This is a genomic window from Bifidobacterium eulemuris (genome assembly GCF_014898155.1).
GTDB classification, from domain to species: domain Bacteria; phylum Actinomycetota; class Actinomycetes; order Actinomycetales; family Bifidobacteriaceae; genus Bifidobacterium; species Bifidobacterium eulemuris.
Genome location: NZ_CP062938.1, coordinates 519,045 through 749,730, shown reverse-complemented (window position 1 = coordinate 749,730; position 230,686 = coordinate 519,045). Strand labels below are relative to the sequence as shown.

General features: G+C 63.0%; 185 protein-coding genes, 3 tRNA genes, 1 pseudogene and 1 riboswitch (2 of these 190 only partly in view). Of the genes and pseudogenes, 123 read left to right on the top strand and 66 right to left on the bottom strand.

Translation table 11 applies throughout. The features are described from left to right. Nucleotides 1-257, top strand: the 3' portion of a protein-coding gene (locus BE0216_RS03290) for an amino acid ABC transporter permease (protein WP_094635981.1). It extends 811 nt beyond the left edge of the window; only the last 257 of its 1,068 coding nucleotides appear in the window; its start codon lies beyond the left edge, outside the window; the stop codon is at nt 255-257. A gap of 205 nt (nt 258-462) precedes the next feature. Continuing rightward, nucleotides 463-2,562 carry a bifunctional metallophosphatase/5'-nucleotidase gene (locus BE0216_RS03285; RefSeq protein ID WP_094635982.1) on the top strand — a complete coding sequence of 700 codons (2,100 nt, stop codon included), beginning with the start codon at nt 463-465 and terminating at the stop codon, nt 2,560-2,562. A 361-nt stretch (nt 2,563-2,923) separates the two neighbouring features. On the opposite strand, the gene BE0216_RS03280 is transcribed toward BE0216_RS03285, so the two are convergent. Further along, nucleotides 2,924-8,998 carry an endo-alpha-N-acetylgalactosaminidase family protein gene (locus BE0216_RS03280; protein ID WP_404801805.1) on the bottom strand — a complete coding sequence of 2,025 codons (6,075 nt, stop codon included), beginning with the start codon at nt 8,996-8,998 and terminating at the stop codon, nt 2,924-2,926. Next, entirely contained in the window at nt 8,973-9,536 is a 564-nt protein-coding gene (locus BE0216_RS12180) for a hypothetical protein (RefSeq protein WP_404801804.1), read from the bottom strand. Before BE0216_RS12180 ends, BE0216_RS03280 begins: the two co-directional genes overlap by 26 nt. Nucleotides 9,537-9,676: 140 nt before the next feature. On the opposite strand from BE0216_RS12180, the gene BE0216_RS03275 reads away from it, so the two are divergent. The 4 genes from BE0216_RS03275 (at nt 9,677) to BE0216_RS03260 (ending at nt 16,490) form a co-directional block, all read left to right on the top strand. After that, nucleotides 9,677-10,666, top strand: a complete 990-nt coding sequence (locus BE0216_RS03275) for a PPK2 family polyphosphate kinase (protein ID WP_226805687.1) — start codon at nt 9,677-9,679, stop codon at nt 10,664-10,666. Nucleotides 10,667-10,720: 54 nt separating this feature from the next. Beyond that, entirely contained in the window at nt 10,721-13,291 is a 2,571-nt protein-coding gene (locus tag BE0216_RS03270) for a DEAD/DEAH box helicase (RefSeq protein ID WP_094635985.1), read from the top strand. A 66-nt stretch (nt 13,292-13,357) separates the two neighbouring features. Continuing rightward, on the top strand, nt 13,358-14,725 hold the full coding sequence (locus tag BE0216_RS03265; protein WP_094635986.1) for a replication-associated recombination protein A: 1,368 nt from the start codon (nt 13,358-13,360) through the stop codon (nt 14,723-14,725). A 274-nt stretch (nt 14,726-14,999) separates the two neighbouring features. After that, a complete protein-coding gene (locus BE0216_RS03260) occupies nt 15,000-16,490 on the top strand; it encodes an MFS transporter (protein ID WP_094636416.1) in 1,491 nt (496 codons plus the stop codon). Nucleotides 16,491-16,530: 40 nt separating this feature from the next. On the opposite strand, the gene BE0216_RS03255 is transcribed toward BE0216_RS03260, so the two are convergent. After that, nucleotides 16,531-17,091, bottom strand: coding sequence for a TM2 domain-containing protein (locus tag BE0216_RS03255; protein WP_094635987.1), 561 nt, complete (start codon nt 17,089-17,091; stop codon nt 16,531-16,533). A gap of 101 nt (nt 17,092-17,192) precedes the next feature. Then, nucleotides 17,193-17,498 (bottom strand): YhbY family RNA-binding protein, encoded by a 306-nt coding sequence (locus BE0216_RS03250; protein ID WP_072723810.1) that lies wholly within the window; start codon nt 17,496-17,498, stop codon nt 17,193-17,195. A 107-nt stretch (nt 17,499-17,605) separates the two neighbouring features. After that, a riboswitch (FMN riboswitch) is annotated at nt 17,606-17,758 on the top strand. A 29-nt stretch (nt 17,759-17,787) separates the two neighbouring features. Between BE0216_RS03250 and BE0216_RS03245 the strand changes: the two genes are divergently transcribed. The 5 genes from BE0216_RS03245 to BE0216_RS03225 all read left to right on the top strand — a co-directional run bounded on the left by BE0216_RS03245 (nt 17,788) and on the right by BE0216_RS03225 (nt 24,372). Beyond that, nucleotides 17,788-18,387, top strand: a complete 600-nt coding sequence (locus BE0216_RS03245) for an ECF transporter S component (protein WP_226805809.1) — start codon at nt 17,788-17,790, stop codon at nt 18,385-18,387. Next, complete coding sequence (locus BE0216_RS03240) at nt 18,384-20,963, top strand: energy-coupling factor transporter ATPase (protein WP_094635988.1); 2,580 nt, start codon at nt 18,384-18,386, stop codon at nt 20,961-20,963. The genes BE0216_RS03245 and BE0216_RS03240 overlap by 4 nt, the downstream gene beginning before the upstream one ends. Nucleotides 20,964-21,026: 63 nt before the next feature. Next, the gene (locus BE0216_RS03235) at nt 21,027-22,043 is read left to right on the top strand and encodes a glycosyltransferase family 2 protein (protein ID WP_404801803.1); all 1,017 of its coding nucleotides are present in this window, start codon (nt 21,027-21,029) and stop codon (nt 22,041-22,043) included. A gap of 221 nt (nt 22,044-22,264) precedes the next feature. Continuing rightward, nucleotides 22,265-23,032 carry a polyphosphate--glucose phosphotransferase gene (gene ppgK / locus BE0216_RS03230; protein WP_094636417.1) on the top strand — a complete coding sequence of 256 codons (768 nt, stop codon included), beginning with the start codon at nt 22,265-22,267 and terminating at the stop codon, nt 23,030-23,032. Between the two features lie 152 nt (nt 23,033-23,184). Beyond that, entirely contained in the window at nt 23,185-24,372 is a 1,188-nt protein-coding gene (locus BE0216_RS03225) for a pyridoxal phosphate-dependent aminotransferase (protein ID WP_169714236.1), read from the top strand. Between the two features lie 144 nt (nt 24,373-24,516). Here BE0216_RS03225 and BE0216_RS03220 read toward each other — a convergent pair whose 3' ends face one another. The 3 genes from BE0216_RS03220 to BE0216_RS03210 all read right to left on the bottom strand — a co-directional run bounded on the left by BE0216_RS03220 (nt 24,517) and on the right by BE0216_RS03210 (nt 29,421). Then, complete coding sequence (locus tag BE0216_RS03220) at nt 24,517-25,326, bottom strand: ATP-binding cassette domain-containing protein (RefSeq protein ID WP_094635990.1); 810 nt, start codon at nt 25,324-25,326, stop codon at nt 24,517-24,519. Between the two features lie 29 nt (nt 25,327-25,355). Beyond that, entirely contained in the window at nt 25,356-27,020 is a 1,665-nt protein-coding gene (locus BE0216_RS03215; RefSeq protein WP_094635991.1) for an aryl-sulfate sulfotransferase, read from the bottom strand. A gap of 133 nt (nt 27,021-27,153) precedes the next feature. Beyond that, nucleotides 27,154-29,421 carry a hypothetical protein gene (locus BE0216_RS03210; RefSeq protein WP_420835648.1) on the bottom strand — a complete coding sequence of 756 codons (2,268 nt, stop codon included), beginning with the start codon at nt 29,419-29,421 and terminating at the stop codon, nt 27,154-27,156. Nucleotides 29,422-29,516: 95 nt separating this feature from the next. Here BE0216_RS03210 and BE0216_RS03205 point away from each other — a divergent pair, with 95 nt between their 5' ends. Next, nucleotides 29,517-32,861, top strand: coding sequence for a tetratricopeptide repeat protein (locus tag BE0216_RS03205; RefSeq protein ID WP_169714237.1), 3,345 nt, complete (start codon nt 29,517-29,519; stop codon nt 32,859-32,861). Between the two features lie 100 nt (nt 32,862-32,961). Beyond that, a complete protein-coding gene (ligA, locus tag BE0216_RS03200) occupies nt 32,962-35,592 on the top strand; it encodes an NAD-dependent DNA ligase LigA (RefSeq protein ID WP_094635992.1) in 2,631 nt (876 codons plus the stop codon). Between the two features lie 176 nt (nt 35,593-35,768). On the opposite strand, the gene BE0216_RS03195 is transcribed toward ligA, so the two are convergent. Together BE0216_RS03195 and BE0216_RS12120 are read right to left on the bottom strand one after the other, a co-directional pair. Continuing rightward, entirely contained in the window at nt 35,769-36,893 is a 1,125-nt protein-coding gene (locus BE0216_RS03195) for an Mrp/NBP35 family ATP-binding protein (protein ID WP_094636421.1), read from the bottom strand. A gap of 66 nt (nt 36,894-36,959) precedes the next feature. Then, nucleotides 36,960-37,082, bottom strand: a pseudogene (locus tag BE0216_RS12120) (iron-sulfur cluster assembly protein); the annotation flags it as partial. Between the two features lie 476 nt (nt 37,083-37,558). Between BE0216_RS12120 and BE0216_RS03185 the strand changes: the two are divergent. Further along, nucleotides 37,559-38,650 carry a glycerol dehydrogenase gene (locus BE0216_RS03185; protein WP_094635993.1) on the top strand — a complete coding sequence of 364 codons (1,092 nt, stop codon included), beginning with the start codon at nt 37,559-37,561 and terminating at the stop codon, nt 38,648-38,650. A 178-nt stretch (nt 38,651-38,828) separates the two neighbouring features. Here the strand turns inward: BE0216_RS03185 and BE0216_RS03180 are convergent, their stop codons facing one another. Further along, nucleotides 38,829-39,566 (bottom strand): hypothetical protein, encoded by a 738-nt coding sequence (locus BE0216_RS03180; RefSeq protein WP_226805685.1) that lies wholly within the window; start codon nt 39,564-39,566, stop codon nt 38,829-38,831. A gap of 679 nt (nt 39,567-40,245) precedes the next feature. Between BE0216_RS03180 and BE0216_RS03175 the strand changes: the two genes are divergently transcribed. After that, nucleotides 40,246-41,997 (top strand): ATP-binding cassette domain-containing protein, encoded by a 1,752-nt coding sequence (locus BE0216_RS03175; RefSeq protein ID WP_094635995.1) that lies wholly within the window; start codon nt 40,246-40,248, stop codon nt 41,995-41,997. Nucleotides 41,998-42,266: 269 nt separating this feature from the next. On the opposite strand, the gene glnA is transcribed toward BE0216_RS03175, so the two are convergent. The 4 genes from glnA to BE0216_RS03155 form a co-directional block, all read right to left on the bottom strand. Beyond that, nucleotides 42,267-43,703, bottom strand: a complete 1,437-nt coding sequence (glnA, locus tag BE0216_RS03170) for a type I glutamate--ammonia ligase (RefSeq protein WP_072723831.1) — start codon at nt 43,701-43,703, stop codon at nt 42,267-42,269. A gap of 455 nt (nt 43,704-44,158) precedes the next feature. Continuing rightward, nucleotides 44,159-44,944 carry a DUF4191 domain-containing protein gene (locus BE0216_RS03165; protein ID WP_094635996.1) on the bottom strand — a complete coding sequence of 262 codons (786 nt, stop codon included), beginning with the start codon at nt 44,942-44,944 and terminating at the stop codon, nt 44,159-44,161. Nucleotides 44,945-45,015: 71 nt separating this feature from the next. Continuing rightward, complete coding sequence (gene lpdA, locus BE0216_RS03160; RefSeq protein ID WP_094635997.1) at nt 45,016-46,458, bottom strand: dihydrolipoyl dehydrogenase; 1,443 nt, start codon at nt 46,456-46,458, stop codon at nt 45,016-45,018. Between the two features lie 108 nt (nt 46,459-46,566). Then, complete coding sequence (locus BE0216_RS03155) at nt 46,567-47,178, bottom strand: DUF3043 domain-containing protein (protein WP_094635998.1); 612 nt, start codon at nt 47,176-47,178, stop codon at nt 46,567-46,569. A 166-nt stretch (nt 47,179-47,344) separates the two neighbouring features. Between BE0216_RS03155 and BE0216_RS03150 the strand changes: the two genes are divergently transcribed. The 3 genes from BE0216_RS03150 to BE0216_RS03140 all read left to right on the top strand — a co-directional run bounded on the left by BE0216_RS03150 (nt 47,345) and on the right by BE0216_RS03140 (nt 52,064). Then, on the top strand, nt 47,345-48,712 hold the full coding sequence (locus BE0216_RS03150; RefSeq protein WP_094635999.1) for a dipeptidase: 1,368 nt from the start codon (nt 47,345-47,347) through the stop codon (nt 48,710-48,712). Nucleotides 48,713-48,886: 174 nt separating this feature from the next. Continuing rightward, nucleotides 48,887-49,501 carry an ECF transporter S component gene (locus tag BE0216_RS03145; RefSeq protein ID WP_094636000.1) on the top strand — a complete coding sequence of 205 codons (615 nt, stop codon included), beginning with the start codon at nt 48,887-48,889 and terminating at the stop codon, nt 49,499-49,501. Between the two features lie 97 nt (nt 49,502-49,598). After that, nucleotides 49,599-52,064 carry an ATP-binding cassette domain-containing protein gene (locus BE0216_RS03140; RefSeq protein ID WP_094636001.1) on the top strand — a complete coding sequence of 822 codons (2,466 nt, stop codon included), beginning with the start codon at nt 49,599-49,601 and terminating at the stop codon, nt 52,062-52,064. 9 nt (nt 52,065-52,073) lie between these two features. Here the strand turns inward: BE0216_RS03140 and BE0216_RS03135 are convergent, their stop codons facing one another. Next, complete coding sequence (locus tag BE0216_RS03135) at nt 52,074-53,213, bottom strand: sensor histidine kinase (RefSeq protein WP_094636002.1); 1,140 nt, start codon at nt 53,211-53,213, stop codon at nt 52,074-52,076. A gap of 6 nt (nt 53,214-53,219) precedes the next feature. Next, nucleotides 53,220-53,957, bottom strand: coding sequence for a response regulator transcription factor (locus tag BE0216_RS03130; protein WP_158217165.1), 738 nt, complete (start codon nt 53,955-53,957; stop codon nt 53,220-53,222). Nucleotides 53,958-54,121: 164 nt separating this feature from the next. On the opposite strand from BE0216_RS03130, the gene BE0216_RS03125 reads away from it, so the two are divergent. From BE0216_RS03125 to argH, 18 genes are all read left to right on the top strand, one after another. Further along, on the top strand, nt 54,122-54,865 hold the full coding sequence (locus tag BE0216_RS03125; RefSeq protein WP_094636004.1) for a hypothetical protein: 744 nt from the start codon (nt 54,122-54,124) through the stop codon (nt 54,863-54,865). Then, nucleotides 54,862-55,896 (top strand): peptidoglycan-binding domain-containing protein, encoded by a 1,035-nt coding sequence (locus tag BE0216_RS03120; RefSeq protein ID WP_226805684.1) that lies wholly within the window; start codon nt 54,862-54,864, stop codon nt 55,894-55,896. Before BE0216_RS03125 ends, BE0216_RS03120 begins: the two co-directional genes overlap by 4 nt. A 3-nt stretch (nt 55,897-55,899) precedes the next feature. Then, entirely contained in the window at nt 55,900-56,607 is a 708-nt protein-coding gene (locus BE0216_RS03115) for an ABC transporter ATP-binding protein (protein ID WP_072723851.1), read from the top strand. Next, nucleotides 56,604-57,683, top strand: a complete 1,080-nt coding sequence (locus BE0216_RS03110) for a hypothetical protein (RefSeq protein WP_094636006.1) — start codon at nt 56,604-56,606, stop codon at nt 57,681-57,683. The genes BE0216_RS03115 and BE0216_RS03110 overlap by 4 nt, the downstream gene beginning before the upstream one ends. 244 nt (nt 57,684-57,927) lie before the next feature. After that, entirely contained in the window at nt 57,928-58,566 is a 639-nt protein-coding gene (locus BE0216_RS03105; protein ID WP_094636007.1) for a response regulator, read from the top strand. 3 nt (nt 58,567-58,569) lie between these two features. Next, entirely contained in the window at nt 58,570-59,844 is a 1,275-nt protein-coding gene (locus tag BE0216_RS03100) for a sensor histidine kinase (RefSeq protein WP_094636008.1), read from the top strand. Between the two features lie 52 nt (nt 59,845-59,896). Further along, nucleotides 59,897-60,769: a TrmH family RNA methyltransferase gene (locus BE0216_RS03095; RefSeq protein ID WP_094636009.1), complete on the top strand. Its 873-nt coding sequence runs from the start codon at nt 59,897-59,899 to the stop codon at nt 60,767-60,769. Nucleotides 60,770-60,910: 141 nt separating this feature from the next. Further along, entirely contained in the window at nt 60,911-61,966 is a 1,056-nt protein-coding gene (gene pheS, locus BE0216_RS03090) for a phenylalanine--tRNA ligase subunit alpha (protein WP_404801821.1), read from the top strand. 7 nt (nt 61,967-61,973) lie between these two features. Next, a complete protein-coding gene (pheT, locus tag BE0216_RS03085; RefSeq protein WP_094636011.1) occupies nt 61,974-64,589 on the top strand; it encodes a phenylalanine--tRNA ligase subunit beta in 2,616 nt (871 codons plus the stop codon). 24 nt (nt 64,590-64,613) lie between these two features. Next, nucleotides 64,614-65,258, top strand: coding sequence for a hypothetical protein (locus BE0216_RS03080; protein WP_094636012.1), 645 nt, complete (start codon nt 64,614-64,616; stop codon nt 65,256-65,258). Nucleotides 65,259-65,350: 92 nt separating this feature from the next. Beyond that, the gene (gene argC / locus BE0216_RS03075) at nt 65,351-66,445 is read left to right on the top strand and encodes an N-acetyl-gamma-glutamyl-phosphate reductase (RefSeq protein ID WP_094636013.1); all 1,095 of its coding nucleotides are present in this window, start codon (nt 65,351-65,353) and stop codon (nt 66,443-66,445) included. Continuing rightward, nucleotides 66,442-67,611: a bifunctional glutamate N-acetyltransferase/amino-acid acetyltransferase ArgJ gene (gene argJ, locus BE0216_RS03070; protein ID WP_094636014.1), complete on the top strand. Its 1,170-nt coding sequence runs from the start codon at nt 66,442-66,444 to the stop codon at nt 67,609-67,611. The genes argC and argJ overlap by 4 nt, the downstream gene beginning before the upstream one ends. A 140-nt stretch (nt 67,612-67,751) precedes the next feature. Further along, complete coding sequence (argB, locus tag BE0216_RS03065; protein ID WP_094636015.1) at nt 67,752-68,705, top strand: acetylglutamate kinase; 954 nt, start codon at nt 67,752-67,754, stop codon at nt 68,703-68,705. Continuing rightward, nucleotides 68,695-69,990 (top strand): acetylornithine transaminase, encoded by a 1,296-nt coding sequence (locus tag BE0216_RS03060; RefSeq protein WP_094636016.1) that lies wholly within the window; start codon nt 68,695-68,697, stop codon nt 69,988-69,990. The genes argB and BE0216_RS03060 overlap by 11 nt, the downstream gene beginning before the upstream one ends. Nucleotides 69,991-70,049: 59 nt before the next feature. Then, a complete protein-coding gene (gene argF / locus BE0216_RS03055; protein ID WP_094636017.1) occupies nt 70,050-71,015 on the top strand; it encodes an ornithine carbamoyltransferase in 966 nt (321 codons plus the stop codon). Nucleotides 71,016-71,062: 47 nt separating this feature from the next. Further along, on the top strand, nt 71,063-71,587 hold the full coding sequence (gene argR / locus BE0216_RS03050) for an arginine repressor (RefSeq protein WP_094636018.1): 525 nt from the start codon (nt 71,063-71,065) through the stop codon (nt 71,585-71,587). A gap of 91 nt (nt 71,588-71,678) precedes the next feature. Further along, nucleotides 71,679-72,917, top strand: a complete 1,239-nt coding sequence (locus tag BE0216_RS03045; protein WP_072723883.1) for an argininosuccinate synthase — start codon at nt 71,679-71,681, stop codon at nt 72,915-72,917. 159 nt (nt 72,918-73,076) lie between these two features. Beyond that, nucleotides 73,077-74,555 carry an argininosuccinate lyase gene (argH, locus tag BE0216_RS03040; protein WP_094636019.1) on the top strand — a complete coding sequence of 493 codons (1,479 nt, stop codon included), beginning with the start codon at nt 73,077-73,079 and terminating at the stop codon, nt 74,553-74,555. An 83-nt stretch (nt 74,556-74,638) separates the two neighbouring features. Here the strand turns inward: argH and BE0216_RS03035 are convergent, their stop codons facing one another. Then, the gene (locus BE0216_RS03035; protein ID WP_226805683.1) at nt 74,639-75,493 is read right to left on the bottom strand and encodes a hypothetical protein; all 855 of its coding nucleotides are present in this window, start codon (nt 75,491-75,493) and stop codon (nt 74,639-74,641) included. 185 nt (nt 75,494-75,678) lie between these two features. Here BE0216_RS03035 and BE0216_RS03030 point away from each other — a divergent pair, with 185 nt between their 5' ends. The 7 genes from BE0216_RS03030 (at nt 75,679) to BE0216_RS03000 (ending at nt 82,532) form a co-directional block, all read left to right on the top strand. Next, nucleotides 75,679-76,188 carry an HD domain-containing protein gene (locus tag BE0216_RS03030; RefSeq protein WP_094636020.1) on the top strand — a complete coding sequence of 170 codons (510 nt, stop codon included), beginning with the start codon at nt 75,679-75,681 and terminating at the stop codon, nt 76,186-76,188. Next, nucleotides 76,185-76,967: a putative ABC transporter permease gene (locus tag BE0216_RS03025; RefSeq protein ID WP_094636021.1), complete on the top strand. Its 783-nt coding sequence runs from the start codon at nt 76,185-76,187 to the stop codon at nt 76,965-76,967. The genes BE0216_RS03030 and BE0216_RS03025 overlap by 4 nt, the downstream gene beginning before the upstream one ends. Nucleotides 76,968-77,052: 85 nt before the next feature. After that, nucleotides 77,053-78,375 (top strand): tyrosine--tRNA ligase, encoded by a 1,323-nt coding sequence (tyrS, locus tag BE0216_RS03020; protein WP_094636022.1) that lies wholly within the window; start codon nt 77,053-77,055, stop codon nt 78,373-78,375. Nucleotides 78,376-78,531: 156 nt separating this feature from the next. Then, nucleotides 78,532-80,481 (top strand): tetratricopeptide repeat protein, encoded by a 1,950-nt coding sequence (locus tag BE0216_RS03015; protein ID WP_094636023.1) that lies wholly within the window; start codon nt 78,532-78,534, stop codon nt 80,479-80,481. Between the two features lie 7 nt (nt 80,482-80,488). Then, complete coding sequence (locus BE0216_RS03010) at nt 80,489-81,523, top strand: HAD-IIA family hydrolase (RefSeq protein WP_094636024.1); 1,035 nt, start codon at nt 80,489-80,491, stop codon at nt 81,521-81,523. Between the two features lie 27 nt (nt 81,524-81,550). After that, nucleotides 81,551-81,706 (top strand): hypothetical protein, encoded by a 156-nt coding sequence (locus BE0216_RS03005; RefSeq protein WP_158217166.1) that lies wholly within the window; start codon nt 81,551-81,553, stop codon nt 81,704-81,706. Continuing rightward, nucleotides 81,690-82,532, top strand: coding sequence for a TlyA family RNA methyltransferase (locus BE0216_RS03000; protein WP_094636025.1), 843 nt, complete (start codon nt 81,690-81,692; stop codon nt 82,530-82,532). Before BE0216_RS03005 ends, BE0216_RS03000 begins: the two co-directional genes overlap by 17 nt. Here BE0216_RS03000 and BE0216_RS02995 read toward each other — a convergent pair. Continuing rightward, the gene (locus BE0216_RS02995; RefSeq protein ID WP_094636026.1) at nt 82,458-83,147 is read right to left on the bottom strand and encodes a hypothetical protein; all 690 of its coding nucleotides are present in this window, start codon (nt 83,145-83,147) and stop codon (nt 82,458-82,460) included. The genes BE0216_RS03000 and BE0216_RS02995 overlap by 75 nt on opposite strands. A gap of 330 nt (nt 83,148-83,477) precedes the next feature. Between BE0216_RS02995 and BE0216_RS02990 the strand changes: the two genes are divergently transcribed. From BE0216_RS02990 to BE0216_RS02950, 9 genes are all read left to right on the top strand, one after another. Further along, the gene (locus BE0216_RS02990; RefSeq protein WP_094636027.1) at nt 83,478-84,470 is read left to right on the top strand and encodes an NAD kinase; all 993 of its coding nucleotides are present in this window, start codon (nt 83,478-83,480) and stop codon (nt 84,468-84,470) included. A gap of 4 nt (nt 84,471-84,474) precedes the next feature. After that, on the top strand, nt 84,475-86,349 hold the full coding sequence (locus tag BE0216_RS02985; RefSeq protein WP_094636028.1) for a DNA repair protein RecN: 1,875 nt from the start codon (nt 84,475-84,477) through the stop codon (nt 86,347-86,349). Between the two features lie 107 nt (nt 86,350-86,456). Beyond that, nucleotides 86,457-87,134: an HAD family hydrolase gene (locus BE0216_RS02980; RefSeq protein WP_094636029.1), complete on the top strand. Its 678-nt coding sequence runs from the start codon at nt 86,457-86,459 to the stop codon at nt 87,132-87,134. A gap of 303 nt (nt 87,135-87,437) precedes the next feature. Beyond that, nucleotides 87,438-87,818, top strand: a complete 381-nt coding sequence (locus tag BE0216_RS02975) for a GntR family transcriptional regulator (protein ID WP_094636030.1) — start codon at nt 87,438-87,440, stop codon at nt 87,816-87,818. 77 nt (nt 87,819-87,895) lie between these two features. Further along, entirely contained in the window at nt 87,896-88,798 is a 903-nt protein-coding gene (locus tag BE0216_RS02970; protein WP_094636031.1) for an ABC transporter ATP-binding protein, read from the top strand. Next, nucleotides 88,798-89,565: an ABC-2 transporter permease gene (locus BE0216_RS02965; protein WP_094636032.1), complete on the top strand. Its 768-nt coding sequence runs from the start codon at nt 88,798-88,800 to the stop codon at nt 89,563-89,565. The genes BE0216_RS02970 and BE0216_RS02965 overlap by 1 nt, the downstream gene beginning before the upstream one ends. A 10-nt stretch (nt 89,566-89,575) precedes the next feature. After that, on the top strand, nt 89,576-90,301 hold the full coding sequence (locus tag BE0216_RS02960) for an ABC-2 transporter permease (protein ID WP_158217167.1): 726 nt from the start codon (nt 89,576-89,578) through the stop codon (nt 90,299-90,301). Nucleotides 90,302-90,632: 331 nt separating this feature from the next. Continuing rightward, on the top strand, nt 90,633-91,196 hold the full coding sequence (gene ahpC / locus BE0216_RS02955; protein ID WP_094636034.1) for an alkyl hydroperoxide reductase subunit C: 564 nt from the start codon (nt 90,633-90,635) through the stop codon (nt 91,194-91,196). Between the two features lie 50 nt (nt 91,197-91,246). After that, nucleotides 91,247-93,016, top strand: a complete 1,770-nt coding sequence (locus BE0216_RS02950) for an FAD-dependent oxidoreductase (RefSeq protein WP_094636035.1) — start codon at nt 91,247-91,249, stop codon at nt 93,014-93,016. A gap of 122 nt (nt 93,017-93,138) precedes the next feature. On the opposite strand, the gene thrC is transcribed toward BE0216_RS02950, so the two are convergent. Further along, entirely contained in the window at nt 93,139-94,629 is a 1,491-nt protein-coding gene (thrC, locus tag BE0216_RS02945) for a threonine synthase (RefSeq protein WP_094636036.1), read from the bottom strand. Between the two features lie 340 nt (nt 94,630-94,969). Between thrC and glyA the strand changes: the two genes are divergently transcribed. The 4 genes from glyA to nadD all read left to right on the top strand — a co-directional run bounded on the left by glyA (nt 94,970) and on the right by nadD (nt 99,170). Then, nucleotides 94,970-96,277 (top strand): serine hydroxymethyltransferase, encoded by a 1,308-nt coding sequence (gene glyA / locus BE0216_RS02940; protein WP_094636037.1) that lies wholly within the window; start codon nt 94,970-94,972, stop codon nt 96,275-96,277. Between the two features lie 357 nt (nt 96,278-96,634). After that, the gene (locus BE0216_RS02935) at nt 96,635-97,921 is read left to right on the top strand and encodes a glutamate-5-semialdehyde dehydrogenase (protein WP_094636038.1); all 1,287 of its coding nucleotides are present in this window, start codon (nt 96,635-96,637) and stop codon (nt 97,919-97,921) included. Nucleotides 97,922-97,929: 8 nt separating this feature from the next. Beyond that, the gene (locus BE0216_RS02930; protein ID WP_404801820.1) at nt 97,930-98,469 is read left to right on the top strand and encodes a phosphoribosylglycinamide synthetase; all 540 of its coding nucleotides are present in this window, start codon (nt 97,930-97,932) and stop codon (nt 98,467-98,469) included. A 26-nt stretch (nt 98,470-98,495) separates the two neighbouring features. Further along, nucleotides 98,496-99,170: a nicotinate-nucleotide adenylyltransferase gene (gene nadD / locus BE0216_RS02925; protein ID WP_094636422.1), complete on the top strand. Its 675-nt coding sequence runs from the start codon at nt 98,496-98,498 to the stop codon at nt 99,168-99,170. 49 nt (nt 99,171-99,219) lie between these two features. On the opposite strand, the gene BE0216_RS02920 is transcribed toward nadD, so the two are convergent. Continuing rightward, nucleotides 99,220-100,491, bottom strand: a complete 1,272-nt coding sequence (locus BE0216_RS02920; protein ID WP_094636039.1) for a glycoside hydrolase family 3 N-terminal domain-containing protein — start codon at nt 100,489-100,491, stop codon at nt 99,220-99,222. A gap of 133 nt (nt 100,492-100,624) precedes the next feature. Between BE0216_RS02920 and BE0216_RS02915 the strand changes: the two genes are divergently transcribed. From BE0216_RS02915 to mfd, 4 genes are all read left to right on the top strand, one after another. Further along, nucleotides 100,625-103,888 carry a UPF0182 family membrane protein gene (locus tag BE0216_RS02915; protein WP_094636040.1) on the top strand — a complete coding sequence of 1,088 codons (3,264 nt, stop codon included), beginning with the start codon at nt 100,625-100,627 and terminating at the stop codon, nt 103,886-103,888. 89 nt (nt 103,889-103,977) lie between these two features. Further along, on the top strand, nt 103,978-104,490 hold the full coding sequence (locus BE0216_RS02910) for a GNAT family N-acetyltransferase (protein WP_094636041.1): 513 nt from the start codon (nt 103,978-103,980) through the stop codon (nt 104,488-104,490). Nucleotides 104,491-104,577: 87 nt separating this feature from the next. Further along, the gene (pth, locus tag BE0216_RS02905) at nt 104,578-105,177 is read left to right on the top strand and encodes an aminoacyl-tRNA hydrolase (RefSeq protein WP_094636042.1); all 600 of its coding nucleotides are present in this window, start codon (nt 104,578-104,580) and stop codon (nt 105,175-105,177) included. Next, nucleotides 105,167-108,703, top strand: coding sequence for a transcription-repair coupling factor (mfd, locus tag BE0216_RS02900; protein WP_094636043.1), 3,537 nt, complete (start codon nt 105,167-105,169; stop codon nt 108,701-108,703). Before pth ends, mfd begins: the two co-directional genes overlap by 11 nt. Here mfd and BE0216_RS02895 read toward each other — a convergent pair. Continuing rightward, entirely contained in the window at nt 108,700-109,497 is a 798-nt protein-coding gene (locus tag BE0216_RS02895) for a hypothetical protein (RefSeq protein ID WP_143249259.1), read from the bottom strand. The genes mfd and BE0216_RS02895 overlap by 4 nt on opposite strands. 455 nt (nt 109,498-109,952) lie before the next feature. Here BE0216_RS02895 and BE0216_RS02890 point away from each other — a divergent pair, with 455 nt between their 5' ends. After that, nucleotides 109,953-110,780 carry a formate/nitrite transporter family protein gene (locus BE0216_RS02890; RefSeq protein ID WP_094636424.1) on the top strand — a complete coding sequence of 276 codons (828 nt, stop codon included), beginning with the start codon at nt 109,953-109,955 and terminating at the stop codon, nt 110,778-110,780. A 12-nt stretch (nt 110,781-110,792) separates the two neighbouring features. Here the strand turns inward: BE0216_RS02890 and BE0216_RS02885 are convergent, their stop codons facing one another. Continuing rightward, the gene (locus BE0216_RS02885; protein ID WP_094636045.1) at nt 110,793-111,221 is read right to left on the bottom strand and encodes a MerR family transcriptional regulator; all 429 of its coding nucleotides are present in this window, start codon (nt 111,219-111,221) and stop codon (nt 110,793-110,795) included. Nucleotides 111,222-111,544: 323 nt separating this feature from the next. Here BE0216_RS02885 and BE0216_RS02880 point away from each other — a divergent pair, with 323 nt between their 5' ends. The 3 genes from BE0216_RS02880 to BE0216_RS02870 all read left to right on the top strand — a co-directional run bounded on the left by BE0216_RS02880 (nt 111,545) and on the right by BE0216_RS02870 (nt 116,068). Beyond that, nucleotides 111,545-112,522 (top strand): aldo/keto reductase family protein, encoded by a 978-nt coding sequence (locus BE0216_RS02880; protein ID WP_094636046.1) that lies wholly within the window; start codon nt 111,545-111,547, stop codon nt 112,520-112,522. A gap of 180 nt (nt 112,523-112,702) precedes the next feature. Further along, complete coding sequence (locus BE0216_RS02875) at nt 112,703-113,305, top strand: GNAT family N-acetyltransferase (RefSeq protein WP_094636047.1); 603 nt, start codon at nt 112,703-112,705, stop codon at nt 113,303-113,305. Between the two features lie 30 nt (nt 113,306-113,335). After that, complete coding sequence (locus BE0216_RS02870) at nt 113,336-116,068, top strand: excinuclease ABC subunit UvrA (RefSeq protein WP_094636048.1); 2,733 nt, start codon at nt 113,336-113,338, stop codon at nt 116,066-116,068. A gap of 41 nt (nt 116,069-116,109) precedes the next feature. On the opposite strand, the gene BE0216_RS02865 is transcribed toward BE0216_RS02870, so the two are convergent. Beyond that, nucleotides 116,110-116,961, bottom strand: a complete 852-nt coding sequence (locus BE0216_RS02865; protein WP_094636049.1) for an arginase family protein — start codon at nt 116,959-116,961, stop codon at nt 116,110-116,112. Between the two features lie 506 nt (nt 116,962-117,467). Here BE0216_RS02865 and BE0216_RS02860 point away from each other — a divergent pair. Then, nucleotides 117,468-117,746 carry a type II toxin-antitoxin system TacA family antitoxin gene (locus tag BE0216_RS02860; RefSeq protein ID WP_094636051.1) on the top strand — a complete coding sequence of 93 codons (279 nt, stop codon included), beginning with the start codon at nt 117,468-117,470 and terminating at the stop codon, nt 117,744-117,746. Next, entirely contained in the window at nt 117,737-118,219 is a 483-nt protein-coding gene (locus BE0216_RS02855; protein WP_094636052.1) for a GNAT family N-acetyltransferase, read from the top strand. Before BE0216_RS02860 ends, BE0216_RS02855 begins: the two co-directional genes overlap by 10 nt. 138 nt (nt 118,220-118,357) lie before the next feature. Here BE0216_RS02855 and BE0216_RS02850 read toward each other — a convergent pair whose 3' ends face one another. Beyond that, nucleotides 118,358-119,026 carry a GyrI-like domain-containing protein gene (locus tag BE0216_RS02850; RefSeq protein WP_094636053.1) on the bottom strand — a complete coding sequence of 223 codons (669 nt, stop codon included), beginning with the start codon at nt 119,024-119,026 and terminating at the stop codon, nt 118,358-118,360. Between the two features lie 193 nt (nt 119,027-119,219). Between BE0216_RS02850 and BE0216_RS02845 the strand changes: the two genes are divergently transcribed. The 3 genes from BE0216_RS02845 to BE0216_RS02835 all read left to right on the top strand — a co-directional run bounded on the left by BE0216_RS02845 (nt 119,220) and on the right by BE0216_RS02835 (nt 122,677). After that, nucleotides 119,220-119,957: a DNA alkylation repair protein gene (locus BE0216_RS02845; RefSeq protein WP_094636054.1), complete on the top strand. Its 738-nt coding sequence runs from the start codon at nt 119,220-119,222 to the stop codon at nt 119,955-119,957. A gap of 92 nt (nt 119,958-120,049) precedes the next feature. Then, the gene (locus BE0216_RS02840; protein ID WP_211279896.1) at nt 120,050-121,543 is read left to right on the top strand and encodes an RNA-binding domain-containing protein; all 1,494 of its coding nucleotides are present in this window, start codon (nt 120,050-120,052) and stop codon (nt 121,541-121,543) included. Between the two features lie 186 nt (nt 121,544-121,729). After that, a complete protein-coding gene (locus tag BE0216_RS02835; protein ID WP_094636055.1) occupies nt 121,730-122,677 on the top strand; it encodes an alpha/beta hydrolase in 948 nt (315 codons plus the stop codon). A 102-nt stretch (nt 122,678-122,779) separates the two neighbouring features. Here BE0216_RS02835 and BE0216_RS02830 read toward each other — a convergent pair whose 3' ends face one another. Both BE0216_RS02830 and BE0216_RS02825 read right to left on the bottom strand, forming a co-directional pair. Continuing rightward, the gene (locus tag BE0216_RS02830; protein WP_094636056.1) at nt 122,780-124,972 is read right to left on the bottom strand and encodes a YhgE/Pip domain-containing protein; all 2,193 of its coding nucleotides are present in this window, start codon (nt 124,970-124,972) and stop codon (nt 122,780-122,782) included. A gap of 1 nt (nt 124,973) precedes the next feature. Further along, nucleotides 124,974-127,499 (bottom strand): YhgE/Pip domain-containing protein, encoded by a 2,526-nt coding sequence (locus BE0216_RS02825; RefSeq protein ID WP_158217168.1) that lies wholly within the window; start codon nt 127,497-127,499, stop codon nt 124,974-124,976. Nucleotides 127,500-127,612: 113 nt separating this feature from the next. Here BE0216_RS02825 and BE0216_RS02820 point away from each other — a divergent pair, with 113 nt between their 5' ends. Continuing rightward, nucleotides 127,613-128,242 carry a TetR/AcrR family transcriptional regulator gene (locus BE0216_RS02820; RefSeq protein WP_094636058.1) on the top strand — a complete coding sequence of 210 codons (630 nt, stop codon included), beginning with the start codon at nt 127,613-127,615 and terminating at the stop codon, nt 128,240-128,242. Nucleotides 128,243-128,301: 59 nt separating this feature from the next. On the opposite strand, the gene BE0216_RS11945 is transcribed toward BE0216_RS02820, so the two are convergent. Both BE0216_RS11945 and BE0216_RS02810 read right to left on the bottom strand, forming a co-directional pair. After that, entirely contained in the window at nt 128,302-128,481 is a 180-nt protein-coding gene (locus BE0216_RS11945) for a helix-turn-helix domain-containing protein (protein ID WP_226805808.1), read from the bottom strand. Between the two features lie 119 nt (nt 128,482-128,600). Next, a complete protein-coding gene (locus BE0216_RS02810) occupies nt 128,601-129,269 on the bottom strand; it encodes a hypothetical protein (RefSeq protein WP_094636060.1) in 669 nt (222 codons plus the stop codon). Nucleotides 129,270-129,632: 363 nt separating this feature from the next. Between BE0216_RS02810 and BE0216_RS02805 the strand changes: the two genes are divergently transcribed. From BE0216_RS02805 to BE0216_RS02750, 12 genes are all read left to right on the top strand, one after another. Beyond that, the gene (locus tag BE0216_RS02805) at nt 129,633-131,102 is read left to right on the top strand and encodes a DHA2 family efflux MFS transporter permease subunit (RefSeq protein WP_094636061.1); all 1,470 of its coding nucleotides are present in this window, start codon (nt 129,633-129,635) and stop codon (nt 131,100-131,102) included. Nucleotides 131,103-131,253: 151 nt separating this feature from the next. Then, nucleotides 131,254-132,840, top strand: a complete 1,587-nt coding sequence (locus BE0216_RS02800) for a S10 family peptidase (protein WP_094636062.1) — start codon at nt 131,254-131,256, stop codon at nt 132,838-132,840. A 138-nt stretch (nt 132,841-132,978) separates the two neighbouring features. Beyond that, nucleotides 132,979-133,344, top strand: coding sequence for a phage holin family protein (locus BE0216_RS02795; RefSeq protein WP_094636063.1), 366 nt, complete (start codon nt 132,979-132,981; stop codon nt 133,342-133,344). Between the two features lie 214 nt (nt 133,345-133,558). After that, nucleotides 133,559-134,857, top strand: a complete 1,299-nt coding sequence (gene eno / locus BE0216_RS02790; RefSeq protein ID WP_072723988.1) for a phosphopyruvate hydratase — start codon at nt 133,559-133,561, stop codon at nt 134,855-134,857. A gap of 174 nt (nt 134,858-135,031) precedes the next feature. Continuing rightward, a complete protein-coding gene (locus BE0216_RS02785; RefSeq protein WP_094636425.1) occupies nt 135,032-135,541 on the top strand; it encodes an FtsB family cell division protein in 510 nt (169 codons plus the stop codon). Nucleotides 135,542-135,569: 28 nt separating this feature from the next. Further along, the gene (locus BE0216_RS02780) at nt 135,570-136,148 is read left to right on the top strand and encodes a DUF501 domain-containing protein (RefSeq protein WP_404801802.1); all 579 of its coding nucleotides are present in this window, start codon (nt 135,570-135,572) and stop codon (nt 136,146-136,148) included. A 127-nt stretch (nt 136,149-136,275) separates the two neighbouring features. After that, on the top strand, nt 136,276-137,274 hold the full coding sequence (locus tag BE0216_RS02775; RefSeq protein ID WP_094636064.1) for a Ppx/GppA phosphatase family protein: 999 nt from the start codon (nt 136,276-136,278) through the stop codon (nt 137,272-137,274). Between the two features lie 32 nt (nt 137,275-137,306). Continuing rightward, a tRNA-Leu gene (locus tag BE0216_RS02770) sits at nt 137,307-137,387 on the top strand. Nucleotides 137,388-137,538: 151 nt separating this feature from the next. Further along, nucleotides 137,539-138,105: a cadmium transporter gene (locus BE0216_RS02765; protein WP_094636065.1), complete on the top strand. Its 567-nt coding sequence runs from the start codon at nt 137,539-137,541 to the stop codon at nt 138,103-138,105. A gap of 35 nt (nt 138,106-138,140) precedes the next feature. Further along, the gene (locus BE0216_RS02760; RefSeq protein ID WP_094636066.1) at nt 138,141-139,598 is read left to right on the top strand and encodes an L-serine ammonia-lyase; all 1,458 of its coding nucleotides are present in this window, start codon (nt 138,141-138,143) and stop codon (nt 139,596-139,598) included. Between the two features lie 157 nt (nt 139,599-139,755). Next, a complete protein-coding gene (locus BE0216_RS02755) occupies nt 139,756-140,166 on the top strand; it encodes an FKBP-type peptidyl-prolyl cis-trans isomerase (RefSeq protein WP_072724002.1) in 411 nt (136 codons plus the stop codon). 30 nt (nt 140,167-140,196) lie between these two features. Next, on the top strand, nt 140,197-140,676 hold the full coding sequence (locus BE0216_RS02750) for a GreA/GreB family elongation factor (RefSeq protein WP_094636067.1): 480 nt from the start codon (nt 140,197-140,199) through the stop codon (nt 140,674-140,676). Nucleotides 140,677-140,921: 245 nt separating this feature from the next. On the opposite strand, the gene trhA is transcribed toward BE0216_RS02750, so the two are convergent. Continuing rightward, nucleotides 140,922-141,809: a PAQR family membrane homeostasis protein TrhA gene (trhA, locus tag BE0216_RS02745; RefSeq protein ID WP_094636068.1), complete on the bottom strand. Its 888-nt coding sequence runs from the start codon at nt 141,807-141,809 to the stop codon at nt 140,922-140,924. A gap of 191 nt (nt 141,810-142,000) precedes the next feature. Here trhA and BE0216_RS02740 point away from each other — a divergent pair, with 191 nt between their 5' ends. Further along, on the top strand, nt 142,001-143,491 hold the full coding sequence (locus tag BE0216_RS02740) for a sensor histidine kinase (RefSeq protein ID WP_094636069.1): 1,491 nt from the start codon (nt 142,001-142,003) through the stop codon (nt 143,489-143,491). 103 nt (nt 143,492-143,594) lie between these two features. Here the strand turns inward: BE0216_RS02740 and BE0216_RS02735 are convergent, their stop codons facing one another. The 4 genes from BE0216_RS02735 to BE0216_RS02720 form a co-directional block, all read right to left on the bottom strand. After that, nucleotides 143,595-143,873: a WhiB family transcriptional regulator gene (locus tag BE0216_RS02735; RefSeq protein WP_003835265.1), complete on the bottom strand. Its 279-nt coding sequence runs from the start codon at nt 143,871-143,873 to the stop codon at nt 143,595-143,597. A gap of 109 nt (nt 143,874-143,982) precedes the next feature. Beyond that, complete coding sequence (locus BE0216_RS02730) at nt 143,983-145,725, bottom strand: FtsK/SpoIIIE domain-containing protein (protein WP_226805807.1); 1,743 nt, start codon at nt 145,723-145,725, stop codon at nt 143,983-143,985. A gap of 233 nt (nt 145,726-145,958) precedes the next feature. Beyond that, the gene (locus BE0216_RS02725) at nt 145,959-147,371 is read right to left on the bottom strand and encodes an LCP family protein (RefSeq protein ID WP_094636071.1); all 1,413 of its coding nucleotides are present in this window, start codon (nt 147,369-147,371) and stop codon (nt 145,959-145,961) included. Nucleotides 147,372-147,440: 69 nt separating this feature from the next. Continuing rightward, on the bottom strand, nt 147,441-148,859 hold the full coding sequence (locus tag BE0216_RS02720) for an LCP family protein (protein ID WP_226805681.1): 1,419 nt from the start codon (nt 148,857-148,859) through the stop codon (nt 147,441-147,443). 256 nt (nt 148,860-149,115) lie between these two features. On the opposite strand from BE0216_RS02720, the gene BE0216_RS02715 reads away from it, so the two are divergent. From BE0216_RS02715 to BE0216_RS02705, 3 genes are read left to right on the top strand one after another with little or no spacing between them, the layout of a single operon-like run. Next, nucleotides 149,116-149,415: a WhiB family transcriptional regulator gene (locus tag BE0216_RS02715; RefSeq protein WP_094636073.1), complete on the top strand. Its 300-nt coding sequence runs from the start codon at nt 149,116-149,118 to the stop codon at nt 149,413-149,415. A 30-nt stretch (nt 149,416-149,445) separates the two neighbouring features. Further along, nucleotides 149,446-152,538: a glycosyltransferase family 2 protein gene (locus BE0216_RS02710; RefSeq protein WP_094636074.1), complete on the top strand. Its 3,093-nt coding sequence runs from the start codon at nt 149,446-149,448 to the stop codon at nt 152,536-152,538. Further along, nucleotides 152,535-154,067 (top strand): DUF5719 family protein, encoded by a 1,533-nt coding sequence (locus tag BE0216_RS02705; RefSeq protein WP_094636075.1) that lies wholly within the window; start codon nt 152,535-152,537, stop codon nt 154,065-154,067. The genes BE0216_RS02710 and BE0216_RS02705 overlap by 4 nt, the downstream gene beginning before the upstream one ends. Before the next feature lie 47 nt (nt 154,068-154,114). Here BE0216_RS02705 and BE0216_RS02700 read toward each other — a convergent pair whose 3' ends face one another. Further along, nucleotides 154,115-154,543, bottom strand: a complete 429-nt coding sequence (locus BE0216_RS02700; RefSeq protein ID WP_169714239.1) for a metallopeptidase family protein — start codon at nt 154,541-154,543, stop codon at nt 154,115-154,117. Between the two features lie 88 nt (nt 154,544-154,631). Between BE0216_RS02700 and BE0216_RS02695 the strand changes: the two genes are divergently transcribed. Continuing rightward, complete coding sequence (locus tag BE0216_RS02695; RefSeq protein ID WP_094636427.1) at nt 154,632-155,429, top strand: HAD-IIB family hydrolase; 798 nt, start codon at nt 154,632-154,634, stop codon at nt 155,427-155,429. Then, nucleotides 155,396-156,145 carry a ComF family protein gene (locus BE0216_RS02690; RefSeq protein ID WP_226805680.1) on the top strand — a complete coding sequence of 250 codons (750 nt, stop codon included), beginning with the start codon at nt 155,396-155,398 and terminating at the stop codon, nt 156,143-156,145. Before BE0216_RS02695 ends, BE0216_RS02690 begins: the two co-directional genes overlap by 34 nt. On the opposite strand, the gene BE0216_RS02685 is transcribed toward BE0216_RS02690, so the two are convergent. The 3 genes from BE0216_RS02685 to glgB are packed head-to-tail and all read right to left on the bottom strand — an operon-like array spanning nt 156,135 to nt 160,210. Then, complete coding sequence (locus BE0216_RS02685) at nt 156,135-157,163, bottom strand: sensor histidine kinase (RefSeq protein ID WP_169714241.1); 1,029 nt, start codon at nt 157,161-157,163, stop codon at nt 156,135-156,137. The two genes, BE0216_RS02690 and BE0216_RS02685, sit on opposite strands and share 11 nt — an antisense overlap. A 51-nt stretch (nt 157,164-157,214) precedes the next feature. Continuing rightward, complete coding sequence (locus tag BE0216_RS02680; RefSeq protein WP_094636429.1) at nt 157,215-157,940, bottom strand: response regulator transcription factor; 726 nt, start codon at nt 157,938-157,940, stop codon at nt 157,215-157,217. A gap of 14 nt (nt 157,941-157,954) precedes the next feature. Continuing rightward, nucleotides 157,955-160,210 carry a 1,4-alpha-glucan branching protein GlgB gene (gene glgB / locus BE0216_RS02675; RefSeq protein WP_094636078.1) on the bottom strand — a complete coding sequence of 752 codons (2,256 nt, stop codon included), beginning with the start codon at nt 160,208-160,210 and terminating at the stop codon, nt 157,955-157,957. Nucleotides 160,211-160,361: 151 nt separating this feature from the next. Between glgB and BE0216_RS02670 the strand changes: the two genes are divergently transcribed. Next, nucleotides 160,362-160,955, top strand: a complete 594-nt coding sequence (locus tag BE0216_RS02670; protein WP_094636430.1) for a CarD family transcriptional regulator — start codon at nt 160,362-160,364, stop codon at nt 160,953-160,955. 186 nt (nt 160,956-161,141) lie between these two features. Beyond that, the gene (gene ispF, locus BE0216_RS02665; protein WP_094636079.1) at nt 161,142-161,633 is read left to right on the top strand and encodes a 2-C-methyl-D-erythritol 2,4-cyclodiphosphate synthase; all 492 of its coding nucleotides are present in this window, start codon (nt 161,142-161,144) and stop codon (nt 161,631-161,633) included. A 179-nt stretch (nt 161,634-161,812) separates the two neighbouring features. Here ispF and BE0216_RS02660 read toward each other — a convergent pair whose 3' ends face one another. The 3 genes from BE0216_RS02660 to BE0216_RS02650 all read right to left on the bottom strand — a co-directional run bounded on the left by BE0216_RS02660 (nt 161,813) and on the right by BE0216_RS02650 (nt 164,869). Then, nucleotides 161,813-162,649 (bottom strand): metal ABC transporter permease, encoded by an 837-nt coding sequence (locus BE0216_RS02660; RefSeq protein WP_094636080.1) that lies wholly within the window; start codon nt 162,647-162,649, stop codon nt 161,813-161,815. Further along, nucleotides 162,646-163,569, bottom strand: coding sequence for an ABC transporter ATP-binding protein (locus BE0216_RS02655; RefSeq protein ID WP_094636081.1), 924 nt, complete (start codon nt 163,567-163,569; stop codon nt 162,646-162,648). The genes BE0216_RS02660 and BE0216_RS02655 overlap by 4 nt, the downstream gene beginning before the upstream one ends. A 133-nt stretch (nt 163,570-163,702) precedes the next feature. Beyond that, complete coding sequence (locus tag BE0216_RS02650) at nt 163,703-164,869, bottom strand: metal ABC transporter solute-binding protein, Zn/Mn family (RefSeq protein ID WP_404801819.1); 1,167 nt, start codon at nt 164,867-164,869, stop codon at nt 163,703-163,705. Nucleotides 164,870-164,962: 93 nt separating this feature from the next. On the opposite strand from BE0216_RS02650, the gene BE0216_RS02645 reads away from it, so the two are divergent. The 3 genes from BE0216_RS02645 (at nt 164,963) to coaE (ending at nt 168,408) form a co-directional block, all read left to right on the top strand. Next, complete coding sequence (locus tag BE0216_RS02645) at nt 164,963-165,835, top strand: bifunctional methylenetetrahydrofolate dehydrogenase/methenyltetrahydrofolate cyclohydrolase (protein ID WP_094636082.1); 873 nt, start codon at nt 164,963-164,965, stop codon at nt 165,833-165,835. Between the two features lie 361 nt (nt 165,836-166,196). Continuing rightward, nucleotides 166,197-167,675, top strand: a complete 1,479-nt coding sequence (gene rpsA / locus BE0216_RS02640; protein ID WP_094636083.1) for a 30S ribosomal protein S1 — start codon at nt 166,197-166,199, stop codon at nt 167,673-167,675. Nucleotides 167,676-167,763: 88 nt separating this feature from the next. After that, entirely contained in the window at nt 167,764-168,408 is a 645-nt protein-coding gene (coaE, locus tag BE0216_RS02635) for a dephospho-CoA kinase (protein WP_094636084.1), read from the top strand. Here coaE and BE0216_RS02630 read toward each other — a convergent pair. After that, nucleotides 168,398-169,081, bottom strand: coding sequence for an ATP-binding cassette domain-containing protein (locus tag BE0216_RS02630; protein WP_094636085.1), 684 nt, complete (start codon nt 169,079-169,081; stop codon nt 168,398-168,400). The genes coaE and BE0216_RS02630 overlap by 11 nt on opposite strands. 45 nt (nt 169,082-169,126) lie before the next feature. Beyond that, nucleotides 169,127-170,686: a hypothetical protein gene (locus BE0216_RS02625; protein WP_226805679.1), complete on the bottom strand. Its 1,560-nt coding sequence runs from the start codon at nt 170,684-170,686 to the stop codon at nt 169,127-169,129. A 556-nt stretch (nt 170,687-171,242) separates the two neighbouring features. Here BE0216_RS02625 and BE0216_RS02620 point away from each other — a divergent pair. From BE0216_RS02620 to BE0216_RS02575, 10 genes are all read left to right on the top strand, one after another. Then, nucleotides 171,243-171,914 (top strand): response regulator transcription factor, encoded by a 672-nt coding sequence (locus BE0216_RS02620; RefSeq protein WP_226805678.1) that lies wholly within the window; start codon nt 171,243-171,245, stop codon nt 171,912-171,914. Nucleotides 171,915-171,943: 29 nt separating this feature from the next. Continuing rightward, entirely contained in the window at nt 171,944-173,128 is a 1,185-nt protein-coding gene (locus BE0216_RS02615) for a sensor histidine kinase (RefSeq protein ID WP_094636087.1), read from the top strand. A 22-nt stretch (nt 173,129-173,150) separates the two neighbouring features. Then, nucleotides 173,151-175,262, top strand: a complete 2,112-nt coding sequence (uvrB, locus tag BE0216_RS02610; RefSeq protein WP_094636088.1) for an excinuclease ABC subunit UvrB — start codon at nt 173,151-173,153, stop codon at nt 175,260-175,262. Between the two features lie 128 nt (nt 175,263-175,390). After that, nucleotides 175,391-176,377 (top strand): TerC family protein, encoded by a 987-nt coding sequence (locus BE0216_RS02605; RefSeq protein WP_094636089.1) that lies wholly within the window; start codon nt 175,391-175,393, stop codon nt 176,375-176,377. Nucleotides 176,378-176,544: 167 nt separating this feature from the next. After that, entirely contained in the window at nt 176,545-177,987 is a 1,443-nt protein-coding gene (gene pyk, locus BE0216_RS02600) for a pyruvate kinase (RefSeq protein ID WP_094636090.1), read from the top strand. Nucleotides 177,988-178,413: 426 nt separating this feature from the next. After that, nucleotides 178,414-179,745, top strand: a complete 1,332-nt coding sequence (locus BE0216_RS02595) for a tyrosine-type recombinase/integrase (protein WP_072724049.1) — start codon at nt 178,414-178,416, stop codon at nt 179,743-179,745. Between the two features lie 88 nt (nt 179,746-179,833). Further along, nucleotides 179,834-180,388, top strand: coding sequence for a type IV toxin-antitoxin system AbiEi family antitoxin domain-containing protein (locus BE0216_RS02590; RefSeq protein ID WP_072724051.1), 555 nt, complete (start codon nt 179,834-179,836; stop codon nt 180,386-180,388). After that, on the top strand, nt 180,385-181,353 hold the full coding sequence (locus BE0216_RS02585) for a nucleotidyl transferase AbiEii/AbiGii toxin family protein (RefSeq protein ID WP_072724053.1): 969 nt from the start codon (nt 180,385-180,387) through the stop codon (nt 181,351-181,353). Before BE0216_RS02590 ends, BE0216_RS02585 begins: the two co-directional genes overlap by 4 nt. A 297-nt stretch (nt 181,354-181,650) precedes the next feature. Next, nucleotides 181,651-182,238 carry a DUF4192 family protein gene (locus BE0216_RS02580; RefSeq protein WP_072724055.1) on the top strand — a complete coding sequence of 196 codons (588 nt, stop codon included), beginning with the start codon at nt 181,651-181,653 and terminating at the stop codon, nt 182,236-182,238. Between the two features lie 57 nt (nt 182,239-182,295). Next, a complete protein-coding gene (locus BE0216_RS02575; RefSeq protein ID WP_072724057.1) occupies nt 182,296-182,718 on the top strand; it encodes a hypothetical protein in 423 nt (140 codons plus the stop codon). A 277-nt stretch (nt 182,719-182,995) separates the two neighbouring features. On the opposite strand, the gene BE0216_RS02570 is transcribed toward BE0216_RS02575, so the two are convergent. After that, entirely contained in the window at nt 182,996-183,361 is a 366-nt protein-coding gene (locus tag BE0216_RS02570; RefSeq protein ID WP_143249262.1) for a hypothetical protein, read from the bottom strand. 46 nt (nt 183,362-183,407) lie between these two features. After that, the gene (locus tag BE0216_RS02565; RefSeq protein ID WP_072724061.1) at nt 183,408-183,794 is read right to left on the bottom strand and encodes a hypothetical protein; all 387 of its coding nucleotides are present in this window, start codon (nt 183,792-183,794) and stop codon (nt 183,408-183,410) included. Between the two features lie 131 nt (nt 183,795-183,925). On the opposite strand from BE0216_RS02565, the gene BE0216_RS02560 reads away from it, so the two are divergent. The 11 genes from BE0216_RS02560 (at nt 183,926) to BE0216_RS02510 (ending at nt 194,754) form a co-directional block, all read left to right on the top strand. Continuing rightward, entirely contained in the window at nt 183,926-185,068 is a 1,143-nt protein-coding gene (locus BE0216_RS02560; RefSeq protein WP_072724063.1) for a hypothetical protein, read from the top strand. A 99-nt stretch (nt 185,069-185,167) separates the two neighbouring features. Beyond that, a complete protein-coding gene (locus BE0216_RS02555) occupies nt 185,168-187,321 on the top strand; it encodes a type IA DNA topoisomerase (protein ID WP_094636092.1) in 2,154 nt (717 codons plus the stop codon). A 357-nt stretch (nt 187,322-187,678) separates the two neighbouring features. Further along, on the top strand, nt 187,679-188,080 hold the full coding sequence (locus tag BE0216_RS02550; protein WP_072724066.1) for a MobC family plasmid mobilization relaxosome protein: 402 nt from the start codon (nt 187,679-187,681) through the stop codon (nt 188,078-188,080). Continuing rightward, entirely contained in the window at nt 188,068-189,504 is a 1,437-nt protein-coding gene (locus BE0216_RS02545; protein WP_072724068.1) for a relaxase/mobilization nuclease domain-containing protein, read from the top strand. Before BE0216_RS02550 ends, BE0216_RS02545 begins: the two co-directional genes overlap by 13 nt. 44 nt (nt 189,505-189,548) lie before the next feature. Next, nucleotides 189,549-190,451, top strand: coding sequence for a PcfB family protein (locus BE0216_RS02540; RefSeq protein ID WP_072724070.1), 903 nt, complete (start codon nt 189,549-189,551; stop codon nt 190,449-190,451). A gap of 12 nt (nt 190,452-190,463) precedes the next feature. Beyond that, the gene (locus tag BE0216_RS02535; protein WP_072724072.1) at nt 190,464-191,621 is read left to right on the top strand and encodes a hypothetical protein; all 1,158 of its coding nucleotides are present in this window, start codon (nt 190,464-190,466) and stop codon (nt 191,619-191,621) included. 12 nt (nt 191,622-191,633) lie between these two features. Beyond that, a complete protein-coding gene (locus BE0216_RS02530) occupies nt 191,634-191,918 on the top strand; it encodes a hypothetical protein (RefSeq protein WP_072724074.1) in 285 nt (94 codons plus the stop codon). 1 nt (nt 191,919) lies between these two features. Beyond that, nucleotides 191,920-192,189 (top strand): hypothetical protein, encoded by a 270-nt coding sequence (locus tag BE0216_RS02525; protein ID WP_072724076.1) that lies wholly within the window; start codon nt 191,920-191,922, stop codon nt 192,187-192,189. After that, the gene (locus BE0216_RS02520) at nt 192,186-192,491 is read left to right on the top strand and encodes a hypothetical protein (protein ID WP_072724078.1); all 306 of its coding nucleotides are present in this window, start codon (nt 192,186-192,188) and stop codon (nt 192,489-192,491) included. Before BE0216_RS02525 ends, BE0216_RS02520 begins: the two co-directional genes overlap by 4 nt. Further along, the gene (locus BE0216_RS02515) at nt 192,491-193,024 is read left to right on the top strand and encodes a hypothetical protein (protein WP_072724080.1); all 534 of its coding nucleotides are present in this window, start codon (nt 192,491-192,493) and stop codon (nt 193,022-193,024) included. Before BE0216_RS02520 ends, BE0216_RS02515 begins: the two co-directional genes overlap by 1 nt. Continuing rightward, complete coding sequence (locus BE0216_RS02510) at nt 193,024-194,754, top strand: VirD4-like conjugal transfer protein, CD1115 family (RefSeq protein ID WP_072724082.1); 1,731 nt, start codon at nt 193,024-193,026, stop codon at nt 194,752-194,754. Before BE0216_RS02515 ends, BE0216_RS02510 begins: the two co-directional genes overlap by 1 nt. A 28-nt stretch (nt 194,755-194,782) precedes the next feature. Here the strand turns inward: BE0216_RS02510 and BE0216_RS02505 are convergent, their stop codons facing one another. From BE0216_RS02505 to BE0216_RS02420, 17 genes are all read right to left on the bottom strand, one after another. Continuing rightward, nucleotides 194,783-196,030, bottom strand: a complete 1,248-nt coding sequence (locus BE0216_RS02505) for a hypothetical protein (RefSeq protein WP_143147946.1) — start codon at nt 196,028-196,030, stop codon at nt 194,783-194,785. Further along, entirely contained in the window at nt 196,027-196,416 is a 390-nt protein-coding gene (locus BE0216_RS02500; protein WP_072724086.1) for a hypothetical protein, read from the bottom strand. Before BE0216_RS02500 ends, BE0216_RS02505 begins: the two co-directional genes overlap by 4 nt. A gap of 17 nt (nt 196,417-196,433) precedes the next feature. After that, nucleotides 196,434-198,062: a CHAP domain-containing protein gene (locus tag BE0216_RS11940; RefSeq protein WP_072724088.1), complete on the bottom strand. Its 1,629-nt coding sequence runs from the start codon at nt 198,060-198,062 to the stop codon at nt 196,434-196,436. Between the two features lie 2 nt (nt 198,063-198,064). Further along, nucleotides 198,065-200,410, bottom strand: a complete 2,346-nt coding sequence (locus tag BE0216_RS02490; protein ID WP_094636093.1) for a VirB4-like conjugal transfer ATPase, CD1110 family — start codon at nt 200,408-200,410, stop codon at nt 198,065-198,067. After that, nucleotides 200,403-200,774 (bottom strand): PrgI family protein, encoded by a 372-nt coding sequence (locus BE0216_RS02485; protein ID WP_072724092.1) that lies wholly within the window; start codon nt 200,772-200,774, stop codon nt 200,403-200,405. Before BE0216_RS02485 ends, BE0216_RS02490 begins: the two co-directional genes overlap by 8 nt. A gap of 9 nt (nt 200,775-200,783) precedes the next feature. After that, nucleotides 200,784-201,602: a VirB6/TrbL-like conjugal transfer protein, CD1112 family gene (locus BE0216_RS02480; RefSeq protein ID WP_072724093.1), complete on the bottom strand. Its 819-nt coding sequence runs from the start codon at nt 201,600-201,602 to the stop codon at nt 200,784-200,786. 36 nt (nt 201,603-201,638) lie between these two features. Further along, on the bottom strand, nt 201,639-201,845 hold the full coding sequence (locus BE0216_RS02475; RefSeq protein WP_072724095.1) for a hypothetical protein: 207 nt from the start codon (nt 201,843-201,845) through the stop codon (nt 201,639-201,641). A gap of 159 nt (nt 201,846-202,004) precedes the next feature. After that, nucleotides 202,005-206,768, bottom strand: coding sequence for an LPXTG cell wall anchor domain-containing protein (locus BE0216_RS02470; protein WP_072724097.1), 4,764 nt, complete (start codon nt 206,766-206,768; stop codon nt 202,005-202,007). A gap of 239 nt (nt 206,769-207,007) precedes the next feature. Further along, nucleotides 207,008-208,057, bottom strand: coding sequence for a hypothetical protein (locus BE0216_RS02465; RefSeq protein WP_072724099.1), 1,050 nt, complete (start codon nt 208,055-208,057; stop codon nt 207,008-207,010). A 121-nt stretch (nt 208,058-208,178) separates the two neighbouring features. Further along, nucleotides 208,179-209,000 carry a DUF2786 domain-containing protein gene (locus BE0216_RS02460; RefSeq protein WP_072724101.1) on the bottom strand — a complete coding sequence of 274 codons (822 nt, stop codon included), beginning with the start codon at nt 208,998-209,000 and terminating at the stop codon, nt 208,179-208,181. Between the two features lie 210 nt (nt 209,001-209,210). Continuing rightward, nucleotides 209,211-209,804, bottom strand: coding sequence for a ParA family protein (locus BE0216_RS02450; protein WP_072724106.1), 594 nt, complete (start codon nt 209,802-209,804; stop codon nt 209,211-209,213). Between the two features lie 60 nt (nt 209,805-209,864). Then, entirely contained in the window at nt 209,865-210,380 is a 516-nt protein-coding gene (locus BE0216_RS02445; RefSeq protein WP_083570119.1) for a WhiB family transcriptional regulator, read from the bottom strand. Further along, nucleotides 210,377-211,750 carry a helix-turn-helix domain-containing protein gene (locus BE0216_RS02440; protein ID WP_072724108.1) on the bottom strand — a complete coding sequence of 458 codons (1,374 nt, stop codon included), beginning with the start codon at nt 211,748-211,750 and terminating at the stop codon, nt 210,377-210,379. Before BE0216_RS02440 ends, BE0216_RS02445 begins: the two co-directional genes overlap by 4 nt. A gap of 169 nt (nt 211,751-211,919) precedes the next feature. Further along, the gene (locus tag BE0216_RS11935) at nt 211,920-212,360 is read right to left on the bottom strand and encodes a hypothetical protein (RefSeq protein ID WP_072724111.1); all 441 of its coding nucleotides are present in this window, start codon (nt 212,358-212,360) and stop codon (nt 211,920-211,922) included. Nucleotides 212,361-212,495: 135 nt separating this feature from the next. Continuing rightward, a complete protein-coding gene (locus BE0216_RS02430) occupies nt 212,496-212,696 on the bottom strand; it encodes a hypothetical protein (protein ID WP_072724113.1) in 201 nt (66 codons plus the stop codon). 325 nt (nt 212,697-213,021) lie between these two features. Further along, nucleotides 213,022-213,309, bottom strand: coding sequence for a hypothetical protein (locus BE0216_RS02425; protein ID WP_072724115.1), 288 nt, complete (start codon nt 213,307-213,309; stop codon nt 213,022-213,024). A gap of 502 nt (nt 213,310-213,811) precedes the next feature. After that, a tRNA-Leu gene (locus tag BE0216_RS02420) sits at nt 213,812-213,888 on the bottom strand. A 155-nt stretch (nt 213,889-214,043) separates the two neighbouring features. On the opposite strand from BE0216_RS02420, the gene BE0216_RS02415 reads away from it, so the two are divergent. From BE0216_RS02415 to glgX, 6 genes are all read left to right on the top strand, one after another. Next, nucleotides 214,044-214,643, top strand: coding sequence for an NUDIX domain-containing protein (locus BE0216_RS02415; RefSeq protein ID WP_094636094.1), 600 nt, complete (start codon nt 214,044-214,046; stop codon nt 214,641-214,643). An 82-nt stretch (nt 214,644-214,725) separates the two neighbouring features. Next, entirely contained in the window at nt 214,726-215,505 is a 780-nt protein-coding gene (locus tag BE0216_RS02410; protein ID WP_094636095.1) for an ANTAR domain-containing response regulator, read from the top strand. Further along, on the top strand, nt 215,495-218,362 hold the full coding sequence (polA, locus tag BE0216_RS02405) for a DNA polymerase I (RefSeq protein WP_094636096.1): 2,868 nt from the start codon (nt 215,495-215,497) through the stop codon (nt 218,360-218,362). The genes BE0216_RS02410 and polA overlap by 11 nt, the downstream gene beginning before the upstream one ends. Before the next feature lie 81 nt (nt 218,363-218,443). Further along, complete coding sequence (locus BE0216_RS02400) at nt 218,444-219,355, top strand: Nif3-like dinuclear metal center hexameric protein (RefSeq protein ID WP_094636097.1); 912 nt, start codon at nt 218,444-218,446, stop codon at nt 219,353-219,355. A 96-nt stretch (nt 219,356-219,451) separates the two neighbouring features. Then, nucleotides 219,452-220,078 (top strand): NUDIX hydrolase, encoded by a 627-nt coding sequence (locus BE0216_RS02395; RefSeq protein WP_226805806.1) that lies wholly within the window; start codon nt 219,452-219,454, stop codon nt 220,076-220,078. Nucleotides 220,079-220,098: 20 nt separating this feature from the next. After that, nucleotides 220,099-222,219, top strand: coding sequence for a glycogen debranching protein GlgX (glgX, locus tag BE0216_RS02390; RefSeq protein WP_169714252.1), 2,121 nt, complete (start codon nt 220,099-220,101; stop codon nt 222,217-222,219). Nucleotides 222,220-222,356: 137 nt separating this feature from the next. Here the strand turns inward: glgX and BE0216_RS02385 are convergent, their stop codons facing one another. Both BE0216_RS02385 and BE0216_RS02380 read right to left on the bottom strand, forming a co-directional pair. After that, nucleotides 222,357-222,596: a hypothetical protein gene (locus tag BE0216_RS02385; RefSeq protein WP_094636100.1), complete on the bottom strand. Its 240-nt coding sequence runs from the start codon at nt 222,594-222,596 to the stop codon at nt 222,357-222,359. A gap of 164 nt (nt 222,597-222,760) precedes the next feature. After that, nucleotides 222,761-222,834: transfer RNA gene (locus BE0216_RS02380), tRNA-Pro, on the bottom strand. 108 nt (nt 222,835-222,942) lie between these two features. On the opposite strand from BE0216_RS02380, the gene BE0216_RS02375 reads away from it, so the two are divergent. The 3 genes from BE0216_RS02375 (at nt 222,943) to aroA (ending at nt 226,589) form a co-directional block, all read left to right on the top strand. After that, nucleotides 222,943-224,115: an ABC transporter permease gene (locus tag BE0216_RS02375; protein WP_094636101.1), complete on the top strand. Its 1,173-nt coding sequence runs from the start codon at nt 222,943-222,945 to the stop codon at nt 224,113-224,115. Nucleotides 224,116-224,246: 131 nt separating this feature from the next. After that, entirely contained in the window at nt 224,247-225,176 is a 930-nt protein-coding gene (locus BE0216_RS02370; RefSeq protein WP_094636102.1) for a hypothetical protein, read from the top strand. 39 nt (nt 225,177-225,215) lie between these two features. Next, nucleotides 225,216-226,589, top strand: a complete 1,374-nt coding sequence (gene aroA / locus BE0216_RS02365) for a 3-phosphoshikimate 1-carboxyvinyltransferase (RefSeq protein ID WP_094636103.1) — start codon at nt 225,216-225,218, stop codon at nt 226,587-226,589. Nucleotides 226,590-226,831: 242 nt separating this feature from the next. Here the strand turns inward: aroA and BE0216_RS02360 are convergent, their stop codons facing one another. The 3 genes from BE0216_RS02360 to BE0216_RS02350 all read right to left on the bottom strand — a co-directional run. Beyond that, the gene (locus tag BE0216_RS02360; RefSeq protein WP_094636104.1) at nt 226,832-228,058 is read right to left on the bottom strand and encodes an acetate/propionate family kinase; all 1,227 of its coding nucleotides are present in this window, start codon (nt 228,056-228,058) and stop codon (nt 226,832-226,834) included. Nucleotides 228,059-228,342: 284 nt separating this feature from the next. Next, nucleotides 228,343-230,010 (bottom strand): phosphate acetyltransferase, encoded by a 1,668-nt coding sequence (gene pta, locus BE0216_RS02355; RefSeq protein ID WP_094636105.1) that lies wholly within the window; start codon nt 230,008-230,010, stop codon nt 228,343-228,345. A 199-nt stretch (nt 230,011-230,209) separates the two neighbouring features. Further along, nucleotides 230,210-230,686: the 3' portion of a phosphoketolase gene (locus BE0216_RS02350; RefSeq protein WP_094636106.1), read on the bottom strand. It continues 2,001 nt past the right edge of the window; only the last 477 of its 2,478 coding nucleotides appear in the window; its start codon lies beyond the right edge, outside the window — the gene reads right to left on this strand; its stop codon occupies nt 230,210-230,212.

The window sequence follows — 230,686 nt, the reverse complement described above, 5'->3', positions numbered from 1 at the left end:
AACGCCGCACGGCCGCGCCGGTGGAGCCGGAGGCGGTGGCTCCCATCGCGATTATGGACCCTTCGAACGTGAATCAGATCGCCGTGGCCAAGGAGGTCAAGGAGCGTCCGCTCGGTGGGGCGCCGCGCCAGTACCATGTGCACCATCGCGGCACCAACGCGTCGATCCACAACTGGCGCCGCACCCGTTACGAGCAGGGGTACGACGAATTCCAGCAAGGGAAAGGCGGCGAGGACGCGGAGCAGGAGAAGCGGTAGCGCCGCGATCCGTTCGCGTCGATAATCTCACACGCATCGCTGGGGCGGTGGAGCGCATGATCGTTCCGCCGCCCCAGCTTGTTATCTGTGGTCGGGGTTCGGGGGTCGCGGGAGATATCAGACGAGTGGTAGATTGCCAAGTGTCTGCCGATTCGTGGATGGGCCTCGGATAACGGCCGGCCATGAGGGAAAGAAGTGTGCGATTATGCGTCTGACCATGTATAGGAAATTCGTCGCGATGGCGACGGCAGCGCTCACCATCGGGGCGATGTCGCTTACCGTCTCCGCGGCGGTGGCCGATGAGGGCGCGAATCCCTCCGTCGCATCCGGCGACACCGCCACCGTCACGATCTTCGGCCTGTCCGACTTCCACGGGCATATCGAAAACGGCGGCTATCTGGCCGCTGCGCTCAAGCAGACCCAAGCCAAGAACCCGAACACCATTTTCGCCGCGGCAGGCGATATGGTCGGCGCCTCCGCCTTCGCCTCGTCCATCGCCAATGACGAACCCGCCATGGAGCAGCTGACGGCGATGAACATGGTCGTCTCCGCCACCGGCAACCACGAATACGACCAGGGCGCGGCCGATCTGGTGGACCGCATCATGCCGGGGATGGGCTCGGCTCAGTACATCGTGGCGAATGTGAGCGGCGGCGCGCTGGAAGGCAAGATCCAGCCGTACACCATCACCGAAAGCGGCGGCAAGAGCATCGCCTTCATCGGCGGTGTGTATGAGACGCTGCTCGACTCGGTTTCGCCGGCGGGTATGGCGGGCGTGACGGTTATCGATCCGGTAGTGGCGATCAACTCCTATGCCGACCAGCTTTCCGACGGTGACGAAAGCAACGGCGAAGCCGACGCGGTGGTGGCGCTGGTGCATGCCGACGCGAACCAGCTCACCGGTCTGAACGAGAATGTGGACGCGGTGGTCGCCGGACACACGCATATGGATCAGGAGACGGAAACCGCGTCCGGCGCGCCGATCAAGCAGACCAAGAACTATGGCGAATCCTACGCCACCATCGATCTGACGATCACCGGCAGCGGCAAGGATGCGCAGGTGATCGCAAGCGGCCAGCTGAACCAGATCTTCGATAAAGACGGCAACGCGCTGTACGAATCCGATCCGGAAGTGAACGCGATCTATGAACGTGCGCAGGCCGCCGCCGACGAGCAGGGCAACACCGTGCTCGGCACCATCGACGCCGACTCCACCTTCAACCGCGGACGCGACGTTCCGGGCAAGCTGGACAGTGAGGAGAACCGCGGCGTCGAATCCACGTTGGGCGTACTCAATGCCGACGCGGCGATGTGGGCGGCCAACGAGCACGGCCAGCAGGCCGATATCGGTGTGATCAACGCGGGCGGACTGCGCGCCGACCTCGACCCGAACGGCGACAAGACCATTACGCTGAAGGAAGCCCACGACGTGCTGCCCTTCGGCAACAGCACGGCGGTGGTCACCCTGACCGGCGCCCAACTCAAGGCGTTGCTCGAACAGCAGTGGCAGCCGGCCGGCGCGTCGCGTCCGGTGCAGTGGCTCGGCCTGTCCAGCAATGTGAGCTACCACTACAACCTGTATACCGAAACCATCAATGGAACCACCTTGCCCCGAGGTGAGGTGTTCGACCTGACCGTGAACGGCGAGGCCGTGCGTGACACGGACACCTTCACCATCGCGGGCAACCCCTTCCTGCTCACCGGCGGCGATAATTTCACCGTGTTCACGCAGGGCACGAACTATGTGGACACCGGCTATATCGATTTCGACGGACTGTCGGACTATCTTGAGGCCCATCCGAACCTGAAAGCCGTGAGCACCCGCGGCAGCACCGGATTCTCGGCGGTCGAGGTCGATGGGAACACCGTGAGCTTCACGGTGAGCGGCCTCGCCTTCACCACCGACGAGCAGCGTCCGAAGGCCATCAAGCTCACCGCCAACGGCGTGGACTTTGGCACGCTGAAGATTTTCGATTTCTCCGGCGAGACGCAGGGGCCGGGCGCGGGTTCGGTGATGGTGACGAAGACGCTGTCCGACGCCGATCTGGCGACCTTCCTCGCCGACGCGGCGGCCGACGCCGCGACGATCCGCACCGCCCAGGTCGACGTGCTGTTCACCGATGCCGAAACCGGGGATGACACCGGCGGCAATACCGGCGATTCGGACGCTCCGGAGACGCAACCCACGTTGCCCGCCACCGGTGCCGGAACCTGCGCCATCGCGGCTGCGGCCATGCTGCTGCTTGCCGGCGGCGTGATGCTCAAGCGCCGCAGCTCCGCCCACTCCTCGGTTGACGCGCAATAGCGTTTCGTCTTCCGCATCTCATCTCGGCGTGGCATGGAATGAATCTGTGCTACGCCGATTTGTTTTATCTCCTGTGAGATGCTTGCGCCTCGCTCAGCATCTTTCACCTGTCATCCTGAGCGGAGCACGAAGTGCGTAGTCGAAGGATCTCCTTGACCTTTGCGGCACTACTGGTCAGGAGATGCTTCGACTCCGTTACACTCCGCTCAGCATGACGATGGGATAATTCGTTTGGGGGAGATACGACGTAGGCCCGTTCCGGATATTTCGGAACGGGCCTACGACTATTTAATTATGGATTGTTGGTTGGGGGAGAGGGGTGGGGTCGGTCGCTGTGCGGTCGACCCCATCAGCCAATCATTCAGCGGTGGCTGCGACGGCGAACCGTCAGCGCCAGTCCGGCCGCGGCCAGAACCATCGCTGCGAGGATGACCGCGAAGACGCTGGCACCCGTGTTCGAGATCGGCTTGTTGGTGGAGGCCGGAGCCTTCTCCAAACCGTCGATCGCGGCTTCGAGGGCCTTGAGCGCGGCATCGACCTGCTCTTGGGTGGCGGTCGCGTTGTCGGCGGTCAGCTTGGCACTGGCCAGAGCCACACGCACGGCCTTGGCGGACGCTTCGGTGTAACCCTTGAGATCAAGGGCTTCGGCCTTGGCGATCGCAGCCTGCAGGGCGGACTTGTTCGCTGCGCTCGGCTGTTCAGGCTGGCCCGGTTCCGTCGTGGCGGGCTTGAGGGCTTGCTTGGCGGCATCGAGCGCGGCCAGTGCCGCGTCCACGTCGGCCTGTGAGGCGTCGGCGTTGGCCAGCACCGTCTGGGCGTCGCCTAGGGCTGCGGCGAACGCGGCCCACGTTTCGGCCGTGTAGTCCGTTTCCTTCAGGTTCGCGGCCGAGTCGACCGTGGCCTGCAGGACGGACTTGTTCACCTGCTCGGGTTCCGTTGTAGCGGGCTTGAGGGCCTGCTTGGCGGCATCGAGCGCGGCCAGGGCTGCGTCCACGTCGGCCTGTGAGGCGTCGGCGTTGGCCAGCACCGTCTGGGCGTCGGCCAGGGCTGCGGCGAACGCGGCCCACGAGTCGGCGGTGAATTCCGCTTCCTTCAGATTCGCGGCCGAGTCGACCGTGGCCTGCAGGACGGACCTGTCCACCGTGCCCGGCTGTTCCGGTTCCGTCGTGGCGGGCTTGAGAGCTTCCACGGCGTTCTGGAGTGCGGCCAGGGCGGCGTTCACTTTGGACTGCTTGGCGTCGGCGTTGTCCAGTACCGTCTGGGCGTCGGCCAGGGCTGCGGCGAACGCGGCCCACGAGTCGGCGGTGAATTCCGCTTCCTTCAGATTCGCGACCTTCTCGACCGCAGACCGCAGAGCGGCCTTGTCGACATCCACCGGCACCAGCGCGTTGATGGCGGCGTCGAGCTCGTTCGTGGCGAGCAGCACGTCGTAGGTGTCGGCGTTCTCGTCGGCGAGCACGGTCTTGGCGGCGGTGAGCTTCTCGCTCATCACCTTCCAGCTGTCCGCGGTGGAGTCGGATTCGTTGAACGCCTCCGCTTGGGAGATGGCGTCTGCGAGATCGGTTTTGTCGACGATTGACACATCGCGTTCCGTGGTCAGACGCAGCTCGGCGGCGGCAGCGAACTTATTTGTAGAATTTCCCGCCGATGTAAGTACGGTGAAGGTCACGGAGACCGCGTTCTCCACAGGCTGGTCGAATTGAGCCAGCTGCCATACCTGATCGGTTAAGAAGGTGCCCTGCTTGACGGTGGTGCTCTCGGAGGCGACACGAGTGTCACCAGCGGCCGTTGTCACTTCGATCTTGTAATCCTTGATCTTGCCGTTGACGTTGGAAGCACCGGAGCGAGGCAGATAACGCAAGCCGGTAATGGTGGTCGGTTTGGTGAGATCGAATCGATACCAAGCATCACCATCTCTGACGGCCCATGCACTGTAGTCGGTGTGCCAGAGAGTATTGGACATACCATCCTGAGCGAGAGCCGCCGGACCTTCGTTCGCGGCGTTTAGCTCCTCGCTGCCGGCTGCGACCGTGTAGGCTTCGGTGTCGACGTCGTACTTGTCGGTATTCGCATTGTCAGGGAGCGGGCCTTGCATGTAGACGTCAAGCGACTCCAGCAATGCGATCGCCGTGGCATAATCCTCCGAGGTCGCCTGGTCGTCGTTAATCAGCAGCTTGGCTTGGGCCAGAGTCTTCTGATAAGTCAACTTCGCCTCGTCACCAATCTGCGACTGCATATCGTCGTACTTCTTGGTGATCTCCTCGAGCTTGGCCTTGGCCTCGGCCTTGGTCTTGCTTTCGGAGTCGACGCGCTCAATCACGAGGTTGTCGAGCACGATGTCCTTGTATCCGCCGAAGTTGGCTTCAGCGTCGTCCTTGTCGAAACCATGCAGTTCAGGTGCTGTGGAGGTGGAGTAGATGCCGAACCAGGAGTCCCCGTTGACGGAACCCGTCAGCTCGAACGTGTACTTGGCGGTGTAGTTCTCGCCGGCTTGCGCATCCATAACCAGGGTCTTCTTCAACGGAACCAGAGTTGTGTTGGCTGAGGAGAACTCCCCGGAGCCAACCGCGACGGCATAGATGTCGTCGGAGCCGACCTGATAGTCGAAGGAGATCTTGTACGTGCGACCCGGCTCGAACTTGATGTTCTGCGGAATCGTTTGGTACACCAGTGTGTTCTTCTGGGTCAGGCCGTTGACCTTCACCGACCAGTCGCCGCCGAGCACGTCATCCATCTTCTTGACGTCCCAGCCAGCTTGCGTGTAAGGCGCGTGCTTCTCGGACAGGTGGATGCGGTTGTCCTGGACGTTTTCGGACCCGGAGACCACGAAGGGCCAGATGCCTTGGGCGTTGTTCTCGAAGTCGTTCGTCAGCTTGGTGACGTTGCCGTTCTTGTCGAACTTCAGACCCTTGTAGCCGTTGATGACCACGCGTACATTGTCGAAGTACACGTCGCCCGCGCCCTGATGGGCCAGGGTCAGCGTGGCTTCGCCGCTCTTGGGCGCGGTGAAGAACACATACATGTTCTGGAAGTAGCTGGAACCATCCACCGTGGCGGAATTCGTGTTGTGCGCATCCGCCTGGATGTAATTCTTCGCAATGCTGCGTGAGGTGGAGTTGGTGGCCAGCGTCTTGCCTTCGCTGGTGACCGTCATCGTGGCGTCGCCGTCGGAACGGTTATCCACACCGACGTACAGCGCGTAGCGCTTGCCGGGTTTCAGGTCGGTCAGCGTCTGGGTGGCCGAGACCTTGCCGGTGAGCTTGAGCATCGGGTTGCTGTACTGGCTCTTCGCGATGGAGGCCTCGCCGGTACCCTTCAGCGTCCAATCCTCCTCGAAGGTCTGCTCTCCGCCGTTGAAGCCGGCGTCGACCAGATGCATGCCCTCGCTCCACGTGACCGAGATCTGCTTGGGAGTGACGTCGCCCTTGTACACGACGTACGGGGTTTCGGCCTCGGCGGTCAGTGTGATCTGGCCGTTGACGACGGGCACGGTCCGCTCTTCGGTTTTACCCAGATCGGTGAGCTTATAGACCTTGACGTTGGCGAGGTTCCGCCACTCGGAGGGAAGCGTCCACGTGGTGGCTTCCGTGCCGGTGGTGTTCCAGTGGTAGAGCTTCTCGTCGTCGGACGAGACGAACTTGCCGGTCTGCGCATCCCACAGCCACGGCAGGAGGTAGGACTCCGTGCCGGTGCCGGTGCCATCGCCCTTGGAGACCGCGCCGGTGGCGACGACCTGACCGTTGAAGGTGATGGTGCGGTTGCGGTAGGCGGTCGAGGACTGGTCGTTCGTCTCGCGGGCGAGGGTCACGACGTTGCCCTTATCGTCCTTGAGTTCGATGAACTCGTTGCCGCCGTTGGTTTCCGGATCGTTCGAGGAGGTGCTGTCGAGCGGGTTGTTGACCCAACGGCTCACCTTGAAGTGCTGGATGAACTTCGTGGACACGTCATGCGTGTACAGGTTGGTGATGTAGGCGTCATAGTCGTTGCGACCCTGCCATCCCTCGAAGTCCTTCATGTTGTAGCCGCCGAGCAGCGGAGCGTTGGCCGCGCCGCTGTACTTCGGAAAGTCACCGACCCAGCTGTCCTTCTGGTGGTTGCGCAGGAAGCGCATCACCTGGGAGTTCTCACCCTTTTTGGCCGCGTCGCCGTAGGTCAGATCGGCCGCCCAGTGCTGGAAGGTCGAATCGTACTCGTTGCCGGAACCCCATTCGGTGGTCATACGCCAGCCGTTGTCGGTGATCATCTTGGACATCTTGCGGGTCTCCCACGAATCCTCCGAGCTGGAGGATGTCAGGTTGCCCCACACATCCAAGTAGATGAAGTCCATGTTGTCGCCGACCTTGTCCTTGAGCTCCTTGAAGCGCTTCTCGCGGGCTCCCGAGGACAGGTCGTAGATGCCGTCGATGCCGATGCCCTGGTCGAGCCAGTTCCAGCCATAGCTCAGGCCACCGCTGGAATTGCGGCGCACGGAGTCGTCGCTGAAGGCCTTGGCCTCCGGATACATTTCAGAGGCGTTGACATGCACGCCGAAGCGGGCGCCGTATTCGGCTCCCTTCTCCATCAGCGTATTCATATCCTCGGCGCCGCCCATGCGCTCGCCGATGTCTCCATAATCCGGGTGCCCGGAGTCATGGCCCTCGTTGCCGTAGCCCTTAAGCAGCACGGACTGGCCGAGACCGTCGGTGTTAAGCGCGACCTTCTTGACGTTGTCAAGCGTGGTCAGGAAGGGATTCTGCGCCTGGGATCCGAAGTTCATGGCGATGCGCCATGCCACCAGCTCGGGTACCTCCTCGGACTTGTACGGGTTGTTCATAATCGAACGGAACGCGATCGCGCCATCCTGCCAGTCGACCGTCTGGTCGTTGTTCTCGTCGCCGGTGATGACGACGGCCATCTTCGGCATCTCGGTCTCATCGACCATGTAGGACTTGCGCTTCGAATCGGTGACGATGCGATGGTAGTACCACGGGGCGCTGGCCAGGCCGAGCGAGTTCGTGCCGCTGACCGTCTGGGTGGTGGCGTAGATGCGCGTGTTCTGGCTGCCGCCATTCACAGGCGCGGCCACGACACGGCCGTCATGTTCGGAGTTGCTCCACATGCCGGCGCTCAGCGAATTGCCGGAGATGAACGCGTACATGTAGTCGCGGTTTGTCAGGCTGGTCGTGTCGGTGATGTCGAAGTGCTCGTCGCCGGTTTTGGTGGTGTTGGACGACATAACTGCGCCGGTGAACTGCGCGCCGTCCTGATCCTCGCGCATCGAGATGAGGCTCTGGTTCGGGAACGATACGGTCTGCACCGGGTGCTCATTGTCATCGAGCTTGTTGTCGATGTCGGTGATGTTCAGACTCAGCGTGTTCGCTTTGACGACGATTTCGGCGGTGATCACCGCGTTGATGTTCTTCTCGGCGTTCTTGACGGTCATCGTGTAGACGGCCGTGGTTTTGTTCTCCTTGACGAACTTGACGTCGGCGTCGGTGAGCTCCACGTTGGTGCCGTTGATCTCCACGGTGCGCACGTCCTTGGGCTGGCCGTACATCACACGGTTGTCAAGCTTGGTCATCGTGTATTGGAGTACGGAGGGGAAATTCTGCTTGACCTGCACGTCCATCTGATCGGTGGAGAGGGTCTCCGTATCGACGGCGGCCGCCTCGTTCAGAGTGATGGCATCCACGGCCAGATCGCCATCGATGATCTCGATGTCCTTGGTGACATCCTCGTAGCCGTACTTGCCAACCGAGAGGGTGTACTTGCCGGCCTTGAGTTCGCCAATGGTGTAGGCGCCGCTGGCGTCGGTAGTGGTGGAGGCGCCGTTGACGCGCACCTTGACACCCTCGATCGGAGCGCCTTCGGCGTCAACCACGGTGCCGCTGACGGCGTACTTGATGATCTCCTTCTCGGCGAAATCCTTGACGGACACGTCGGTGAGCGCGGTGCCGAGGGTGGAAGCCTTCATGGCGATTTTGTCGCTGAGATTCTTCATCGAGCTGTAGTCGACTTCGAGAGCCTGCTTGCCGTTCGCGGTCAGTGTGGCGGTGGAGCCGTCCCATTCGACCGCGATGGGGATTTCGGCGTCGGCGGCGGGCGCCGCGATACGGGTACCTTCATACCAAGCGCCATCGGCGCCGTAGCGCTGCCAGAACCAACCTCCGGCGTCATAGCCGAGGAATAGGCCGTTGTTCGGGTCCTTGTATCCCAGATAGAAACCGAAACGATTCAGGGAGCCGTCTTGCGGCGACTTGATCGTGGCGGTGAATCCGCCATCCGTGCTGAAGTCGTAGCTGCCGTCGTAAATGGCCACCGCTGGGTATGCCGACGGCTTGCTTGGATCGTTGCCGTTCTTGTCGCCGGACTTGAAGTGCACCCAGCCGTCGCTCTCCTCGAGCGTCTCGCCGCCCTTGACTGTGTTCTGGTCAAGCGTCCATCCGCCTGCGGTCACCGACGCATTTGCTGACGGGGGGGGGGGTGACAGTGTCGTTGGATGCGGCGTCGCCGGAGGCGACGTCGTCGGCAACGGTGTTATCCGTGGAGTCGCCGTCCGACGTGGTGTCGTTGATCGGCGTGGGGGTCTGCCCAGAGGACTGATCCAGCATCTGCAAGGCATAATCCTTGGCATCGCTGGTCGAAAGCGGCGCGGCGAACGCCGTGCTGCCTCCTGTCAATGGGACGAGAGCCAGTGCCGCTGCAAGCGCCACTGATATCGCGCGTTTCATGTGCGATGTGTTCCTTTCGCTCTTCTTTGAGACGAAGTCGCCCGGTTGCCACAAGAGGACAAGAATGGGCGAATTCGCAATTGCGTAAGCAACCTTACAATAAATATCAGCCAATGTAAAACCAGCTTTTAGATATTTCGAAGGTGAAGGCAAGAGTGTTGTGATGTTCGGGGGGATGCTGCGATGTGTTGGAATTGCGGTGTTTTTGGCCGTATATAAAGGAATTTTGACATGGCGCATTACGTTGCGGGGGTTGGTATCCATGTCTCGAGAACACCGATTTTCATGGCTTTCTATTCCGTAAATGTTAAATTTATTAACTAAATATAGAAGGGCTCGAAAGGCAGAACAGGCTGGTATATGATGTTTGCCATCCGATGCAATCCGATGCGAGGAGGCGGACCATGGGAGAACGGGCGCGCGGCGGCAAAGGAGGGGCCATCGTCGGCGTGGACAAGGCGTTGACGTTGGCTAAGCGGGGCATCGACGATATTTCGGACGGTGCCACGGTGGCCGAGAGGCTGGCCTTGGCGGCCAAATCCTCCGAACTGCTCAGCTCGGTGTGGTCCCTTCCGCCGGGGCAACTGCTGATGTTCCACCAAGGCACGCGACTTACCGCGGTCGATGCCGACTCAACCCCCGGTTTCGACGGCGACAAGGACGACGCCGAGCGATTCATCGAAATCAGTTCCAGCGAGATCTCCCGCTATCAGCGGCTGCTGTACGCCAACGGCACACGCCGGTCGAACAAGCGCGTGCTGATCGTGCTGCAAGGCATGGATGCCTCAGGCAAGGGCGGCATCGTCAAACACGTGTTCAGGCAAGGCAACCCGATGGGCATCCACTACCACGGCTTCGGCGCGCCGAACGACGAGGAGCTGTCTCACGACTTTCTCTGGCGCGTGGAGCGCGAACTGCCCAAGCCCGGATGGATCGCCGTGTTCGACCGTTCGCATTACGAGGACATCGTGATGCCGCGCGTGTGGGGCACGCTTCCCGAAAAGACCTGGCTTGCGCGCTATGAACAGGTGATTGAGTTCGAACGGGCGCTGGCGGCCGACGGCTGCGCGATCGTGAAGATCTTCCTCACCGTAAGCCGCCAGGAGCAGAAACGGCATTTTCTGGAGCGGCTCGACGATCCGACGAAACATTGGAAATTCGATCCCTCCGACCTTGACTCACGCGAACGCTGGGACGACTATATGGACGCCTGGCAGGAGGTGTTCGAACGCACCAGCACCCCCGAGGCTCCCTGGTATCTGGTGCCGGCCGACAACCGTTGGTATTCGCGCGCCGTGGTCTCGGAGCTGTTGCGCACCACCATCAAAAACATGAACCTCACCTGGCCTCCGCTCGACTGCGACCCGGACGAGATGCGGCGGCGGTTGGCCTAGGTCCAGGCACCGTCAGTCGGCGCGCGATAGAAGGCTGCGGGTAGACTGCGAACCATGACGGACGAACAGGGCGATAAGCGATACGGCTCATTGGGCGCGTTGGCACCGGACTGGTACGACGACGGCGCGCGCAACCTCGCCGCCGACGACATCTACGAGCGTTTCTTCGAATGGGTGGTCGGCACCAAAGGCATCGAACCATGGCCTCATCAGGAGGAAGCGATCATGGATCTGCTCGCCGGCGACCACGTGATCCTCAACACGCCCACCGGCTCGGGCAAATCCCTCGTGGCGCTCGGCATGCATTTCGCCGCCCTGTGCACTGGCCGACGCTCCTACTACACCGCGCCGATCAAGGCGCTGGTGAGCGAGAAGTTCTTCGATCTGGTGGAGGTATTCGGCCGCGATCTGGTCGGCATGATCACCGGCGACACGCATATCAACGCGGACGCGCCGATCATCTGCTGCACCGCCGAGATCCTCGCCAACCAAGCCCTGCGCGAGGGCCGCCGCGCCGACGTGGGCTGCGTGGCCATGGACGAATTCCACTACTATGGTGACCCCGAGCGCGGATGGGCCTGGCAGGTGCCGCTGCTCACCCTGCCGCGCACGCAGTTCCTGCTCATGAGCGCCACGCTCGGCAACGTCGACTCCATCGCCGACAAACTCGAATCCATGACCGACACGGACGTGGACGTGATCGCCGACGCGCCCCGCCCCGTGCCATTGACCTACGAATACACCCTCGATCCGCTGGAACGCACGGTGGAACTCGCCTTCAACGAAGGATCCACCCCGATCTACGTGGTGCATTTCTCGCAGGACGCGGCCCTTGAAACCGCGCAGGCGCTCGCCTCCACCGGCGTGAGCAGCAAGGAGCAGCGCACGGCCATCGCCGAGGCCATCAAAGGCACGAAATTCACCACCGCCTTCGGCAAGATCCTGCAGCGGCTGTTGCGCACCGGCGTGGGCATCCACCATGCCGGCATGCTGCCGCGCTACCGCCGTCTGGTCGAACAGCTCGCCCAACAGGGCCTGCTGCCGGTGATCTGCGGCACCGACACGCTCGGCGTGGGCATCAACGTGCCGATCCATTCCGTGGTGCTGACCGCCCTGACCAAATTCGACGGCTCGAAAATGCGTCGCCTGCGCGCCCGCGAATTCCACCAGATCGCCGGCCGCGCCGGACGCATGGGCTTCGACACCGAAGGACTGGTGATCGCCGAAGCGCCCGAATTCGAGATCGAAAACCAGAAGGCCGTGGCCAAGGCCGGGGGAGACCCGAAGAAGCTCAAGAAGATCAAGCGTAAGAAGGCGCCCGAAGGCTTCGTGACGTGGAATGAGAACACCTTCGACAAACTCATCGACGCGGATCCCGAAACCCTCGTGCCGCATCTGAAGATCACCCACTCCATGGTGCTCAACGAAGTGGCGCAGGGCGGCGACGCGCGCTGGCGCGTGGACCGGCTCATCGACGACTCCGCGCAAAGCCCGGACCAGAAGGAACGGCTGCACCAGCGGGCCGACGAGATCTTCCAAACATTGTTCGACACCGACGTGATCGAAACCGAGGAGCGCGACGACGGCGGCAAAGACTACTTCCTCACCGTCGACGTGCCCGACGACTTCGCGCTCGACCAGCCGTTGAGCCCCTTCCTGCTGGCCGCGCTGGAACTGCTCGACCCGGCGAGCCCCACCTACGCGCTCGACGTGATCTCCATGGTGGAGGCCACCCTCGAAGACCCCAAGCAGGTGCTGCGCGCCCAGGAACGCGCCGCCCGAGACAAGGCCATGGCCGACATGAAGGCCGACGGACTCGACTACGACGAGCGCATGGACCGCCTGCAGGACATCACCTATCCCAAACCCTTGGAGGATATGCTCGACGCGGCCTTCACGCAGTACCGCCGCGACGTGCCCTGGGCCAACGACTACTGGCTCAGCCCCAAATCGGTGATCCGAGACATGGTGGAGACGGCATCCGACTTCACCGGATACATCGGCCGTTACAACATCGCCCGATCCGAAGGCACGCTGCTGCGGTATCTGTCGGACGCCTACCGTTCGCTCGCCCGCACCGTGCCCGTCGACAAGCGCGACGAACAGCTGAGCGACATCATCGCCTGGCTGCGCGTGCTCGTGCGCTCCATCGACTCCAGTCTGGTCGACGAATGGGAGAACGCGGGCTCGGCCGACGCCAGCGAGGCCGCCGCCGCGCTCGCCGCTCCGGGTCGACGCGACGAGGTGGTCGAGGACCGCCGAGGACTCACCGTGCTGGTGCGCAACGCCCTGTTCCGCCGCGTGCAGCTGATGGACCTCGACCGGCCCGAAGAGCTGGGCGCGCTCGACAAGGACTGGGGCTACGGCGTGCACGAATGGGAGGACGCGCTCGACGACTATTACGACGCGCACGAATACGTCGGCGTCGACGCGGCCGCACGCTCCGCCGACCTGTTCGTGCTCGACGATTCGCACGAACGTGACGAGCACACCTGGAAGGTGCGGCAGATCATCGACGACTCCGACGGCGACCATGATTGGGCCATCGTAGGCGTGGTGGATCTCGACGCCACCCAGGAAAGCGGCGAGGTCGTGTTCGTCGACTATTCGGTGGCCGCTGTCTAGCGAAATCCCGCCTCACTACGTCATGTGGTGTCGAACAAGTGTTCGACGTGAGGTACAGTGGTGCGTATGAGTGAGCAGGATTTGTTCGGGGCGACGGACGCTCCCGAGGATATGACGCGGCCGTTGGCGGTGCGCATGCGCCCGACCACTGTGGACGAGGTGATCGGACAGCGCCATGTGCTGGGGGAGGGCTCGCCCCTGCGCCGCCTCGCCAACCCCGCCTCCAAGGGCAGCCTCACCGCGCCGAGTTCGATCATTCTGTTCGGACCTCCCGGCGTGGGCAAAACCACGCTCGCCACCATTGTGGCGCGCCAATCCGGTCGCGTGTTCGAGGAGCTGTCCGCGGTGACCAGCGGCGTGAAGGACGTGCGCGACGTTTTGCAGCGCGCGCACGACCGGCTGGTGTCCAAAGGCGAGGAGACCGTGCTGTTCATCGACGAGGTGCACCGCTTCTCCAAATCGCAGCAGGACGCGCTGCTGCCGGCGGTGGAGAACCGCGACGTGACTTTCATCGGCGCGACCACCGAAAACCCGAGCTTCTCCGTGATCAAACCGCTGCTCAGCCGCTCCGTGGTGGTCAAACTCGAATCGCTCGAACCCGACCAGCTGGCCGAACTCGTGCGGCGCGCCCTGGAATCCGAACGGGGTCTCAAAGGCGAAGTCAAAGCCAGCGACGAGGCCATCGACGAGATTGTGCGCATGGCCGGCGGCGACGCGCGCAAAAGCCTGACCATCCTTGAGGCGGCGGCCGGCGCGGTGACCCATGACGAGGCGCGCAAGAAGGGCGCGCGCCGCCCCATCATCACCCCCGAGATCGTCGGCACCGTGATGGACGCGGCCACCGTGCGCTACGACAAAGACGGCGACGACCATTACGACGTGATCTCCGCGTTCATCAAATCCATGCGCGGCTCCGACCCCGACGCGGCCATCCACTATCTCGCCCGCATGATCCGGGCGGGGGAGGACCCGCGCTTCATCGCCCGACGCATCATGATCGCAGCGGCCGAAGAGGTAGGCATGGCCGCCCCGCAGATCCTGCAGGTCACCGTGGCCGCCGCGCAGGCCGTGGCACTGGTCGGCATGCCCGAGGCACGCATCATCCTCGCCGAGGCGACCATCGCCGTGGCCACAGCACCCAAATCCAACGCCAGCTATATGGCCATCAACGAGGCGCTCGCCGACGTGGACTCCGGACGCATCGGCCAAGTGCCGCTGCACCTGCGCAATGCGCCCACCGCGCTGATGAAGCAGTGGGGCAACCACGAGGGATACCAGTACGCGCACGACGCGCCCGGTGCCGTGGCCCCGCAGCAGTACATGCCCGACGAGTTGCGCGGCCGCGAGTACTACCATCCCAACGATCGCGGCTACGAGCACGAGGTGGGGCCGCGACTGGAGAAGATCCGCGCCATCCTGCGCCAGGCCGGGTGACGGTCTCGCGTGGGGATAGGGCTCTCCCGCTCGCGTTCCGCGGTGTTGTTGAGATGTCCTACCAGCTCGGCTAAAGTCTGTTGAGGTCTTGAGTGGGCACCACGTCCGGCCTCCCGCGATTCTTCCGCGGTCGTATGCGCATGGACGGTGATAACGGCGGCTCGACCGGTTGGCAAACCATATTTCCGTGAGAACACCGTGAACGCCGGATAGGCGCGAGCGGCCGGCCATGCGCGGGATACTCCCCGTGCGATGATGAGGAAGAGAGCGAATGATGTCCAACGGGCCCATCCAAATCACAGATCGAACGAACGGCGCGGTCGCGCCAACCGACGAGCGCATCCCGCTCAAGCTCATCGGCGCGATCGTCGCCGTGGGATCGCTGGCCTTCATCGGCATCCTCACCGAAACGGTGATGACCGTGCTGTTCCCCGAACTCATGCGCGAGTTCGATGTGGACATGGCCACCGTGCAATGGATCACCACCATCTACCTGCTGGCCGTGGCCGCCACGATGCCCGTCTCGTCGTTCCTCAAACGCCGATTCCCGTTGAAGGCCATCTTCCTGGCTGCTCTCGCCCTGGCCATCGTCGGCTCGCTGATCATGATCGTCGCCTCCGCGTTCCCCATGCTCATCGTGGCCCGCGTGATTCAAGGCATCGGTTCGGGCATCGCCACGCCGCTGATGATGAACATCATCCTCGAACAGTCGCCGCGCTCGAAAATCGGCCGATTGATGGGCGTCGGCTCGCTGGTGATCACCGTGGCCCCCGCCATCGGCCCGACCGTGGGCGGCGCGGTGACCAGCGTGCTGCCGTGGCGGGCGATTTTCGTGGCCGCCGTGCCACTGATGCTGATCGCCATGGTCATCGGCCTCAAATGCATCGAACAGAAGTCACCTACCGAAGCCGCCTATCTCGACCCGATCCAGCTGCTGAGCATCGTGCTCGCCCTGTGCGGACTGGTGCTTGCGCTCAACCAGGCCGGCGTGGCCGTGAGCGCCGCCATGGCGGGCACGCCCGCGACGCGCAGCGCCGTCATCGCCGCAGTCAGCCTCATCGTGGGATTGGGTTCGCTCGTGCTGTTCGCGTTCAGCTCGCGCAAAGCGTTCTCACCGCTGCTGCGTTTGGGTATTCTGCGCGACCGTGTTGTGCTGCTGCATCTGGTGGAGTATACGATTCTGCCGATCGTCTCCATCGGCTTCGGCTATGTGATCACCAATGTGGCGCAACTCTCGCTGGGAACCAGCGCCTTCCTCGCCGGCTCGCTGGTGCTGCCCGGCGCGCTGGTCGGCGCGGTCTGCTCGCCGCTCGGCGGATGGCTGTACGACCGCTTCGGCGCGGTGCGGCCGATCCTCATCCCGTTGGGTATCGCCATCCTTGGCCCGGTGCTGCTGCTGGTGTTCTCCATGCGGCTTACCCCGGCGATGCTCGCCGGCTTCTACTTCATCTTCGGATTCTTCTTCGCACTCGGCAACCCCAATGTGATGACCAGCGCGTTGAGCTCCATCCCGCGCCAGTTCGCCCCCGACGGCAATGCGATTTTCAACACCTGCCTGCAGTTCGGCGGCGCGGCCGGCACGGCGCTGTTCTCCACGATTCTGGCCGTGGCCCAAGCCGGGCATGGCGAGGAGGGGAGCGCCGAGTTCATGCACGCCACCGCGGTGGGCGGCATGTGGACCTTCGCGGTGATGGTGGTGATCTGCGTGGTGGGTTGGGCCTGTCTGGCGGCCGCGTTCCGCATCAGGTCGCGTCGCGCGGCGTAAACCCAGCGTCACGTCCGTGCCCGACTCTTTCGCGTCGTTGTCAGTCGGTGAGTTCCCTGCCGCTGGCGTCTTGGTGCCACGGGCTACCGGGCTGGCTGCACAGGATGAGAATCGCTTCGACCAGCGCCCAGATACCCGAGACGAGCGGTCCGACGATGACGATCCAGCCGACCAACGTCAGCAGCAGCTGCGCGACCGCCTTGCCGGTGTTGCCCAGATAGAAGTTGTGCACGCCCAGCGATCCCAAGAAGATGCCGAGTAGACCGGCGGCCAGTTTCGACTTGCCGCCATAGACGGGCATATACGGCTGGCCGTAGGGCTGCCCGTACGGCTGCTGGCCATACGGTTGGCCGGTGTATTGGGTGTACGGCTGCTGGCCGTAGGACTGGCCGGTGTACTGGGTGTAGGACTGCTGTCCGTACGGCTGCTGTTGCTGGGCGTACCCCTGCTGCTGGCCGTAGCCCTGCGGCTGTTCGTACTGCGGCTGGCTGGTGCCGCCCTGCGGTGCGTAGGAGTTCTGCGTCGACGCGTAGGAATCGGCCTGACCATAGCCGGACTGCTCGTTGTCGGGTTGGGGGACCTGCTGTTGGTAGTCGGTCATGGCTCGCTCCTTTACTCGATGATGCCGAGACGCTGTCGTCGGCCGTTATGCCCCATCCTCTCACAAGAAGGAGCTGATGGGCGCGGGGTGTAGCCGTGCGTTTACTCGCGCACCAGGCGGATATGTTCCACATCGTCGCGATGCGAGCGGCGGAAGAGCACGAAACGGTTGCCGATGGTCTGCACGACCTCCGCGCCGAGCCGTTCGGCGAGGTCGGCGGCCGCCTCCTTGGCGGTCAGTTCGGAACCGTTCTGCACGGCGCATTTGATGAGCTCGCGGCGTTCGATCAGATCGTCGGCCTGGTCCACGGCCGCGTCGGTCAGATCGTTCTTGCCCACGTGGAACACGGGATTGAGCTGGTTCGCGAGCGCGCGCAGCTGCTTGGTCTGCTTTTTGGTCAATGCCATATGAATCAAGTCCTGACTTGTGATGTGCGTTGGCTGATGGAATGTCTGGGTCCAGCTTAGCTGCACCCCATCCTCGGGCTTGTCGAGCGCGGGTTTTAGTTTGGAGGGGCAAGTTTCAGGGAAGGTGCGATTCCTTACTGGCGGTGACCCGCGTTCTTCGCTTCCATAATGGCGAACGCGGCAGCCCGCGACCCGCGCAAGCGGCTGATCCGGTGGGATTCCGGAGCCAACGGTTACAGTCCGGATGGAAGAAACGAGGGCTCAGATGAGCGTATCTTCGCATAACCATATGCATGCCACCACCAGCGAATCCAACGCGCACGAGGACGCGCGGCATAACGCGCATTCGACCGGCGTGGCCGATTCGGGGCGCTGGTCCACCAAACGCATCGCCATGTACGCGCTGTTCGTGGCGTTGGCGATGGTGACGAGCTTCATTGAATTTCCTTTGATTCCCGGCGTGCAGTGGCTCAAATACGATCCCAGCGGCATCGTGTGCCTGGTGGCCGGCTTCGCGTTCGGCCCCTCGGCGGCCGCGATCGTCAGCGTGTTGGGCTTTCTGCCGCATGTGTTCACGAATCCGTGGGGCACGCTGATGGCGGTGCTGGTGGCGTTGTGCCTGTCGGTGCCGGCCGCGCTGGTCTACCGCGGCAAGCGCACGCGTTCGCGCGCCCTGGTCGGCATCCTCGTCGGCGCGGTGTGCGCGCTGGCGGCCGCCCTGGTGGGCAATCTGCTGATCACGCCGATCTACGCGCATATGACCATGGCGCAGGTGGCGGCGATGATCGTGCCGATTCTGCTGCCGTTCAACCTTGTCAAATTCGCCATCCATGCCGTCGTGACCTTCCTGGTCTACAAGCCGGTGTCGAATCTGCTGGACCGGGCATGAGCGGTTCCCTTGCCGATGCCATCGCATCCGATGTCGCGCCGGACGCCGCCATCGCGCGTTTGGAGCATGTCCGTTTCAGTTACGATGAGGGCGCGACCTGGGCGTTGGATGACGTGTCGTTGGCCATCGCCCCGGGCGAATACGTGTGCCTGACCGGGGCGAACGGTTCGGGCAAATCCACGCTGGCACGTCTGCTATGCGCGTTGAGCGCGCCCGATGGCGGCGTCGTAACTCTGTTGGGGCGGCGCGTGTTCGATGAGCACGGCGCGCACGCCGACAACTATCGGATGGCGCGGCGTGGCATCGGCGCGGTGTTCCAGAATCCGGAGGACCAGATCGTCACCACCGTCGTCGAGGACGACGTGGCCTTCGGCCCGGAGAATCTTGCCGTGCCGCGAAACGACATCGGCTCCCATATCGCCGACGCGTTACGCGCGGTGGACCTCGCCGACATGCGCGCGGCCGATCCCACGCGCATGAGTGGTGGGCAGCAGCAGCGCGTCGCCATCGCCGGCATGCTCGCCATGCGACCGCGCATGCTCGTGCTCGACGAGCCGACCGCCATGCTCGACCCCGAAGCGCGGGCGGAACTGCTCGCGGTGCTCGACACGTTGCATGCGCGGGGCACGACCATCGTGCATGTCACGCACCACGCCGACGAGACGGCGCGCGCCTCCCGCGTCATCCGTTTGGAGTCCGGCCGCGTCGCCGCCGACGGCCGGGCATGCGCGACGGACGCCGCGCCGACGGCTGACGATTCCTCCACTGGTGTGGCCTGCGATGACTCCACCAGCGTGGCCGGCGATTATGGCGAGGCGGCGGACGGCCGCGCCGAATCCTCAGCGCGTATGGGGACGGATGAATCGGGTCCGGCATGGCGGAATCCGCAGAACGAACCCCATCAGCCACCGTCGGGCGCAGCACGACCGGAGGGCGAGACGCGTCCGGCCTCTGACGTCGAACCGGCCGTCCGAGTGGAACATGTGTCCTTCTCCTTTTCCGGTGCCGCGAATCCGGCGCTTGACGATGTGTCGTTCGAGGTGCGCCGGGGCGAGGTCCTGGCCATCATGGGACGCAACGGTTCCGGTAAATCCACACTGGCCCGTCTGCTGTGCGCGTTGGACGTTCCAAACCGCGGCGATATCACGGTCGGGGGAGTGCGGGTCGCCAAGGGGCGGGCGTCGGGCGCGTCGAAACGCGCGCCGCGCAAGGCCTTGCGCGAACTGCGCCGGCAGGTCGGCTACGTGATGCAGCATCCCGAACGACAGCTGTTCGCCGAAACGGTCGCCGACGACGTGGCCTACGGTCCGCGCAACCAAGGCCTGTCGGAGCGTGAGGTCGCCGAGCGCGTCACGCAGGCCTTGTCGATGCTGGGGGCCGAGTATCTCGCCGACCGCGACCCGTTCAGCCTTTCCGGCGGGCAGCGGCGTCTGGTTGCGATCGCCGGCGTGCTCGCCTGCCGCCCGCGCGTACTGGTGCTCGACGAGCCCACCGCCAGCCTGGACGAACGGGCGAGCGCCGCGATCCGCCGGTTGGTGCGCGAACTGCGCGCCCAGGGTGTGACGGTGCTGATCGTCACCCATAACGCGGATGAGGCGCGCGAACTCGCCGACCGCGTACTGGTTATGCGGCACGGGCGAGTGGCGTCGCTGCTTGCGGTGGATGATGTCTTCACCGACGAAGTCGAACTGAATGACGATGGTGGGCGGACCGATGTCGCAAGTGAATCAGGCGAAACCTCCGCAGACTCCGACCGCGTGGCGAAACGGCCTTCCCACGAGGGGAGTCCGCGTGCGAACCTGTCCCGCGCACCGCTGGCTCAAGTGGACCCGCGTGTGAAGATGGTCGCGTTCCTGGCGATGATGTTCACCGCCTTCGCCATCGCCACACCGGCGCAACTGGCGCTGTGCGCGGCGATGACGGCCGGGCTGATCGCCGCGGCGCGTCTGCATCCGATGCGGCTGCTCGCCTCGGTGCGCGCGTTCCTTGCGCTGTTCGTTGTGATGGGGTTGCTGAACGTGTTCTTCGTGCGCAGCGGCACGCCGATCGCCCAATTCGGGCCGATTACAATCACCGACGAGGGCGTGGGCATCGCCGTGCTGTACGCATGCCGCTTCGCGCTGGTCATCGTCATGGGCGCGATCTTCTTGGAAACCACCACCCCCACGCGGATGACCGACGCGTTCGCGTCGCTGCTGAGCCCATTGCGCCGTCTCGGCGTGCACACGCAGGAGTTGTCGCTGGTGTTGAGTCTTGCCCTGCGGTTCATCCCCACGCTCATGCAGGAGACCATGGCCGTCGTCGACGCGCAGTCGGCGCGCGGCGGCGGTGTCGAAACCGGCACGCCGATGCGGCGGATCAAGGCGTTGTCCGCCATCATCGTGCCGGTGTTCGCCGGGACGCTGCGCCATGCCGGCAACCTTGGGCTCGCCTTGGACGCGCGCTGCTATGAGGAGGGGATCCGCCGCACGCAGTGGCATGCGATGCGTGTCTCTTCGCGCGACATCGTGTTCGCCGCGCTCGCCGTGATCTATATCGCGGCGCTGCTGGCCGTTCCCACGCTCGCCTTGCGGTGACGGGCCCCTGTCTTACGGGCGGCTGTCCCGGCGGGTTGTCGCTCGCCTATGGCGGGTGCAACAATGGAAGGCATGACTCAAGCCAAGAAAACCATCGACAAGCTCGCCCTCATCGTCACCACGTACAAGCGCCAGCAACTGCTCGGCACTCTGTTCGACTCGATTCTGGCGTTGGAGCAGGCGCCGTGGCGCATCGTTATCGTCGACAACGAGCATTCCGATGAGACGGCCGCCATGGTGGCCGGGCTTTCGCAGAAGGTCGCCGCCCAGTGGGGCGCCACCGTGGCCGATCGAAGCGGCAACGAATCCCGTGTGGTGTATGCGCCGCAGAGCGAGAACCTCGGCGGCGCGGGCGGTTTCTCCGCCGGTGTGGGGAAAGCCTACGAGCTGGGTGCCGAATGGTTCTGGGTGATGGACGACGATGTGGCCGTGCTGCCCGATGCCATCGCCAAACTCGCCAAATGGACCGACCGGCATGAGGTGGTTCAGGGATCGCGCTTCGACTACGACGGCGGTCCGTTCTATTGGCAGTACGACTTCATCGTGCCGTTGGGCATCCCCAACCCGATCGCGCCGGCCGCGTTCGGCAACGCGGGATATCGTGTGATGAACACGCTGTGCTTCGAAGGCGGCCTGTTCAGCCGTCGTGTGGTCAAGGAGATCGGCCTGCCCGATCCGCGCTTCTTCATCTATTGGGACGATACGGTCTACGGCTATCGCGCCAGCAAGGTCACCAATCCGATCGTCGTGCCGGACGTGATTCTGCGCCGCACCCGCGAGATCGGCAACTGGGATATCGCCGGCGTGCGCCAGCTCAACTCCACCTCCGACATGAACCGCTATCACATCATGCGCAACCGCGGCTATATGGCCCGCTATTTCATGGTGCACGGCGACTTCCATCCCTTCCTGTTCGGCGTGGGCACGCTTGCCACCGCCGCCAAGGAGCTGATCCGTCTGGTGATGGTGGACCGTGAGCATGTGCGCACCGGCGTGGTGAAAATCGCGCAGGGATGGTGGGATTCGCGCAAGCTGCTGCATGATCCGTCGTGGAAGCCGATGCCCGCGATGAAGGACTGACCGGCTGTCTTCCCGCTTTCGACCCGTGTGTCGGACGCGTGTGATTCGGCTTATGCGTATCGTTGGCTGTGCCGAGCTCCATGTCGACACGGTTTCGGCATGACAGGTTATGCGATCGTTTGCACCGTTTATGCTTCAGCACCCGCGTGTTGGGCATGCGGCGAGTTAGAATTCCCCTTACCGGTTCCGATAACACCCACACCCCTGAAGAGAGGTCAATGATGATTGAAACAGCACAGGCCTTCGGCGTCGATATTGGCGGCTCCGGCATCAAGGCCGCGCCCGTCAACCTGGAGAAGGGCGAATTCGCCGAGCCGCGTCTGAAGATCCTCACCCCTGAGGTCTCCACTCCGCAGGCTGTGGCCGCCATCGTGCGCCAGCAGCTCGAGCATTTCGAGGTGCCCGAGTCCGCGCCCGTCGGCATCGCGTTCCCGGCTCCGATCAAGCCCGGTCAGAAGCTTGATTTCATGGCCAATCTCGATCAGTCCTGGATCGGTGTGGATGTCACTGAGGTCTTCTCCGAGGCGTGCGGACGCCCGGTCGTCGTGGTGAACGACGCCGACGCCGCCGGTTTGGCCGAACAGCAGTTCGGCGCCGCCAAGGGCCAGGATGGCCTGGTCGTGGCCACCACGCTCGGCACCGGCATCGGCACCGCCCTGATCTACAACGGCGTGCTGATCCCCAACAGCGAGCTCGGCCACATCATTCTCGACGAAAAGCATCTGGACGCCGAGAAGTACGCCGCCTCTTCGATTCGCGAGCAGAAGGACCTCGGCTACAAGAAGTGGGCGAAGCGTCTGACCAAGTACTACGGCCTGATGGAAACCTACCTCAACCCCGACCTGTTCGTGGTCGGCGGTGGCGTGAGCCGCATGAGCGAGCGTTTCCTGCCGTACATCGAAATCAAGACCCCGATCGTTCCGGCCAAGCTGCGCAACGAGGCCGGCATCGTGGGCGCCGCCTACTACGCCAGCACCAAGCAGGCCTGACGTCACCATCAGGTGCGACGTACCTGATGACGTAATCCGAAAACGAATGCCACCCAATCCGGGTGGCATTCGTCGTATCCGGCCCGTACTCCACACGTTGACGGTGCCCGGGCAGCAGGGGATTGACGGACATCTTCGCTACAGTGGGGCGCATGACCGTGCGTTTCTCATCCCGCGTGGATATCCGCGAACCCAATCCGATCGCCGTGGCCGAAGCCCACGCCAAAGCCGAGGGCGTGGCACTCGGCCGGCTCAACGACTCCAATCCCACACGCCACGGATTGGCACCGGCTCTGGTTCCGGGTGTCTACACCGCCGACCCGCGCGGCCCACGCAAGGCGCGCGAATCCCTGGCCGCTTTCCTTGCCTCCCGTATGGCGGGATGCCTGGTCGATCCGGACGACCTGTACCTGCTCAGCTCCACCTCGCAGGCCTATTCGTGGCTGTTCAAACTGCTGTGCGATCCGGGGGATGCGGTGCTCGCGCCCAAGCCCGGCTATCCGCTGATCGAATCCATCGCCGCGCTCGAATGCGTGGACACCATCGCCTACCGGTTGCGCTACGACGGATCGTGGTATATCGACACGGGCGAACTCGCCGCGCTGCTCGACTCCGAGGCCGGTGCCCGCGTGCGCGCGCTGGTGCTCATCAACCCCAACAATCCCACTGGATCCTACGTCAAGCCCTCCGAGCGCGAGACGCTGGTCAATTTATGCGCCGCGCATGGTGTGGCCCTGATCGCCGACGAGGTGTTCTACGACTACACGCTCGAACCGTTCGCTGGCAACGCGCGCATGGCGGGGGAGCGTGGCGCGCTCACGTTCGCATTGGATGGATTCTCGAAAATGCTGGCCGCGCCGCATGCCAAGGTCGGTTGGATTCAGGTTTCCGGACCCGACCATGACGTGGCGGAGGCGAAACGGCGTCTGGACGTCATCGCCGACGACTATCTGCCTATGAGCGATCTGATCGCGCAAGCCATCCCCGGCCTGCTGGACGCGGCCGCCGGCCAGACCGCGCGGGTGCGTGAGCGGGTGCGCGGCAATCTCGCGCGTCTGCACGAACTGCTGGACCAGGACGATTACGGCGTGACCAGCGTGCTGCGCGCCGAAGGCGGCTGGAACGTGCTGGTGCGCGTGCCGTCCGTGGTCGACGAGAACGAGCTGGTGCTGCGCCTGATCGAAGAGCGTCGCATCACCGGCCAGCCCGGCTATTTCTTCGATATGGAATCCAACGGTTATCTCGCCGTCTCGCTGCTGCCCGAACCGCAGGAATTCGAGCGGCTGATCCATTCAATGCTCTCGGTTATCGATGTGATGACGCAAGAAATAATGGCCTAACGGAGTTTGGTGTGTCGGGCTTTGAACCGCTGCTCATGTAAAACGATTGATTCTCAAGTTTGGCGTGCGGAATCGACCTTGCTGGGAAAATCCGACACACCAAACTCTTCTTTCCCTGTCGAAGACAGGGAAAGAGTGAGTGTTTTAAGCGCGTAACGCCGCGGCCTTGTCGCGGATGAGCCGCTCGTAGAACTCGACGGCCTGCGCGGGCGCGCCGTCGAACGCGATGGATCCATCGTCAAGCACCAGCGCGCGGTCGATCGCGTATTCGGGACGCGTGATCATCGCCGTGTCATGCGTGGCGAACACCACCTGCTTGTCGTAGCCGAACAGCGCCTCGGCCACATGCCGCGTGCCGATCTCATCCAAGCCCTTGCTCGGCTCATCGGCGACGATGGCGCTCGGATCGAAGCTGAGCGCGGCCGCGATGGCCAGCAGATGCCGCTTTTCGGAATCCAACTCGTCGGCGCGGCGTCGGGACACGTCGGCCAGCGAGAAATGCGCGAACAGGTTGCCGATCCGCGCCTGACGTTCCGAAAGCGGCACCTTATGCTTCTTCAATGCCTCGTCCACGGCGTCGCCGATGGTGGTCGCACGGTAGAAGGCGTTGGGGATCTCCTCGCGGCGCACGCGGCCGATCAGTTGGTCGATGCGTTTCCGGTCTCGTTTGGAGGCGGTGTTCAGTGTCTCCTCGGCCGAATTCCCGCCCGCGTCATGGACTCCTTGGATCGTCACCGTGCCGCGGGTCGCGTCGAGGGATCCGTCCAACAGGCCCAGCAGCGTGGACTTGCCCGAGCCGTTCAATCCGATGACGGCGACGCGACGCTCGGTGATGGCGAGCGACGTGGGTTCGAGTCCCACCTGTCCGTCCTCATAGGTGTGGCCCGCGCCATCGAGTGTGAAACGCAATGAGGCCGGTCGGGGCAGGTCGCGAGTGGTGAAGAACAATCCCATGCCTCCCCATTGTAGGGTGTGCGCGAACCTCAGGCGAAGTAGAAGCCGGAGAAGTCGTAGCTGTACACGCGGTAGATGTATGTGGTGTTCAGCGCCATGCTGTACTGCGCCTTGAGCGTGCCGTCCTCGCCGTAGACGCCGAACAGGCCCTGCATGCCCGAATCGATGAGGATGTCGCCGTCGTCGAGCTCCTGCGCGGAGCTCACATACGCCGAATACGGCACGTCGAAGCTCGACACCTCGGTGTAGGTTCCGGCCGTCTCGTCGACCAGATACCTGCGGTACTGCGAGTACGCGCCCTCGGTGGCCGGACTGTAGGCGGTGTTGATGCCGTCGATCACGGTCCAGTCATAGTCCGGTCGGGTCGCCGCATAGCCGAAGGTGTTGTCGAACATGTACAGGTAGTATTGGCCGTCCTCCAGCGAATCGTCGGCCACATAGGTGATGGAGTGCTGTCCGCCGGTGTCGGGGAAGTCGCCGTCCTTGGTCAGGAATGCCGCCTGGTATTCGGTGCCGTCCCACACGGAATCCTCGCCGATCATATACTCCAGCGTCGGCGTGCCTTCGATGTCGGCGACTTTGATGATCGTGGAGGTCTCGCGCGCCGACAGCAGCGCCGAGCCGTCGGGCAGCAGCTGGATGGTGTTGATGTGGATCCAGTCCCAACGGTTCGTGGCGTCCGGATCGGATTCGTCGGTGCCCGCGTGGTCGGTGGACTCCTTGTAGTCGGGGAACATATCGCCCAGATCGAGCAGCAGGTCCACCTCGCCCGAATCGGTGTCGAGACGCACGATCTGGTCCTGCACGGTGTGGTCCTCGCGCGTCAGATCGGTGGCGAGCAGCACGATGTCGCCGTCGTCGTCCATCGCGTAATCGTGGTGCAGGATGAACTGGTCGCCCAGATTGTAGATCTTCTCGAGTTTGCCGAGATTGTTCATACCGACCATCAGATGCGTGGACGCGGAGAACCACATCAGGCCCTCATCGTCGAACAGAATGCGGTGCGAACGGTAGAAAGGAACGGGCACCTCGCCGCGCAGCACGCCATCGGTGTCGTAGTAGAACATGAAATCCTGCTCGTCGCTGTCATTGCCGAGGATCGCATACAGCCCGTCGCCCAGATCGGTGCCGTCGTCGGCGGTGACGGTCCGCTCGAGCTGGACCTCCTCGTTGCCCAGCAGTTTCGCGCCCGTGCGCGTGACGGTGCTGGTGGTCGTCCCGCCGTCCTCATCGGTGATGGTGAAGACGATGGTGTTCTTCTCTTCGGGAATCAGTCCGATGACGGTGAACTCATGTTCCGTCTGGTATTCCTCGTCCTGCGCGACCGAACGCGTGAAATCCGGATAGCCCTCCACCGAGATCGTGTAGCTGACATTGGACGGCTCGTCGGTGGTGAAATACACGTACAACGACGTGGTGTTCGTGCCGTAGGGATTCTCCTCGATGAGCATGTCGTCGACGGTGTGCCCGCCGTCCGCACGGGCTTCGGCGAGCTTCTCGTCCGCCTTCTGCTGGTAGTCGTCGGTGTAGATTTGCTCCACATAGTCGTTCAGCAGATCCACGCGGCGCTCCTGAAGCGCCTCGGACATGTCGGATTGGGTGAGCATACACATGCCGACGGCGATAAGCGTGGTGACCATGGCGGTGGTCCATGTGAGGACGCGTTTACGACTGATGCCATGCGTGGAACTCATGGGATGATGCGCTTTCTTACCTAATGGTTGCCGGATGGGACGAATCAAAACAACAGTATGGCCGATGCCTTGGGAAAACGCATCCACATGCTCAAAAAACGCTGGGAAAAACGGTGATGCGAACCGTGGGCTTTTAGTCCATAAGCAGAGAGAACCAGGACTGCACCTCGTGGAACAGACCCGCGTTATTGGCGATCAACGCGTCGCTGCGGCCCACCACAAAACAGGAGACCACGGCGACCAACAGCATCCACATCAGCAACAGCATCACCACCACGCGGGCCAGCCAGCGCGCCGGCGTCACCACGCCTGCGGCGGAGGCCTCCACATTGGCCACCCCCAATCCGGTATTCGGCACCACAGCCGGTTCGGTGAGCAGCACGTCGGCGGCGCGCTTTTGGCGGCCGTTGATCGCACGCAATACCACCGGCAGAGCCGCCAGCGCGACCATCCAGGCGAAATCGGCCATATACCGCCATCCCAAACCGGCCACGGCGCTGTCGAACACGGTGAGCGCCGCAGCCAACGCGAGACAGGTGAGCAGGAACGGACGGTATCCGCGCAATTCGAGCCGGCGCATGAACGGCAGCAGCAGCGCGGCGAGCAGCAGCGGGCACAGGCAGAACAATCCGCCCACCATCGGCTCGTAGTAGCTCCATTCGGGCATGGGGGCGGGGGAGACGGCGAGGAAGGGGAAACTCTCGGTGAAACGCAACGGCAGGAACAGGTAATAGCCCACCACCAGCGGCATATCCGCCCATGGGGTGGCGTAGCGCGTCATATCGGCCACCGTGATCTGATAGGCGTTGCCGAAATCAAGCGGGGAACCGAAACGGGCGATATTCCACGCCATCAACGGCGCCAGCACCACGGCGGCGGGAATGATCATCGCCAAAGGCGCGCGCAACGCCGCGCCCACGCTGGTGCGACGGGCGCGCAGGTCGGCGACCATGGCGCGTATCTGCGGCCAGAACAACGGGAACGCGAGCAGCGCGGTCAACGCGAACGTGGGGCGGCATCCGAAATTCGCGGCGATGCACAACGCGCCGGCCGCCAGCCTGGGCAACGACAGCGGTTTGGCGTCGCCCGCCTGCCAGCGGTCGGCGGGACGCAGCGGGCGTTTGGAGGTATCGGCCCCGAGCCAGAACCACAATCCCAAACAGGTGAGGGTCAGCGAGGCGACGAACGGCACCTGGTAGAAATTCGTGCGGAACAGCAGATATCCGGTCTGCGCGCCGATCAGCACCATCGTCACCATCATGGAGGCGGCCGCCAATGACGTATGCGGGGCGATGCGGCGGATCAGCCGGACCACCAGCAGCCTGGCGCATACGATGAACGTGAACGCCAGCAACTGCTCGGCCGCGGCGGTCGGCAGCATACGGCCGGTGAACAGACGGAACGGCACGAACAGCAGCGCGGCGGGCAGCACACCGAAATACGAATACCAATGACCCTCATAGAAGGCGTAATCCCAATAGATCGGACTGACGCCCTGGGCCAACAGCTCCTCGCGCTGCGTGACGTCATACGGGTTGTCCGCCGAAGCGAGCGCGTCCGGCACGTCCAGATCCAGCCAGGTGCGGCCTGCGATCAGGGAATCAGCCACATGCGCGTACTGGTCGAAATCATACGTATAGTTGCCGTCCGTATGGAAGGTCAGCGGCGAGGCGTAGGCGATCTGCGCGGCCACCGAAACGGCGGTGATCGCAGCCGGCACCGCCATCACCGCGATGAAACCCACCCGCTGCGACAGACGCGACGGATCAAGCGGAACACGCCACAGACGCGAGCGCGGCCGCCAGACGGCGACCAGCGCCAACACGGCCAGCATCACCGCCACACGGGCCATATTGAATTCGAACGGCACACGCACATTCGCCCGGGCCGCCTCGAACGCGACCCGCGTGCCCTTCGCCTCCTGGATCCACACGCGCACGTCGCCTGCGCCGACCGCCTTGACGATCAGACTGCGTGGAGCGTCCGACGATACCGACGCCGTGCGCCCCGACTCGCCCGCCACATCGACCCGCACACGCATGCTCGTGCGGGGGACGGCTGCCTCCTCGTCATCGCTTTCCGCCAGACGTTGCAGCGCCTGCTCCAGAACCTCATCCGACACCGGATCGAGGCGCAGATAGTCGGAGGTGCCGTCCGCGGTCAGCCGCAGATACGCCTGCGTGGGATCGGTGACGGTGAGCAGACCGTCCTCGTCGCGCGTGAGGCCCGGTCCCAGCGTGTTGTACGCCGCGTTCGTATCGGTGCTCGCGCCCAGCGAACGCCAGAACGGCAGATTGAACACCGCGCATTCGACCAACAGCACCGCCGCAAGCGCCAGCGCGACGACGGCGATGCGGCGTTTGGCCGCGCGGCCCAGCCTGCGGCGGCGGGACACGCGCACGCGAGGGGCCTCGTCGGCGCGAGGATGACGATTCCATACAGACACCCCATTATTCTAACGGCTTCATGTCGGGGAAACAGGAGAGAATGTGAACCATGCCTCAACGAACACCGAACGCCCAGGAACGGGGGAAGGGCCGCGGCATACGTGACCTGCTGTATTCGGTGGGCGCGCTCGCCGGCTCACTGACAGGCTCGAGCGAGCCTCCTTCGACCAACCCATTCGGCGATGCGCTGCGAGAAGCCAGCGAATCGTCCGACGGGCTCATCGCCCAGCTGACCAAGCGTTCCATCGCGCTCAATCCGATGGTGAAGCGGCGTCTGTTCCCTGAACTGCAGAACGTGCCCGACGGGCTCACCCTCGGTTGGGCGCAGCTGCCGCAGACCAACGGCCGCGGCTTCAGCCTCGGCGTGTTCTCCGACAGGAACCATTTCGCGCAGATCGCGTTCGCCGACCATCGCGGGCGCGTGTTCGCCGGCACCGATCCACAGATGGACACGCAGCCGCTCGAACCGCGGTTCATGTTCGGCAAGGAGCAGGATCCGGTGCTCGCCGACGGCGCGCGTCTGGGCCGCCGGGATCTTGGCGAGCCGATCCGCGTGGTGACCGGCGGGGTGATCGGCCGCGACGATACGGGGCGGATGACCTGGCTGGCCGCGTGGCTGAAGAACGGCAAACGCTATACGTTGGAGCAAAGCCGCGCCGACCTTCCCGCCGCGTTGCGTCAGAATCTCGAATACCGCGACGCCATCGCCATCGCGTTCTTCGCCTGCTATCTGCTGCCGCAGATGAACGGTCTGCTGGTCGGGTTCGGCTCGGGCAACATCTTCCGCCGCCTCAACCGCGAGGCGCCGATCGGAGCGATCCGCCGTTCGGTGCGCGACACGCTCGAGGCGCGCGCCCACGGTCTGCGCGCCTCCGGACTGGAGGACCATTTCGCCGATCTGATGCGCGAGGCAGGCGCGATGGACTCCCTGGACGGACTGGAGGCGGTGCACGGCGCGGAGCCGCTGCATCTGTACACCTCCAGCTATTCGGGAAGCTACTTCTTCGCATGGGACCAATCGCTGCCTTTCGGCTCCGCGTTGAAATCCCTGAAAATCGAAGGCAACCTCAACCGCTTCGCCGCGGTGAGCGCCTGGCTGGAGAACAACGCGGCCCAAGGCCTGAGTCCCACCGAAGACACGGTGACGCGCGCCGAAGCCGCGCAGATCGACATGCGTCTGCTGGAGAACCCCGCCATCATCGCCCTCAAACCCTACGGCGACGGCGACGTGACCCGACTGGTGGGATTGGCGGGACGCACCGCCGAGGAGATGCGTGAAAACCATCCCGATCCCATCGGCGGCGAGCGGCGGACCTCCGAATGGGTGTGCCGCCAGGCGTTGTCGTCCCTGCTGAGGCGGTTGCGTCTGCCGTATCGTTTCGATGTGGAGTTCCGCGCCGACCTCGAGCAGCGCAATGTGGCGATCGGCTTCACCACCGCCGGCACCTCCATGATGCCCGACAGCCGATACGACGACAAACGCCATACGTGGCGCACGTTGAGCGACGCCGACCGCGCCGCGATGAGCGCCGCCTACAATCTGCGCGTCGGCCTGATCATGGCCGCGCTCAGCTTCGGAGTCGACCCGCATGTGGAACGGGTGTCGCTGCATATCGACTCCATCGGTTTGGAGGAGGCCGTCGCCGAACAGGATTCGGCCATCGAACGGCTGATGAGCGAGGCCCTGAGCGCCTTCGAGCATCTACGCAACGGTGATGGAGGACATGCCCGCACCAAAGCCGATCCGAAGGACGGCGACGTGCACGGCGACCCCACGCGTCCCATCACCCACGACGAGCCGCGCCCGGCGATCGCCTCCGCGGATCCGTTGGATATGGTCGCCGAGATGGCGCAGGCCGACGCCTCCGCCGCGGACCTGGACGGGCAGAGCGTGGACTCGCGCTTCGAGGACCTGATGCGGGACATCGACATCGACGACATGACCTTCGCCTCGTCCGACCTCACCGACGACCGCGGCGATTTCGACGACATGGATGACATGGACGATATGGATGCCGTGCCGCAAGGCGGTGCCGGCGGCCTCGACGATCCGATGAGCGTGCTGCGCCGCAATCCCACCGTGCGCAATATGGTGTCCGTGACCTTCACCCGCGCGGAGTTCCTCGCGCGTCTCGCCGAGGACGGGCTGGAACATCCGAACGAGACCTATCGCATATTCGACGCCAATATGGATGTGGACGAGCAGGGGGGACTTCGGCCCGTGAACGCCGGATTCGACCTGCGTGACGCGCGCTTCTCCCCGATGGGATCCCAAGAGGAGCCGGAACTCGTCCAGGAGACGTTCTCTCCGGCCGTGGCGCGCGTGCTCGGCACCGCGGACAGTTCGGGCCTGTCCATCCAACGCGAGGATCTGCTGCAGCGCGCCGTCGTCGACTTTCATGGCATCGCCGCGGACGCGTCGCTGGATGCGGTCTCCAAGGCGCAACAGGCGATGCGGGTGGTCGAAAGGATCTCCGATCCGGAATTGACCGAGCTGGCGCCGCGTGTCACCAGCGCGCTGATCGATGGCAAGGACACCCCCGACATCGAGTTCACGATGGCCGAGGATCTGGACAAGGAGCGCGTGCGCGCACGTGACCTGCTGTTCTCGGGTCAGACCGAACAGGCGGTCGCCATCATCGAGGAGGCGTTGGAGCGGTTCGACGCGATCGTCGACGCCAACCCCGGTGTGCCCCGCTATTTCAACTCCTACGCCGAGCGCGTGGTGTACAACCGTCTGTTCGCCACGTCGGACGAGCATACGGTGCTGATCCCCGACAACCTGTTCTACGCGCATATGGAGTTGGGCGACATCCTCGCCCAACTCAAAGGACCGAAAGCCTCCCTGCCGCATCTCAACCGCATGGTCGCCTACGCGCCCGCGTATCCGCTGACGCATCTGCGCCTGGCCATCCAACTGGCCCGCAGCGAGGACTGGAACTCCGCCCGCGCCGCCTGCCTCAACGCCCTGCGTGTGGCGTTGGACCGTTCCGACGCCGCGTTCGCCTACTATCGCTTCGCCTACTCCGAATGGATGCAGGACCGTTTCGACACCGCGGCGGCCGCCTACATCATGAGCGACCATATCAGTCCCGGCCAGATCGGCGCGTTGGAGACCGAACTGCAGGAGCTGGTGGCGCGCGCCGACTCGCAATGCGTGCGCGTGCCCGAATCCGTGCCCGACGCGGTCGCGCTGCTCGAATCGCGCGATCTGCCCGTCTGGCCGCATACCGAAGTCGCCCCGATCGTGCGTGACGCGGCGCGCGTGTGCGTGGATGAAGGCATGTTCGTGCCCGCCCGTACCTTGTCGGTCGCTGCGGCGCGGATGAACGACGGCGAGGGCGACAACATCGACGTGGTCCAAGCGCAGTTCCTCCGCTCGCTCAGCGCCTGAATCCAGGCATGATTCCGCGCCGCCCACGCGCCATAGGGCGAGTCGGGCGTGCGCGCCAGTCGGTAAAATAGCCGAAAGCGAACGTAAGAAAAGGAGTGTCATGACGGACGAGCAGCTGGCTTGGGATTTCGACGGTATGCGGGATGACGCCCCTGTGACGCCCAGTTCGTCGTCGATCTCCCGTTTCGAGCCGGGGAGCGCGCCCTGGATCGCCGCCCTGCAGTCCGACGATGACGATGCGATGCTCCTCGACCGTTTGGACGTGACATCCATGGACGCCGACGACGCCGCCCGGCTGTGGGCGCGCGTGGCCGCATGGGTGGAATCCGACCAGATCGCCTACTATATCGACGACGCTCCGGTCAGTTCCGACGCCGCCTATGACGCGCGCATGCGCTGCCTGGAACGCTTGGAGGCGTCGTTCCCTGCATTGGACAACCCGCAGTCGCCCACGCACCGCGTCGGCGGCACCTTCTCCAATGATTTCGCGTCGGTGCGACACCCCTCGCGCATGATGAGCCTGGATGACGTGTTCTCCATCGAGGAGCTGCGTGATTGGTACGAATCCGTGCTGCGCGACCTCGATTGGCCCGAAGGCAGGCCGCTGCCGATGAGCTGCGAGGTGAAAATCGACGGCCTGGCCCTGAACCTCGTCTACCGTAACGGCGTGCTCGAGCAGGGACTGACGCGCGGCGACGGCGTCACCGGCGAGGACATCACCCTGAATGTGCGCACCATCGGCACCATTCCGGCGAATCTCGGCGGTCCCGCCGAGGATGTGCCGCAATTCGTGGAGATCCGCGGTGAGGTGTTCATGCGATGGGATGACTTCCGCGCGTTGAACGCCGAACAGGAGGAGGTGGGACGCAACCCCTTCGCCAATCCCCGCAACGCGGCCGCAGGATCCTTGCGCCAGAAGGATCCGCGCATCACCGCCACACGCCGTCTGAGTTTCTACGCGCACGGACTGGGGCGGCTCGACTGGGGTGAGGGACGCCCGGACGATTCGCATGATGCGGTGGCTGACCAGTCGCAGGCCTACGCGCTGTACTCCAAGTGGGGCGTGCCCGTTTCGCCGCACAACCGGTCCGCGGGATCCTTCGACGAGGTGCTGGCGATGATCGACTATTACGGCGAGCATCGCGGCGACATCGAACACGCGCTTGACGGCATCGTCGTCAAAGTGGACGATCTGGCCTTGCAGCGCACGCTGGGCGCGACCTCGCGCGCGCCGCGCTGGGCCGTCGCCTACAAGTATCCGCCCGAAGAGGTGAACACCGAACTGCTCGACATCACCGTGCAGGTCGGGCGCACCGGGCGGGTGACGCCGGTCGCGATCTTGAAGCCCGTGCATGTGGCCGGCTCCACCGTGGCCCGCACCACCCTGCACAATGGCTATGAGGTGGCGCGCAAAGGCGTGCTCATCGGCGACACCGTGGTGGTGCGCAAGGCGGGCGACGTGATCCCCGAACTCGTCGGGCCGGTGTTGGAGCGGCGTAAGGGGCGCGAGGCGTCGTTGCGCGAGTTCGTCATGCCCACGCATTGCCCCTCCTGCGGCACGCTTTTGGCACCGGCCAAGGAGGGCGATAAGGACATCCGATGCCCGAATATGGAAAGCTGCCCCGCGCAGCTGACCGAACGGGTGATTTCGCTGTCGATGCGCAAGGCCTTCGACATCGAGCATCTGGGCGAGCAGAGCGCCATCGCGCTGACCAATCCGGAGGAGAACCGTCCCGAATCGGCCGCCACCTACGCGCCGGACATCACCGAGATTCTGGTCGGGCCGGGCGAGGAGCCGGAGAGCTACGTGCCGCCCGTCGGGTTGGAGCTGCCTGCGCCGCAGACCCCGGTGCTGCGATCGGAGGCGGGATTGTTCTCGCTGGGCGTCGATGATCTGCGCGACGTGCGCGTATGGCGTGAGGCCGCGATCATCGAAGTGCGCGAGACGACGGATGCGAAAGGCAAACGCAAAAAGTTACGCAAACGTCTGGGAGGGTCGGGCCTGTGGCATCAGGTGCCCGCCTTCTGGACTTCGCCGGCGCCGGCGGGCAAGCGCAAGGGGGGCGGTTATGACGTGCCGGCGGACGCGGTGGTGGTGCGTGAGGAGACGAAAACCTCGCGCGACGGCACGGTGACGCGGATTCCGGTGATCGTCAAGCCGATGGAGAACACGCGCAAAATGCTCGACGAGATCGACAAGGCCCGGCATGCCGATCTGTGGCGCGTGCTGGTGGCGCTGTCCATCCGCCGGCTCGGCCCGCCCACGGCCCGCAGCATCGCGTCCGCCTTGGGATCATTGGATGCCATCGCCTCGGCCAGTGTGGAGGAGCTGTCCGCCATCGACGGCATCGGACCGGAGATCGCGCAGTCCGTGGTCGACTGGTTCGCGGCCGCCCGCGAGCCGGGGGATTGGCGTGGCGAGACGTTGCGGGCCTGGCAGGCCGCCGGCGTCGGTCAGGCTGTGGCCGAGACCAGCACGCTGGAACAGACGCTGGCCGGCCTGACCGTGGTGGTGACCGGTTCCTTGGAGGGATTCTCGCGTGATTCCGCCAAAGAGGCGATCATCTCGCGCGGTGGCAAGGCCGCCGGCTCGGTGAGCAAGAAAACCGACTATGTGGTCGTCGGCGAGAACGCGGGGTCCAAGGCCGTCAAAGCCGAGGAGCTCGGTGTTCCGATTCTCGATGAGGACGGGTTTGTGGCGTTGTTGGCGAATGGGCCTGTCGCGCAGTAGCGCAAAGGCCTGGCGCACGGAAGTGGTCGCCCCGCCTGCCCGTGCGACCCTTCTTTACCTCTCAAACGAACATAAGAATGGCGGTTTTCCTTGGAAAATCGCCATTCTTTACAATCGCGAACCTCACAGGAGACGTTCGTTTCATGTAAGGAAAAGTCGCACGCGACGTGCCGTCGTCATGCTTTGTGCGAACCCGCGTCCATCAAACCCAACGCCAACTCCCTAAACGAGCGCGCCAACGGCGTGTCAGCCAGCGAACCATCCTCCGCCAGCACCGCCGGACGTCCATCCTCACCGGTCTCACGCACCTCGGGCAGCAACGGAAGCTGCGCCATCAGCGGCACGTCATATCCCAGCGCCTCGGTCAGCTGGTCGGAGACGCGACGGCCGCCGCCCGCGCCGAAAATCTCCAGACGCTCGCCCTTATGCTCGTAGAAACTCATATTCTCCACCACGCCACGCACGCGCATCGGCACCTGCAAGGCGACCAAGCCGGACCTCACGGCGATGTCGGAGGCGGAGGGCTGCGGCGTGGTGACCACCACCAGCTCCGCGTTCGGCAGCGCCTGCGCCACGGAAATCGCCATATCGCCCGTGCCCGGCGCCAGGTCGAGCAGCAGCACGTCGGGCTCGCCCCACCACACGTCGGACAGGAACTGCTCCAATGAGCGCTGCAGTCGCGGCCCGCGCCACAGAATCGCCCGGTCGGCCCCGGCGAACATGCCGATGGAGATCAGCTTGACCCCCCATGCGGTCACCGGCATCAGCATGCCGTTGAGATTGGTGGGTTGGGTGCGCACGCCGAACAGTCGCGGCAGGGAGAACCCGTAGATATCCGCGTCGATGGCGGCGGTGTCGTAGCCCAACGCGGCGAAGGTGGCGGCCAGATTCGCCGTCACCGAGGACTTGCCCACGCCGCCTTTGCCCGAGGCGATGGCGAAGATGCGGGTTTTGACGCCCGGCTTGGTGAAGGGGTTCTGCTTGCGTTCCGCCTTGAGTCCGGCGACCAGATCGGCGAGTTTGTCGCGGCTCATCGACGAGACTTCGATATGCGGGGTGAGTGCGGCGTGCGGATAGGAGGCGACCGCGCCGTTGATCTGGTTGGTGATGGTTTCGCTGAGGGGGCAGCCCTCGACCGTGAGCTCCACGCGCACCGTCACGTCATATGCCTGGAGTTGGGTGGTTTGGCTGGACTGGTTGGATGTCGCGGACTGGTCGGACTGATCCTGGCCCGTCGGGTTGGATAGGACGGATTCGTCGGCCCGGTCGGGGGTGTCGGTCCGGTCGGGGGTGTCGGACAGATTGGTCCGGTCCTTTTGGTCGGGTTGGTCGGACGGGACGGGCTGATCAGACGGGACGGCCTGATCAGACGGGACGGCCTGAATGGCGGCGATCATACCTAAATCGGTGACGGAACGGCCGAGCTCGGGGTCGATCACCCGGCTGAGGCGTTCGTAGATTTCGGCTTCGATCTGGCGTGCGTCGACCATGTGGCTCCTCCTTTGTACGGACCGCCTACCACCCTAGCGGCAAGCCGCGCGGCTTTCCAGAGTGCGACGCGGGGATTTTGCGAAAGTCGTCGTATCCGGGTTTTCGCGGAGCATGGACGGGCGAATGTTCGGCAGGACGCGGCGGAACCTTCGGGCGGGACGCGGGACGGAATCAACCTGTTTGCGGAAGTCGGGTCGGGGCGGAATCAAGCCGTGGATAGAAGTCGGGCTGGATACGGAGGAGTCGGGTGGAACCGTTGGTCGGGACGCGGGACGGAATCAGCCTGCGGACGGAAATCGGACGGGATGCGGCTGCGGTGTCGGTCGGAATTAAGCCGCGGACGGAACTGTGTCACCGCTTCGCCATAGGCTGGATTCACCGCCGCAATTCCGCGGCGGTCCGACGTCCGGCGTCTCCCGTGTCGAAGACGACACCTGCTGACGCACCGTCGGCACGTCCATGAAGGAAAACCATTATGAGAAAAGTTCTTGCCGCTCCAGGCACCTATATTCAGCACGAAGGCGCGCTGTCCGCGTTGGCGAACGAATGCGAGGGGCTGGGCGCCTCCAAGGCGTATCTGATCGTCGACTCGTTCATCGACGGCGTGTATCGCGACGATATCGTGTCCAGCTTCGAGACTGCGGGTATGCCGTACGTCTACGCGGTGTTCGGCGGGGAATGCTCCGACGAAGAGATCACCAAACATCGCGAGGCCCTCGACGGCTCGGATATCGTGTTCGGCATCGGCGGAGGCAAAAGCATCGATACCGCCAAAGCGGTCGGCTATTACGCCGGCGGGCTCGACGTGGCCATCGTGCCGACCGCCGCGTCATCCGACGCGCCGTGCTCGCGCCTGTCCGTGATCTACACCCCCGACGGACAGTTCGACCATTATCTGCCGCTGGTCAGCAATCCGACCGCGGTGATCATGGACGTCGAACTCATCGCGAAGGCGCCGATCCGCCTGCTGGTGTCGGGTCTGGGCGACGCGTTCGCCACCTATTATGAGGCCGCGGCCTGCGTGAGGTCGAACGCCACGACCATGGTCGGCGGGCATCCGACGCATGCCGCGTTCGCCATGGCCAAACTGTGCCACGAGCTGGTCACCGGCGAGGGGGCGAAGGCCGTCGCCGCCGTCCGCAAGGGCGCGCGCACCCCGGCCGTGGAAAGCGTGATCGAAGCGAACACCCTGCTGAGCGGACTGGGATTCGAAAGCAGCGGACTTGCCGCCGCGCACGCCATCCATAACGGTCTGACCGCGCTGGCCGGCACCCATCAGTATCTGCACGGCGAAAAGGTGGCGTACGGCACGCTCGCCCAACTGGTGCTGGACAATCAGCCACTGGACGTGCTGAAGAAGGAATACCGCTTCTTCCGCACGGTCGGACTGCCGACCACGCTGGAGGGCATCGGCATCGGCGACGCCACCGACGAGGATCTGCTCAAAGTCGGCGAACTGGCCTGCGCTCCGGAAGACACCATGGGCAATATGCCTTTCGAAGTCACCCCGAGTGACGTCGCCGCCGCCCTGCGCGCCGTCGACGAGCTGAACGGCATTATCGACTAAGGGGCGGGTTCGCACGGAGCGGGACCGGGGCTCCGTTCGTGCGACCTTTTCTTACATGAACCGCACATGCCGTGTGAGGGCGTATGAGTAAAGGATGGCGGCTTTCCAAGGAAAGTCGCCATCATCATGTTTGTTTGGGTGTGATTTGAGGGTCGCACGGATGCTATTGAGAATGGTTCTATGCGCTGAACCACGACCATAGGGCACGCTGCCGGGAGACGATGCCCTGGGCCGTTTCAAGGAACTTCCGCCGTGACTCCTCCGTTTCGAGATGGTCGGCCGTCACGTACAGAATCACCCATCCTTTCTGCGTAAGTTGGTTCTGCCGCAGGTAATCCGCCTGCATCTGGTCGGGCTCGGCGTGATGGTACCCCTGGTATTCGAATCCGACTTTGCACTCGGGGTACGCGAGGTCGATCAGACGATATCGGGAGCTTCCGGGGATGTCCACGCGCCAGTTCGCCTGAGGTCTGCCCAGTCCGCCCTTGACCAGCAGCTGGAACAGGTCGGCCTCCTTGGGAGAATCGGTGTTCTCCACAAGCAGTGGGATCGCCTCCAAACAGGTCGCGTGCGAGCGGATCGTCGGATTCGCCTCGATATATCGGGTGATCTCGTCTATGGTGGTGACTTTGTCGCGTTTGTCCCGCCGCAGCAGCGACGCTCCGATGACGGCGAGTTGCGCGGCGGTGCAGAACGGCGCCATCTGCGACCATGCCGCGGGAGGCGCGAACACCCAGAATTGTTCCCAGTTCTCTTTGCGCAATGCGGGCTCTCCCCGAAACACGTGGAATTGCACGCCCTGCACTTTCTTGCGTTGGCTGGCTTTGGGTACGCTGACGTGCACGACGTCGCGACGTATCGTTATCGTCTCCGGCACCGACGCGCCCCAATACCGCAACGCGTTGATGTGACTCACCCACAGTGGCGCTGTGGTCCGCCCGGCGGCCTCATTGCAACGTCGGCGTTCCATCCGTCTCAGTCCGACGGCCTGGTCATGCATAAAACTACTCATGTTCCGACGCTAAAGTGGGTGTGCGTCTGAGCGCAAGCCGAACGCGGTCATGTGGTTCTAGCCTTGGGTACGGTGTGTCCGGTGCGAGGCGGCCGAACCGTCACGCTGTTCGGGCAAAGCGTGCCTACGATTAGCAGGCATATGGCCAATGCCCTTCATGATTTCAGTTGTCGCAAAAGTTGCGACAACTGCTGGACATATCAGGTTGACCGAGGTCGCACGGAGTACGAGGTGGCTGTCTTTCGTGAGACCTTTTGTCACATGAACCGCACACATTGTGTGTGGTCGGTTCGATGTAGATTAGTTGTTTTCAAAGATCCGTCCTGCGGGATGTTCGTTTGAGTCTGATATGAGGGTCACACGGGCTGTTGTTGGCGGTGGTGTTGTGGGATACCCGTCGAAGTGCTACTCTGGGAGCGGCGATGATGAAATCGAGAAAGGGTCCGCGGAACGATGTGGCTGTGACGGTGACGGATTGCGCTGAAGAGGAGCGTGCGCGTTGATGCGCACTGCCGCGCGTCGCCCGCCGCTGCCGTCATAATCGTACAGTCGTCACAGTGCGCCTGGGCATCAAGGAGATGCTATGGCACTTTCGTTATCACATGTCTCTTTTACATATGAAGGCGCTCCCGAACCGTTGTTCGATGACGTCAGCGCGACTTTCCCACGCGGGTGGAGCGCGATATTGGGCGACAACGGCATCGGCAAATCGACTCTGGCGAATATCGCCGTAGGACGATTGACCCCGGACCAAGGCAAGGTCAGCCCGTCGCCGCGCGGATTGGTCGTCGGATATTGCCCGCAGCGCACCGTCGAGACGCCCGAAAGACTGGAGGATTTCGCAGCCGATTGGTCGCCCGAGGCGATGACGGTGCGCGAAACGCTCGGCATCGATGACGAATGGTGTTACCGGTACGACACCCTGTCAGGAGGCGAAGCCAAACGTGTGCAGGTGGCCTGCGCGCTCGCCGCACACCCCGATGTGCTGGTGCTGGACGAACCGACCAACCATGTGGACGGGCCGACCCGGAACTCCATCGCACGCGTCATGCGTACGTTCCGTGGCATCGGCATCGTCATCTCCCACGACGTCGCGCTGATCGACGCGACCTGCGATCGGTGCGTCTGCTTCGAGCGACGGCATATTCGCGGACGCAACGTCACACAGGTCATCATCTACGCCGGAGGATATTCGAGGATGATTCAGGCGCGACGGGAGCGGGAACGGAGCGAGGCGGACGCTCTGTCCGCGGCCCGCCGTGAAACCGCCCGTCTGGTCGATATCCAGACGACGCGTCATACCAAGGTCCAGCAGGTGGAGGCGGCCAAGCGTCAGGGGCGGCGGGTCGATCCCAAAGACCATGACGCGCGCGCCGCCCGCAAACTGGCGCGTTCCACCAGTCTGGACTCCGGCGTGGGGCGCGCCTATTCCCAACTCGATGGGCGCGTCGCCGCGGCCCGCGCTCAAGCGGAGAATCTGACGACCGCGGCGAAACGGTACGACGGAAACATCTGGCTGGATATCGAACCGAGCCACCGCTCCGAACTGGTGCGTCTGGAATCCGGGGTGATCCGTTACGGCGGTGAGCCAGATGATGCCGTGCGGAATGTGGGACCGTCTTGCGGTGGAGTTGGCCAGCCTGTGATTGCGAACGCGAGGTTGCTTGTCGATCCAGATGGCGTTTGGCGGGTTGCGGCGATGGATGCGTCTCAGATGACGATGGCGGGTCCCCAGCAACTGGCCTCAGTTGAATCGCATGAACCAGACCCGAAAGACTTTTGCGGAACCGGTGAACTCCCAGTCGGGCGCGTCGCCCCGGCGGAGCAACCGCAAGACTCCCACGGAACCGGTGAGCCAGTCGGCGGCGTGGCGATTCCGACGTTGAGTGTGGGCCCGCGCGATCATATCGTCATCATCGGTCCCAACGGATTGGGCAAGTCGACGCTGATGCGCGCGTTGGTGCGGGCCGTGCCCGATGACGTGCCGTGCCTTTATATCGCGCAGAAGGTGACGCAAGCCGAGTGCGACGCGGCGGTGGCGGAGTTGGCGCGGCTGACCGCAGCGGATAGGACGCGTGTGCTTGCCGCCTTCGCGCAACTCAACGCCGACCCCGACGTGCTGGTTTCGGGACGGCCCCTGTCGCCGGGGGAGTCGCGCAAACTGCTGTTGTGTCTCGGTTTGGTCCGCGACCCGCAGCTGATCATCATGGATGAGCCGACCAATCATTTGGATTTGGGATCAAAAGAGGCGCTTGGCCGGGTGCTGAGTGGTTTTCGGGGCGCGGTGATTGTGGTGAGCCATGAGGCGGGTTCGCACGGAGTGTGGGGTGGGTGAGTGCCGTGCGACTTTTCGTCACATGAACCGCACGTGCCGTGTGCGGTCGCGTCGGTGGGAAACGTTGGTATTCCAAGGAACGTCACGTTGGGATGTTCGTTTGGGTGTGATTTGAGGGTCGCACGGGCGTGGGTGAGGATGACATCCGTGCGACCAGACAAAGAAAAACCCCGACCGAAGCCGGGGTTGTTCTTTGCCATCAATGGCTGCCTTTTGGCTACCCTCGAGATTAAGCAATGGCTTAATCCCAAGGAAAACAGCCCTTCAGCCTAGATGTGGAAGTACAGCTCGTACTCCAGCGGGGTGGGCGACAGGCGGGACTGGTCGATCTCATCGCGCTTGAGGCCGATCCAGGTCTCGATCAGGTCGTCGGTGAAGACGTCGCCCGCGGTGAGGAAGTCGTGGTCCTCCTCCAGCGCGTCCATGGCCTCGGCCAGGGAGCTCGGCACCTGCTTGATGCCCGCGTGCTCTTCCGGCGGCAGCTCGTAGAGGTCCTTGTCGACCGGCTCCGGCGGCTCGATGTGGTTGAGGATGCCGTCGAGACCGGCCATGAGCTGGGCGGAGAAGGCCAGGAACGGGTTGCAGGAGGGATCCGGCGCGCGGAACTCGATGCGCTTGGCGGCGGGGGAGGTGCCGGCCAGCGGGATACGGATGGCGGCGGAACGGTTGCGGGCCGAGTACACCAGGTTGACGGGCGCTTCGAAGCCCGGCACCAGACGGTGGTAGGAGTTCAGCGACGGGTTGGTGAAGGCCAGCACCGAGGAGGAGTGCTTGATCAGACCGCCGATGTACCAGCGGGCCAGATCGGACAGGCCTGCGTAGCCCTTCTCATCGTAGAACAGCGGCTTGCCGTCCTTCCACAGGGACTGGTGGCAGTGCATGCCGGTGCCGTTGTCGCCGGCCATGGGCTTGGGCATGAAGGTGGCGGCCTTGCCAGCCAGAGCGGCGGTCTCGTGGATGACGTACTTGTACTTCATCAGGTCGTCGCCCGCGTGCTGCAGGGAGTTGAAGCGGTAGTTGATCTCCTGCTGGCCGGCGCCGGCGACCTCGTGGTGGGCGCGCTCCAGAGTCAGACCGACCTTCTGCAGGTTGGCGACCATATCGTCGCGCAGATCCTGGTTGTGGTCGATCGGCGGGACGGGGAAGTAGCCGCGCTTGACGCGGTTCTTGAAGCCGATGTTCGGGGTGCCGTCCTCTTCGGTGTCCACACCGGAGTTCCACGGGGCCTCGATGGAATCGACCTCATAGAAGGAGCGGTTCATGTCGTTGGAGAAACGCACCTTGTCGAAGATGAAGAACTCGGCCTCGGGGGCGAAGGAGGCGGTGTCGGCGATGCCGGTGGACTTCAGGTAGGCCTCGGCCTTGCCGGCGACCTGACGCGGATCGCGGGAGTAAGGCTCGTCGGTCAGCGGATCCACGATGGAGAAGGAGACGTTCAGCGTCTTATGCTTGCGGAACGGGTCGATGAAGGCGGTCGCGATATCCGGGATAAGCTTCATGTCGGACTCGTTGATGGCCTGGAAGCCCTGCACGGAGGAGCCATCGAACGGCATGCCCTCGTCGAAGGCGTCCTTGAGGAATTCGCTGGCCGGCACGTTGAAGTGCTGCTGGACACCGATGAGGTCGGTGAAGCGGATGGAGACGTACTCCACGCCTTCCTGGTTGATCAGGGCCTCGGCGTCGGCCTTGGTTTTGAGTTCGGTCACGGGACCGCTCCTTTCATGAGAAACGTTACGAGTGTTAAGCATAGGAATATGCGTTTCGCTCACTCGCGAGTTGGGTTACGAAAGTGTTACGTCGGGATGCTGGATTGCATGGAACCCACGGAATCATGCGGTTTTGCGGTGATTGAGCCGCTGGTTTGCGTTTTTCAGGTTATGGACAAGACCCGGTGCGGTGCGTGCGCCGTCCGTGTCGAAGGACGTGGACGATATGGTCGGGGCCATGCGATGAAGCCGTGTGGGTGGATGCGGGACGAGGAACGTGGGTAGGGAGCGGAAAGACACAAAGAAGAGAGGGGAGAAGTGGAGAAGGAGGATGACAGAAAGACGCGAACGAGAAACGGAAAGGAAAGACGGAAAGATTGTTGTCGGAATATGACGGGGCCCCACGGCGTGCATGGCGTCGTGGGGCCCCGCGAAGAGATTCCGATTCGTGCCGATCAGCGGCCGCGCATGGCGCGACGGCTCACACGCTGCGGATGCGTGGGATCGATGCCCTTGGGAATGCCGTATCCGCCCTTGGTCTGCAGGGTGCGCAGACGGTCGTTAAGCGTGTCGAGCTCGGTTTTCGTCAGCAGGAAACGGCGGCGCGGGTGGATTTTGGCCAGTACGGGATTCTTATGGTTGGTCGGCTCGTAGGCCTTCTTCTTGGTGACGGCCTTGCGCACGTCCTTCAGCGCCACCTGATGCTCGCCGGTGCCCACCGCGATGCGGTACACGGGAATGGATGAGCCGGCGGTCACGCCCTTGATGTTGTGCTCCTGGCGGTCCATCGCTTTGGAGACGCGGCCGTAGTCGCCCTCACCGATCAGATAGATGCCGTTGATGGAGGTGCCGCGCCAGATCGCGTCCTTGGTTTTGGCATCGATCCACACCGGCTGCTCAGGGAAGGTGAAGCCGGCCTTCTTCATATTGCTCAGCACGCTGACGGCCGCGCCCGGACGCCCCTCCAGCTGACGGTATCCGACGCGGTCGGCGCGGCGGGTGAGCATCATGGTGGCGAACAGCAGGCCCAGCATGATCGCGGTGATCATCAGGAAGATCCAGCTCATCACCGACCAGTGGAAGACGATGCCCGCGATCACCATCACGACGATGGGGGCGACGAACACGCCCGCCAGCAGCCAAGGCAACTGCTTATCCTGCGCGTAGGTGTATTTGAAAATCTGGATGATCTGCTTGATCGTGCCGGGCTTCTTCTCGGCCTTAGCGTCGTTCTGAGCCATCTCTTTCCTTCACTGCGATACGGATGATGAACACACTGGGCATCAAGTCTAGCAGTATCACTGCCCTCCCGTCAGCGCGTGTGCAAGGGACGCCCGTCGGCCTTGAGCAGGGCCTCGCCGAGCGTCTCGCTGAATGTGGGGTGGGGGTGGATAAGCCGCGCGGCCTCGGCCAGAGGCGTGCGTGCGCCGACCAGCTGTTGCGCTTCGGCGATCAGGTCGGACGCGCCGGGGGCGACGATATGCACGCCGAGCACCACGGGCACGCCCGGACGGTCCGCCCTCTCGCCGCTGACCACGGCCATCGAGCCGCCGGTTCCGCTCATCATCATGCGCGCGTTGCCCAGCATGGGATATGCGGTCTGCTTCACATTGAGCAGATCGTCTCGCTCTTTGGCCTGCTCTTCGGTCAGTCCGACCGTGGCCGCTTCCGGCGAGGAGAATACGATGCCGGGCACGGTCGCCTCGTCCACGGGGCGGGGCTCAAGTCCGGCGATGGCCTCGGCCACCGTGATGCCCTGCGCGAAGGCGCGGTGGGCGAGGGCATGCCCGGGGGTGATGTCTCCCACCGCCCACACTCCCGGAACCGAGGTACGACCCAGCTCGTCGACCGCCAGCAGGCCGTGCGTGTCGCGGGCGATGCCCAGCGCGTCGAACCATGGCGCGTCGGTGTTCGGGTCGCGGCCAATGGCGGCCAGCACCACGTCGGCCTCCACGTCGGTTTCTTCGCCGCCGGCCTGCGTATAACGCACGGTCGCGCCGGTTTTGATGCCGGTGTCGACGCCGGTGACGGAGGCGTTGGCGATGACGGTGACGCCCCGGCGTTTGAGTTCGCGGGTGAGGGTCATGCCGGTGCGTTTGTCCCAGCCGGACAGCACGCGGCCTTTGCGGATGATCAGCGTGACCTCGCATCCCGCTGCGTTCCACAGGGAGGCGAATTCGACGGCGATGGCGCCCGCGCCGACGATCACCGCGCGTGAGGGAAACTCGTCCAGCTCCAGCGCCCGCGTGGAATCGATCAGCGCGTCTCGGAACGGCTCTCCCGGTAAAGTTCGGGGTCTGCCGCCGGTGGCGAGCACGATATGCTCGGCGGTGACGGTCGTGACGTGCTGGGTCCCGTCGTCGGCGGGATCGGTTATGAGAATGCGGATGGTGTGCGTGTCCGCGAGTTCCGCCTCGCCGTACAGCACGTCGATTTTGCGTTGTGCGAGCAGTTCGGACAGGCCTTTGGTCATGGTGGCGACGGCGCCGAGGCGATACTCCCGCAGACGGTTGTAGTCGATGCCGGACACGCTCGCCCGCACGCCGAACACGTCGGCATGACGCGCGGCGTCCATGGCGTGCATGGCGGTGATCAACGCCTTCGAGGGGATGCACCCGCGGTTCAGACAGGTGCCGCCCACGGTGCCCTCACGCTCGATCAGGGCGACGGACATCCCCAATTCGGCCGCGCGCAAAGCGGTCGAGTAGCCTCCCGGTCCCGCGCCTACAATCGCCACGTCATACTGCTGGGTCATTTTGTCTCCTTGGGATCGGATGCGGGTCGCACCCCGCGTCTGACGTCCATCGTAAAGCAAAAAAGCCGCCCAGGTCGGGCGGCTCTCCTTATGGAATAACGCGGGGAATCAGTCCTCGGGGTATTCGCCACGCTTGTTGCGCGCCTTGGGAAGACGCCAGCGGCGCATCTGGATGGCGCGGCTCCACGCGTAGGTGCCGGAGCGCGATCCCTTGGCCACGGAGGCCTCGCCGAACTTGGCGATCAGCTTCTTCTTAAGCTTGCGCCACATCAGCCAGGTGTCGATGATCACGGCGAACAGGTACCCGTACATAAGAATCATCATGGCCATGGAGATGGCGACGTTCTGCACGAATACGGACAGAATCATGGACAGGATCAGAATGCCGAAGGCGACCGGGATGAAGAACTCGCCGATATTCCAGCGGGCGTCCACATAGTCGCGGATGTAGATGCGCCACGGCAGACGCTCGGCTCGGGGCATGCGGCTCAGATCGCCCTTCTGCATCGCCTCGTATTCGGCGTTCTCCTTTTCGCGCATGCGGGCCTTGGCGGCTTTCGCGCTGGCCTTGCGGTCCACCGGCACCAGCGGGCGCAGGTTGGCCGCCTGCGCCTCCTTGCGCTTGGGGGTGGCGTGTCCTTTGCCTTTGGAGGAATCGGATTTGGCGGACTCTTCGACAGGCTGCTGGGCCTGCTCCTTCTTGAACGGGTTCCATGTCATGATTGCAGGTTACGGTGACGTATAGACGCATGAATACCAGGTGTCAGGCGTTGCAATCCCATCGATATGGGCCGATATGGGCATATCGAAAACGTCCGTCGCGGCCGGGATGCGGCCCGCGTCTGATTCGCGCGACCCTGGGAACACGAGGAAAGGACCGTCATCCATGTCAGATCTCACCGCTCAGGACATCCGCTCGCGGGTGGAATCCGATTGGGAACGCATCGTCGGCGTGCTGCGCGACAAAATCGCGCTCCAGTCGATTTCCGCTCATGGCATCACCGGCGAGCATATGAGGCGATCGGCCGAGTTCGTGGCCGAGCTGATGCGCGAGGTGGGGGTGGACGCGAAAGTCGCCCAGGCCCATAATCCCGACGGCACTCCCGGCGCATGGGAGGTGATCGGCGCGAGGATCGTCGATCCGGACGCGCCCACCGTGCTGCTGTACGCGCATCATGACGTGCAGCCGGTGCCCGACCCGGCCGAATGGGACACCGACCCGTTCGTGGCCACCGAAATCGACACGCGCCTGTACGGCCGCGGCGCGGCCGACGACGGCGGCGGCATCGCCATCCACTCCGGCGCGCTCAAGGCGCTCGGCGACAATCTCAAGGTGAATATCAAGGTGTTCATCGAAGGCGAGGAGGAGATGGGTTCGCCGAGCTTCATCCCCTTCATCGAGGAGCATCGCGACGAATTCGAGTCCGATGTGATCATCGTGGCCGACTCGGGCAACTGGTCCGCCGAAATCCCCAGCCTGACCACTTCGCTGCGCGGCAACACCTGCGTGGACGTGACCGTCAGGGCGTTGGAGCATCCCGTGCATTCCGGCCAGTTCGGCGGTCCCATTCTCGACGCGAACACGCTGGCTGCCATGCTCATCGCCTCCATGTACGACGCGAACGGCGACCTGGCGGTGCCGGGCGTGGCCGCGGAGGAGCCGATCGGCGGTTTGCAGCGCGACCTCGACGAGGCGAGCGTGCGCGCCGACGCGGGCGTCGTCGACGGCTACCGTATGGCCGGCACCGGTTCGCTCGCCGCGCGTATGTGGACCAAGCCGAGCGTGACCGTGATCGGTTTCGACGCGCATCCGGTCGAAGGATCGTTCAATGTGATCGCCCCCGAAACCACCTTCCGCCTCTCCCTGCGCACCGCGCCGAACCAGCGCCCTGAAGAGGCGCAGGACGCGCTGGCCGCGTTCCTCGTCTCGAACGCCCCCTTCGGCGCGCAGGTGAGTGTGGACAAGCTGGAGAACGGCATGGGCTGGGCCATGGATCCGAACGCCGAGGCCACCAAGGACGCGATGGAGGCGATGGAGGAGGCCTTCGGCGTGGCGCCGGTGAACAAGGGCGAAGGCGGTTCGATTCCGTTCATCCCCGAATTGCAGCGCATCTTCCCTGACGCCCAGGTGCTCGTCACCGGGCCGGAGGATCCGAAGGCCAACGCGCACAGTCCCAATGAGTCCATCTCTTTGCCGGGCCTGAAGAGCAACGTGGTCACCGAAGCGCTGCTGCTTGACAAATTGGCCAGGTGATGTTTTACACTGTGTGAGTTGACACGGGGGCTGCTGTCCAAAAGCGGCTGAGATGAGGGTTTCCTCGACCGAATGAACGTGAGTCCAGACAATGCTGGTGCACGGACGTCGCTCTTTTCCCGTGCCTGAGAACGCACGCCGAACGTCGGCGTGTGACGAGAGAAAGGCACATCAATGTCTCAAACCATCGCCAAAGCCAACTACAAGTGGCGTGTCGTCGATATCGCCGTCGCGTCCGTGATCGGCGTCGCCTCGGCCCTGATCTACTGGGGCGTGGCCACCGCGACCTATGCGCCCTGGGAGGCCATGGACGTGCTGGTTCCCGGACTGCCCGGCCTGTTCAACGGCCTGTGGCTGTTCGCCGGACCGCTGGCCGCCGTGGTCGTGCGCAAGCCCGGCGCGGCCGTCTACGCCGAGGTCGTGGCCGGCGTGCTCGAGGCGCTGATGGGCAATCTGTGGGGCGGGGTCGAAACCTTCCTGATCGCCCTGCTGCAGGGTCTGTTCGCCGAAGTCGCCTTCCTGATCTTCGCCTATAAGAAGTGGAACCTTTCGGTGATGGTGTTGTCCGGCGCGCTCTCCGGCCTCGCCTGCTGGGGCTACACCTTCTTCACCCACCTGCAGGGCATGAGCGTCACCGGCTCCTATGGCCTGCTCTACCTGGTCACCACCGTCATCTCCGGCCTCGTGTTCGCCGGCGTGTGCATGTGGTACCTGTACCTCGCCATCGCGAAAACCGGCGCGCTCGACAAGTTCTCCTCGGGCCGCGAGGTGCGCGGGGTCACCGCCTGACGCCAACGAGACCTCCCATGCGCTTGGCCTGCCGCGATGGCGGACGGCCAAGCGCGTGGGAGGATAACGTTCTCCTTCAAGACTCTGGAGCGGCATTATGATCGACAACGCGATCCTGCGGTTCGACAATTGGGGCTACCGTCATGCGTCCCGCGCGTCCTTCGCCGTGCGCGGATTGAACCTCACCATCGAGGCCGGGCAGCGTGTGCTGTTGTTGGGGGCGTCCGGCATCGGCAAATCCACCATCCTTGAAGGTGCGGCCGGTCTGCTCGGAGGCGGCGATGAGGATGGTTCCGCCGGCGATGGCGGCGCAACCGCCGTCACCGATGCGGAAGGGGGCACGAGCGAAGGCCGCGTGCTCGTCGACGACGTGCCCGTGCATCAGGCGCGCGGCCGTGTGGGACTGGTATTGCAGGATCCGGACGCGCAGGCCGTGTTCCAACGCTTGGGAGACAATGTGGCGTTCGGTCCGGAGAATATGGACGTTCCGCGCGAGAAGATCTGGCCCCGCGTGGATGATTGTCTTGCCGCCGTAGGACTTGCGGGCGTGCAATTGCACCGTTCCGTGCTCCATCTGAGCGGCGGGCAGATGCAACGCCTCTCTCTGGCCGGCGCGCTCGCGATGCGCCCCGGCGTGCTGTTGCTCGACGAGCCCACCGCCAACCTCGATCCCGACGGCGTCGAACAGATCGTCGACGCGGTGCGCATGGTGCTGGCCGAACAACACTCCACCATGGTGCTGGTCGAGCATCGCGCCGGCCCTTGGATCGACCTCATCGACCGCGTGGTCGTGCTCGGCCTGGCCGATGGCGACGCGGCCGGCGCGCGCGTCACCCAGAACGGCGAGGATGAGGAGATCGACCATGCCGTCTCGAGCCGCACGGTCGTCGTGGCCGACGGCACGCCCGACGAGGTGTTTCGCAACCCCGATCTGGACTTCGCCGCACTCGGCATATGGCTGCCGGAACGCTACCGCCGTCCGAGCGACGAGATCCGCCGCATCCACACCGCTGACGAGCCCGAATACCCGGCCCGCACCGGCAACGGCGAGACATTGCTTTCGGCCCGTGATCTGGCGATCGGCCGCAACGGCGAAGCCATCGCCGAACATATCGACCTGGACTTCAACGCGGGGCAGATCACCGCGCTGGTCGGCGCGAACGGTGCCGGCAAATCCACTCTGTCGCTGACGCTCGCCGGTCTGCTCGAACCCGTCGCGGGACGGGTCGAAGCCGCGCCCGCGCTGGCGGAGGGCGCGCGCGGCGACGCGCCCATCGCATGGCGATCCACCGAACTGGCTTCACGCATCTCCTACGTCTTCCAGAACCCCGAACATCAGTTCGCCTGCGGCAGCGTGCTCGACGAGGTGATGCTGGGGCCGCTGCGCGCCGGCGTGCCGGCCGCCGAGGCCGAGAAGCGCGCCCGCGAGCTGCTCGAACGCTTCAACCTCATCCGCTACGAGCGGGCGAATCCGTACACGCTTTCCGGCGGCGAAAAGCGCCGCCTCACCGTGGCTTCGAGCCTGGCCGCGGCACCCCGCGTGCTCATCCTCGACGAGCCGACCTTCGGCCAGGATCGCCGCACCTGGATGCAGATCGTGCGGCTGATCCACTCGCTGCGCGGCGACGGCGTGAGCATCATCGTCGTCACCCACGACCGCGAGCTCGTCACCGCATTGGGCGCGCGTCTGGTCGAACTCGTGCCGGACGGCGCCGCAGGGGAGTGGCGCGGCGATCGGACGGAAGGCGAACGCATCGCGGTCTCCGCGGTCAACCAACGCGAAGAGCCGCCCAAAGCCTCCAGCCGTTCGCCCTTCCTTGCCTCGCTCAACCCCGCCTACCGTCTGATCGGCGCGTTTCTGGTCTCTTTGCCGCTGCTGTTCAGCCTCGACTGGGTGTCCGCGGGCGTGGCTCTGGCGTTGGAGGCTATCGTGCTGATGGCCATCGGATTCACCCCATGGCGCATCGTGCGGTCCACATGGCCTGTTTTCATCGGCGCGCCCGGCTCGGCGCTCGCCGTCTGGCTGTACGGCAAGCAGGGCGGCGACACCTGGTTCCAATGGGGCATGATCCATGTCACCGACCGTTCCAGCGAACTCGCCATCGCCACCGGCCTGCGTATCCTCGCCATCGGCATTCCCGCCATCATCACGATTCTGGGAGTGGACGCGACCGACCTGGCCGACGCGTTCAGCCAGATTTTGCGTCTGCCCGACCGCTTCGTCTACGGCGGACTGGCGGGCATGCGTCTGTTCTCCGTATTGCAGGACGATTGGGCGGCGCTCACCGCCTCGCGTCGCTCGCGCGGACTCGGCGACGACAGCAAGGCCAAGGCCTTCTTCCCGCAGGCTTTCGCGCTGCTGGTGCTCTCGATCAGACGCTCCACCACGCTCGCCACCGCCATGGAAGCGCGCGGATTCGGCGGCGACGGTCCGCGCAGCCACGCGCGCGTGAGCGAAGTGCACACACGCGACCGCATGTTCCTCGTCGGATGTCTCGCATTGCCGATCGTGGCGCTGGCCGCAGCGGTGCTGACCGGCAGCTTCTCCTTCTTCGGCAACTGACGAGACTGGCTAAGCGTTCTCGTCATCGGCGGGCAGGAATGCGAAGACGACCCACATGTCGCCTTCGCATTCGGCGCTCAGTGTGCCGCCGTATGCAGAGAAGTCCTGCTGTAGCCCGTGCAAGCCGTATCGTCCGACGGGAAGATCCGTAGCGGATTCGTGTGCGGCGAGAGGATTGATTTGGGTGACCTCCACGCCTTGTCGGGTGAGAAGTACGGAAAGCTCGTAATGGCAGCCATGAGGCGCATGCCGGACGATATTGGTGTGGATCTCATGCAGCAGCGTGAGAATAAGGTGTTGTTTGTCGGCGCTGAGTTTTACGGGTGTGTCCGTCTGAGTGGTGACGCTGCCGGAAAAACCGAGGGCGCGAAGATTCCCGCCGTCCTCTTCCAACATGCGTGTGATGCCCTTCACAAGATCCTCATAGGAAGGATCCTTTTCGGATGTTGCGTCGCCATCGACCTGCCGGAGGTATTCGATGGCTCGGTGGGTGTTCGACAAGGCTTCCGTCGCCGCGTCATTGATCATTGCCCAAGGTTGTTGATCGCCGTCCAATCCAAGCCGTATCTGTCGTTGGGCGATCCGCGCGATTGACGACATCTGGTTGGTGACGGCGCTATGGATTTCGTTGGCCGCCCGAATGGCTTTCTCGCTGTCCCGCAGCCGTATGCTCGCCATCTGTGCCGCATGCTGGTTTGCCACGAACTGCTCACGCCACCGCAATGCGCTGCCCAGTAGGGCGGCGAACACGAAAGTCACCAGGAAGGCGACCAACGCGCGGCCTCCTGATGCGCCGCCGGCGGCCGTCTCCAGAAGTTGGGCGATGGATGCCGCGCATAGCGCCGCGAATGTGGTCGCATTGTTCGTCTGATAGGCGAGGAATCCGATCACGGTGACCAGCGCGTATATGGGAGTTGCCGCGGTATCTGTATACAGCATCGTCATGCTGGCGTCGCAGACGAGAGCGATCACAAACACCACACGGGGACGAATCGGCGCAAGCGCGATCAGCACGCATTGCGCGGCGGATAGCACTATGGCCGGCCATTGCGCCGATGGACGTGCGCACCATTCGGCGATGCATACGAGCTCGACTCCCAGAACGATCGCCCACTGAACGGGATGATGAATGCGTTTCACGATATTCATGGGAGCCTATCTGTTGTTGAGCCATATGGCTACTGCTTGGCGGGAGGTTCGGGCGCCGAGCTTCTTCATGATGTTGTGCATATGCCTGCGGACGGTCGCCTCGGCTATGCCGAGACGGTCGGCGATTTGTCGGTCGACAAGTCCGCATGTCGCCACAAGATCGAGAATCTCTTCCTCCCGTATGCTCAAAATCGCCGGTGCGGGCTCATGCTTCAGTCGTATCTGAGCCATCACAGGGGACTCGAATCCCTCCATAACCTCTCCGCATTGCATCAGATGGATGCCTCGGACGATCTCATCCTCGTCGTTTTTGCTTATCAGTCCCTGCACTCCGGCATGAACGGCCTTGTCATGATACATGGTTGTGGAAAAACTGGTGATCGCAAGCAAACGGGTTTTAGTGTTTCCCAATCGTATATGACGGCATAATGATGGGCCTTGAATGCCTTCGAGCGACATGTCCACCAGTAGCACGTCGGGGATGTCTCGAGGTGCTGAGCAATGTTCCAACGCCTGTCGCGCGGTGGCGGCGGTCCAGATCGGCGATGCGAATCGAATCCGTTCATGGATGATCCGGATGAGCGAGCGTAATGCCATTTCGTCGTTATCGACTATGGCGATACGACAGAACGTCATGCCCGCCGAGCGCGTGTGCGCAGTCGACGTTCGATCTTCCATCCCCATATTCAACTTCAACCCATTCCCGTCTTCCTCAACGAATTCAACCGCCATACTATCGAACATGGTCGCATCGTGAAACCCTCGCCGAAGAGCGTATGCACAAATGTTGTAGTGGAGGGAAGCACATGGGTATACACAAAACAACCATGCGATTGTTGCCCGACAGACCACAGACCACATACCCTGAACCAGGAAGACTCCATCGGAGCTGATGAGAAGGGGCGATTATGAAGGGAATGATTCGGTTTGGCGCGGCCGCCGTCGCCGTTATGACGCTGGCGGGCATGTCCGGTTGTTCGCAAGCGGCGGACGGCGGCCAGACAACGGCGGATGATGTGGCAGGGGAGTCCCGCGGCAAGACCTCTGGCGGAGGAGCGTCGCAGAACAGCGGCCGGGACATCGGTTCGGGTGCGACGGGTGAGAAATTGGCGAACTCGCTGGACGAATACATCGATATGTTCATCTCGAACCAATTCGAGCCCGCGTCCGATTATGAGAAAACCGTGATGGAGCGTGCCAAGGCTGATGGCGGCGTGACGGCGGCCGACTACGAGGACGCGTGGTCGACTTATAAGTCGTGCATGCTCGACAAGGGATATAAGGAGATCGTTCTGATCAAATATCCCAACGGCATCTACGAGGAGGCGGTGCATTATTCGGGCACCGACTCCCAAGAGGAGAAATATGATGCCGATCAGGCGTCATGCTTCGGCAACGTGAACATCGTGGCGGAGATCTACGCCGTGCAGCAGGGCAACGGTTCGTTGCTATCCAACCGGGACGAGGCGATCGTGGACTGCCTGCGCCGTAACGATCTGGTGCCGAAGGACTACACCGCGGAACAGTACGCGCGTGAGCGCGCGGATGGCGAACTCAGCTACGATGCGCAGGATATGGGTGTGCGGGGTTGCCAGGCCGCCAACAATTCGTTTGTGGGGTTCGCCGATGATCCCGTGGAGAAACTGTGGTGAGACGCAAGGTATCGATTGTATGGCTGCCATTGTCGGTGATGACGGCGATGGCGCTTACGGCGGGAGCCTGCGCGCTTTGGCTGCCCGACCGCGCGCCTGCGTTGCTCGATAGCGCGAAGGAGATCACCAGCGTCCCCGTGAACACGCAGCAGTACTCCGGTCAACAACAGGTGACGGTGGTACCGACCATGTCCGCGTCATACGGACTTATCGGCAACGCGTCCGGAACGGTGACCGCCAACTGGTCGGGGGCGGGACTGAATTCCGGCGCGGCGGCATACAAGGTCAACGACCGTGTGATCATCGCCCTGAACACGGCCAGTCCGCTCTACCGGGATCTGACGGTGGGAGATCAAGGCGACGACGTTCGCGCGCTGAACGACGAGCTGGGACGGTTAGGATACGCTTCCGCTTCGGGAACCGACCTGTACGATTGGCGCACCCGAGCGGGATGGCAGCAGCTGATGTCTGACTCGGGCAATACCAGCGACGGCTCTCTTCATCTGTCTGATGTCCTATGGATTCCGCAATCCAGTGTGCGAACCGAGTCATGGAGCGCGGGAGTCGGTGTCGTCGTCAATGCGTCAGATATCGTGGGTGAGGTGCCCGGCGGCATCACGTCGTTGACGATCAAGAACGGGCAGGCCCTGGACAGATCCCGCGTGCTCACCGTGTTCGACCAGACGACCGTGTTGCCCGCTGGCGAGACCACGGTCAGTGACGCGGCGTTCTGCCAGCAGGTCGCCCTTACCGAAGGGTTTCGTACGATGACGGCGGACATGCTGTCCGCGGGATTCGACGCCACGTTGGCATTCGAGGAACCGGTGACCGTGCTGCGGGTTCCAGCCGGTGCGGTATATGGCATCACCGGTTCCACTGGCTGTGTCGTGGCGGATGGCGAGGAAACGCCGGTGCTCATCGTCGGGGCCGAACTCGGCGTCAGTCTGGTGCGGCCTTCGGACGACACCGACACGTCAGCGATCAGTGAGGTCGCTTTGGGATCCCGGTTGTCGCAGCTGACATGTGGGTGAGCGATGCATATCGCCACACATGATCTCGCGCATCGCTTCGCTGACACCGATATACTGTTCGAGCACTTGAATATCGTCGTGCACCCTGGGCAGACCGTGGCGGTGTGCGGTCCAAGCGGATGCGGCAAATCCACGCTACTGTCCATACTTGCGGGATGGGAGCAACCATACGCCGGCACTGTGGAGCGCGATGGCGTCGAGCGAATTGGCTGGGTGTTCCAGAATCCGTATGGCGTAGCCGAACGCTCAGCGCTGGACCATGTCGTGTTTCCATTGCTTACCAAGGGAATGTCCCGGCGCGATGCCGAAGGACAGGCCTTGGACATGATGGAGGTGTTCGATCTTCGCTACGCTGCCGACCGTCGCTTTTCCGAATTATCCGGTGGTGAGGCACAACGTCTGATGCTGGCGCGCGCCGTATGTTCCAAGCCTGATGTGTTGCTCGTGGACGAGCCGACCGCGCAATTGGACACGCGCACCGCTCGTTCGGTCAGTCATGTGCTCGGGAGACTTGCCGGACAGGGGATGATGGTGATGATTGCCACGCATGATCCCGACACGCGCGACGCATGTCAACGTGTGGTCGATTTGTCTGAGTATGCGCCGTTGGCGACGGGATCAGATCGAGACGACGCCGAACGCCCTCACGATGAGATGTCAAGACCTGACGGCGGGGCGGCTGGCACGGCGGAAGTGGGAGCGGCGCGATGAGGTTGGAATCCATCCTCTCCGAGGCGATGCGCAATGTGTCATGCGGTACGGCTCGCGCCGTTTCGATGGCTTTGGCGGTACTGCTAGTCGGAGGATTGTTCGGCGGATACGAGGCGATGTCGGTCATTGCATTGCAGGACGACGCAGCCGCTCGAATTCGAGCCAACGCTGATGTGGCCACGCTGGTCGGGGCGAAGGTCGATGGTGTGACATGCGACCGTCTGTCTTCGGTTCCGGATGGTCCATCGGTGTCCGGCGCGATGCGAAGCGGTCCGCAGATCGTCTTCGCTGCCACACCCGGCAGAGACGTGGCATCCTATGAGGTGACACCGGGACTGTTGCATCTGCTGGTCGCAGATGGCATGTCGTCGGCCGATGCCGGCGGCGTGTGGATATCCCGCGATATGGCAGGGGATTTTGGATTGTCCGTCGGAAGTGTGGTGCAGACCGATCAAGGGACAATTCGTGTGGGAGGCGTGTACGACTGGGACAATGACGGGCGGGATACCCGATTCGCCTACGCGCTTGTGGTGCCCGTCTCCTCGTGGGATGGCACATTTGAGGAATGCTGGGCCAAGCAATGGCCGACGTCCGACGATCTTGACGCGCTGCTGTATTCCACGGCCGTCGTCTCCGGCGGCGAAAGCGCCAAAGGCGGCGTCACCCGGCTGAACAAAGGGTTCGACTCCCACTACGATGCCAGTGATTCGTATCGCTCGCGCATGACCAGATGGATGCCGTTCGTGGCGGGAGCGGTGGGACTGCTGATCGGATGGATGACGGTGCGTCGGCGACGGCTCGAATACGCGGGGGCGTTGCACTCCGGGCAGTCCAAGGAGGCCCTTGTACTTACCATTGCGGTGGAAACGAGTGTTTGGGCGGGGCTTGGCACGCTCGCCTCGACATCGTTGCTGACCGCCTTATGCGCGAGACTCGCCTCCGACGACTTCGCTCGGATCGCCGCCATCGCCGTCCGGACCCCGATCGCTCTGTGCGCGGCGGTGATCGTCTCGGCAGTGGCGTCCGGCGCTTGGGTGCGGGAATCGCAGCTGTTCCGTTTTTTCAAGCGGCGATGAGCCGTAATGATGTCGACGGTGAGGCGAGTCTTCCCTATGCTCAGCCTGCTTGTTTCGCTCCGCCGAATAATGCTTGCGTCCGATTCATGCGCTGTGCGGCTCGTGGCTCGTATATGCGAAATCTTCCCCTTTCGGGGAATACCGGAAAAGGGATATCGGAAGGGGGAATCCAGCTTTTTGTTAGGATTGCTTTCAGAAAACCCCCAGAAGGGGACTGTCCTCACTGAAGTGCAACGGAGGCAATATGGACCACGAAGTGACCATCGGCATAGTGGACAACGACCGGTTCGTACTGCCTAGCCTGAAGACCAGCATCACCGAGCTGCTGCCCGACGCGAAGGTCGTCTGGACCACGGCGGACGGCGGCGAAGCCGTGCAGTATTGCCTGCGTCCCACCACCCGACCCAAGGTGCTGCTGGTCGACATGAGCATGGAAGGGGTGTCCGGCATCTCCGTATGCCGCCGCATCCGCGCACGCATCAGCAAGGTGGGCATTCTGGCGATGACCGCCTACTCATTGGACAAATACGCGGAGAAGGCCTCGCTGGCCGGCGCGCAGGGCATCGTGGGCAAATCCGACGAGCAGCGGATCGTCACCGCGCTGCGCACCGTCGCCTCGGGTGGCACGTGGGGGGATGGATTCGAATCTCCCCTGACCGCGCATGTGCGTCTGAAGAACCAGTCGGGCATGAGCGCGGTGCTCACCGACCGCGAATTCGAGATCATGGATTCCTTCGCCGCGGGCATGTCGATCAAGGCGATCTCCGAAACGTTGAACATCACTCCGGAGACGGTGAAGAAGCATGGCCAGCGCGCGATGCACAAGCTGGGCGCGACCTCGCGTTGGCAGGCCGTGGCGATGTGGCTGAACGCCGAGGCGTGAGCCATGGAGAGGGAACGTTTCACACGCGGAGGGGACGGTCATCTCGCCGGGTCGGTGCCGCTGGCGCTCAGCCCCGTGAAACATCCGATCCGAATCGGGCAGACCTTCGTTCTGCTGATCTGCGGATTCTGGGAGTGGTACTTCACGCCGCCGCAGACCTTGTCCGGATTGGTCACCGCCACGGTGTTCATGATATTGCTGCCGCTCGCGGGCGTGTTCCCCGTGCCGGCCAATCTGGCGCTGCTGCTCAACTTCTGCGTGACCTGTCTGTTCTTCCATGTCGAAGGGCCGTCCCAACTGCTGGGAGTCGCCTACTCCCTGGGCACCCTCACCTATGACATCAGCACGAAGGCGGGTGTGGTGCTGGCCATACCCGTGGTGTGCTCGTTGGCGATCCAGAGTTCCAGATACCCCGATTTCCGCTGGTTCTCCGGCTACGCGCAGGTGCCGATCCTGATTCTGCTGATAACGCTGCTGCTGTTCTTCAGCCACACCAGCCGCCGCCATTCGCTGCTGTACGAGGCGCAACGCAAGATCGAGGAGGCGGACGCGCTCAAACGCCGTGTCACCGTGGCCCGCATCGTGCACGATTCGGTGACCGGCGACCTGTCGAATATCGCACGCATCGCCCAGCAGCGGATCCGCCGCGTCGAATCCGAGGAGGACCGCGAGGCCTGGCGGCAGATCAACGACCGCTCCCTGCGCGTGCTCGACAGCGTGTACGCGGTGATCCGCCAGTTGAGCGACGAGGATGAGACGGAACTGAGCAGCGAACGCGGGCGCGCCGACGGCCGCCGGTTCGTGGACGTGCTGCGCGAGAGGACGGAGGAATGGACCGCTGTGCTCGCGCAATCCGGATTCATCGGCGTCTCGCGCGTCATCGACCATGTGCATGGTCCCCAATTCGACAATCCAAGCGATATCCGCGAGCGCAAGGCCTGCGTGCTCGACATGCTCGACGAGGCGTACGCGAACATCGTCCGCCATGGGACGCCGGGCCAGGATGCCTTCACCGTGGTGGTCACCGTGGATAAGAACCAGATCGAGATCGTCGCCACGAATCCGCTGACCGACGACGAGCGGCTTGACGAGGTCGGCGATTCCGCGGATTCGCCTCCGCTGACGGGCGGGCACGGGTTGAAGATGCACCGCGCCGAGGTGGAGCGGCTCGGCGGTGTGCTGTCCGCCGACGCCGAGGACGAGCATTGGATTCTGTATGTGCGTGTCCCCCGTGTGGTCGGCGCGCGTCCGGTGACTCAGATTCGGCGATCGCGTTGATGCGCGTGTTCCTCGATTGGTCGGTGTGCGGTAGTGCGGTAGTGTGGAGGGCATGCCCATCAACGCACAGCTTGTCGATAACCCCAAATCCGAACGGGTGCGGCATCTCGCCGACCTGACGAACCGCAAAACCCGCTACCGAGCCGGCCGATTCCTGATCGAAGGACCGCAGTCGGTGCGCGAGGCCGTCGTCTGGCGTCCGGACGTGGTGCGCGACCTGTACGTCGAGGTCGCGGCCGAGGGCGGTGAGCGCCGCGCCGCGACGGATACCTTGCAGCGCATCGTGGATCAGGCGCTGGAATCCGACGTCTACGTGCATTGGGCCAGCGGCGAGGTGATCCGTCGGATCAGCGCCGACGCCCAGGGAATCCTCGCCGTGGGTGATATCGATGTCATACGCTCTACGGCGACGGTGCCGCCTGCCGTAGAGACCGGGACGCCTGGCACGCGGCTGGCCGCGTTCTGGCAGGTGCGCGACCCCGGTAACGCCGGTACGGTGATCCGCGCCGCCGACGCCGCCGGTTGCGACGCGGTGGTGTTCGTGGACGACTGCGTGGATGTATTCAATCCCAAAGTGGTGCGTTCCACCGCCGGATCCCTGTTCCACGTGCCGGTGGTGGTTATGAGGACCGACGAATTCCTCGCTTGGGCGGGCGGACACGGCATCAAGGTCATCGCCGCGGACGTGTACGGCACCGAGGAGCGTAAGTCTCGCCCGCTGCCCGACGTGCTGGCGGAACGCTCCTCGACTTCGGGCGCTTCGGCGGTGCTGTTCGGCAATGAGGCCCGTGGATTGCCCCCCGACGTGCTGGAGCGTGCGGACGATATCGTGTCGATTCCGCTGTATGGCAAGGCCGAATCGCTCAACCTCGCCACCAGCGCCGCCGTCATGCTGATGAGTCTGGCGATGGCCTCCCACGCCTAGTCGGACTTTCGGTCCGGGACCGGCGGACCGCGGGCGTTGTCGAGTCATATTGAAAGAATGTGAAGTCGGTAAAACGCTGGAAAACATAAGGTTTATAGGTTTTTTACAACATACTCGGAAAGGGTTCTCGTGTCGCAGAACATGGTGTTCGACGCCCAGGCGGTGACCGCAGCGGTCGCCGAAGGCATCGAGAAGATCCAACAGGCCTCCACGCTGGAGGAATTGAAGACCATCAGAACGCAGTATTCCGGAGCCGACTCCGTGATGACCCAAGCCAGCAAGGCCATCGGCTCGCTGCCCGCCGACCAGAAAAAGGACGCGGGCAAGCTGCTGGGCAAGCTGCGCGCCGACTTCGGACGCGCCTTTGGACCCAAGGAGGCCGAGCTCAAGGCGCGGGCCGAGGCCGAGGCGTTGGCCGCCGAGACGGTGGACATGACCCTGCCGGTCAGGCGCAAGCCGTTGGGCGCCCGTCATCCGCTGCCCAAGCTGATGGAGGACGTCGAGGACTTCTTCGTCTCCATGGGCTGGCAGATCTCCACCGGCCCCGAGGTGGAAACCGAATGGTACGACTTCGACGCGCTGAACTTCGGCCCAGACCATCCCGCCCGCCAGATGCAGGACACCTTCTACGTCAAGGGCAACCAGGCCAAGGACGCGGCCGGCTTCGTCGGATCGAACATGGTGCTGCGCACGCAGACCTCGTCCGACCAGGTGCGCGCGCTGCTCACCCGCGGCGTGCCGCTGTACATCGCCTGCCCGGGCCGCGTGTTCCGCACCGACGAGCTCGACGCCACCCACACTCCGGTGTTCCACCAGTGCGAGGCGCTCGCCGTCGACAAGAACCTGACCATGGCGGATTTGAAGGGCGTGCTCGACAAGCTCGCGGTCGCCATGTTCGGCCCCGAAGCCAAGACGCGTCTGCGCCCCAGCTACTTCCCGTTCACCGAGCCGAGCGCCGAACTCGACCTGTGGTTCCCCGACAAGAAGGGCGGGGCGGGCTGGCTTGAATGGGGCGGCTGCGGCATGGTGAACCCGAACGTGCTCAAGTCCGCCGGACTCGACCCGAACGTGTACACCGGCTTCGCCTTCGGCGTCGGTATGGAGCGCACGCTGCTGCTGCGCCACGACATCAACGACATGCACGACCTCGTCGAGGGCGACGTGCGATTCAGCGAACAGTTTGTGATGGGGGAGTGATTGACCCATGCCTATGATCGATATCGATTGGCTTAACGACCATGTCGAGACGCCCGAGGGACTGACCTACGAGCAGCTCGCCCAGGATCTGGTGCAGGTCGGTCTGGAGGAGGAGGAGATCCACTCCTCGCAGCTCACCGGCCCGATCGTCGTCGGCTACGTGGTGGACGCCACCCCGGAGCCGCAGAAGAACGGCAAAACCATCAACTGGTGCCATGTGGACGTCGGCGACGAATACAACGACGTCGACGAGAACGGCAACAAGGTGCCGCGCGGCATCGTGTGCGGCGCGCCGAACATGGCCGCCGGCGAGAAGGTCGTCGTGACCCTGCCCGGCGCCGTGCTGCCCGGCGATTTCAAAATCGAACCGCGCAAGACCTACGGCCACATCTCCGACGGCATGTGCGCCTCCGAGCGCGAGCTGGGGCTGGGCAACGACCACAACGGCATCATCCTGCTGCGCGACTACGGCTTCACCGAAGAGGAATACGAGGCCCTGAAGCCCGGCGATGACGCGATGGGTCTGCTGCATCTCGACCAGCCGGTGCTGGAGATCAACATCACCCCGGACCGCGGCTACGCATTCTCCTACCGCGGCGTGGCCCGCGAATACCACCACTCCACCGGCGCGACGTATGTCGATCCGGCCGTGGAACTGGGGGAGAGGGCGCCGGAGCCGGCCGATTACGCGCCCGGCACCGTCACCGACATCGACATCATCATCGACGACGACAATCCGATCCATGGCGTGCCCGGCTGCGACCGCTACTACGCGCGCGCCGTGCGCGGCTTCGACCCGTCGTCGCGCACGCCCAACTGGATGCGCCGCCGCCTCACCCGCGCCGGACAGCGTTCGATCTCGCTGGCGGTGGACGTGACCAACTATGTGATGATGGATCTGGGCCAGCCGATGCACGCTTACGATCTCGACAAAATCGAAGGTCCGATCGTGGTGCGTCGCGCGAAGGAGGGCGAGAAGCTCACCACGCTCGACGGCAAGGAGCACGAGCTGAGCGTCGAGGATCTGCTCATCACCGATTCGCCGGACGGCAAGCGAGGATCACGCATTCTGGGCCTGGCCGGCGTGATGGGCGGCCTGTACGGCGAGGTGACCGCCGAAACCAAGAACATCCTGCTGGAGGCCGCGCATTTCGATCAGGTGACCATCGCCCGTTCCGCGCGCCGTCACAAGATCCCCTCCGAGGCGTCGCGCCGCTTCGAACGCGGCGTGGACACCGCGCTGCAGCCGGCCGCCACGCAGATGGCCGCCGATCTGCTCACCAAATACGGTTCCGGCGAGGCCAGCGACCATCCGAACGATGTGAACACCATCGCGCATCGCAAGGCGATCGCCTTCAAAGCCAGCGAAGTGGCCCGTGTGGCCGGTCTGGACGTGGACCTCAACCGCATCAGCGACATCCTCACCGATATCGGCTGTGTGGTGGCCGGTGGCGGCAACGGTGAATTCTCTGTCACCGCGCCGACCTGGCGTCCCGACCTGAACGAGCCGTGCGATCTGGTCGAGGAGGTGGCCCGTCTGGTCGGCTACGACCAGATTCCGGTCACCGTGCCGCCCGCGCCGACCGAAGGCATGGTGGGGCTGACCGCCGACCAGCGCCGTCGCCGTGAGGTGGCGCAGGAGCTCGCCGAATACGGCATGGTGGAGACGCTGAGCTACCCGTTCGTTGGAGACGAGGATTTCAAGGCCTTCGGCCATGGCGATGATATGGACGCCGTCAAGCGTGTCAGCGTCGAAATCGCCAACCCGCTGTACGGCGACCGGCCTTATCTTCGTCGCGGCATCCTGCCGACGCTCGCCACCACCGTGCAGCGCAATCTGCGCCGCGGCATCGAGAATGTGGCCCTGTACGAGCTGGGACACGTGTATCTGTGGGATCCCGAAGCCCCCGCCATCCCGGCGCTGCCCGGCGGCGTGAAGCCGACCGACGAGCAGCTCGCCGCGCTCGACGCCGGTCTGCCGGCGCAGCCCGACCATGTGGCCGGCATCCTTACCGGTCTGGCCGAGGACACCGGTTGGATGGGCGGCAAGCGCGCCGTCGACTGGTCCGACGCCGTGGAGGCTGTGCGCCGCATCGCCGACCGTATCGGCGCGGACATCACGCTGGACCAGCCGGCCGCCGAGGAGATGCCCGACCAGTGGCATCCGGGCCGCGCGGCCCGCGTGCTCGTGGGTGAGGAGCTCGTCGGTTTCGTGGGCGAGCTGCATCCGCGGGTCAACGAGGCGCTGGACTTCCCCGCGCATTCCGCTGCCTTCGAGCTGAACCTCACCGCCCTGTTCGCCACGCTGGACGGCAAGCCGGTGCAGGCCAAGCCGATCTCCACCTTCCCGCCGGTCAAGCAGGATCTCGCCTTCACCGTGGCCGACACGGTGACCGCGGCCCAGCTGGAGCGGGCGATTCGCGAGGCGGCGGGCGCCGACCTCGAGTCCGTCGAGCTGTTCGACGTGTTCACCGGCGACCAGCTGGGCGAGGGAATGAAATCCCTGGCCTTCGCGGTCACCTTCCGTTCGCAGGACAAGACGTTGGCCGCCGAGGACAGCGAGGCGATCCGCGAGGCGATCGTCGCCAAAGCCGGTGAGCTGGGCGCCCAGCTGCGCGCCTGACCCAACCCCGATCAAAGGAATTCGATGAGCGATACGGGCAAGCCGGAGTACGGCGAGTACCATGAGCCGGAATACGGCGCGAACGCGAGCCAGTACGGGGCGGATTACAATCCGTACCTCTACGGCGCGCCCGATCCCGAACCCGCAGCGGATTCGACCACGTCGGCGCCGCCATACGGACAGCAGTATGGCGCGCCGTCGATGGGAGGCCAGTCCACGCCCGGCCGGCAGGACCAGCCCGCGCAGTATGGCGGGCAGAACGGCTCCTACACCGGCGGCCAGCAATGGCAGCAGCCGAACGCGCCCTCGCATACGCCCCACTACCTCAACGGCATCGATCTGAACGATCCCGCCCAGAATCCGATGTACGGCCATTGGGACGCCTATGCGGTGATCTCTCTGGTGCTGGCGCTGTTCTTCCCCGTGCCCGTACTATCCGCGTTGATGGGCGGGTTGGCGATGTGGCGGTGCCGCACCTTCCATATGAAGGGATTCTGGCTGGGACTGGCCGCTGTGGTGATCAACGCGCTCTACACCATCGCCGTGGTGTGGATGATGGCGAACGGCATCGACGCCATGAGCCTCTACCAGCAGATGCTCAACCAGTTGCAGGGTGGCGGTTCTTCCGGCGGCGGCTCTTCCAGTACGGACGTGACCATCACCGCCTGATATGCCCGCCACACGCAGGACTGCATAATTATGCATAAGTCTGCATAGAAGTGTATACTGACTTCAGTTTTCGTCGTCGCGAAGGACTGATTATGGCGAAGTATACGGTTGCCGTGGCCGGTGCCACGGGATATGCGGGTGGCGAGGCGCTGCGCATTCTCGCCGCGCACCCCGATTTCGAAGTGGCATGCGTGGCCGGGCACTCCTCGGTGGGCGAATCCATGGCCAAACACATGCCGCATATTCCTCAGCTGGCTGATCTGGTGGTGGAGGACACCACCGCCGAAACGCTGAACGGCTATGACGCGGTCATCCTCGCGCTGCCGCATGGCGCTTCCGGTGCATTGGCCGCACGGCTCGACGAGAACGCCGTGGTGGTGGACTTGGGCGCCGACCACCGTCTCGAGGAGCGCGCCGCATGGGACGCGTTCTACGGCGGCGACTTCTACGAGCATTGGACCTACGGCATGCCCGAACTCATCACCGGCAAAGCCTCCGACGGTTCATACGCGCGCCAGCGAGCGGCATTGCCCGGTGCCAAGCGCATCGCGGGGCCTGGCTGCAACGTGACCGCCACCACGCTGGCCATTCAGCCCGGCGTCGCCGAAGGTCTGGTCGAGTCGAAAAGCCTTGTTGCCGATCTGGTGGTCGGTTACTCCGGCGCGGGCAAGGCCCTGAAGCGCACCAACCTGCTGGCGTCCGAGGCCTTGGGCTCCGCGGTGCCGTACGGCGTGGGAGGCACGCACCGCCACATCCCCGAGATCCTGCAGAACCTCGCCCACGCCGCAGGACTGGCCGCGGCCGAAGCGGACCGGTTCACGCTTGGATTCACGCCGATTCTCGCCCCCATGTCGCGAGGCATCCTCGCCTGCGTGAGCGCGGCGATGACCGACAAGGCGCGTGACTTAAGCGATGACGAGATCCGCGCCGTCTGGATGAACGCGTATGCGGATGAGGGCTTCATGGTGATGCTGCCCGAAGGCATGCTTCCCGCCACCGGCAATATCGTCGGCTCGAACGCCGCGCATCTGCAGGTCGTCACCGACCGCAACGCCGGGCGCGTCATCGCCTTCGCCGCCATCGACAACCTCAACCGCGGCACCGCCGGACAGGCGGTGCAGTCCCTCAACATCGCACTTGGCCTGCCCGAGGACGCAGGCTTGACCAAGATAGGAGTCGCACCATGAGCGTGACATTCGCACAAGGATTCTCCGCCGCCGGTGTCGAGGCGGGTATCTCCGCCGTCGCAGGGAAAAAGGATCTGGCGCTGGTCGTCAACAACGGTCCTCTGGACGCGGCCGCAGGCGTGTTCACTTCGAACCGCTTCTGCGCGGCCCCCGTGCAGTGGACGCGTTCGATCATCGCCGACGGTCACGTCAAAGCCGTGATCCTCAACTCCGGCGGAGCGAACGCCTGCACCGGACAGGCCGGATACGAGCAATCGCAGGCCACCGCGCGACGCGTGGCCGAACTGTTGGGCGCCTCGCCCGAGGACATCGCCGTATGTTCCACCGGTCTGATCGGCGAGCTGCTGCCGCTCGATAACGTGCTGGCCGGTGCCGATGCCGCGTTCGACGCGTTGGCCGATACCGCCGAAGCCGGCGCGGACGCCTCGCATGCGATCATGACCACCGACACCAAGCCCAAAACCGTCGAACTCGAAGGCGACGGTTACCGTATCGGCGGCATGGTCAAAGGCTCGGGCATGATCGCCCCGCAACTGGCCACGATGCTCTCCGTCATCACCACCGACGCGGTCGTCACCGCCGGTCAGGCGCAGGCCGCGCTGCTCGCCGCCGTGGATACCTCCTTCAACCGCATCGACGTGGACGGCTGCCAGTCGACCAACGACACCGTGCTGTTGCTCGCCTCGGGCGCCTCCGGAGTGGAACCCGACCCGGACGAGTTCAACGCGATGGTCGCCCGGGCCTGCGCTTCGCTCGCCCGCCAGATCATCGGCGACGGCGAGGGCGCCAGCCACGACATCCGCATCAGCGTCACCGGAGCGACCAGCGTGGACGCCGCCCTGGCCTGCGGCCGCGCGGTCGCCGCGTCGAACCTGCTCAAATGCGCCATCTCCGGCAACGATCCGAACTGGGGCCGCATCGTCAGCTCCATCGGCACCGTGCCCGCCAGCGTGGCCCCCTATGACGCCGACAAGGTGACCGTCGACGTCAACGGCGTGCGCATCTGCGAGAACGGAGGCGCGGGCCGCGACCGCTCCGAGGTCGACATGACCCCGCGCGAGGTGCATATCGACATCGACCTGAACGCCGGCGACGCCGAAGCCACGGTGTGGACCGACGACCTGACCCACGAATACGTCCACATCAACGCCGACTACGAAAGCTGAGTAAACCGGGTGTCCGGGGCTGCCGGCCTATATTCATCGTCCGACACGCTCCGGGCCGCTCAGGCCAAGTCTTTACGGTCTGACAATGAATATAGGCCGACAGCCCCTCGTAGCGTCGGTTCGTAGAGTAAAGGGGAAAAATGGCAGAGTTAAAAGGGCCGGGATTCCATTTCGACGTGCATACCGACCTGCGCGCCGACCAGAAGGCGGAGGTGCTGATTGAGGCGCTTCCGTGGCTGGAGGAGTTCGCCGGACAGCGCATCGTCGTCAAATACGGCGGCAACGCGATGGTCGACGAGCATTTGAAGCAGTGCTTCGCCGAGGATATGGTGTTCCTGCGCCAGGTGGGACTGCACCCGATCGTCGTGCACGGCGGCGGTCCGCAGATCTCCCATATGCTCAGGGCCCTGAACATCGAATCCGAATTCAAGGGCGGTCTGCGCGTCACCACGCCCGAGGCGATGGACGTGGTGCGCATGGTGCTCACCGGCAAGGTGTCGCGCGAGCTCGTCGGCCTGATCAACTCGCACGGACCGCTGGCCGTGGGCCTGTCGGGCGAGGACGGAGGCCTGTTCTCCGCCATGCAGCGACGCCCGGTTATCGACGGCAAACCCACCGACATCGGCCTGGTGGGCGATGTGGTGAGCGTGGACGCCTCGGCCGTCGAGGATCTGGTCGCGGCCGGACGCATCCCCGTGGTCTCCTCCGTGGCACCGAACGAGGAGGACGCCACCGAGGTGCTGAACGTCAACGCGGATTCGGCCGCCGCCGCGCTGGCCGCCGCCGTGGGGGCGCACAAGCTCATCATCCTCACCGACGTCGACGGCCTGTACGCCGACTGGCCCGACCGCAACTCGCTGATCGGGCGCATCGGTGTGGAGAACCTGCGCGATATGTTGCCCGACCTCGAATCGGGTATGCGCCCGAAGATGGAGGCGTGCGTGCGAGCCCTGGACGGCGGCGTCATGCAGTCGCATATCATCGACGGCCGCAAGCCGCATTCCATCCTGAACGAGATTTTCACCACCGCCGGTATCGGCACCATGGTCGTGCCGGAGGGTGGCGTCGAGATGAGGAGCTCATATGGCTACTGAGATCAAAGAAACGCTGGGAGCCGAAGGAACACGGTGGCTGGGGGAGTACTCCCAGGTGCATATGAACGTGTTCGGCACGCCGTTGCGCGTGATGGACCACGGCGAAGGCTCGCATGTGTGGGACGTCGACGGCAACGAATACCTCGACTTCCTGGCCGGCATCGCCGTCAACTCGCTCGGCTACGCGCATCCCGCATGGGTGAAGGCGGTCGCCGAGCAGGCCGCCAAAGTGGCGCATGTGAGCAACTATTTCGCCACCAGGCCGCAGATCGAGCTGGCCGCCAAACTCGTGGAGCTGGCCGGCGCGCCCGAAGGCTCGCATGTGTATTTCGGCAATTCCGGCGCCGAGGCCAATGAGGCGGCGTTGAAGCTCGCCAAACTCTACGGCCGCACGCTGCCGGGCGCCACTCCCGCGATGGGAGGCAAACCCGCCCGCATCATCGCGTTGACCAACAGCTTCCACGGCCGTACGATGGGCGCGCTTTCCGCCACGTGGAAGCCCGCCATCCGCAAGCCTTTCGACCCACTGGTGCCGAATATCGAATTCGTGCGCGCCGGGGATCCGCTCGCCTTGTACGAGGCCTTCGCCGCGACCGGACTCGGCCATTACGGCAAGGGGCCGGTGGCCGCGGTGATGATCGAGCTCATCCAGGGCGAGGCCGGCGTCAAGCCCCTGTCCGTGGATTACGTCAAAAAGGTGCGTCAGATGTGCGACATCAACCACGCGCTGCTCATCATCGACGAGGTGCAGACCGGCATCGGGCGCACCGGCGAATGGTTCGCCTTCCAACGCGAGGATCTGGCCGGCGGTGTGAGGCCGGATATGGTCACCTTCGCCAAGGGCGTGGCCAGCGGCTTCCCGATGGGCGGCATGATCGCCTTCGGTAGGAAGCTCTCCGCCCTGTTCACCCCCGGATCGCACGGTTCGACCTTCGCGGGCAACCCGTTGGGCGCGGCCGCCGCCCTCGCCACGCTGAACGTGATCGAGGACGAGGGACTGGTCGCCAACGCCGAGGCGCGCGGCAAGCAGCTGCGCGACGGGCTGATGTCCTGCGGCAATCCGCTGTACGTCTCCGTGCGCGGACGCGGCCTGCTCGACGCCGTCGAACTCGCCCATCCCTGCGCGCATGCGGCGATGAACTGGGCGCTCGAACACGGCCTTATCGTCAACGCCGTGCGTCCCGACGCGCTGCGGTTCGCGCCGCCGCTGAACGTCACCGAACAGGATGTCGACCAAGCGATCGCCATCCTCGCCCAGATTCCCGCCGACCTGCAGGACGACTGATCTCCAGGCCGCGCGGACCATACGACAACCGAACGCTTTTCCAAGACAAGGAGCCGACAATGACCGGACAACTGCGCCATATGCTGCGCGACGACGACGTAAGCCATGAGGAACAGAAGCAGATTCTCGAACTCGGCATGAAATTCCGCGAGAACCGCTTCTACAAGCAGCCGTTCGCCGGCCCTCAGGGTGTCGCCGTGCTGTTCGACAAGCCCAGCACCCGCACCCGCACCAGCTTCTCCATCGGAGTCGCTGAACTCGGCGGCTATCCGCTGGTCATCGACAAGTCCGGCTCCCAATTGGGCCGCGGCGAGCCGGTGGCCGACACCTCCCGCGTGCTCTCCGGCATGGCCTACGGCATCGTCTGGCGCACCTTCGGCCAGGAGCGGGTCGAGGAGATGGCCAAGTACGCCACCTGTCCGGTGGTCAACGCGCTCACCGACCAGTTCCATCCCTGCCAGATCCTCGCCGACTTCCTCACCATCGCCCAGTTCCGCGGAGGCGTGGACGCGCTGGCCGGCAAAACCATCGCCTATCTGGGCGACGCAGCCAACAATATGGCCAACTCGTATCTGCTCGGCGGCGCGGTCGCAGGCATGCACGTGCGCGTGGCCGGACCGTACGGCTATCTGCCGGATAAGGCGATTGTGGCCGACGCCGAGCGCATCGCCGCTGACAATGGCGGTTCGATCCTCGTCACCACCGATCCGAAAGAGGCCGTGGCCGACGCCGACTGCGTGTTCACCGACACTTGGGTGTCGATGGGCGAGGAGGCGGAGTACGCGATTCGCTCCAAGCCGTTCTGGCCGTATCAGGTCAACGACGAGTTGATGGCGCTCGCCAAGCCGGACGCGCTGTTCCAGCACTGCCTGCCCGCCTACCGCGGCAAGGAGGTCACTCCTTCGGTGATCGACGGACCGCAGTCCGTGGTGTGGGACGAGGCGGAGAACCGTCTGCACGCGCAGAAGGCGCTGCTCACCTGGCTGGTCGGCAAACAGCGCGGCGACGACGCGCTGCTCGCCTGACGCGGACCGCGCCTATGACGACGAGTCATACGAGAAAGACGCGAACGATGAGCGAATCCGGTCCATCCCTGCAGCGACCCGCGACGCGGGCCGCGCGGCTAAGCGCCATCGAACAGGCGCTGCTGCGTCATGTCATCACCTCGCAGTCGCAGCTATCGCAGATTCTGCTCGACGAGGGCTTCGACGTGACGCAGGCGACGCTGAGCCGCGACCTCGACGAGGTGAACGCGGTGAAAACCCGGCTCAAAGACGGTACGGTGGCCTATGCGATCGCGGATTCGCCGTCGGGATCGACGGTGGAATCCGCATCGTCGGGCCGCATCGAGCAGCAGATGGCACGTGTGCTCTCCGGCCTGGTCACCTCCGTGGCGGCCGCGCGCAATCTCGTCGTGGTGCACACACCCTCCGGTGCCGCGCAGTATGTGGCCAGCGTCATCGACAAGCAGTCGCTTGACGACGTGCTGGGCACCATCGCGGGCGACGACACCGTGATGATGATCTGCTCGGATGACGAGCCGGCGAAGCGGCGCGCACGGTGGCTGCTGGATATCGTGTCGAAAACCCAGCAATAGAGGGGCTTGGCCGGTGCGACGCACCGAGATGAATATTTATACATACCTTTGCATATACTTGTGCATAACAATGCGATAAGAAAGGCAAACCATGGCAGATAACAATCGTCTTGTGCTGGCGTATTCCGGCGGTCTTGACACCTCCGTCGCCATCTCGTACCTCAAGGAGCGCACCGGCAAGGACGTCGTCGCCGTCTCCCTCGACGTCGGCCAGGGCGGCGAGAGCCTGGAAACCATCCGCGAGCGCGCGCTGGCCTGCGGCGCCATCGAATCCTATGTGGTCGACGCCCGCGACGAGTTCGCCAACGAGTACTGCATGCAGGCCCTCAAGGCCAACGCCATGTACGAGGGTGTGTACCCGCTGGTCTCCGCCATCTCCCGTCCGCTGATCTCCAAGCATCTGGTGCGCGCCGCCCACCAGTTCGGGGCCGACACCATCTCCCACGGCTGCACCGGCAAGGGCAACGACCAGGTGCGTTTCGAGGTGTCCATCGCCTCCATCGACCCGACTCTGAAGGCCATCAGCCCGATCCGTGATCTTTCCCTAACCCGCGATGTGGAGATCGCGTTCGCCAAGGAGCACAAGCTGCCGATCGTGCAGACCGAGAAAAGCCCGTACTCCATCGACCAGAACGTGTGGGGCCGCGCCATCGAAACCGGCTTCCTCGAGGATCCGTGGAACGGTCCGACCAAGGACTGCTACTCCTACACCGACGATCCCGCGTTCCCGCCCGTCGAGGACGAGGTCGTCATCGAATTCAAGCAGGGCATTCCGGTCAAAATCGACGGCCGCGACGTCACCCCGCTGCAGGCCATCGAGGAGATGAACCGCCGCGCCGGCGCGCAGGGCATCGGCCGCATCGACCTGATCGAGGACCGTCTGGTGGGCATCAAGTCCCGCGAGCTGTACGAGTGCCCGGGCGCCGTGGCGCTGATCACCGCCCACCAGGAACTGGAGAACTGCTGCCTGGAGCGCGAACAGCACCGCATCAAGCGCGACATCGACAAGCGTTGGGGCGAGCTGGTCTACGACGCGCAGTGGTTCAGCCCGGCCGTCAAGTCGCTCAACGCCTTCATCGAGGACACCCAGCAGTACGTCTCCGGCGAGATCCGCATGATCCTGCACGGCGGCCGCGCCGTCGTGACCGGCCGTCGCTCCGACACCTCGCTGTACGACTACAACCTGGCCACCTACGATTCCGGCGACAGCTTCGACCAGAAGTCCTCCAACGGCTTCATCGACATCTACGGACTGCCGTCCCGCGTGGCCGCCGCCCGCGACGTCAAGTTCGGCAACGGCATCGAAGTGCCGAGCAACACCGTCGAATAAGCGCCGCTCCCGACGGAGCCCAGCCCCTTCCCTCGTCATTTCGAGCGAAGCGCAGCGGAGTCGAGAAATCCCGATACCCTGAAGGGGAGGATTTCCCGGCTCCGTTTTTCAATCCGACGCCGAACCGACATCATCGTCAGCCCCAACATAAGGACAACCATGACCGAAACCAATAGCAACGAACATCTCGCACTGTGGGGCGGACGCTTCTCGTCCGGCCCTTCGCCCGAACTCGCCCGCCTGTCCAAGTCCACCCAGTTCGACTGGCGTCTAGCCGACGACGATATCGCCGGCTCGCGCGCCCACGCACGCGCGCTCGGCCGTGCCGGACTGCTCAGCGACGACGAGCTCGAGCGCATGGAGTCCGCGCTCGACGAACTGCAGCGCCAAGTCGATTCGGGCGCCTTCGCGCCGGTCGAGGACGACGAGGACGAGGCCACCGCGCTCGAACGCGGACTGCTGGCCATCGCCGGCGACGAACTCGGCGGCAAACTGCGCGCCGGACGCTCCCGCAACGACCAGATCGCCTGTCTGATCCGCATGTGGCTGCGCCGCCACGCCCGGGTTATCGCCGGCGAACTGCTTGCGCTCGTCAACGCGCTGATCGAGCAGTCCGTCGCGGCCGGCCGCACCGTGATGCCGGGCCGCACCCACATGCAGCACGCGCAACCCGTGCTGCTCGCCCACCAGCTGATGGCCCACGCCTGGCCGCTGCTGCGCGATGTGCAGCGTCTGATCGACTGGGATGCGCGCATCGACGCCTCGCCGTACGGTTCCGGTGCGCTCGCCGGCAACACGCTCGGCCTCGACCCCGAAGCCGTGGCCCGCGAGCTCGGCTTCTCTCGCGTGACCGACAACTCCATCGACGGCACCGCCTCGCGCGATCTGGTCGCCGAATTCGCCTTCATCGCCGCCATGGCCGGCGTCGACATCTCACGCCTGAGCGAGGAGATCATCATCTGGAACACGCAGGAGTTCGCGTTCGTGCGTCTCGATGACGCCTACTCCACCGGCTCGTCGATTATGCCGCAGAAGAAGAATCCGGATATCGCCGAACTGGCCCGAGGCAAGTCCGGCCGTCTGATCGGCGACCTGACCGGCCTGCTGGCCACGCTCAAGGGCCTGCCGACCGCCTACGCCCGCGATCTGCAGGAAGACAAGGAGGCCGTGTTCGACCAGGTCGACACACTTGAGGTGCTGCTGCCCGCCTTCACCGGCATGGTGCGCACCATGGCCTTCGACGCCGAGCGTCTTGAGGCCGAGGCCCCCACCGGTTTCGCGCTTGCCACCGACATCGCCGAATGGCTGGTCAAGAACGGCGTGCCCTTCCGCCACGCGCATGAGCTTTCCGGCGCGTGCGTGAAAATCGCCGAAGGCCGCGGCCAGGAGTTGTGGGATCTGACCGACGCGGACTTCGTCGCCACCTTCGACGGCTTCCTGCCGGCCGAATCGGCACCGCAGGTGCGCGAGGTGCTCTCCAGCCACGGCTCCGTCGACTCGCGCGACGGCAAGGGCGGCACCGCCTACGACCGCGTGCTCGAACAGCTTGAGGATGCCAAGCGGGCCGTCGCCGAACTGGCGGCCTTCGCCGAATCCACGTCGGACGGCTCCGCCTACAAGGCTCCCGGAACTTTCTGATCCGTGTTTTCCCGACGCGAACGCCCCGCCGTCCTTGGTTTGGACGACGGGGCGTTCGCATTGCTTTCCTGGAAAGAGACGCGTCAGTCCTGATCAGGAGACGAAGCGTCGTCGGGGTGCCGTTTGCGGCTGGGGACGAAACCGCGGATCCAATGGTTCTTGCCGCGGCTTTTCACATAGATGAAGCCGAATACGGAGAAGACGGCGGCACCGATGAAATTCACGATGAGGTCGTTCATCGTGTCGCGCAGACCGATGTCGAGATATCCGTTGATGCCCAGATCCTGCCCGTTGACCATGGTGGAGGTGATGTCGTCGATGGTGACGGTGGCGGAGGTGTGGTTCGGGTTGAGCAGCACGGAGTGGATCGAAGTGACCACGGTGTCCTTCTGCATATCCCAGCCGAACAGGTTGTCCATCGTGTATTCGAAGAACTCCCACAGCACGCCGATGGTCATCGAGAAGCAGAACGCCACCAGCGACAGGTACAGCGGGGAGAGATTGAATTTCGCGGTTTCGCGCCGGTTGAGCAGATCCACCAGCGAGAAGCCGATCGCGGCGGCGAGGAAGCCGTTGATCGTGTGCAGCACCGTGTCCCAGAAGGGGAAAAGCTCGTAGAACGAGCTGATCTCGCCCAAAATCTCCGCCGCGAAGATGAACACGAGAATGATGACCTCCAATGTGGAGGGAAGCTCGATTTTGAACGTCACCTGCACGAAACTGGGCACGATGAGCAGAAACAGCGTGAGCACGCACAGGAACACGTTCTCGTAGTTGCCGTTGAGGAACTGCAGCACCATGGTCGCCAACACCAGCGTGCGCAGCACCATGTAGACCACGAACGAGCTTCTGTGCTCGCGGATCTCCACGCCCATCGCCTTGCCGGTGGCCCTCATCCGCGCGCGCAGACCTGAGCGCTTCGTGCCGTTATCTCCCATGCTGGTTCCTTTCTCCGCTCTGACAGTCTACCGGTGACACCGACCGTGCGGATCGGCGGCATCCACCGCGGGCTGTGCGAACATCATTCGGCCGGATGAGGGCGCACGACCGGACGGGTGCGTACAATCGAAGGCTGGAAGATACGGGACCACCGCCCGAAGCAAGCCATACAAGGGGAAACGACGTGCTGAGCAGACACCAGATCCGCACACTGGTACACCATCATGGACATGACATCCTCGCGCACGAGCGCATGCAGATCCAACGCGACTGCTACCAGCACGGCATCGTCACCACATACGCGCACTCCATCCGCGTGGCCTGCCTGGCCGTGTATTTCGCCGACCGGCTGCGCCTGTGGCACAGGGTCGATCTGCGCTCGCTGATCCGCGCCGCCCTGCTGCACGACTACTTCCTCTACGACTGGCACCGTTGGGACAACGGCGAACACCGCCTGCACGGCTTCACCCACGGCGGCAGGGCGCTCGCCAACGCCATGGAGGATTTCGAACTCAACCATATCGAGTGCGACAGCATCGCCAACCACATGTTCCCCCTGACGCCGCGTCCGCCGCGCTACATCGAGGGCTATCTGGTCACCATGGCCGACAAGATCAGCGCCACACATGAGACGGTCAGCCTCGAACGCTTCCGCAAAGCCGAATTGACCGCGACCCGCAAGGACGTACGATGATTTTCACCGCGCTATCGCACCTGTTTCTCTGGTTTTTGTTCTACAGTTTCATCGGCTGGGTGTATGAGACGATCCTCGTCTCCAGCCGGGAGCGCCGCTTCGTGAACCGCGGCTTCCTCAACGGCCCGCTCTGCCCGATCTACGGGACCGGCGCGGTGATGGCCGTCGTGCTGCTACGCCATATCGACAACGCGGCGGTGCTGTTCCTGGTCTCCGCGCTCGGCGCGAGCGTGCTGGAATACGTCACCTCGTGGGGGATGGAGAAGCTGTTCCACGCCCGCTGGTGGGATTACTCCCGTATGCGATTCAACATCAACGGCCGCGTGTGCCTGCTGGGTGCCGTGGTCTTCGGATTGGCGGGCGTGCTGATCGTCAAGCTCGTGCATCCCTGGGTGGCCTCCGTCACCGCCATGCTGCCGCTGCCGGTCGTGCATTGGGTGACGTTCGTCTGCTTCGTGCTGGTGGTCGTCGACTGCACGGTCACCGTGGCCGGCGTGATGGATCTCGAACGCCAGCTTGCCCTGGTCGCCGAATTCGTACAGACCCGCGCCGAGAAGGCCGGGGACTCCTGGGAGTGGGGCAAGGATGCGTTCGGCGACAAGCTGCGCGACTGGTCGACCTCCTCGCAGGAGAAGCTGGTCCGTCTGCGGGGCACCGTCACGTCGGTGCTGGGCCGCCAGCAGCAGCGTATGATCCGCTCGTTCCCGCATTTCAAGTCCGTCAACTACGGGCAGGTGGTCGACACCATCCGTGAGATCATGCGTCGCGGCGAGCGCTGACGCACTGTCGGCATGTTCTGCGAAACTGTAGGGTGCTGAAAAGCGGCAGAATATCCAACAATTCGATAGGGAGAAGCGACCAGCTATGGCTCACGTCACCAACTTCAAGGAAGCCGGGTTCGACACCTTGCTCGATGAACTGGAATGGCGCGGGTTGGTTTCCCAGTCCACGGACAGGGAACGACTCGCCCAAGCGTTGAACGGTGAGCCGATCACCTATTATTGCGGATTCGACCCCACCGCCGCCTCCCTGCATATCGGCAATCTCGTGCAGCTGATCAACATGCGCCACCTGCAGCTTGCCGGCCACCATCCGATCGCCCTGGTGGGCGGCGCGACCGGTCTGATCGGCGATCCCCGCCAGTCGGGCGAGCGCACGCTCAACCCGAAGGATGTGGTGGCCCAGTGGGCCGAACGCCTCAAGCGGCAGATCGGTGGCATTCTCGACACCGACGGCGACAATCCGGTGCGCTTCGTGAGCAACTACGACTGGACCGCCTCGATGAGCGTCATCGACTTCCTGCGCGATGTGGGCAAGAACTTCCGTTTGGGCACCATGCTCGCCAAGGACACGGTGGCCCGCCGCCTCAACTCCGAGGAGGGCATCTCCTTCACCGAGTTCAGCTACCAGGTGCTGCAGGGCAATGACTTCCTGCACCTGTACGACGAGTACGGCTGCACGCTCGAGCTCGGCGGCTCCGACCAGTGGGGCAACCTCACCTCGGGTCTCGACCTGATCCACAAGATGCGCGGTGTGGACGTGAACGTGTTCACCAGTCCGATCATCACCGACGCGCAGGGCAAGAAGTTCGGCAAGTCCGAGGGCAACGCCGTGTGGATCGACGCCACGATGCTCAGCCCCTACAAGTTCTACCAGTTCTGGATCAACCGTCCGGACGTGGAGATGGAAAGCCTGCTCAAGGCGTTCACCTTCCTGCCCAAGGCCGAGATCGAGCGTCTGGTGGAGGAATCCAAGACGAATCCGGGCGCGCGTGAGGCGCAGAAGACTTTGGCTTGGGAGGTCACCAGCTTCGTGCACGGCGAGGAGGCCACACAGGCCGCCATCGACGCGTCGTCCGCCCTGTTCGGCCGCGGCGGTTCCTTGGAGGACATCGACGCGGACACGCTCGAATCCGTGCTCGACGGCTTCAAGGTGCCGGGGGAGGATGGCGAGCATGTGTTCCCCCAGGCCGCTCCCGGCGACCGTCTGATCGACGCGGCGCAGACCGCCGGCCTGTTCAAAACCGCCTCCGAGGCCCGTCGCGCGATCAAATCCGGCGGCGTGTACCTCAACAACACCCGAGTCGAGGATGAGGAGCTCATCCTCGACGACGACGACTTCCTACAGGGACGTTTCGCGCTGATCCGTCGAGGCAAGAAGGCCCTCGGCGCGGTCGAACGCCGTTAGACGCACCCCACGGCCATGCCGGTCGCACACGCGCGGGAGTTTGGACGCCCGAAGGCGGGAGATTCCGGCCCGGCATGGCATGGCCTCATATGGACATCAGCATCAACATCATCACATCGACGGCGTAGAGCGTCGATATAACGCAAAGGGATGAGTATGACTCAAGACAACAATCACGGATCGCGCGACGGCAAGTCCTACGGAGGCAACGGTCGCGGCCGATCCTACGGCAACGGCGGCTCCCGCGGCGGCTACGGCAAGTCCGGCTCTCGCGGCGGCAAGTCCTATGGCGGCGGCCGTGGCGGCTTCCGCAAGGACGGACAGCGCTCCGAAGGCGGCTACCGCAAGGATGGATTCCGCAGGGATCGCGACGACAACCGCGACTTCCGATCCGAAGGCGGCGAGCGTCGCGAGGGCGGATATCGCAAGAACTTCCACAATGACGACCGTCGCGGCGGATACCGCAAGAACGACGGCTTCCATAAGGGCGGCTACCGCAAGGACGGCTACCGCAACGACCGCGATCGCGACTTCCGCCGTGACGGCGAAGGATCAGCCGAGGGCGGCGAGCGTCGCGACTTCAACCGCGGCCCGCGTCGCGACGGCGAGCGTGGCGGCTACCGCGGCAATGGCCGTGGCGGCGAGCGCGGCGGCTACCGTGGCAACGGCGGCTACCGCGGCCATCGCGACGGCGACAATCCTCGCTACCAGCATGGCGACAAGCCGTGGCGCAAGGACGGCGAGGACCGTGGCGAGCGTCGCGATGGCGAGCGCCGCGACTATCGCCGTGACGGCGACCGTCGTGATTTCCGTCGTGACGGCGAGCGCCGTAACGATCGGCGCGACAACCGTTATGGTGGCGACCGCCGTGACAACCGTTACGATCGCGACCGTCGTGACAACCGCCGTGGCGACAACCGCCGCGGCGAGCGTCGCGAGTTCACGCCCGAGGAGCGCGCCGAATACCGCGAGCGCAAGAACCGCGAATACATGGATCGTCCCCGTCGCAACTCCGACGGCACGATGAGCTTCCCCTCGCAGAATCCGTACACCGCGCGCCGACCCGGCGAGCCGAAGATGCCCAAGGGCATGGAATGGTCGATGCTTTCGAAGGACGAGAAGGAGCGTCTGCGCGGTCTGGCCAAGGAGCACGCCGAGAATATCGGCCTGCATATTCTGGCCACCTACGCGCTGATCGACGACGACCCCGCGGCGGCGCTCGAACACGCCAAATGGGTGGCCCGCCAGGCCTCCCGCATCGATTTCGCCCGCGAGACGCTCGCCTTCGTGGCCTACCGCATGGGCGACTACAAGCTCGCCCTGCGTGAGTTCCGCACCGCGTTCCGTATGAACGGCTATCCGGATTATCTGCCTTTCATCGCCGACTGCGAACGAGGACTCGGCAATCCGAAGAAGGCCATCGAAATGGCCGTCTCCGACGAGGCCAAAATGCTGCGTGGTGACGCCAAGGCCGAGATGTTCCTGGTGTACGCCGGCGCGTTGGGCGACCTGGAATTGTGGGATAAGGCCATCGAAATCGCGCATACGCTGGGACGTTCCAAGGGCATCTCCGGCGGCTACCGCATGCGTGCGGTGCAGGCCGAACAGCTGTTCCTCGAAGAGGCGGGACGTACCGATGAGGCGGCCGCCCTCGACGGACTGCTCGACAAGCTGGAGCTGCAGTACGCCGACGAGGAACTCGATGAGGAATCCGACGACGTGGTGATCGACCATGATCTGCAGGGACTGACCGACGACTCCATTGTGCTGGAGAAGCTCGGCATCGACCCGTCCATGGCCCAGTACGCTCCCGAGCTTGAGCCCGAGTACGGGGATGATTACGAGGACGGCGATCTCGACGACTCCGACGAGATCGACGAGGTCGACGAGGATACGGACGAGACCGACGAGGTCGGAATCGACGCCGTCGCCGAAGACGTCGAGGAGGGTCTGGACGAACCGTCGCAGGACGATGAATCCGAACTGCCCGCCGAGGAGGCTCTTGAGGGCGTGGAATCCGACGTCGAGCCGGCCGCTCTGGCCGAAGGCGACGCGGACGAATCCGCGGATGGCGCAATCGAAGGCGACGAGTCCGAAGAGGAGTGACGGGACGGTGACGCGCATGCTTCTGGGCACCGACAAGCCGTTGGCGAAGGCCTACCAACTGGCGCTGCTGGATCTGGACGGCGTGGTGTACCGCGGTAAGAACCCGGTCGCCCACGCCGCCGAAAGCATCCGCCAAGCCGAGGCGGAGGGCATGACCATCGAATACACGACGAACAACTCGTCGCGGTTCCAGCAGGTGGTGGCAGACCAGCTTAAAGGGTTCGGTCTGGACGTCGAGGCGTGGCAGGTCATCACCTCATCGGTGGTGGCGGCGCGCATGGTCGCCCGGGCCGTGCCGAAGGGCGCGAAGGTGCTGGTGGTGGGTGCCGAGCATCTGCGCCAGGAGGTCGCGGCCCAAGGCCTGACCGTCGTCGGAACGGCCGCCGACAAGCCCGACGCGGTCATCCAGGGATGGTATCCCGACATGACCTGGTCGATGCTGGCCGAAGCCTCGTACGCCGTCGAGCATGGCGCCACCTATTTCGTTACCAACCGCGATCTGACCATCCCCCGCGAGATGGGCATCGCGCCCGGATGCGGCTCGATGATCCAGGCCGTGATTAACGCCACCGGCGTCGAACCGGTCGCCTCGGCCGGCAAGCCCGAATCGTTCATGTACGACGAGGCGCGTGAGCTCAATGCATCCGACGGACGCGGCCTGGTCGACAAGGCGGCGTCCATCGCCATCGGCGACCGTCTGGATACGGATATCGAGGCCGGCAACCGTGGCGGCTACGATTCGCTCGCCGTGCTCACCGGCGTGACGAATCCGAGCGAGCTCATGCTCGCCCCCGAACATCTGCGCCCCACTTATATCGCCTGCGATCTGCGCGCGTTGGCCGAACCGCAGCCCGCGCCCGCCCGCCAGCCGGACGGCTCATGGCGTTGCGCCACGGCTTCGGCGCGGCTGGAAGGCGGCGAACTGCGTGTCAGCGACGGCGGCGACATCAACGCGTTGCGCGCGGCCGTATGCCTGATGTGGGAGGCCGCCGACCAGGGCATGGACGTCGCTGCCGTCACGTTGCCGCAGTGGACGCTCTAGGCGTGTGGAATCGATAAGGAGAGCCTGATGACGCAGTCCGAAACGGACGCCGCGCGCACCCCGGTGGCCTCGCGGTTCCCCGAGTTGGAACGGATCGACCAGCTCCAGCCCGACCAGCAGATCGAAACCTTCAGCCATGTGCTTGACGAATTGCAGCGGAAACTCGATGACGAACGGCGTTGACCCGATCGCCGGCGGGTCCGCGGCGCAAGAGCCCCGTCGGCTCGACGTGCTGCTGGTGGAACGCGGATTGGTGGCCAGCCGGTCCAAAGCGCAACGGCTGATCAAAGACGGCGCGGTGCTTATCGACGGCGCGCCGGCCGGCAAACCCTCCTCCCTCATCGCCCCGTCCGCCGTCATCACGGTCGACAAAGGCGACGATTACGTGTCCCGCGGCGCCTACAAGCTGGTGGGCGCGTTCGACCGGTTCGGAGAGGACGGCCTGCCCTCTCCGAAAGGCCTTCTCTGTCTGGACATCGGCGCTTCGACCGGAGGATTCACCCAGGTGCTGCTGCGCGGCGGTGCCGAGCGGGTGATCGCTTTGGATGTGGGGCACGGCCAGCTCGACCCCAGAATCGCCTCGGACACGCGCGTCATCGAGATGAGTGGTGTCAACATTCGCGACGTCGAAGCGGATTCGCTGCCGTTCCGCCCGCAGATGGTCGTCTCCGACGTCTCCTTCATCTCCCTGACCCATGTGATGCCGGTGATCGCCCGTATCGCGCGACGGCACGCGCATATCGTGCTGTTGGTCAAACCGCAGTTCGAGATGGAGACCCGTTCCTCGCTGGGTAAAAACGGTGTGGTCGACGATCCTGCGGCGCGTCGGGCCGCGTTGGACCGCGTGACGCGCCGCGCCCAGGAGGTGGGGCTGCGCGTCGTGTCCTGGACCGACAGTCCGATCGAGGGGACGCACGGCAACCATGAATATCTGCTATACGCGGTGCTCGACGACGGACTCCCGACGCTCGAGCCTATGGCCTCCGCCGACCAGCAGAAGCGAGGATGAACTGTCCGAAATGAGCGTGCGCTCGCAGGTGACGTTCTCGATGCGGCATCCGTCGACCAGCGTGGCCTGTTCGGCATGCAGCGCCCGGCAGACCAATCCCCGCGCTTCGATATCGTCGGCGATCACGTGATTCACGGTGCTGACACCATCGAATCCATCCATACGGAACCGGTTGGTCAGGCCGCTGTGCAGCGGGCGCAGCCGGAACAGACGGGCGCGCACGGTGGCGGCCTTCATCTGACCGGAAACACGGACGGTGTCCGCATCGACCTGACGGGTGTTGAGCAGCATACCGTTGACGACCAGATCTCCGGCGCATCGGATGACGCCCGAGCAACGCACCACGCCGTTGAACGTCAGCGAATCGCAGATCAGATCGCCGTCCACATGCAACTGTCCACTGCCGAGCACCCGCTTGACCCGCACATCATGGGAGCATCTGATGGTGGCGGTTTTCGATACCAACACCTCGCCGGTGATGGAGGGCGCGAACAGAACGTCATGCGCCAACAACGTGTCGAAACGCACCTTCGCGTCGAAACGGCACGGCATGGTGGCCACGAGGGTGTCGTATTCACCCGCGCGGACGAAATCGGTGGCCGGATGGATGGACATGGGACTTCGAACTCCTCTCCCGCGCCCCCGGATGATGGGGTGCGGTGACCTCTCTCGTTGATGATAACGTTCCCATCATGGAGGATTGGGCGATGTCGAGGAATGATATCGATAACGGGGATTCTGAAACATGCGAAAAACCATCTGAAGCGGGTATTTGAACGACTAAAAGGGTGGATTGATACCCTCCCGGCGTGTTGTCAAGGGGGTCTTGTCTCCGTTTGGCCGATATTGCGTGCGGGACGGGCGAATCGTCCGGCGGACTTCGCGTGTTCGACGGCTCGATTAGGATAAGCGATAGATATTCGCGACTCGTGGTGAGGGGCAGACATGGGCAGCAAGCGACAAGCGGTGGTGGTGACGCATAGCCGTCTGCGCGAAAGCGGCACGGTGGTGTCCGAAGCGGTGGAGCAGTTGCGCGCATGCGGATTCGAGGTCTCCATCATCGACAATGTCGAGGCACCGGAATTCGGTGTGCAGCCGCCGGTGGTTTCGGACGATACGGAGATCGTCGTGGTGCTCGGCGGCGACGGCACGATCCTGCGCGCGGCCGAGCTCGTGCATTGCACGCAGGTGCCGATCCTCGGCGTGAATCTGGGACATGTGGGATTCCTCGCCGAATTCGAAAGCTTCCAGATGGAGGAGGCCATACGCCGCATCGCCACCCACGACTATTCGATCGACGAGCGCATGATCGCCCATGTGGACGTGTGGTTGCCCGGACATTCCACACCGATCGAGGATTGGGCGCTGAACGATATCACGCTGGAACGCGCCGACCGCGGCAAAATGGTGGAGCTGTCGATCCGCGTCGACGATGTGGAGACGAGCTCCTTCGGCGCGGACGGCGTGATCGTCTCCACCCCCACCGGCTCCACCGCCTATGGATTCTCCGCGGGAGGTCCGATCATCTGGCCGAATGTGAAGGCCCTGCAGCTGGTGCCGTTGGCCGCGCACGCCCTGTTCGCTCGGCCCTTGGTGATCGGTGCGGAATCCACGTTCACACTGGATATCCTCGACGATTCGATGTCGGACGGATGGATCTGCTGCGACGGCCGCCGCCAACGCGCCCTGCCGAAGGGCACCCGCGTCGAAGTGCGCGCCTCCCGCGACACCCTGCGGCTCGCCCGTCTCTCCGGAGTGCCGTTCACCGAACGATTGGTCAGCAAATTCGATCTTCCGGTGGTCGGGTGGCGTGAGCATGCGCGGGCCAACCATGCCGACGTGCGCACGCATCACGGCCACGTGTTCCCGGCCAGTGCCGACCCGGCGGGCGTGGTCGGGGACCCACCGGCCTCTCCGGACGAGGAAGGGGAGGCCTGAGCGCATGCTGGACGAGCTTGACATCCGCAATCTCGGTCCCATCCGCGAGGCGACGATCGCGCCCGCCCAAGGCATGACCGCGATCACCGGCGAAACCGGTGCCGGCAAATCCATGCTGCTGAGCGCCATCCGCCTCATCTCGGGGGACGCGGGCGAAGCCGGGCGCGTCGCCGCCGGTGCCAGCGAGGCATGGGCGCAAGGCGTGTTCACGGTGTCGGACGGCGCGCCCGCCGCCGAAATCGCACGCGAGGCCGGCGTCGAACCGGAGGACGGCGAGCTGTTCCTCACCCGCACGCTGCCCGCGTCGGGACGCTCCCGCGCGGTGTTGTCGGGACGTTCCGTGCCGCGTTCCGTATTGTCGGCGCTGGCCGGCGAACTGGTGACCATCCACGGACAGGCCGACCAGCTGCGCATCGCCTCGGCGGCGAAACAGCGCGAATTCCTGGACCGGTATGCGGGCGACGAACGCGAGCTGGGGGAGTATCGCGCCGCATGGGACGCATTGCGCCGGATGGACGAGCGGCTGCTCGCCCTGACCTCGCAGGAGGCGTCGGCCCGTCAGCAGGCCGACTATCTGCGCGAATCCATCGAACGCATCAACCGCATCGACCCGCGGCCCGGCGAAGACATGGAACTGCGCGCCCGGCGCGAACGCATCGAGAACGCGGCCGAAATCGCCTCCGGCGTGGGACGTGCGCTGTCGGCCTTGGACTCCTCGCAGATGGGGGTCGACGCGGACGGCATATCCGCCATCGATCTGATCAATCAGGCCATACAGTCCCTGCGATCCATCCGGGTGGACGGCGTGTTCGCCGAACAGGCCGATCGGCTGGACGCCATCGTCAACGACCTGTCCGATGTGGTGTTCACATTGGCGCGGGAACTGGACGTCGAAGGTGACGTCGAGGATCTGGACGTGCTCAACGCCCGCATCCACGAGTTGGGGGAGCTGACCCGCCGGTGGGGGCCGGAATTGTCCGACGTGATCGCATGGCGTGACAAGGCCGTGTTCGACGTCGAGGACCTCGACGCCTCGCCGGAGAAAATCGCCGAACTCGAAGCCGAGCGCGGGAGGCTGTACGCCGCCGCGCTGGACGCCGCCGCCGCGCTGAGCGAGGCCCGTGCCGCCGCCGCGGCCGAACTCGCCGAGCGGGTGACTTCGGAATTGGACGCGCTGGCCATGCCGGGCGCAAGGCTGGACATCACGGTCACGCCGCGCGGTTCGGCCGCTGGTGACACCGGCGCGGACGGTTCGCGCGATGCCTCCGCCCGCTCCCGCTCCCGTGCTCGTCGGGTGTCGGTCGACGGTCGCCGCGGCAAACTCCCCGTGGATTCGGATGCCGGCCTCCTCGACGCGCACGGATGGGACGATATCGCCTTCCTGTTCACCCCATTCCCCGGCTCGCCGCAGCTGCCGATGGGTAAAAGCGCCTCCGGCGGCGAACTCAGCCGTCTGATGCTCGCCTTGGAGCTGTCCGCCGCCGACAAGCGCGCGGCGAGGCGTGCCGGCGGACGGAACGACGGAACGGCCGGCGATGTCGGTGGTGCTGGAGTGTCCGGCGATATGACGTTCATCTTCGACGAGGTGGACGCCGGCGTCGGAGGCAAGGCCGCCGTCGAACTGGGGCGTCGTCTGGCGAGGCTCGCGCGGTCGGCCCAGGTGATCGTCGTCACCCATCTGCCGCAGGTTGCCTCGTGGGCCGACGCGCAATTCGTGGTGAGCAAGGGTGTCGGAAGCGACGAGACGGTGTCCACCACGGTGGGCGAGGTGTGTGACGAGGCGCGTGTGCGCGAGATCGCGCGCATGCTCTCCGGCAGCGAATCCGACGCCTCGCTCGACCACGCGCGTGAACTGCTCGTGCAGTCCACGCTCGTATAACGCGTGTCTGGCATGTGAGGGGATTTCGTCCATTCGGTCGGCGTATGCCGGTGGAATATGGCGAAGTCGAGAAGACAAGCGAAGAACTCCCAAGCAAGGATGGTTCGATGAACGGTACCTATGGCGAAACCACCGCCGCTCCCAAGGGGGCGATTTTCGATCTGGACGGCACGCTGCTCGATTCGATGGGCGTGTGGGATCAGGTCGACGCGGATTTTCTGCGCAAACGCGGGCTTGAGGTGCCTGACGACTTCGCGACCACCGTCGCGGCCATGCAGTTTCGGCAGGTCGCCGAATACACCATCGCGAGATTCGACCTGCCCGACACCCCCGAGGAGGTGATGGCCGAATGGGATGAGATGGCGCGCGTCATGTACGCCACGGCCGTCCAGGCCAAGCCGGGCGCGGCCGACTATCTCGCACGGCTTAAGGCGGCCGGCGTGCGGCTGGCGGTCGCCACGTCGTTGCCGCCGCAACTGCGCGAGCCGGCGATGGAACACGTCGGCATCCGTGGATTCTTCGACGAGGTCGTCAGCGTCGACGATGTGGGCGACGTGGGCAAGGACCGGCCCGACGTGTATCTGCACGCCGCGAGGCTGCTGGGCGTCGAGCCTGAGGATTGCACCGTGTTCGAAGACCTGCTGGTGGGCATGAGATCGGCCAAGTCCGTCGGCATGGCCGTCTGGGCCATGCACGACGATTCGTCGGCGGGGGATTGGGCGGAAATCTGCGATCTGGCCGACGGCGTGCTGTTCGATTTCCATGACGCGCCGGTGACGTTATAGGGCGGGTTCGCACGGACTCGTCGGCGCGAGGCGTCCGTGCGAACCGAAACGAACATTCGTGTTACCCCTCTTTGTGTCGATTTCATTGATATTGAGCCAATCTTGACTGTCAAAACGCACATGGGATGTGTTTGGAAAAGTCGCACGAACGTCGGACGGATAAGAGGTCGTGCGCAATGCGGTCAAAACTGTTATATGACACGCCATAACAGTTTGCCGTAAAGTGTGATACTGTTCTATATGACAGCTAAACAGTTGGCCGTCATGTCGACAATATCCACCCACCAACAGAAAGGACGCGGCGTGAAACTGATCATCTCATCCGTGTCCGGCGAACCCATCTACGAACAGATCAAAACGCAGATCCGCGAAGCCGTGCTCAGCGGCGAACTCAAAGCGGGGGAGGCACTGCCATCCCTGCGCAAACTCGCCAAAGAGCTGCGCGTCTCCGTGCTCACCGTCACCAGGGCGTACAACGAACTGGCCGACGAGGGCATCGTACTCAACGTGCAGGGCAAAGGCAGCTTCGTCATGGACCGCGGCAACGAGGTGATGAGGCAGAGCCTTGTCACCAAAGCCAAGGAAAGCCTGGGCGAGGCGGTCACCGCGGCCAAAGCCGCCGACCTGCCGCTGGCTGATCTGCACGACCTGCTCGACGATGCGTACCGCCGTGCGCGGGACTGACCGGGCCGTCGCAAGTCGACCCCATCGACATGCGATGGCGACGGATGCCCTTGCGCAACAGTCTCTAAGGAACCATCATGATCAACAAAACCTTCGGCAATGTCCCGATGGCGTTGTCCGTCACGGGCGCGACCAAACGCTACGACTCCGGCTTCACCCTTGACGATGTGACTTTCGACCTGCCGTCCGGCTATATCATGGGCCTTATCGGGCCCAACGGCGCGGGTAAGTCCACGCTCATCAAACTCATCCTCAACATGATCCGACGCGACGCCGGCGAAATTCAGGTCCTCGGTTTCGACAACCTCGCCGACGAAGAGGGCGTCAAACAGCAACTCGGCGTGGTATTTGACAGCTCGTATTTCGTCGAAACGTGGAATGTGAACGATGTCGAACGGGTGATGGCGCCCATGTACCCCGCATGGAACAAAGCCGTATTCGCCAGCCATCTTGCGCAATTCAAGCTCGACCGCAGGAAGAAGATCAAGGAACTCTCGCGCGGCATGCAGATGAAGCTCATGCTCGCGGTGGCCTTGAGCCATGACGCGAAACTGCTGATCCTCGACGAGCCGACCGCCGGCCTCGACGTGCTCTCCCGCGACGAGCTTATGGACACGCTGCACGCCTATATCGAGGATGGCGAGCACGCAGTGCTGTTCTCCACGCATATCACCACCGATCTGGAACGCGCCGCCGACTTCATCACCTACATCAACGGCGGACGCCTCTACTACACCGGTCCCAAAGACGAGTTCGAGGATTCCTTCCGCCTGGTCAAAGGCGGGCCCGACGAACTCGCGGCGGTGAAGGACGTCGCCGTGGGACTGCGGCGGTACGACACCGGCTTCGACGCTCTGGTGCGTGCGGAGGACGTCGCCGATCTCGCGGGCGTGACGCTCGCCATTGAACCTGCCACCATCGACGACATCATCCGCCTGACCAATGCCGGTACGACTTCCGGCGTGAAGGAGGTGCTGTGATGAACACTGTGATGCAGGAACGATCCCGGATCCATGCGATCCATCCGATGGTGAATGCGTTCCGTCTGGACTGGCAGCGACTGAACAGCGGCGGCAAGGCGTCGTCGATGGCCGTCTACTTGGTCATGCTGCCGGTGCTGGCGTTGCTGTTCGGCTTGTTGTCTGAAGGTGGCGGCTCGTCGGATATGATGATGCCCGTGCTGGGAGGTATGGCCTCCGGTGTGTTCGTGATGCTGCCGGTCTACACATTCGTCTACGAGAGCCAAGGCATGTCCCGTTGGATGAACGGTGTCATTCCGATTCGCCGTGGGCATCAGGTGTCGGGCCGCTATCTGGTGGTGTTATCCGTAGGGTTGCTGTTGGCCGTCGAGCTGACGGTATCCGCCCTGATTATGGCGGTGATGGCGGATGCCGGAACATGGCGTGCGGCGATGGAAGGATATGCTGCCAACATAGCCGTTATCCCGGTGATCTATCTGCTGATCGAATCGGTGCTTTGCCCGTTGCTGTACCGCATGCCTCTGCAGAAGGCGATGCTGGTGCTCTTCGGCGTGGCCGCGGCGCTGTTCGGCATCGGCTGGATTACGGTGGAACTATGCTCCAACGTATTGAGTGTCACCCAGATGGCGGTGGTGCTTGGCGCGCTCGAGACGTTGGCGAATCTGGAAGCCGGTTCCCTCGCATTGATCGCGGCCGTTGTCGATGTCGTCGCCTTGGTCGTGTCCTACGCCTGCTCGCTGCGCATCTACCGCGCCAAGGAACTCTAAGGAGCCGGTTATGACAACGAATTATTCGTCGGCGCGAGCCTCGACGGTTCGCCGCCCCTCCGGACTGCGCGGAGTCACGCTGTCCGTCGCGACGGATTTCCGTGCGATCTCCACCGGGCATATGTGGTCGACGATGGTGGTGTTCGCGATCCCGCTGCTGTTCGTGCTGTTTGGTCTGATTCGCAATTCAGGCGCGGCCATTATGTTGATGACCTTCTTCACGATGGGATACTGGCTGATGTCCGTTGCCGGGATGTTCTCATTGAACGGCACGGAGAAATCATCCTCTTTGACGGCGGTCATGCCGGTGTCCCGGTGCAACCAGGTGCTCGGCAAATACTGCTCTTCGCTGGTGCTGCTCGTCGTGGCCGTGGCCGAATGCGTGATCGAGTACGTGTTGTCGATTGTGATGTTCGGTCTGGACGCCAGTGTGGGCTTCTCCGTCCTCGCGGTGTTCATCCCGCTATACGTGGCGTTGGCGTTGGTTGAGGTGCCGCTGATGTTCAGCGTCGACCTCACCCGCGGCATCCAGATCACCGCGGTGTTGTCCGCGGGACTGGTATGGGCGTGCGTTCTGGTCGACCGGTTCCTTCCCGGACTGGTGGCATGGGTTGCTCAATCGCTGGAGCCTCTGCCGTTGACGGGGAAGATGACGTTGTCCATCGTCGCGCTTGGCGCGCTTGCCGCGGCGTCCTTCGCCGTCTCGCTACGACAATGGACCCGTCGCGAACTGTAGGATTTCGCCTGCATGTCGCGTGACGACGCGGTCTGATGGGACGGACGGCATATCGCCGTCCGTTTGCCATCAATATCGGAGATAAGGATTGATGATATGGCCGAAGACATGCACGACCACTACTGCCGCGCCTACGACCTCCAGCAGTCCTGGCGCCCCGAATGGAACGCCCCGGCATAGCCTCAGGGAACGGGGAGATGGGGGAGTGGTGGGGCGTGAACAAGGTCACAGTGATAGGGCTGGGCATTCCGGCATAAGGAGGGTACGCTGAGAGGCACCGCACCGCCGCGCGCGACGAGACGCGCCCGGCCCATTCGAAAGGATACCCACCATGACGATGCTGCAGCATGAGATCACCGATTTCACCGCGAACGTCTATCAGAACGACGACTTCCACGAGCTGACCAAGGCCGACGTGCTCGGCCACTGGTCCGTGTTCTTCTTCTACCCGGCCGACTTCACCTTCGTGTGCCCCACCGAGCTCGAGGATCTCGCCGAAGCCTATCCGAAGTTCAAGGAGGCCGGCTGCGAGATCTACTCCGTCTCCTGCGACACCCACTTCGTGCACAAGGCCTGGCACGACGCCAACGAGAAGATCGCCAAAATCGAATATCCGATGATCGCCGATCCGACCGCCACCCTCGCCCGTGACCTCGACACCTACAACGAGGCCGACGGCCTGGCCGAGCGCGGCACCTTCATCCTCAACCCCGAAGGCAAGGTCGTGGCCTACGAGGTCATCTCCTCCAACGTGGGCCGCAACGCCGACGAGCTGCTGCGCCGCGTGCAGGCATCCCAGTTCGTCTACGAGCACGGCGACCAGGTCTGCCCCGCCAAGTGGCAGCCGGGCGAGGAGACCATCGAGCCGAGCCTCGACCTGGTCGGCATGATCTGATCCTTCCCAACGCAACCGTTTCGACGGGATCCCAATCGCGAAGGAGAAACATGGACACCAAGGATCTCTATGACGTCGTCGTCATCGGCGGCGGTCCGGCGGGACTGACCGCCGGCCTGTATCTGGCCCGGGCCCGATATCGTGTGCTTATCGTCGAGAAGGACGATTTCGGCGGTCAGATCACCATCACCGACGAAGTCGTGAACTACCCGGGCGTCGGTGTGACGTCCGGCAAGGCGCTCACCGCCACGATGCGCCGGCAGGCGGCCGATTTCGGCGCGGAATTCCTCTCCGCCGAAGTCACCGGACTCGACCTGGACGGCGATGTGAAAACCGTGCGCACCACGCGTGGCGACCTGCGCTGCTTCGGCGTGCTCGTCGCCACCGGCGCCAGCCCGCGCAAGCTCGGCTTCGCCGGCGAGGCGGAATACGCCGGCCGCGGCGTGGCCTACTGCGCCACCTGCGACGGCGAGTTCTTCACCGGACGTGAGGTGCTGGTGATTGGCGGTGGTTTCGCCGCGGCCGAGGAGGCCGTGTTCCTGACCAAATACGCCAGCAAGGTCACGATGCTGATCCGCGAGGAGGACTTCACCTGCGATGCCTCCGTCGCGGCCGGTGCCAAATCCAACCCCAAAATCGAAATCCATTACGAGACCGTACTCGACGGTGTGTCCGCCGGATCCGGTGGGCTGCGCGAGGCGACGCTGCGCTCCGTCGCCACCGGCGAGACCCGCACGTGGAAGCCCGCCGACGACGGCACCTTCGGCGTGTTCGTGTTCGCCGGCTACGTGCCCGCCACCGCTTTGGTGCGCGGTCTGGTCGAATTGGACGAGCAGGGCTATGTGGTCACCGACCAGTTCGGCCGGACCTCCGTCGACGGCGTGTACGCCGCGGGCGACCTGAGGCAGAAGCATCTGCGCCAGGTGGTCACGGCCACCGCCGACGGTGCGATCGCCGCGGTGGAGCTCGAACGCCATGCCAAGGAATGCTCCGAGCGCACCGGTCTGGTGCCGCCGCGCCCCACGCAATCCGTCTACGAACAGCAGGAGGCCGCGGCGGCCGCCCAGGCTCCGGCAGGCACCACGCCCTCGCCGGCACCCGTCAAGCGTTCCGCCGACAAGGCCGCGGCCAAGAAGCCCGGCGAGCTGTTCAACGACAACGTCAAGGCGCAGCTGAGCATGGTGTTCGGCAAAATGGCCCGTTCTGTCACGCTGCTGCTCGAACTCGACGACACGCCCCTGTCCCGCGAACTGGAAGGCTTCGTCGGCCAGATGGCCGCCCTGTCCGATGGCAAGATCGCGGTGCGTGTCTCCGACGTGGCCGGCGAGCTCGACGGCGACGGCCGGACCGTGTTCGATGCGTCCGTGCCACTGCCGCCCGCACGCCCCTGCGTGCGTGTGTGCGCCGCCGGAGAGGACGGCGAGCCGAAGCCGACCGGATTGGCCTTCCATGGCGTGCCCAGCGGCCACGAGTTCAACTCCTTCGTGTTGGGCATCTATAACGCCTCCGGCCTGGGCCAGCAGCTCGACGCCGATCTCGACGCCCGCATCGCCGGACTCGACAAGTCCGTCGACGTGACGCTGCTGGTTTCGCTGACCTGCACGATGTGCCCCGACACGGTGCTCGCCGCGCAGCGCATCGCCGCCGGCAACCCGCGGGTCACGGCGGAGGCTTACGACATCTCGCATTTCCCCGAACTCAAGGAGCATTACGGGGTGATGAGTGTGCCGTGCATCGTCATCGACCGCGAAGGCGAGCCGCAGCGCATCGAATTCGGCAAGAAAAGCGTCGCCCAGATGCTTGATCTGATCGGCGCCTGAGAACTCGCGCCACGGGCCGGCATGTGACGGCCCGATACGACGAACGGCGTGGCCGGGAGAGATCCCGGACACGCCGTTCTGATAGATGCGTCTACGCTGCGTCTACGTGCGGCGGGCGCGTGTCACAGACGGTCGGCGGCCTGCCTGACGAAATCGGTCATGCCGTCGATATCGACCACCGTGTCGAAACGCACGTCGGCCGTCTCAAGCCCGCGCAGCGCGGCGGGGGCGGTGGTGCCGGTCGCCTCGGCGAGCACATCCATGCACTCGAAGTCGGTGCCGTCGGCGGCCAGGCCCAGCGACTCATTCACCACGCGCGGGAACTTGTACGGCGAGGCGGTGGCCAACAGCACGCGCGGGGTCAGCGGATCGCGCGGCATCTGCCGCATCACGAAATAGCCGCAGGCGGTGTGCGGGTCGATCACATACTTGTTCTTCTCCCAGCAGTCGGCGATGGATTCGCGCACCTGATCCTCGTCGGCCCAACCGGTGCCGAAGACGCGGCGGATGCGCGCCAGCAGCTCCTCGGGGATCTCATAGCAGCCGTAGTCCTTCAGATCGTTCATCAGCATGGCGATCAGACGCGCGTCCTTCTCGGACAGGTAGTAGAGCATGCGTTCCAGATTCGAGGAGATGAGGATGTCCATCGAGGGGGAGATGGTCTGGAAGAACGGGCGGTTGCGGTTGTACGAGCCGGTGGTCAGGAAGTCGAACAGCACGTTGTTCTTGTCGGAGGCGACCACCAGGTGCTTGACCGGCAGGCCGAGCAGCTTCGCGTAGTAGCCGGCGAGGATGTCGCCGAAGTTGCCGGTCGGCACCACGAACTCCACCTCGTCGCCCACATTGATGACCTGCTGTTCCAGCAGCTGCGCGTACGCGGAGAAGTAATAGACGACCTGCGGCACCAGGCGGCCCACATTGATCGAATTCGCGGAGGAGAGCGCCACATGCGAGTCCTGGGCCAGCGATTCGGCCAGCTCGCGGTCGGCGAAAATGGACTTGACGGCGGACTGCGCGTCATCGAAGTTGCCGCGCACGGCGGCCACCTGCACGTTGCCGCCGAGCTGCGTGGTCATCTGCAGCTCCTGCACCTGGCTCACCTTGCCTTCCGGATAGAAGACGGTGATCGCGGTGCCGGGCGCGTCCGCGAAACCGGCCAGCGCGGCCTTGCCCGTGTCGCCCGAGGTGGCGGTCAGGATCATGATCTTCTCGTCCGCGTCGCCCCCGGCCGGCGTGGTGCGCGCCATGAAGCGGGGGAGGATCTGCAGGGCCACGTCCTTGAATGCGGAGGTCGGGCCGTTGAACAGTTCCATCACGAAATCCTCGCCCAGCGGCTTGACCGGAGTGATGCGCTCGTCCGACCACTGTTCGCCATACGCCTCGGCAATGCAGTCGGCCAGTTCGGCCTCGGTGAAGTCTGGCAGCAGCGCGCCGAGCACGCGGGCGGCGATGTCCTGATAGCCCATGCCGGCCAGATCGTCGATCCGCACCTTGGTCTCGCCCAGCGAGTCGGAGACGAACAGGCCACCGTCGTCGGCGATGCCCTTGCGGATCGCCTGCTTCGAGGTGAGCGAATCGGTGGTGCTGCGGGTGCTGTGGAACGTGGTGGTCACGGTCAAATCCTTCACGCTAACGGTCAACGAAACGTCCCTAAGTCTATCGTCAGGACTGGGCAGGGGAGCGGGGCATCCCTCTATGTGGGCGGGAGGTCCGGCATCCGATCGGATATCCGTTTCGTCCAGCTCCTGCTTCGGCCGGCGCTTCGACCGTTTTTCGAGAAGCGCGCGTCGTATGCGTCGACGCCTTCGTTCCCACGCAAGGCCATGTTGCGTCCATTCCACCAATCGAGGCATGTGTTGCGCCGACGTTTCCTCTTCTGGCATGGTTGCGTTGTATATGGTTTGTAGACTCGCGCGTCACAGCCGACCGCACACAGAAAGGCAGGAGCCCTACATGGCCGAACCCACCCTCGCGCAGACCCCGACCGATATGTTCAATGCGCCCATCGCCGACGCCGATCCCGAAATCGCCGCGATTCTCGACGCCGAACTGCACCGCCAGCAGGACGGTCTGGAGATGATCGCCTCGGAGAATTTCGTGCCGCGCGCCGTATTGCAATGCCAGGGATCCGTGCTCACCAACAAATACGCCGAAGGCTATCCGGGCCGCCGCTACTACGGCGGCTGCGAGCAAGTCGACAGAATCGAGACCATCGCGCGCGAACGCGCCAAAGCCCTGTTCGGCGCCGAATACGCCAACGTGCAGCCGCATTCGGGCGCGCAGGCCAACGCCGCCGTCTACCAGGCGCTCGTCAAACCCGGCGACACCGTGCTCGGACTGGCGCTCGACCACGGCGGCCACCTGACCCACGGTATGAAAATCAACTTCTCCGGCCGCTTCTACCACGCCGAAGCCTACGGAGTGAACCCCGAGACCTTCCGCATCGATCCGGAGATCATCCGCCAGCGCGCGCTCGAAACCCGCCCCGCCATGATCATCGGCGGATGGAGCGCCTACCCGCGCATCGAGGACTTCAAAGCCATGAAGGAGATCGCCGACGAGGTGGGCGCGAAGTTCTGGGTCGACATGGCCCATTTCGCCGGACTGGTCGCCGCCGGGCTGCACCCCAGCCCCGTGCCCTACGCGGACGTGGTCAGCTCCACCGCGCATAAGACCTTCGGCGGCCCGCGCTCCGGCTTCATCCTCGCCAAGGAGGAATACGGCAAGAAGCTCAACTCCGCCGTGTTCCCCGGCCAGCAGGGCGGCCCGCTCATGCATGTGATCGCCGGCAAGGCCGTCAGCTTCAAGGTGGCCGGCACCGACGAGTTCAAGAACCGCATGGCCCGCACCCTCGAAGGCGCGAAGATCCTCGCCGAACGCCTCACCGCCGACGATGTGAAGGCCAACGGCATCAGCGTGCTCACCGGCGGCACCGACGTGCATCTGGTGATGGTGGATCTGCGCAACTCCGAGATGGACGGCCAGCAGGGCGAGAACCTGCTCGCCCAGTGCGGCATCACTATCAACCGCAACACCGTGCCCTTCGATCCCCGCCCGGCCTCGGTCGCCTCCGGCCTGCGCATCGGCACCAGCGCGCTCGCCACCCGCGGCTTCGGAGCGAAGGAATACGAGGAGGTCGCCGACATCATCGGCACCGCGCTCGCCGCCGGCGTCTTGGCTGACGTGGAGGCGCTCAAAGCCCGCGTCGACAAGCTCGCCGAGGACTTCCCGCTGTATCCCGGGCTCGACCAGATCCACTGATCCGCCGTGCTTTCGCGGCGGAGAGCGGACGCTGTCGGCACCGGTTTGGCGGCCGCCGTGATCCGCCGCGTTTTTCGTGGAGGAGATCCCTCGACTTCGCTCCGCTCCGCTCGGGATGACGGGTTGGGAGGATGGATTCCGCTCCGCTCGAGATGACGGCTGGGTGGATGGACTCCGTTGGGCTGACGGGCTGGACTCTCCTCGTCATTCCGAGCGGAGTCGAGGAATCCCAAATCGGTCATGGAAGTCATGCGGTACGGTCTCGTTGCCCGTCATTCCGATTGAGGCGCGAGGATCTCGGGTCATACATGGAAAACGTGGGGTGCGAATCCTTTGGATTGCGGTAGGCTAAGGCACATGGAGAATTTTGGAGTGTTGCACGCCGTTCACTTGAAAGCCATCGCCGCGGCCGAGGCCCAGACTCGACTGGCCGAAGCCACGGCCGAATCGAAGAACGCACTGTTGCTCGCCATCGCCGACGCTTTGGTCGAGCGTGCCGACGAGATCGAATCCGCCAACGCGCAGGATATGGAAGCCTCCCGCCAGGCCGGTATGGACGCGGGCAAGCTCGACCGTCTGCTCTTCGACGCGCCTCGCGTCAAAGCGGCGGCCGAGGGCGTGCGCCATGTGGCCACCCTGCCCGACCCGATCGGGCAGATCGAACGCGGCTACACGCTGCCCAATGGCATCCGCCTGCAGCAGACGCGCGTGCCGATCGGCGTGATTGGCATGATCTACGAGGCCCGGCCGAACGTCACCGTCGACGTGGCCAGCCTGTGCCTGAAATCCGGCAATGCGGCCATCCTGCGCGGAGGCCACGCCGCCGAACGTACGAACGCCGCCACCTTGCGGATTATCGGCGAGGTGCTGACCGAGCGTGGCTTCGACGCGGCCCTGGTGCAGTCCGTCGACGAATACGGCCGCGACGGCGCCGCCGCGATGATGGAATCGCGTGGCTATATCGACGTGTTGGTGCCCCGCGGAGGCAAGGGCCTGATCCAGGCGGTGGTCTCCAAGTCCAAAGTGCCGGTGATCGAAACCGGCGCGGGCAACGTGCATATCTACATGGACGCCACCGGAGACGCGGCCAAAGCCCTGCCGATCATCCTCAACGCGAAAACCCAACGCGTGGGCGTGTGCAACGCCGCCGAAAAACTGCTGGTGCACAGCGAAGTCGCAGCCGAATTCCTTCCCCAAGCCGCGCGCGTTCTGGCCGAAAAAGGCGTGGAACTGCATGCGGACGAACGCGCCTATGCGATCATCGAAGCCGCCGGCATCGAAGGACTGGCGCTGGTTCCCGCAACGGAGGAGGACTGGGACACCGAATATCTGGCGTTGACGATGGGCGTGAAGGTGGTCGACTCGCTGGACGAGGCCATCGACCATATCAACGCGCATTCCACCGGACACACTGAATCGATTATCGCCGAGGACTATTCGGCCATCGAGGCCTTCACCAAGCGCATCGACTCGGCGGTGGTGATGGTCAACGCCTCCACGCGGTTCACCGACGGCGGCGTGTTCGGATTCGGCGCGGAACTGGGCATCTCCACGCAGAAGATGCACGCCCGCGGACCGATGGGACTGACGGAGATGACCACAACGAAATGGGTGGGCTACGGCATGGGGCAGGTGCGCGCATGAGCGGGGATATGACGGATGGCGTCACCATGGAAGGCATGCCGATGCAGGTCGCGGTGGACGATCAGAAACTGGGATTGGGAATCGCCGCCGAACGCCTCAGCATCGTGCGGTACGTGTTCCTCGTGCAGATCGAGGATGGCATCGCCTCCGCGGCGCAACGCGCGTCGTTGGAATACGCCGACGCCGTGCTGATCGGCTGGCCCGAGGCGGATTCCACGGAGGTGGTGGAGCTCAGCGCCGACCAGCTCGACACCGTGCGCGAGCAGATGACCGCGATGGAGGAGTACATCCGTCGTTTCTCGGCGATGGAAAGCAAAGGCGACATCGACGGCATGACCGACACCCTGATCCGCGTCACCGAACGCGTGGCCGAGGTGCGCCGCCTCTACCAGCCCGGCTTCCCACTGCCCACCTTCGCGGAGATCCGCCGCGTCGTGCAGGACGAATGGGATGAGGACATGGACAAGATCGACCCGGACCAACGGGAGGTCACCGCCGAGGAGATCAGCCAGGAGGCCCGGGAGCAGTCCACGGAGGAGCGGCCGTGAGCGCGCCGGCCGAATCCTCTCGCCGCATGTCGGACCTATCCGCGGACGGGGACGGTGCCGTGGTGGTCGCCCCCGGCATCGGACGTCGCTCCGCGCGCGGCAACTGGCACGCTCGTCCGCGCATCGGCATTATGGGCGGCACCTTCGACCCGATCCACAACGGCCATTTGGTCGCGGCCTCCGAAGTCTCCTGGGTGTACGACCTCGACGAGGTGATCTTCGTGCCGACGGGCCGGCCGGTGTTCAAACTCGACAAAAACGTCACCAACGCCGAGGACCGGTATCTGATGACCGTGATCGCCACGGCCTCCAATCCGAAGTTCACGGTCAGCCGCGTGGATATCGACCGCCCAGGCGTGACCTACACCATCGACACGCTGCGCGACATCCGCGCCCAGCATCCCGACGCGGAACTGTTCTTCATCACCGGCGCGGACGCCGTCGCCGAGATCATGCAGTGGAAGGACGCCGGACAGATGTGGGATCTGGCGCATTTCGTCGCCGTCACCCGCCCCGGCTACTCCACGCCCGACGGCGTGCATCTGCCCGAAGGCAAAGTCGACACCCTGGAGATCCCCGCGCTGGCGATCTCGTCGACCGACGTGCGTCTGCGCGCCGAGCACGACGAACCGGTGTGGTATCTCGTGCCCGACGGCGTGGTGCAGTACATCGGCAAACACGGACTCTACCACCGCGTCTGATGCGTTCGGCGCGACTGTCCGGCGCGAATCGTCAGGCCATTCCGGCGAATCAGCTTTCGACGGCCAAACCCATCTCGTATTTCAACGTCATCACGCGTTGCGCCGAACGCGTGACCTTATCGGCGAATTCCGGGTCGGAGGCCGCGCGCCGTTTCAATCCGTCGAGAATCGGCTGCACGTAATCCAGCGCGCCCACGCAGGCCAGATCGCCGCCGGCGGCGACCATCCGCACGCCCAACTCGTCGGGGGAGAAGCCGCTGAGCGCCGTGGCGGACATCGAATCGGAGGTGACCACGCCCTCATAGCCCAGGTCGCCGCGCAGATGCCCGTCGATCAGGGTGGATGAGAACACTGCGGGATTATTCGGATCGATGGCCTGATAGGTGGCCAGCGACATCATCACCATGCCCGGGTCGGATTGTTCGATGGCGGTGTCGAACGCGCCGATCTCCGCACCGTCCAAAGTGGTGGTGACGTCGAGAATGCCGTCCGCGGTGAAATCGGTGTTGCCGTTCACCGACCCCAAACCGGGGTAATGCTTCACCGACGTGGCGATGCCGGCGTCACGCATGCCTTGGATGAAGGCGATGCCGTGCCACGCGTTGCCGTCCGCGTCCAACCCGAAATCACGGTCGAGCATACCGATCGGCTCGTTCACCATACGGTCGATCGTCACCGTGCCCAGCACCGGCGCCAGATCCACGTTGATACCCGCCTGCGCGAGCTGCGCGCCCCACACCGCGGCGGACCGACGCAACTGGTCGACATCCATCATGCCCTGTTCGACGGCCGACGGCATGGCGTCGAACCCGGGCCCGCGCAGATGCTGGACAAGACCGCCCTCCTGATCGGTGGTCATCAGCAGGCGGTTGGATTGCGGAGCGTAGCTTTGCATCGCGTCCGTCGCCGACCGCACGCTGGAGACCCCATCATTCCAGTTGCCGATGATCAGCACCGATCCGACATGCTGGTTCGCGATCAGATCCCACAGAACGGACGGGTCGGATCCCGCATACAGCGGCGCCATCACCAGCTGCCCCACGCGTTCGTCCATGCTCATGGCGGCCACGGCGCGTCTGGCCTTGGCCTCGGAGGAGAGATCCGGAGCGGGGGACGCCTCGCGCGACAGCGGCTCATGCGTGGGCGTGACGACGGCATCGCTATGCGCGATATTCGCGCCGTCATCCGGCTGCTGAAACCGCATCGACACCCGCGGCCATACGATGATGGCGGCGACCACCAAGGCGAGCGCGACGAACGCGGCGATAATGGCGAGCGCGATATGCGAGCCGCCACGCTGGGAATTTCGAGACATGGCCATGATTATTCCACGATGAGCGTATCGAGCGTTCCGCAGACCGCGCGGATATGCCCCGAACGGGAAGATCGTCGTGGACGACCGGGTCGGCTCAGGGCGGAATCGGCATTCCCTACCTGACTGTACGCTGGAAACCATGTCATTCTTTGATGCTTTTGGTTTTATGTTCGACCCCGACGACGACCCGCGACGCCGCGGAACCGGCCGCACCTCAACGAACGGACAGGGTGACGATCCGATCATCCTCAACGTCGAAACCGACGGCGACGAGCCCAACCGCACGGGCGGAACCCGTGGCCCGCATGACCCGCGCTCGCCGCGAATCGCCAACCGGCCGAGCAGGGGCGGCTCCTCGCGCGGCACCAAGATCCTCATCGGTGTGGTGCTCGCGCTGGCGGTGATCATCGGACTGTTCTTCGCGCTGTCCCGCTTCATCACCGATCTGATGTGGTACGGCCAGCTCGGCTTCCAGTCGGTGGTCTGGACGCAGCTCGGCGTCAAAGTCGGCCTGTGGATCGCCTACGCGGCGCTGATGGCCCTGACCGGCTTCGTCTCCGCCGCCCTCGCCATCCGCGCCCGCCCGGATTCGGCCGACGGTTCGACCATCCGCGTGAACGGCGACGTGATCGAAGTCGGCAAAGGCGTGAGCTCGAAAACCGCCCGCCGTGTGGCCGTCGTGATCGCCGCCGTGGTCGGTGTGATGTTCGGAGCGCAGTTCAACGCCAACTGGAGCGAGATCCTGCTCATGTTCAACGCGCAGAGCTTCGGCACCACCGACCCGCAGTTCGGCCTCGACAACGGCTTCTACGTGTTCATACTGCCCGGCCTGCGTCTCGTGATGACCGCCGTGTCCATGCTGCTGCTTGTGGGACTGGTGTTCTCCGTCGTGACGCATGTGATGATGGGCGGCATCCGCCTGACCATGCCCACCCACGGCCGCGGCATTCTCAACGTCACCAAGCGCGCCCGCCGACAGACCGCCATCTGGCTGATGCTCAACATGTTCGCGCTCGCCGCGCAGATGGTGCTGGGCGTGTTCGGCCACCTCACCTCGCAGGGCAGCCGCATCACCGGCGCCGAATACACCACAGTCAACGCCACCATCCCCGTCACCTTCGTGATGGCCGCCCTGGTCGCCATCCTCGGCGTGGTGCTCGGCGTGTGGCTGATGCGCTCGCACGCGCTCGAAGGCAACGCCCCGGTGGGCGTGCGCGCCGCCGCGGCGCTCAAGGCCTGGCGCACGCCGGTCGTGGCCATCGCCGCCGTCCTCGTCGTGGGACTCGTGCTCACCGTGGTGTGGCCGACGGTGCTGCAGCGTTTCAAAGTCAACCCGAACGCGCAGGAGATGGAATCCACCTACATCCAGCGCAACATCGACGCCACACGCGCCGCCTACGGACTCGACGACGTCACGGTCGAACAGTACGAGGCCACCACCGAAGGCGAGTCCGGCGCCCTGAGCGAGGAGGCGGAGTCCACCGCGCAGATCCGCCTGCTCGACCCGCAGGTCGTCTCGCCGACCTTCAAACAGTTGCAGCAGTCGAAGCAGTACTACACCTTCGCCGACACGCTCGCCGTCGACAAATACGAGATCGACGGCGTGAGCCAGGACACGGTGATCGCCGCCCGCGAGCTCAACCTCGAGGGCAACGACAACCGCAACTGGGTCAACGACCACACCGTGTACACGCACGGCTACGGCATCGTGGCCGCCTACGGCAACAAGGTGACCGCGGACGGCCAACCGGAGTTCTTCGAATACGGCATCCCCACCCAGGGCGCGCTCACCGAATCCGAACAGTACGAGCCGCGCATCTACTTCTCGCCCAACATCACGGAATACTCGATCGTCGGCGCGCCGGAAGGCACCGAATCCTGGGAGTTCGACTATCCGACCGGCTCCGAGGGCGCGTTGACCACCTTCGACGGCGACGGAGGCCCCTCGGTGGGCAACCTGTTCTCACGCGTGCTCTACGCGATCCGCTTCGGCTCCGACCAGATCCTCTTCTCCGACCGTGTGACCAGCGAATCGCAGATCCTCTACGACCGCTCGCCTCGCGAGCGCGTCGCCAAAGTCGCCCCGTACCTGACGCTTGACGGCCGCGTGTACCCGGCCGTGGTGGACGGCCGCGTCAAGTGGATCGTCGACGGCTACACCACCTCCGACGCCTATCCGTATTCGCAGATGACCGATCTGGGCGAGGCCACCGAGGACTCCACCACCGTCACCTCCGACACGGTGCAGGGACTGGGCAGCCAGAACGCCAACTACATCCGCAACTCGGTCAAGGCCACAGTCGACGCCTACGACGGCTCCGTGGACCTGTACGTGTGGGATGAGAGCGATCCGGTGATCAAGGCGTGGCAGCAGATCTTCCCCGGCCAATACCACTCGCTTTCCGAGATCTCCGGCGATCTGATGAGCCATCTGCGCTATCCGGAAAGCCTGTTCAAGGTGCAGCGCGAACTGCTCGCCAAGTACCATGTGACCTCCGCCAGCCAGTACTACTCCGGCGAGGACTTCTGGCAGACGCCGGTCGACCCCACCGAATCCGAGGACCAGCAGGCGCAGGACATTCTGCAGCCGCCGTACTATCTGACCCTGCAGACCGGAGGCAACTCCGAACCCGTGTTCTCGCTGACCTCCACCTATATCCCAGCCGGCACCTCGACGCGTGAGATCCTCACCGGATTCCTTTCGGTCGACTCCGACGCGGGCGACGAGGCCGGAGTGATAGGGGAGAACTACGGCACCCTGCGATTGCAGGAGCTGCCCAAGGACTCCAACGTGCCCGGCCCGGGTCAGGCGCAGAACAACTTCAACGCGAACGCCGACGTCTCCAAAGAGCTCAACCTGCTGCAATCCGGCTCCACGCAGGTGGTGCGCGGCAATCTGCTCACCCTGCCGCTCGGCGGCGGACTGGTGTACGTGCAGCCCGTGTACGTCAAGTCGTCGGGCGCGACCAGCTTCCCGCTGCTCAAGAAGACGCTGGTCGCCTTCGGCGATCAGGTCGGATTCGCGGACACCTTGGACGAGGCGTTGAACCAGGTGTTCGGCGGCGACTCCGGTGCCTCCGCGGGCGATGCGGAGAACGCGGCCGATGATTCCGCATCGTCCGACGGCACGTCGTCCGACTCCGGCGTCGATACCGACACCGGGGGCGATGGCACCGTCGACGGCACCGGAGGATCCACCGACGACGCCACGGATGGATCGACCACCGATGGCGACACCGGATCGACCGGTGGCGGCACCGAGCTGCAGCAGGCGCTTGAGGAGGCCGCCCAAGCCATGAAGGACGCCGACGCCGCCATGAAGAACGGTGATTGGAGCGCCTACGGCGAAGCCCAGAAACAGCTCGAGGAGGCCATCAACAAGGCGCTTGAACTCGGCGAATAATCCGTCATCCTGAGCGGAGCGAAGCGGAGTCGAAGGATCTCTTCGGCTCCGCTTCGCTATACTCGTCCAATGTCAGCAAGGGAGGAACCATGAGCTACGTCATCCGCGAGGCGGACCGCGCGTCCGACGCCGATATCCAGGCCATCACCGACATCTACAACGAGGCCGTGCTCGCGCGTTCGGCATCGGCCGACATCGAGCCGCGCACGCCGGAACAGCGCCGCGCATGGGTGGAGGCGCATAATCCGCGCGCCCTGTACCCTGTGGTGGTGATCGAGGACGAGGCGACCGGACGCATCGCCGGATTCGGTTCGCTGTCGCGCTTCCACGAACGCGCCGGTTACGACGGCGTCGTGGAACTGAGCTATTACATCGGCACCGAATGGCAGCGCCAAGGACTGGGCACGCGGATGGTCTCCTGGCTGCTCGACGCCGCGCGCGAACGCGGGCACCGCATGGCCGCCACGCTGATCTTCGGCGACAACGCCGGCTCCAACGCGCTGATGGAGCGCTTCGGCTTCACCCGCTTCGGACTATTGCCCGGAGCGGTCCGCCTGCCCGGCTCCACCCACGACATCGCCTACTGGTATCTCGACCTGTGAGCGCGGCCTTACCGATCCGATGAGTCGCCCAATCCGAGGTGACGGGTAGAATCTTTCCGGCAAGAAAACAAGTGGAGGAACGAAACGATGGCATCGGAATTCTGGCTGATCGCGGGATTGGGCAACCCCGGCAAGAAATATGAGGATACCCGCCACAACATGGGCTTTATGACGGCCGACCTGCTGGCCGAACGTTGGAGCGTACATTTCGCCGACCACAAGGGGCTCGCCATGCTCGGCAAAAGCGTGATGAACCTTTCGGGCCGCAATGTGAAATTCTTCCTCGCCAAGCCGCTGACCTACATGAACGATTCCGGCAACGCCGTCTCGTCGATCGCCGCCTACTACCAGATCGAGCCGGACCATATCATCGTCATCCACGACGATATGGATCTGGACTTCGGCCGCATCAAAGTCAAGTCGGGCGGCTCCGCCGGCGGGCACAACGGCATCAAATCCATCGACCGTTCGCTCGGCACGCCCAAGTACGCGCGCGTGCGCATGGGCGTGGGCCACGCGCGCCGCGGCGGCAACGCGCACGACAACACCATCAACTGGGTGCTCGGCGGCTTCGGCCCCGACCAGCGCAAGCAATTGCCGGAATTCATCGCCGACGGCGCGGACGCCGCCGAAGACATCATCTTCCAGGGACTTGCCAAAACCCAGGAGAAATACAATGGCCGTTGATCCAGTCAACGGTTCGCTGGTTGGCGTCCTCGCTCGGCTTGCCGACGATCCGGCCTTCCGCGACCTGATCGCCGGCGAGATCGAACCCGCCGAAGGCGCGGCCGATCCCGCGATCACGGTCGGCGCGGTCGATGGCGTGCGTCCCGCCCTGGCCGTGGCCGCCGCGCAGATGCGTCCCGTGGTTCTCGTCGTCGCCTCAGGGCGCGAAGCCGAGGAGATGGTGGACGCGCTGCGCTCCTGGTACGACGGCGACCCGAACGACATCGCGCAGATGGAGGCGTGGGAGACGCTGCCGCACGAACGCCTCTCGCCCCGCTCCGACACGGTGGCCAACCGCATGGCCGTGTTCCGCCGTCTCACCCATCCAAGCGACGTCGACCCCATGTTCGGGCCCATTCGCATCCTCGTGATGCCGGTGCGTTCGCTCATCCAACCGGTGACCGCGCATCTGGGAGATGTGGAGCCGCTCGTGTTCACGGTCGGGCATGACCTGCCGCTCGACGAGGCCGCGAACCGTCTGGTCGAAAACGCGTACACGCGCGTCGAACTCGTGATGGACCGTGGCGAATTCGCCGTACGCGGCGGCATCCTCGACGTCTTCCCCCCGACGGCGGCGCATCCGGTGCGCATCGAGTTCTTCGGCGACGAAATCGACACCATCAAGGAATTCCACTCCTCCGACCAGCGCACCTACGGCGAGGGACTGACCGGTATCTGGGCCACGCCCTGCCGTGAGATGCAGCTCACCGAAGCGGTGCGCGAACGCGCGCGGTCGCTGATCGGCAGCATTCCCAACGCCGAGGACATGCTCGAATCCATCGCCAACGCGATTCCCATCGAAGGCATGGAATCCCTGATGCCCGCGCTGGTGGACGATATGGAACCCGTGATCGGCATGCTGCCCGCGGACGCGCTCGTGATGCTTTCCGATCCGGAGAAGCTGCGCCGCGCCGCCGAAGACCTGGGCAAAACCGCCAACGAATTCCTCGCCGCCAGCTGGCATGTGGCCGCCTCCGGTCATGGCGCTGGCGCGCCCATCAGCTTCGACCAGGCGAACTTCCTCGACTTCGAGGAATGCGTGCGCGCGCTCGACTTCTCCAATCACGACGTGTGGAAACTCACCAATTTCGGTGTGGACGGCACGCTCGCAGGGCATGCGCGGATCGATGCGAAAGCGCCGGAGGAGTTCCGCGGCGACGAACACAGGGCCGCCGTGGGCATCGAAGGTCTGCTCGACGCGGGCTATCAGGTCATCGTCACCGCGGCCGCGCAAGGCACCCTCGCCAGGCTCAAACGCGCCATCAACGAAACCGGCATCACCCGGTTCGAGACGATCCGCTCGCGCGCCATCGACGGCTTCGTGGACGAAGCCGCGCGCATCGCCCTGCTCACCGAGCGCGACCTGACCGGACGCGTCTCCGCCGCGGGGCAGGCCAAAACGCCGAAGCGCCGGCGCAAGGCCATCGACCTGATGGAGCTCAAAGCCGGCGATTATGTGGTGCACGAACAGCATGGAATCGGCCGTTTCGTCGAAATGCGCCAGCGCGCCATCGGCGCGGGCGCGAACAAAACCACACGCGAATACCTCGTCATCGAATACGCGTCCAGCAAGCGCGGCGCCCCGCCGGACAAACTCTTCATCCCCACCGACCAGCTGGACCAGGTGAGCAAATACATCGGCGCGGAGGCCCCCAAGCTCAACAAGCTCGGCGGCTCCGACTGGGCGGCCACCAAAGCCAAGGCGCGCAAACACGTCAAGGAGATCGCCGACGATCTGGTCAAACTGTATTCGGCCCGCCAGCGCACGCCCGGCTTCGCCTTCAGCGCGGACACCCCGTGGCAGAAGGAGCTGGAGGATGCGTTCCCCTATCAGGAGACCGCCGACCAGCTCACCACCATCGACGAGGTGAAATCCGATATGGAGAAGCCCCGCCCGATGGACCGCCTCATCTGCGGCGACGTGGGCTTCGGCAAAACCGAAATCGCCGTGCGCGCCGCCTTCAAGGCCGTGCAGGACGGCAAGCAGGTGGCGGTGCTCGTGCCGACCACCCTGCTCGTGCAGCAGCATTTCGAGACCTTCGCCGAACGCTATGAGGGCTTCCCCGTGAATGTGGCGGCCATGAGCCGCTTCCAGACATCCAAGGAGATCAACGAAACCATCGAAGGGCTGGAATCCGGCGCGGTGGACGTGGTCATCGGCACGCACAAGCTGCTCAACCCGAAGATCAAATTCAAGGATCTCGGGCTCGTCATCATCGACGAGGAGCAGCGTTTCGGCGTGGAGCACAAGGAGACGCTGAAGGCGCTGCGCACCAATGTGGACGTGCTCTCGCTTTCCGCCACGCCGATTCCGCGCACTTTGGAGATGGCCGTCACCGGCATCCGCGAGATGTCGACCCTGGCGACCCCGCCCGAGGACCGTCTGCCCGTGCTCACCTATGTGGGTGCCTACGAGGATGCGCAGGTCACCGCCGCGATCCGGCGCGAGCTGCTGCGCGGCGGCCAGGTGTTCTACGTGCACAACCGTGTCGACTCGATCTCGTCGACCGCCGCGAAGCTGCAGGAGCTCGTGCCCGAGGCGCATATCGGCACCGCGCACGGCAAGATGGGGGAGAAGCAGCTCGACGGCGTCATCCGCGACTTCTGGCGGCGAGACATCGACGTGTTGGTGTGCACCACGATTGTGGAAACCGGTCTTGACATCTCCAACGCGAACACGCTGATCGTCGACCACGCCGACCGTTTCGGCCTGTCGCAGCTGCACCAGCTGCGCGGCCGCGTCGGCCGAGGCCGCGAACGCGCCTACGCGTACTTCCTCTATGATCCGAGCAAGCCGATGACCCAGCAGTCGCACGACCGTCTGTCCACCATCGCGCAGAACACGTCGCTCGGCTCCGGCTTCGACGTGGCCATGAAGGACCTCGAACTGCGCGGCACCGGCAACCTGCTCGGCGACCAGCAGTCCGGCCATATCGAAGGCGTGGGCTTCGACCTGTATGTGCGCATGGTCTCCGAAGCGGTCGAGCAGGTCAAGGAGCCGGAGCGGGGAGAGCCGGTCGCCGTGAGCATCGACCTGCCGATCGAGGCGTCGATTCCGGTGGACTACATCGACTCCGACAAGCTGCGTCTCGAGGCGTACCGCAAGCTGGCCGCCGCGCGCGACGAAAAGGACCTGAACGAGCTGCGCGAGGAGCTCACCGACCGTTACGGCAAACCGCCCGAGGCCTTCGAAACGCTGTTCGATGTGGCGCGGTTGCGCAACAAGGCGCGTGCGTTGGGCATCTCGGAGATCATCGGCCAGAGCGGCAAGGTGCGCGTCTCGAAGATCACACCGCCCGAATCGGTGCAGATGCGCATCACCCGCATCTACAAAACCGTGCAATACCGTCCGCTCACGCAGACGCTGATCATCAACGCCCCGTTCGCGGGCTCGCTGGGCTCCGGCCCGATGAGCTCCGCCGAAGTGGTGCGTTGGGCCGACCAGCTCCTCGACGACCTCGCTTGGAAGCCCGCGCCCCGTAGTTAAGCCTTGTCCACACGGAAGCCGGCGGCGGCGCTGGTCATCTCTCCGGGGATGAATTGGACCCAGGCGGCCTCATCGCCGTCGGCTACCTCGATGGTGACGGACGTGACGGCGACCTCATCGGCGGAACAGGCAACGGCATAGTGTTGTGTGTCGTTTTCGTCGCGGGTGAGTTCCATATCGTACGAGCCGGTGCCGTAGCAGTAGGCCTGAAGCACGTAGGTGCCGGGATCCCACGGTGACAAGTCCGAGATGGCGGTGCTTTGCGGCGGCGTCGGATTGTTCTCGTCGTCCACGCCGGGCGCGCGCCACCATGCGGAGGCGACGACCGGCTCGCCGTTCGTATCGTCCTGCGTCAGCGCCGTCACGCGTTCCAACCGTTTCACGTCCTCATCGGTGACGGGAGACGTGCCGTCCGTGGCCTCGATGATGCCCAAGGTCTGCGCCAACGGCACGTCCAACGTCATCGATCCGTCGGCGTTCGCGGACGATGCGGGGCGTTCGCGGGTCTCATCGTCGACGGGGAACACGCTTTGGGCCGGCGTCATCTGCATGTCGTTCTGCGCGACGAAGAACACGTATTCGTCGCCGATGGTCAGCTCCGGACCGCCCGCGCCTTCGGCGGTGTATCCGTGGATGGTGAATTGTCCGCTGGCGGGCTGCGAGGCGCTGTCGGCACTTCCTCCGACGGCACTTCCCAACACCTCGACGGTGATGTCGGTGTCGTACGTCGTCGATTCCGGCACCGCGCACGACACGACGCGCGCGTAATACATCGCCTCGGTCGCTTCGGACATGGCCTCGATGGAGTTATACGATGGCCAATCATATTGTTGGCTCCGATCCGCTCCGGCGCACGTCTGGCCCAACGTGTCGGTCTCGCTGCACGCCGTCAGGGCCGTGCATGCCAGAAGAACGGCCGTCATTGATGCGACGGCGCGAAGTATACGTGTGTTGTTCATGATTCTTCTCCTTCTCGGGTGTTGAATTCGACGATGAATGAAACCCCACATCCATTGTCCCACAGAACGCCCCCCCCCGCAATGTGCGCATCACAATCGGTCGAATTGTGAGTGCGGGAATCGCGTAACGACATCGCGGACCTGCAACGCGTGCACCGTAATCGGCTGCATGAGAGCTCGTCCTTGGCCTCTTCCGGATTTTCAAGCCGTTGGCGTGCCACGAATGGCGGGAATGTAAGCTATTGGACGGCAAAACCCCGAACAACGCATCCGACGACGGAGGACGGACGATGACGACCCCCATCATCAACATCAACGCGCTCACCCCGGCCGAAACCGAAGAGGCCGTCAAAACCGCAGGTGTGCACAAAACCCGCCTGACCGGGGCGAAAGCCTTCGTCTCCGCGATGTTCGCCGGCTCGTTCATCGGCTTCGGCGCGCTGTTCTACCTCATCGTCACCTCCGACCCGGCCATGAGCTGGGGGCCGAAACGCTTCGTCGGCGGCCTCGCGTTCTGCATGGGACTCGTGCTCGTGCTGTGCTGCGGTGCGGAACTGTTCACCGGCAATTCGCTGATGGCCTCCGATTTGGCGTCGCGGCGCATCTCCTGGCCGGCCATGCTGCGCAACTGGGTGATCGTCTGGTTCGGCAACCTCGCCGGCGGACTGCTGCTGGTCGCGCTGATCACCCTCGCCGGCACGATGGGGCTGAACGACGGGCTTGTGGGGGAGACGGCCGTCGCCACCGCCGTCGCGAAGGTCACGCCCGACTGGGGCACGCTGTTCGTGCGCGGCATCCTGTGCAATATCCTCGTCTGCCTCGCCGTGCGCGTCGGCTTCTCCGCGCGCTCCGTGGGGGACAAGGTGCTCGGCATCCTGCTGCCGATCTCCGGCTTCGTGGCGATGGGCTTCGAACACTGCGTGGCCAACATGTTCTTCCTGCCGATCGGCCTTATCTGCAAACTGCTCGGATTCGGCTCGAACGTGGCCGGCGTGGACGCGCTCACCGTGACCGCCATCCTCTACAACCTCTCCGCCGCGACCTTGGGCAACATCATCGGCGGCACCGTGTTCGTCGCGCTCGGCTACTGGTTCATCAACCGACGCCCCGGCAAGTGAGGCCGCAGGCCGTCAGTCGGTGAACTCCTCCCATGACGGCCAAGGGCGTCCCTGTTCCTCGGCGTCCTTGATGCCGTGGTAGAACCGCACCTTCTGTTGGACGTGTCTGAGCTCTCTGCACATCGCGGCGATGGTTTGCCTGAGTTCGCGCTCGTGGTCCTCGACCAGCTCGATGATATCGTCGACATGGTGCTCAAGATCGTCGTCGTACGTGTAGAACTCCCGGATCTTGGCGATGGGCAGCCCGCTCTCCTTGAAGCACTGGATGCTTTCGATGCGCGCAAGATGCGCATCGGTGTAACGACGCTGCCCGTTGTCGTCGCGCGGCACGTCGGAGAGCAGCCCTTCGCGCTCGTAATAGCGCAATGTGGACGCGGGGATGCCGAACCGCGCGGAGACCTGGGCGATGCTATAGGTCGAAGAGCGCTGCGTGCCGGTCATATCGGAACCTTTCGCCGGGAATTCTGCCCAAGGAACCGTCCGTCTGCGGCTCCATCCGTGACCAGCCTACCGATGCCCCTACCGATGTCCTTGCCGATGGTGAAGCACCGTCGCATCGTCGACTATCGGCGGGTGACGGGATGGGCTTGCGCCGGGAGGCCCGTCTTTCCTGCATCGACGCCTCCGTCCCTCGTCGTTTGATCGCGCATGGAAACCGTGGTCGTATCCTGCCGTGTCGTTCCGGCGTGTCGGCTTTTGCGTTGAACCTTACTTCAAGTGGTTAGGTTGGCAGCGTCAGAGCAACACGAACGAAGGATGACGCAATGAAGTATCGCAATGTGGGCAAATCCGGCCTTAAGGTCAGCGAGGTGGCGTTGGGCAGCTGGGTGACCGACCTGAACGGCACCGCCGCCGCGGATGTCGCCCGACGGACCGTCGATCTCGCTTTCGACAATGGTGTGAATTTCTTCGACTGCGCGGACGCCTACAGCGGCGGCGCGGCCGAACGCTTCTTCGGCGACGTGCTCGCGCGGTTCCCACGTCGCGAGCTGGTCGTCTCGTCCAAGGTCTATTTCCCGACCGGACCGGGCGTCAACGACCGGGGGCTCAGCCGCAAGCATATCTTCGAAAGCTGCGAGCAAAGCCTGAACAACATGAAGCTCGACTATCTCGACCTCTACTACTGCCATCGCTTCGACGAGACCTGCGACCTCGAGGAGACGCTGCGCGCGTTGAGCGACCTCGTCTCCCAAGGCAAGATCCTCTACTACGGCGTATCCGAGGAGTGGGGAGGCGCCCGTCTGCAGGAGGCACAGCGCATCATCGAACGCCTCGGCCTGCATCCGCTCACCGTGGTGCAGCCGCAGTACAATCTCGCCGACCGGTATATCGAACACGAGATCATGGATGTGTGCGTCCGTCTCGGCATCGGCATCACCACGTTCTCCCCGCTGAGCCAGGGACTGCTCACCGGCAAATACCGCAAAGGACGGCCGATTCCCGAAGGCTCCCGCGCCACATGGCAGGCCGACCGTCAGATCAACGACATGCTCACCGACGAGAACCTCGACATGGTCGAGCGGCTGATCGAAGTGGCCGACGGGCTGGGAGTCAATCTGGCCATCATGTCGATGGCGTGGATCCTGCAGCATCCGCAGGTCAGCTGCGTCATCGCCGGCGCCAGCAAACCCAGCCAGCTGGAGAACAACATCAAGGCATCCGGCTTCGTCATTCCCGACGATGCTATGGTCGAAATCGACCGCATCACCGGATTCCAACGCTTCGAGCGTCACGTCGGCTGACCGTCGGAGCTCATCGTGCGGCCCGCTATCCTTTGCGCGAGGGCGGGCCGCGCGATGTGAGAACCGCGGCGTCCGCTCGGCGGTGGCGGACTCGCGATGGTCGCGAAGCCGTGCGAGGCCGGGCCGTCAGCACCGCGGCGGCCCATCTCATGACGCCGACGATGCGTTACACTGCAAGATATGAGTGAACCGACGATCCGCAGGGCCACCGTGGCCGACATCCCCGAACTCGACCGACTGCTGCATCAGGTGTTGGAGGTGCATCATGCGGGCCGTCCGGACCTGTTCAAAGGCGGCGTGACGAAATACACCGCCGCCGAACTCGCAGGTCTCATCGCCTCGGATGAGACCCCGATTTTCGTGGCCGTCGCCGGAAATCCACCCACGGACGAGGCGGCGGATTCCCCTGTTGCTGCCGAGCCGACGAACGGCGACGATGCGCGGGCCAAGCGTGCCGGCAGCGGCTCCAACGCGTCCGATCCTACCCTCCCCGCGGGTGCGGAACCCATACTCGGCTACGCGTTCTGCCAGTTCCAGCGTCACCCGAACGACAACATCCTCACCGACATCACCACCCTGTACGTGGACGACATCTGCGTGGACGAGACGGCGCGCGGCCGGCACGTCGGCAGCGCGCTCTACCACCATGCGCTCGCCTTCGCCAAGGAATCCGGCTGCCACAACCTGACCCTCAACGTGTGGTCCTGCAATCCCGGCGCGCAGGCCTTCTACGAACGCATGGGGCTCACACCCTACCGCATCGGCATGGAGCAGATCCTCTAGCGGGCCGGCTGACGCCTACAATAGGGCGGTATGGCAGACGGGCGACGAATCGGCGGCGCGGATCACATCGAAATCCGCGGCGCACGCGTGAACAATCTCAAACACGTGGATGTGGACATCCCACTCAACCGATTGGTCGCCGTGGCGGGCGTCTCCGGCTCGGGCAAATCCTCACTCGCTTTGGACGTGCTTTACGCGGAGGGTTCGCGCCGCTATCTCGACGCATTGTCGACCTACACGCGCCGGCGCATGTCGCAGGCGCAACGCCCCCAGATCGACGAGGCGCGCTACCTGCCGCCGGCTCTGGCCCTACGGCAGCGGCCGGGCGTGGGCGGCGTGCGCTCCACCTTCGGCACGATGACCGAACTGCTCAACGTGCTGCGCCTCATGTTCTCCCGACTGGCCCACCATCGTTGCCCCAACGGGCATTACCATGCGCCGACCATCGCCGTGGCCGCCGAAACCCCGTTCTTCTGCGACGAATGCGGCGCACGCATCGACGCGCCGGGAGCGGAGATGCTCGCCTTCAACTCCACCGGCGCATGTCCGCGCTGCCAAGGCACCGGCCTGGTGCGCGATGTGGACGACACGACCTTGGTACCGGACGATTCGCTCACCATCGACGAGGGTGCGGTGCTGCCGTGGAAGATGTTCGGCTGGCGCGTGCAGAACGACATCGCCCGCGAATTCGGCGTACGCACCGACGTGCCGTTCCGCGACCTGACGGACAAGGAACGCGACATCGTGTTCAACGGGCCGGAGGAGAAGAAACATATCGTCGTCACATCGATGAAAGGCGTGCACGAACTCGACTTCACCTTCCGCAACGCGCGCCTGACCGTCACCAAGGAGCTGGAACGCGCATCCGACGAAAAGCGCCTCGCCCGAGTGATGCGCTTCGTCACCGAGCACACCTGCCCCGACTGCGACGGCACACGGCTGAGCGAGGCCGCCCGATGGCCGCTGATCGACGGCATCAACCTCGCCCAAGCCACCGCCATGATCTTGGAGGACGCGCTGGCCTGGGTGCGCGGTGTGCCCGCTGGGCTGCCGGACGAGATGCGGCCGATGGGACAGGCGCTGGCCGACACCTTCGAGGAGATGGGCCAACGACTGGTGCAGCTCGGCCTTGGATACTTGGGATTGGACCGTTCCGGCGAATCCCTCTCCACCGGCGAACGCCAGCGCGCCCAACTCGCCCGCGCCGTGCGCAACGAGACCACAGGCGTGCTCTATGTGCTCGACGAACCCTCCACCGGCCTGCATCCGGCGAATATGGAGGGATTAATCGGCGTGATGCGCGACCTGCTGGGCGACGGCAATTCGGTCGTGTTCGTCGACCACGACGTGAACGTGCTGCGCGCCGCCGATCATTTCATCGAAATGGGACCCGGCGCGGGCGTGGAAGGCGGGCGTGTCATCGCGCAAGGCTCGCCGGCGCAGATTGCCGCCGATCCGAACTCGCGCATCGCGGGATTCCTCGACGGGCGCGAACCTGCTCTCGTGCGCGAGCGGCGAGCGGCATCGGCGGCTGTGGTCGGCTCGGATGAGGAGGCCTCTTTCGGAGAGTCGGCTGTCCGTTCCAAACGTAAGTCCGGCAAGGAAGCGACGGATCATGGCGGCGATACGCGTTGGCTGCGCATGCGCACCGAAGCCATCCACACCGTGCGTCCGTTGGACGTGGCGATTCCGGTCGGGCGTCTCACCGCCGTCACCGGCGTCTCCGGATCGGGCAAAACCACGATGGTGCTCGAATCCTTGGTGCCCGCCTTGCAGGCCGCGGCCGAGGGGCGCGCGCTGCCGAAACATGTGGACGAGATCGACGCGGCCGGCATCGACACGGTGCGCATCGTGGACTCCACACCCATCGGCGTCAACGTGCGCTCCACCCTCGCCACCTACAGCGGCATCATGGATCTGCTGCGCCGCGCGTTCGCCGCCACCGACGAGGCGCGCGCCCGCGGGCTCGCGCTCGCCGACTTCTCCTACAACACCGGCTCGCTGCGCTGCCCGCAATGCGATGGCGCGGGCCGCGTCAACCTGGACGTGCAGTTCCTGCCGGATGTGACGATCGCCTGCCCCGCCTGTGAAGGCACGCGCTACCGCGACGAGGTGAACGGCATACGGCTTGCGGTGGGGGAGCGGTGCATGACGCTGCCGCAGATCCTCGCCATGAGCGTCGACGCGCTGCTGGACGTTTTTGAGGGCCGTGCGCCGCGGGCGGCGGATTCTGCGCAAGCGACCGCCGCAGGCTCACGAAAGAACGCGACCGCGCCCGCCGACAAGACGAACGCGCATGACGCCGCCGGAACAACGCCCGCCGACGCGACGCGCACCGACGCGACGCGCAAACGCATCGCCAAAGCGTTGCGCACCCTGCATGATCTGGGACTCGGCTACCTCACGCTCGGCGAGGACACGCCCTCATTGTCCGGCGGCGAGGCGCAGCGGCTCAAACTCTCCAACGAACTCGGCAAGAAACAGCGCACCTCGCTGTTCGTGCTCGACGAACCCACAGTCGGCCTGCATCCGTTGGACGTGCGCACGCTGATCGGCGTGCTGCAGCGGCTGCTCGACGGCGGCGCCACCATCGTGGTCATCGAACACGACCTCGACCTGATCGCCAACGCCGACCACGTCATCGACATGGGGCCGGGCGGCGGCGAACAAGGCGGCCGCATCGTTGCCACCGGCTCGCCCGAGCGGATCGCCGCCGTCGGCGAATCGCTGACGGGCCGCTATCTGCGGGCGTGCCTTGGCTAGGTGTGCGCGGTGCGAATCGTCCGCACACACCTAAAGGTTGGTCAGTCGGTGAAGAGCGGAATCGTCGAGAACATCTGATGCAACTTGTATTCGTCGAAAGGCAGGTATTCGGCGATGGTCAGGCCGACCACATCGGACTGGGTAGTGATGCAATGCAGGATGTCGCTCAACTGCTCCATGGTCATCTTCCCACCGCCGGAACCATCGCCCACAAGCTCGGGATTGGCGAAATACGTGGAATGGAACAGATGCTCGTCCAACACGTCGATGTCGAGATGCAGCAGAATATGGTCGAAGCGTTCCATGAACGAACGGATTTCGTCGTTCGATACGAATTCTTCGGTCTGCACCGTGTAATCCACGCCCACATCGTCCAGGAATCGCTGCTGGTAATCGTGCAATCCCTGCAAACCGACGTAGAGAACCTCGTCAGGTTGGAATTTGGGGCCGCGCATCAGGTCGGAAAGCGCGGGGTCCCCATAACCCAACAACGAGCCAAGCACCATCGCGTGGGCGTTCGGATAACCGTCCCGCACGGTGGACACGTCCGGGTGTGCGTCGATCCAGATGATGCCCGTATGCTCATACTTGACATGCAGATAGTCGAACGGCGCTTGCGAAACCATGCAGTTGCCGCCGATGGTAATGATCTTGTCCGGATCCGAGACGTCGAGTTTCGCCATCGCGTCCTTGATGCCGGCCAGCACTTCGCCTTTGGCATAGATGCCGTCGTCCACTGGCTTCTCGTCGCCGTCGGGCGGGGCGATGTCGACCTTCACCAGCGGCTGCGAGGCGTTGGGCGGCAGAATATGCGCCATCAGGTTCGCGCCGAAATAATAGGCGTCCAACCCGCCGCTCACATGATCCGGATACAGCAATCTGATTGTGGTCATCTATGGCTCCTTTGCTGTGGTATGCGTGTTGTCGGAGTGAATGGGCCTTCGCCTCGTATGCGGATTCGGCCGCAAATGGACGGCGGATGTTACGCCATATGGATGAAATCCTTCAAGAGTCGAGAATATCAGGATATTTTCAGTCGTTTACATCATGGCTCGAAGAATGGCGCGGTTATATGGATACCAGCTTCACCAAGCCTCGAGCCGCAAGGCTCCTGATAATTGAACCTTCTTCTCTCTCCTTTCTTCTTCTCTAAGCCCGGAATTCGTTCCGGGCTTTTCTTCTTTGCATCCGAGGCCATCCCGTTCCCTTGGTTTGCGTCATCGGCAAGGCTCGTCAAAACGTATGTCGTTGACGGCCATGATGGGTTTCACGGGGTGTCGGATTACGGTTTTGAGATTCTCGGGCTTGCCTTTGCGTGGATCGCCCAGATAGATCTCGTGATGGTGGTATAAAACATCAAAGAATTGTATTGTGCGCCTATTAGGCGTACAATGTGGGTATGACTTCAGTGACAACGGATACGGTGCGCTCGTCGCGCTTGGCTATGAGGATGACTCCCGAACAGCGGTCGACCATCGACAAAGCGGCATTACTCAAGGGGACGACCATCACTCAATGGGCTTTGGACCATTTGATCGATGACGCCCGACGTGATATCGAAGAGGAGACTGCCGTTCGTTTGTCGGCCAAGGCGTTCGATGAATTCAAAGAAGCGTTGGAGAGGCCTATGCCGAAGGCTATGCGGGAGTTGTTGAGGCGAGATCCGGAATGGCTGTGAGGTTCACAGCGCCAAGGCGAATCGAACTGGCGGACGATGTATCCGGTTTTCACTCGGGCAAGCGGTTGTTGGATGAATGGCTGATGAACCATGCATTCAATGCGCTCAACCGCGGTACCGCCGTCACCTACGTGTCGCACGATGAGTGTGGGAACCTGGCTGGCTTTTATTCGCTGTCGGCCAACTCCGTGAATCGGGGTGATGTGCACGGCGGATGGTTGGCGCGTAATACGCCGGAACAGATTCCGGTTATTCTTTTGGGCATGCTTGCCATTGACGAGCGCTACCAAGGGCAGGGGCTGGGTTGGCGTCTGTTGTTGGACGCTGTTGAGCGCGCGATGGCTGCCTCATCGCAGATTGGTGCGCGAGCCTTGATCGTCGATCCGTTGGACGATGATGCCGCCTCATTCTATAAGCATTTTGGATTCTCTCGCTTGCGGGATTCGACGCGTATGTTCGCCAAACTGGCCTAATCCCAGGAAACGTTTTGCAGTGATGAATCTGGCAGTGATTGCAATGACGCGAATTGTTGCTTTGGCGTGTCCTCAAGATTCCAGAAGCATCCTTCGCCATTTGCGTGGATGTTATATAAGGGAAGGCCGATGGGCGCGTTATACGACGGGCTTCACGGGGTGTCGGATTACGGTTTTGAGATTCTCGGGCTTGCCTTTGCGCGGATCGCCCAGATAGATTTCGTGATGGTGGCGTGAGACGCTGAAGTCGAGCGTGTACCCCTGTTCGGTGGCGTAGTCGTCAAGGGCGGCGATGGTGTCGGGCTCGTCGTCGTATGGACCTTTGTGCATGACCTGCGCGACGGTGCCCTCGTCGAAGTCGAACAGGAACGCGCGTGAGATATCCGCATCGGGATGTTTGGCCGCGAACCGCTCACGCGCATGCTCGAACACGTCCGGCGTGACGAATTCGGGCAGTCGAATCATCGAGATCCAGTGAAAATCGGATTTGCGTGAATAGTCGACGCCGGCCAGCATACCGTCTTCGGCGCTGTCGTCGGCCATCCACCACAAGCCTTCCAACGGCGGCACCACGTAGTCGAAATAACCGTCGATCCGGTCATCGGGATTCTTGGACATCTTGCTCATTTTGATGGTGAACGAAATGCCGTACAGCAGCTGTAGCGTGGTCTGGTAATCGCCACCCTCCTCGTTTGGGTCGCCTTTGCCTTCGACCGCCACGAAGCTCATGCGCGGCACCTCGACGATCGCCGGCTTGGTTTTCGGCTGATACAGGCCCTTATATTCCTTCTTGTAATCGAACGGCATGGCTTCTCCTCGCATGGGCTTCCGTGTCGCACGGCATCGTGCATCCAAGCCCATTGTATGGGACTGTGCCGATGACAGCGTGGGCCGTGAAGTGCGCCATTCGCTTCCTTCTGCGCATGTATCGCTGATATCGCTGGTTTGACTCCGTGATAGCCTCAAGATATTCAATCAATGGCGATGGAGTAGGAACGGGATGGCAGTGACGAGTGGAGATGTTCTTGCTGATCTGCGGGGGATGGCGGATGAGAAGTATCGCATGTTCAATGCGAAGCTGATCCCGAATATCGACTTGTCGACGATGCTGGGTGTGCGGATCCCTCAACTTCGCGCGTATGCGAAAGAACTGTTGGCGGCCGACAAAGCCAACGGTTTGTCGGTGGTCGCTGAATTCATGGACGATCTTCCCCATACCGTATTCGAAGAGAACATGCTGCACGCGTTGCTGATCGGCATGACCGCCCGCACGACGGACGAAGCGTTCGATATGTTGGATGGATTTCTGCCGTTCGTGGACAATTGGGCCGTATGCGATGCGATATCGGTGAAGGCGTTCCGTTCCGCGAAGGCCGATGCCGACGTCATCGAAACCAAATTGCGCGAGTGGGCCGCCGACGAGCGCACCTATGTCGTGCGCTACGCTGTGGATACCTTGATGACGGATTTTCTTGATGACCCGCGTTTCCGCCCGGATCAATTGGCGGTGGTGGCGGGTATTCGTTCGACGGAATACTACGTGAATATGGCCCGCGCCTGGTATTGCGCCACGGCCCTGGCCAAGCAGTGGGACGCCGCCATTACCGTGTTCCAGCCCGATGCGCCGCCCGAGTTGCGTTTGGATGATTGGACCCACAACAAAAGCATCCAGAAAGCCCGCGAATCCCGCCGCATCCCATCTGACCGCAAGGAATACCTCGCCGCCCTCAAACGGTGATGAATCGTCATATTGGTAATTATTGACGATTTTCCATGACCCTGGAACGGGCGTGCTTGAATCTGTCCATTCGATAGAGAAAAGTGGAAGACATGACTCCGCAGGAACTTTATGCAGCGCTTTCTCGAGGAGAAGATATCTCCACCGAGTTTAAAAGGTGTGGCTCGCGGCCGGAACGAGACACATTTGAAACGATTTGTTCGTTTGCCAATCGCCAAGGCGGCAGTGTTTTCTTAGGCGTGGATGATAATGGCAGTATTCTTGGCGTCGATGCGGGCCAGATACGTGAAATCGAACGTAATATCGCCAATGTCATCAGCAATCCCAATACATTCAATGCCACGCCATCCGTCGAGTTCGAACGCGTCGAAACGGAACAAGGCATAGTTCTTCGATTGTGGATTCCGATTGGGCCCTCGATCTATCGCTTCAAAGGCGAAGTGTTTGACCGCCGAGGAGATGCGGATGTACGTGTTCGAGATGATTCGCAGATCATGATGATGTACATGCGTAAGCAAAATATGTACTCGGAACGGCGCATTTATCCTTATATTGGCATGGATGATTTGCGATTGGATACGCTTCATCTGGTGAGGGACCTTATTGAGGCGCGGAACAGTGACCATCCGTGGCTGCGTTTGAATGATGAAGAGTTTCTGCGCTCGGCGAAGTTGTATGGCAAGGACCGGTCAACCGGCGCTGAGGGTTTCACGCTTGCTGCGGCGATGTTGTTGGGAACGGATGAATTGATTTCAGATATTTGCCCTGCATACAAAACCGATGCCATTGTTCGTTTGCGCGATACGGACCGTTACGATGACAGACTTATCGTCAAAACAAATCTGGTGGAAGCCTATGACATGCTCATGAAATTCGCCAAGCAGCATCTGCCAGACCCGTTTATTCTTGAAGGTGATGTGACTGTCAGTGCGCGTGACATCATATGTCGAGAACTGGTGTCGAACATGCTGATTCATCGTGAATACGCGAATCCATTCATCGCCAAACTCATCATTGATAAGAACGGCATTCGCACTGAGAACGCAAGCAGGGCTATGTTCGAGGGAGAGGTCACGCTTTCGAATTTCGAACCTACTCCGAAGAACCCGACCATCGCGGATTTCTTCCATCAGATTGGACGTGCGGATGAATTGGGCAGCGGCACGAGGAAGCTCACGAAGTACTCCGCTCTTTACTCCGGCGCCGTTCCGTATCTTCACGAGGGAGATGTGTTCGTCGCGCAACTGCAGGTGCCGTGGAATACTCAGATTGGAGCGGAGTCATACGATTCCGTTGGGAAAGTGCCGGATTCCGTTGGGAGAGTGCCGGATTCCGTTGGGAGAGTGCCGGATTCCGTTGGGAGAGTGCCGGATTCCGTTGGGAAAGTGCCGGATAAATCCTCTCGCCAAAGGCAATTGGTTTTGGATTATCTTGATGCCCATGAGGAAATAACCGTTGCGCAGGCGGAGGTGTTGCTGGGCGTTAAGCAACGTCGTGCGCGTGACATATTGAATGCGATGACCCGGCTGGGTCTTGTGAAACGTGTCGGTAGTGCCCGCAACACTCGGTATATCGCGATGGGGTGACTGTTTTCGGATACGTCCAACAGATTGTGTGCTCGCGTATGAAGGCGAGCTTTGCCTGAGGTCATGATCCTTCCATAGGGAAACTGAATGGATTCCCATATGCGATAGACATTTGATATGGGAGTGGCGGAGTGATGTAATACCTGCATATCAAGCCAAACCATATGCAGAAAGATGAGGATTGCAATGGCTGAAGAGTATTACATCGCACCGTTGAGCGACGCCGTGGAGCGCACGCATGTCGCCTATCCCAACCGTTATGGATACACGCTCGCCGGCGACCTGTACGTCGCCAAGGACGCCGACCGCTCCGCCAAACTGCCGGCGATCATCGTCGGCGCGCCCTACGGCGGCGTCAAGGAGCAGGGGCCTTGCGTCTACGCGAACGAGCTTGCCCAGCGCGGCTTCGTGGTACTCACCTTCGACCCCTGCCATATGGGCGAGTCCTCGGGCGAGCCGCGCCACGTCTCGTCTCCCGATCTGTTCACCGAGAACTTCAGCGCCGGCGTCGACTATCTGGGATTGCAGGACTTCGTGGACCGCGAGCGCATCGGCGTGATCGGCATCTGCGGTTCGGGCGGCTTCGCCCTGTCCGCCGCGCAGATGGACCCGCGCATCAAGGCCGTCGCCACCGCCTCCATGTATGACATGACCGCCGCCGCGCGTTTGGGATTGGACGCGCAGGCCATCGCCGAACGCAAGGAGCAGCTGGCCCGTCAGCGTTGGGTGGACGCCGAAAACGGCTATCCCGAATACAATCCCTACTTCCCCGACCAGCCGCTTGACGAGGTGCCGGCCGAACTGGAGGAGCCCACCGCCGAATGGTTCCGCTTCTACGCGTTGAAGCGCGGCTTCCACCCGCGTGCGCGTGGCGGCTTCACCACCACCAGCGACATGGCGTTCCTCAACTTCCGTCTGCTCGACTTCATCGACGAGATCTCGCCGCGTCCGATCATGTTCATCGTCGGCGACCGCGCCCACTCCCGCTTCTTCAGCGAGAACGCCTTCGCCGCCGCCAAGGAGCCGAAGCGCATGGTCGTGGTCGACGACGCCGAACACATCGACCTGTACGACCGCACCGATCGCATCCCCTTCGACCAGATCGAGGAGTTCTTCTCCACCAATCTCAAGTGACGCATAGCGCCATATCGAAGGCGGGCCGACGGCCGTCCGAGGGACACCTCTCGGGCGGCCGTCGGCCCGCCTTTCGCTTGTTTCGTCTCGGCCCGCCCGTGCCTAGATGGCCAACAGCGCGTTGCCTTTCATCATGCGTTCCATACCTTCGGAGAGCTTCCTGCCGAACGCGCTGAACAGCACGCCCACCGCCAGCACGAGCGCCGCGACCGCGAGCAGTATGCCGAGCTCCTTCCAGTAGTCGTTGTCGTAGATGCCGAACATCGCCGAACGGAACAGGCGGATGGCGTGCGTGATGGGCAGATAGGGATACGCCGCCTGCACCCACTGCGGCATCAGCTCGACGGGCATCGAACCGCTGCTGCCGTTGAGCTGCAGGATCAGCAGCAGCACGCCAAAGAACTTGCCGATATTGCCGAAAATGGCGACCAACGTGTAGGTGATGGCGGAGAACAGGATCGAGGTCGCCGCCCCGCCGAGCAGCAGCAGCGCCGGATGCTCGCATTGGGCCTTGAGGAACCAGATGATGCCCGCGCACGCCATCAGCGTCTGGGCCAGCGAGATCAGCATGAACACGCCGTATCGGCCAAGGAACAGCAGCGGCGAGGGAACCGGCTTGCCATGGCGTCGGCGCTTCAGCTCCTCCATACGTTCCTCGGTGAGCGACATGCGTATCGCGCTGGTCGACAGGAACGCGCCCACCCAGATGGCGAGCACCGCGTAGAACGGGGTCATCGACGAGCCGAAGTTCTCGGACGCGAAGATGGCGTGCCGGTCCAGAGACACCGGCGTCACCAACGCGCTGGCGAGCACGCTGGCATCCGTGCCGATGACCTCGCGCAGCGTGTCGGCGTCTCCGCTGGACAAGGCGTCATCGATGTCCTGGCTGTGCTGTTCGAGCTCGGTGGCCGCGGTGCCGAGCTTGGCTTGGGCCTCGCTGATCGTGGCCTCGATCTCATCGAGTTTCGTGGTCATGTCGCCGGTCGCGCCGGACAGCGAGTCGAGCGCGTCGAGATTCGACGAGGCGGACAGTCCTTTCGCGATGGCGGACGACAGGTCAGCGGACATCGAGTCGATCGCGCTTTTGGCGGTGTCGTCGTATTCGTTTTGCAGCGCGGTGATGCTGTCGGTCGCCTGCTGGAGCAGGGTTTCGACCTCGTCCTTGTTGGCCGACGCGTCTTCTCGCCGCGTCTCGACGCTGTCGGCCGCACTGTTCAGCGAATCGCTCAGCGACTGCTGACGTGCGATGGCGTCGTCGAACCTGCCCAGCAGCGATTGCAATGTCGCGTCGTCCAAGTCGGATAGTCCGGCGAGCGTGTCGCGCATCTGCTGGTAGGCGCTGATCTGTTCGTCGACGGCGCTGGCCTGGTCGCGCAACAGCTGCGCGGCGTCCGCCATGCTCTCATCGATGGTCGCGTAGGCCGTCTCCACGCTGCTTGCGGCCGACTGATAGCCTTCCGCGCTGCCGGCGATGGCGGTCGAGATCGCGGAACTGGCCGATTCCAGCGAATCCTGCAGCGAGGCCGACCCGTCGCCCGCGGTGTTCATGGCGTCCTTCGCCTCGGACAACGCCGTGCCGGTGGATCCAAGAAGATCCTCGGACGACTCGATCAGCGCCTTCGCGGACCGCACGGCATCGGCGTAGGTGCCCAGCGTTTCGCCGCTTTGCCGAAGATCCGCGGCCGTGCTCGACATGCCGTCGCTGATGGAGGCGATGGCGTTGCGTGTGCTGTCTTTGTCGGCGTAGTCGGACAGCGACGAGATCAGGGAGAAAGCGGTGTCGGCGACGGTCGTTTCGAAGGTGTCGTTGATCTGCGTCTGCACGCTGCTCGCCCCCGAATCGGTGATGGTCGGCGCGAGCGGATTCTCCTTCTCGTTGACGTAATAGTTCAGCGCGGCGTGGGTGGCGTCGTCGGAGAACATGGTCATCATGTCCACGCTGAAGCTTTCGGGAATGACGATCGCCGCGTAGTAGTCGCCGGATTTCACGCCTTCGATGGCGTCGTCCGTGCTGACGAACTGCCAGTCGAAATCGTCGTTGCCGCGCAGCGAGGAGATGATGTTGTCTCCGATGGAGATGATCATCGGCGTCAGTTCGCCGTCGTAGCCCTCGTCGTCGCTGGACACCGCCACTTTGAGATTGCCGGTGTTGCCGTACGGATCCCAGCAGGCGATGATGTTGTACCAGCTGTACGCCGAAGGCAGCACGCACAGCGCGATGATGAACAGCACGCTGGCGGTGCGCGAGCACAGGGCGCGCACGTCGGTGGCGATGATGTTCCAGATCGTCCTCATATCACTGTCCTTCCGTCCAGGCGAGGCCCAGTTCGGCCGTCGTCTCCATATCGTTCTCCTCGCGCAGCAGGCGTTCGAACTTGCCGTGGAAATACTCGAGCGCGACGAAGCCGAGCATGATGACCAGCATCCATGCCACCCACAGCGACAGCATGACCACCTTCTCCTCGCTGGTCACCGAGAACACGGCCAGGATCGCCGGCACCACCACGCCCGCCACGATGGCGGCGCGGCGCATCTTGGGATAGCGGTCCATATAGCGCTGGTGCCGTTCGCGCAGCCTGCGCTGGTGCTCCTGCCGCTCGGCGAGCGTGCCGACCAATATGCGGATCGTGCGATGCTCGCCGCGCCCGGCCACGGAGAACTCCTCGCCCACGATGAGTCCCGTGGCGAGCATCTCCCGGTTGAAGTATTCGGTCAGATGGTTCGTCCACGGCCGCAGCGCGACCACCAGCGCCATCACCACCGCGGCTATGGCGGCCATGGGCGCGATCGCCTTCACGTAATTCATGCCGTACATTCCTCCGACGATCTCGCGTATGGCTTTGATGCCGTAGGTGAAAGGCAGCACATGGTAGATCCGCTGGAAGAATTCGGGCATCATCTCGATCGGATACATGCCGGAGGAGCCGGAGATCTGCAGCACCAGCAGCAGCACGCACAGTCCGCGCCCGATATGCGTGAACGCGGCGGTCAGCGCGTAGATGATGCTCACATACGAAACCGATATCAGCGCGCATGTGGCGAACAGCCCCAGCGCGGTGGTGGTCTGCACGCCGATGACGAGGTCGCCGGCGGCGATGATCACCGACTGCAGCAGCGCGACGGTGGCGAAGAACAGCCAGCGTCCCAGGAAGCCCGTGGTGACGGTCATGGAGTCGACGCCTTCGTCGTCGGGTTCCACGCGGAAGATCAGCACGGTGGCGAACGCGCCCACCCACAACGCCAGATTGGTGTACATCGGCGCCACCGACGAGCCGTAGTCCTCCACGGCGTAGAACGTCGTGGTCTCAAGCGTGGCGGGGGAGGCGACGAAGTCGGCGAGCGCGTCGGCGTCCAGGCCGGAAAGCGCTTCGAGCTGGGCGTATACTTCCGAGCTTCGCAGCGCGTGCAGGTCGGTCGAGGCGGCGCTCAGATCGCTTTGGGCGTCGCCCAGCGACTGCGCGGTGGCGGTCAGTGTGGAGGAGACGGACGCCAGTGTGGAATCGAGCTGGTCGAGCGTCGCCTCGCCCTGCTCGCCGACCTGCTGCAGCGAGCCGAGCGCCACGGCGAGTTCGGTGGACATCTGTGCGTAGGAGTCCAGTCCGGCGTACAGTTGGGGGATCGCGGTGGATCCGATCGTCTGGCTGGCGTCGGACGCGGAGTCGATTCCCGATTGAATCGCCGACGTGCCGGTGGATACGGCGCCGCTCACCGCACTGGAGGTGGTGGAAATATCGCCGCTGACGGTCCGCAGCGAGTCGATCGCCTGCTGATAGTCCGCGTTCTGTTGTTCGAGTTTGGTGATGAGCTTGGAGACGGTGTCGTTGCCTGCGGCGGACGACTGTTTGATCGCGGTGAGCAGGGCCGTATAGTCGTCGGACACGTTCTGCGCGCTTTCGATCACCGCGTCCAACTGTCCGCTCGCCTGCTGGAGTCCCGCGTTCGCCTGTCCCGCGGCCAGACCGAGTCCGCCCGCCGCCTGACCCAGCAGCACGCCGCCTTGGGCCGCGGTCGAGGAGAGGGAGGAGAGCGTGGAGCTGGAGGTCGTACGCAGCTGGCCGAGCTGGGTGGTGGACGCCGACAGCTTGCTCTGGCTGGAGTCGATGGCGTCGGTCAGATCGGATAGTGAGGTTTTCGCGTTGGAGACCTGTTCCCGCGCCGAGCCCAGCGAGTCGGACGCCTCGTCCAGTCCGTCGATCGCGGATTGCAGTTTGGCCGTGGCGTCATCCACCTGCGCGAGTCCGTCCTGTTGCGACTGGTCGATCGCGTCGGTGGTCTGGTCGGAGAGGTTGGCGATGAGTTCGGCGACCACGCCGCTGATCTGCGATGCGAACTGCTCGTTGATGGTCTGCTCCAAGGTGGAGGCCACGCTGTCGGTGATGCGTGGCGAGGCCGCGTTGACCTTTTCGTTGACGTAGTACTCGATCTGCGAGGGCTTGGCGTCGGAGGTCAGCAGGCTGGCGATATTGGCGCTGAAGTCCTCGGGGAATACGAGCGCGGCGTAGTATTCGCCGGATTCCACGCCTTCGACGGCGGTGTCGGCGTCGACGAACTGCCAGTCCATATTGTCGTTCGTCTCGAGCGATTCGATGAGCTGGCTGCCCAGATTGAGCTCGCCCATGCCCGAGATCTCGGCGCCGGTGTCCTCGCTGGACACGGCGACCTTGAGATTGCCGGTGTTGCCGTAGGGGTCGTGGTTGACCACGATGCATATCCAGCCGTATGCGCCGCCGACCACGCCCAGCGCCAACGCCAGAACAAGCGTCAGTGGCTGGGTGATCAGCCGGCGCAGATCGCGCTTGTAGATCTGCAGAATCGTATGCATGTCACTTCTTTCCACGATAGGATACATATGTAGCAGGTGTTACAGCTGTAACAGATAATACACTTGACCCGGACATCGTGTACGATGAAGCCGTCCATGAGAAATGAGGAGCTATGGAACATCGCGTCAACAAGCAGTCGGAGAGGACCCGCCGTTGGATCACCCAGGCGTTGTTGAAACTGCTGAGGACCGTGCCGTACGCGTCGATCAGCGTGAGCGACCTGACCCGCGAGGCCGACGTGTCGCGGCAGAGCTTCTATAGGAATTTCGAATCGAAGGACGCCGTCGTCAGCCGCTACCTCTCCATGATCTTCGCCGACTATCGCGCCGCGTTCGTGCGCGAACGCGAAGGGCTCGGCCGTCGCCGCGCCGTCGAATTGGTGTTCGAGACGCTGTACGCGCATAAGGACGACGTGATCGCGTTGGTCGCTTCGGTGCCGAGGGGCACGATGATGCTGGCGTTGCAGGACGCCCTGCTCGACGCGGTCGCGGGGATGGAGTCGTTCCCGAAGGACCTGTCGAAAGCCTCCGACAGCTTCGGCAGCGACATGCTGATGTACCAGCTGGGCGGCGTGTCCGCCGTGGTGTTCAAATGGGTGAGCAACGAGATGCCGTCCAGTCCGCGGGATATGACCGAACGTCTGCTGTCCGTCATGGAATCGGTGGGGGACGGCGACATGGTGTTCGGCCGGCTTGTCGAGGCGATGGGCGGCTCGGCCGGCATGGCGACGCCGGCGGCGTGAGCGCGTGCCGCCGACGAAACCGCGTGTGCGTTACCTGCGCGAGGGGCGGCGTGGGTGCATCAGTCGCGCTCGTATTCGAGGATGTCGCCGGGCTGACAGTCCAAGGCCTCGCAGATCGCGGCAAGCGTGGAGAAGCGGATCGCACTGACCCGGTTGTTTTTGATCTTCGAGAGGTTCACGTTCGTGATGCCCACCTGCTCGGCCAACCAGTTCAACGACCGGCCACGCTCGACCATCATCCGGTCGAGCCGCAGGACGATGCGGCCGGTCGCGTTTCCGGCGTCTGCGGCGTCGCTCGCGATGCCGGGGGATTGCGCGGAGTCGCGAGCGGTCGCCGCTCCGGGTTCACGAGACCCGCTCATAGCAGCCCGTCCACTTCCGTCTGCAACTGGAACCCATAGTCGAACGCATGCGCCAACGTCAGCAGGATGAATCCGACCATCACGCATATCGCATTGGATCCGACGGAGACGCTGGCGCCGCGGTCGGTGACGAGGATGGCGGTCGCGCCAAGGATGAATGTGGCCAGCGGGGCCGCGATCATGAACCATCCCGCGCGCCGGAGCCGTTGTGTGATGGAGGCGATGAACGGCGTGCCTTCCGGGCGGTTTTCGGCCCAACCGCTCAGGTCTCGGCACATGCCCGCGACCTCGCGCAAGGTAAGCGCGAACAGCGTGTAGATGGCGATGGCCGCGGTCAAGGCCAGCGCGAGATTCAACCATTCGATGGATCGCTCGCTTTGGACGGCGTTGAACGTCGTGTCCAGAACGGTCGGGTGGATGGAGAGATGGAAGTCGGAGCCGTCGAATCCGGTCTGAACGGCGTCGCCGTCGGCGGAGACGGTGAAAGGTCCGTCTGGTTTCGCCGCGGCGACGATGAGTATGACGCCGATCGCCGCGGTCGTCGCGGCCGCGATCCACATCAGCATCTGTGCGATGACGGCGATGACCCATGCGATGCGGTTGAACGCACGCAGGCGTGCCGTCGTTCCGTCGGGCTTTACGGTTGTGCGCGGTTCGTTGGCCATGATGGCCTCCTCGGTAAGGTGTCCATCGACGATGATGGTGTTATCGTTTGTCGATAAATCCAGTATGCTCGCAAATTTATCGTTTGTCAATAACACTTGTATGCGTCACGATAAAACACGCCTTCGTGTTAGGCGAAGACGGCGCGTGTCGTCGATATTCGGGCGGGTGCGTACAGTAGGGAACCGATGAACAGCAAGAACCCCCGCCAACTGGTCCCCATGTCGGACCTGTTCGACTAAAGCGATTCCGCATGCCGCGCGACGGCCAGACAGGCCCACGTATCCGGCATACCGGTCGGCGCACGCAAGCGCCGACCCGACCCATCGCAATCACATCGAACATAAAGGGCTTCATCTATCACTATGACAACCAACCGAACGGACGGCTCCGTCCAACCCACTCCCAACGGCGGCAAACGGGCCGTCGAAAGCAAACTCGTCGTCGTGGTGGTCGCGCTCGCGATCCTCACGTTCCTCGGCATCCTCTCGGAGACCAGCCTCAACATCGCGTATTCGACGCTGATGACCGAATTCTCCATCTCCGCATCCGTCGTGCAGTGGCTCACCACCGGCTACCTGCTGCTGCTGTCGGTGTCGATCCCCACCTCGCCGTTCCTCGTGCGCACCTTCTCGACCAAAACGCTGTTCGTCACGGCGGTGGCCATTTTCACCGCGGGCACCCTGCTCGGCGCGGTGGCGGCGAGCTTCCCGATGCTGCTCGCCGCCAGACTGGTCATGGCGTTGGGAACCGGCATCTCGCTGCCGCTGCTGACCAACATCATCCTCGAGAAGGCGCCTCTTGAACAACGCGGCATGATGCTCGGCCTCGTCAGCCTCGTCACCTGCGCGGCCCCCGCCATCGGCCCCGTGTACGGCGGCGTGGTGATGGAATACCTCGACTGGCATTGGATCTTCTACGCGATGCTTCCGTTCCTCGTGCTCTCCTTCGCGCTCGGCGTCGCCACCGTGCCCGACATCCGCAAGGGGGAGCAGGGGTACATCTCCGTTCCTTCGCTGCTGGTGGTCGCCCTCGGCCTGTCCGGACTCATCGTGGCGGTGAGCTTCTACAGCGAATGGAACGGCGACTGGCGTTTCTGGGCCACCCTGGCGGTCAGCGTCGTTCTTCTCGCCCTGTTCGCCGTGGCGCAGCTCAAGATGGAGCATCCGCTTATCGAAGTGCGCGTGTTCTCCTATCCGGGCTTCAGCCTCGGCATGCTCATCCTCATCATGAGCTCAGGCGGCGTGCTCGGTCTGAACTTCATGCTGCCGATTCTGCTGCAGCGCGGCTTCGGACAGACCAGTATGCTCGCGGCGCTGATCCTGCTGCCGGGAGCGGTTATCGGCGCCGTCTCCGCGCCGTTGATCGGCAGCGCGCTGAAGAACCACTTCCCACCCAAATTCATCATCTGCGGCTTTCTTGGCGTAAGCGCGATGGACGCGGTGATGATGGCGTTCGGCGGACAGACCGAATGGGTGGTGGCCGTCTCCTACGCCCTGTTCATGGCCGCATCGGGCTTCGTGCTCGTGCCCGACCAGACGCATGCGCTCAACCAGCTGCCCGCCCGCATGAACGCCGACGGTTCGGCCGCGATGAACACCATCCAGCAGCTGGCCGGCGCGATCGGCACGGCGGTCGCCAGCACGTTGATCACCGAGGCCAGCGCGGCCAATATGGCCCAAGGCATGAGCCAGTCCGAAGCGTATCTGCACGCCTTCCCCTCCAGCATGACGGTACTGCTGGGCGTCGGGTTGGCCGGTGTCGTGCTCGCCGCGCTGATGTTCCGTTTCTCCACACATCGCGCCCCGGAACTCGTCGAGGTGACGCCGGCATAGGCGTGTGTCGGTGATATTCCTTTCGGCTCGCGCCATCCGCTGCGCATGTCGCGGATAACGCGAGCCACGGCACGCGTTATGGTTGGAGAACCAAGGCGGATTCCCGAAGACGGGATGTCCAGGATCCAAACGACGAGGAGGCGAGACGCCGATGACCGACGACAAGAACACCGTGAACGCCCAGGAATCCGCACCTGCGGGCGACGGTGCCAACCGGGGCCGACTGCCCGATCCGCGCGAGATCACCACCCGCCATACGATCACGCTCGACGGACGCGAATGGACGTACGACGCGACCCTCGGCACGTTGAACATCGACACGGCGAAGGTCAAACCCGCCGCCAGCATCTTCTACGCGGCGTTCAACGCCGTGGACCCCGAAACCGGCGCGATCGACCCTCGCCGCCCGGTGACGTTCATCTTCAACGGCGGTCCCGGCTCATCCACGACGTTCCTGCTTATGGGCTCCATCGCCCCCAAACGCATCGACGTGCCCGACGCGGCCCCCGTGCCCGCGGCGCCCTATGCGCTCGCGGACAACGCGCACACGCTGCTGCCCGACTCCGACCTCGTGTTCATCGACGCGGCCGGCGCGGGCTTCTCCGCCATCCTCGAGACGGCCAAGCCCGAACTGTGGAGCGTGGACGGCGACGTGGCGGGCTTCAGCGCGTTCATCCGCCAATACCTGAGCAAACACCGTCGTTGGAATTCCCCCAAGTATGTGCTCGGCGAATCCTACGGCACCACGCGCGGCGCGGCGCTCGCCTACCGTCTGCAGCAGGACGGCGTCGCGCTCAACGGTCTGGTGCTCGTCTCCAACATCCTCGACTACGCGTTCACGCTCGACACCTCCGACCAGTTCTACGTCGGATACTTCCCGACCTACGCCGCGGTGGCCCACTACCACGGGCGCGCCGGCGAGGGCGTCGAACTCGCCGACCATCTGCGGCAGGCCCGCGCGTTCGCGAACGGACCTTTGCGTCTCGCCCTGGCCGCCGGCGCCTCGCTGGACGAGGAGGAGAAACGGCGCGTGGCGGAGCGCTACGGCGAATTGACCGGCCTGGACCCGCGCTATGTCGCCGACTCCGATCTGCGTGTGGTCGACATGCGCTTCCGCAAGACGCTGCTGCGCGGCGAGGACCGCATCGTGGGCCGTTATGACGGCCGCGTGGCCGGTTACGACCTCGACCGCATGAACGACGAGGAGACCTTCGTGGTGGACGACGCCTTCCTCGACCCCGCCTATTCCAGCCTCGCCAACGCCTACCTGCGCGACGAGCTCGGCTGGGACGGCGAGGCGGAACGCCGGGGATTCGCCGACTTCGACTGGGACGCCACGGAGCCCGGCAAGGGGTGGGTCTGGTGGCACAAGCAGCCGGCCATGACGAAATCCTCATGGGGGTCGAACATCCCGTTCCCGAACGTCGTGCCCGATCTCGCCGCCGCGATCACGCACCAACACACTTTGAAGGTGCTGGTGGCCAACGGCGTCTACGACCTGTGCACGCCATTCGGGCAGACCGAATACGACATCGACCATCTGGGACTGCCCAAGCCGCTGCGAGGCAACATCGCGTTCGCCTACTATCCGGCCGGACACATGCTGTACAGCGCCGAAGCGAGCCTGGCCAAGTTCACGGCCGACCTGCGCCGCTTCTACGCCGCCGATCCGGCCGACGTGGCCGCCCTCGACGAGCGTCCCACGCCCTCTTCGCCGCTCGGCGGATCCCTTTTCTGACGCCGCCGCGGGCCCTCGTCCGCCCGACGTCCTGCTCCGCACGACGTCCTGCTCCGCCCCCGATATATCCTTGTCCACCGCGGGACTCATCCGCGCGGACGAGGACGTCGGGGCGTGCCATCTGCAAGAATGGTGGGTATGGGACGTTTTATCGCGCAATGGATTACTCTGACGATCGCCGCCGGCGTGATGGTGTGGCTGCTGCCCGGCATGCGGCCGATCGGCGACAACACGTTGTTCGCCGTGGGCGGATTCGCGCTGTTCATGGCGCTGATCAACGCCTCGATCAAACCGATCGTGCATCTGCTGGCGCTGCCGTTCTCCATCCTGAGCCTGGGACTGGTGTCGCTGATCATCAACGTGCTGTTCATGCGGCTCGCCTCGTGGCTGTCGGTGTCGATCTTCGGCTTCGGCATCGCCATCGACGGTTTCTGGTGGGCCGTGCTCGGCTCTCTGGTCATGGCGATCGTCTCCGGCATCGTCGGCGCGATCATCGGCGACTGAGTCCGGCCCGAGCCCTGCGTCATACGGAGCTTTCGGGGATTGCGGTTGTCTCGCGACATATTGCGGCCGCATCGGGTGTGCCATAGGGGCATATCCGGTGCGGCCATTGTATTGTGAGCGCTCACATGCTTTTTCGGGCGTGTTGTTCACAACGTCCATAAAGCGCACTAGGCTAAGGGTTGTCATCAAAACACAACCGTTTTAAGGAGTAGTTGTGGCAGCAATTGAAAGCGTGTACGCGCGTCAGATTCTCGATTCCCGCGGCAACCCGACCGTTGAGGTCTATCTGGAGACCGAAGACGGCGCTCTGGGCAAGGGCCTGGTCCCGTCCGGCGCCTCCACCGGTGAGGCCGAGGCCTGGGAGCGTCGCGATGGCGACAAGGCCGTCTACAAGGGCAAGGGTGTCCTGGACGCCGTCAAGGCCGTCAACGAGGAGATCGCTCCGAAGATCATCGGTATGGACGCCTCCGACCAGCGCGCCCTCGACGATCTGATGATCGAGCTCGACGGCACCCCGAACAAGGGCCGTCTGGGCGCCAACGCCATCCTCGGCGTGTCCCTCGCCGCCATCTATGCCTCGGCCGAATCCGCCGAGATGCCGCTGTACCGTTACCTCGGCGGCACCAACGGCCACATCCTGCCGGTGCCGAACATGAACATCATGAACGGCGGCGCCCATGCCGACTTCGCCACCGACATCCAGGAGTACATGATCTCCCCGTACGGCTTCGAGACCTACTCCGAGGCCCTGCGCGCCGGCGTCGAGGTGTACCACACCCTCAAGTCCGTCCTGAAGAAGGAAGGCCTGGCCACCGGTCTGGGCGACGAGGGCGGCTTCGCTCCGAAGATGAAGTCCAACAAGGACTCTCTGAACTACATCATGGACGCCATCGCGGCCGCCGGCTACGAGCCGGGCAAGCAGATCGGCATCTCCCTCGACGTCGCCTCCTCCGAGTTCTACAACAAGGAGACCGGCAAGTACCACTTTGAGGGCGACGACCGCGACGCCTCCTTCATGCTCGACTTCTACGAGGGCCTCGTCAACGAGTACCCGATCGTCTCCATCGAGGATCCGTTCCAGGAAGAAGGCTGGGACGACTGGGCGGCCATCACCGCTCGCCTCGGCGATCGCCTGCAGTTCGTCGGCGACGACCTGCTCGTGACCAACCCGAAGCGTCTGGCCAAGGGCATCGAGCTGGGTGCCGCGAACTCCCTGCTCGTCAAGCTCAACCAGATCGGCACCGTGACCGAAACCCTCGACGCCATCGAGCTGGCCACCGCCAACGGCTTCACCTCCATGGTCTCCCACCGTTCCGGCGAGACCCCGGACACCACCATCTCCGACCTGGCCGTCGCCAAGAACACCGGCCAGATCAAGACCGGTGCCCCGGCCCGTGGCGAGCGCGTCGCCAAGTACAACCGCCTGCTCGAGATCGAGGAGGAGCTCGGCTCCACCGCGAAGTACGCCGGCTACAGCGCCTTCAAGGCCTGCAAGCAGTACATCGCCAAGTGAGTTGTGCGCATAGCGTAACCGCGTAAGCGAACGAACGGGCGAGGGATCCCTAGACGGATCGCTCGCCCGTTCCGTTATGCGTGCGATACCGGGCCGGGCCGGCCGGTTGGAAGCATGCGCATGACGTGCGGAGCGGACGTTCGGTTCGTCATGTATGACGGGTATTTTATGCGTATGAGCAAATCGACCCGCACGCGCAGCACCGGAGGCAAACCCGCCCGGAACAATCGTGGGGCGGGACCCATCGCCTTCTTCGTCTCCTTGTTCATCGTGGCGTTGGGCACCATCCAGCTGGTATCCACCTTCCACACCTATGCGCTGAATCTCGCCGAACTCAACGGTCTCAAACGCGAGGAGTCCTCGCTGCTGGCGCAGAAGCAGGATCTGGAGGACGATATCGCCCGTTGGGACGACAAGGCCTACGTCACCGCGCAGGCACGCGAGCGATTGGGATTCGTGTTCCCCGGCGAGCAGGCGGTGCGCGTGCTGCATCCCGAGGCGGTGACCGGTGATACGGACGACGAGGACGACACGACGTCGACCTCCACCTCCGCGGAACAGAATAGCCTGCCATGGTACAGCGAGCTCGCCTACTCCTTTGAGCAGGCGGACGAGCCGAAGGACGACGCGTCATCCGGCGGCACGACGACCGATAGCCAGAACGCGACATCCGATACCGAATAGACATCCATCCACACCGAAGGGGAGTACTGTGACCGCATCCGACACCCGCGATCTCAAAACGCTGGCGGCCGCCTTGGCCGACCGCTGCCTGGCCGAGCCGGCGAGCGACGAGGACATCGCCACCGTGGAACGGCAGCTGGGCCGCTATCCGCGCGGTATGGTCTGCGTGGGTGCCCGATGCGTGTGCGGCCGGCCGCTGGCCGTCGTCACCCGACCGTTGCTGCCCGGTGGCATTCCGTTCCCGACCACCTGCTATCTGACGGGTCCTGAAGCCGTCAAAGCCGCCTCGCATGTGGAGGCGGACGGCATCATGCAGGAATATAACGACCTGCTGTCCTCGGATGAGACGATCCGCGCCGCCTACGAACGCGCGCACGAGCTATATCTGGCGTTCCGTCATGAACTGGCCGTCCGTTTGGGGGACGACGAGGATCATATCGAAGGTATTTCGGCGGGCGGCATGCCCGTACGCGTCAAATGTCTGCATGCGCTGATGGCGCAGACCCTGGTGATGGGCCCCGGCGCCAATCCGATCGGCGACTTGCTGCTCGAGCGCGTATCACAGGAGTTTTCGCCGACGATCTGCCGCTGCGCTCCCGAGGAGTAGAGGGCGAGGCGTCAGACGGGCCGACCGGTCGCCATACCGATCGGCCGCGCTCGGCAATCGAGCAAAAGAGAAGCATATATGGGTATCGACGGATGTCGAACGAGATGGGAAAGAAGGCGGCATACTTATGGATTCGGTATTGGTGGCGGGCATCGATTGCGGCACGAATTCCATCCGATTGAAGGTGGCTCGCGTCGACGCGCGGGGCATGCGGGAGGTGGTGCCTCGCGTCCTGAGGGTGATCCGCCTCGGCCAGGACGTCGACAAAACCCATCGCTTCGCGGATGAGGCGTTGGAACGCGCCTATGCGGCGGCGCGCGAGTTCGCCGACATCCTCGCCCAATACGAAATCGACGGACTGCGGTTCGTGGCCACGTCGGCCACACGCGACGCCGAGAACCGCGAGGAATTCGAATCCGCCATGGAATCGATCCTCGGAGTGCGCCCTGAGGTCATCCCCGGTACGGAGGAGGCCGACCTGAGCTTCCTCGGCGCCACCAGCGTGATCGACCGCAGCGCCTTCGAAGCGCCCTATGTGGTGGTCGACCTGGGCGGCGGCTCCACCGAACTGGTACTCGGCGGCGACGGCGTGTCCACACCCAACACGCAGGTGCAGGCGGCGTTCTCAATGGATATCGGCTCCGTGCGCATGACCGAGCGTCATCTGAAAAACGACCCGCCCACCGCCGAACAGATCGCATCGGCCATCGTCGACATCGACGAGCATATCGACGAGGCGTTCCGTACGGTGCCCGCGGGCAAGGCCCGCACCATCATCGGCGTGTCCGGCACGGTCACCACCATGACCGCGCTGGCCATGGGATTGACCGAATACGACCATTCGGCCGTCGATGGGCAGCGCATCGGCTTCGACGAGGCCTTCGCCGTGGACGACAAATTCCTCGGTATGACCCGCGAGGAGCGCGGTCGGTACAAAACCATCCATCCGGGGCGTATCGATGTGGTGGGCGGCGGCGCATTGGTGTGGAACCGCGTGCTGGCACGCATCGGACAGGCCGCCGCCGAGGATCACGGCACGCCGATCGATTCGTTCATCGCCAGCGAACACGGCCTGCTCGACGGCATTGTGCTCGATTACGGGCGTCGTCTGCTCAAAACGCGCTAGAATATCCAAGTCGGCATCAACGCCGACGCCACGCCCCTGTGGCGAAATCGGTAGACGCAGTGGACTTAAAATCCATCGCCTTTGGCTTGCGGGTTCGAGTCCCGCCGGGGGCACCTGAAACAATGGCATCGCTTGTTTGGCGGTGCCATTCGCATGACGGCCTGTGGAAGGTCGGACACCGCCGCGCCATCCGGCGGAAACATGGTCGTTGCAAATCGCCGCTAATGTTCCACGCAGTTGCATGACCGCGATGAATGGAGCATTATGCCCTCGAACTGGATGGATACGGAGAGAACCTCACAGGACGCGATGCCGACGATGTTGGCGCAGGCGGCGATCGTCGCCGCCACGCTGTGCGTGGGCGAGATCGCCTGCTCTCCGCTGTATTTCAATCTGCTGGCGCAATCCGTGGCTTTGGTGCCGTGGGCGCTGATGGCCTGCTTCATCGCGGTCGCGTTCTCCTACATCATCGGATTCGCGTTGCTGTGGTGCTCGGAAGCCTTCACCAACCGCATGCGCGACACCCTCCAGCCCTTCGCCTACGCGGCGGTCGGACTGATCGGCTATGGCGTATGGGGATTATTCGTCTTCACCTCGTCTCTCAACTCCGTGCTCGAGCCTCTCGCGCAGCCCCTGCTGAGCAATGGGCAGGTCGTCGCCGTCACGGTGAACAGCGGCGCGCTGGGTGCGGTGGCGTTCTTCCTGGCGCGCATGCTGGGGGAGAAGCTCGCAGTCCGACGCACGCCGGCCATCGCTCTGATCGTGGCCGAAGCGGCGCTCGCCGTGGCCGGACTGGCTGTTATGGTGATCATGTTCAGGCAGCTGTACTGATTCCGTACGCTGCATGGCATGAAAGCGAGGAAGCCATGTTCAGTGTGCTCGATATGTTCACCATCGGAGTGGGACCCAGTTCCTCGCATACCGTGGGGCCGATGCGCGCCGCCCGCGAGTTCTCCGCATCGCTTGACGCGGCCGGACTGTTGGAGCGTGTGGAACACGTTCGGGTCACTTTGTACGGCTCGCTGTCGTTGACCGGCATCGGTCACGGCACCGACCGCGCCGTTATGGCGGGACTGGAGGGCAACGTTCCCGACTCCGTCGACACGGCGTACATGTTGCGCATCCGCGAAACCTCGGCCCTCGACCATACGTTGAACCTTGCGGGGCGCCGTCGCGTTCCCTTCGACTACGACGCGGATATGGTGTTCGAGCAGTGGAAACGCTTGGCCGCCCATCCCAACGGCATGCGTTTCGTCGCCTACGATGGGGCGATGACGCCTCTGTCCGAACAGGTGTGGTATTCCGTCGGCGGCGGATTCGTGCGCCTTGGACATGCGGACGATCCACTGGTCGGCATCCACGACCGATCCACGCACGATGCCGCGCCGGTGGACGATGCGAATGTTCCCGAAAGCGATATGGACGGCGTGCCCTACCCCTTCTCGTCCTGCGACGAGTTGATGGCGCTCTGCCGCGAACATCGGGTCGGCATCGCCGAACTCGTATGGGCCAACGAAACCGCGCAATATACCGAACATGAGGTGCGCGAACGCATCGCACGCATCTGGCAGGTGATGCGCGACTGCGTGCACCACGGCTGTACCTCCGACGAACTGCTGCTGCCGGGCGGGCTCGACGTGCCCCGTCGCGCGCCGAGGATGTACGAACGTCTCTCCTCGAACGCCGACGTGCTCGCGCGCAACCGCCGACGCGCCGACGCCGTGCTGGAATCCTCCGACGCGGCATGGGTGAATCTATTCGCCCTCGCCGTCTCCGAGGAGAACGCCGGGGGAGGGCGTGTGGTCACCGCTCCGACCAACGGCGCGGCCGGCATCATCCCTGCGGTGCTGCACTACTACTGGCATTTCGTCGACAACGCCAATGAACAGGGCGTGGCCGATTTTCTGCTCACCGCGGGTGCCATCGGGTACCTGTTCAAGCGCAACGCCTCGATCTCCGGCGCCGAGGTCGGATGCCAGGGGGAGGTGGGGGTCGCCTGTTCGATGGCTGCGGCCGGTCTGGCGGCGGTGATGGGAGGAAACCCCGCCCAGGTGGAGAACGCGGCCGAAATCGGCATCGAACACAATCTGGGCCTGACCTGCGACCCGGTGGGCGGACTGGTGCAGATCCCCTGCATCGAACGCAATGCCATGGCGTCGAACACGGCGATCAACGCCGTGCGCATGGCCATGCTCGGCGACGGCAGTCACATCGTCACCCTCGACCAGGCGATCCGCACCATGAAGCAGACCGGCGAGGACATGATGGCGAAATACAAGGAGACCTCCAAAGGCGGCCTCGCCGTCAACGTCGTCGAATGCTAGCGACCTACCGTCGGTTCGCCTCCGATGGGGCGTAGCCGTTGCGACGGAATCTTCCATGCCTTTCGTCCTGAGCGAAGGTGGAGGATTTCTGGAACCATTGGTCTCGACGGCATGTGGTGCTAATCTGGTTGGCATTGTGTTTCAAGGAGGTATTGATATGGCAGATACGACCATGCCCGTGGTGAACGCCGAATTCGGCACCGCCCCGGTGATCGAGTTTCCGACCGCCGAAGCCCCCAAGGGTCTCAAGGTTGTGGAGTTGGAGGAAGGCGACGGCCCGATGGTGCGCCGTGGCGACACCGTGACCGTGAACTACCACGGTGTGGTGTGGGGCAAAACCGATCCTTTCGATTCCAGCTTCGACCGCCATCAGCCGGCCAGCTTCGGCATCGGCGTGGGACAGGTCATCAAGGGCTGGGACCAGACCGTGCCCGGCCACAACGTCGGTTCCCGCTTGGTGGTGTCGATTCCGCCGGAATACGGCTACGGCTCGCGTGGTGTGCCGCAGGCCGGCATCGGCGGCGGCGATACGCTGGTGTTCGTCATCGACATCATCTCCACCCGCTGAACAAACACCCAGGCTTAAGGAGGGTTGAATATGGCCGAGGATAAGGTCTACCTGCTGACGCAGGACGCATATGACAAGATGAAGGAAGAACTCACCTGGCGTGAGGGCGAGTATCGCGACGAGATCACCGAACGCATCGCCGCCGCGCGCGCCGAGGGTGATCTGTCCGAAAACGGCGGCTATCATGCCGCGCGTGAGGAGCAGAGCAAGAATGAGGGCCGCATCATCGAGCTGACCGTCAAGCTGCGCGACTCGAAGATCCTGGTGGCGCCGCCCGCCGGCACCGTGGGCAACGGTTCCGTGGTGACGATCGACCTCGCCGGCCGCGAGATGACCTATGTGCTGGGCTCGCGCGACCTGACCGTGGCCACCGACTACGACGTGATCAGCCCCGAATCCCCGATCGGCAAGGCCATCGACGGCGCGAAGGTCGGCGACACGGTGAACTACCAGGCGCCCAACGGCCGTGAGATCTCCGTGACCATCAAGGACGCCAAGCCCCTGCAGTAAGTACTGCGCGGCTGATTGTGAGGCGGTCCGCTGAGACCGATGCCGTACAACGAATAAGGCGGGTGTCCCATTCTTTACGAAAGAGTGGGACACCCGCCTTCGTCATATCCGTCGCCGCGGCAGACCTTCGGATAGGACGTCACCGATTTCGCACAAGGGGCGTCGAACTGCGAAGCCTACGACGTTGGAGGACATTGGGCATCTGGCCCATTGGATGCGGAGTGTTGGAACGGCGTTGCGGGGAATCAGGTCCACAGTGCCACGATGACCATATAGATGGCGACCATGTGGCAGGCGTAGCCGGCGACGGTTCCGCAGTGGAAGATCTCATGGAATCCGAAGACGCGCGGCCACGGGTCCGGCTTGCGCAGCGCGTAGACGATCGCGCCGGCGATGTAGCAGGCGCCTCCGGAGGCGAGCAGGACCACCACGGCGGGACCGGCGGCGGGGGAGATCCAGAACAGGCCCATGAATCCGACGCCGTACACGCCGAAGATGATGTACACCACGGTGTAGAGCCAGCGGGGCGCGTTGATCCAGATCACGTGGATGACGATGGCGATCGCGGTGCACGCCCACATCGAAATGATGATGAAGTCGCGCCAGAACGGTTCGAGCGCGAACGACACCGGCGTGTACGTGCCGGCGATCAGCAGGAAGATGTTCACGTGGTCGATTCGGCGCAGCACATCGGTGACTTTGGGACTCCAGTCGCCCAGATGGTAGGCGGCGGAGTTGGCGAACAGCACCAACGAGCTGGTCATGAACACCGCGCACGCCCATTTGAGTCCGGCGCCCTGCGCCAGACAGATGAGCACGATGCCCGCGGCCAGAGCCAGTGGTGCGGCGACGGCGTGGATCCATCCGCGCATGGCCGGTTTGGGGCGTCCATGCACGTCGAGACGGATTTTGCGGGGCGGATCGATGCCCTCGATGCCTTCGATGCGCGCGGCGCGGGCCTCGCCTTTGGCCAGCGCCAACTTGGCGCGTTCCTCGGCCTTCGACCGTATCGCCTCTGCCTTGTAGGCCGCTTTGGCGCGCACGGCGTCGGCCTTGGCCCGCACCGCGCCCTCGCGCGTGTCGAACACCGCCTGCTGTTTGGCCGCTATCTCGCTGTCGTCGCGCTGTGTCATATCGCCGCCTTCATGATTGACGTTCAGGAACCTTACGTTACCGTAACTTACGTCACCGTAACATATCTGTCTTCCATATGCTACCCCTGCATGCGAATATCCGTCGCACGTCGCGCGCACGTGTAACCCATACGTTGGGACGCAGCGCGAAAAACCGCGTATGCGCGCCCGGTCGTGCGTATGATGGTCGCATGGCAGATTTCACACATATCCTGGCGACCCGACCCGATTTTGAAGACGAGGACCGCGAGTGGCTCCATCAGCTCGTGGCCGACTGGCAGGTGATCGCCGATTTGAGTTTCGCCGATCTGCTGCTGTTGGTGCAGGACGGCGATGGCAGGTACGTGGTGGCCGAACAGTGCCGCCCCTCCACGGTGATGACATTGCGTACGGAGGACGTCGTGGGCAACATCATGCCCGACGACATGACCGCGGAATTGGACGCCGCCATGCGCTCCAGCGTGGTGTTCCGTTCCACCGTGCTGCGTACCGTCGGCAAATCCACGGTATGCAACGTGTACGCGCCGGTCCGCCACAACGGCAAAACCTTGGGCCTGGTGGTGCGCGAGACGAATATGGCCACGCGCGAGTCGAACGGCCGTTACGAGTCGGAAAGCATCATCGCCGGCAAACACCTGTACGAGATGATCCCCCGCGGCCAGTTCCCCTTCTCCGACGCGGTGATGAGCCAACGTCACAACGCGCGCGTGGCGGACGGATTCATCATCCTCTCTGTGGACGGCATCGTGCGCTACGCCGCGCCGAACGCCATCAGCTGTTTCCGCCGCCTGGGCCTGCTCACCACCATGCCGGGGCACTATCTGAGCGAACTCGGCGCCCAGCTGCTGCACGAGAACGATCCCGTTCCCGAATCATTGCCGCTTCTGCTGTCGGGCAAAGCCGCCGTGGACGCCGAACTCAACGCCAACCGTTCCACCGTCTCGATGCGCTCGCTGCCTTTGTATGACGAGAACGGCCGCACCGGCGGCATCGTGCTGTGCCGCGACGTGACCGAGCTGCGTCGCCGCGAGCAGGAATTGCAGACCAAGGACGCGACGATCTCCGAGATCCACCATCGCGTCAAGAACAACCTCCAGTCCGTCTCCGCCCTGCTGCGTCTGCAGGCGCGCAAAACCAAAAGCGATGAGGTCAAGAAGGAACTGCAGGAGGCGCAGCGTCGCGTGCAGACCATCGCGATGGTGCATGAGGGATTGAGCCAGACCGCCGACGAGGTGGTCGACTTCGATAAGGTGATCTCCAACCTGCTCAACATGTCGGTCGGACTGGCCACGATGCGCGATCAGCACATCAGCGTGAACTTCATGGGCAAATTCGGCATGATGCCCGCCCAGGACGCCACCCCGTTGTCGCTGGTGCTCACCGAGCTCATCACCAACTCCATGGAGCACGGCTTCGTCGGGCGCAAGGAGGGCACCATCACGGTATCCGTCGGCCGTTCGGGCAGCAACCTCAACGTGGTGGTCGAAGACGACGGCACCGGACTGGACTCCGAGGAACATGACGGCATGGCGCGTTCCTCCGGATCCGGCCTGGGCACGCAGATCATCAACACCTTCGTGACCAACGACTTCGGCGGCACCGTGCATTGGGAGCCCCGCCGCGAGGGAGGTACGCGCGTGGTGCTCGATATGAAGCTGCGCGCGGCGCAGCCCCACGCATGACGCGTCGCCGCGCTCAACGGCATGGATAGAGTAAACCCCTTCCGCCATCCATGGGCGGAAGGGGTTTACTCTGTAAACGTTTCGGTTCTTGAAAGTCCGGCGGTCAGATCTGCATCTGCATGGCCTGGGATCGGCGGGCGCGCATGGCGCGACGCTTCAGCGCGCGACGCTCGTCCTCGCTCAAACCACCCCACACGCCATAATCCTGGTTGGTGTCCAGCGCGCACTTGAGGCAGGCGTCGATCACCTTGCAGGTGCGGCACACGGCCTTGGCCTCTTCGATCTGCTGGTAGGCGGCACCCGTGTTGCCCACGGGGAAGAACAGCTCCGGATCCTTATCGCGGCATGCGGCCTTCGCTCGCCAATCAAATGCACTGCTCATATCGTTCCTCTCGACGCTGTTCGCATACACTCATATTGTCCTGTATTAGGTAATCATGAACCGGACGGTTTTTCAAGAGGTTTCGCAAGAAAAGAAGCGATGTTTTTTCTCAACGGTCCGCGAACGCGCATTGCACGATGGCCGCCGAGCCGCCCGAGATCAGCGCCGCGCGGCCCGGGGTTGCGATATCGTCCGCGTCGAACGAGGCCAGGAGTTTGGATGGGATCCCGCTGACCAGATCGGCCGTGCGTTCCCCGCACGGGAATACGATTCTGGTGCCGCAATGCTCCGGAACGCGCACATGCCGCGCGGATCGGACCGCGAACACGACCGTCACGTCCGGATCGGCCAACGCCGTATGGAAGGCTTCCCTCTGCGGATCCGTCGAAAACGGATCGAACAGTTGGTCCGCATCGTCGACCAGCCACACCGAATGCGGGGCGGGCGGCGGAGGTGGGATGTCCTTTCCGTGCGGTCCTGGCGTCGTGGTGCGGTATCCGAAGCGCGACAGGGACGTGACCCGCACCGCGCAATGCCGCGTTTCGACAAGCTTGTGTTCCAGCAGCCGCAGCAGAGCGCTTTTGCCTCGCCCATCAGGCCCGATGACGCCGATATTGCCGTGGTCGACGCGCAATCGCGCGGTGTGCAGCCGCACGCCATCATCGGACAAGCCGAAAGGCACCTCGACGATCCCTTCGTCCGCGTCCCGAAACGTGGCGGCGATCTGCGATGCGCGCAATCGCGCGGGCAGCGGAGCGGTGAACAACGGCGGCGGGGGAGGTATCTGCATCATCATCGCCGCCAAGCGGATCGCCTCGCAGCAACGGTCGATGCTGGCGGGGGCCGCGCAGCGCAACGCCGTCACCGTATCCGCGTCGTTGCAGAAGGCGGCGCCGGGCAGCGAAGGAGGGATGCGCGCGGCGCGGGAATCGGCGAGCAGCTCGTGCGACTGCATATCGTCGCGCACCCGCAGACACAGATTCAGTGAGATGTTCGCCTTCATATCCGCGCTGATCTGTCCCAGCGGATTCTGCGTGCAGGCGATGAGATGCATGCCCAGGGAACGGCCCAGCGATGCGACGCGTACCAGCCGTCCCACATAATCGGGCAGTTGGTCCTTAAGCGCGTGGAATTCGTCGACGACGATCACCAGCCGGGCCGGCGGTTCCGCCATCGCGTCGAGATCGGCGACATGATGGTCCGCGGCCAAACGTTCGCGTCGCCGCAGTTCGGCCTCCAGCGCCTCGAGCGCGCGCACGGCGTGCTTGAGATCGAGATCGCATACGACGCCCACGGTGTGGGGCAGTCCCTCAAGCGGGCGAAAGGCCGAGCCACCTTTGAAATCCAACAGCACGAAGTTGAGACGACGGGGATCGTTGGCCGCGGCCAACGCTAGGCACCAGCTTTGCAGCAGTACGGATTTGCCTGATCCGGTGGTTCCAGCCACCAACGCGTGCGGTCCTTGGCCGCGTAGATCGATGCGGAAGACTCCGTATGCGCCGACGCCGACGCATACGCGCATGGTGGGTGGATTCAGCCATGCGCGAACGACGTCACGCCACGGCAGATGTCCCCACTGCAGCAGACGTTCCAAAGAGGCGGTGCCGAGGGCATGCATGACGGCACCGACCTCGCCGCCCGCGTCCGCAGGGACGCCTGCGTTCGTGCCGTCGATGACGGTGCCGTGCGTCGGCCGCCGCGTGTCATCCCCGATACGATGTGCGGCGGCATCCTTCGCGTCGTCGCCGACGGACGCCCACGTGGAAAGCATGGAGGCCGCGCAGGCGATGATGCCGGGTGCCACCATGGTGGCGAACAGCCATTGGCGTTGCGCGAGCATCGCCGCAAGCATGACGGTCTGCGCCAGCAAGGGCGCGCCCAAAGCCACGAAAGCCAGCAGCCGCCGATGCCGGACGATGCGCCTTGCGCCGTGCCGGCGTGCGACACGGCGGGCATGGGGGCGAGATGATCCGGACATGGTTCCAGCGTGGATGATAAAGAACCGGGAACGCAAGCGGAACGGGGTGATGTGGTCCGAGCCTGCAGTTATCCACCATCGCGGGCGGCGGGAGACAAACCGATGGATCAGCTTTGGCTTTCCGCAAGTGTGCCGACGGTTCCCGCGGCATGGGTGCCATCGGCGAGTTGGGAGAACAGCTCCAGATTTTTTGCGTCGTCGAGCAGCACGGAGGATCCGACCCCGTCGACGTAGTAGTCGGGATCCGTCCAATACACGCTGCCGGACACCCCCTCGTCGCCGGTGGCGCCCTTGAAGGCCAATGCCATCATCAGCAGGCTGTAGGGGTTGGTGTCCTCATCCACGGTGATCGAATCCAGACCGGCCTGCGCCACGGACATCACCGTGCCGATATTCGTCAGCGTCTGTCCGCTGGACGCCTTGGACACGATGGCCGAGATCACCTGGCGTTGCCGGGCGTTGCGGCCGAAGTCCCCGGTGGCGTCCGCGTAACGCATGCGGGAGAACGCCAACGCGGTGGTGCCGTCCGCGGTGTGGCATCCGGCCTGCCATTCCAAACCGGAATACGGGTCGCTGACGTCGTCGTCATAGCACAGTTCGATCCCGCCCAGCGCGTCCACCACCTGGGTGAGGCCGCCGAACTGGATTTGGGCCACATGGTCGATTTTCTGCCCGGTGATCTGCTCGATTTCGCTCACAAGCGCCTGCGACCCGAAGATCTCGGCGACGGCGTTGATCTTCATATAAGTGTCCTCAACGACGACCAACGAGTCGCGCGGAATGGAGATCAACGAGCTGGCGCCGCTTTTCGGCTTGGTGAGCACAAGAATCGTGTCGGTGCGCGAGCCCTGCACATCCGATTCGTCACCGGTGGTGCCGTCTCGTTCGTCGGAGCCGAGGATCAGCCATGTCGAAGCGGGCGTGTCGGCGGTGTCGGTGAGCCAGCTGGTTTTGTTCAGCCGTCCGTCAACCCAATTCCATGCGCCGAACACCGTCAGCGCCATGATGGCGACCAATACCAGCAATACGGTGCCGGCGATGAGCAGCGCTTTGGGTCCTCGCTTGCGAGGCATGGACACGGCCTTGGCGGCGGTCGCCGTGGCCGGGACGCCCGCCCCATACCGCACCGGCTTCGCCGCGGGCTGCACATAGGCCGACGAGGCGCGCGAAGTGCGTGAGGCGCGTGAAGTGCGTGCCGCGCGCGGGGTGATCGACTCCGGTGCCGCCGCTGCGGAAGGTTGCTGCTTGGACGACGCGGCATCCGGCGGCGTGGCGGCGCGGGACGTGCGGGGGGTCGAACCGCCACGCCGCGCACGTGAGGCGGCCGGCGGAATGCTATGGGGCGTTTCCGCGCCGCGCGAGACCCGCGGAGTGAAGCTGGGTGGCGGGGTGGCGGATTCCCCGGTGCCGCCGGTCGCTCCGGTGTCACCGGGGGCGGTGGCACGTGGACGTCGGGACGCCGAAGGGACGAAGCTCGGCGGAATGTTCCGCGGATCGGCTCCGCCTGCGTCCTGTGTCATCATGCCTCCATATGTCCGTCTGTCTGCCCCACTTTTACACGGCTGCGCCCGCGTGTCGGCCGCGCTCGGTTATTCCTGCGCAGTAACGGCACATACCGTCACGTTCAGGTAACGATCGGCGATTCCTATGTACTCGCCGGTGTTCGGATCGGTGATGGATCCGTTCTCGGGATTGACGATGCCGCCGGTGTCGGGGTCGATCAGCGTGCCGTCGTCCAACGTGATCAGACCGGTGTCCGGATCGACCTGTTGCGTGGTGTCGTCGGTGCCTTCGGTATCGGTGGAGGTATCCGTGCCGTCGGAGGTGTCGCCGGAGTCTCCCGTCGCGTCGTCGGTGGCGGACGTGTCGTCGGTGGTGTCGTCCGCGATGGTGATCGGCTTGCCCTCACGCATCTTCGCCCACAGCGTGTCCGCGTCGGAGGTCCACACGCGGCGGTTGGTGTCCAGCGCCCACTCCTGGACCGGCACGGTCTGCGCGTACAGATGCGTCATATCGAAGTCGGCCAGGCTCATGGCCAGACCGGCGAGCGTGGTGGTGTTGGCCAGACCTCGGCTGATGTTCAGCGACTGGAGGGCGGATTTCGCCAACTGGTAGAGCTGGCTGGTCTGCGTGAACAGATTCTTGGACATGGCTTCGCTCAACAGCTGTTTGATGAGGTACTGCTGTCTGGTGGTGCGCATGATGTCGGTGCCGTCGGTGCCGGTGCCGTGGCGCATGCGCGCGTACTGGGTGGCCGTGTTGCCGTCGAGATGATGCAGGCCCTGGGTCAGCGACAGTCCGGTGTAGGCGTCCTCGGTGTCCACGGGGATGCAGATGTCCACGCCGCCAAGCGCGTCGATCATGGAGCTCAGGCCTTGGAAGTCCACGACGATGAAGTTCTGGATGTCCAGACCGGTCAGCGAGTTGATCGCGCTCACCGTGCAGCTGGCGGCCGAGGCGAGGTCGCCGCCGACGGAATAGGCGTTGGGGAAGATCGAGTTGAACATCACGTCGTACTGCGCGGGGATGGTGCCGTTGGAGGTTTCGCAGCTGGGCACGTCCACGATGGAGTCGCGCGGGATGGAGACGAGATTGATCCATGAGCGGTCGGCGGCCACCTGCACCACCATCGTGGTGTCGGCATTGTGCAGATTCGCGGTGTCCTCGTCGGAGCCTCCGATGGCGGCGTTGCCCTCGCCCTCGCGCGTGTCCTGTCCGAGCACCACGAATTCGATGCTTTGGCCGGCGTTCGGATCGATGATCTGCGAGCTCGCGCTGTCGCCGTCCTGGGGAAGCATGTCGACGGCTCGGTTCTGGATCGTGCCATCGAGATCAAGCAGCGTGGCCGCGGTGGCGGTTCCCGCGCAGCAGAGCAGCGCGACGATGACGCAGGCGATGGCGGTGCGCACGCGATGGCTGACCCGGTACCCCGTGCTGTGCCGAGGACGGGTGGCGTCCAGATGGTGCAGATTGGGAATCCCGGCGTCGTCGTTGCTATACGGTGTCACGCTGTTGCCTTCCTTGTGAGGAGATGTTCGCCGGCCGAGCCGACGCCCTGTGAACCATTGAATTGTAAGGCATCCACATGAGAACGGCATTCGGAACGAGGCAAACGGCACAGATATTCGCGAAACATTCGCGTGCCCCTATATACCACAGCATCCCCGAAAGGGGTGTATCGACACAGGGTGAGAATTTGACAAATGCGAAGTCACATGTGTGTAATTTAAGCGACGAAAACACGCTCGAGGCAAGGAGGATCGCATGTGGGGTGTGATCGAGGAGCCGGGCGACGAGCCGTTGAACGACCTGTGGGGGTTGTTCGCGCCTGAGGGGGATGTGTTTTGGCAGCACAAAGCCTTGTGCTCGCAAACCGATCCGGAGGCGTTCTTTCCCGAAAAGGGTGGATCGACGCGCGACGCGAAACGCGTATGCGCCAAATGCGAGGTGCGCGAGCAGTGCCTGCAGTGGGCCATCGACCATGATGAGCGCTTCGGCATCTGGGGTGGGATGAGCGAGCGCGAACGCCGCCGTTACAAAAGGGAACGTAAGGAGCGGGCGTAGCGTTCGCCCGGGTGCGTACACTTAGGGGTTATGAATCCGACAGGCAACAGCGATATTCAACAGGCACTGGCCGACGCCATGGCGAGTCGTCCGTATACGCACCGTCAGGACGTCGACGCGTCGGTGGCGGCGGTTATCACGGTGGAGGAGGACACGCGTTTCCTCACCTCCACACTGTGCGCGCTGCTGACCCAGACCATATTGCCCGGCGTGATCGTCGTCGCGGATACGACCGGCGCGACCGCACAGCCGATCCAGGCGAGTTTCGAAGTCATTCCCTCTCCCGCTGGTCCCGCATTGGAGATTCCGGAAAGCAAACACGTGACGATTCGCGTCGTGCGGGCCAAGGGCGCCCGTTCGTTCGCGGACGCCGTGGCCAAGGCGCTGCAGCACGCGCGTCTGGATTCCTCGATCAAGGCGTTGTGGCTGTTGCATGACGATTCGCGTCCCGCCGACGACCAGTGCTTGGAGAATCTGCTGGAGGCGTGGCACAATGCGCCGGGCGCCAGCGTGCTGGGCGCCAAACAGCTTGACTGGGAGGCCGAACGCCTGCATGACGTGGGCTCCTACGTCGGCCGCCATACTGTGGAGAGCCTGGTGGTCGAAGGAGAGCCCGATCAGGAGCAGTACGACGGCCGGCAGGATGTGTTCGCCGTCTCGCTCGCCGGCGCGCTGGTGTCGATGGAACAGTACCGCGCCCTGGAAGGCGTCAATCCGTGGTTCACCACATTCGGCGAATCCCGCGACTTCTGCCGCAGGGTGTGCCTCAGCGGCGGCCGCGTGGTGGTGGTGCCGCAGGCGCGCATCGCGCACCGTCGCGCGCGCTATGAGGGCGTGCGTTCACGCGACGGCGAGCCGCTGGCCGCCGAGCGCGGCACGAACGCCGCGCTGTCGGTGAGACGCGCCGCCCAACGCTATCGGTACACGGACGTCCCCAAGGCGAACTGGATATGGATGTGGCTGTGGAGCGTGCTGCGCGGGCTGGGACTGGCTGTGGCCTGCCTGTTCGGCAAGAAGCCTTGGGAGGCCTGGTGCGAGCTGTGTCTGCCGTGGCTGGCGCTGACGTCGATTCCGGGAGCGCGGCGCGCCCGTCGCATGGTGGCCAGACAGACCAAGGTGTCGATGTCGAATCTGCGCATGCTTACCATCGATAAGGAACAGCGCAAACTGTGGCATGACCGCAAACAGGCGTTCGAGGACCAAAGCCGTGTTGTGCTGCTCAGTCCGTTGGCTAAGGCGCATCTGCGTGCGCGCGCCGTCAGACGGTGGACGCTGGCCCTGGCGATGGCCGCGTTATGTCTGCTGGCGGTGGCCGTGATGCATTGGGATGTGCTGCGCGCGGCCTTCGCCGATGGCTCGCTGTATTCGTCGTCGCTGCTGTCCACCGACGCCACCTTCGGCCAGCTGGTGTCCGCGGCGACCACTCCTTGGGTGTTCGGCGCCGGCGCGGGCATTCCGGCACCTCCGACGCCGTGGCTGCTGGTGCTGATGGTCGCCTCCATATTCACCGTTGGACATGTGGGCGCCGCGCTGACGATGATCTTCTTCCTCGCCGCCCCGTTGAGCGCGCTGTCGTTCTGGGCACTGGCCGGCGTGTTCACCCGCTCGGACGTGGTGCGCGTGCTGGGAGGCCTGATGTGGTTCTCGCTGGGCTTGAGCATGGGGCTGTACGCCGAGGCCAATCTCGCCATGCTCACCGTGATGGTGTTCCTGCCCGCGGCGTTCGCGTTCGTGTTTCGAGCGGTCGGCATGTACCACACCGAGGATATGGTCAAACCGCGTCCCTCCGTGCAGGCGGCGGCGATATCGGCATTGTGCTTCATGCCGGTGGTGGCCGCCGAACCGCAGCTGCTGTTGCCGTTGATCCTCTCCTTCCTGGCGTTTTTCGTTTTCGTGCCCGCCCGTCGCGTGCGTCTGCTGCTGATTCCCGTTCCCTCGGCCTTCGTGGTGGCCCCGACTTTGCTGAACGCGATCCGCTACGCCGATGAGGGCGCGTGGCGGCAGATATTCGGCGACATCATGGAACCGTCCGTGGCAAGGAACGGTTCGCCCGCCGCGTTGTCGTTGGCGGATGTCGCGCAGCGCGCGTTGGGCTGGAACATCGCATCGTGGGCGCCTCTTGATGTGATGCTCACCGTGGTGGCCGCGGTGGTCGCCCTGCTGGCGGTGGCGGCGCTGGTTCTGCCGTTCGCGTTGCGCGCCTCGCGTCTGATGTGGGTGGTGACCGTGACCGGAGCGGCGTTGTGTCTGGTGTCGACGCGTGTGACCATTCAAGTCGACGCGGACGGCTCCGTGGCCGGATCCGCCTTGCCGGGAATGGCGTTGGCCGCCTTGGGCTTGTTCTCCTGCGTGTGTTTGGTCGCGGGCGGCGCGGTGAAGCGTTTCTTCGCATTGCATACGCGCGACGCGCAGGTCGAGCTCTCACGCGCGTCGCGTGGCTCCGCGGTGGCCATTCGCGTGGGCCGCGCCGTCCTGTCGGTGGTGTTGGCCGCCTGCGTGTCCGTGCAATGCGCGTTCGCCGTCGGGCATCTCGACGATGCCACCGTCGGCTTCTCCACCACGTCGCTGCCCATGGTCGCGGTGGACTATCTGGACAGCGGATCCGACCATCGTGTGCTGGCGTTGCGCGCCCAGGACGCGAACTCCATCGACTATACGGTGATGCGCACGGGCCGGGGCGATCTGATCGACAGCTCTCCGGCGCAGCGCGTGCGTGAGATCTCCGGAGCGAGCGACCAGGCCAGTCAGACGTTGGCGCAGGCGTGCGCCAGCCTGTTGGCCGACATCGACGCCGACGCCATCGAGCAGATCAGCGGATTGGGCATCGGAGGCATCTTCGTCGTGGCGTCGGACGAGGACGGTCGCGACGCCTACGACCAGCTCGTTTCGCATCTGACCGCATCCGAAGGCACCCAATCGCTGGTGAGCTCCGAAACCGGCACCTACTATCGCCTGACGTTGAACGACAGCGCCTTGCAGAACATCGACACGTCCTGGCAGACGCGCACCCAATCCAGTCCATGGCGACTCGCGTGGCTGATCTGCCTTGGCGTGGTGGTCGCGCTGTACTGTCTGGTGGCTTTGCCCCGAAGCCGTCGCATCCGTCTGGAGGAGGAAGCATGAGAAAAGCGGCACGTATCGGCTTCGGCCTGCTGACCATGCTGGTGATCCTCGCCATATCCGCGGTATTGGTGTTCCTGCCCGGTCCGTCCTCGTGGGTGGACGACACGAGCTCCGAGAGCGGCACCGCCGTATCCCACACCGTCAGTCCTACGCAGCTCTCCACGTACTGTCCGTCCCCGATGGGGCTGTCCGATACGGAAACCTACGGCGACAGCGCCTATCAGGCCTCCGTGGGCAACCAGTCCTCAACCGCCCGATACGCGGCGTTCGGTTCGGTATACCGCTCCACGATCTCCGCCTTCGGCGCCGACGATGGCGAAGAGGACTCCCTATCGTTGGAGAGCACCGGTCTGAACGATGCCGATGCTGTTCTGGTGGACGGTGAGGAACTCGCGCAGAATTCGGCGAGCCGACTGATGGACACGCGTCTGCTGTCATCCGGGCAAGGCGTGGGTGTGGCCGGCGCGGTGGCCTCACAAGCCACCGACGGCGACCTGAAAGGCGTCTCCGCCGCCAGCTGCATCGCAACCGACCTGACCCACTCCTTCCTGCTGGCGGGCACCGAAACCGGCACCACCCAGCAACTGATCGTCGCCAATCCCTCATCGAAGGCGACCACCGTGGATATCCAGGCGTGGGGAAGCGACGCGAGCGGAGCGCTGACCCTGGCCACCTCATCCACGTTGGCCGTGCCCGCGTACGGCGAAAGCACCATGGATATCGCCGCCGCCGCAAGCGGACAGGATGGTCTGTACATGACCGTCTCCAGCGCCCAGACGCCGGTGGCGGCGGTGGTGCGCACGGTGTCGATGGACGGTCTGGACTCCAAGGGCTCCGATTTCGCGATGCCGTTGGGCGAGGCGAGCACCGCCTCGGTGGTGCCGTCGATCGCCCAAGGGGATGAGACCACCGCGTATCTGTTCTCCACCGAAGACACCGACGCGGTGCTGTCGTGGGTGGGTGAGGACGGTTTGGATCAGGCCGAAGAGGTGACGTTGGAGGCGCGGCGTGTCACGGTCATCGATTTGGGCCAGGCGCCGCAAGGCGCGTTGGCGTTGGCCGTCGACGCCGAAACCGAGGTGAATCTCGCCGTCGCCACCGCGCGTTCGGGCGCGGACAACCAGGCCGATTTCGCATTGACCAACGCCGCCCATCCCGTGGAAAGCTCCGCCGTGGTGATTCCCGACGGCATGTCCGCTCGCGTGACGTTGGCGAATGCCTCCGACGCCGCGCATACGGTGACATTGCACGTCTACGATACGTCCGGTTCGCACCTGGGCGACCATGACATCGAAGTGGGGGCGAACGCCGCGGTCTCGCTCACCGGCGACGATCTGTCCGGCGACGACGGCACGGCGGCCGTGCTGGTGTTGGATGACGAATCACATGAGATCGGCTGGGGCGTGCTCCTGACGAACTCAGCCGTGGATGAGGCGGATATGGCCGGACTGGCCACGCTGGAGGCCACCTCGCTGATGCCTCAGCACACGCAGGTGTGGGCACGATCCCAGAACGGCATCGTCCACTGATTCCGTTCGACGGGCGGAATCAGGCCGTCGAACAGGCACCCCGAGACTCACATCCCCCAGTCGGGATCGATCTCCTCGGGCCTGCGTCCGTAGAGCTGCGCCAGACGCCCCACCAACTCGTCGCGAATCGCCCATTGCAGTTCCATACGCGAAAACGCGTGCGTCTGCAACGGCAGACGGTAGAGCACGATGCGTGCGGGAATGCCATGCGAGGCGGGGAAGCATTGCGAGGTGGGGCGCGTTTCGATCTCCCACGGCGCGGGATCGGAGGGCGGCACATCCTCCACGGCGAACTGCACGGGACGCACCAGCTGCGGCCAAGCGCCGTTCAGCCGGCGGATCTGCGCCGCCACCATATCGTCGAACATACCCGACCTCGTGCGATAACGGGGCAGACGGGTGCCGAACATCGGGGTGCGGGTGCCCCGTCCATGGCGGTTGCGATACACACGTGCGTTCCAAGGCGGCTCAAACATGCCTTCCACCATAGGACAAGGCGGCGGCATTGCGTTACGATACTGTCATTGGCCGTTGCGTGCGACTAGGGAGGAGCGACGTATGGTGGTGGTTGTCCCATCGTGGAGAGACTGCGATCTGGATGCCGTCTGCGCCCGCGCGAAGGTATTCGGATTCGATCTGGACAACACGCTGGCCAAATCCAAACAGCCGATGACGCCGCCGATGGCGCGGCGTTTCTCGACGCTCACCCGTCTGACCCCCATCGCGTTGATCTCCGGCGGCAGTTATGCCGTGGTCCGCCATCAGGTGCTGGACGCGCTGGACGCAACCGCCAGGAAGACGGATCTGCATGTGATGCCCACCAGCGGCACCCGCTACTACCGCTGGAACGGCGAGGAGTGGACGTTGGTGTACGACCATGACCTGGGTGAGGAGGACCGTGCCGCCATCATCTCCAGTCTGGAACGCCGCGCCCGCGAGCAGGGGGCGTGGGAACGGCAGGTGTGGGGGGAGCGCATCGAGGACCGCGGCAGCCAGATCACGTTTTCGGCGTTGGGCCAGTGGGCGCCTGTGGAGGCCAAACGCGCCTGGGATCCCGACGACACGCGCAAACGCCGTCTGGCGCAGGCCGTGCAGGCGGATCTGCCCCATATGCTGGTGCGTACGGGAGGTATGACCAGCGTGGATGTGAGCGAGCCCGGCACGGACAAATCCTATGCGATCGCCTCGTTGGCCGACAGTCTCGGCATCGAGCCCGCGCAGGTCGCGTTCATCGGCGACCGTATGGATCCGGGCGGCAACGATTATCCGACGGCTCTGGCCGGGGCGATGGCGCTGCGCGTGCGCGATCCGGAGGACACGCTGGCGTTGTGCGACGAGCTGATCAGACGGCTCGGTGGCTGATGGGCGGCCTGCCGGACGTGATGCGGGAATCGGTGGCGGCGGTGCGCGATCTGCTGTTGCCGCGCGGCTGCGCCGGCTGCGACTTGCCCGACGCGGTGCTATGCGAGGACTGTCGCGCCGTATTCCAAGGATATGAGCCACGGGATTTGCCGGGTTGCGCGATGGGTGGCGCCGCGGCCTGCGCGCCGTATCGCGGTGTGGCACGCCATGCGATTCTCGGGTGGAAGGACCATGGCGACGAGGAGCTCGACGGCCCTTTTGGCGAACTGTTGGCCGATTTGGCCCAACGTTGCGGCCTGATGTCGTGGTGCCGCGAATCCTGTGCGAATGGTCCGGTATGGGTGGTGCCGTTGCCATCCTCGGCCGCTTCGATGCGGGCAAGGGGCCGATGGCATACCGTGCCTTTGGCCAAGGCCGTGGCGGCCCGTATGGGGGAGCGGGGGATCGAGGCGAGGATGCTGCCGGCCTTGCGCAGCACCGCCACAGGAGGACGTTCCGTGGAACAGGGGAGCGCCGCCGACCGGGGCCGGCGCATCGGCGGCCATATCGTGCTTGACGACGCCTACGACATCCGTGGGCATACGGTGGTGCTGGTGGACGACATCATCACCACCGGCGCCACCATGCGGCAGTGCACCGCGGTGGCGGCGGACGCCGGCGCGCGGGTGGCGACCCTGCTGGCGTTGGCGCAGACGCCGTCCGCGGCTACTCGCTGATGTGGTATTTCGGCAGCGTGACTTCGAAATCCGCGCCGCGCGCGTCGTCCACCACCTTGACGGTGCCGCCGTGCAGTTGGGCGGCCCAACGGGCGATGGACAGGCCGAGACCGGTGCCGCCCGATTCGGTGCCGGGGCCGGTTTTGCCTTTGACGAAACGGCGGAAGATATCCGAACGGTCGGAGACGGGGATCTGCGAGCCGAAATTGACGACGTTCACCACCACGGTGCCGTGCGTCTCGTCCTCACGTGCCTCGACGAGCACCGTGGTGCCGTCCGCGGAATGCTTCAGCGCGTTGGCGATGATATTGGTGAACAGCTGGCGCAGGCGATCCTGATCGCCCTCCATCACGATGTCGCCGTCCACGCGCATATGGATGTCATGGGCATGCCCCGCGTCGGCGATCTCCAACGGCTCCACCGTCTCGTCGAGGAATTCGCCCACATTGAAGCGTTCGATATTCAGACTGGCCGCGCCCGCCTCCATGCGGCTCAGATCGAGCAGGAAGGCGATGAGATCGGACAGCCGTCGGGTCTGGTTGAGGATGCTTTCCATATTGGCCGGCGTCGGCTCCACCACGCCGTCGGCCATATTCTCGACCATCGCCTGCAGGGCCGAGACGGGGGTGCGCAGTTCGTGGCTCACATTGGCCACCATATCGCGGCGCATCTGGTCGGCGTGCTCCAGTTCCTCGGCCATCTCGTTGAAGGAACGGGCCAACTGGCCGACCTCGTCGTGCCGTGTCGAATCGAGGTCGACTCGCACGGAATAGTCGCCTTCTGCCATGGCCTCGGCGGCATCGCGCATCTGCCGCAGGGGAGCGGTGAGGCCGCGGGAGAAGTAGTAGGTGAACGACAGGGCGACCACCAGCGTCAGCGGCATGGCGATCCATCCGCTCCAGCCGAATTTCAGCAGGAACCAGCACATCGCGAAGGCGATGGCCGTGGCGGTGACGATGATGGTGGCGAGCTCGAGTTTGAGCGAGGAGAACAGCCCGAGCGGGCGCACGGGCTTCATCCGTGCGCCCGCTCGAGGAACGTGCGTATGGGGTCGTCTGGCCATGGAACGTCAGTCGGCCACCGGCGGTTCGAAAGCGTATCCCACGCCATGCACGGTGCGGATCGTGTCGGCGCCGAGCTTATGGCGCAGCGCCTTGACATGCGAGTCGACCGTGCGGGTGCCGGAGGCGTCGACCCAGTCCCAGACCTCCTCCAACAGCTTCTCGCGGGTGAGCACCGACTTCGGCTTGCGGGCGAGCGTGGCCAGCAGATCGAATTCGGTGGGCGTCAGATGCACCTGCTCGCCGTCCACAGTCACGATGCGCTGCGCGGGATCGATCACCAACGAACCAAAATCGAGCAGCTTCTCGTTTTCGGAGTTCTTGGCGATCACCTTCGCACGCTCGACACGTCGCAACAGCGCCTTGCATCGGGCGATCAGCTCGCGCATGGAGAACGGCTTGGTCATATAGTCGTCCGCTCCCGCGCCCAGACCGATGACCTTGTCCGCCTCGTCGTCACGCGCGGTGAGGATGAGCACGGGAACGGGCCGGTCCGCGACGATGCGCTTGGTGGCCTCCAACCCATCCATCACCGGCAGCATGATATCCATGATGACCAGGTCAGGGCGGAGCTGGGAGGCCGCCTGCACGGCGCTGGCGCCATCACCGGCGACGCGGGCCGTCCAGCCCTCGGCGGTGATGCGCTGCGCGATGGCCGTGGCGAGCGTGGGCTCGTCCTCGACCACCAGCACCGTGCGTGGGGTCGCGTTCTGATGCGCTGTTGTGTTGAGCATATTCATGTCGCCTTTCAGTCTACTGGCTTCAAGAATACCGTTCCCAACGCCGGAATGGTGAGACGTGCCGATGCGGGTCGCGCGTGGTACTCGCCTGCGGTGGCCTCGAATGTGCCGTTATGGATGTCGGATCCGCCGTATTTCAGGTCATCCGTGGTGAACGCCTCCGTCCAACGTCCGCCGTGGGGCAGGGGAACCTGATAGTTCTGCCATGCCTCGCCGGAGAAGTTGGTGACCACGACGACCTCCTCGCCCTGACTGCCCAGGCGCAGGAAGCTCAGCGTGTTGTGGTCGGCGTCGTCGCTGGTGAGCCACTGGAATCCGTCCGAGGTGAAATCCTGGCTCCACAGCGCCGGCGTGTCCTTATAGAAGGCGTTGAGGTCGGCGACCATCTCCTGGATGCCCTGATGCTCGCGCCAGTTGAGGCAATCCCAGTCGATGGACGTGTTGTGGTTCCACTCGCCGTATTGGGCGAACTCGTTGCCCATGAAGGTGAGCTTCTTGCCCGGATGCGCCCACTGGTAGGAGAACAGCGCGCGCACGCCGGCGTAGCGCTGCCAGTCGTTGCCCGGCATCTTGCCGAACAGCGCGCCCTTGCCGTACACGACCTCGTCGTGGCTGATCGGCAGCACATAGTGCTCGGAGTAGGCGTACACCATCGAGAAGGTGATCTCGTTGTGGTGCCACTTGCGGTTGATCGGCTCCTCGTGCAGATAGGCGAGGGTGTCGTGCATCCAGCCCATATTCCACTTGAGGCCGAATCCGATGCCTCCCGCGTTCGTCGGCGCGGTGATGCCCGGGTAGGCGGTGGACTCCTCGGCGATCATCATCACGCCGGGGTTGTTCTTGTAGGCCGTGGCGTTCGCCTCCTTGAGGAAGTCGATCGCCTCGAGGTTCTCACGTCCGCCGTAGATGTTCGGATGCCACTGGCCGTCCTCGCGGCTGTAGTCGAGGTAAAGCATCGAGCTCACCGCGTCCACGCGCAGCGCGTCCACATGGTATTCGCCCAGCCAGAAGCAGGCGTTGGCCACCAGGAAGTTGCGCACCTCACGGCGGCCGAAGTTGAAGATGTAGGTGCCCCAGTCGGGATGCTCGCCGCGGGTCGGGTCCGGATCCTCATACAGCGGCGTGCCGTCGAAGCGGCCCAGCGCGAAGGCGTCCTTCGGGAAATGCGCGGGCACCCAGTCCATGATCACGCCGATACCCGCCTCGTGCAGCTTGTCGACGAGGTACTTGAAGTCGTCGGGCGATCCCAGACGCGAGTCGACCGCGTAGTAGCCGGTCACCTGGTATCCCCACGAACCGGAGAACGGATGCTCCGCCAGCGGCATGAACTCCACGTGGGTGAAGCCCATTTTCTCGATGTACGGCACCAGCTTGTCGGCCAGCTCACGGTAGTTGGACACATCGGTGCGCCAGCTGTTGGCGTGCATCTCGTAGATCGAGACGGGGCCGTTGTGCGGGTCGGTGGTGCGGCGGCGCTCCATCCACGCGTCGTCTCCCCATTCGTGCGTCGACTCGGCCACGACGGAGCCGGTCGCCGGCGGGATCTCGTGGCTGCGCTCCATCGGGTCGGCCTTCTGGATCCACTCGTAGTTGGCGTTGAGGATCTCGTACTTGTAGACCTCGCCCGCGCCGACGCCGGGGATGAAGATCTCCCACACGCCGGAGGATCCGAGCGCGCGCATGGCGTGGCGGCGGCCGTCCCACGAGTTGAAGTTGCCGATCACGCGCACGGCGTGGGCGTTCGGCGCCCACACGCTGAACGACGTGCCGACGACGGGCTCGCCGGGCGTGCCGTCCGCGCCGCCCATCGGATCGTCATAGCGGATGACGCGCGCGCCCAACGCCTCCCAGAGCCGCTCGTGGCGGCCCTCGCCGAAGAGGTAGGTGTCCATCTCGCCAAGCGTGGGCAGGTAGCGGTACGGATCGTCCTGGGTGAGGACGGTGCCGTCCTCGTAGGAGACGCGCACGCGATAGTCGGGCACGCCGAATCCGTATTCGTTGGCGACGGAGGGCACGACGGCCATGAACACGCCGTTGTATTCATGGTTGGCCTCGTATTCTCCGTCCTGGGTCACGATGGTGACGGTTTTCGCCAGGGGGCGCAGCACGCGCACCGTGGTCTGGTTCGCATGCCTGCCCTCGGCGAGGTGGCCGCCGAGAATCGCGTGGGGGTTGTAGTACTCGGCGTTGCTGACCGCATCCAGATTGCTCTGGTTGACTGGCACTGCAACGGTATCTTCATTGATCTTCGTGTTTTTTGCCATGCCCCAAAGTCTACGTGGGCGTGGGCGGAACACGCGACATTGGCGCGTCGCAACCCCTCGTGTTTTCGGATTTTTTTCGGGTATAAAGGAGAGGTCCACACCGTCTGGCATGATTGTTCGAGTTTTGTGTGTTCTGCAAACCGGAGGATTCATGGGTTACAAGGTCGGCGATATGGTCGTCTATCCGCGTCATGGCGCGGCAAGGATCGAGGACATCACCGAGCGGACGGTTAAGGGCGTGACCCGCGAGTATCTGCAGCTGTCGGTCCTTTCGTCCGACGGTCTGGTCATCAACGTTCCCGTCGACAACGCCAAGAAGGTGGGTGTGCGCGACATCGTCTCCGCCTCTGAGGTGGCCAAGGTGTTCGAGATCCTGCGCACCCCGATCATCGAGAAGGAGATGAACTGGTCTCGTCGCTACAAGCTGAATGTTGAGAAGATCGCCACCGGCGACGTCAACAAAATCGCCGAAGTGGTGCGCGACCTCGCCCAGCGCGATGTCGACGAGCATGGTCTGTCCGCCGGAGAGAAGCGTATGCTGACCAAGGCCCGCGCGATCCTCACCTCTGAGATCGCGCTTTCGGAGGAGCTCGAGGAGCCGCAGGCGCAGCGTCTGCTTGATGTGAATCTCGGCTACACGCCCGCCGAGCCCGGTGACGACAAGCACCACACCAAGGAGCCCGAGGAGGCCGCCGCCGACACGCTGGCCCGCGTCGAGGCCGAAAAGAAATCCAAGAAGAAGTGACGTTCCAACCGCACGCAGGCCATGCCTCGTGCGGTTTTCCATATCATCCCGCCACTCTGGACGGCGAACCCACCCTCTTTCGTCATTCTGAATGATGGTGAGGTCATCTTCTCCGTCATCCTTATGAGGCGGACCCACCCTCCTCCGTCATCCTGAGCGAGGCGGAGCCGAGTCGAAGGATCTCACATGCGCATAGGCCAAGGATTCGACGCCCACCGATTCGCCGAGCCGGGCACTGGGCGCGAGCTATGGCTGGCCGGCCTGCTCTGGGAGGGCGAAGGCATCGAAGGGGAGTCCGACGGCGACGTCGCCGCCCATGCGTTGATCGATGCGCTGCTTTCCGCGGCCGGCCTGGGGGATATCGGCTCCTTGTTCGGCGTGGGATCGGCCTCGCGAGGCGTCGGCATGCATGGCGTTCCCATGTTGCGAGAAACCGTCGCCCATCTGCGTGAGTCGGGATTTGTCCCCGTCAGTGTCTCCGTGGTGGTCGTCGGCAACCGTCCGAAAGTGGGGGCGCGGCGGGCCGAGGCCGAAGCCGCGCTTTCCGAGGCCATCGGATGCGCGGTGTCCCTCACCGCCACCACCACCGACCATATGGGCTTCACCGGCTCGGGCGAAGGCATCGCCGCCATCGCCAACGCTTTGGTGACGTCGCCGGACGAAGACAATCTGCGTTAGCGGTAGTGGATTTGAGGCTTCGCGAACATCGATCTGCGTTACCGGTAGTGCCCTATCGGCCTTACCGCGTCTAACAAGCCTGGTATTCCGCGGCTCATATATGCCGTTGCCTCGTGACGGCACTACCGCTAACGCAGATCGACTTTCGCAAGACCGTAAAACCACTACCGGTAACGCAGTTACCTGACGGCGAATGATTGTGCGGCTTTGATGACCGCCCAAATCAGCGTGGAGAGCGTCACGATGATGAAGCTCGGGGGAGCGGGGAACATCGCGGAAAGCACCAGGCCTCCCCAGATGGAGGCCAGACAGATCACGCTGGCGCCGATCATGGCGCCCAGCGGCGAGGACGCGACCATATTCGCGCTGGCCGCCGGCGTGATCACCAGCGCGAAGATCAGCAGCGTGCCCACGGCCGGCACGGCGATGGTGATCACGCCGGCCATAATCGCCATGAACGCCACATTCATCAGGCCGATCGGCACGCCTTTGGCCTGCGCCACCTGCTCGTCCAGCGAACTGAACAGCAGCGGTCGGTAGATCACCGCCAGTACCAGTACCAGCACCACGTCGAAGATGGCGAATCCGATGATCTGCTCGGTGGTGATGGTCAGAATCGATCCGAACAGAATCGACTGCATCTGCGAGGACGCCGAGCTCGACAGTCTCGCGAAGAACAGGCCCAAGCCGGTGGCGAAGGCGAGCACGGTGCCGGTGGCGATCTCACGTTCGGAGACGCGTCGGCCAAGCGCGCCGATCACCAGCGCGCCACCCAAGGCGAATGCGCCGAGCCCCAGCGACACCGGCAGTCCAAGCAACACCGCGCCGGTGGCACCGGGAAGACCGATATGTGCCAGCGCGTGCGCCGCGAAGGTGGAACGGCGGGCGATGGTGAAATACCCCATCACGCCGGCCGCCACGGCGATGGCTAAGCCGGCCAGGAACGCGTTGGTCATGAACGGGGCACTCAGCGTGTCCATCCAGTCGGGGTCGAATGAGAAATCGATGGCGCTCATGCCTGCTTCCCTCCTGCCTGGGAATCCGTGAGGTTTTCGGTCGTCGAAGAGCCGGGCGATCCGTCCGCGTCGGCGTGCGTGTGGTCGTGCAGCCCGACCAGTTCGTGCGCCTCATGCATGTCGGCGGAGAGAGTCGCGCCGCCCTCCGGCGACGGGGTGACGAACATATCGCCCTGCGGGGTGGTGACCACCTGCACCTGCGTGCCGTAGAGATGCGTGAGCAGATCGGAGTCGAGCACCTCGTTCATCGCGGCGTAGTGGGGGTGTCCGTCGAGCAGATAGACAGCGCCGGTGAGGATCGGCAGCAGCATATTGAGGTCATGCGCCACCACTTGGATCGTCATGCCGAGTTCGCGGTTGAGTTTGGCGAGCACCTGCACGGTGGCCTGCTGCGAAGCGAGATCGAGATTGGCGAGCGGCTCGTCGAGCATCAGCAGCTCCGGGTCGCATACCAGGGCCTGCGCGATGGCGACGCGCTGGCGCAATCCTCCCGAGAGCTGGGAGAGCCGCAGCCGCGCCTTGTCGGACAGACCGACGAAATCCAAGGCCTCCATGGCTTTGGCGCGTTGGGCTTTGGTCACCGGATGGATGCCGAAGCGGGTGCCGGTGAGTCCCAGCAGCACGGATTGGATCGCGGTGAGGTTCGAATCGACGTCGGAGGTGTAGCTTTGCGGCACGTAGCCGATGCGATGGTTCATCTCGCCGGCCGGTTTTCCCAGCACGGTGAGGGAGCCGGCCGCGAGCGGCAGCAAGCCGAGCTCGGCACGCATCATCGTGGTTTTGCCCGCGCCGTTCGTGCCGACGATGGCCGTGACGGAGCCGGAGGGAATGGAGAAGGTGCCGTGTTGCCAGATCGTGGTGCCGCCGCGTCGTATGGCGGCGTCATGGAACACGATGCAGTCGCTGGAGGTGTGGGTCATGGAGCGATTATCGCAAATGATGTTGACAATCGTTCTCAATAGTGGTGTCGTTCGTCCGACACAGCTATGGGCGAGGTGTGAGACGACGGAAAGATGGGCGATTTCCCTTCGAAACTACTCGCGTCTAGAGGAATCACTTGCCCGGGTCGGTCTGTCCCTCGGTTGACGAGGCATCGCCGGAATCACCGTCGTCACCGGCGTCTGCATCGTCACCGGACGAGCCAGCCGTGCCGCAAACGGATGACGAATCGCCGGAGCCGTCGGACTCGGCGCCGTCGGAAACGCCATCCTGCGTGCCGGCGTCAGTGGTGCCATCGGCGTCGGCGACGCATTCCAGCAGTCCTTCATACTCGGGATCCACCGCCGAGGCGATCTGCTTGACCAGCGAAAAGATCCAATCGGTCAGCGTTTCGGCGTCCTCGGGCATCTGCTCGCTGATGTCGACCACCGGCACTTCGGAACGGCCCGCCGTGCCGGTGAGCATATTCGTCGCATCCGAGGCCGACTGCGTGTTGTTGATCAGCAGATCGATGCCGCGGCTTTCGATCAGCTCCTGAAAATCCTGCAGATCGGCCGCGGCCACCTCGCCCTCGGCCGCCGCGGCCTGCGCGTAGCCCTCGGGCGTCAGATCCTCGAATCCCAGATCCGACATGAGATAGTAGGCCACCGCTTCGGTGGCGGCATATGTGGGTTTCGCTGATCCGCTCGTATAGCTGGACATCCAATCCGACATCCAGTCGTCGAGCTCCTGTTCCTGAGCCTTGAACTCTTTGAGCCGGGCCGCGAACTCATCCTTCTGCTCGGGGCGCTGTTTGGAGAACTCATTGGCCAGTTCCTCGGCCATGGCGATGCGCGCGTCCCTCGAGAACCACAGATGGGGATTGTCTCCCTCCATGGCCCCCACCATCTGCGCCGCCGAAACCAACGTCGTGCTCTTGCCGAGGTTCTTCGCGGCCCACGAGTCGTAGCCGGCGCCGTTGGCCACCACCACATCCGCCGTGGACAGCGACGTCATATCAGCGGTCTGCGGCTCGAAATCATGCGCGTCCACCGCGGTTGACGAGAGGATCGAGGTGACCTGCACGTCGTCGCCGCCGATCTGCGCGGCCAGTGCGCCCCACTGGTTGACGGACGCCACCACCTGAATCGGAGCGTTGGGCGTGGGCACCTCGGAGGCGTTGCGGTCGCCCGACGACGGGTCGGCGGCCGTCGTGCCGCACGCCGCGCCGCCCGCCAGCATAGCGGTGGCCGCGACCACGGCCATCACGCGGGTGAATCCGTTCCTGAACGCTTTCGTCATCATGATGCCTTCTTATCCATGGGAAACATCGTTGACTCCACTTAACGATAGCCTATCGAGCGGAAGGAAGCGTCCGCATCGAAAGGAATGAGCATGTCCATCACACTTGACGGCAAGGCGGTGTCCGCGACCATCAAAGCCGATCTGGCCGCGCGCGTCGAACGGCTGAAAGCCCGCGGCGTCGAACCTGGGCTGGGCACGCTGCTGGTGGGCGAGGATCCCGGCTCGGTCAAATACGTGGCCGGCAAGCACGCCGACTGCGCCGAAGTGGGCATCCGTTCGATCAAACGCGAACTGCCCGCCGACGCGAGTTTCGACGACATCGCCGCCGCCGTGCGCGAACTCAACGAGGATCCCGCCTGCACCGGCTTCATCGTGCAGCTGCCGTTGCCCAAAGGCATCGACGAGAACGCGATCATCGACCTCATCGACCCGGCCAAGGACGCCGACGGCATGCATCCCTACAATCTCGGCGAACTCGTGCTGCATGTGCGGGGCGGCGTCGCCACACCGCTGCCCTGCACGCCGCGCGGAGTCATCGAACTGCTCGCCGCCTACGACATCGACCTCAACGGCAAAGAGGTGTGCGTGCTCGGCCGCGGCATCACCATCGGCCGCACCATCGGACTGATGCTCACCCGCAACGCCGTCAACGCCACCGTCACCCTGTGCCACACCGGCACCCGAGACGTGCGCGGGCACATGCGCCGCGCCGACGTGATCGTCGCCGCCATGGGCAACGCGGGCTTCGTCAAACCCGAAGACATCAAGGACGGTGCGATCCTGATGGATGTGGGCGTCTCGCGCGTCTTCGACGAGGAAGCCGGACGTTACCGCATCAAGGGCGACATCGACAAAGCCTGCTATGCCAAGGCGGCGGCCTATTCGCCCAATCCTGGCGGCGTCGGGCCTATGACGCGTGCGATGCTGCTGGCGAACGTCGTAGAAATGGCGGAACGTCAGTAAGACGGTGGGTCCGTGGACTACGGCTGGTATACGTCGCTCGACACACTCAAGGCCGTTCGGCCAAGCCTACGGTCGAGCAACGCATACCAGCCTCCGTCCACTCCTTTGCGTCTCTACCTGCATTCCGCTGGAGGGAGGGCCAAGTCTTTACGGTCGAGAAAAGGATATCCGCCCCTCCCACTTCTTTCGCGTCTCTACCTGCGTTCCGTTGGAGGGAAGGTGCGTGCGACACGCCCGAAATTTTTGAGGGTTTTTGGGCAGTGATGGCTGTATCGTTGATATTTGCGTGTCCGCTAGGGCGCGCTCATGATAACTGAACATCGATTAGTATCCATCCAACTATTAGAAACCATATATTTACATGGCAGAGAACAACACTGAAGTCACCAAGGTCGCGATCAACGATATCGGCACCGAAGAGGACTTCATCAAGGCAGTCGATTCCACCATCAAGAACTTCGATGATGGTGATCTGGTTGAGGGCACGGTCGTCAAGATCGATCACGACGAGGTCCTCCTGGACATCGGCTACAAGACCGAGGGTGTGATCCCCTCCCGTGAGCTTTCCATCAAGAAGGACGTCGATCCTGACGAGGTCGTCGAGGTCGGCGACACCATCGAGGCCCTTGTCGTCACCAAGGAAGACAAGGAAGGCCGTCTGATCCTGTCGAAGAAGCGCGCCCAGTACGAGCGCGCCTGGGGCGACATCGAGAAGATCAAGGAAGCCGACGGCATCGTCGAAGGCACCGTCATCGAAGCCGTCAAGGGCGGCCTCATCGTGGACATCGGTCTGCGTGGCTTCCTGCCGGCGTCCCTGGTCGAGATGCGTCGCGTCCGCGACCTCTCCCCGTACATCGGCCAGAAGATCAAGGCCAAGATCCTCGAACTCGACAAGAACCGCAACAACGTGGTCCTGTCCCGTCGCCAGTACCTCGAGGAGACCCAGTCCGAAGTGCGCGAGACCTTCCTCTCGCAGCTCAAGAAGGGCCAGATCCGCGAAGGCGTCGTGTCCTCCATCGTCAACTTCGGTGCGTTCGTGGACCTCGGCGGCGTCGACGGTCTCATCCACGTCTCCGAGCTGTCCTGGAAGCACATCGACCACCCGTCCGAGGTCGTCAAGGTCGGCGACAAGGTCACCGTCGAGGTGCTGGACGTCGATCTCGATCGCGAGCGCATCTCCCTGTCCCTCAAGGCGACCCAGGAGGATCCGTGGCAGCGCTTCGCCCGCACCCACGTTCCCGGCCAGATCGTCAAGGGCAAGGTCACCAAGATCGTGCAGTTCGGCGTGTTCATCTCCGTCGAGGACGGCATCGAGGGCCTGGTGCACATCTCCGAGCTCGCCAACCGTCACGTCGAGAACCCGGAGACCGTGGTCAAGCCGGGCGAGGCCGTGTTCGTCAAGGTGATCGACGTCGATCTCGATCGTCGCCGCATCTCCCTGTCCCTCAAGCAGGCCAACGACTCCGTCGACCCGTCCTCCGAGGACTTCGATCCGGCTCTGTACGGCATGCCGGCCGAGTACGACGAGCAGGGCAACTACAAGTACCCCGAAGGCTTCGACCCGGAGACCAACGAGTGGATCGCCGGTTACGAGAAGCAGCGCGAGGAGTGGGAAGCCCAGTACGCCGCCGCCCACGATCTGTGGGAGGAGCACAAGGAGTTTGTGGCCAAGGAGCTGGAGAACGCTGCCGAATCCGCAGCCGCCGACGGCCAGGGCCCGAAGGAAGAGAAGGTCGAGGAAGTGTCCAACTACTCCTCCGAGACCTCTTCCACCGGCACGCTTGCCGACTCCGACCAGCTGGCCGCCCTGCGCGATCAGCTCCTCGGCGAGAACAAGTGAGCCCAAGGCGCGTTCAACGCGTCTGATGGCATGAATCGCTGAAGAAACCCGGCCCGTAAGGGTCGGGTTTCTTGTATGTTGGGAAGCTATGACGGTACGGGTCGGATTGACGGGCGGCATAGCCGCCGGCAAAAGCACGGTGGCCGCAAGACTGCGCCAGTTGGGGGCATTCATCATCGATGATGACGCGTTGGCTCGCAAGGTGGTGGAGCCGGGCAGTGTGGGACTGGCCCGCATCGCGCGCGAATTCGGACCTGAATCCATCGCCCCGGACGGCACGTTGGATCGCGCGTGGATGGCCGACCATGTGTTCGGCGCGCACGCCGAACCGGGCGCGAGGGAGCGGTTGGATGCGATCGAGCATCCGCTGATCTACGCCGAATCACAGCGATTGGAACGCGAGGCCATCGGCGCGCATGAATCCAAAGGCGGCGTGGGCCGGCTGGTGATCGTGCACGACGTGCCGTTGCTGGCCGAGGTGATCGGCGCCATGCCGTTCGATTTCGACCATATCGTCACGGTGGAGGCGCCCGAGGACTTACGGATCGCACGCATGATGGGGGAGCGCGGCATGACTCGCGAACAGGCGGAGGCTCGCATCCGCCACCAGTCGAGCCGGGCTGAGCGCGAGGCCATCGCCGACGTGGTGATTGACTCCACCCAGTCGCTGGAACGGATGCTCGAACAGGTTGACGGTCTGTACGCGCGATGGTACGTACAGACTACAGCTTGATGATGCGATCGGCGATATGCGCGTCCTCCTGATTATGGGTCGTGTATATCACAATCGCGCCGTCATCGGCGAACGCGCGCAGATGATGCATGACCATGGCACGGTTGTCCACGTCAAGCGATGAGGTCGGCTCGTCGGCGAGAATAATGCGTGGGGATCGGATGAGCAGCCGTGCGATGGCTATCCGTTGCTGTTCGCCTCCGCTGAGCGTGTAGACGAGCCGGTCGCCATACCCCTCCATATGCACGTTGCGCAGGGCTTTGCGGATACGCTGGGATCGACCGCCTGCCGCAATGCCTATACTGCGTAGCGCCAGCGTCAGATTCCTTTTGACGGTCCATTGTTCCACCAAGGCGTAGTTCTGAAACATGAACCCCATGGTGTGGCGGTGCATGAGACGCGCCGTTCTTGGAGAGGCGCCGGTGAGGGATTGGCCTCCATAGGTGATCGTTCCGGAGCTTGGAGGCTCCAGCAATCCCAGAATATTGAGCAATGTGGTTTTGCCGCAGCCGCTTTCGCCGGTGAGGGCGGTCAGTTCTCCCGGCTGGAACCGGAGGTTCAGATTCGACCATAGCGTTCGTCCGCCCATGCTTTTGCCAAGGTTATGGGTGTCCAACGATGGGACGACATTGTGATCGGTTGCCGTGGCGTCAAGAGTTGTTGGTGAGGTCATTGGATGCTCCTTTGTGAGTCGGAATGGGACGGATTCTGTGTTGGTTTACGGATGCTTGATGCTGTCCGCGCGAAGCCGTGAATCGTAGGCGACGGTCGTGGCCAACAAGGCGAGGGCGAACATCACGGTGATGGATAACGAAAGCATGATGCTGGTGCCGACAAACGGCGATATCAGACATGCCGGCGCACACAGCGCCACAGCCAACGTCATCGCCGGTCCGAATCGCAGACATATTGACGCCCCGTGTATGTATTCCACGAACATGGATTGCCGTCGAAGCGTGCATAAGGTCAAAGCCACCATGATTCCGCTTCCGATCGCGCAGATGAAGGATATGACGGCGGTTGTGGCGAAAAACGCGATTTCCTGAAGGTTTCTGGCCAGGCGAGTTTGAATTTCGTCGCTTCGGTTCACCACCGAAGCCACCAAAGGCCGTGCTCCACTGTCGTCAAGATCGGTGATGATCTGCTGGCGTGTGACATTGTCGAATATCATCGCGCCGGTGGAGACCATGGCCGAGGTCGCATCTCCGCTCAGCAGCGAGGCGCTCATAATAATGACCGGCGCGTGCGGATAATCGGCATCCGCGTTGAAGGGTGTCGGAACTCCGTCTCGCGAGCGAACATCGACCACAACGTCTCGTGCGTCCAGCGGTGGCAGAGCCGTGCCCTCGCGCATCGCTTGGCTCTGCTGTAATGCGTACGTGGTGAGCACATTGTCGGTCAGCGTGCCGGTGTCCCATTGGCCGTCGCTGGGCAAGAGAACGGTGATTGAACCGCCTGATGATGCCGACGTCATGAGATGTTGTTGGACGGCCGTCTGGGGATCCATGATGATGCACGCGGACTCTCCTGAGGCATCCACCCATGTGCATGTCTCATCCAATGAGGAGAACCGTATGCGTTCCGCGTCGGTGGATTGTTTGATGAAACCATTCCAGTTGGGCATGTAGGTCGTTCGTGTCTGATCGCTGACGTACCACAATTGCAATTGGAGGCCGCGCGATGAGGATTGCGACTGCTTCAAGGATTTGGCTGAAGCCTGAGCCTGCTCCAATTTGGAGAGGGACGTCCCAGCACTGGCGTTGACGAGACAGAGCAGCGTGACGGCTCCGATGCAGCTGACGGCCATAAGGAACCTCATGGGGCGACGACCTTTCAGCAAGGCAAGGGCGTGAGGAACCATGATACGTACCATGGCGATGGCCAGTGAGGTCAGTATCAGGCAAACACCGGCGGATATCGCCATAATGGACAACAGCATCCGACCGGCAAAACCGAAGGGAGAGGCGGAAGGCCAGAATATCAAGCCGAGAACGGCCCAAGCGAACCAGCCGGTGAGCGAGCATCCGAAGAAAAACGCCGCATGTCTGAGCGACTGGCGTATGACGATATTCGGCTGATTCATACCATGAAGCGATTGGATCGCGCACATCCGTGAGGAGACGGAAGCCGATAACGCCGCCGAAACGAAGACGACAATGAAACCCACGAAGACGATGGACGCGAGTGAATTGGAGAAGAAACGGCTGACCAGCACAGGAAAATCGACGCCATCGCATATGGCGAGCTCGAAGCCTGCGGCGCGCACGTCATTGACCATGGCCTCGGCATCGTTCTTGCCGCCGTATACCAGCCAACGGCCAAGAGGGTCGGTCATGTCGTCTCCCTGCCTCACACGTGTGCGGATGGAGAAGCCGTAATCGGGGTATGGCTGGTCGGCGGCGAAATCCGCACCATCATCCGTTGAACCGAATACGGAGATCACGCGCTCGTTGCCGCCATGCCCGCTGGGCTCGAATGTGTAACGGGCGATCATGGTGCGATGGGAGGCGGCGATATTCAGCAACTGCGACAACGTTCCGTTGTGAGTGTTCGAGATGATGATGTCCTGCTGAGGCCCTGACGGATAGGTCTCCTCGCAATTCTGCGCGTAGAGCCCGCCGGTGACGACAATAAGTGCCAGAGCCAATATGCTCGCGATTTTGTAGGTCCAATGCATCGGATGATGCCTCCTCTGCTTATCGGCGCGTCGTGCGTCGTGATACCGATGGCGAACACCACGATAGGGTTTGGTTTTTTGATCGGGAACTTGGTGTGACGGAAAACGTCATGGTAGTGTGACAGCCGTCGACAGGTCGTGGGAATGGGGGAGTCGCATGGCGGGGAATCAGACCATGGGTTCGGTCGGGATCGCGGTGGTGGATAATGATCGCTGTTCTGCGGATATGATGACGTTGCTCATAGGCAGGCAGGTGCCTGGATCCAAGGTGTTGTGGAACACGGATAACCCGAGTCTGGCGTTGGAAAGGTGTCTGTTCGATTCGAACAAGCCGGATGTTCTTGTCTGCGATCTTATGATGGACGGGTTGAATGGATTGCAACTGTCGGAACGTCTTCGGCGTCGCGACTCGTCGATGGGAATCATCATCGTCACCTCATATGATGCGAAGATGTATCGCGACGACGTCGTGCGTTGTGGGGCTCAGGCAATGGTGTCCAAAAGGGATTTCGCCTCAACGATCGGCTCTGCGGTCAAAGCGGTGGCCGATGGAGGGGTATATCCCGCGGATTGGGGATTTCATACCGCTACCGATGCCTGCCGGTTGATGCGTGTCGATGTGAATGCCGGCGGTCAGGCGTCGTTCTCCGATCGGGAACTGGCCGTTTTACGTCTCTACGGGCATCATGCGTCCACCGTCCAGATAGCCCGGCGTCTGGGAGTTAATGTCGAGACGGTATACAGCCATGTGAAACGCGCCATGCGCAAGGTCGGCGTGACGAGACGAAGCGAACTTCTTGAATACTGCGACCGGTACCATCTCCTGTGATCGCAGGTGTTCGTGTGGAAGGACCATCAATGGAGGCTGAATCCGGCATAGTGTGGAAGGCCGCGGCGATCGCATGCTCCTTGCTGGTGTTTGTTGACGCGGCTTTGGAATCGTTCGCCGATTCGGTTGGAGGTATGCGGACGCTGCCTATAGCGCTTGTTTTCGCCGTCATGCTGCTGGTTTGCGCGGCGAAGCCGATTGGTGGAAGCATAGCTTTAGGGATTGTCTGGTGCGTCGTCTTTCCGATGCCGGTGAATCTCTCCATGGGGCTTAGCCTGCTCATCGTATTGCCGTTGGTCACGCTCTCCTATCACCGTGCATGGTGGGGGATGACGCTGGCGGCGGCGGTGACGGTGTCTCGTATCGCACAGTTGACATGGCAAAGCGGAGTGACGGGACGTTCCTTGTCGTCGGATCTTGCGCGTTCGTTGCCTTGGATCATCATGCCGAGCGTCGCATGCGTGGGGATCGGCGTCGCGCTGAAATGGCTGCATCGCGAACGGCAGTGGGCTGCGGACGATCGCCGTCGTTTGGAATCATTGGAACTAGCGGCCCGTCTGCATGATTCGACGACCAATGACCTGTCCTATCTGATCATGTGCATTGACAAACTTCTGGCCGAGCGACATACGGATATGGGGATTTCTGACTTATCGCTGATGCGTGAGGTCGCGCAACGGGCCTTAGACCAGACGCATGAGGTCATTGCGGTGCTTGCGGACGATGACGTCTCTCGTTTGGATTCGGATCGGCTTAAGACGGAGCCCACCAAGGAACGGACCTCATGCGATGCCTTCGCATGGATGAACGACGAACTCGACCGGCGTCGAAAAGAATTGTCCGCACTGGGGTTTCACGGTGAAACCATCATGGTGGATTCACCTGTTGACCTGAATCGTGTGGATGAGGCGACGATGCGATTGCTGCATACGCTGTTGCGGGAGATCTTCGCGAATATCTCGAAACATGCGGATCCCGAACGGGGGTATGTGGTCGCGGTGTCCGCGAACGGCGATTACGCGCATGTGTCCGTCGCCGATGCTCCGGCGGCGGATCGATGCCCGTCCTCGGAGCCAACGGCTTTGGGCATGGGATTCGGTTTGCCCCACTTGCGTCAGCTCATCGAGGAACAAGGCGGAACGGTGCGTATCCGCGATGAGGAAGGGTATTGGAGCCTCTCGGCGAAAATCCCGTTATCTCATACCGTGCCGTAGGATGGGACAGGAGGTCACGACTATGGGATTCAATATCGAGCGCACGAACAAGCCGGTCGTCGTCAAATCGCCGTACCGTCCGTCCGGCGATCAGCCGGCCGCCATCGAGGAGCTCGCCGAGCGTCTGGAGAACGGCGAGAACGACGTGGTGCTGATGGGCGCCACCGGCACCGGCAAAACCGCCACCACCGCATGGCTGATCGAAAAACTCCAGCGCCCGACCCTGATCATCGAGCCGAACAAGACGTTGGCCGCGCAGCTGTGCGCCGAATTCCGCGAGCTCATGCCCGACAACGCCGTGAGCTACTTCGTGAGCTACTACGACTATTACCAGCCCGAAGCGTATATTCCGCAGACCGACACCTATATCGAAAAAGACTCCAATATCAACGACGACGTGGAGCGTCTGCGCCACGCCGCCACCGCGAATCTGCTCACCCGGCGCGACTGCGTGGTCGTGGCCACCGTCTCCTGCATCTACGGCCTCGGCACGCCCGAGGAATACGCCGGACGCATGCTGTTCTTGCGCGAGGGCCAGCAGATCGACCGCGACCAGCTGCTGCGGCAATTCGTCGCCATGCAGTACAAGCGCAACGACATCGCCTTCACCCGCGGCACCTTCCGCGTACGCGGCGATACCGTCGAGATCATCCCCGTCTACGAGGAGCTCGCCGTGCGCATCGAATTCTTCGGCGACGAGATCGACCGCATCTCCACCCTGCATCCGCTCACCGGCGACGAGATCGCGCATGTGGACGAGGTGCATATCTTCCCCGCCTCGCATTACGTGGCCGGTCCCGCCCGCATGGAGCGCGCGCTCGGCACCATCCGCGAGGAGCTCGACGAGCGTGTGGCCGAGCTGAAGAAACAGGGCAAGGAGTTGGAGGCGCAGCGTCTGAGCATGCGCACCACCTACGATCTGGAGATGCTCACCCAAGTGGGCGTGTGCTCCGGCGTGGAGAACTATTCGCGGCATTTCGACGGACGTGAGCCGGGCACGCCGCCACACACGCTGCTCGACTTCTTCCCCGACGATTTTCTGCTTGTCATCGACGAATCGCATGTGACGGTGCCGCAGATCGGCGCGATGTACGAAGGCGACGCCTCACGAAAGAGGACCCTGGTCGAGCATGGATTCCGCCTGCCCTCCGCGATGGACAACCGGCCTTTGAAATGGCCCGAATTCCTCGAGCGCGTCGGCCAGACCGTGTACCTGTCGGCCACGCCGGGCGACTATGAGATGGGATTGAGCGACGGCGTGGTCGAACAGATCATCCGCCCCACCGGTCTGGTCGATCCCAAAATCGACGTGCGTCCGGTGGAGGGGCAGATCGACGACCTGCTGGCCGAGATCAAGGAGCGCGTGGCGCGGAACGAACGCGCGCTGGTGACGACGCTGACCAAGAAGATGGCCGAGGATCTGACCGACTATCTGCTCGAACGTGGCATCAAGGTCGAATACCTGCATTCCGACGTGGACACCCTGCGGCGCGTGGAGCTGCTGCGCGAGCTGCGCGAGGGCGTGATCGACGTGATCGTCGGCATCAACCTGCTGCGCGAGGGCCTCGACCTGCCCGAAGTGTCGCTGGTGGCGATCCTCGACGCGGACAAGGAGGGATTCCTGCGCTCCTACCGTTCCCTCATCCAGACGATCGGCCGCGCGGCCCGCAACGTGGACGGCACGGTGATCATGTACGCCGACGATGTGACCGACGCCATGCGCAAAGCCATCGACGAGACGAACCGCCGCCGCGACAAGCAGATCGCCTACAACACGGAGCACGGCATCGACCCCAAGCCGCTGATCAAGAAGATCAGCGACGTCAACGACATGCTCGCCAAAGAGGATGTGGACACCCAGACCCTGCTGGAGGGCGGCTACCGCAACGCGGGCAAGACCGGCAACACGCATCTGGGCGTGCCCACGCTCGACAAGGACGAGGCCGGCAAACGCCACGAGGAGATTCTCAAGGCGGGGCTCCCCGCGCAGGATCTCGCCAACCTCATCCGCCAGCTCAGCGAGCAGATGCACACGGCGGCCGAACAATTGCAGTTCGAGCTCGCCGCGCGCCTACGCGACGAGATCCGCGATCTGAAGAAGGAGCTGCGCCAGCTCACCGAAGCCCAGAAGTAGCCGCGATTTGCCGCGCGCCGACTTTCTGCGCGGATTCTGCGGTGAGGCCGATGCCGACGATGCCCGTACTCGACGGCATATGACCGCGGTTTCCCGTCCGTCACATGCTTTCCTTACACTGGTGTCTCATGGCTGAAACCCCTCTTGCATTTGAAATCGTCACCTTCGTGGTGCTCGCGCTGTTCTTCATCGTCGATCTGTTCGTGATCGGCCGCAGGCCGCATGTGCCCTCCACCAAGGAATGCGTGCAGCATATCGCCTTCTTCGTGGTGATGGCCCTGATCTTCGGCGGCTGCATCTGGTTCTTCGCCGGTTCCAAGCCGGCCATCGAGTTCTATTCCGGCTGGCTGACCGAATACAGTCTGTCCATCGACAACCTGTTCGTGTTCGTCATCATCATGTCGAATTTCGCGGTGCCCAAGCATCTGCAGAAGTACGTGCTCAGCGTCGGCATCACCATCGCGCTGGTGTTCCGCGGCATCTTCATCCTGATCGGCGCCGCGCTGATCTCCCGGTTCACCTGGGTGTTCTTCCTGTTCGGTGCGTTCCTCATCTACACGGCCATCAGCCTGGTCACCGGCAAGGACGAGGATGAGGAATACCACGAGAACGGCGTGATCCGCACCCTGCGCAAGGTGATCAAGATCTCGGACGAATACGACGGCGAGAAGCTGCGCACCACCAAGAACGGCGTGCGCTACTGGACCCCGATGCTGATCGTGTTCCTCACCATCGGCACCACCGACGTGATGTTCGCCTTCGATTCGATCCCCGCCATCTTCGGCCTGACCAAGGATCCCTTCCTCGTATTCACCTCGAACGTGTTCGCCCTGCTGGGTCTGCAGCAGCTGTACTTCCTGCTCGGCGCGCTGCTCGACAAGCTCGTCTATCTGCCCGTCGGCCTGTCGATCGTGCTGGGCTTCATCGGCGTCAAGCTCATTATGGAGGCGCTGCACGGCAACACCCTGCCGTTCATCAACGGCGGCGAAGGCGTCCACTGGGTGCCCGAGGTGCCGACGTGGCTGTCGCTGGGCGTGATCGTCGTCGCCATCGGCGGCGCGGCCCTGGCCAGCGTGGTCAAGATGAAGTCGCTCGAATCGGCGCCCAAGGCCTGAGCGCATACCCCGCCAGACGGCCTCAATATCGCCGTTCCATGCGATTGTGAGCGCTCACAACACACCCGGTCGAAAGCGTTGTCTCGCCGTGGGACAACGGGTAGACTGGGGACTTGGCAAGTGGGGCGGCACCGCCCCGGAACCAATTCAAGAATAGGCAGGCATGCATGCGTAAAGCCAAGATTGTAGATACCATCGGTCCCGCTACCGAATCCCTCGAGAACCTCACCAAGCTCGTCGAAGCCGGTATGGACGTCGCTCGTCTGAACCGCTCCCACGGCACCCCCGAGGACCACCTCCGCGTCTACAACAACATCCGCGAGGCCTCCAAGTCCACCGGCCGCAACGTGGCCGCCCTGGTCGACCTGCAGGGCCCGAAGATCCGCTGCGGATGGTTCAAGAAGAACGCCGAGGGCGAGGACAAGATCCATCTGACCGAAGGCCAGGAGTTCATCATCACCACCGACGACGTCGAGGGCGATGAGACCATCACCTCCACCACCTTCAAGGGACTGCCGGGCGACTGCCATCCGGGCGACCCGATCCTCATCGACGACGGCAAGGTCCGTCTCGAGGTCACCAAGGTCGAGGGCAACAACGTGCACACCAAGGTCATCGTGGCCGGCCCCGTCTCCTCCCACAAGGGCATCAACCTGCCCGGCGTCGCCGTCTCCCTGCCGGCGCTGACCGAGAAGGACGAGGAGGACCTGCGCTGGGCCATCCAGACCGGCGCCGACATCATCGCCATGTCCTTCGTGCGTTTCGCCACCGACATCGACCGCGCCCACGAGATCATGGACGAGGAAGGCCGCCGCATCCCGATCGTCGCCAAGATCGAGAAGCCGCAGGCCCTCGAGAACCTCGAAGAGATCGTCAAGGCCTTCGACGGCATCATGGTCGCCCGTGGCGATATGGCCGTCGAGTGCCCGCTCGAAGAGGTGCCGCTGGCCACCAAGCGCTGCATCGAGCTGGCCCGTCAGTATGCCAAGCCCGTGATCGTCGCCACCGAGGTGCTCGGCTCCATGGTCAACTCCCCGGTGCCGACCCGCGCCGAGGCCTCCGACTGCGCCAACGCCGTGCTTGACGGCGCCGACGCCACCATGACCTCCAACGAGACCGCCGTCGGCAAGTACCCGGCTGTGACCGTCGACACGATGGGCCGCATCTCCGGCTACGCCACCGAGCACGGCTTCGACCGCATCCCGGAGCTCAAGAACCTCGACATGTCGTCCACCGGCGCCGTGTCCTCCGCCGCCGTCGACCTGGCCGACAAGCTCAACGCCAAGGCCATCGTCGCCTACACCCAGACCGGCTCCACCGTGCACCGCGTCTCCCGCGAGCGTCCGGCCACCCCGATCTACGGCCTGACCAACAAGGAGCACACCTACCACTGGCTGGCTCTGAGCTGGGGCACCGAGGCGTTCCTGGTCGAGGAGGACTACCACGACAAGTCCCGCAAGGAGCTCATGATCTTCACCGACAAGATCCTGCGCGCCGCCGGCAAGGTGTCCGATGGCGACAAGATCGTCGTGCTGAGCTCCGCCCAGGGCGACCACAAGCCGGGCAGCACCGACTCCATCTACGTGCACACCGTCGGCGCCTGCGACTGATTGCGAACGCCGTCTGACGTGATACATCCCTAATCGTGTGGCCCCGTCCGATTCGTCGGACGGGGCCACACGCGTATCCGGCGAATGCCGGTACCGGCCAGCCGTCGTGGATTTCGCACTTCGACGGATGATGTGCGAAATCCACGACGTTTCGGAAAAGAAAAACGTCGCCGATTTCGCACACGGTTCGTTGAACTGCGAAATCGACGACGTCCAAGTCGTGCCCCCGGTGGGGAATAGCCAAAGCATGGAAAAAGAAGAGGTGTTGGTACCTCTTCCCGGTATTACGCCCGTTATGGTCGCTGCGATTGCAGGCATTCTTTTGTGTGCCTCATCTGCAAGCGAAGATGCACAGATAAGTGCATCATTCCAAAATTAATCTGCCTTCAACGCACAACAACGTGCGTTTTACAAGGAGGCATAGCTATGGCAGCTCTCAACCAAACACAGTCGCGACGCAGCAAATTTGGCACCATCATTGCCAGATACGACAAGCAAGGCGATCTGATCGGATGGCAGGCGCGCTACACCAGTCCGATTGATAGCCGAAAAGTCCAGAGACAGTTCAAACCAGAGCTTCGCGCCGAGGCACAGCGATGGCTAGACCAGGAACACTGGTTGGTCACCATGCATCGCAAAGGCATCGAGACCTGGGTACATCCGACGGAAAGAGAACAAATAGAGAAGCGCCGACGAATCAAGTTCGGCGATTACGTTGAGATATGGTTCCAAAACTATCGCCTTTCCAATGGGCAGCCGATAGCGGGAAGCACGCGCAGAAACATCCGCGCCGACATCGGGCACTTTCTTCCAGTCTTTCAGGACAAACTGCTTAAAGACATCACGCCGGCGGATATCAAGAAATGGCTTGACTCACCGCACCCGGAGGGGCCCTGGGCATTCCACCGCTCATGCCAGAGACTGAAATCAATTTTCCGATCCGCGACGATGGAGCAGCTGGACGGGACCGCGCCCCTGAGAGAGGATAATCCCTTCATCTTTCCCGTGCCTCCTGCACCGGAATCAAGCAGAGAAGGCATCCCACCTGTCACTCCGCAGGAGTTGCAGGCGCTCTACGACGCCATGCCGGACTATACGCAGCTATCCGTGCTTCTGGCCGCTCTTGTGGGAGGCCTGCGATGGGGCGAGGTCTGCGCTTTGCGAGTCAAAGACATCGATCTCGTCAATCGCAAACTAAATGTTCGACATTCCGTTAACAGAGGGCCTGACGATCTCGGATCGATGCGGCTATCCCCGGCCAAAACAAAATCCAGCGTCAGGACAGTGCCTATCCCCGATAGCCTGGTTTGGGTCATCGAACGGCATCTAAAGACCTTTTGCAATCTCGATAATCCGGATTCCCAGGTGTTCGTGCCGAAGCGGACAAGAGTTCTCGGGCCGAACACTCTACGGAAGCAATTCGATAAAGCGAAAGAGGTTGCCGGCAGGCCGGACATCACTCCGCATACGCTTCGCGCCTCGCATGCCACGATGCTGATGCTCAAAGGGGCGACCTTGCGGGAGGTGATGGAGCAGCTGGGGCATACCAGCGAAAGAGTCGCGATTAAGCATTATCAGCGCCTGGTGGCCGAGCATCGTGATGAGATGGTTAATCTGCTCGCGGCCGATTATATGCGGCCCGCGCAGAATGCCGAGGGCAATCCCTATGAGGATCTGATAAAGAGCACCGAAATCGAAATGCGGAGGCTCCAGACGTTCCTGGTCAAGGTGCGCCATGAAATGAGCATCAGCGCCTGATTTCATAATGCATGATTTCACGCATTATGGATTGCATGAAAGATACGAACAGATTGAAAAATGTACCAAAACGTGACAAAATAGAGGTATGAAGATGGAAAATGCTGTATTAGATGTCGCTAAGAAAAATAACGGTATCGTGACAGTAAAAGATATTAAGGCTTTAGGCTATTCCGAATCGGCCTTACGGCAGTTCGCGCGTCGCAATGATGACATCATTGGCAAACAGGGCGGCGGCGTATACATGGTTTATGATGCCGACGGCGTCGATCCTCGGGATGCGTCGTATGCAGCCGCGCTGGCGATGACGGGAGACGAGTCATATTTGTCCGGATCATCGGTACTTGATTTCTATAATCTTGCGAATGCCAATCCGCGATGGACGACAGTGCGCACGCCGCACCATATATCGCGCAAATTACCGGGATGGCTACGCGTCATCCATGATCGTAGACAGTCGAGGAATGTGGATGTCATTCGAGGAATCAGATTGCAGAACCTTTCTGATGCGTTTTTGGAAGCAAAAGACACGCGTCTGGATTACCGTTTAGAGGCCGTCGATGAAGCGGAACAGCGTAATCTGCTGTCACCGATACAGGCAGACATGTTACGAGACGTGCTTAAGAAAGGTGTGATCGTATGAACCAGGAAAAGAAACTGCCAAGTTCCGGAGGCATCACGGCCAAACTCAACCATCATGCGAATAAGACGGGGATTCCTTTTGCACGACTTCAAAAGATGATCGCCGTCATTATCGTCTCGCAGCTCGTGCCCGAAGGAACCGTCATCAAGGGAGGCAATGCGTTAGGCCTGCGTTTCCCCCTGGAGGATTCTCGAATGTCGAAGGATCTCGATCTGGTCTTCGGTGACAGCTACTTGGAATGGGAGACCGAATTTCGTGCTCGATTGGCAAAAGGAACCAATGGCTTTGACGGTTCCCTGGAAGACCGGGGCAAAGGAGAAACGCAAAAAAACGAGCGTGATCCAGGTCGTCCCAACGTGATCTATAAGAACATCAAACTTCGTTATCTAGGGAAGTCGTTCTCTACTCTTCCGTTGGACATCACCCCTGCTCAAGGCTACGAACGGTCATCATCGTCCTACCGTATCTCCGACGACTCCGTAGCTTTGATGAAGTACCTGGGATTCGAAGAACCGGCAGGAGCCAGGCTATTGGATGTTGAAGCACAATTGGCACAGAAGACCGCAGCGTTGTACTCATCCAAAGATCCTCGGCCGAGCGATCTTACCGACATGGTTCGCTTATTCCCCGTCCTAGACGGCGAGGGAAATCTTGAACTATACCGATCCCTGCTGGCGTTCGAAATGGAAATACGCGAAATCAAACAACCGTATGACATCCCCAATAAGTCCACGCTACAGCAGCTCTTCCGCAATCAGGAAGGGGGCGATGACGAAACCTTCACTCATATCACGGAACGAGCGGAAAAAGAGATATGCGAGGCAAGTCGGAGGACTCCATGGAAACCAGAAGTCAGTCAGAAGAAAACCATACTGGCACAGATAAAATCTCGTGCTCAAAACAGAATCGATGAGCAATCACACACGTCAGACCAAGTACGGAAGAACCGTAACCGAGGAATCTGATTGACATTTCCGCCGGCCCTCAGGTCATGCGCTTCGCGCATGGCCTCTTCTTTTGCCGCTCGCAAGCTCGCGCGGGACGGGCCGAAGCACAAGGGCACTGTCTCGGGCACCACCAGCATGCCACGTCTCCGCTACGGTTCCTCGCCGTGTCTCACGCCGCTCCCGCTCTCCATTCCGATGGCATGAATGATGCCATCTCCATTCCGATCGCAGCGTCGCGATCCACGCCTTCGTCGCCTTCGCTACGACATGGCAGGCGGGTGGTGTCCGAAAAACCGAGACAAGAAAGGAAATCTCATGGACACCAGAAGAACCAGCCCCGATATCGACACCCTCACCATCGAATACCGCAGAGAATGCCGTGAAAACGGCATCAGGAAAACCGACCGCGAATGGATGCACCCAGTCCTCACGCAATGGGCGAGAACACTGGAAACCGGCCATCCGCTCGATGACCACACATCGACCCTGACCGTCATGCTCATGGCCCATTCCCTCCCATTCCGGGACGCGATAATCCTCTCATCCCTCAAACGATTCACCCCGACGCAACTGCTCGACATCGCCACCCGCCAACACAGAAAACAAACGGTGGCGCTCATCACCAAAACACTCGAAGAGGCTTTCGAATCCGCGGACTACCGACTGGACACACCCCGTGTGGAACGAGCAAGCTCCCAACTCTCACGCTTCGCCGCCGACTACGCCGGAGAACAATGGTCCGCGCAACCGATAGCCTCACGAGCCTACCTGTCATGGATACAAGGACACACGCAAGCGGCCTCGGCTGGAGCCTTGGCCGCCCTCAGCGTAGACCCCGAATGCGCCCTAGCGAGCATCGTGTTCTTCGCCGTCGAAGGCAACATCCGACCGATGTACCTCTAACCACCAACCGCCGGCCCTCCCACGGAGGGCCGGCCCCACAACCATCAAGGAGCAACAATGAGCAAGCACTATTTCGATGACTTCCGCACGCAGACCATCGAGAAGATGGCCGGAGCGATGGAGGATATGACCTACGCCTACCAGCAAACCAGAGTGCCGAAAAAACACTACAAAGACTGTCTGAGCAAACCAATCGAAGAAATGATGGAAGCCAGCGTGGAAGTCAATCTAATACAGCCATACATCAACATGATTAAAACGATGCTCGACGAAAACCCGAAGAGCTTCTACAAAGCTCTGCTATGCGTGGACGCGAAAATCAGCATGAGTTCCGTGCGCACAAGCGAGTGGGAGGCCTTGGAAATCATGTGGCATGAAAAACAAAACGATTCGACAAGGAAAACCATCCTACCGAAAACCGAACTCGACCGCTTTCATGACCTCGTGGAACACAGCTACGACGAACTGCCGCCGCTGTGACGACCACCTTCCGTCACCGTCGCGCCCATAGGGCGCGGCGGACGAAACCACCACACGGACCGTGTCCGGCGCGGCGACGGAGGCCGCGCCGAACACGGAGCAAAGCACTTTTGCAAACGGTGCCGGGTATGGCGAATCCGCCGCGCGCGAACAAGTTCGGCGCGTCGGATCTGCGTCGTCGGGGCAGAAAATTATGCCCCTCCTCCTGGCATGCGCAAGCTGAAAACACTTGCGCATGTCGCCATACCCGGCACCGACGGAAACCACACCACGACCGTTAATCGGCATCGGAATAATTCAGCCGCCGCATCTGACGCTCATACGCGCGCCGCTCCAACACGAGATCCAGTTCCATCAAGCCACGATTGGCGAGACCACCGACGAACAAAGCGGCGACGGCCACCCAAAACGTCTCATCGAGCCGCCAGTCAGGCGTCGAGGCGAACCAGACATTGTACGCGTAGACCGCCACGACGATGAGCGCGATCGTCGCGATGACGATGCACAAAGTCGCGACCAATCGGACCACGGCGCGAATCGGATGGGTCACCGCGAACACAAGCGCGTTGACACCGGACACGGCCAAACCGATCAGCCAAAACACCAGGCTTATGCCAAGCAGCATCAATCCAATAATAGGCATCGCTATCACGCCTCCAATCGGAATCCGTCACACCATCACACGGTGATTATCCCGCATAGCCAGGAACAAAACCAGACTCTCCAGACACGGAATAATCAGACTGGCCGTGATCCTGACTCTCCACCTGGTCCGCCGGCGGCTGAGGCTCATCGGAGGCTTCATTCTTCCGTTTTCCCGTCGGAGGCCACACGATATTCATCTCACGTTTATCGATCTTCAACGTGTCCTGCAAATACCTCCGCGTCGAACCGCTCGTTGCGATGAAGTCATCAGCGGCGACACGAAACTGCTCGATCGCCCAACGCAGATCATCCAGCTTCACACCGACCGCGCGCAACGAATCACGCTTGGCGCGCAACGCCTCAATCTCGGCATCCACAGACTCATCGGCAAGCTCACGCATCGCCCTGTTACGTTCACTCGGCTTCGCCATTTTCCAATCCTTTCATTCGAATATCGGTAAATCCACCATATGTCCGATGACTCTTTAGATTGGGCGGACAATGTGCGCGAATATAGAATGAACCTAGTCAACGATGATTACCACATGAGGAGATCTACGTTATGGAAAAAGAAATCGACTCCGATGCAGCGTTCTATGCAGAATTGTCCGATAACCCCGACACCTCACTGTATATCTATCGTGTGGAAGAAGTGGAGGACATTCTGCCTCAACTGGACCAAGGAGCCTTGCGGGGACTTTTGGCAGGTGGACTGTCCGTGACGCACCGAATCAATGGAGTGCGGGACATGGGCGTCACCTATGTCCCATATGTGAAGCAACCGTACGGCGGGTACTTCCGACTTAAAGAGATGGATGTTGAGTCTTTCGAGGACGGAAAGGATCTGACTGACATCAAAGCCGAAAACAGAAGTCCCGCGTTGGTTGGAATTACGGTGGACTACCTCACACGCTACATGCAAGGAACATCGAAAGAGCAAGCCTTTTCAATACCGATAATTGGTGGAGAGAAGGCAAGGAAAAGTGCTGAAAAACTGGGCCTCAAGCCGGAGACCGTCGGAGGAATAGCGGCGCGTGAATCCGAAAAAATACCCGACTATCTGGATCAAATCACGGGATTGGATGACACCTCAATAAAGGCGGCGATGAATCTGGCATCGTTCGACTGCATATACAGAAGAGGCATTGGCGCTTATTTCCCCTTGGACCATCTGCCTGAGATGGACAGTATTACAATCGGGAATATTCGAACTATGATCGAACGCAGCCAACGATTCATGAATCGATACGGGTCAGCGTTCACAGGAATGAACACATTTCACGGCGGATACACAGAAGTCATTGCCTTCGGCGACTGCGATACCGTGATGCAAAACGGCTTATGGGATTTCAAATGCAGCAAAGGGTCTCCCACGGCAAAGCATCGTTTGCAGCTGCTGATGTATTGGCAGTTGGGATTACATTCCAAACATCTCGAATACAAAAACATCGAACTATTAGGAGTGTGGAATCCACGGCTGGGCAAAGCGTGGACATATCCAATCAGCAAGCTCAAGGAGGAAGACATTCTCGATCTACAAAACAGGGTGCTTGTCTTCCAACTACCGCTAAAAACAGATAAAGATGGCAACTCCTTAAACAGGTTCGCACGTGCTCGCGTATGGCGGCATCTAATTCAGCAATGGGAAATGACACATCCGAAAACCCCGTTGTTGGACGGGCCACTGGATCCGTTTATCTTCTAAAACATTGATTCCGAGCCTTTAATTGTCCGCCCAAAAATCCGTCAGTTGGGCGTGAGGATGGATACGGAATGTACTCCATCACTGAAAGGAACGGAACCAATGAGGCTCGTCATCGCGGAGAAAAAATCAGTCGCCGTGGCAATCGCGCAGGCACTGGAAAGCAGCCCAATACCATCCGACGGATATATACAAGCCGGAGATGTCATCGTGTCATGGGCGCAGGGGCATCTCGTGGAACTCGCCACCCCTGACCAATACGACGGTATGCCGTGGGCGGCGGAACGATGGAGCATGGAACAGTTGCCCATCGACCCGCAGCAATGGCTTTGGCAGGTCAGCACCGACAAAGGCGCAAGCCGCAGATACCGAGACCTGGCCGACCTCATCCGACGCCCTGACATCACCGAAATCGTCAACGCCTGCGATCCCGACCGCGAAGGCGAAGCGATATTCCGACGCATCATCGACCGCGCGCAGACCGCCAAACCATCATCAAGGCTATGGGTCGCGAGCCTGGAAGAACAAGCCATCCGCGACGCATGGAACAACATGCTCCCCAGCAGCCAATACAACGGTCTGGCGGCAGCAGCCGATGCCAGGGCGAAGGCCGACTGGCTTGTGGGCATGAACGCCACACGCGCCAACACCATCGCCTACCACCGGCGTCTATCGGTGGGCCGCGTGCAGACGCCGACACTGGCGATGGTGGTGGAACGGGACCGCGCCATCGCCGAGCACAAGCCGACCCCGTTCTGGCGAATCGCCATCGACATGGGCGGATGGAAGCTGCGAAGCAAAGACAAAATCAACATCCGCAGCGAGGCCGAAAGCCTGCTCGCGGAAGCGCAAGGGCGATCGGTCAACATGCTGTCAGTGGAACGCAAACGAGTGAAGACCCACGCACCCACCCTCTATGATCTGACCGGCCTGCAAAAGGATATGTCGCGCTTGCACGGGCTGACGGCGGCGCAGACGCTGGAGGCGTTGGAACGTCTGTATCTCGCCAAGCTGACCACCTATCCACGCACCGACTCATGCCACATCACGCACGACGACCTCGCCGAACTGGAGGCCCTGACGCGCTCTGAATCGTTGGATGAACTGATGCCGGTGACGGTCGCCGAAGCCGTCCGGGAATACCGGAACACAGACAGGCTCAATCCCTCGGCATGCGTCGCGGACGACAAGGTCTCGGGCCACACCGCGATCCTACCGACCAAGCGTCTCACACAGGCAAGCCTGGCATCGATGGGCGAGCATGAACGACTGGTTGCATGCCGTATCGTGCAACGCATGTGGGCGGCCTGCTCGCCGGAATACACACACGACACCACCAGCGTCACGGCATGCTTCGACCACATCACCGAGCACCTGCTGACCGCATCGAGCGATATGCCGGTGGATCCGGGATGGCGTCTCATCGACGGACCGCAAACCGACGAACAAGCCGCCCCCTCCATCCCATCATCCCTGATGGAAGGGCAGAGCATACCGGTGGGCGCGCACGCGATCTCATTGGAGGAAGGCGTCAGCGCGCCGCCGAAACCCTACACCGAAGCTACGTTGCTGGCGGCGATGGAGCACGCCAGCCGCTTCGTCGCAGATAAGGACATGAAGGCCGCGCTCGATGATGACGCATCGCATTCCGGCGGCATCGGCACGCCTGCGACAAGGGCTGAAATCATCGAAAAACTCGTGCGAAACCAGTACCTCCAGCGCAAAGGCAAGCAGCTTGTATCGACGGATGAGGGACGCCTGCTCATCGATGTGGTTTCGCCGGAACTCAAAAGCGTCGAACTCACCGCCAGCATGGAAGCGCAGCTCTCCGACATCGAGCACGGCCGCATACAATCAGCGGTTTTCCTTGATGGAATTCGCGCCATGTGCGCGAGGATACCGCACGACGTGCAAGCCTCGATGCGCACCGAATCCATCAGCACGGGACCACGCCGCGCGAGCCTCGGCGCATGCCCTCGATGCGGAGAAGACGTGATTAAAACCGGCAGTGTCTGGCAATGCTCCAGCAACAAAAGCGAGAAGACCGAAAGCGGACAATGGCAGCAGGCCGGCGGATGCGGATTCAAAATCTACTCCACACTCAGCGGCAAGAAACTTACCGATTCCGTCATCGGCAAACTCCTCGCGGGAAAAGCGGTGAAGCTGTCAGGATTCGTCAGCAAACGAACCGGCAAAGCCTTCGCCGCGACGCTCGTCATCGATGAGGAACGCGGCGTACGCATGCAGTTCGACTGATCTCCGCGACGCGTGGAACAACATTTCGGCCGGCCTTCGCCGGCCTTTCTCATATCCAAAACCGTGAAAATGTCCGCCCAAAAACAGCATTGCACGCACGCAAAATCATAACGGGCCATCACACGGACATGCAGGAGGGTCATGACGAAAACCACACCGAACCCATACCCTAATCGCTGCTCGAATCAACGAAAAAACCGTGGATTTCAAACCCCTCCCAGAGGGGAGGTTTTGTCGTAGCGAGCATAGCAGGTGTACGTACACCTGCGCGACCTGACGGACCTGACGGGTCGCCCGGCACGGCCTCGCGGCCATGAGCGGGACACCCGCACCCGATACAAACGAAAGGACATACAGATGGCATCTTGGAAAGGAAACAGAAGCCGTCCTCATCGCAGGTCGGTGACATTCACCGACGAAGAGCTTCGCTGGCTTGAGGACTCACGAAAAATCGAGAACCAACAACGTGCGGCGACGGGACTGCCGACGGTCGGCTGGATGCAGTTCGCCCGACAAAGACTCATAACATCGCGACGCCTATGGATCGCAGCACCACCCGGTGCCAAGGATTTATCCAGCCAGATCTCACGCATCGGCAACAACATCAATCAGATAGCACACAAGGTCAACCTCAAGAACCAAGCGGACAGCGCAGACCTACGCGAATTGCAGGCGGAGCTTGAGGAAATCAAGGGATGCCTCAAGCGTATGGAACGCGACATGCGTATCGGGAATGAGGAGTTGTCGTGGCGTACGTAAAAGTCAAACAAATCAAAACCACGCTGCAAAAAACGATGGCATACATCACCAATCCCGCCAAGACGGAAAACTACCGCCTAGTGAGCACGACGACAGGGGAGCGCGTAAAAAATCCCGACGCGATGGCGCAAGCGTTTCTGATGGCGCTTGACCGTGCCAAAGGCGGAGCCAAAAGGGAGAACGCGGTGTTGGCACATCACATCATCCAAAGTTTTGATCCAAACGATCCCATCACCGCCGACGAAGCGCACAGCCTCGGCGTCCGATTCATCGAGGAGCTGAGCGGCGGCGCGCACGACTACGTGATCGCGACGCATGTGGACAAAGACCACTTGCACAACCACATCCTGCTATGTCCGAACAACAACATCACGCACAAAAACATCAGAGTCCAAAAAGGCTCCCTCAAGCAATGGCGGGAAATCAGCGACAAGCTATGCGCGGAAATCGGGTTGAACGTCATTCCCGCGACCACAAAGGAACGCGCCGAGCCAAGCATGGAGGAAGTGCAGCTAACCGCCAGAGGCGAAAGCTTTAAAGACGCATTGTGCGTGATGATCGACCGTGCATGCGCAACAGCTGGAACGTTCGATGAATTCAAACGAGAACTCGCCGTGAAAGGCATCGAGGTGAACGTTCGCGGCAGCCACCTCACTTACATACTCGCGGACTCGAACCGTCGCATCCGAGACATCCGGTTAGGCATCGGATACAACGAGCTGGGCGTTATGGGCAAAATCGGCAGGGACACATTCAACGTGATTGGCTTCGACCAAAGCATGATCGCCAAACGCGGTGACGGCAAAGTGCGGGTCTGGTTGCCGGGATCGCACCGCAAACTGCTGCTGACCATCCCCATCGACCGCATCGTGCGAGACGGACGCACCTGGCGCGCGTATCTCCCCGAAGACACACGCCAAGTGATTACCGACCCCGAAGGCGGATACAAGCGGACGGTGGAATGCGACGACCTCTACAAGTGGTTCGCGCGCCCCAGTTTCCGCATCGAGGACTACGCGCGGCGGCGTCTCGACCCGTCCGACCTCAGAGGCTTGGGAAGACGCGCCATCGCCCAAGCCATCGCATGCGACCAAATCGAATCCAGCCTGGACGAACTGCGTGCGATCAGCCGCACCTTGCGTGCCGGAGACACACGACAGCAGGCATATGACAAACTCTCCGCGCAAGTCGAATCAGACGGCATCCAGATGCGCGCGCTGATCGCCGCGATCGCGGAAGCGCGGGACCACGGCGACGACACGACACAGCTCGAACTCCAGCTCGTGCAGATCGAGACCCATAGCGCCGAAACCGCGCGCAACGCGATCGCGCTGCGACGCCTCATGCGACGCAGCGACAACGAGCAGCAGCGGAAACAACAGGAAATGTCCGCCCAAAAACACCGGCATCGAGGACGAAGCTAAAAGTAGCGGACAAAAGTCCGCCGAACCGACAGAAAGGAGCATACATGCCGGTGGAAGACCAAGCACAGGAATACGTCATCCGCATCGCGGAAAACGGCACAAAAGCCGTCATGGAACTCGGCAAATGGGGCACGTCAACGCTGTTCCGTTCGCTGGGCCTTTGCGCGAAGACCGCCAAAGACAAAATCGAGGAGCTACGCCGCAGCGGAGGCTTCGCCTTCCTCCGTGACCTGCAACGCGACAGCGGCACACTCAAGGTCGTGGAGATCGAAGCGGACGAATCCCGCAACATCGTCAAGCAGCTCAAGAAAAGCGGCGTCGCGTTCCACATCGAACGCGACCGCGAGACAGGCAAGACGTATCTGCACTTCGCGGCCAAAGACGCCGACGAGGTAAAGCACGCGGTCGATAAAGTGGTCGCCCTGCTCAACCAAAACGCGGAAGAGATCGAACGGTCCACGCCCCTAGGAATTTTTGAGGACACTCCGACGGGTCCCCAGTACACCATCCCCAACGGGCAGGTGCCGTTCAATCCGGACAGTCCGGACAACGGAACGTTCGACTTCGAGACCGTGGAATGGGATCGCGACGCCACAATCGTCTCATCCAACCTCACGGAACTCGGATGCCCATTCAAACAGGAGCAGATCAGCGAAACCACCCAACGATTCACGTATCCCAGGGAATGCTCCAACGCCGTGGCGGAAATGCTCAACGACTTCAACGAATACGTGCCGGGACTTGATTGGAGCCGCATCAACATGCATCCGACGCAGGAACACGACACCGCAAGCCGTGACATGCCCGCGCCCGAACAGGCAGAGGAAAAGCCACGGCATGTGAAAACCAAATCGGAGACCATCAAGGCCATCAAACAGCGCGCGAGGGAGCGCGTCGAAGGCCAGAAGACCTCCGTGCCCAAGAAAACCCACGCCAAAACACGATAAGGAGAAACCATCATGGAACAGACACCCAACATCACGGCGGCCCAACTCTCCGAAGCCGGACTGGCCGACGTGCCCACGACGACGCTGGCCTTCGACACCGTGACGGGAGACACGGTGACCGTCATCATCGGACAAGTGCCGGGCGAGGACCGGTGGCGTCTCTACTCAAGCGTCAACGCGGGCGCGCTCGTCGCGATGGGCGCGGTCACGCCGGTCGAGAACGGCTACCACGCCAGCATCATGCGATCCAACACATTGACCGACCTCGCGACGGTGACAAGCATGAACTTCGCCGTGCAAACCATCGTCAAACAGACATGGAGCGACGCCAATTGGGACGCGCAGACGGCGGAAAAAGTCAACTCGCTCCAACTCTCCCAGGACACCTCGAAGAAACCCAAACGGGAGATCTGGCCCCGCGTCAATTTCCCCAACAGCTTCGTGCATCCGTTCACCCGCACCGCGAGGGACGGACGCGAATGGGAGATGATGCGCGTGAGCATCCCGAAGGGCACGTTCGTCAACGGCATCGACATGGGCGGATGGCAAATCGACCGTTTCATGGGCCGATCATCCAAGGAAGACAAACTCAACGGTAGGCCCGTGACCGTGAGCTTCAAGCCGGGCGAAGCCGTCACCCTATGGCGCGGCGCTGGCGAACAACGCGAGACGCTGACCATCGACGACCCCTGGACCCTATGCCGCGCCGTCAAAGCTCAGCGGGACGAATACATCGCGCACGCCAAGCAAAACAACCAGCAGAAAACGGAGCCGACACCGGAAACGACGCACGAAGCACCGCAGCAGGAGCAGCCAACATCCTCCACGCCTGAACAACAATCATCGGAGCCGGCATTGCAGGCATCTGCCACTGCCATCGATACGCAAGACGATCCCTGGAGCATTGACCCGCTGGATTGGGAATTGAATTCCGACCGAGGCGAATATAGAGGCGACGGTATTCCCAGAACATTCGGTGGGCAACCATACGATCCGCTGGACGGCTATCCCCAGCCGACGACGCAACAGCAGCAGTCGCCGGCGGAGACCGAACCGCACAAGGACAAAGCAAGCGTGCTCGACGGCATCAAGCAACGCGCGGACGCGCGGGTCGAAGGACAATCCGCCACACGCGACAATCCCTCGAAAACCCACACCAAAACACGATAAGGAGAAACCATCATGGAAACGCAGACAAGCCTCGCGGCCGATGAGGCACGAACGTATGCGGACAACGTGGGCGCGATGCTCGCGACGGGCATCGTGTCCGCCACGACCGCGATCAGCGCGACATACTACGCCGCCCGCACCACCGCACCAACCGAAACTGAAATCGAAGCGGCCGCGAAAATCTACGCGGAAGCGGAATACGGCTCTGACCTGGACGACCTACCGGTCGGAAGCAGAAAAACCTGTCTCACAACGGCCAAGAGGATGCTCGAAGCGGCGAACAAGGCGGTGAAGTGACATGGGTGGAAAACACTCGCTGACCGACCTGAAGCGTCGGGCCGCGCGCGTGTCCAAGCATATAGGCGGCGAACTGCTCGTATCCAGAATCGAGACCGGTGAATACCAGATTGCGCTCTCTCCCAAAAACACCTCATCGACGCTCATATGCACGACAAACCGCGACCAAGAGGACATCTGGAAATTTCTAGGGGCTTTCGAGCTGGGCGCGGTTTTCGGCGCTGCACACAGTCCAAACGCCATCGATGAAAGGAAGGAGGTGCCGGCGTGACAGCAAGTCCGATCGAGACCGGTGTGTGGGTCAAGGGCACTCTCAGCAGGGACATCAGAACCGTGACCTACGAGGACGGCAACGAAGTCGCCTACATGTCACTGATCGTCGCGCAGCAGGCCGAAGGCAGCCTCGCCGTCAAAGCCGAAGCGCGCGGCATGGTCAAGGGCTACCTCATGGCGGCGCAAGTGCGTCAAGGCGACAAGCTCGTGCTGTTCGGAGTGCTGCGCAGCAACAAGCACGGCGACTACGTGGCCGTGCGCATCGCCTGCGCCCACACATCCCTCGACGGAGCCGCCTGATGATCCGACTCACCGATCTGCAAGGCATGACGATTCTGGCCGCAGCCGACGGACGCCAGGCGCAGCTGGTCCGCGCAGCCGACTGCCTCGACTCCACAGTGGTGGATCCGGCGACGCCGGCCGGCCGAATCATCTCAGCGATGTGCGGAGGCACGGGCATGATGGCGGCCACGCAAGGAGACCTCACCTGGCTGCTGCCAATCCGCATGCTCGACACCACACGCGACCCGATCCGCGTGATCGGAGAGGACCGGCTGCTGCCGGACAAGGCGGAAGCCATGCCAATCGAACCACCGGCACCCCAATATCCTCCTCAAGCGGAAGAGGAGGAACGGACAGCGGCGGCAACGCAGGCGGCTGAAACCGGCAGACGAATGGCATCGAAACGCCAGGTGCTCGAACTCATCCGCCAGCGCGCGGAAAACCGTGTGGCACGACAGGAAGACGCCCAGCAATCCGGCGAGGAGACCGCACGCGCGGCGGTGCGGGACCGCCGGACAAGGGACGCCATGATGATGGAAAGGAACCACTGATGACCAGGGAACGAATACGGGCCGCATTATGCGCGATCGTCGCGGCGATGCTGCTCTTCTGGCTGGGAGACAAGATCTCCTGGCAGATCCGCACCGACCTCACCGCAGGCATGCAATGGGGAGACCTCGCTGACCGATTCTGGCTCGACCTCATGAATCCCCTGCATCTCAGTCTCGACCGCACCGACATGCTATGGGGGCTAGGCATGGTGGGCGTCGGCTGCTTCGCCTGGATGTACCACATCACCTCGAAGCTCAACACGCGCGCCGGCGAGGAACACGGATCGGCCCGTTGGGGCAACAGAGCCGACATCATGCCGTTCGAGGCAGAGATGGCCGACGCCAACCTGCACTTCACCCAAACCGAGAGGATCGCGCTCGACACGCGCAAAACAATGCGCAACCTCAACGTGCTGCTGCTCGGATCATCCGGATCCGGCAAAACCCGCTACTACGTCAAGCCGAACATCCTATGCGCCGACATGAACTTCTCATGCACGGACCCCAAAGGCGAACTCAAACGCGACACCGAGGAAGGGATGCGCGCGCGTGGATACGAGGTCAGCACGCTCGATCTGATCCATTTGGACCAGTCCGACGGCTTCAATCCGATGCGCTACCTCGATCCGGGTGAACCGGAACCGGCGATACTCCGCCTGGTTGACAACATCGTCACGAACACCACCGGAAATCAGAAAAACTCCGACGACTTTTGGGAAAAAGCCGAAAAAGCCCTGCTCACCGCGCTCATCGATTGGGTCTACTGGACCGAAGAAGGCGAAAGCGACGGGCCTAACGGGCGCAGGATCGACAACCGCAGCCTGAACAAAGTCACCGATATGGTCAGCCTCATGAACGCCAGCGAACAGGACGAGGATAAGGAATTCATCGTTGACGCCTACTTCGCCGAAGCCGCCATCGAGGTCGAAAACGCCGCGCTGAACCCCGACGACTACGACGCCGAAACGAGGCGCATGCTTGACGGACTCCGCTTCGCATGCACCCAGTACAGGACCTTTCTGCAGGGCGCGGGGGAGACCAAGAAAAGCATCATCATCTCGCTCGGCGTGCGCCTGGCACCCATGCAGGTCAGCAACGTGCGCCGCATCCTGGAAACGGACGGCTTCGACCTTGACCGGCTCGATGAAGGCAAGCGCATCATCTATCTGGAACTGTCCGACACGGATTCCACGTTCAGCTTCCTCGCCGCCATGTTCTACCAATCGCTCTTCGAGACGCTGGTGCGCAAAGCGGACATCAACGGGGGAGTGCTGAAACGCGAGGTCCATCTTATGCTGGACGAGTTCGCCAACATCGGCAAAATCCCCAACTTCGTCCGGCTCATCGCCACCATCCGATCCAGACGCATCAGCACGAGCATCATCCTGCAGAACGACAGCCAAGGCAAAGCCCTGTACAAAGACGACTGGGAGACCATCAAGGGAAACTGCGACTCGCAGCTCTTCCTCGGAGGCAACGAACAATCCACCACAGAATACATTTCGAAACGTCTCGGCAACGAGACGATCGACGTGATCGAGACCAGCGAAAGCCGTGGCAGCTCGGGCAGCTGGACCAAAAGCGTCAGAAAAAACGAACGCGCGCTGCTCAACCCCGACGAACTCGGCCGAATCCCCACCGACATGTGCGTGTACATGCTGCGAGGAGTCCCGCCGTTCTACTCGCGCAAACTCCATCCGGATCCAAACCGTCTCGCAGGAAAACACTGAGCTAAGGCCCGCTCATGGCGGGCCTTACTCATAGGTGGTCGGGGAACAGTTCTGGATCCGAAGGCGCGGGCACCTCCCATCCGCTGCTACCACCACCGCTGCTACCACCGCTGTTGGAGCCGCCTGTGGACGCTCCACTGCCGCTGCCACCACCACTATTTCCGCCGCCTGTATAGGCGGGTGTGTAGCTGGGAGTGTAGGACTGTTGCGCTTGCGCGGCGTCCGCCGCTTCGGCGGCCTCTTCCTCGGCTTTTCGCCGGTCCTCCTCGCTCTTCTTGGCGATGGAGGCGTTCACCGCCTCCACGGCCTTTCCCAAGCTGTCCTCGGCGTCCTTGAGGTCCGTTGCATCGCTTGCATCGGCAAGCGTGGCGTCAGCGGCGTCGATCGCGTCCGACAGATCGTCTCTGACCGACCCATCGGCCACTTTACCGTCGCTATCGGCAAGCAATTGGCGTGCGGACGCCAACGCGGCGGACAAAGCGGATTCGGCCGACTCCAGTTCCTTCGCCTGCTGTGAGGCGAGCACAGAGTCGGCGGCCTTACGGATCCGCTTCGCCGCCGTCTCGGTCGATTTGGTGGCGGACGCCGCGCGACTGGCCGTATCGGTCAGGTCTGACACGGTATCGGCGTCGCACTGCCACACCGTCTTTTCCGGTTGGGTGTCCATCGCCTCGGCCAAAGCGTCCACCGTATCCGGGTCGGCCACCATGTCGGCGGTAATCGCGGCCGCGTCCTTCGCGTCGGAAACCGCCTGCTCCCAATCCTCACGAGCGGTTTCGGCATCCGCGACAGCAGAAGCGCAATCCTCGACGGCGACGCCGATCGCGTGGCGACGATACAGCGCCGCTCCTCCCACGGCCATCGACGCGACGGCGATGAGGCAAACCAGGACAATCGCCATAAGACGAACCGGCATCCTATGCGCAGCGGTGGAAACGGCTATGTCGGGAACTTCGGAGACGTTCTGCAGCTCTTCGATCGGATCCGTCGGCAGTCCATCAGAAATCGAATCTTCGGACGGTTCGATGGGCTGATCTCCGTCATCGGCGATCAACGGTTCGTGCCGGCGTCGCGGCAGCAGCCGCCGCTGCTGCTGTTCGGGAGGTTCGGGCGGAGGTCCGGCGGCGAACGGATCCTCCTGGGCCTTCAACGCCCATGCCGTCAGTTCGGGCCATGCCGACGGGTGGTCGGCGATCTGGCCCAGATATTCCCAATTGTCGGATTCGGCCGAGAACGCGGCCAGTTCGGTCGAATCGAGTTTCGGATTCAACCTCACTGCTCCGCCTCCGCACCGGACGGAGACGACACGGCACCATCCAATTCAACGACGCCCTTCGAACGCCATTCGCCATCCTCGCACACGAACGACACAGACCATGCCTCGGAACCATTCTTGACCACACACGTCGCATCCAGGCCGTCATGGCCGGAAGCGAGATAGCCTTGCGCGTCGGCCGACGCCGATCCCACCGCATCGACGGCCAAGATCGAGCACACTTCATCCAACGGCATCACCGACAACGACTCACCCGCACTTGCGGCGCTCCCATCAGATTGCCATGTGCGGGTTTCCGACAGCCAGGCGGACACGACCAACACCGCAGCCACGAACACGATCGCGAACGCCAGAATGACGCGATCTCGCAAACCCAGACTCCTCATATCCGCTCCTTCGCTCCTTAATGGATGAAATCGATGCCCGACAGCGCCGCGTCAAGCTGCGTCTTGGTGAACGTGCGCACGGAGACCACGCCCAGGCCGACGGCGTTCGACTCGCTGATTTCGATGGAACCGTCCGAGTTCACCTTCTCCACCACGGCCACATGCCCGTAATAGCCGTCAGCGCCGAGTATTCCAGCCTGGAACACGATCACATCACCGACCTTGGCGGTCTTGTCCACGCTCATGCCGGCCGCTTTCGCCTGGTCGCGCCAATCCTTCGCGTTGCCCCAACCGGGGATAGGATTGCCGATCTGGGCGCGCCGCGACGCCACCCACCAAGTGCATTGACCCCACGGATACCGGGTGTCGCTGACGGTGCCGGTGGCCTCCATATCTGCCAGCAGATCGGTCTTCATCCGCAGCGCGGGGGAGAGCGTGCCGACGCTCATGCCGGCGGAACAACCGGAGGTGGAGAGCCGCCATCGCGTCGTCATTCCGTCGGGCTGCGACTGGTATACCGCGATCTCGTCACCGGTCTGGTCGCCGCTCTGAGCGCCGGTGATGCCGCCGGTCTCGTCATGCCGAGCGCCGATCCACTCGCCATCGCCAGCGTAGAACTCCACATGGCCGGACGATGAGACGATATCGCCTGCCTCCAGATCGGCCACGGAACCATCCCAATCGGCAGCCGTGAAACCGGCGGCCTGCAAGGGATCCCGCATCGAAGCCGTCGAGAACGGCAATAACGTATCTCCGACCTCAAACCCAGCCGCCCGCAACGCCGTCCACACGAACGAGGAGCAATCGTAATCCGGTCCGGTGCGATGGGTCTGCGAATAGCCATGCGTGTCATCCTCGGCGGTCTCGCGCGCCCAAGCCAGATAGGATTCCACCCGCGCGTCATCACAACCGGTCTCGGTGGAACCGGCGGCCGGAATGAACAGACTCACCAACACCACGACCACGATCGCGACCCCACCGCCGATCAAAAGCATCGGCAGCGACGCCATAGCCGTGGTGCCCGCGACAATCGCAGCCTTGACCTGGGTGACGGCAGCGGCCGTATACCGCGCCGCAGCGGCGGCGGTCCGCGCCACGGCGCGGCCGCCATTGGCGGCCGACTTTCCGGCCGTGCGACCGGCCGTGCGACCGGCCGTGCGACCGGCCGTGCGACCGCCGCGCCGGACCGTACCATGCCCGCCCATATGCGCGGCGGCGCGCCCGCCAGTCGGCCGGACACGCGTGGACGATGCCGAACCGGTTCCTTTGAACCTGATCCGGCTCGAAGCCTTCTCGCCCGAAGACGAAGATGCGGGGGCGTCGCCGGCCTTGGCCGGCGTGGCCTTCCCCGTCTTGGTCTTTCGTCGGGTCACGGCGGGTTTCGCGTGTTTTTGGGCGAAATCCGCCGCCGCGGCATCCACCTGGTCGGCGTCGGAAACACCCTGACGGGCATCCTCGGCGCGCGACATGGACACCAGCCCTTTGCCTCCGCTCAGGGCCTTGTGTCCGACGAAGCCCAAGCCACGCCCCGCCACAAGGGACACGCGCCGCGCCCTGCCTGCGAAATTCGCAATACGTGTCTTCGTGTGGAATTCCTTCGCGGTGGCGTGGGAGTGGTATTCGGACAACGGTCTCGCTTTGCGCATTCTTATTCCTCGCCGAACTTGGTGGAGAACAGGCGATACAGCCTGCTGGACGTGTCGATACGCCCGTCGAACGGGATGTATGATTCAGCGGACTTGAGCATGCCCTGGCCGGGCTGGACGCCGGTGAAGAACTCGCGCTGCTCATCGGACAGCTTCAGCAGCTCGCACAAGGCGGCCGCGTCGGTCGCGGTCTGGTTCATCAATAGCAGGAACGAACTGTTGGACAGCATCAGCCGCGCCTCGTCGTTCAGCAGCAACTCCTCGATGTTCTGCGTGATGCCGGTGACGCCCAATCCCCATTTGCGACCGCGTTTGTACAGGCGCAGGAAGTAGTCGGCCGCGAACGGATTCGAGAACAGCATGTGGAACTCGTCAACCCACAGCCATGTCCTTCGTCCCTGGGCGCGGTTGCGCACCACACGATTCCAGACTTGATCCAACACGACCATCATGCCGAACGTCTTCAACTCCGCGCCCAGGCCGGACACGTCGTAGACGACCATGCGATTGCGCACATCGACATCCGTGGGATGCGCGAAGGCGTTGAGGCTTCCGGCGGTGTAGATCTCCAACGCTTGGGCCGCCTCGTGCGCGCGTTCCTCGTCCAGGGACTCCAGCATGTCGCGCAGGTCGGCCAGGGTCGGCATCAGGAGGCGTTTGCCGTCGCGCAGGTCACGGTACAGCGTCATCAGGCATCGGTCGATCAGCGCGCGGGCCACCTTGTCCATCCCCTCATCGCCGCCGATCAGCGCGCCGATCATGTTCAACGCGGCCGCGCACTTGGAACGGATCGGGTCACCCTCGGAATCGTCCAGCAGTTCGATGTCCAAAGCGTTGATATGGGACGGGCTTGACTCGCCTATTTCGATGCGCTCACCGCCAAGCTGCATGCACAACGGAGTGAACTCGTGTTCGGGATCGATGACGACCAGATCATCGTCGGGACGGGTCAGAAAGATCTGCGTGATCTCGTTCTTCGCCGCCTGGCTCTTGCCGCTACCGGCCGTGCCAAGGATGAAGCCGTTGGCGTTCATGTTTTGTGCGCGATCATAGACGACCGCATTGCCGCTCCGCGCGTTCGTGCCGGCCATCACGCCACCCGCCTGGAACAGCTCCTGCGTGGTGAACGGCAATAGGATGGCCGCGCCGCTCGTCGTCAGGGTCCGCCGCATCGGCAGCGGGTTGACCCCGAGCGGCAGCACCGCGTTGAGAGCGTCGCCCTGCATGTAGGTGAGCGTGTCCGCGACGCACGATTGCGCGTCGATCACGGCGATCACATCACGCACCAGACGATCCAACCGCTCCTCGGTCTCGGCGCACACATCGATCACGACCAAAGAGGACACCAGACGCTCGCCCTGATGTTTGAGATCGTCGCGCATCTCGGCCGCCTCATCCATCGACTCGGACAAATCATGAGGCAGATAATCGTCCGGCTGATGCCTTTTCCTATTCTTCGACCGCTCGTCGGCCGCCTGCATCTCCATCTCCGCGATCTTGCGGTTCACCAGCTTCAACCCCTCGGCCTTGCCCTCGGGAGTCAGATGCACCGACACGGTGATATCCGCCTTGATATCGGTCAGATCCGCGATCAGCTGGTCGGACAGATAATCGGGAAAATCGCTCACATACAACACCTGATGCAGCATCGACACATCGCCGTCATCAATGGTCAGACGACGCTTGTCCCGCATATCCACCGCCCACGGACACGCGTAATCCTTCGTGCTCGCATGCCGCCGTGCGGCGAAATCATCCTCATCAAACGTGAAGCGGGTGCCCCGGCGCAGCAGCGAATGCAGCACGCGCAGCCGTTCCCGACGGTTCAGCTTCACAGCCTCGCAGCCATACAGGCTGCGCAGTTGCGATTGAACGGACAACGCCTGACGATTCAGCAAATTAATGGCCCGCTCGTGATCGGAATTGGACAGGCTGAACGTCAGGTATTTGTCCGTCACCGTGCTCTTTGACGAACCGGACAGCTGACGGCGCACGTTGCGGTTGAAATCCTCACGCAAATCATCATGCCCGTCACCGGCCGGAGCCATCGTGATCTGGGCGCTCACCCGCTCGGGATCGAGCGTGCGGGTCATGATCGTCTCCTCGACGCTCACCCCGTTGCCCACGGAATTAAGGATCTGACCCCAACGGTCCACGATATCCAACTGCTGATCCTGCGTCGCGATTGCGTAATTGATATCGCCAAGACGCAGCGACACACTCCAGACATCACCGCCGAGATACATCTGACCGCCCGGCAGGAGCGCGTCATAGGCCACAAGCTCCTTGACGGACCTGGGCGCGCCCTGACGGGATGCTTCTTTCTCTGACTTTTCCTTCTTACGCATGTCGCCTCCTTGATTGTGATTGGTGCTCATTAACTGATGGTTTGGCCGATGAGTGATGGCTGGCCGGACCGTCGCGAAACAGCAGATTCGACCCGAACTTGTGCCGCAGCACATAGACGGCGTATTTTTCAGGCATCAGACCTTTCGGCCTCCACCAGCCCCACGCCGCAAGAGGCGCGCACACCACGAACAACAAGGCCGCGCCCAAATTCGTCTGATGCAGGAGCCAGAAGAACACGAACGTCTCCCCGCCACCAACAACGAGCATCAACGCGCCGGCCAGCATCTGCCTCCAGCTCATGCCCCACTGGACCTTCGCCTCGACCCCGTGGATCTCCTTATAGACCCTCATCTGCAAAGCCATAAAACCTCCTCACTCGCCGGCCACCGCGCGGCTCACACGCTGGGAAAGCTGGATAACGAAGAACAACAGCACCGAAGCCATCAACAGTTGGGCGAAATGCCCGGTCACCCAACCGACCATGTCTCCCTCCGCAGCGGACAAACCAACAGCGTCCGCAACGATCGCCTGATAGATCGCCAGACAGATCAACAACGTGACCGCATTAATGCAGGTCCGCGCATACGCCTTGAAATAACCAATCGCGATTGGTTTGGTGTCGTCATGGATCAGCAATGCGAACGGCAGCGACTGGAAGGCCGTCAGCGCGTAGATCTCGATGAAGCGCACGTACATGACCACGGTCGCGATCACACTCGCCAACTGCGACAACAGGAACGGAATAAGCAGCAGAATCAGCAACGCCGCCTGGCCCATGACACCCGCATCCGATATCTGGTCACGCATCTGATCGCCAAGCTCATTGCCGGTCGCGGTGGTGTCGGCGCTCATCTGGTCCGAAACGCCGGTGACAAGCCAGCTGGAAATCGAATTGAAGGCCCGGAGGAACAGATCGGCGTTTTGAGCGGCCAAAAGCACCAATGCCACCTTGAACAACGTTCCGGCCACGATCTTCACTCCAAGTTCGCGATCGGACTCGATACGGGTCGAGTTACGAGAAAGCTCCAGAGTGAACATGATTGCGAGGATCACGCTCGTCAACGGCTTGACCACCACCGAATGCACGCTCAAAGCCAACTGATACAGCGTCGGATTCCATGAGTCCGGCGACGCGGTGAGCAGATTGGTCACGTTCGATCCCAGCCCACCGCCGCCGATCATGTTCAGCATGTTGACGCACCAGTCCTCAAGCACAATGATGCCCTACTAGCTAAGAGCGATGCTGGAGAACAAAGTGCCAGCGGCCAGAATCAGGCCGCCGCCGACAATCTGCCACATGCCGGATTTCATGTCGGGACCATTCTGGTCCTTGAGCGCGCCGCCGAACGACACCACGCCCCACACAAGCCACAGACCACCGCCGATCTGCACGAACCGCACGAACAATTCGAGCACCTGGTTAAGGAAATCCATCCCAACTCCTTGCATATCATCAGGGTCACGCCCGATGCGCGAACCTCATACAACAATGTTCAGGCCAAACCCGCGCGGTTTTGGGCGGACAATTACAAAACAGTCCCTCACAGCTATAAGGCCGTGAGGGACTTGTCATTTATCCGTCAAACCGTCGGATCAGCCCGCGTGACGCGCGGAGTGCGCGCGCTGGCGGCGGACCAGGATCAGGCTGACGCCCGCGCCCGCGATGGCGACGGCGGCGACGATCATGCCGCCGATGGCGACGCCGGTCGAAGCCAGGGGCTTGTCTCGGTAGCCGGACCAGTCGTCGGTGTTGGACGTGACCTGGGTGTCGGCGCACAGCTGCCTGCCGTCGATCTCGACCCTTTCGCCGGTGACGGTGAAGCCGGGATCGACCTCGTCGCCGAACGGGTCGGACGTGTCGGCCGCACATTCGACCAGCGGGGTGCCGGTGACGATCGCGCGGTCGGTGTGATTCGACCCCTCCGAGACGCCCTTGAGCGTGCCCCTGACATCGACGCTCTCACCCGGCTTGAGCACCAGATCATCCCAGCCGTCCGGGTAGACCAAGGAGTCCATATCGATCTGGGCGTCGCCCACGATCGTGGAATCACTCAAATCAAGGTCACTGGCCTTGAACCACGCGCCGTCGCCCGTGTCCGGATCGACACCGCTCGTGTTTGTGATGGTGAAGGTGATCTCCGTGGAGTCGCCGTCCATCTTGAGGGCCTGGTCGGTGGAGTCGCGGTCGCCGGTCTCGATGCCGCTGGCCGTGTCCCACTTCTCGATCGACAGGCTCGGGGTCATGTCGGGCGTGCGGGTCCACACGGTGTTGGACTCGCGCGGCTGGCCGTTGAGCGTTTCGGTCCACACGTTCTCGACCTTGTCCACGACGTTGAGGCGCTTGCACTGGATGTACAGGGTCCAGCCGGCCTCGTGCTCGTTGTCGGCGCTCACCAGATCCAGGTAGGCCTGGGTCGCGTTGACGGTCACCAGGCCGTTGTCGTCGGTCTCGACGGTGAACAGCGCGCCGCCGAACTTCGAGGAGTCGAAGTTGCTTCCGGCGATGCGTTCGCCCGCCTGGGCGATCACCTCACCGTCACGGTAGAGGTCGCGGCTGGCGTAGATGGCCCATTGGCCGGTGTACTCGTCGTTGGCGGTGTCGAGCTGGTCCGTGCCGCCCCAGTCCGTGATGACCGGGTAGGCGCGATCCGTGGGCAGAATCGAGCTGTCGAGCTTGTACAAAAACAGACGATCCTTGTAGACCGAGTGGCCGTTCACGCTGTCGCCGCCCACGCTCACGGTCACGTCCTTGGAGGGGTTGATCTCCTTCAGCGGATTGGTGACGGTGTTCGTCTCGACGCGCGTGTCGTTGGCGATCTGCGTGGCGGTGTTGGAGACCACGTAGCCGTCGGTGACCTTGATGACCGTCATCGGCAGGACCACGGTGTAGGTGTGGCCCAGCAGCGACTGGTCGATCGCGGGATCCGCGAGCGGGTCATAGTCCGCGTCGGTCAACTCGCTGTAGGCCTTGAGGTCCGTGGGCTGGGGGTCGCCCGGCACGGTCTCGCCCGTCGCGTCGATGTACGTGTCCACGAGCTTTGCGAAGGCATAGACCACGCCGTCCTGCACCTGGATGTTGAAATCGGCGGTGTGGTCCACACCGGACTCGTCCAGCACCTCGATGCCGGTCTCGTCCAGGCTCAGATACTCCTCGTCCCAGTCATCGACCATGCCCAAGCGCCACACCTTGTATGCGGCGTTGGAAAGGTCGGTGGCGTCGATGCTGACGCGGTAGTAGACCTTGTCGCCCAGGAGCGCGGTCTTGCCGTCGATGCTGATCGTCGGATCCTTCTGGGTGTCCTGCTTCTTCGGCGTGATGACCGGCGGGTTGTTCGTCACCTCGTTGGACTCGGTGACGCCGTTGTTGACCGTCAAAGCCGCCTTGTTGTCGATGGTCTTGTCGGTCGGGGCGTCGTCGTGCACCTTGGCCTCGAAGCGCAGCAGGAGGCGCGGATTCGAGCCGGCCTGCCAGTTCGCGGCCACCCAATCCTTGCTGAAGGTCACCACGAAGCTGTGAGCATCGTCATCCCACGAGACGGTGTAGCCGGTCTTCTTCGGAATCACCGAGCCGGTGTTGAGGTCCGTGATCTCAAGCGTCTGCTTGTTCGCGGTGGTGTACTCCGAATACGTGTCCGAGAGCTTCAACACAGTCACCTCGTAGGCCTGGTCGGCCGGGATCTGGGGATCGACCCTCACCGTGTACTCCACGGTCTGGCCGGGGAACACGACCTGCTCGTCGATGTCGGACTGGTCGCCGCCCTGGGAGGACTCGGCGATGACCTGCTTGTGGATCGGGGGCACGGTCACGCAGATCTTCGGGCTGTTGGTGTCCACGGTGGAGCCGCCCACGGTCTGGGAGCCGACATTGTCGAGATCCGCGCCGCTCGGGTCAACGCAGGTATTCAGCTCGTCACCCTGCTCCTTGCCGTAGCTTTCGAGCAGTTCGGTGGTGTCGAACTGCACGTCGAAGGTCACCAGCACGGTGATCTGCTTCGCAACCGCGAGATCCTTCTGTTCGGCCTCGTAGTCGTCGTGCGCGTTGACGGTCACCTTGGTACCATCCGTCGTGATGTCGAAGCGGTCGGTGACATCCGTGCCGGTCTTGTTGATGCCGTCGATGCTGGAGGTCTCCGAGGTGGAGGCGTCCTGCTCATAGACACGGATGTTGTCGGCGTCCAGATCGAGGATCGAATCGACGGCCGAATAGTCGTCCGAGAAGCTGATCTCGGGGACACGGCCCAAGCCGGTCGGCAGCGTGCCGTTGATGACCGCCGCCACTCGGTCGCCCAAGCGGAAGTAGTCGTTATCGGCACCAACCATGTCGCTCTTCGTCGGATCGGTCACCGTCACCCAGTCGCCGTCGGAGTCGAGCTTGACCCACGCCTTGTCCGGGTTCGGCGTCCACACGAACACGGGAGGTTCGTTGGTCTCGATGGTTTCGTTGTTCCAGGTCTCGGAGGCGACGTTCGTGAGCTGGATCTTCTTGCCCGCCGTCGCGCCGGCCTTGATGACGCCCTCAAGATAGAACTTCACCTCGGATTCCGAGGTCTTGAACATCGTCGCGGCGATGTAGGAGGCCTTCGCCGTGGCGGTAGCGGTCCTCGCGCCCTGATCGATCACGATGTCGAACTGATCGGTCACGTCCTCGCCGTCCACGAACACCTTGCCGGACTGCCAATCGATCCACTCGGTCGAACCCGTCAGATCATCCGTGATGGAATAGGAAGCGAGAGGATTGAGCAGGTGCGCGGGCAACGTGCCGTTGACCACGACCGCGATCTTGTCACCCACAAGGAACGTCTTCGTATCGACGCCCTCCTGGTTGGTGTGGTCTGGGTCGGCGGCCTCAAGCGCGCCTTCCTCGTCCAGAACCCACACCTTGTCGGGCTGAGGGGTGACCTTGCCCACCTCGTCGCTGTTGCCGGTCTGGCAATCGGCCAGCGAACCCATGCCATTGTCACCCGTCCAGCACGCGATCGAACCATCGGAGATGGTGTAGTCCGAACCGGTCGGCTTCGCGCTCTGAGGAATATTCAACGTGTAGACGCCGGAATGCGGGTTGGTGACGTGGGCCTTGACCACACGCTTGCCCTCCTGGCTGTCATCGATGCTGATGTCGGCGGCGACCACATTGCCGGAGGCGTCGGTCACGGTGACCTTGCTCAGATCATCCGCATCGATGCCGCCGATCACCACGTCCTTGGTCTCGATGGTGTCGTAAATCCAGAACTGCGACGAAGCAGAGGAATGCGCGCTGATGTGCGCGGTGTACAACGAGCCGGACACAATCGAATCATTATCGTCGGTCACGGTCTCGCCCGCAGCGTTCGTCAGAGTCTTGGTCGGCGGCTCGTTCGACGCGCTCCAGGACTCCTTTGCGTCCTGCTCGCCCGCATGGCTCGCAGCGGCGGCCATGTTGCCCTGCTTCGGCACATCGACATCGAACCAGAACGATCCCGCCGGCCACGATTCCCACGACGAATCCACATCACGATAACCGAAAGACACTTGGGTACTGCCGGTGTTCGACGCGGTGAAGCTCTTCGACGCGGTGCGTGTGGACCCGTCGACGCCACGCCAATGCAGCGTCGCGGTGCCGCTCACGTTCTCCACGGTGTTGGCCCCGCCGTTGGAAAGGCTGATCGTGTCCGACACATCACCGGTGTCACCGGCCTTAGTCGTCGTCCCCGACGCCTGCGTCGAAATGCTCAAATCATAGGACGGATCCGCAGGCTCGTACTGATTCAGGGCAATGACGACAAGGGAACCAGTTGATGCGCCGTTGACAAAGTCAGGTGCATATTGGTCTGCAATGATATCAACGCTCATGCCTGGCTGATCGGTAAAGATGTCACTCGTGCTGTACGATTTCCCATTGTTGTAGTAGGGGCCGCCCTGCACGGTCTGATTCCAAGCGTCCATCCAGATGCTATGAGATGCGCCAGCCACATATCCGAACTGGCGAGATGACGTGCCAATCGCTCCGACTGCCACGACACGACAGTTCGCTGTTTCTCCTGGATGGGCTTCATTGAAACGGGCGACACAATTAGAGTTCGCTTCGTTCAGGGCTTCGTTGATCCAAGCGTCGGCACTGCCTTCGATGCGAGTCCAGTCCATTTCGAGGGCTTTGCGCACACTGTTGGTGTCCGTAGCTGATCCGAATCCGCCGTCGTTATTGTCTTGATATCGCCATGACAGGAAAAAACCGCCACCGCCGGTCGGGATTCCTCCGCCTGCGTTGCCGCCGCCTCCTGATGCATAGGCTGTCGCGGTGCCTGCTGCCAGTCCGCCAGCCAGGACCGCAATGGATGCGATCGTAGCGCACGCCTTACGGCACTTGTTCAAAAAAGTCATATCAACCTTTTTCGCTAATTCCAGCCTCCTCGCTTCATCTGTACAGGACTGGCCGGAATCGAGATGAAACCGGCCGTCCCATACATGGTATGAGCGAAAAGGCGCGAGTCGTTTTTTCCCCGAAGGCGTCCCACGGGCGACCCGCAATATCCAGTCTCAGTGATAGGTCAGCTGTTTTTGGGCGGACATGTGCAAAAAATAATGCTCACGTCAAGGTGACATGAGCATTATTCGTTGAGTCAGCCGGCCACGTCAGGAGAGACGGTGCCGGTGCCTTGCCAGCCGGGAACTCTGGTGCTGGAACCACCACCGAAAGAACTTCCTGATGATGATCCGCTGCTCGAACTGGAACTGGATCCTCCGCTGGAGCCGGTACCGGTGTATCCGTAAGTGCCGGTACCGCCTGAATACGAATACGAGGGCGTGTAGGACTGTTGCGCTTGAGCGGCGGCCGCTGCTTCGGCGGCGGCTTGGGCGTCGGCCTCGCTCTTTGCCGTGACGGAATCGTTCACCGTCTGCATCGCGGCCTCCAGCTTCGCGCGCGACTCGTCGTATATGGTCGGATCGTCGCCGTCGATGGCGGATGCCTCGTCGATGGCCGTGGTCAACGATTCGCGGGTCGCATTGTCGGCCACGTTGCCGTCACTCGACGTGAGCAGCGCCCGCGCCTCATTGATTTTTGAATTGAGCGCGTCCTTCGCGGTCTGGAGCGTCTTCGTATCTCGTGAATCGGTGACGGACTTTATGACGGCGGTCAGACTCTTGGTATGCGTCCGATACCAGGTCGTCGCCTCGTCCATATCGTCGGTTGCGGCGGTCAGACCCGCCGTGTCTTCGGCCTCGCATTCCGCGTGGTCGGGAGCCTGTTCGTCCATCGCTTCGGTCAGTGCGTCCAGCGTGTCCGGGTCAGCCACCATGTCAGTGGTGATCGCGGCCGCGTCCGCCGCGTCGCCTTCCAGCAAAGCGGCATATGACTGTTTCGCCTCGCTCACGGTTTCGCTCGCGGTCGCACACGCGGTTTTGGCCGCGTCCAATCGTGCGTTCGACCACGCCAGCCATCCGATCGCGCCGCCGACGGCGAGGACGATGACCGCCACAATCACAGCGAACGCGATCATCCTTTTGCGCTTCCGCTTCGAGTGTTCCGATTTGTCCGCGTCAGCGTTGGCCAACGCCTCGGCCTCGGCTGTGACCTCATCAACCTGATCGTGCGCGATGAGGCCGGCGGTCATATCCTCAACCGTCGATTCGGGCCTATCGTTCGTGCTCTTGTTCGTGTTCTCCGACATGATTCACTCCTTATATATATGCACCTTATCCATATGGACGGAGATGCGGGCTTCGACTTCCTGATTTCTTGAAATAATGACCGCTGGATTTCAAGCATTCATTAATGACTGCCTGCGTCCTCTATGCGTGGATCTCATACCTGCTCCTTTCCGCTTCCGTTTCGGCCAAACCGATACTGGTCATATCGGCATCCTCGCGTCCCGCGCGCACCCCGTCATGGCTGACCGTCAACGCCGGGCACTGCATGGTTTTGAGATCATGGCCGGCCATATAGTCCGAGATGGCGTTGCGGTGGGAAAGCATGAGATCGCTGCCCACGGATTCCATATCTCGGCCGAGCGCGGCGAAACGGGCTTCGATGCGCTGGCAGAAACCGAGGTAGAAGCCGTTGCGGAACGGGGCTTCGGCGCAGCGCTCCCGAGCGTAACGTGCGGGAGACGCCCCCATGCGTTCCATAAGCGCCAAATGGGATGGAGACAGCTCCTTCTCGATGTTCGCCGCGATGCGCGCGCGTTCCCGGCTGAGCGCGATACGCCAATGCGCCGCACGGCGCAGCTCCATGCTCTGCCAGAGCAGCACGGACTTCTCGATGTTCCCGGGCGTCCCGACGAACGTGACGCTCGTGATCACATCGCGATGATTACGCGACGTGTAGGCCGAACAGAACGCATCGCATTGGTTCGCCTCCGCGATGATCTTCGCCAAAGCGGCCTTGTACCGATTGACCGGACTCGCATCGACCGGCACGCACTTCTCGCTGATCCGCTCCACCGGCTCACCGACATGCCGCAGACGCCACGACTCGATGGCATGCTCCTGCATCAGCTTCTGAGCGCGCTCGTAGGCCACTTCGGCCTCGCTGTCACTGCTGGCGGGATCCTCCGCCAAAGCAAGCAAACGACGCACGCGCTCCAGCATCCGCTCGAAACGATCATCACTCATGATCGCCTCCCAACCACTGTTCGAGGGCATCCACCAGGCATTCCTCCATACTCCTGCCTCGTGAGACGGCTTCGGTCTTAAACCGCATCTTGAGGTCGGACGGGACCCTGAGACTCAACATGACCTTGTCTCCATGCGACTGCTGGCCGGAGCCTCCGAAGGCGGCCCCGATGGACGCGCGGTCACGTCGCAAAGGCGAGTAATTGCCCTTCATCGCAACTCCTTATCAATCTCGGTGAGCAGGTCGCGGTACTCGTAGAGCTTGTCGCCGGGATTCGAGCCGAGTCCCTTCTTGATCTCCTGGCGGAAACGGATGACGGTCTCGAAACGGGGCGAGTCCGATTCCTCCAACGCGTCCATCGTGTCCCGGAAGGCGCGGGTGTTGCATTGCGCGCGCACGACCAGCACGGATGCCGGAGTGTTCTTCAACACCTCATCCAATGTCGCCCACGCCTGCTGCAAGTCCATCGGACTGTCCGATGTCGGCACGATCACGAAATCGACTGACCTCACCGCAGCCTCCAGCAACTTGCCCTGGGGAGGGCAATCGATGATGGACCACCGGCCGTCATCGACCGACGCCGAAGCGAGACGACGCATGGTGCTCAGATTCGCGGGCAGCACCTGATACGGCAGCGGGTCGCCCGCGTCGGCCGCTGCGTCCGCCCACAGACTCGCCGACGATTGCGGATCCGCGTCCCACACCTCGACAAGACCGCCCCGATGGGCGATCGTGGAAGCCAGATAAATCGCGGTCGTGGTCTTCGCCACACCGCCCTTCGCGTTCGCGATAGCGATTCTCATGTTCTCCTGCTTTCTTGAAAGTCTGAATGTCTGCATTCCTGCTTGCTTGATTGCCTGCTGTCAGTCGAACAGCGCGGATTGTCCGACGCCGGGGGAGACCCTGGGAAGCGTCTTGATCCGTGGCCGCGATGTTCTACGCCGCCGATTGGTCCGCTGCTCGTTCTCCTGACGGCGCGCCTGATCTTCGGCATGAGGATGCGAGGCGAGCCATCGCATCAGCAGCACGTATCGTTGCTTGGCCGGCAGGTCATTATCCTGCAAGGGCACGCCGGCCTTCTCGGCCAGATGCGCGATACGCTTGCGCGTCGTCCAGGACAATCCGCCCTTGAGTGTGGACCTTTCCCGCTGCACGATTGCCGAAGCCAGGCACTCGATGCGGACCGGGCACTCGCGGCAGACCATAGCGCCGAAGCGCATGGCCTCGCGCCGGGCCTGCTGATCCGCCTCGTCGTCCAATCCCCAAACCAAATCGGCCCAATTCGCCGGGAAGCCCTCGCATTCCGGCCGCCGGTTCCGACCACCCAACAGCGGAGCCGTCCGCACGAACCGCATGGTGTCATCAATCGTCTCGCTCATGACATCACCCCCACTCGTTCGCGCGCGCCGGCGAACATATGCCCACCGTTCAGCTTGCGTTGGCGGGCGAGTTCCGTCATGTCCCGCTCGTGTCGTTCGCGCTCCTCACGCAGCAGGTCGGCGAGACGGGCCACGATCGCCGCGTCGTCGTCGCCCGCGTCCAGCCATGCGAGGACCTGATCAGCGTGGGCGTGGCGTCGGGTCGAGTCAGGGTCGGCATCGACGGCGCGACCGCAGTCAAGCAGCCGGCGCACATGCACGCAGCCGGTGGCGTGGAGGTGCTGGGCGTCCGGCTCCTCGGCGGGCCTGACCGATGTGTGGCGTGCGACGGCGCGCTGCTCGATGGCACGGTCGTCCTCAAGCTCGTCCCACAATCGAGCCAATTGACGGCCGGTGCGGATCCGCCTGGCCCACCAATCACGGCCGATGGCCCATTCCAATGTGGCGACGATCAGGCCGAAAGCATCCAGCGGAGCGTGCAGGGCTTGCAAGCGACGGTGCAGGGCGAGGACGGCCTTGCGGTCGCGGCCGGTCGGCTCGGGCGTGGTCAGTCCCGCGTCGGCGCGGATACCGCGCAGCTTGCGCAGCAGGTCGTCGGCGACGACACCGGACTCGGCAAGACCACTGGTTGCGTCCGGTCCGTCCTCGATTTCGGCGAGGTATTCCTGCCATCCATCGTCATCATCACCGTCGGTCTCCCCGTCGGGGAGATGCCACGTAGTGGCAGAGGGGAGAGGTTTACTTGGAGGGTTAGCCTGTTGGGTTTCTTCCTTTATATACAGCACTGTACGTGGTGCAGAGCTGGCACTGTACGTGGTACAGGACTGGGTCTGTACCTCATGCAGTGCTGGAGTATGGGTGTCCTCCTCTTCTTTTTCCAGCACTGTACGTGGTGTAGAGCTGGGGAATGGCTTATTTTCGCGGTTCTCCGACTTTGCGTCGGGATCAAGCTCCCTGGCTTCGTCGTTATCGGGCAGTCGAGCAGCATCCGGGTCAGGCTGGACACTCATTGTGGTGGAATCGTACTCGCTGGCATGGGTGTTTTCGATCCATGCCAGGGTGGTCGGATCGGAGCCAACATTAAGGTCCCACACGACCTGACAGTACTGGGGCAGTCGGTCGCGTCCGCCTTTGCCGATGCGCGCGTATCGTTGGTCGCCTTTGCGGATGAATCCACGCTCCTGGAGGAGGCGTAGGCTTTTCCGCACGCTCGACTCGGAAAACTCAGTCACCTTCGCGATCGTGTCAATCTTGGGAAACGCGCCGGTCCCGTCGTCAGAGGCGCGGTCGGCCAGATAGATGAGTACGGCCTTGGCGGCCGCGTTGCCCACATGGCACTTGTACGCCCAGCTCAACGCAATATTGCTCATGATCGCCTCCTCTTGGCGGCAATCATGACGGAGGCACGCAACCGGTCCCGTTCGAGTGGCACACGAGGCAAAGGCATGCCAATCATTGTGGACACGTACAGATCCTGCGAGCCGTCCGACGGACTACGCAATATCAACAGTCGGTCGGCCCTCTTCAACGTCAGCGGTTTCACTTCGCCACCTCCGCTAGCTGCTTCTGCAAATCATCGACGCAATGCTCAAGCCGGTTCACACGGCTAAGATGCGCCTCGAACACATGCATCGGCACGAAACCATCATCGGAATGAGCCGGCAGCGGCTCGCCATCGTCCAGACGCATGTCGCAATCGGATTCGAGATCGGCGCTATCGCCGGCGCGAACCGATGTCATGATGTCGGGGTCCTGACGCCATCGGGCGATGCAGCGTTCGATGCGCTTGTAGCCGATAATCGAAGGATCCAAACCGGCATCACGGAAAATGGCGGTGGGATGATCGCCGAGGATATAACGACGCATGCAGTCAAGCTGGAAAGCGCGAGAATACCTGATTTTGGTGGCGGTCACCGATTCCACAGCCGACAGCCTCCGCAGGTACCGCAGCTGCCGCGCATCGAATTCTTTCCTGCTCATTGACGGTCCTCCTCGTCTTCATGACGAAAAACAGCGCGGTCGATTTCATCGCCCCTCTTCGCTGATTGACATAAGGCGAGATTGAAAAGCTGGCCGATGACGATGATCGTGACCCCTGTTAAAATCCAAACCATCTCACGCCTCCACCGGATGCGACGACACCACGCGGGGTTCGCGATGCGTCATGGCCTCGAACTCCTCATCCGAGGGCAGCAACAGCACCTGGACGAAAGCCAGGACGGTAGCGGCAGCCAGCCACCAGAACGATTCGGACAGACAGATCGTAAGACACACGATCAAAGCGGGAACCGTGAACGCGACGCACTTCGTTTTCATCGCCGACCTCCGTTCGCTGGATGCGAGAACATGCAGGCCGCCCGATCGGGGAACGCATCGCGACCATGGCGAGAAAAAACAATTGTCCGCCCAAAACGGAAAACAGTGCTTTTAAAATGGAAAACAGCAGATAGCGCAGGACAAGCGCATGGGCGGTTGGTAAAGTCGAACATGTGTGATGACACTCCTTCGCAATGCAGAGCCGTAAAGGTCATCGAATCTGGCAGGATGGGAGACCTCAAGGCTCGGATTGTTATTACACAGCCGGTTCCGGTGCTCCAACACCGGGCCGGCATTCTTATTAATAGGTAAACAGAGGAATTCGTTAGTGGTTGGTCAGGCACCTCTCAATCTCGTTATGTGAGGCCGAAGCCAACACCCGTTCAACATCATCGGCATCGACCTCCTGGATGAAGTCGTATGTCAAACCCAGTTCCTTACGCAGCAGCACGTAATCGCGGTTCTGCCACTCGACGCGACGATTGACCTTGTCGCAGACAGTGGAAGTCGCCTGACCAAGCAACGCAGCCAGCTCACGATAGGAGGTGCCTGTTGTAAGACACCACCTCTTCATGGGGGACAGGGGCGATTTACTTTGCGTTTGTAAAGTCATACCTGACAGAATAGCATTCGATTTGACCGAACGCAAATTGAATGAGTACTATTGCATCATTCTTCTTGACAAACGGAATGAGGCGCGATGAGTACTCCATATGAACTGCTGCTGCAAACAGACGAAAACGATGACTCATATTTGGATCTGGTCATTGCTTACAACGCTTCCTTGTTTCTAGGTGGGAAGCCTAAAAGCTCACTAGGGGAGCCGTTAAAACTGACTCGTCAGTCCATACAGGGCAAGATGTCTGGGGTAATTCCGTGGCGGGCAATCGATATACAACGACTAGCCAATTACTTTGGCACTACTCCAGCTGCGATGGTGGATGACGGCACGTTTAAGAGGATGAGGGAACTTAGAAGTCATGAAGATGCATCTTTGGTTGCATCCAGCACGGTGAGGTTTCTTGTCGAGCCGACTGATCCGCAGGATGATGGACGACGGAAGCGTGGAATCAAAAACGTCCGGCCACGATGCTTCGTGATGCCGGACGATTGGGTGGTGCCCCCGGTGGGACTCGAACCCACACTGCGCAGATTTTGAGGCTGCTTCCTCTACCAATTGGGATACAGGGGCGTATCACACACGAATGGAAAGCATACACCATATCGCCGGATGACAAAACCGGCAGCGTCGTCACGCGCGTCGCGAATCGCCCCGCGAAAACCGCGCGGGTCCCGCCTTGCGCGAATTACAATGGGACGCAGGTATGTGAGCCAGAAGGAGGCAACATGAGTAACGATACCTATCGCAGATTCGATCCGTGGCGTCCGTCGCCGGTTAAGGAGATCTCGCGCAAGCAGATCATCGAGACCCATTATTTCGACGTGGACCATGTCACCTACGAATCCAACCAGATAGGCTCCTTCGAACGGTATTTCATCCGCGAGAACAACGGCGAGACCGTGGCCGTGGTCGCGCTTACGGAGGATGGGATGATTCCGCTGGTGGAACAATACCGTCTTGCGAACCATCGCTGGACGTTGGAGATCCCCGCCGGACACGCCAACATGCCGAGCGAACGGCCGATGGAGGTCGCCGCGCGCAAGCTGGCGGAGGAGGCAGGATACGAGGCCGGCAGGCTCACGCAGTTCGCCCGCTTCATGAACACGCCCGGCTATTCCACGCAGCATACGTCGGTGTTTTTCGCCACCGACCTCAAGCCTGCCCCGCGCGCGGAGATCGGACCGGAAACCCCCCGCTCGGATGTGCGTCTGCTCAGCATCGACGACGCCTATCAGATGGTGATCAACGGCACCATCGCCGACGCCAAGTCCGTGGTAGCGATCATGCGGCTGAAGCTGGGGATCATCGACCATCTGGACGACTAGCTCCGTTCGCTCGCGACACAGAGACGGCGAGTACAGCACAGTTGGTATCATCATGCAAGTACTGATTTGGAAAGGGTAAGGTATGACCGCAGGGAAGAAGTCTGACGACGCGAATATGGCACTGGACGAGGTGTTGACCAGCGAGGAGCTTCAGGAGGCCGCTCGTCAGGAGAACGAGCCTGTCGTCGCAACCGGCAGCGGCGCTCATACCGTGGTGGTGGCCGAGGATGAGGCCGTGAACCGTATGGATTTGGTCGCCATGCTCGAGGACAACGGCTACGAGGTCGTCGGCCAGGCCGCCAACGGTGAGGAGGCCGTCGAACTGACGCGCAAATTCCGCCCGGATGTGGTGTGCATGGATGTGAAGATGCCCCGTATGGACGGTATCGCCGCCGCAGGCGTGATCTGCGACGAGAACATCGCCCCCGTGGTGATGCTGACCGCGTTCTCCCAGACCGATCTGGTGAAGAAGGCCACCGGCGCCGGCGCCATGGCCTACGTGACCAAGCCGTATGAGGAATCCAAGCTGCTTCCCGCCATGGAGGTCGCCATCGGCCGCTTCGCCGAGATCAACGACCTGCTCGACAACGTCGAGCGCGGGGAACGCCAGCTCAAGGAGGCCGAGCAGCAGCTGCGCGAGGTCGAGGAGAAACTGAAGAAGGCCGAGGACACGCTGGAGGAGCGCAAGCTCGTCGACCGTGCCAAGGGCCTGCTGATGGACAAGGCCGACTTCTCCGAGCAGGGCGCTTTCCGTTGGATTCAGAAGACCTCCATGGACCAGCGCATCCCGAAGAAGCGTCTCGCCCAGGCCATCATCGCCAAGTACGGCGATCCCAAGCCGGCAGACGAGGATGAGCGCTGATTTGACGATCCCCGACGGCGAATACCGGGGCACGCTGCTTGTCGTAGACGGTCATTCCCTGGCATTCCGCGCCTTCTACGGTCTGCCTGCGGAGAACTTCACCACCGACGCGGGCCAGCCGACCAATGCGGTATGGGGTTTCGCGACCATGCTCTCCCAGGTGGTCGAGGCCGAAAAGCCCGACCATCTGGCCGTCGCCTTCGATGTGAAGGGCGGCACGTTCCGCAACGACATGCTGCCCCAATACAAAGGCACGCGCGAGGCCGCTCCCGAGGAACTGCTCAGCCAGCTGCCGCTGATCCAACGCATGCTCACCGCGTTGGGCGTCACCTATATCGAACGTCCCGGCTATGAGGGCGATGACGTGATCGGCACGCTCGCCACGATGGGTGAGCGATCCGGATACCGCACGCTGGTGCTCTCCGGCGACCGCGACGCCTTCCAGCTGGTCGACGAGCATATCACCGTGCTGTATCCCGGCCATCATTTCAAAGACCTCAAGCGCATGACGCCCGAGGCCGTGATGGAGAAATACAAGGTGACGCCGCAGCAGTATCCCGATCTGGCGGCGCTACGCGGCGAAACCGCCGACAACATCCCCGGAGTGCCGGGTGTGGGCGACGGGTTCGCGGCCAAATGGATCAACCAATACGGCTCCCTGGACGAGATCGTCGCGCACGCCGACGAGATCGGCGGCAAGAAGGGCGAGGCCCTGCGCGGCCACCTCGATCAGGTGCTGCTCAACCGCAAGGTGAACGCGCTGGTACGCGACATCGATCTGGGGCTGACCATCGACGACCTGTCTTTCGGTTCCGTCGATGCCGCGCAGGTGGAATCGCTGTTCAAAGAGATGCAGTTCGGCATCCGCACCAAAAACAAGGTGCTGAGAACCTTCAATGGTGGAATCTCCTCGTCATCCGTTTCCGCCGCGCCCGCGGCCGAATCCGACGATGGCCCGAAGCTGCCGCAAGGCACGCGCGTGTCCACGACCGCCGAATTCGACGCATGGGCGAGCGCCCGCGGCATCGACGCGACGGCTCCGGTCGACCCCGACGCCGCAGAATCCGTGGATATCGACCGTCTGGGAGTCCCCGACCTGTCCGCCCGTTGCGACGGCGCGTTGGAGGATTCGTGGACGCTGCATGTCGAAGGCACGGCGAAGCCCGGTGACGTCACGGCTGAAACACTGCTGCTGATGCGCGGCGACCAGGCCGCGATCATCGATTTGCCCTGCGATGGCGAGCTGCGCGTCCATATCCAGCACCTGCTCGACGCGACGCACGCCCGCACAGTGGTGCACGGCTTCAAAGAGCAGCTGCATCTGCTGCATGCGGCGGGACTGACTCTTGACGACCCGCTGTTGGACACCAAACTCGCCGGATATCTCATCGTTCCCGACTTCCACGCCGACACGCTGGAACATGCCGCCGCGCGCTTCCTCGACTTCACCGTGGAGCAGCACGAGGAGGCCACCCAAGGCGAGTTGGATTTCGGCGATGATCCAAGCACGGACGAGTCGCATTCCGACGATCGTCTGCTCACCCATCTCGCGCTGGTACGCGACCTGGCGGCCACCTTGGCTCCTCGTTTGGACGAGCGCGAGCAGTACGGGCTGATGGAGGCGTTGGAGATTCCCGTCTCTCGTGTGCTGCAGCGTATGGAGGAACTCGGCGCCACCGTCGATACCGCCCGCCTGACCGGCATGCACGAGCAGTTCTCGGCCGAAGCGAATCAGGCGCAGGAGATCGCGTGGGACTGCGCCGGCACACGGGTGAATCTGCAAAGCCCCAAACAGCTGGCGAAGGTGCTGTACGAGGATTTGGACTTGAAGCCCACCAAACGCACCAAATCCGGCTCGTACACGACCAACGCGGCCGTACTGCAGGAACTGTACGTCAAATCCGCAAGCGAAGGCGACGAACGGGCCAGCGGATTCCTCGGCGCGCTGCTGCGGCATCGCGAAACCAACAAGCTCAAGCAGATCGTCGCCACGCTGATCGACGCGACGAACCGCAAGGACGGACGTATCCACACCACTTTCGAACAGACCGTGGCCGCGACGGGCCGGTTGAGCTCCGTGGATCCGAATCTGCAGAACATCCCCAACCGCAACGCCGCAGGCCGTGAAATCCGTTCCGCCTTCGTACCCGGCGAAGGCTACGAATCGCTGATGAGCTGCGACTATTCGCAGGTCGAGCTGCGCATCATGGCGCATCTTTCCGGCGACGAGGCGCTGATCGAGGCGTTCAGATCCGGCGCGGACTTCCACAAGTACGTGGCCAGCCTCGTCTACGCGGTGCCGATGGAATCGATCACCGCCGACCAGCGCAGCCACGTGAAGGCGATGAGTTACGGTCTGGCCTACGGTCTGAGCACCTACGGCCTCTCCCAGCAGCTGCACATCCGCCCCAGCGAGGCGGACGTGCTGAAGGAGAAGTATTTCGCGACCTTCGGCAAAGTGCACGACTATCTGGAATCCCTAGTGGAGACCGCGCGCGACAAAGGCTATACGGAGACGATGTTCGGCCGCAGGCGCTATTTCCCCGCGCTGACCGCCCTGAACCGCAACGCTCGCGAGGCCGCCGAGCGCGCCGCCCTGAACGCGCCCATCCAAGGCTCCGCCGCGGACATCATGAAAATCGCCATGATCCGCGCCGACCACGCCTTGCATGAGCACAACCTCGCCAGCCGCGTCATCCTGCAGATCCACGACGAACTTGTGGTGGAGATCGCCCCCGGGGAAAGCGAACAGGTCTCCCGCCTGATCAGCGACGCGATGGAACATGCGGTGGAACTGTCGGTGCCATTGGACGTTTCGACGGGCGTCGGCGCCGACTGGCAGCTCGCCGCGCACTGACGATCGTCGCCTATGGCGGGCGGACCTAAGGATGGGCCCGCCCGCCACAGGCGACATACGCACACTCGAGAAGGAGGACATATGCCGAATCTCAAGCAAGTCGTCGATGTGCTGGAAACGCTCTACCCATTGCGTTACGCCGAGGAATGGGACGAGCCCGGCCTGATTGTGGGCGATCTGACGCGCGAGGTGCGTCGCGTCGCGTTCGCCGCCGACCCCACTTGGGCCATCGTCGAGCAGGCCGTCGACTGGCGGGCCGACCTGCTGATCACCCACCATCCGCTGTTCTTCCGTTCGGTGCATGAGGTGTCAGGACTGGGATTCCGCGGCGAGATCGTACGTACGCTGAACACCAACGGCTGCGCGCTGTGGGTGGGGCACACCAACGCCGATGCCGCCCATCGCGGCGTGGGACAGGCCGCCGCCGACCTGTTCGGTCTGGTCGATCAGCGTCCGTTGACGCCCATCGACGATCCGGCGGCCGAACATCCGGTCGGGTTGGGGCGCATCGGCCGCCTGCCTGAACCGACGACGCTGCATGATTTCGCGCAACGGGTGTTCGACGCGCTGCCCATGCGTACCGCCTACGGCATCCAAATCTGCGGCGATGACGATGCGCCCGTGAACACCGTGGCCGTGCTGCCCGGCTCCGGCGACTCGCTGTTCGACGAGGTGCGCGCTTCGGGCGTGGACGTGTACGTGACCAGCGACCTTCGTCACCATCCGGTCACCGACGCCATCGAACAGGCGCGCTACGAGGCCCGCATGCGCGGGAGGGGCGTCGCCTTGGGGCGGGGTGACGAGGGCGTGCGTCCGATGTTCATCAACACCCCGCATGCGGCCATCGAATCGATGTGGTTCCATTACGCGATCGAAGACGTGCCCGCGGCCGTCGCACAGGCGACGGGGGAGCGAATCGAAACCAACTGGCTGCGGGACAACACCGACCCGTGGACCCGCGTCATCACTACGGACGGCGGCGCGCTGGGCTAGAGACCGGGAAAAGGAGGAATCATGACGACAGCGACGAACGACGACCCCAACCGTGCGGAACGGACGGCCGGCGGGGGAGTGCTCGACGGCATCGACATGACGATTCCCGCGGTGGTGGAATCCAGCGAAACTGTCTACCGCGGCGCCGTGTTCCGCATCGACGATATGACCATCGCATTGACCGACCGGCGCGGCGAACGTCATACGATCCGCCGTCAGGTGATGCGGCACGCGCCCTGCGTGGTCCTGCTGGTGCATGACCTCGCCACCGACCGCTATCTGCTCGAACGCGAATACCGCGCGGGCAGCGACCTGTTCGCCTACGGACTGCCCGCGGGACTGATGGACGGCGACGAGGATCCGATGGCCGCGGCGATGCGCGAACTCGCAGAAGAGACCGGCGTGGTACCGGACGAGCGCGAACTGCGCGTCGACCGCGTGGGCGCGTTCTACTCGTCCGAAGGCATGGCCGACGAACTGGCCCACATCATGGTGCTCCATCTGGGCGCATGGCGTCAGGAGGAACGGCATTTCGACGGCGACGAATACGTGGAATCGTCCTGGGTGAGCTGGCAGGAGCTGCTCGTCACACGCGTCACCTCATCCAATGGTATGATCGCCATCCAACACGAAGCCCTACGACGGCTGCGCGACGCTTCATACGACACCCGCAACATTCCCGAACGGCCGCGCTCGGCCGAGGAAGGTGCGATACTGGAATAATGCAAATCAGACCCGGCTCCATGTATCCGCTCGGCGCCAGCTACGACGGCGCCGGAGTGAACTTCGCCCTGTTCTCCCAGGTCGCGCAGAAAGTCGAACTCTGTCTGTTCGACGAGCACGACAACGAGACCCGCATCGAGATGACCGAGCAGAACTCGTACGTCTGGCACAACTATCTTCCCGGCATCCAGCCGGGCCAGCGCTACGGCTACCGCGTCTACGGACCCTACGATCCCGCCCACGGACACCGGTGCAACCCGAACAAACTGCTGCTCGACCCCTATGCGAAGGCCATCGAAGGCAATATCGACGGCCATGAAAGCCTGTTCTCCTACGACTTCTCCAATCCGGACAACGACGCTCTGATGAACACCATGGACTCCACCGCGCATACGATGAAGTCCGTGGTCGTCAACCCCTACTTCGATTGGGGCAACGACCAGCATCCCGGCATCCCCTACCACGATTCCGTGATCTACGAGGCGCATGTGCGAGGCCTGACCAACCTCAACCGCGACGTGCCGCCGGACATCCGCGGCACCTACGCCGGCCTCGCCTACCCGTCCGTCATCGAATACTTCAAACGACTGGGCGTCACCACCATCGAACTCATGCCCATCCACCAGTTCGTCAACGACTCCTTCCTGCAGGAGAAGGGCCTGAGCAACTACTGGGGATACAACACCATCGGATTCTTCGCCCCGCACAACACCTACTCCAGCTCCGGGCAGCGCGGCGAGCAGGTCAACGAGTTCAAATCCATGGTCAAGGCCTACCATCGCGCCGGCATGGAGGTCATCCTCGACGTGGTGTACAACCACACCGCCGAAGGCAACCATATGGGGCCCACGTTGAGCTTCCGCGGCATCGACAACTCGGCCTACTACCGTCTCGTCGAAGGCGACCAGCGCCACTACTTCGACACGACCGGCACCGGCAACTCGCTGCTCATGCGCTCGCCGCATGCCCTGCAGCTCATCACCGACTCCCTGCGCTACTGGGTGACGGAAATGCATGTGGACGGCTTCCGCTTCGATCTGGCCGCCACGCTCGCCCGCCAGTTCCAGGAGGTCGACAAGCTCTCCGCCTTCTTCGACATCGTCGAGCAGGATCCGGTTTTAAGCCGCGTCAAACTCATCGCCGAACCGTGGGATCTGGGATCCGGCGGCTATCAGGTGGGCGGATTCCCCTCCAGCTGGTCGGAGTGGAACGGACGCTACCGCGACACCGTGCGCGACTTCTGGCGCTCGCAGCCCTCCACCCTGCCCGAGTTCGCCAGCCGTCTGATGGGCAGCTCCGACCTGTACCAGATGAACGGACGCCGCCCGGTCGCGTCGGTGAACTTCATCACCGCGCACGACGGCTTCACCATGAACGATCTGGTGAGCTACAACGACAAGCACAATATGGCCAACGGCGAAGGCAACCGCGACGGCGAAAGCAACAACCGCTCGTGGAACTGCGGCGTCGAAGGCCCCACCAGCATCCACGACGTGAACGAGCTGCGCGCCCGCCAGATGCGCAACATGTTCTCCACCCTGCTGTTCAGTCAGGGCATTCCCATGATCTGCGGCGGCGACGAGGTGGCCCGCACCCAGCAGGGCAACAACAACGCCTACTGCCAGGACAATGAGATCTCGTGGACCGACTGGAACGTCACGGAAGACAAGAAGGACCTCTTCGACTTCGTCTCGAAACTGATCCATCTGCGCCTCGACCATCCCGTGTTGCACCGCCGGCGCTTCTTCACCGGACGCGAACCGGGCGACGACTCGAACATGATTCCGCAGGTCGAATGGTTCGACCACACTGGCTCCATCATGGATTTGGCCGATTGGCAGAACACGCATGCGCTGTCGATGATGATCTACCTCAACGGTTCGGACATCCCCGAAACCGACTGGTACGGCAATCGGATGGTCGACAACGACTTCATCCTCATCTTCAACGCGCACTACGAACCGATCCAGTTCACCCTGCCGGATGAACGCTACGGGCGCAAATGGAAGCTGATCGTCGACACCCACAATCCCAAGGGGCCGGAACTCAACTACGAGGCCGGGTTCGCGATCACCGCGCAGTCGCGCACCTTCCTGATGCTCATGGGCAGCAAAAAGCCCGAGCAAAAGCAGGACTACTGATTCTGCCGTTGTGATACAAGAAGCCTCGAACCGAGCGATGCTTTGGTCCGGGGCTTTGTCCGTTTTGTGCTATGCGGGTCTCCAGCGAGCCAATCGTTTCAAATCGCGCTGGCCCTCATTGGAGAAGGCAACGGTTATCATTCGCTGCTCCCGAGAATCTTGGCACGGAAATTGGTCCAATCATCTTCAGAGGACAGTACGGTGTCTCCGGGCTGAGGGGTTGTGGCCTTATAGCTGGGAGCGGGAGCATACGAGTTCACCCACTCAGCCATCATGTCCGCAACCGTGACGTTGCGCATATCCGCCACTTTCTCCAACATGGAGAGGGCATCATCTCGTACGACGACGGGTTTGGGAGAAAACATTACATCAGTCATAAGCTCACCACCTCCAGCGATTATGACCCATTCTACTTATGGTGATTTGCTATAGGCGTAGGTGGATGCTTGTTCTTGACTGCAATCGTGTCTGAATCGTGTCTGGGAGGAGTGCGCGCGGAAAATGAAGAAGCCCTAATCCTATACGGGAGTAGCGTTTTCGGTCGGGCTGACAGGATTTGAACCTGCGACATCCTGCTCCCAAAGCAGGCGCGCTACCAAACTGCGCCACAGCCCGTTCGTGCCGCACCACGTACAGCACAAGGAACCATTGTAGCGGATGTTTGGACGAGGACACGGGTACAATGGACGACCGTCACCACCCGCATACGGAAGGAGGGGAAGTATGGGCCGTCATCAGCGCGTCGAAACCGCGGGCCTCATCTCCTTTCTGATCTGCGCGGTGGCCTCCTATGCGGCGATGAACATCTACCTCTCCTATGCGCCGGCCATCTGGCAGGTCACGCAACGCCGGTTCATGGTGTGCTCGGGCATCGTCGCGGCTTGCGGCGTCGTCTCCTTCTGCATCGGATACGCGCGCCAATCGCATTCCTGGAGTCTGAAGAACGGCTGGTTCACGCCGATCCGCCGGGTGTTCGAGATCCTCGCGCTGTCCGTGGTATACGCGGCGACAATTTTCCTCTCGTCCTTCGCGCTGATCAACGCGGTGAACGAGATGATGGGAGTCGCGATGTTCGCCGGCTATCTGCCCGCCGCATGCGCGGGATTCTCCGGCGTGGTCGGCTATATGACCTTCGTGCAGGCGGAGCTGATGAATGCGAAAACCATCGCCTCGCTGCTGCCGTTTTTCGTGATCTCCGGCGTATGCACGGCCGGACTGACCACCGACGATCCGGAATGGTACTACTGGAATTTCTCCCGGCTGGGGGACAGCACCACTTTCGCCGCGCGCATGTTCAACTCCACATTGATGCTCGCCGGCACCTGCGTGATCATCGTCAGCTACTTCGCCGTTTCCGAACTCATCACCACCGAACGTCTGCAACGTATGTGGCATCAGCGCCACAACCGCGACGCGGACGGCAAACCTGTTTGGGAGATCAAGCATTTCCGCGTGCGCATAGCCATCCTATCGGTGCTGCTCACGCTCTCCGGCCTGGCATTCATCGGCATCGGCGCGTTCCGATACACGCCATACAAAACGATTCACAACTTCTTCGCCAAAGGACTGCCCGTACTGATGCTGGTGCTGTTCCTCCTGCTGCCATGGTTGGCGCCGCGCCTGTCGAAGGCGATGGCCGTGGTCTCCGACCTGAGTTTGCTGGTCTGCGCGGGATTGTGGGCCAACATGATTATGGGACATGACACGCTCACCAATGTCGAAGCGGTGGCGGGCATGCTGTTCCTCGGCTGGTTCATCGTGTTCTCGCGGCAGATCGCCGCCATCGAGGCCGACCGTGTCCAAGCCCAGCTGCTGCATGCGCAGGCGTTGGAGGGTGGACTCAACGAACCTGACGATATCGACTCGGTCGAATCACGCATCGCCGCCGATCTGTGACGGTTCGCAATCCATATGCTGCGACATCCCGGAGGTTTCCGGGGGATGTGCGTTATAGTGAATGACGGCGTGTTTTCAAGGGAAACACTGTAGGAATGTGCGTACGCGAGTGCCGAGCCAGGGAGGGTGATGTGCGATACGGCAAGCAGGATGAGCTGATCAGCGAAGCGGATATCGAGGAGTTGTTCGCCGATCCCGTCACGCCTGCGTCTTTTGACCGACTCGTCGCGCCACGGCCTCTACCGAAGAGGACATGGAACTGGCCGATTATCGCCGTGCTCGCGGCCATAGTGGTAATCGCGGTAGTAGTGGTCGTCGCGGTGGCACGGCCGTTCAGCTCGGTACGGGCGACGCACTACGCGCAGGCGTCGCAACAGACGTCCGCGATGAGCGAAAGCTATATGGAGACCTCAACCGCGTTCACCGACGCGTATTCGTTCCTCTACAGCAACGAGATCGATCCCTCCGCGGTCGACGCCACGGAACTGGTTTCAACGGTGAGCACCTTCGACGAGCAGGTGGACGACTTCTCCGACCTTCGCGCGATGAACGATCAGGAGGTGGCCAGCTCCTACGCCAACTTCCAACGCCAAGCCAAGCAGTACGTCAAACTGATGAACGCGCTCGCCGATTCCGCCGGCACACTGGCGCAATCCTCCGCGGTATGCGTGGCGACTCCCTCGGTCACCGAATGGGACTCGGATTACTATGAACAGTATGAGACCTATATCGCGGACTGCCGGTCGAACGTGGAGACTTTGACCCAATCCGAAGCGTCGGTTCTGCAGGAATATGCGTCCACCACCGTGCAGACGCTGGACCAGATGACCGAAATCATCAATCAGATGAGAACGATCGGCGATTTCTCCACGGCGACCAGCGCGGAATATCAGGAACTCGCCGAGTTGGCGGATCAACTGGCCGATCTCGATGCCGGGTATGGAGCGTTGAACGATTTCCAGGTCGATCTGCAACAGGCCGTGGAGAATGCGAATCCCATGGAAATGCTGCAGGAACTGAGCACCCTGCTGGGCGACAAGTATCAGGAACAGAGCGAGTGACGACGGGATCCCCCGCCTGACGACGAGGAGCATAGCGAGATGACGAACAGCGAGACCTCCCACCTCTCCAATGCCGATCTGTGGCCGGCACCGCATGCCACGCGACCTTTGCGTGCCACGGTCACCATTCCGGGCAGCAAATCCCTATCGAACCGCTATCTCATTCTGGCAGCGTTGGGAACGCGTCCGGTGACGCTGCGCGGGCTGCTGCGTTCACGCGACACCGATCTGATGATCGCCGCTTTGGAAGCGCTGGGTGTGCGCTGCGAGGTCGACGCCGACGATCCGACCACCGTGCGTGTGATCCCGCCCGATACGGGACGTTTCCACGGAGACATCGACGTGTTCTGCGGACTGGCCGGTACGGTGATGCGCTTCGTACCCGGACTGGCGCTGTTCGCGGATGGTCCGGTGCGTTTCGACGGCGACGAGCAGGCATATGCGCGTCCCATGCAGCCGGTGTTGGATGGTTTGGAACAGTTGGGCGCACAGGTGACCTACCACGGCGAGCATGGCCGTCTGCCGTTCACCATCACCCCGAGTGGCGTGTCCACGGAGGCTGAAACAGCGGACGCGCGGTCGGCCCGGACCGTGTCCATTGACTCGTCCGGCTCCTCGCAATTCATCTCCGGACTGTTGTTGGTCGGTTCGCGTGTGCCGGGCGGTTTGGAGCTGCATCATACGGGGGAGAAGACCCCGAGCCTGCCGCATATCCGTATGACGGTGTCCGATCTGGCCGCCTCCGGCGTGGACGTGTCCGCCGACGAGGCCACGCGCGTCTGGAAGGTCGCTCCCGGAACCGTGCAACTGCCGGATACGGTGGTGGTGGAGCCCGATCTGTCGAATGCGGCGCCGTTCCTTGGTGCGGCGCTGATCGCCGGAGGCACGGTACGCGTGCCGAACTGGCCTGAGGAGACCACCCAGCCAGGTGGTCTGCTACCGGGGTATCTCGAGCGCATGGGCGCTCAGGTGTCGTTCCCCGCGGAAGATGGCGTGCGGTATTGCGAAGTGACCTCCACCGGTACGATCCATGGTCTGGGAGATTTCGATCTGACCGCGGCGGGGGAGATCGCGCCCTCTTTGGCTGCGATTCTCGTGTTCGCCGACGCTCCGACACGCATGCTCGGCATCGCACATCTGCGCGGTCATGAGACCAACCGTTTGGAGGCTCTGGTCAACGAGATCACCCGCGTGGGCGGCACCGCGCGCGAGCTGGAGCAAGGATTGGAGATCACACCGGTCTCGCCCGACGAGATGCATGCGGCGGTTATGGAAACCTACGCCGATCATCGTATGGCCACCTTCGCCGCGATGTTGGGCCTGCGTATTCCAGGCATCGAGGTGAAAAACGTGGCCACCACACGCAAAACCCTGCCCGATTTCGTAGGCATGTGGACCACACTGCTGGGCTGAAAACCACTGCCGATCTCAAGGAAATGAGTTTGGTGTGTCGGACTGTCGGTCCTTGCTCAGGTAAAACGATTGATTCTTGAATTTGGTGTGCGAAATCGCCTTGACTGGGCGAAACCGACACACCAAACTCGTTTTTCACCCGATAGAGGGTATAAAAACAATACAGGGAGGCCTCCCGCACTCGTGAGAGTGGGGGAGGCCTCCCTGTTGCTAACGATCAACGTGCGTCAGCACCTGACCGATCAGGCGGTCTTGTTGCCGTAGGTGTCCTCGCCGGCTTCCGCGATGGCGGCGGACTTACGGGCGATGGCCAGCTCCTCGTTGGTCGGAATCACGGCGATGACGACGGAGGAGTCCGGAGTGGAGATGATGCGCGGCTCCTTGGAACGGGTCGCGTTCTTCTCCAGATCCAGCTTCACACCGAACGGGGCGAGCTTCTCGCACACGCGGGCGCGCACGATGTCGTCGTTCTCGCCGACGCCGGCGGTGAAGGTGATCACGTCCACGCCGCCCATCTGGGCGGTGTAGTTGCCGATGTAGCCGACGATGCGGTGCACGTAGACGTCGAGGGCCAGCTTGGCGTCCTCGTTGCCCTCTTCGATCTCGCGATGCACTTCGCGCAGATCGCCGTAGCCGGTCATGCCCATCATGCCGGAGCGCTTGTTGAACAGGGCGTCGAGCTCGTCCACGTTCATGTGGGCGTTGCGGATCAGGTGGAACACCACGGCCGGATCGATGTCGCCGGTGCGGCCGCCCATCATCAGGCCCTCGAGCGGGGTCAGACCCATGGAGGTCTCGACCGGCTTGCCGGAGATCTCGGCGGAGGCGGAGGCACCGTTACCGATGTGCAGCACGATCTGCTTGAGGCCCTCGGCCGGCTTGCCGACGATGTCGGGCACCACGGAGGAGATGAACTCGTGGGAGGTGCCGTGGGCGCCGTAGCGGCGGATGTGGTAACGGTCGGCGATCTCCTTGTTCAGCGCGTAGGTGCTGGCGGCCTTGGGCAGCTGGAAGAAGAAGGAGGAATCGAACACGAAGACCTGCGGAACCTCGGGCAGGAGGGCGCGCATGACCTCGGCGCCCTTGGCTTCGGGGCCGTTGTGCAGCGGGGCCAGCACGGCCAGATCCTTGACCTGGTTGATGGTCTTGTCAGTCACGAGGGCCGGATCCGGGAAGATGGAACCGCCCTGCACCACACGGTGGCCGACGGCGACGATGCCGGCCTCACCCAGGCTCGGGCCATACTCGTCGAAGAAGCCGAGCACGCGCTTGAGACCCTGCTCGTGATCGTGGATCGGCTCCTCGAGCTCGTGCTTCTCGCCGTTGTACTCGTGCTTGTAGTGGCCGTCGACCGGTTCGCCGATCTTCTCGACGAGGCCGGAAGCGAGACCTTCGCCGGTCTCGAGGTCAACCAGCTGGTACTTGATCGAGCTGGAGCCGGAATTGATGACAAGGACGGTTTTCGCCATTGTGGGCATCCTCCAAATTGTGATGTGTGATTTCCGCTGGAACACGGATTACCATGTCCCAGACTACTCTCTGCTTACTACATTTCTTTCTTTTTCATACGTTTCGAGTGAGTGGCGGAGCGTGTCTTTCGCCCGACCGTAAAGACTTGGCCAAGATGCTTTCGCATCTTCGTCGCAGCGCAGCTGCTCCCTTCACCTACCGACAGTCCACCGGACTGCCGGCTTACGGCTCAGCCCAGAGCGTGTCGGGCGAAAGACACGCTCCGCCACCCACGGTCAACGTATTACTGCGCTTCGATGGCGGTCAGGGCGACGGTGTTGATGATGTCCTGGACGAGGGCGCCGCGCGACAGATCGTTCACCGGGCGATTGAGGCCCTGCAGCACCGGTCCGACGGCGACGGCACCGGAGGAGCGCTGCACGGCCTTGTATCCGATGTTGCCCGCGCACAGGTCGGGGAACACGAACACGTTCACGTGACCGGCCACGTCGTTGCCTTTGGCTTTGGAGGCGGCGACGGTGGGGGACCAGGCGGCGTCGAACTGGATGGAACCGACGACGGCGAGTTCGGGCGCCTTCTGCTTGACGATGGCGGTGGCCTCCTCGACGATGTCCACATCCGGACCCTTGCCGGAGCCGAGCGTGGAGTAGGAGAGCATGCCGACCTTCGGCTCGATGCCGAACGCGGCGGCCGTCTCGGCGGACTGGATGGCGATGTCGGCCAGCTGCTCGGCATTCGGGTTGAGGTTGATCGCGCAGTCGGCGAACACGGCCACATGGTCCTTGAAGCACATGAGGAACGCGCCGGAGACGAGCGACTGGCCGGGCTTGGTCTTGATGACCTGCAGGGCGGGACGCACGGTGTTGGCGGTGGAATTGATCGAGCCGGAGACCAGACCGTCGGCCTTTCCGAGCACCACCAGCATGGTGCCGAAATAGCTGGCGTCGGTCAGGGTTTTGCGGGCCTGCTCCTCGGTCATGCCTTTCTTGGCGCGCAGCTCGCACAGCTTGGCGACCATCGGCTGCAGCACCTCCTCGTCGTCCATGGCCTGGAAGACGGCCTTGTCGAGGCTGTTCAGCCCAAGTTCGGCGCCGCGGGCGAGGATGGCGTCCTTGTCACCCACGATGATCAGATTCACGATATCGCGTTCGAGCAGATAATCGGCGGCCTTGATGATGCGGTCCTCTTCGCCTTCGGGCAGCACGATGGTCTTCTTGTCGGCCTTGGCCTTGCCCAGCAGGCTGTACTGGAAGGCGTACGGGGTGAGGGGCGCGTCGAAATCGGCGTCGAGGGCGGAGAGCACCTCGGCGGCGGGCGCGTTCTCGGCGAACGCGGCGGAGGCCTTTTCGGCCGCGCCTTCCTCATCGAAATCGACCTTCGGCATCACCCACACCGGCACATCGCCGGCGAGGGCTTCCTTGAGCGGTGCGACCTGATCGGACTCGGCACCGGTGATGAACAGGCCGAGCACCTTGGTGCCGGCCTTCTCGACAGTGGCGACGCAGGCGTCGACGGTGGCCTTGACCTGCTCGGGCGTGCGGTTGATGGTGCACACGGCGAGGAACACGGGGGACTTGAGATCGGCGGCCACATCGGCGTTGAACGCGAACAGATCGGGATCGTTGATGGGGGACTTGTCGGTGCCGACGATCACCATCGCCTCGGCATCGGATTCGGCCACGGCGGTCTCGTACGCGGCGACGATGTCGGCACGGGAGCCGTCCTTGTCGGCGCGGGCGCGTTTCGGGCACACGCCGACGGCCTGCTCACGGGACTGCCCCGCAGTGGCGGCGGCGAGCAGCGTGTCGGTGAAGGTCTCCTTCTTGCACACGGCCGGGCGGAATACGCCGGTCTTCTTGGCCGAAGCCAGGGCGTTGACGACGCCGAGCGCGACGACGTTGCGGCCGTTGGCGGCTTCGGGGCTGATGATGGTGACGCTGGTAAGACTCACGTTTTGTCTCCTCTGTTGCGAACTTCTGTGTGACCGCTTTGCTCACACCACTTGTCATTGTAGACCGCGCGTGTTCGCGCGCGCTGGGTGTCGCCATGAGTTGCGGTGTGTGCTGCGTCACAGTTCATAGAAAAAGGCCTTCCGGAAATATTTCCGGAAGGCCTTTTTCTATCGCTTAACCGAAGTCAGCTGGAGCGGATCACTCGTTGTCGCCGGCGGTGGCGGCGGTGGCGGTGACGGCACCCTGCTTGTCGGTCTTCACGTCGGAGTACACCCAATCGGTGTAATCCGGGTGATCGTAGCCCTTCTCGACCGCGAACTCGAAGGCTTCCTGACGGAAGGCCTCAAGCTCGTCGATCTTGGCGGCGTACTTCTCGACGTCGATCATGCGCAGAGCCTCGGCGACCAGTTCGTAACGATCGATGTTGTTCACGCGAACCATGTCGTACGGCGTGGTGGTGGAGCCCTGCTCCTCGTAGCCGTGGACATTGAAGTTGTCGTGGTTCGGACGATCGTAGATCAGGCCGCGCACGTCGCGGGCGTAGGAGTGGTACGCGAACAGGACCGGCTTGTCGGCGGTGAAGATCTCGGCGAACTCCTCGTCGGACAGGGCCTCGTCGTTCTCCTTGGCGGACTGCAGCTTGATGAGGTCCACCACGTTGACGACCTTGAACTT

Bases quoted from the DNA above. Each gene is read 5' to 3' on its own strand.
- trhA (WP_094636068.1), bottom strand. From the start codon at position 141,809: ATGACACAGCGCGACGACAGCGAGATAGCGGCCAAACAGCAGGCGGTG.
- argF (WP_094636017.1), top strand. From the start codon at position 70,050: ATGACCGGACAACTGCGCCATATGCTGCGCGACGACGACGTAAGCCAT.
- BE0216_RS02470 (WP_072724097.1), bottom strand. From the start codon at position 206,768: ATGACTTTTTTGAACAAGTGCCGTAAGGCGTGCGCTACGATCGCATCC.
- BE0216_RS02820 (WP_094636058.1), top strand. From the start codon at position 127,613: ATGGAACATCGCGTCAACAAGCAGTCGGAGAGGACCCGCCGTTGGATC.
- coaE (WP_094636084.1), top strand. From the start codon at position 167,764: ATGACGGTACGGGTCGGATTGACGGGCGGCATAGCCGCCGGCAAAAGC.
- BE0216_RS03135 (WP_094636002.1), bottom strand. From the start codon at position 53,213: ATGAATATCGTGAAACGCATTCATCATCCCGTTCAGTGGGCGATCGTT.
- BE0216_RS03175 (WP_094635995.1), top strand. From the start codon at position 40,246: ATGGCACTTTCGTTATCACATGTCTCTTTTACATATGAAGGCGCTCCC.
- BE0216_RS02645 (WP_094636082.1), top strand. From the start codon at position 164,963: ATGTCCATCACACTTGACGGCAAGGCGGTGTCCGCGACCATCAAAGCC.
- BE0216_RS02530 (WP_072724074.1), top strand. From the start codon at position 191,634: ATGGAAACGCAGACAAGCCTCGCGGCCGATGAGGCACGAACGTATGCG.
- polA (WP_094636096.1), top strand. From the start codon at position 215,495: ATGAGCGCTGATTTGACGATCCCCGACGGCGAATACCGGGGCACGCTG.
- BE0216_RS11935 (WP_072724111.1), bottom strand. From the start codon at position 212,360: ATGAGCAGGAAAGAATTCGATGCGCGGCAGCTGCGGTACCTGCGGAGG.
- nadD (WP_094636422.1), top strand. From the start codon at position 98,496: ATGTCGGACCTATCCGCGGACGGGGACGGTGCCGTGGTGGTCGCCCCC.
- BE0216_RS02650 (WP_404801819.1), bottom strand. From the start codon at position 164,869: ATGACGAAAGCGTTCAGGAACGGATTCACCCGCGTGATGGCCGTGGTC.
- BE0216_RS02440 (WP_072724108.1), bottom strand. From the start codon at position 211,750: ATGAGCAATATTGCGTTGAGCTGGGCGTACAAGTGCCATGTGGGCAAC.
- BE0216_RS03000 (WP_094636025.1), top strand. From the start codon at position 81,690: ATGACGAACGGCGTTGACCCGATCGCCGGCGGGTCCGCGGCGCAAGAG.
- BE0216_RS02535 (WP_072724072.1), top strand. From the start codon at position 190,464: ATGGAACAGACACCCAACATCACGGCGGCCCAACTCTCCGAAGCCGGA.
- BE0216_RS02430 (WP_072724113.1), bottom strand. From the start codon at position 212,696: ATGAAAACGAAGTGCGTCGCGTTCACGGTTCCCGCTTTGATCGTGTGT.
- BE0216_RS02990 (WP_094636027.1), top strand. From the start codon at position 83,478: ATGGGCAGCAAGCGACAAGCGGTGGTGGTGACGCATAGCCGTCTGCGC.
- BE0216_RS02590 (WP_072724051.1), top strand. From the start codon at position 179,834: ATGAAGATGGAAAATGCTGTATTAGATGTCGCTAAGAAAAATAACGGT.
- BE0216_RS02700 (WP_169714239.1), bottom strand. From the start codon at position 154,543: ATGTTTGAGCCGCCTTGGAACGCACGTGTGTATCGCAACCGCCATGGA.
- BE0216_RS02630 (WP_094636085.1), bottom strand. From the start codon at position 169,081: ATGACCTCACCAACAACTCTTGACGCCACGGCAACCGATCACAATGTC.
- BE0216_RS02410 (WP_094636095.1), top strand. From the start codon at position 214,726: ATGACCGCAGGGAAGAAGTCTGACGACGCGAATATGGCACTGGACGAG.
- BE0216_RS03110 (WP_094636006.1), top strand. From the start codon at position 56,604: ATGAGGTTGGAATCCATCCTCTCCGAGGCGATGCGCAATGTGTCATGC.
- BE0216_RS02425 (WP_072724115.1), bottom strand. From the start codon at position 213,309: ATGACTTTACAAACGCAAAGTAAATCGCCCCTGTCCCCCATGAAGAGG.
- BE0216_RS11940 (WP_072724088.1), bottom strand. From the start codon at position 198,062: ATGCGCAAAGCGAGACCGTTGTCCGAATACCACTCCCACGCCACCGCG.
- BE0216_RS02935 (WP_094636038.1), top strand. From the start codon at position 96,635: ATGGAGAATTTTGGAGTGTTGCACGCCGTTCACTTGAAAGCCATCGCC.
- BE0216_RS03095 (WP_094636009.1), top strand. From the start codon at position 59,897: ATGCCCATCAACGCACAGCTTGTCGATAACCCCAAATCCGAACGGGTG.
- BE0216_RS02725 (WP_094636071.1), bottom strand. From the start codon at position 147,371: ATGACACAGGACGCAGGCGGAGCCGATCCGCGGAACATTCCGCCGAGC.
- BE0216_RS02785 (WP_094636425.1), top strand. From the start codon at position 135,032: ATGAGCAAATCGACCCGCACGCGCAGCACCGGAGGCAAACCCGCCCGG.
- BE0216_RS02830 (WP_094636056.1), bottom strand. From the start codon at position 124,972: ATGAGGACGATCTGGAACATCATCGCCACCGACGTGCGCGCCCTGTGC.
- BE0216_RS02415 (WP_094636094.1), top strand. From the start codon at position 214,044: ATGAGTAACGATACCTATCGCAGATTCGATCCGTGGCGTCCGTCGCCG.
- BE0216_RS11945 (WP_226805808.1), bottom strand. From the start codon at position 128,481: ATGATGGTCGAGCGTGGCCGGTCGTTGAACTGGTTGGCCGAGCAGGTG.
- BE0216_RS02385 (WP_094636100.1), bottom strand. From the start codon at position 222,596: ATGACTGATGTAATGTTTTCTCCCAAACCCGTCGTCGTACGAGATGAT.
- BE0216_RS03255 (WP_094635987.1), bottom strand. From the start codon at position 17,091: ATGACCGACTACCAACAGCAGGTCCCCCAACCCGACAACGAGCAGTCC.
- BE0216_RS02605 (WP_094636089.1), top strand. From the start codon at position 175,391: ATGGCTGAAACCCCTCTTGCATTTGAAATCGTCACCTTCGTGGTGCTC.
- BE0216_RS02835 (WP_094636055.1), top strand. From the start codon at position 121,730: ATGGCTGAAGAGTATTACATCGCACCGTTGAGCGACGCCGTGGAGCGC.
- BE0216_RS02875 (WP_094636047.1), top strand. From the start codon at position 112,703: ATGAGTGAACCGACGATCCGCAGGGCCACCGTGGCCGACATCCCCGAA.
- BE0216_RS03125 (WP_094636004.1), top strand. From the start codon at position 54,122: ATGAAGGGAATGATTCGGTTTGGCGCGGCCGCCGTCGCCGTTATGACG.
- BE0216_RS02810 (WP_094636060.1), bottom strand. From the start codon at position 129,269: ATGGCCAACGAACCGCGCACAACCGTAAAGCCCGACGGAACGACGGCA.
- lpdA (WP_094635997.1), bottom strand. From the start codon at position 46,458: ATGACCCAGCAGTATGACGTGGCGATTGTAGGCGCGGGACCGGGAGGC.
- BE0216_RS03025 (WP_094636021.1), top strand. From the start codon at position 76,185: ATGATTTTCACCGCGCTATCGCACCTGTTTCTCTGGTTTTTGTTCTAC.
- BE0216_RS03105 (WP_094636007.1), top strand. From the start codon at position 57,928: ATGGACCACGAAGTGACCATCGGCATAGTGGACAACGACCGGTTCGTA.
- pheT (WP_094636011.1), top strand. From the start codon at position 61,974: ATGCCTATGATCGATATCGATTGGCTTAACGACCATGTCGAGACGCCC.
- BE0216_RS03275 (WP_226805687.1), top strand. From the start codon at position 9,677: ATGGGAGAACGGGCGCGCGGCGGCAAAGGAGGGGCCATCGTCGGCGTG.
- BE0216_RS02825 (WP_158217168.1), bottom strand. From the start codon at position 127,499: ATGCATACGATTCTGCAGATCTACAAGCGCGATCTGCGCCGGCTGATC.
- BE0216_RS02980 (WP_094636029.1), top strand. From the start codon at position 86,457: ATGAACGGTACCTATGGCGAAACCACCGCCGCTCCCAAGGGGGCGATT.
- aroA (WP_094636103.1), top strand. From the start codon at position 225,216: ATGACGAACAGCGAGACCTCCCACCTCTCCAATGCCGATCTGTGGCCG.
- BE0216_RS03215 (WP_094635991.1), bottom strand. From the start codon at position 27,020: ATGAGTTCCACGCATGGCATCAGTCGTAAACGCGTCCTCACATGGACC.
- argJ (WP_094636014.1), top strand. From the start codon at position 66,442: ATGAGCGTGACATTCGCACAAGGATTCTCCGCCGCCGGTGTCGAGGCG.
- BE0216_RS02805 (WP_094636061.1), top strand. From the start codon at position 129,633: ATGACAACCAACCGAACGGACGGCTCCGTCCAACCCACTCCCAACGGC.
- BE0216_RS02655 (WP_094636081.1), bottom strand. From the start codon at position 163,569: ATGACCCACACCTCCAGCGACTGCATCGTGTTCCATGACGCCGCCATA.
- BE0216_RS02970 (WP_094636031.1), top strand. From the start codon at position 87,896: ATGATCAACAAAACCTTCGGCAATGTCCCGATGGCGTTGTCCGTCACG.
- BE0216_RS02555 (WP_094636092.1), top strand. From the start codon at position 185,168: ATGAGGCTCGTCATCGCGGAGAAAAAATCAGTCGCCGTGGCAATCGCG.
- BE0216_RS03250 (WP_072723810.1), bottom strand. From the start codon at position 17,498: ATGGCATTGACCAAAAAGCAGACCAAGCAGCTGCGCGCGCTCGCGAAC.
- BE0216_RS02580 (WP_072724055.1), top strand. From the start codon at position 181,651: ATGGACACCAGAAGAACCAGCCCCGATATCGACACCCTCACCATCGAA.
- glgB (WP_094636078.1), bottom strand. From the start codon at position 160,210: ATGGCAAAAAACACGAAGATCAATGAAGATACCGTTGCAGTGCCAGTC.
- BE0216_RS02515 (WP_072724080.1), top strand. From the start codon at position 192,491: ATGATCCGACTCACCGATCTGCAAGGCATGACGATTCTGGCCGCAGCC.
- BE0216_RS03235 (WP_404801803.1), top strand. From the start codon at position 21,027: ATGGAAGGCATGACTCAAGCCAAGAAAACCATCGACAAGCTCGCCCTC.
- BE0216_RS02465 (WP_072724099.1), bottom strand. From the start codon at position 208,057: ATGTCGGAGAACACGAACAAGAGCACGAACGATAGGCCCGAATCGACG.
- BE0216_RS03265 (WP_094635986.1), top strand. From the start codon at position 13,358: ATGAGTGAGCAGGATTTGTTCGGGGCGACGGACGCTCCCGAGGATATG.
- argC (WP_094636013.1), top strand. From the start codon at position 65,351: ATGGCGAAGTATACGGTTGCCGTGGCCGGTGCCACGGGATATGCGGGT.
- BE0216_RS02565 (WP_072724061.1), bottom strand. From the start codon at position 183,794: ATGGCGAAGCCGAGTGAACGTAACAGGGCGATGCGTGAGCTTGCCGAT.
- BE0216_RS02960 (WP_158217167.1), top strand. From the start codon at position 89,576: ATGACAACGAATTATTCGTCGGCGCGAGCCTCGACGGTTCGCCGCCCC.
- BE0216_RS02540 (WP_072724070.1), top strand. From the start codon at position 189,549: ATGCCGGTGGAAGACCAAGCACAGGAATACGTCATCCGCATCGCGGAA.
- BE0216_RS02570 (WP_143249262.1), bottom strand. From the start codon at position 183,361: ATGCCTATTATTGGATTGATGCTGCTTGGCATAAGCCTGGTGTTTTGG.
- BE0216_RS03260 (WP_094636416.1), top strand. From the start codon at position 15,000: ATGTCCAACGGGCCCATCCAAATCACAGATCGAACGAACGGCGCGGTC.
- BE0216_RS02795 (WP_094636063.1), top strand. From the start codon at position 132,979: ATGGGACGTTTTATCGCGCAATGGATTACTCTGACGATCGCCGCCGGC.
- BE0216_RS02705 (WP_094636075.1), top strand. From the start codon at position 152,535: ATGAGAAAAGCGGCACGTATCGGCTTCGGCCTGCTGACCATGCTGGTG.
- BE0216_RS02395 (WP_226805806.1), top strand. From the start codon at position 219,452: ATGACGATTCCCGCGGTGGTGGAATCCAGCGAAACTGTCTACCGCGGC.
- BE0216_RS02985 (WP_094636028.1), top strand. From the start codon at position 84,475: ATGCTGGACGAGCTTGACATCCGCAATCTCGGTCCCATCCGCGAGGCG.
- BE0216_RS02575 (WP_072724057.1), top strand. From the start codon at position 182,296: ATGAGCAAGCACTATTTCGATGACTTCCGCACGCAGACCATCGAGAAG.
- ahpC (WP_094636034.1), top strand. From the start codon at position 90,633: ATGACGATGCTGCAGCATGAGATCACCGATTTCACCGCGAACGTCTAT.
- BE0216_RS02710 (WP_094636074.1), top strand. From the start codon at position 149,446: ATGAATCCGACAGGCAACAGCGATATTCAACAGGCACTGGCCGACGCC.
- BE0216_RS03100 (WP_094636008.1), top strand. From the start codon at position 58,570: ATGGAGAGGGAACGTTTCACACGCGGAGGGGACGGTCATCTCGCCGGG.
- glyA (WP_094636037.1), top strand. From the start codon at position 94,970: ATGGCCGAACCCACCCTCGCGCAGACCCCGACCGATATGTTCAATGCG.
- BE0216_RS02500 (WP_072724086.1), bottom strand. From the start codon at position 196,416: ATGAGGAGTCTGGGTTTGCGAGATCGCGTCATTCTGGCGTTCGCGATC.
- BE0216_RS02595 (WP_072724049.1), top strand. From the start codon at position 178,414: ATGGCAGCTCTCAACCAAACACAGTCGCGACGCAGCAAATTTGGCACC.
- BE0216_RS02560 (WP_072724063.1), top strand. From the start codon at position 183,926: ATGGAAAAAGAAATCGACTCCGATGCAGCGTTCTATGCAGAATTGTCC.
- BE0216_RS02615 (WP_094636087.1), top strand. From the start codon at position 171,944: ATGGAGGCTGAATCCGGCATAGTGTGGAAGGCCGCGGCGATCGCATGC.
- BE0216_RS02480 (WP_072724093.1), bottom strand. From the start codon at position 201,602: ATGCTGAACATGATCGGCGGCGGTGGGCTGGGATCGAACGTGACCAAT.
- argB (WP_094636015.1), top strand. From the start codon at position 67,752: ATGGCAGAGTTAAAAGGGCCGGGATTCCATTTCGACGTGCATACCGAC.
- BE0216_RS02760 (WP_094636066.1), top strand. From the start codon at position 138,141: ATGTTCAGTGTGCTCGATATGTTCACCATCGGAGTGGGACCCAGTTCC.
- BE0216_RS02775 (WP_094636064.1), top strand. From the start codon at position 136,276: ATGGATTCGGTATTGGTGGCGGGCATCGATTGCGGCACGAATTCCATC.
- BE0216_RS02490 (WP_094636093.1), bottom strand. From the start codon at position 200,410: ATGCGTAAGAAGGAAAAGTCAGAGAAAGAAGCATCCCGTCAGGGCGCG.
- pth (WP_094636042.1), top strand. From the start codon at position 104,578: ATGGCATCGGAATTCTGGCTGATCGCGGGATTGGGCAACCCCGGCAAG.
- BE0216_RS02445 (WP_083570119.1), bottom strand. From the start codon at position 210,380: ATGAGCGAGACGATTGATGACACCATGCGGTTCGTGCGGACGGCTCCG.
- BE0216_RS02880 (WP_094636046.1), top strand. From the start codon at position 111,545: ATGAAGTATCGCAATGTGGGCAAATCCGGCCTTAAGGTCAGCGAGGTG.
- BE0216_RS02750 (WP_094636067.1), top strand. From the start codon at position 140,197: ATGGCCGAGGATAAGGTCTACCTGCTGACGCAGGACGCATATGACAAG.
- BE0216_RS02890 (WP_094636424.1), top strand. From the start codon at position 109,953: ATGACGACCCCCATCATCAACATCAACGCGCTCACCCCGGCCGAAACC.
- BE0216_RS02800 (WP_094636062.1), top strand. From the start codon at position 131,254: ATGACCGACGACAAGAACACCGTGAACGCCCAGGAATCCGCACCTGCG.
- BE0216_RS03005 (WP_158217166.1), top strand. From the start codon at position 81,551: ATGACGCAGTCCGAAACGGACGCCGCGCGCACCCCGGTGGCCTCGCGG.
- BE0216_RS03185 (WP_094635993.1), top strand. From the start codon at position 37,559: ATGAGAAAAGTTCTTGCCGCTCCAGGCACCTATATTCAGCACGAAGGC.
- BE0216_RS02730 (WP_226805807.1), bottom strand. From the start codon at position 145,725: ATGCTTGCGGCGATGCTCGCGCAACGCCAATGGCTGTTCGCCACCATG.
- BE0216_RS03240 (WP_094635988.1), top strand. From the start codon at position 18,384: ATGAGCGGTTCCCTTGCCGATGCCATCGCATCCGATGTCGCGCCGGAC.
- rpsA (WP_094636083.1), top strand. From the start codon at position 166,197: ATGGCAGAGAACAACACTGAAGTCACCAAGGTCGCGATCAACGATATC.
- BE0216_RS03045 (WP_072723883.1), top strand. From the start codon at position 71,679: ATGGCAGATAACAATCGTCTTGTGCTGGCGTATTCCGGCGGTCTTGAC.
- BE0216_RS03285 (WP_094635982.1), top strand. From the start codon at position 463: ATGCGTCTGACCATGTATAGGAAATTCGTCGCGATGGCGACGGCAGCG.
- BE0216_RS02375 (WP_094636101.1), top strand. From the start codon at position 222,943: ATGGGCCGTCATCAGCGCGTCGAAACCGCGGGCCTCATCTCCTTTCTG.
- BE0216_RS02740 (WP_094636069.1), top strand. From the start codon at position 142,001: ATGGCAGATTTCACACATATCCTGGCGACCCGACCCGATTTTGAAGAC.
- BE0216_RS02620 (WP_226805678.1), top strand. From the start codon at position 171,243: ATGGCGGGGAATCAGACCATGGGTTCGGTCGGGATCGCGGTGGTGGAT.
- BE0216_RS03205 (WP_169714237.1), top strand. From the start codon at position 29,517: ATGCCTCAACGAACACCGAACGCCCAGGAACGGGGGAAGGGCCGCGGC.
- ispF (WP_094636079.1), top strand. From the start codon at position 161,142: ATGCGCATAGGCCAAGGATTCGACGCCCACCGATTCGCCGAGCCGGGC.
- tyrS (WP_094636022.1), top strand. From the start codon at position 77,053: ATGGCTCACGTCACCAACTTCAAGGAAGCCGGGTTCGACACCTTGCTC.
- BE0216_RS02855 (WP_094636052.1), top strand. From the start codon at position 117,737: ATGGCTGTGAGGTTCACAGCGCCAAGGCGAATCGAACTGGCGGACGAT.
- BE0216_RS03155 (WP_094635998.1), bottom strand. From the start codon at position 47,178: ATGACATGGAACCCGTTCAAGAAGGAGCAGGCCCAGCAGCCTGTCGAA.
- BE0216_RS02755 (WP_072724002.1), top strand. From the start codon at position 139,756: ATGGCAGATACGACCATGCCCGTGGTGAACGCCGAATTCGGCACCGCC.
- BE0216_RS02525 (WP_072724076.1), top strand. From the start codon at position 191,920: ATGGGTGGAAAACACTCGCTGACCGACCTGAAGCGTCGGGCCGCGCGC.
- BE0216_RS02885 (WP_094636045.1), bottom strand. From the start codon at position 111,221: ATGACCGGCACGCAGCGCTCTTCGACCTATAGCATCGCCCAGGTCTCC.
- BE0216_RS03080 (WP_094636012.1), top strand. From the start codon at position 64,614: ATGAGCGATACGGGCAAGCCGGAGTACGGCGAGTACCATGAGCCGGAA.
- glgX (WP_169714252.1), top strand. From the start codon at position 220,099: ATGTATCCGCTCGGCGCCAGCTACGACGGCGCCGGAGTGAACTTCGCC.
- BE0216_RS03140 (WP_094636001.1), top strand. From the start codon at position 49,599: ATGATCGACAACGCGATCCTGCGGTTCGACAATTGGGGCTACCGTCAT.
- BE0216_RS03150 (WP_094635999.1), top strand. From the start codon at position 47,345: ATGTCAGATCTCACCGCTCAGGACATCCGCTCGCGGGTGGAATCCGAT.
- BE0216_RS02625 (WP_226805679.1), bottom strand. From the start codon at position 170,686: ATGGTCAATGACGTGCGCGCCGCAGGCTTCGAGCTCGCCATATGCGAT.
- BE0216_RS02670 (WP_094636430.1), top strand. From the start codon at position 160,362: ATGGGTTACAAGGTCGGCGATATGGTCGTCTATCCGCGTCATGGCGCG.
- BE0216_RS02475 (WP_072724095.1), bottom strand. From the start codon at position 201,845: ATGGATTTCCTTAACCAGGTGCTCGAATTGTTCGTGCGGTTCGTGCAG.
- BE0216_RS03130 (WP_158217165.1), bottom strand. From the start codon at position 53,957: ATGTTCGATAGTATGGCGGTTGAATTCGTTGAGGAAGACGGGAATGGG.
- BE0216_RS02400 (WP_094636097.1), top strand. From the start codon at position 218,444: ATGCCGAATCTCAAGCAAGTCGTCGATGTGCTGGAAACGCTCTACCCA.
- BE0216_RS03220 (WP_094635990.1), bottom strand. From the start codon at position 25,326: ATGGGATTGTTCTTCACCACTCGCGACCTGCCCCGACCGGCCTCATTG.
- BE0216_RS02965 (WP_094636032.1), top strand. From the start codon at position 88,798: ATGAACACTGTGATGCAGGAACGATCCCGGATCCATGCGATCCATCCG.
- BE0216_RS03115 (WP_072723851.1), top strand. From the start codon at position 55,900: ATGCATATCGCCACACATGATCTCGCGCATCGCTTCGCTGACACCGAT.
- BE0216_RS03035 (WP_226805683.1), bottom strand. From the start codon at position 75,493: ATGGGAGATAACGGCACGAAGCGCTCAGGTCTGCGCGCGCGGATGAGG.
- BE0216_RS02360 (WP_094636104.1), bottom strand. From the start codon at position 228,058: ATGGCGAAAACCGTCCTTGTCATCAATTCCGGCTCCAGCTCGATCAAG.
- BE0216_RS02685 (WP_169714241.1), bottom strand. From the start codon at position 157,163: ATGAAGCCCGTGCGCCCGCTCGGGCTGTTCTCCTCGCTCAAACTCGAG.
- BE0216_RS02920 (WP_094636039.1), bottom strand. From the start codon at position 100,491: ATGGCCATGTCTCGAAATTCCCAGCGTGGCGGCTCGCATATCGCGCTC.
- BE0216_RS02735 (WP_003835265.1), bottom strand. From the start codon at position 143,873: ATGAGCAGTGCATTTGATTGGCGAGCGAAGGCCGCATGCCGCGATAAG.
- BE0216_RS02765 (WP_094636065.1), top strand. From the start codon at position 137,539: ATGCCCTCGAACTGGATGGATACGGAGAGAACCTCACAGGACGCGATG.
- argH (WP_094636019.1), top strand. From the start codon at position 73,077: ATGACCGAAACCAATAGCAACGAACATCTCGCACTGTGGGGCGGACGC.
- BE0216_RS02930 (WP_404801820.1), top strand. From the start codon at position 97,930: ATGACGGATGGCGTCACCATGGAAGGCATGCCGATGCAGGTCGCGGTG.
- BE0216_RS02845 (WP_094636054.1), top strand. From the start codon at position 119,220: ATGGCAGTGACGAGTGGAGATGTTCTTGCTGATCTGCGGGGGATGGCG.
- BE0216_RS02895 (WP_143249259.1), bottom strand. From the start codon at position 109,497: ATGTCCGAAGCGACCGAGGCGATGTATTACGCGCGCGTCGTGTCGTGC.
- mfd (WP_094636043.1), top strand. From the start codon at position 105,167: ATGGCCGTTGATCCAGTCAACGGTTCGCTGGTTGGCGTCCTCGCTCGG.
- pheS (WP_404801821.1), top strand. From the start codon at position 60,911: ATGGTGTTCGACGCCCAGGCGGTGACCGCAGCGGTCGCCGAAGGCATC.
- BE0216_RS12180 (WP_404801804.1), bottom strand. From the start codon at position 9,536: ATGGATACCAACCCCCGCAACGTAATGCGCCATGTCAAAATTCCTTTA.
- BE0216_RS02510 (WP_072724082.1), top strand. From the start codon at position 193,024: ATGACCAGGGAACGAATACGGGCCGCATTATGCGCGATCGTCGCGGCG.
- pyk (WP_094636090.1), top strand. From the start codon at position 176,545: ATGCGTAAAGCCAAGATTGTAGATACCATCGGTCCCGCTACCGAATCC.
- BE0216_RS02910 (WP_094636041.1), top strand. From the start codon at position 103,978: ATGAGCTACGTCATCCGCGAGGCGGACCGCGCGTCCGACGCCGATATC.
- BE0216_RS03015 (WP_094636023.1), top strand. From the start codon at position 78,532: ATGACTCAAGACAACAATCACGGATCGCGCGACGGCAAGTCCTACGGA.
- BE0216_RS02660 (WP_094636080.1), bottom strand. From the start codon at position 162,649: ATGAGCGCCATCGATTTCTCATTCGACCCCGACTGGATGGACACGCTG.
- BE0216_RS03145 (WP_094636000.1), top strand. From the start codon at position 48,887: ATGTCTCAAACCATCGCCAAAGCCAACTACAAGTGGCGTGTCGTCGAT.
- BE0216_RS02585 (WP_072724053.1), top strand. From the start codon at position 180,385: ATGAACCAGGAAAAGAAACTGCCAAGTTCCGGAGGCATCACGGCCAAA.
- BE0216_RS03225 (WP_169714236.1), top strand. From the start codon at position 23,185: ATGACCGTGCGTTTCTCATCCCGCGTGGATATCCGCGAACCCAATCCG.
- BE0216_RS02715 (WP_094636073.1), top strand. From the start codon at position 149,116: ATGTGGGGTGTGATCGAGGAGCCGGGCGACGAGCCGTTGAACGACCTG.
- argR (WP_094636018.1), top strand. From the start codon at position 71,063: ATGAGCGAATCCGGTCCATCCCTGCAGCGACCCGCGACGCGGGCCGCG.
- BE0216_RS02680 (WP_094636429.1), bottom strand. From the start codon at position 157,940: ATGCTCAACACAACAGCGCATCAGAACGCGACCCCACGCACGGTGCTG.
- BE0216_RS02870 (WP_094636048.1), top strand. From the start codon at position 113,336: ATGGCAGACGGGCGACGAATCGGCGGCGCGGATCACATCGAAATCCGC.
- uvrB (WP_094636088.1), top strand. From the start codon at position 173,151: ATGGGATTCAATATCGAGCGCACGAACAAGCCGGTCGTCGTCAAATCG.
- ppgK (WP_094636417.1), top strand. From the start codon at position 22,265: ATGATTGAAACAGCACAGGCCTTCGGCGTCGATATTGGCGGCTCCGGC.
- BE0216_RS02915 (WP_094636040.1), top strand. From the start codon at position 100,625: ATGTCATTCTTTGATGCTTTTGGTTTTATGTTCGACCCCGACGACGAC.
- BE0216_RS03165 (WP_094635996.1), bottom strand. From the start codon at position 44,944: ATGGCTCAGAACGACGCTAAGGCCGAGAAGAAGCCCGGCACGATCAAG.
- BE0216_RS03060 (WP_094636016.1), top strand. From the start codon at position 68,695: ATGGCTACTGAGATCAAAGAAACGCTGGGAGCCGAAGGAACACGGTGG.
- BE0216_RS02850 (WP_094636053.1), bottom strand. From the start codon at position 119,026: ATGCCGTTCGATTACAAGAAGGAATATAAGGGCCTGTATCAGCCGAAA.
- BE0216_RS02485 (WP_072724092.1), bottom strand. From the start codon at position 200,774: ATGGCTTTGCAGATGAGGGTCTATAAGGAGATCCACGGGGTCGAGGCG.
- BE0216_RS02950 (WP_094636035.1), top strand. From the start codon at position 91,247: ATGGACACCAAGGATCTCTATGACGTCGTCGTCATCGGCGGCGGTCCG.
- BE0216_RS02865 (WP_094636049.1), bottom strand. From the start codon at position 116,961: ATGACCACAATCAGATTGCTGTATCCGGATCATGTGAGCGGCGGGTTG.
- BE0216_RS03270 (WP_094635985.1), top strand. From the start codon at position 10,721: ATGACGGACGAACAGGGCGATAAGCGATACGGCTCATTGGGCGCGTTG.
- BE0216_RS03245 (WP_226805809.1), top strand. From the start codon at position 17,788: ATGCATGCCACCACCAGCGAATCCAACGCGCACGAGGACGCGCGGCAT.
- BE0216_RS02550 (WP_072724066.1), top strand. From the start codon at position 187,679: ATGGCATCTTGGAAAGGAAACAGAAGCCGTCCTCATCGCAGGTCGGTG.
- BE0216_RS02860 (WP_094636051.1), top strand. From the start codon at position 117,468: ATGACTTCAGTGACAACGGATACGGTGCGCTCGTCGCGCTTGGCTATG.
- BE0216_RS02450 (WP_072724106.1), bottom strand. From the start codon at position 209,804: ATGAGAATCGCTATCGCGAACGCGAAGGGCGGTGTGGCGAAGACCACG.
- BE0216_RS02460 (WP_072724101.1), bottom strand. From the start codon at position 209,000: ATGAGTGATGATCGTTTCGAGCGGATGCTGGAGCGCGTGCGTCGTTTG.
- BE0216_RS02840 (WP_211279896.1), top strand. From the start codon at position 120,050: ATGACTCCGCAGGAACTTTATGCAGCGCTTTCTCGAGGAGAAGATATC.
- BE0216_RS02995 (WP_094636026.1), bottom strand. From the start codon at position 83,147: ATGTCCATCCATCCGGCCACCGATTTCGTCCGCGCGGGTGAATACGAC.
- ligA (WP_094635992.1), top strand. From the start codon at position 32,962: ATGACGGACGAGCAGCTGGCTTGGGATTTCGACGGTATGCGGGATGAC.